The 230,686-nt window shown below is 34.1% G+C and carries 206 protein-coding genes, 1 tRNA gene, 1 other RNA gene and 2 pseudogenes (2 of these 210 only partly in view); 92 read left to right on the top strand and 118 right to left on the bottom strand.

Annotated elements, in window-relative coordinates:
• From JQC67_RS11455 to JQC67_RS11420, 8 genes are all read left to right on the top strand, one after another.
• Nucleotides 1-446, top strand: the end of a protein-coding gene (locus JQC67_RS11455) for a glycosyltransferase (protein ID WP_262896953.1). Its footprint begins 577 nt before the window's first position; only the last 446 of its 1,023 coding nucleotides appear in the window; its start codon lies off the left edge, out of view; it ends in the stop codon at nt 444-446.
• The gene (locus tag JQC67_RS11450) at nt 443-1,411 is read left to right on the top strand and encodes an ATP-grasp domain-containing protein (RefSeq protein WP_203252943.1); all 969 of its coding nucleotides are present in this window, start codon (nt 443-445) and stop codon (nt 1,409-1,411) included. The genes JQC67_RS11455 and JQC67_RS11450 overlap by 4 nt, the downstream gene beginning before the upstream one ends.
• Nucleotides 1,395-2,051, top strand: coding sequence for an HAD family hydrolase (locus JQC67_RS11445; RefSeq protein WP_203252942.1), 657 nt, complete (start codon nt 1,395-1,397; stop codon nt 2,049-2,051). The genes JQC67_RS11450 and JQC67_RS11445 overlap by 17 nt, the downstream gene beginning before the upstream one ends.
• Nucleotides 2,052-2,461: 410 nt before the next feature.
• Nucleotides 2,462-3,511, top strand: coding sequence for a peptidoglycan bridge formation glycyltransferase FemA/FemB family protein (locus JQC67_RS11440; RefSeq protein WP_203252941.1), 1,050 nt, complete (start codon nt 2,462-2,464; stop codon nt 3,509-3,511).
• A 9-nt stretch (nt 3,512-3,520) separates the two neighbouring features.
• A complete protein-coding gene (locus tag JQC67_RS11435; protein WP_203252940.1) occupies nt 3,521-4,771 on the top strand; it encodes a GNAT family N-acetyltransferase in 1,251 nt (416 codons plus the stop codon).
• Nucleotides 4,772-4,797: 26 nt separating this feature from the next.
• Nucleotides 4,798-6,252 (top strand): MBOAT family O-acyltransferase, encoded by a 1,455-nt coding sequence (locus JQC67_RS11430; RefSeq protein WP_203252939.1) that lies wholly within the window; start codon nt 4,798-4,800, stop codon nt 6,250-6,252.
• Nucleotides 6,253-6,257: 5 nt separating this feature from the next.
• The gene (locus tag JQC67_RS11425; RefSeq protein WP_203252938.1) at nt 6,258-7,208 is read left to right on the top strand and encodes a hypothetical protein; all 951 of its coding nucleotides are present in this window, start codon (nt 6,258-6,260) and stop codon (nt 7,206-7,208) included.
• 179 nt (nt 7,209-7,387) lie between these two features.
• On the top strand, nt 7,388-8,404 hold the full coding sequence (locus JQC67_RS11420) for a GNAT family N-acetyltransferase (RefSeq protein WP_203252937.1): 1,017 nt from the start codon (nt 7,388-7,390) through the stop codon (nt 8,402-8,404).
• A 4-nt stretch (nt 8,405-8,408) separates the two neighbouring features.
• On the opposite strand, the gene JQC67_RS11415 is transcribed toward JQC67_RS11420, so the two are convergent.
• The 9 genes and pseudogenes from JQC67_RS11415 to JQC67_RS19060 form a co-directional block, all read right to left on the bottom strand.
• Complete coding sequence (locus tag JQC67_RS11415; protein ID WP_203252936.1) at nt 8,409-9,596, bottom strand: OmpA family protein; 1,188 nt, start codon at nt 9,594-9,596, stop codon at nt 8,409-8,411.
• A 233-nt stretch (nt 9,597-9,829) separates the two neighbouring features.
• A complete protein-coding gene (locus JQC67_RS11410) occupies nt 9,830-10,228 on the bottom strand; it encodes a hypothetical protein (protein ID WP_203252935.1) in 399 nt (132 codons plus the stop codon).
• 70 nt (nt 10,229-10,298) lie between these two features.
• Nucleotides 10,299-11,444: an N-acetyl-alpha-D-glucosaminyl L-malate synthase BshA gene (gene bshA / locus JQC67_RS11405; RefSeq protein WP_203252934.1), complete on the bottom strand. Its 1,146-nt coding sequence runs from the start codon at nt 11,442-11,444 to the stop codon at nt 10,299-10,301.
• Between the two features lie 77 nt (nt 11,445-11,521).
• Nucleotides 11,522-14,434, bottom strand: a complete 2,913-nt coding sequence (locus JQC67_RS11400; protein WP_203252933.1) for a glycoside hydrolase family 3 N-terminal domain-containing protein — start codon at nt 14,432-14,434, stop codon at nt 11,522-11,524.
• A gap of 93 nt (nt 14,435-14,527) precedes the next feature.
• A complete protein-coding gene (locus tag JQC67_RS11395; RefSeq protein WP_203252932.1) occupies nt 14,528-15,010 on the bottom strand; it encodes an ABC transporter ATPase in 483 nt (160 codons plus the stop codon).
• 125 nt (nt 15,011-15,135) lie between these two features.
• Nucleotides 15,136-15,927 (bottom strand): (Fe-S)-binding protein, encoded by a 792-nt coding sequence (locus JQC67_RS11390; protein ID WP_203252931.1) that lies wholly within the window; start codon nt 15,925-15,927, stop codon nt 15,136-15,138.
• 15 nt (nt 15,928-15,942) lie between these two features.
• A complete protein-coding gene (locus JQC67_RS11385; RefSeq protein ID WP_203252930.1) occupies nt 15,943-17,271 on the bottom strand; it encodes a (Fe-S)-binding protein in 1,329 nt (442 codons plus the stop codon).
• A 1-nt stretch (nt 17,272) separates the two neighbouring features.
• Nucleotides 17,273-18,241 (bottom strand): MlaD family protein, encoded by a 969-nt coding sequence (locus JQC67_RS11380; protein ID WP_203252929.1) that lies wholly within the window; start codon nt 18,239-18,241, stop codon nt 17,273-17,275.
• Nucleotides 18,242-19,060: 819 nt separating this feature from the next.
• A pseudogene (locus JQC67_RS19060) lies at nt 19,061-19,826 on the bottom strand (N-acetylmuramoyl-L-alanine amidase family protein); the annotation flags it as partial.
• A gap of 153 nt (nt 19,827-19,979) precedes the next feature.
• Here JQC67_RS19060 and JQC67_RS11370 point away from each other — a divergent pair.
• The gene (locus tag JQC67_RS11370; RefSeq protein ID WP_203252927.1) at nt 19,980-22,673 is read left to right on the top strand and encodes a putative LPS assembly protein LptD; all 2,694 of its coding nucleotides are present in this window, start codon (nt 19,980-19,982) and stop codon (nt 22,671-22,673) included.
• 30 nt (nt 22,674-22,703) lie between these two features.
• Entirely contained in the window at nt 22,704-23,084 is a 381-nt protein-coding gene (locus tag JQC67_RS11365; RefSeq protein WP_203252926.1) for a RidA family protein, read from the top strand.
• Nucleotides 23,085-23,150: 66 nt separating this feature from the next.
• Here JQC67_RS11365 and JQC67_RS11360 read toward each other — a convergent pair whose 3' ends face one another.
• From JQC67_RS11360 to JQC67_RS11345, 4 genes are all read right to left on the bottom strand, one after another.
• Nucleotides 23,151-24,002: an N-acetylglucosamine kinase gene (locus tag JQC67_RS11360; protein ID WP_203252925.1), complete on the bottom strand. Its 852-nt coding sequence runs from the start codon at nt 24,000-24,002 to the stop codon at nt 23,151-23,153.
• Between the two features lie 100 nt (nt 24,003-24,102).
• Complete coding sequence (gene gap / locus JQC67_RS11355) at nt 24,103-25,104, bottom strand: type I glyceraldehyde-3-phosphate dehydrogenase (RefSeq protein ID WP_203252924.1); 1,002 nt, start codon at nt 25,102-25,104, stop codon at nt 24,103-24,105.
• Nucleotides 25,105-25,128: 24 nt separating this feature from the next.
• A complete protein-coding gene (pfkA, locus tag JQC67_RS11350; RefSeq protein WP_203252923.1) occupies nt 25,129-26,115 on the bottom strand; it encodes a 6-phosphofructokinase in 987 nt (328 codons plus the stop codon).
• A 127-nt stretch (nt 26,116-26,242) separates the two neighbouring features.
• Entirely contained in the window at nt 26,243-30,685 is a 4,443-nt protein-coding gene (locus JQC67_RS11345) for a translocation/assembly module TamB domain-containing protein (protein ID WP_317198371.1), read from the bottom strand.
• Between the two features lie 87 nt (nt 30,686-30,772).
• Between JQC67_RS11345 and tsaD the strand changes: the two genes are divergently transcribed.
• The 6 genes from tsaD to JQC67_RS11315 all read left to right on the top strand — a co-directional run bounded on the left by tsaD (nt 30,773) and on the right by JQC67_RS11315 (nt 37,180).
• Nucleotides 30,773-31,804 (top strand): tRNA (adenosine(37)-N6)-threonylcarbamoyltransferase complex transferase subunit TsaD, encoded by a 1,032-nt coding sequence (tsaD, locus tag JQC67_RS11340; RefSeq protein ID WP_203252921.1) that lies wholly within the window; start codon nt 30,773-30,775, stop codon nt 31,802-31,804.
• Between the two features lie 26 nt (nt 31,805-31,830).
• A complete protein-coding gene (locus JQC67_RS11335; protein ID WP_203252920.1) occupies nt 31,831-32,538 on the top strand; it encodes a 16S rRNA (uracil(1498)-N(3))-methyltransferase in 708 nt (235 codons plus the stop codon).
• Nucleotides 32,539-32,607: 69 nt separating this feature from the next.
• A complete protein-coding gene (locus JQC67_RS11330) occupies nt 32,608-33,258 on the top strand; it encodes a DUF4159 domain-containing protein (protein ID WP_203252919.1) in 651 nt (216 codons plus the stop codon).
• 3 nt (nt 33,259-33,261) lie between these two features.
• Nucleotides 33,262-34,350 carry an AI-2E family transporter gene (locus tag JQC67_RS11325; RefSeq protein WP_203252918.1) on the top strand — a complete coding sequence of 363 codons (1,089 nt, stop codon included), beginning with the start codon at nt 33,262-33,264 and terminating at the stop codon, nt 34,348-34,350.
• Nucleotides 34,351-34,423: 73 nt separating this feature from the next.
• The gene (locus tag JQC67_RS11320) at nt 34,424-35,539 is read left to right on the top strand and encodes a THUMP-like domain-containing protein (protein ID WP_317198370.1); all 1,116 of its coding nucleotides are present in this window, start codon (nt 34,424-34,426) and stop codon (nt 35,537-35,539) included.
• 108 nt (nt 35,540-35,647) lie between these two features.
• Nucleotides 35,648-37,180 (top strand): FG-GAP repeat domain-containing protein, encoded by a 1,533-nt coding sequence (locus JQC67_RS11315; RefSeq protein ID WP_203252916.1) that lies wholly within the window; start codon nt 35,648-35,650, stop codon nt 37,178-37,180.
• A gap of 21 nt (nt 37,181-37,201) precedes the next feature.
• Here the strand turns inward: JQC67_RS11315 and JQC67_RS11310 are convergent, their stop codons facing one another.
• The 3 genes from JQC67_RS11310 to JQC67_RS11300 all read right to left on the bottom strand — a co-directional run bounded on the left by JQC67_RS11310 (nt 37,202) and on the right by JQC67_RS11300 (nt 48,045).
• Nucleotides 37,202-38,689, bottom strand: coding sequence for a sulfatase family protein (locus JQC67_RS11310; RefSeq protein WP_203252915.1), 1,488 nt, complete (start codon nt 38,687-38,689; stop codon nt 37,202-37,204).
• Nucleotides 38,690-38,706: 17 nt separating this feature from the next.
• Nucleotides 38,707-39,423 carry a carboxylesterase family protein gene (locus JQC67_RS11305; protein WP_203252914.1) on the bottom strand — a complete coding sequence of 239 codons (717 nt, stop codon included), beginning with the start codon at nt 39,421-39,423 and terminating at the stop codon, nt 38,707-38,709.
• A 99-nt stretch (nt 39,424-39,522) separates the two neighbouring features.
• Complete coding sequence (locus tag JQC67_RS11300) at nt 39,523-48,045, bottom strand: T9SS type B sorting domain-containing protein (RefSeq protein ID WP_203252913.1); 8,523 nt, start codon at nt 48,043-48,045, stop codon at nt 39,523-39,525.
• A gap of 133 nt (nt 48,046-48,178) precedes the next feature.
• On the opposite strand from JQC67_RS11300, the gene JQC67_RS11295 reads away from it, so the two are divergent.
• Both JQC67_RS11295 and JQC67_RS11290 read left to right on the top strand, forming a co-directional pair.
• The gene (locus tag JQC67_RS11295) at nt 48,179-49,303 is read left to right on the top strand and encodes a PQQ-dependent sugar dehydrogenase (RefSeq protein ID WP_203252912.1); all 1,125 of its coding nucleotides are present in this window, start codon (nt 48,179-48,181) and stop codon (nt 49,301-49,303) included.
• Nucleotides 49,304-49,345: 42 nt separating this feature from the next.
• Nucleotides 49,346-49,747, top strand: a complete 402-nt coding sequence (locus JQC67_RS11290) for a c-type cytochrome (RefSeq protein ID WP_238934595.1) — start codon at nt 49,346-49,348, stop codon at nt 49,745-49,747.
• A gap of 3 nt (nt 49,748-49,750) precedes the next feature.
• On the opposite strand, the gene murQ is transcribed toward JQC67_RS11290, so the two are convergent.
• Nucleotides 49,751-50,560 carry an N-acetylmuramic acid 6-phosphate etherase gene (murQ, locus tag JQC67_RS11285; RefSeq protein ID WP_203252911.1) on the bottom strand — a complete coding sequence of 270 codons (810 nt, stop codon included), beginning with the start codon at nt 50,558-50,560 and terminating at the stop codon, nt 49,751-49,753.
• Nucleotides 50,561-50,566: 6 nt separating this feature from the next.
• Complete coding sequence (locus JQC67_RS11280; protein WP_203252910.1) at nt 50,567-51,316, bottom strand: DeoR/GlpR family DNA-binding transcription regulator; 750 nt, start codon at nt 51,314-51,316, stop codon at nt 50,567-50,569.
• Between the two features lie 207 nt (nt 51,317-51,523).
• Between JQC67_RS11280 and nagB the strand changes: the two genes are divergently transcribed.
• From nagB to JQC67_RS11245, 7 genes are all read left to right on the top strand, one after another.
• Entirely contained in the window at nt 51,524-53,449 is a 1,926-nt protein-coding gene (nagB, locus tag JQC67_RS11275; RefSeq protein ID WP_203252909.1) for a glucosamine-6-phosphate deaminase, read from the top strand.
• Between the two features lie 61 nt (nt 53,450-53,510).
• On the top strand, nt 53,511-55,019 hold the full coding sequence (locus tag JQC67_RS11270; protein ID WP_203252908.1) for a glycoside hydrolase family 10 protein: 1,509 nt from the start codon (nt 53,511-53,513) through the stop codon (nt 55,017-55,019).
• A gap of 56 nt (nt 55,020-55,075) precedes the next feature.
• Nucleotides 55,076-56,350 carry an MFS transporter gene (locus JQC67_RS11265; protein ID WP_203252907.1) on the top strand — a complete coding sequence of 425 codons (1,275 nt, stop codon included), beginning with the start codon at nt 55,076-55,078 and terminating at the stop codon, nt 56,348-56,350.
• A complete protein-coding gene (locus JQC67_RS11260) occupies nt 56,343-57,929 on the top strand; it encodes a glycoside hydrolase family 3 protein (RefSeq protein WP_203252906.1) in 1,587 nt (528 codons plus the stop codon). The genes JQC67_RS11265 and JQC67_RS11260 overlap by 8 nt, the downstream gene beginning before the upstream one ends.
• Complete coding sequence (locus JQC67_RS11255; protein ID WP_203252905.1) at nt 57,926-59,002, top strand: anhydro-N-acetylmuramic acid kinase; 1,077 nt, start codon at nt 57,926-57,928, stop codon at nt 59,000-59,002. Before JQC67_RS11260 ends, JQC67_RS11255 begins: the two co-directional genes overlap by 4 nt.
• 90 nt (nt 59,003-59,092) lie before the next feature.
• Complete coding sequence (locus JQC67_RS11250) at nt 59,093-59,353, top strand: DUF4212 domain-containing protein (protein ID WP_203252904.1); 261 nt, start codon at nt 59,093-59,095, stop codon at nt 59,351-59,353.
• A gap of 83 nt (nt 59,354-59,436) precedes the next feature.
• Nucleotides 59,437-61,149 carry a sodium:solute symporter family protein gene (locus JQC67_RS11245; RefSeq protein ID WP_203252903.1) on the top strand — a complete coding sequence of 571 codons (1,713 nt, stop codon included), beginning with the start codon at nt 59,437-59,439 and terminating at the stop codon, nt 61,147-61,149.
• On the opposite strand, the gene JQC67_RS11240 is transcribed toward JQC67_RS11245, so the two are convergent.
• Nucleotides 61,146-62,078 (bottom strand): AraC family transcriptional regulator, encoded by a 933-nt coding sequence (locus tag JQC67_RS11240; protein WP_203252902.1) that lies wholly within the window; start codon nt 62,076-62,078, stop codon nt 61,146-61,148. The two genes, JQC67_RS11245 and JQC67_RS11240, sit on opposite strands and share 4 nt — an antisense overlap.
• 213 nt (nt 62,079-62,291) lie before the next feature.
• Here JQC67_RS11240 and JQC67_RS11235 point away from each other — a divergent pair, with 213 nt between their 5' ends.
• From JQC67_RS11235 to acs, 3 genes are all read left to right on the top strand, one after another.
• Entirely contained in the window at nt 62,292-63,791 is a 1,500-nt protein-coding gene (locus tag JQC67_RS11235; RefSeq protein WP_203252901.1) for an aldehyde dehydrogenase family protein, read from the top strand.
• Between the two features lie 68 nt (nt 63,792-63,859).
• On the top strand, nt 63,860-64,225 hold the full coding sequence (locus tag JQC67_RS11230) for a DUF779 domain-containing protein (RefSeq protein WP_203252900.1): 366 nt from the start codon (nt 63,860-63,862) through the stop codon (nt 64,223-64,225).
• Between the two features lie 29 nt (nt 64,226-64,254).
• The gene (acs, locus tag JQC67_RS11225) at nt 64,255-66,162 is read left to right on the top strand and encodes an acetate--CoA ligase (RefSeq protein ID WP_203252899.1); all 1,908 of its coding nucleotides are present in this window, start codon (nt 64,255-64,257) and stop codon (nt 66,160-66,162) included.
• A 116-nt stretch (nt 66,163-66,278) separates the two neighbouring features.
• Here acs and JQC67_RS11220 read toward each other — a convergent pair whose 3' ends face one another.
• The gene (locus JQC67_RS11220; protein ID WP_203252898.1) at nt 66,279-67,496 is read right to left on the bottom strand and encodes a multidrug effflux MFS transporter; all 1,218 of its coding nucleotides are present in this window, start codon (nt 67,494-67,496) and stop codon (nt 66,279-66,281) included.
• 165 nt (nt 67,497-67,661) lie between these two features.
• Between JQC67_RS11220 and udk the strand changes: the two genes are divergently transcribed.
• The 9 genes from udk to JQC67_RS11175 all read left to right on the top strand — a co-directional run bounded on the left by udk (nt 67,662) and on the right by JQC67_RS11175 (nt 74,674).
• Complete coding sequence (gene udk, locus JQC67_RS11215; protein WP_203252897.1) at nt 67,662-68,273, top strand: uridine kinase; 612 nt, start codon at nt 67,662-67,664, stop codon at nt 68,271-68,273.
• Nucleotides 68,274-68,600: an FtsB family cell division protein gene (locus JQC67_RS11210; RefSeq protein WP_203252896.1), complete on the top strand. Its 327-nt coding sequence runs from the start codon at nt 68,274-68,276 to the stop codon at nt 68,598-68,600.
• 234 nt (nt 68,601-68,834) lie between these two features.
• A complete protein-coding gene (locus tag JQC67_RS11205; protein ID WP_203252895.1) occupies nt 68,835-69,608 on the top strand; it encodes a ParA family protein in 774 nt (257 codons plus the stop codon).
• The gene (locus JQC67_RS11200) at nt 69,608-70,510 is read left to right on the top strand and encodes a ParB/RepB/Spo0J family partition protein (RefSeq protein ID WP_203252894.1); all 903 of its coding nucleotides are present in this window, start codon (nt 69,608-69,610) and stop codon (nt 70,508-70,510) included. The genes JQC67_RS11205 and JQC67_RS11200 overlap by 1 nt, the downstream gene beginning before the upstream one ends.
• Nucleotides 70,500-71,150: a DUF5683 domain-containing protein gene (locus tag JQC67_RS11195; RefSeq protein ID WP_394369465.1), complete on the top strand. Its 651-nt coding sequence runs from the start codon at nt 70,500-70,502 to the stop codon at nt 71,148-71,150. Before JQC67_RS11200 ends, JQC67_RS11195 begins: the two co-directional genes overlap by 11 nt.
• Nucleotides 71,151-71,153: 3 nt before the next feature.
• Nucleotides 71,154-71,855 carry a 4-hydroxy-tetrahydrodipicolinate reductase gene (gene dapB / locus JQC67_RS11190; protein WP_203252892.1) on the top strand — a complete coding sequence of 234 codons (702 nt, stop codon included), beginning with the start codon at nt 71,154-71,156 and terminating at the stop codon, nt 71,853-71,855.
• Nucleotides 71,856-71,954: 99 nt separating this feature from the next.
• Complete coding sequence (gene lepB, locus JQC67_RS11185) at nt 71,955-73,655, top strand: signal peptidase I (protein ID WP_203252891.1); 1,701 nt, start codon at nt 71,955-71,957, stop codon at nt 73,653-73,655.
• An 82-nt stretch (nt 73,656-73,737) separates the two neighbouring features.
• Nucleotides 73,738-74,370, top strand: coding sequence for a WbqC family protein (locus JQC67_RS11180; RefSeq protein ID WP_203252890.1), 633 nt, complete (start codon nt 73,738-73,740; stop codon nt 74,368-74,370).
• On the top strand, nt 74,363-74,674 hold the full coding sequence (locus JQC67_RS11175) for a DUF6122 family protein (protein ID WP_203252889.1): 312 nt from the start codon (nt 74,363-74,365) through the stop codon (nt 74,672-74,674). Before JQC67_RS11180 ends, JQC67_RS11175 begins: the two co-directional genes overlap by 8 nt.
• On the opposite strand, the gene JQC67_RS11170 is transcribed toward JQC67_RS11175, so the two are convergent.
• The 7 genes from JQC67_RS11170 to JQC67_RS11140 form a co-directional block, all read right to left on the bottom strand.
• On the bottom strand, nt 74,666-75,691 hold the full coding sequence (locus JQC67_RS11170) for an endonuclease/exonuclease/phosphatase family protein (protein WP_203252888.1): 1,026 nt from the start codon (nt 75,689-75,691) through the stop codon (nt 74,666-74,668). The two genes, JQC67_RS11175 and JQC67_RS11170, sit on opposite strands and share 9 nt — an antisense overlap.
• 4 nt (nt 75,692-75,695) lie before the next feature.
• A complete protein-coding gene (locus tag JQC67_RS11165; protein ID WP_203252887.1) occupies nt 75,696-76,577 on the bottom strand; it encodes a rhomboid family intramembrane serine protease in 882 nt (293 codons plus the stop codon).
• A 94-nt stretch (nt 76,578-76,671) separates the two neighbouring features.
• Nucleotides 76,672-77,421, bottom strand: a complete 750-nt coding sequence (locus tag JQC67_RS11160) for a rhomboid family intramembrane serine protease (RefSeq protein WP_203252886.1) — start codon at nt 77,419-77,421, stop codon at nt 76,672-76,674.
• A gap of 3 nt (nt 77,422-77,424) precedes the next feature.
• Nucleotides 77,425-79,266, bottom strand: a complete 1,842-nt coding sequence (gene mutL, locus JQC67_RS11155; RefSeq protein ID WP_203252885.1) for a DNA mismatch repair endonuclease MutL — start codon at nt 79,264-79,266, stop codon at nt 77,425-77,427.
• Nucleotides 79,266-79,565 carry a riboflavin synthase subunit beta gene (locus tag JQC67_RS11150; protein WP_203252884.1) on the bottom strand — a complete coding sequence of 100 codons (300 nt, stop codon included), beginning with the start codon at nt 79,563-79,565 and terminating at the stop codon, nt 79,266-79,268. The genes mutL and JQC67_RS11150 overlap by 1 nt, the downstream gene beginning before the upstream one ends.
• Nucleotides 79,566-79,710: 145 nt before the next feature.
• Nucleotides 79,711-80,193 (bottom strand): 6,7-dimethyl-8-ribityllumazine synthase, encoded by a 483-nt coding sequence (ribH, locus tag JQC67_RS11145; RefSeq protein ID WP_203252883.1) that lies wholly within the window; start codon nt 80,191-80,193, stop codon nt 79,711-79,713.
• A 6-nt stretch (nt 80,194-80,199) separates the two neighbouring features.
• Nucleotides 80,200-80,967: a tetratricopeptide repeat protein gene (locus tag JQC67_RS11140; RefSeq protein WP_203252882.1), complete on the bottom strand. Its 768-nt coding sequence runs from the start codon at nt 80,965-80,967 to the stop codon at nt 80,200-80,202.
• A 113-nt stretch (nt 80,968-81,080) separates the two neighbouring features.
• On the opposite strand from JQC67_RS11140, the gene recF reads away from it, so the two are divergent.
• From recF to JQC67_RS11120, 4 genes are all read left to right on the top strand, one after another.
• Nucleotides 81,081-82,160 (top strand): DNA replication/repair protein RecF, encoded by a 1,080-nt coding sequence (gene recF, locus JQC67_RS11135; protein WP_203252881.1) that lies wholly within the window; start codon nt 81,081-81,083, stop codon nt 82,158-82,160.
• A gap of 1 nt (nt 82,161) precedes the next feature.
• Nucleotides 82,162-82,593, top strand: a complete 432-nt coding sequence (locus tag JQC67_RS11130) for a hypothetical protein (protein WP_203252880.1) — start codon at nt 82,162-82,164, stop codon at nt 82,591-82,593.
• Nucleotides 82,593-82,889 (top strand): DUF721 domain-containing protein, encoded by a 297-nt coding sequence (locus tag JQC67_RS11125; protein ID WP_203252879.1) that lies wholly within the window; start codon nt 82,593-82,595, stop codon nt 82,887-82,889. Before JQC67_RS11130 ends, JQC67_RS11125 begins: the two co-directional genes overlap by 1 nt.
• Nucleotides 82,890-82,965: 76 nt before the next feature.
• Nucleotides 82,966-83,529 (top strand): HNH endonuclease, encoded by a 564-nt coding sequence (locus JQC67_RS11120; protein WP_203252878.1) that lies wholly within the window; start codon nt 82,966-82,968, stop codon nt 83,527-83,529.
• 196 nt (nt 83,530-83,725) lie between these two features.
• Here JQC67_RS11120 and JQC67_RS11115 read toward each other — a convergent pair whose 3' ends face one another.
• Nucleotides 83,726-84,145 (bottom strand): nucleoside-diphosphate kinase, encoded by a 420-nt coding sequence (locus JQC67_RS11115; protein ID WP_203252877.1) that lies wholly within the window; start codon nt 84,143-84,145, stop codon nt 83,726-83,728.
• A gap of 178 nt (nt 84,146-84,323) precedes the next feature.
• Between JQC67_RS11115 and JQC67_RS11110 the strand changes: the two genes are divergently transcribed.
• The 4 genes from JQC67_RS11110 (at nt 84,324) to JQC67_RS11095 (ending at nt 88,228) form a co-directional block, all read left to right on the top strand.
• The gene (locus tag JQC67_RS11110; RefSeq protein WP_203252876.1) at nt 84,324-85,337 is read left to right on the top strand and encodes a DHH family phosphoesterase; all 1,014 of its coding nucleotides are present in this window, start codon (nt 84,324-84,326) and stop codon (nt 85,335-85,337) included.
• On the top strand, nt 85,334-85,885 hold the full coding sequence (gldI, locus tag JQC67_RS11105) for a gliding motility-associated peptidyl-prolyl isomerase GldI (protein ID WP_203252875.1): 552 nt from the start codon (nt 85,334-85,336) through the stop codon (nt 85,883-85,885). Before JQC67_RS11110 ends, gldI begins: the two co-directional genes overlap by 4 nt.
• Nucleotides 85,886-85,958: 73 nt before the next feature.
• Complete coding sequence (locus JQC67_RS11100) at nt 85,959-87,110, top strand: peptidylprolyl isomerase (RefSeq protein WP_203252874.1); 1,152 nt, start codon at nt 85,959-85,961, stop codon at nt 87,108-87,110.
• Nucleotides 87,111-87,160: 50 nt separating this feature from the next.
• The gene (locus JQC67_RS11095) at nt 87,161-88,228 is read left to right on the top strand and encodes a DUF3810 domain-containing protein (protein WP_203252873.1); all 1,068 of its coding nucleotides are present in this window, start codon (nt 87,161-87,163) and stop codon (nt 88,226-88,228) included.
• A gap of 17 nt (nt 88,229-88,245) precedes the next feature.
• Here the strand turns inward: JQC67_RS11095 and JQC67_RS11090 are convergent, their stop codons facing one another.
• The gene (locus tag JQC67_RS11090) at nt 88,246-89,256 is read right to left on the bottom strand and encodes an XdhC family protein (RefSeq protein ID WP_203252872.1); all 1,011 of its coding nucleotides are present in this window, start codon (nt 89,254-89,256) and stop codon (nt 88,246-88,248) included.
• 98 nt (nt 89,257-89,354) lie between these two features.
• Between JQC67_RS11090 and moaA the strand changes: the two genes are divergently transcribed.
• The gene (gene moaA, locus JQC67_RS11085) at nt 89,355-90,338 is read left to right on the top strand and encodes a GTP 3',8-cyclase MoaA (protein WP_203252871.1); all 984 of its coding nucleotides are present in this window, start codon (nt 89,355-89,357) and stop codon (nt 90,336-90,338) included.
• Between the two features lies 1 nt (nt 90,339).
• Nucleotides 90,340-91,560, top strand: coding sequence for a molybdopterin molybdotransferase MoeA (locus JQC67_RS11080; RefSeq protein WP_203252870.1), 1,221 nt, complete (start codon nt 90,340-90,342; stop codon nt 91,558-91,560).
• Between the two features lie 3 nt (nt 91,561-91,563).
• Here the strand turns inward: JQC67_RS11080 and JQC67_RS11075 are convergent, their stop codons facing one another.
• From JQC67_RS11075 to JQC67_RS11045, 7 genes are read right to left on the bottom strand one after another with little or no spacing between them, the layout of a single operon-like run.
• Nucleotides 91,564-92,343 (bottom strand): sulfite exporter TauE/SafE family protein, encoded by a 780-nt coding sequence (locus JQC67_RS11075; protein WP_203252869.1) that lies wholly within the window; start codon nt 92,341-92,343, stop codon nt 91,564-91,566.
• Nucleotides 92,327-93,400, bottom strand: a complete 1,074-nt coding sequence (locus JQC67_RS11070; protein WP_203252868.1) for a HesA/MoeB/ThiF family protein — start codon at nt 93,398-93,400, stop codon at nt 92,327-92,329. The genes JQC67_RS11075 and JQC67_RS11070 overlap by 17 nt, the downstream gene beginning before the upstream one ends.
• Nucleotides 93,397-93,993, bottom strand: coding sequence for an NTP transferase domain-containing protein (locus JQC67_RS11065; RefSeq protein ID WP_203252867.1), 597 nt, complete (start codon nt 93,991-93,993; stop codon nt 93,397-93,399). The genes JQC67_RS11070 and JQC67_RS11065 overlap by 4 nt, the downstream gene beginning before the upstream one ends.
• Nucleotides 93,977-94,450, bottom strand: coding sequence for a cyclic pyranopterin monophosphate synthase MoaC (gene moaC / locus JQC67_RS11060; RefSeq protein WP_203252866.1), 474 nt, complete (start codon nt 94,448-94,450; stop codon nt 93,977-93,979). The genes JQC67_RS11065 and moaC overlap by 17 nt, the downstream gene beginning before the upstream one ends.
• Before the next feature lie 3 nt (nt 94,451-94,453).
• On the bottom strand, nt 94,454-94,876 hold the full coding sequence (locus tag JQC67_RS11055; protein WP_238934593.1) for a molybdenum cofactor biosynthesis protein MoaE: 423 nt from the start codon (nt 94,874-94,876) through the stop codon (nt 94,454-94,456).
• Nucleotides 94,873-95,115, bottom strand: coding sequence for a MoaD/ThiS family protein (locus JQC67_RS11050; RefSeq protein WP_203252865.1), 243 nt, complete (start codon nt 95,113-95,115; stop codon nt 94,873-94,875). Before JQC67_RS11050 ends, JQC67_RS11055 begins: the two co-directional genes overlap by 4 nt.
• Before the next feature lie 42 nt (nt 95,116-95,157).
• A complete protein-coding gene (locus tag JQC67_RS11045; protein WP_203252864.1) occupies nt 95,158-95,961 on the bottom strand; it encodes a DUF6503 family protein in 804 nt (267 codons plus the stop codon).
• 63 nt (nt 95,962-96,024) lie between these two features.
• On the opposite strand from JQC67_RS11045, the gene JQC67_RS11040 reads away from it, so the two are divergent.
• The 5 genes from JQC67_RS11040 (at nt 96,025) to JQC67_RS11020 (ending at nt 102,247) form a co-directional block, all read left to right on the top strand.
• Complete coding sequence (locus tag JQC67_RS11040; RefSeq protein WP_203252863.1) at nt 96,025-96,834, top strand: TrmH family RNA methyltransferase; 810 nt, start codon at nt 96,025-96,027, stop codon at nt 96,832-96,834.
• A 28-nt stretch (nt 96,835-96,862) separates the two neighbouring features.
• The gene (locus JQC67_RS11035) at nt 96,863-98,089 is read left to right on the top strand and encodes a M48 family metallopeptidase (RefSeq protein WP_238934591.1); all 1,227 of its coding nucleotides are present in this window, start codon (nt 96,863-96,865) and stop codon (nt 98,087-98,089) included.
• A 99-nt stretch (nt 98,090-98,188) separates the two neighbouring features.
• On the top strand, nt 98,189-100,393 hold the full coding sequence (locus tag JQC67_RS11030) for a RelA/SpoT family protein (RefSeq protein WP_203252862.1): 2,205 nt from the start codon (nt 98,189-98,191) through the stop codon (nt 100,391-100,393).
• 113 nt (nt 100,394-100,506) lie between these two features.
• The gene (locus JQC67_RS11025; RefSeq protein ID WP_203252861.1) at nt 100,507-100,962 is read left to right on the top strand and encodes a Fur family transcriptional regulator; all 456 of its coding nucleotides are present in this window, start codon (nt 100,507-100,509) and stop codon (nt 100,960-100,962) included.
• A gap of 13 nt (nt 100,963-100,975) precedes the next feature.
• Nucleotides 100,976-102,247, top strand: a complete 1,272-nt coding sequence (locus tag JQC67_RS11020) for an adenylosuccinate synthase (protein ID WP_203252860.1) — start codon at nt 100,976-100,978, stop codon at nt 102,245-102,247.
• Between the two features lie 55 nt (nt 102,248-102,302).
• Here the strand turns inward: JQC67_RS11020 and JQC67_RS11015 are convergent, their stop codons facing one another.
• The 5 genes from JQC67_RS11015 to JQC67_RS10995 all read right to left on the bottom strand — a co-directional run bounded on the left by JQC67_RS11015 (nt 102,303) and on the right by JQC67_RS10995 (nt 107,958).
• Entirely contained in the window at nt 102,303-105,362 is a 3,060-nt protein-coding gene (locus JQC67_RS11015) for a PVC-type heme-binding CxxCH protein (RefSeq protein ID WP_203252859.1), read from the bottom strand.
• Between the two features lie 184 nt (nt 105,363-105,546).
• Nucleotides 105,547-107,115: a ribonuclease Y gene (gene rny / locus JQC67_RS11010; protein ID WP_203252858.1), complete on the bottom strand. Its 1,569-nt coding sequence runs from the start codon at nt 107,113-107,115 to the stop codon at nt 105,547-105,549.
• A 73-nt stretch (nt 107,116-107,188) separates the two neighbouring features.
• Nucleotides 107,189-107,299, bottom strand: a non-coding RNA gene (ssrS, locus tag JQC67_RS11005) — 6S RNA.
• A gap of 54 nt (nt 107,300-107,353) precedes the next feature.
• The gene (locus tag JQC67_RS11000) at nt 107,354-107,650 is read right to left on the bottom strand and encodes a cell division protein ZapA (protein WP_203252857.1); all 297 of its coding nucleotides are present in this window, start codon (nt 107,648-107,650) and stop codon (nt 107,354-107,356) included.
• 17 nt (nt 107,651-107,667) lie between these two features.
• Nucleotides 107,668-107,958, bottom strand: coding sequence for a hypothetical protein (locus JQC67_RS10995; protein WP_203252856.1), 291 nt, complete (start codon nt 107,956-107,958; stop codon nt 107,668-107,670).
• A gap of 204 nt (nt 107,959-108,162) precedes the next feature.
• On the opposite strand from JQC67_RS10995, the gene JQC67_RS10990 reads away from it, so the two are divergent.
• From JQC67_RS10990 to JQC67_RS10980, 3 genes are read left to right on the top strand one after another with little or no spacing between them, the layout of a single operon-like run.
• Nucleotides 108,163-109,854: a M23 family metallopeptidase gene (locus tag JQC67_RS10990; protein WP_203252855.1), complete on the top strand. Its 1,692-nt coding sequence runs from the start codon at nt 108,163-108,165 to the stop codon at nt 109,852-109,854.
• A gap of 5 nt (nt 109,855-109,859) precedes the next feature.
• Nucleotides 109,860-112,328 carry a carboxypeptidase-like regulatory domain-containing protein gene (locus tag JQC67_RS10985; protein WP_203252854.1) on the top strand — a complete coding sequence of 823 codons (2,469 nt, stop codon included), beginning with the start codon at nt 109,860-109,862 and terminating at the stop codon, nt 112,326-112,328.
• Nucleotides 112,329-112,351: 23 nt separating this feature from the next.
• Complete coding sequence (locus JQC67_RS10980; RefSeq protein ID WP_203252853.1) at nt 112,352-113,020, top strand: hypothetical protein; 669 nt, start codon at nt 112,352-112,354, stop codon at nt 113,018-113,020.
• 19 nt (nt 113,021-113,039) lie between these two features.
• On the opposite strand, the gene JQC67_RS10975 is transcribed toward JQC67_RS10980, so the two are convergent.
• Entirely contained in the window at nt 113,040-114,188 is a 1,149-nt protein-coding gene (locus tag JQC67_RS10975) for a cysteine desulfurase family protein (RefSeq protein ID WP_203252852.1), read from the bottom strand.
• Between the two features lie 102 nt (nt 114,189-114,290).
• Between JQC67_RS10975 and JQC67_RS10970 the strand changes: the two genes are divergently transcribed.
• Nucleotides 114,291-114,800 carry a hypothetical protein gene (locus JQC67_RS10970; protein ID WP_203252851.1) on the top strand — a complete coding sequence of 170 codons (510 nt, stop codon included), beginning with the start codon at nt 114,291-114,293 and terminating at the stop codon, nt 114,798-114,800.
• A gap of 4 nt (nt 114,801-114,804) precedes the next feature.
• Here the strand turns inward: JQC67_RS10970 and JQC67_RS10965 are convergent, their stop codons facing one another.
• Nucleotides 114,805-115,353: a Smr/MutS family protein gene (locus JQC67_RS10965; protein WP_203252850.1), complete on the bottom strand. Its 549-nt coding sequence runs from the start codon at nt 115,351-115,353 to the stop codon at nt 114,805-114,807.
• 57 nt (nt 115,354-115,410) lie between these two features.
• Between JQC67_RS10965 and JQC67_RS10960 the strand changes: the two genes are divergently transcribed.
• The 3 genes from JQC67_RS10960 to JQC67_RS10950 are packed head-to-tail and all read left to right on the top strand — an operon-like array spanning nt 115,411 to nt 116,374.
• Nucleotides 115,411-115,716, top strand: coding sequence for a DUF2752 domain-containing protein (locus JQC67_RS10960; protein ID WP_203252849.1), 306 nt, complete (start codon nt 115,411-115,413; stop codon nt 115,714-115,716).
• 14 nt (nt 115,717-115,730) lie between these two features.
• On the top strand, nt 115,731-116,057 hold the full coding sequence (locus JQC67_RS10955; RefSeq protein WP_203252848.1) for a CCC motif membrane protein: 327 nt from the start codon (nt 115,731-115,733) through the stop codon (nt 116,055-116,057).
• 5 nt (nt 116,058-116,062) lie between these two features.
• On the top strand, nt 116,063-116,374 hold the full coding sequence (locus JQC67_RS10950; protein ID WP_203252847.1) for a CCC motif membrane protein: 312 nt from the start codon (nt 116,063-116,065) through the stop codon (nt 116,372-116,374).
• Nucleotides 116,375-116,415: 41 nt separating this feature from the next.
• Here JQC67_RS10950 and rocD read toward each other — a convergent pair whose 3' ends face one another.
• On the bottom strand, nt 116,416-117,660 hold the full coding sequence (gene rocD, locus JQC67_RS10945) for an ornithine--oxo-acid transaminase (protein ID WP_203253250.1): 1,245 nt from the start codon (nt 117,658-117,660) through the stop codon (nt 116,416-116,418).
• Between the two features lie 575 nt (nt 117,661-118,235).
• On the opposite strand from rocD, the gene rlmD reads away from it, so the two are divergent.
• Genes rlmD through JQC67_RS10930 form a run of 3 tightly spaced genes read left to right on the top strand, consistent with a single transcriptional unit; the run spans nt 118,236 to nt 120,912 of the window.
• A complete protein-coding gene (gene rlmD, locus JQC67_RS10940) occupies nt 118,236-119,645 on the top strand; it encodes a 23S rRNA (uracil(1939)-C(5))-methyltransferase RlmD (protein WP_203252846.1) in 1,410 nt (469 codons plus the stop codon).
• 3 nt (nt 119,646-119,648) lie between these two features.
• A complete protein-coding gene (locus JQC67_RS10935) occupies nt 119,649-120,146 on the top strand; it encodes a DUF6452 family protein (RefSeq protein WP_203252845.1) in 498 nt (165 codons plus the stop codon).
• A complete protein-coding gene (locus tag JQC67_RS10930) occupies nt 120,127-120,912 on the top strand; it encodes a DUF6048 family protein (protein ID WP_203252844.1) in 786 nt (261 codons plus the stop codon). Before JQC67_RS10935 ends, JQC67_RS10930 begins: the two co-directional genes overlap by 20 nt.
• Before the next feature lie 5 nt (nt 120,913-120,917).
• Here the strand turns inward: JQC67_RS10930 and JQC67_RS10925 are convergent, their stop codons facing one another.
• Nucleotides 120,918-122,084 carry a THUMP domain-containing class I SAM-dependent RNA methyltransferase gene (locus JQC67_RS10925; RefSeq protein ID WP_203252843.1) on the bottom strand — a complete coding sequence of 389 codons (1,167 nt, stop codon included), beginning with the start codon at nt 122,082-122,084 and terminating at the stop codon, nt 120,918-120,920.
• A 78-nt stretch (nt 122,085-122,162) separates the two neighbouring features.
• Here JQC67_RS10925 and JQC67_RS10920 point away from each other — a divergent pair, with 78 nt between their 5' ends.
• Together JQC67_RS10920 and JQC67_RS10915 are read left to right on the top strand one after the other, a co-directional pair.
• Nucleotides 122,163-122,834: a ZIP family metal transporter gene (locus JQC67_RS10920; RefSeq protein WP_203252842.1), complete on the top strand. Its 672-nt coding sequence runs from the start codon at nt 122,163-122,165 to the stop codon at nt 122,832-122,834.
• A complete protein-coding gene (locus JQC67_RS10915; RefSeq protein ID WP_203252841.1) occupies nt 122,834-123,268 on the top strand; it encodes a DUF4268 domain-containing protein in 435 nt (144 codons plus the stop codon). Before JQC67_RS10920 ends, JQC67_RS10915 begins: the two co-directional genes overlap by 1 nt.
• Nucleotides 123,269-123,341: 73 nt before the next feature.
• On the opposite strand, the gene JQC67_RS10910 is transcribed toward JQC67_RS10915, so the two are convergent.
• The 3 genes from JQC67_RS10910 to JQC67_RS10900 form a co-directional block, all read right to left on the bottom strand.
• Nucleotides 123,342-124,724 carry a putative oxidoreductase C-terminal domain-containing protein gene (locus JQC67_RS10910; protein WP_203252840.1) on the bottom strand — a complete coding sequence of 461 codons (1,383 nt, stop codon included), beginning with the start codon at nt 124,722-124,724 and terminating at the stop codon, nt 123,342-123,344.
• Between the two features lie 99 nt (nt 124,725-124,823).
• Complete coding sequence (locus tag JQC67_RS10905) at nt 124,824-126,200, bottom strand: Gfo/Idh/MocA family protein (RefSeq protein WP_203252839.1); 1,377 nt, start codon at nt 126,198-126,200, stop codon at nt 124,824-124,826.
• 15 nt (nt 126,201-126,215) lie between these two features.
• On the bottom strand, nt 126,216-127,460 hold the full coding sequence (locus tag JQC67_RS10900; RefSeq protein WP_203252838.1) for a DUF6807 domain-containing protein: 1,245 nt from the start codon (nt 127,458-127,460) through the stop codon (nt 126,216-126,218).
• Nucleotides 127,461-127,576: 116 nt separating this feature from the next.
• Here JQC67_RS10900 and JQC67_RS10895 point away from each other — a divergent pair, with 116 nt between their 5' ends.
• Nucleotides 127,577-128,500: a ThuA domain-containing protein gene (locus tag JQC67_RS10895; protein ID WP_203252837.1), complete on the top strand. Its 924-nt coding sequence runs from the start codon at nt 127,577-127,579 to the stop codon at nt 128,498-128,500.
• Between the two features lie 10 nt (nt 128,501-128,510).
• On the opposite strand, the gene JQC67_RS10890 is transcribed toward JQC67_RS10895, so the two are convergent.
• Genes JQC67_RS10890 through JQC67_RS10880 form a run of 3 tightly spaced genes read right to left on the bottom strand, consistent with a single transcriptional unit; the run spans nt 128,511 to nt 134,310 of the window.
• A complete protein-coding gene (locus tag JQC67_RS10890) occupies nt 128,511-129,575 on the bottom strand; it encodes an NHL repeat-containing protein (protein WP_203252836.1) in 1,065 nt (354 codons plus the stop codon).
• A 12-nt stretch (nt 129,576-129,587) separates the two neighbouring features.
• A complete protein-coding gene (locus JQC67_RS10885) occupies nt 129,588-131,066 on the bottom strand; it encodes a DUF1501 domain-containing protein (RefSeq protein WP_203252835.1) in 1,479 nt (492 codons plus the stop codon).
• 10 nt (nt 131,067-131,076) lie between these two features.
• Nucleotides 131,077-134,310 carry a DUF1553 domain-containing protein gene (locus JQC67_RS10880; protein WP_203252834.1) on the bottom strand — a complete coding sequence of 1,078 codons (3,234 nt, stop codon included), beginning with the start codon at nt 134,308-134,310 and terminating at the stop codon, nt 131,077-131,079.
• Between the two features lie 119 nt (nt 134,311-134,429).
• Between JQC67_RS10880 and JQC67_RS10875 the strand changes: the two genes are divergently transcribed.
• Nucleotides 134,430-135,635, top strand: a complete 1,206-nt coding sequence (locus JQC67_RS10875; RefSeq protein ID WP_203252833.1) for a hypothetical protein — start codon at nt 134,430-134,432, stop codon at nt 135,633-135,635.
• Between the two features lie 44 nt (nt 135,636-135,679).
• On the opposite strand, the gene trhA is transcribed toward JQC67_RS10875, so the two are convergent.
• From trhA to JQC67_RS10860, 3 genes are read right to left on the bottom strand one after another with little or no spacing between them, the layout of a single operon-like run.
• A complete protein-coding gene (gene trhA, locus JQC67_RS10870) occupies nt 135,680-136,312 on the bottom strand; it encodes a PAQR family membrane homeostasis protein TrhA (RefSeq protein WP_203252832.1) in 633 nt (210 codons plus the stop codon).
• A 25-nt stretch (nt 136,313-136,337) separates the two neighbouring features.
• Nucleotides 136,338-138,293, bottom strand: coding sequence for a sulfocyanin-like copper-binding protein (locus JQC67_RS10865; RefSeq protein WP_238934590.1), 1,956 nt, complete (start codon nt 138,291-138,293; stop codon nt 136,338-136,340).
• Nucleotides 138,294-138,303: 10 nt separating this feature from the next.
• On the bottom strand, nt 138,304-140,187 hold the full coding sequence (locus JQC67_RS10860) for a family 16 glycoside hydrolase (protein ID WP_203252831.1): 1,884 nt from the start codon (nt 140,185-140,187) through the stop codon (nt 138,304-138,306).
• 277 nt (nt 140,188-140,464) lie between these two features.
• On the opposite strand from JQC67_RS10860, the gene thrS reads away from it, so the two are divergent.
• The 4 genes from thrS (at nt 140,465) to rplT (ending at nt 143,714) form a co-directional block, all read left to right on the top strand.
• Nucleotides 140,465-142,402, top strand: a complete 1,938-nt coding sequence (gene thrS / locus JQC67_RS10855) for a threonine--tRNA ligase (protein ID WP_203252830.1) — start codon at nt 140,465-140,467, stop codon at nt 142,400-142,402.
• Nucleotides 142,403-142,489: 87 nt separating this feature from the next.
• Nucleotides 142,490-142,984: a translation initiation factor IF-3 gene (gene infC, locus JQC67_RS10850; protein ID WP_203253248.1), complete on the top strand. Its 495-nt coding sequence runs from the start codon at nt 142,490-142,492 to the stop codon at nt 142,982-142,984.
• 96 nt (nt 142,985-143,080) lie between these two features.
• Entirely contained in the window at nt 143,081-143,278 is a 198-nt protein-coding gene (rpmI, locus tag JQC67_RS10845; protein WP_203252829.1) for a 50S ribosomal protein L35, read from the top strand.
• Nucleotides 143,279-143,369: 91 nt separating this feature from the next.
• Complete coding sequence (gene rplT / locus JQC67_RS10840; protein ID WP_203252828.1) at nt 143,370-143,714, top strand: 50S ribosomal protein L20; 345 nt, start codon at nt 143,370-143,372, stop codon at nt 143,712-143,714.
• 70 nt (nt 143,715-143,784) lie between these two features.
• Here rplT and JQC67_RS10835 read toward each other — a convergent pair whose 3' ends face one another.
• The 4 genes from JQC67_RS10835 to JQC67_RS10820 are packed head-to-tail and all read right to left on the bottom strand — an operon-like array spanning nt 143,785 to nt 148,188.
• Nucleotides 143,785-144,057, bottom strand: a complete 273-nt coding sequence (locus tag JQC67_RS10835) for an EF-hand domain-containing protein (protein ID WP_203252827.1) — start codon at nt 144,055-144,057, stop codon at nt 143,785-143,787.
• A gap of 42 nt (nt 144,058-144,099) precedes the next feature.
• Nucleotides 144,100-144,522 (bottom strand): secondary thiamine-phosphate synthase enzyme YjbQ, encoded by a 423-nt coding sequence (locus JQC67_RS10830; protein ID WP_203252826.1) that lies wholly within the window; start codon nt 144,520-144,522, stop codon nt 144,100-144,102.
• 49 nt (nt 144,523-144,571) lie between these two features.
• Nucleotides 144,572-147,265 (bottom strand): carboxypeptidase-like regulatory domain-containing protein, encoded by a 2,694-nt coding sequence (locus JQC67_RS10825; protein ID WP_203252825.1) that lies wholly within the window; start codon nt 147,263-147,265, stop codon nt 144,572-144,574.
• 38 nt (nt 147,266-147,303) lie between these two features.
• The gene (locus JQC67_RS10820) at nt 147,304-148,188 is read right to left on the bottom strand and encodes a GLPGLI family protein (protein ID WP_203252824.1); all 885 of its coding nucleotides are present in this window, start codon (nt 148,186-148,188) and stop codon (nt 147,304-147,306) included.
• A 221-nt stretch (nt 148,189-148,409) separates the two neighbouring features.
• Between JQC67_RS10820 and JQC67_RS10815 the strand changes: the two genes are divergently transcribed.
• On the top strand, nt 148,410-149,207 hold the full coding sequence (locus JQC67_RS10815) for an HAD family hydrolase (protein WP_203252823.1): 798 nt from the start codon (nt 148,410-148,412) through the stop codon (nt 149,205-149,207).
• A 19-nt stretch (nt 149,208-149,226) separates the two neighbouring features.
• On the opposite strand, the gene JQC67_RS10810 is transcribed toward JQC67_RS10815, so the two are convergent.
• Nucleotides 149,227-150,219 (bottom strand): helix-turn-helix domain-containing protein, encoded by a 993-nt coding sequence (locus JQC67_RS10810; protein WP_203252822.1) that lies wholly within the window; start codon nt 150,217-150,219, stop codon nt 149,227-149,229.
• A gap of 121 nt (nt 150,220-150,340) precedes the next feature.
• Here JQC67_RS10810 and JQC67_RS10805 point away from each other — a divergent pair, with 121 nt between their 5' ends.
• From JQC67_RS10805 to JQC67_RS10785, 5 genes are all read left to right on the top strand, one after another.
• Nucleotides 150,341-152,758 (top strand): TonB-dependent receptor, encoded by a 2,418-nt coding sequence (locus JQC67_RS10805; RefSeq protein ID WP_203252821.1) that lies wholly within the window; start codon nt 150,341-150,343, stop codon nt 152,756-152,758.
• 20 nt (nt 152,759-152,778) lie between these two features.
• Complete coding sequence (locus tag JQC67_RS10800) at nt 152,779-154,161, top strand: hypothetical protein (RefSeq protein WP_203252820.1); 1,383 nt, start codon at nt 152,779-152,781, stop codon at nt 154,159-154,161.
• Between the two features lie 79 nt (nt 154,162-154,240).
• Nucleotides 154,241-155,746 (top strand): ankyrin repeat domain-containing protein, encoded by a 1,506-nt coding sequence (locus JQC67_RS10795; RefSeq protein WP_203252819.1) that lies wholly within the window; start codon nt 154,241-154,243, stop codon nt 155,744-155,746.
• Between the two features lie 11 nt (nt 155,747-155,757).
• Nucleotides 155,758-156,258: a DUF2271 domain-containing protein gene (locus JQC67_RS10790; protein ID WP_203252818.1), complete on the top strand. Its 501-nt coding sequence runs from the start codon at nt 155,758-155,760 to the stop codon at nt 156,256-156,258.
• A gap of 7 nt (nt 156,259-156,265) precedes the next feature.
• Nucleotides 156,266-158,470, top strand: a complete 2,205-nt coding sequence (locus tag JQC67_RS10785; protein ID WP_203252817.1) for a PepSY domain-containing protein — start codon at nt 156,266-156,268, stop codon at nt 158,468-158,470.
• 23 nt (nt 158,471-158,493) lie between these two features.
• On the opposite strand, the gene JQC67_RS10780 is transcribed toward JQC67_RS10785, so the two are convergent.
• The 6 genes from JQC67_RS10780 to tgt form a co-directional block, all read right to left on the bottom strand.
• Nucleotides 158,494-159,753, bottom strand: coding sequence for an asparagine synthetase B (locus tag JQC67_RS10780; protein WP_203252816.1), 1,260 nt, complete (start codon nt 159,751-159,753; stop codon nt 158,494-158,496).
• A 167-nt stretch (nt 159,754-159,920) separates the two neighbouring features.
• Entirely contained in the window at nt 159,921-161,465 is a 1,545-nt protein-coding gene (gene dnaB, locus JQC67_RS10775) for a replicative DNA helicase (protein ID WP_203252815.1), read from the bottom strand.
• A gap of 156 nt (nt 161,466-161,621) precedes the next feature.
• Entirely contained in the window at nt 161,622-162,575 is a 954-nt protein-coding gene (locus tag JQC67_RS10770; protein ID WP_203252814.1) for an acetyl-CoA carboxylase carboxyltransferase subunit alpha, read from the bottom strand.
• Between the two features lie 54 nt (nt 162,576-162,629).
• A complete protein-coding gene (locus JQC67_RS10765; protein ID WP_203252813.1) occupies nt 162,630-163,526 on the bottom strand; it encodes a DMT family transporter in 897 nt (298 codons plus the stop codon).
• Nucleotides 163,527-163,529: 3 nt separating this feature from the next.
• A complete protein-coding gene (locus tag JQC67_RS10760) occupies nt 163,530-164,609 on the bottom strand; it encodes an LptF/LptG family permease (protein ID WP_203252812.1) in 1,080 nt (359 codons plus the stop codon).
• 1 nt (nt 164,610) lies between these two features.
• Complete coding sequence (gene tgt / locus JQC67_RS10755; RefSeq protein ID WP_203252811.1) at nt 164,611-165,741, bottom strand: tRNA guanosine(34) transglycosylase Tgt; 1,131 nt, start codon at nt 165,739-165,741, stop codon at nt 164,611-164,613.
• Nucleotides 165,742-165,919: 178 nt separating this feature from the next.
• On the opposite strand from tgt, the gene JQC67_RS10750 reads away from it, so the two are divergent.
• The 3 genes from JQC67_RS10750 to JQC67_RS10740 all read left to right on the top strand — a co-directional run bounded on the left by JQC67_RS10750 (nt 165,920) and on the right by JQC67_RS10740 (nt 168,544).
• Entirely contained in the window at nt 165,920-166,765 is an 846-nt protein-coding gene (locus tag JQC67_RS10750) for a transketolase (RefSeq protein ID WP_203252810.1), read from the top strand.
• A gap of 87 nt (nt 166,766-166,852) precedes the next feature.
• A complete protein-coding gene (locus tag JQC67_RS10745; protein WP_203252809.1) occupies nt 166,853-167,806 on the top strand; it encodes a transketolase family protein in 954 nt (317 codons plus the stop codon).
• A gap of 141 nt (nt 167,807-167,947) precedes the next feature.
• Nucleotides 167,948-168,544: an outer membrane beta-barrel protein gene (locus tag JQC67_RS10740; protein ID WP_238934581.1), complete on the top strand. Its 597-nt coding sequence runs from the start codon at nt 167,948-167,950 to the stop codon at nt 168,542-168,544.
• A gap of 70 nt (nt 168,545-168,614) precedes the next feature.
• Here JQC67_RS10740 and JQC67_RS10735 read toward each other — a convergent pair whose 3' ends face one another.
• Complete coding sequence (locus JQC67_RS10735; protein WP_203252808.1) at nt 168,615-169,544, bottom strand: FKBP-type peptidyl-prolyl cis-trans isomerase; 930 nt, start codon at nt 169,542-169,544, stop codon at nt 168,615-168,617.
• Between the two features lie 78 nt (nt 169,545-169,622).
• Between JQC67_RS10735 and JQC67_RS10730 the strand changes: the two genes are divergently transcribed.
• Both JQC67_RS10730 and JQC67_RS10725 read left to right on the top strand, forming a co-directional pair.
• Entirely contained in the window at nt 169,623-170,009 is a 387-nt protein-coding gene (locus JQC67_RS10730) for an RNA-binding S4 domain-containing protein (RefSeq protein WP_203252807.1), read from the top strand.
• Nucleotides 170,010-170,045: 36 nt separating this feature from the next.
• Nucleotides 170,046-170,543, top strand: a complete 498-nt coding sequence (locus JQC67_RS10725; RefSeq protein WP_203252806.1) for a phosphoribosyltransferase family protein — start codon at nt 170,046-170,048, stop codon at nt 170,541-170,543.
• Here the strand turns inward: JQC67_RS10725 and JQC67_RS10720 are convergent.
• Entirely contained in the window at nt 170,535-171,050 is a 516-nt protein-coding gene (locus JQC67_RS10720) for a shikimate kinase (protein ID WP_203252805.1), read from the bottom strand. The two genes, JQC67_RS10725 and JQC67_RS10720, sit on opposite strands and share 9 nt — an antisense overlap.
• 225 nt (nt 171,051-171,275) lie before the next feature.
• On the opposite strand from JQC67_RS10720, the gene JQC67_RS10715 reads away from it, so the two are divergent.
• A tRNA-Lys gene (locus JQC67_RS10715) sits at nt 171,276-171,351 on the top strand.
• 174 nt (nt 171,352-171,525) lie between these two features.
• On the opposite strand, the gene JQC67_RS10710 is transcribed toward JQC67_RS10715, so the two are convergent.
• The 5 genes from JQC67_RS10710 to JQC67_RS10690 all read right to left on the bottom strand — a co-directional run bounded on the left by JQC67_RS10710 (nt 171,526) and on the right by JQC67_RS10690 (nt 177,834).
• A complete protein-coding gene (locus JQC67_RS10710; RefSeq protein WP_203252804.1) occupies nt 171,526-171,720 on the bottom strand; it encodes a YgaP family membrane protein in 195 nt (64 codons plus the stop codon).
• A gap of 18 nt (nt 171,721-171,738) precedes the next feature.
• Nucleotides 171,739-172,044, bottom strand: a complete 306-nt coding sequence (locus tag JQC67_RS10705; protein WP_203252803.1) for a hypothetical protein — start codon at nt 172,042-172,044, stop codon at nt 171,739-171,741.
• Nucleotides 172,045-172,056: 12 nt separating this feature from the next.
• Nucleotides 172,057-175,290 (bottom strand): efflux RND transporter permease subunit, encoded by a 3,234-nt coding sequence (locus JQC67_RS10700; protein WP_203252802.1) that lies wholly within the window; start codon nt 175,288-175,290, stop codon nt 172,057-172,059.
• Between the two features lie 124 nt (nt 175,291-175,414).
• Nucleotides 175,415-176,497 (bottom strand): efflux RND transporter periplasmic adaptor subunit, encoded by a 1,083-nt coding sequence (locus tag JQC67_RS10695; protein ID WP_203252801.1) that lies wholly within the window; start codon nt 176,495-176,497, stop codon nt 175,415-175,417.
• A 32-nt stretch (nt 176,498-176,529) separates the two neighbouring features.
• Nucleotides 176,530-177,834 carry a TolC family protein gene (locus JQC67_RS10690; RefSeq protein WP_203252800.1) on the bottom strand — a complete coding sequence of 435 codons (1,305 nt, stop codon included), beginning with the start codon at nt 177,832-177,834 and terminating at the stop codon, nt 176,530-176,532.
• Nucleotides 177,835-178,027: 193 nt separating this feature from the next.
• Between JQC67_RS10690 and JQC67_RS10685 the strand changes: the two genes are divergently transcribed.
• The gene (locus JQC67_RS10685) at nt 178,028-178,273 is read left to right on the top strand and encodes a hypothetical protein (RefSeq protein WP_203252799.1); all 246 of its coding nucleotides are present in this window, start codon (nt 178,028-178,030) and stop codon (nt 178,271-178,273) included.
• Between the two features lie 144 nt (nt 178,274-178,417).
• Here the strand turns inward: JQC67_RS10685 and JQC67_RS10680 are convergent, their stop codons facing one another.
• The 11 genes from JQC67_RS10680 to JQC67_RS10635 all read right to left on the bottom strand — a co-directional run bounded on the left by JQC67_RS10680 (nt 178,418) and on the right by JQC67_RS10635 (nt 188,716).
• Nucleotides 178,418-179,011 carry a class I SAM-dependent methyltransferase gene (locus tag JQC67_RS10680; RefSeq protein WP_203252798.1) on the bottom strand — a complete coding sequence of 198 codons (594 nt, stop codon included), beginning with the start codon at nt 179,009-179,011 and terminating at the stop codon, nt 178,418-178,420.
• A 60-nt stretch (nt 179,012-179,071) separates the two neighbouring features.
• On the bottom strand, nt 179,072-179,206 hold the full coding sequence (locus JQC67_RS19150) for a hypothetical protein (protein WP_262896952.1): 135 nt from the start codon (nt 179,204-179,206) through the stop codon (nt 179,072-179,074).
• A gap of 20 nt (nt 179,207-179,226) precedes the next feature.
• On the bottom strand, nt 179,227-180,537 hold the full coding sequence (locus tag JQC67_RS10675) for an NAD(P)/FAD-dependent oxidoreductase (protein ID WP_203252797.1): 1,311 nt from the start codon (nt 180,535-180,537) through the stop codon (nt 179,227-179,229).
• Nucleotides 180,538-180,723: 186 nt separating this feature from the next.
• Complete coding sequence (locus JQC67_RS10670; RefSeq protein ID WP_203252796.1) at nt 180,724-181,719, bottom strand: Tll0287-like domain-containing protein; 996 nt, start codon at nt 181,717-181,719, stop codon at nt 180,724-180,726.
• Nucleotides 181,719-181,988, bottom strand: a complete 270-nt coding sequence (locus JQC67_RS10665; protein WP_203252795.1) for a heavy-metal-associated domain-containing protein — start codon at nt 181,986-181,988, stop codon at nt 181,719-181,721. Before JQC67_RS10665 ends, JQC67_RS10670 begins: the two co-directional genes overlap by 1 nt.
• A gap of 42 nt (nt 181,989-182,030) precedes the next feature.
• On the bottom strand, nt 182,031-182,375 hold the full coding sequence (locus JQC67_RS10660) for a rhodanese-like domain-containing protein (RefSeq protein ID WP_203252794.1): 345 nt from the start codon (nt 182,373-182,375) through the stop codon (nt 182,031-182,033).
• An 85-nt stretch (nt 182,376-182,460) separates the two neighbouring features.
• Nucleotides 182,461-183,120: a peroxiredoxin gene (locus JQC67_RS10655; RefSeq protein WP_203252793.1), complete on the bottom strand. Its 660-nt coding sequence runs from the start codon at nt 183,118-183,120 to the stop codon at nt 182,461-182,463.
• A 134-nt stretch (nt 183,121-183,254) separates the two neighbouring features.
• The gene (locus JQC67_RS10650) at nt 183,255-184,664 is read right to left on the bottom strand and encodes an MBL fold metallo-hydrolase (RefSeq protein ID WP_203252792.1); all 1,410 of its coding nucleotides are present in this window, start codon (nt 184,662-184,664) and stop codon (nt 183,255-183,257) included.
• Between the two features lie 131 nt (nt 184,665-184,795).
• Nucleotides 184,796-186,211 carry an MBL fold metallo-hydrolase gene (locus tag JQC67_RS10645; RefSeq protein ID WP_203252791.1) on the bottom strand — a complete coding sequence of 472 codons (1,416 nt, stop codon included), beginning with the start codon at nt 186,209-186,211 and terminating at the stop codon, nt 184,796-184,798.
• A 66-nt stretch (nt 186,212-186,277) separates the two neighbouring features.
• Entirely contained in the window at nt 186,278-188,014 is a 1,737-nt protein-coding gene (locus JQC67_RS10640) for a SulP family inorganic anion transporter (RefSeq protein ID WP_203252790.1), read from the bottom strand.
• Nucleotides 188,015-188,083: 69 nt separating this feature from the next.
• On the bottom strand, nt 188,084-188,716 hold the full coding sequence (locus tag JQC67_RS10635; RefSeq protein WP_203252789.1) for a Crp/Fnr family transcriptional regulator: 633 nt from the start codon (nt 188,714-188,716) through the stop codon (nt 188,084-188,086).
• A gap of 872 nt (nt 188,717-189,588) precedes the next feature.
• Between JQC67_RS10635 and cls the strand changes: the two genes are divergently transcribed.
• Nucleotides 189,589-190,995: a cardiolipin synthase gene (gene cls, locus JQC67_RS10630; protein WP_203252788.1), complete on the top strand. Its 1,407-nt coding sequence runs from the start codon at nt 189,589-189,591 to the stop codon at nt 190,993-190,995.
• Here the strand turns inward: cls and JQC67_RS10625 are convergent.
• The 10 genes from JQC67_RS10625 to JQC67_RS10580 form a co-directional block, all read right to left on the bottom strand.
• A complete protein-coding gene (locus tag JQC67_RS10625) occupies nt 190,990-191,997 on the bottom strand; it encodes a 2-hydroxyacid dehydrogenase (RefSeq protein WP_203252787.1) in 1,008 nt (335 codons plus the stop codon). The genes cls and JQC67_RS10625 overlap by 6 nt on opposite strands.
• A gap of 73 nt (nt 191,998-192,070) precedes the next feature.
• The gene (locus JQC67_RS10620; RefSeq protein WP_203252786.1) at nt 192,071-192,712 is read right to left on the bottom strand and encodes a hypothetical protein; all 642 of its coding nucleotides are present in this window, start codon (nt 192,710-192,712) and stop codon (nt 192,071-192,073) included.
• Between the two features lie 168 nt (nt 192,713-192,880).
• Entirely contained in the window at nt 192,881-193,315 is a 435-nt protein-coding gene (locus tag JQC67_RS10615; RefSeq protein ID WP_203252785.1) for a hypothetical protein, read from the bottom strand.
• A 117-nt stretch (nt 193,316-193,432) separates the two neighbouring features.
• The gene (locus JQC67_RS10610) at nt 193,433-194,806 is read right to left on the bottom strand and encodes an MBL fold metallo-hydrolase RNA specificity domain-containing protein (RefSeq protein WP_203252784.1); all 1,374 of its coding nucleotides are present in this window, start codon (nt 194,804-194,806) and stop codon (nt 193,433-193,435) included.
• A 3-nt stretch (nt 194,807-194,809) separates the two neighbouring features.
• On the bottom strand, nt 194,810-195,649 hold the full coding sequence (locus JQC67_RS10605) for an ATP cone domain-containing protein (protein ID WP_203252783.1): 840 nt from the start codon (nt 195,647-195,649) through the stop codon (nt 194,810-194,812).
• Nucleotides 195,650-195,654: 5 nt separating this feature from the next.
• A complete protein-coding gene (locus tag JQC67_RS10600; RefSeq protein ID WP_203252782.1) occupies nt 195,655-196,554 on the bottom strand; it encodes a mechanosensitive ion channel family protein in 900 nt (299 codons plus the stop codon).
• Nucleotides 196,555-196,560: 6 nt separating this feature from the next.
• Nucleotides 196,561-196,965: a hypothetical protein gene (locus tag JQC67_RS10595; protein ID WP_203252781.1), complete on the bottom strand. Its 405-nt coding sequence runs from the start codon at nt 196,963-196,965 to the stop codon at nt 196,561-196,563.
• A 52-nt stretch (nt 196,966-197,017) separates the two neighbouring features.
• A complete protein-coding gene (locus tag JQC67_RS10590) occupies nt 197,018-197,866 on the bottom strand; it encodes a universal stress protein (protein ID WP_203252780.1) in 849 nt (282 codons plus the stop codon).
• 64 nt (nt 197,867-197,930) lie between these two features.
• Complete coding sequence (locus JQC67_RS10585) at nt 197,931-198,791, bottom strand: universal stress protein (RefSeq protein WP_203252779.1); 861 nt, start codon at nt 198,789-198,791, stop codon at nt 197,931-197,933.
• Nucleotides 198,792-198,796: 5 nt separating this feature from the next.
• Complete coding sequence (locus JQC67_RS10580) at nt 198,797-199,639, bottom strand: universal stress protein (protein WP_203252778.1); 843 nt, start codon at nt 199,637-199,639, stop codon at nt 198,797-198,799.
• 121 nt (nt 199,640-199,760) lie between these two features.
• On the opposite strand from JQC67_RS10580, the gene trxA reads away from it, so the two are divergent.
• Complete coding sequence (trxA, locus tag JQC67_RS10575; RefSeq protein ID WP_203252777.1) at nt 199,761-200,060, top strand: thioredoxin; 300 nt, start codon at nt 199,761-199,763, stop codon at nt 200,058-200,060.
• A gap of 5 nt (nt 200,061-200,065) precedes the next feature.
• Here the strand turns inward: trxA and JQC67_RS10570 are convergent, their stop codons facing one another.
• The gene (locus JQC67_RS10570; protein ID WP_203252776.1) at nt 200,066-201,037 is read right to left on the bottom strand and encodes an ROK family protein; all 972 of its coding nucleotides are present in this window, start codon (nt 201,035-201,037) and stop codon (nt 200,066-200,068) included.
• Between the two features lie 112 nt (nt 201,038-201,149).
• Here JQC67_RS10570 and JQC67_RS10565 point away from each other — a divergent pair, with 112 nt between their 5' ends.
• The gene (locus JQC67_RS10565; RefSeq protein ID WP_203252775.1) at nt 201,150-201,389 is read left to right on the top strand and encodes a hypothetical protein; all 240 of its coding nucleotides are present in this window, start codon (nt 201,150-201,152) and stop codon (nt 201,387-201,389) included.
• Between the two features lie 47 nt (nt 201,390-201,436).
• Here JQC67_RS10565 and JQC67_RS10560 read toward each other — a convergent pair whose 3' ends face one another.
• The 6 genes from JQC67_RS10560 to JQC67_RS10535 form a co-directional block, all read right to left on the bottom strand.
• The gene (locus JQC67_RS10560; RefSeq protein ID WP_203252774.1) at nt 201,437-202,288 is read right to left on the bottom strand and encodes a universal stress protein; all 852 of its coding nucleotides are present in this window, start codon (nt 202,286-202,288) and stop codon (nt 201,437-201,439) included.
• A 12-nt stretch (nt 202,289-202,300) separates the two neighbouring features.
• Nucleotides 202,301-203,143 (bottom strand): universal stress protein, encoded by an 843-nt coding sequence (locus JQC67_RS10555; RefSeq protein WP_203252773.1) that lies wholly within the window; start codon nt 203,141-203,143, stop codon nt 202,301-202,303.
• Nucleotides 203,144-203,159: 16 nt separating this feature from the next.
• Nucleotides 203,160-204,005: a universal stress protein gene (locus JQC67_RS10550; RefSeq protein WP_203252772.1), complete on the bottom strand. Its 846-nt coding sequence runs from the start codon at nt 204,003-204,005 to the stop codon at nt 203,160-203,162.
• A gap of 84 nt (nt 204,006-204,089) precedes the next feature.
• Entirely contained in the window at nt 204,090-204,941 is an 852-nt protein-coding gene (locus tag JQC67_RS10545; RefSeq protein WP_203252771.1) for a universal stress protein, read from the bottom strand.
• A gap of 75 nt (nt 204,942-205,016) precedes the next feature.
• A complete protein-coding gene (locus JQC67_RS10540; protein WP_203252770.1) occupies nt 205,017-206,069 on the bottom strand; it encodes a response regulator in 1,053 nt (350 codons plus the stop codon).
• A complete protein-coding gene (locus tag JQC67_RS10535; RefSeq protein WP_203252769.1) occupies nt 206,066-207,586 on the bottom strand; it encodes a sensor histidine kinase in 1,521 nt (506 codons plus the stop codon). The genes JQC67_RS10540 and JQC67_RS10535 overlap by 4 nt, the downstream gene beginning before the upstream one ends.
• Before the next feature lie 86 nt (nt 207,587-207,672).
• Here JQC67_RS10535 and JQC67_RS10530 point away from each other — a divergent pair, with 86 nt between their 5' ends.
• Nucleotides 207,673-208,095 (top strand): hypothetical protein, encoded by a 423-nt coding sequence (locus JQC67_RS10530; protein ID WP_203252768.1) that lies wholly within the window; start codon nt 207,673-207,675, stop codon nt 208,093-208,095.
• A gap of 19 nt (nt 208,096-208,114) precedes the next feature.
• On the opposite strand, the gene JQC67_RS10525 is transcribed toward JQC67_RS10530, so the two are convergent.
• On the bottom strand, nt 208,115-208,414 hold the full coding sequence (locus JQC67_RS10525) for an HPF/RaiA family ribosome-associated protein (protein WP_203252767.1): 300 nt from the start codon (nt 208,412-208,414) through the stop codon (nt 208,115-208,117).
• A gap of 44 nt (nt 208,415-208,458) precedes the next feature.
• Entirely contained in the window at nt 208,459-208,860 is a 402-nt protein-coding gene (locus JQC67_RS10520) for a DUF302 domain-containing protein (protein ID WP_203252766.1), read from the bottom strand.
• A gap of 353 nt (nt 208,861-209,213) precedes the next feature.
• On the opposite strand from JQC67_RS10520, the gene JQC67_RS10515 reads away from it, so the two are divergent.
• From JQC67_RS10515 to JQC67_RS10505, 3 genes are read left to right on the top strand one after another with little or no spacing between them, the layout of a single operon-like run.
• A complete protein-coding gene (locus JQC67_RS10515) occupies nt 209,214-210,314 on the top strand; it encodes an efflux RND transporter periplasmic adaptor subunit (protein WP_203252765.1) in 1,101 nt (366 codons plus the stop codon).
• On the top strand, nt 210,311-211,573 hold the full coding sequence (locus tag JQC67_RS10510) for an ABC transporter permease (RefSeq protein WP_203252764.1): 1,263 nt from the start codon (nt 210,311-210,313) through the stop codon (nt 211,571-211,573). The genes JQC67_RS10515 and JQC67_RS10510 overlap by 4 nt, the downstream gene beginning before the upstream one ends.
• An 8-nt stretch (nt 211,574-211,581) precedes the next feature.
• Nucleotides 211,582-212,256 carry an ABC transporter ATP-binding protein gene (locus JQC67_RS10505; protein ID WP_203252763.1) on the top strand — a complete coding sequence of 225 codons (675 nt, stop codon included), beginning with the start codon at nt 211,582-211,584 and terminating at the stop codon, nt 212,254-212,256.
• Nucleotides 212,257-212,443: 187 nt separating this feature from the next.
• Here JQC67_RS10505 and JQC67_RS10500 read toward each other — a convergent pair whose 3' ends face one another.
• Nucleotides 212,444-213,286 (bottom strand): universal stress protein, encoded by an 843-nt coding sequence (locus tag JQC67_RS10500; protein WP_203252762.1) that lies wholly within the window; start codon nt 213,284-213,286, stop codon nt 212,444-212,446.
• Between the two features lie 146 nt (nt 213,287-213,432).
• Here JQC67_RS10500 and JQC67_RS10495 point away from each other — a divergent pair, with 146 nt between their 5' ends.
• On the top strand, nt 213,433-213,639 hold the full coding sequence (locus tag JQC67_RS10495) for a YgaP family membrane protein (RefSeq protein ID WP_203252761.1): 207 nt from the start codon (nt 213,433-213,435) through the stop codon (nt 213,637-213,639).
• 9 nt (nt 213,640-213,648) lie between these two features.
• On the opposite strand, the gene JQC67_RS10490 is transcribed toward JQC67_RS10495, so the two are convergent.
• From JQC67_RS10490 to JQC67_RS10440, 11 genes and pseudogenes are all read right to left on the bottom strand, one after another.
• Nucleotides 213,649-213,942 carry a chaperone modulator CbpM gene (locus JQC67_RS10490; RefSeq protein WP_203252760.1) on the bottom strand — a complete coding sequence of 98 codons (294 nt, stop codon included), beginning with the start codon at nt 213,940-213,942 and terminating at the stop codon, nt 213,649-213,651.
• Nucleotides 213,943-213,948: 6 nt separating this feature from the next.
• Nucleotides 213,949-214,842, bottom strand: a complete 894-nt coding sequence (locus tag JQC67_RS10485) for a DnaJ C-terminal domain-containing protein (protein WP_203252759.1) — start codon at nt 214,840-214,842, stop codon at nt 213,949-213,951.
• A 248-nt stretch (nt 214,843-215,090) separates the two neighbouring features.
• On the bottom strand, nt 215,091-215,864 hold the full coding sequence (locus tag JQC67_RS10480) for a patatin-like phospholipase family protein (RefSeq protein ID WP_203252758.1): 774 nt from the start codon (nt 215,862-215,864) through the stop codon (nt 215,091-215,093).
• Nucleotides 215,865-215,871: 7 nt separating this feature from the next.
• Nucleotides 215,872-216,603: a sulfite exporter TauE/SafE family protein gene (locus tag JQC67_RS10475; protein WP_203252757.1), complete on the bottom strand. Its 732-nt coding sequence runs from the start codon at nt 216,601-216,603 to the stop codon at nt 215,872-215,874.
• Nucleotides 216,604-216,761: 158 nt separating this feature from the next.
• Nucleotides 216,762-217,256: pseudogene (locus JQC67_RS10470) on the bottom strand (VIT1/CCC1 transporter family protein).
• Nucleotides 217,249-218,397 (bottom strand): efflux RND transporter periplasmic adaptor subunit, encoded by a 1,149-nt coding sequence (locus tag JQC67_RS10465; RefSeq protein ID WP_203252756.1) that lies wholly within the window; start codon nt 218,395-218,397, stop codon nt 217,249-217,251. The pseudogene JQC67_RS10470 and the gene JQC67_RS10465 overlap by 8 nt, the downstream one beginning before the upstream one ends.
• 10 nt (nt 218,398-218,407) lie before the next feature.
• The gene (locus JQC67_RS10460) at nt 218,408-222,742 is read right to left on the bottom strand and encodes a CusA/CzcA family heavy metal efflux RND transporter (protein WP_203252755.1); all 4,335 of its coding nucleotides are present in this window, start codon (nt 222,740-222,742) and stop codon (nt 218,408-218,410) included.
• A gap of 75 nt (nt 222,743-222,817) precedes the next feature.
• Nucleotides 222,818-223,192: a hypothetical protein gene (locus JQC67_RS10455; RefSeq protein ID WP_238934580.1), complete on the bottom strand. Its 375-nt coding sequence runs from the start codon at nt 223,190-223,192 to the stop codon at nt 222,818-222,820.
• Nucleotides 223,193-223,567: 375 nt separating this feature from the next.
• Entirely contained in the window at nt 223,568-224,293 is a 726-nt protein-coding gene (locus JQC67_RS10450; RefSeq protein ID WP_203252753.1) for a VIT1/CCC1 transporter family protein, read from the bottom strand.
• A gap of 8 nt (nt 224,294-224,301) precedes the next feature.
• On the bottom strand, nt 224,302-224,757 hold the full coding sequence (locus tag JQC67_RS10445; RefSeq protein WP_203252752.1) for a DinB family protein: 456 nt from the start codon (nt 224,755-224,757) through the stop codon (nt 224,302-224,304).
• Nucleotides 224,758-224,807: 50 nt separating this feature from the next.
• Nucleotides 224,808-225,578, bottom strand: a complete 771-nt coding sequence (locus JQC67_RS10440) for an RNA polymerase sigma factor (protein WP_203252751.1) — start codon at nt 225,576-225,578, stop codon at nt 224,808-224,810.
• A gap of 175 nt (nt 225,579-225,753) precedes the next feature.
• Between JQC67_RS10440 and JQC67_RS10435 the strand changes: the two genes are divergently transcribed.
• Entirely contained in the window at nt 225,754-226,647 is an 894-nt protein-coding gene (locus tag JQC67_RS10435; protein WP_203252750.1) for a L,D-transpeptidase, read from the top strand.
• Nucleotides 226,648-226,851: 204 nt separating this feature from the next.
• Here the strand turns inward: JQC67_RS10435 and hemN are convergent, their stop codons facing one another.
• The 4 genes from hemN to JQC67_RS10415 form a co-directional block, all read right to left on the bottom strand.
• Nucleotides 226,852-228,213 (bottom strand): oxygen-independent coproporphyrinogen III oxidase, encoded by a 1,362-nt coding sequence (hemN, locus tag JQC67_RS10430; protein WP_203252749.1) that lies wholly within the window; start codon nt 228,211-228,213, stop codon nt 226,852-226,854.
• A gap of 207 nt (nt 228,214-228,420) precedes the next feature.
• Complete coding sequence (locus tag JQC67_RS10425; RefSeq protein WP_203252748.1) at nt 228,421-229,287, bottom strand: SDR family oxidoreductase; 867 nt, start codon at nt 229,285-229,287, stop codon at nt 228,421-228,423.
• Nucleotides 229,277-230,443 carry a serine hydrolase domain-containing protein gene (locus JQC67_RS10420; protein WP_203252747.1) on the bottom strand — a complete coding sequence of 389 codons (1,167 nt, stop codon included), beginning with the start codon at nt 230,441-230,443 and terminating at the stop codon, nt 229,277-229,279. The genes JQC67_RS10425 and JQC67_RS10420 overlap by 11 nt, the downstream gene beginning before the upstream one ends.
• 51 nt (nt 230,444-230,494) lie before the next feature.
• Nucleotides 230,495-230,686, bottom strand: the final stretch of a protein-coding gene (locus JQC67_RS10415) for a serine hydrolase domain-containing protein (protein ID WP_203252746.1). The gene runs 1,068 nt beyond the window's last position; 192 of the gene's 1,260 nt are visible here — the last part of the coding sequence; its start codon lies off the right edge, out of view; it ends in the stop codon at nt 230,495-230,497.

Genomic DNA, 230,686 nt, shown 5'->3' with positions numbered 1-230,686 from the left:
GTAAGGCAAAAAAAATGACTCATTTTGATTTAGATGTGCACCGATATCGTATTTTGCCTAATTCCGCAATGCGTAATAAAAGCAGAGAGCACTATAACAAAGTGATTTTTGACAATGCCAATGCCGCACATGTTTACAATGATTTAATTAAAACGATACCCGAAGAACATAGTAGTGCAGAACAATGTATTGGCAGGCTTAGAACTAGACAACAATCATTTGTATTTTTTCTAATGGTACGGCTAATGAAATCAGATATTTCAATTGATAAAATACCTGAAATGCTTAATGAATTTAAGAAAATAGACGCATATCCATTAAATCATTTTATTAGTAAAGACTATCATGGTCTCGAATATTCATTTATGGTTTGGATTTTCAATCATAAAAGCATGATTAAACCGTTTATTAAAATGTTTAGACCACTTTATAGAACTTTTAGATGAATATTTTAATAACCTCTGCCGGAAGGCGCGTATCATTACTTAGAGCTTTTCAGAAAGAGCTAAAAAAAATCAATCCTAAAAGTCAAGTATTTGCTTCAGATATGAATCCGGAATTATCGGGTGCATGCCAGATTGCAGATTCTTATTTTGAAGTGCCTCGCTTAAATGATTCTGACTATATAACTGTATTAATTGAACAATGTAAGGCCAACAACATAGGCCTTATAATACCTACAATTGATACCGAATTAGCTATATTGGCCGACAACGTAGCGTTACTTGCTGAGAATAATATTCAGGCGGTAATTTCATCTACTGATTTTATCAGTAAATGCCGTGACAAAAGAGTTATTCATGACTTTTTTGAGTCTAAAGGGATCGCTATTGCTAAAGAATATTCTAAAGATAATTATACGTTACCAATGTTTATAAAGCCGTCAGATGGCAGTAGAAGCGTTGATACCTATTTAATTCGTTCAAAAGAAGAGTTAACAGATTATCATTTTCAGAATGAAAAACTTATGTTCTTACAATACATCGATCATGATGAATTTGAAGAATATACCTGCGATTTATATTACGATAAAAATGGTAATTTAAAATGTATTGTACCGCGCAAAAGAATTGTTGTTAGAGACGGTGAAGTAAACACTGGCGTAACAGAGAAAAATGAGCTAGTAGCGTACATCAAAAATCATTTAAATCATATTGAAGGGGCTAAGGGTTGTTTAACAGCTCAATTTTTCAAACATAAGTCTGAATCTGAAATTTATGGTATTGAAATTAACCCAAGGTTTGGTGGTGGGTATCCCCTCTCCTATTTGGCGGGCGCAAATTATCCGAAGTGGATTTTAGAAGAATATATACTAAACCAAGAAATCAAGGATGATTTTGATTGCTGGGAAGATAATCTACTAATGATTCGCTATGATGATGAAATTCTAGTTCATGGATATCAAAATTGATTCGAAAACCGTTATCGTCTTTGATTTAGACGATACTTTGTATAACGAAATTGATTACCTCCGATCAGCGTATATAGAAATTGCTAAAAAAGTTGATGCTCAAAACTGGAGAGAACTCTTTGTTCAAATGTTCTCATTATACAGAAATAAAGAAAATGTCTTTGATTTTCTCACTAGCAGCTATCCAATTTCTAAGGAAGATTTGATTTTAAGTTATAGAGAGCATTATCCTAATATTAACCTATTTCCTGGTGTTCTTGCTTTTATTGAAGCCATTAAAGCTAAGGATGGTAAAATTGCTATTATTACTGATGGTAGAGAGCTTACACAAACCTCAAAAATTAAAGCTCTAGGATTAACATCTTTGATTGATGCCATAGTTATTTCAGAAGTAATTGGCAGTGAAAAGCCTGCTGATCGAAATTTCACTACCATTGAGAAAAAATTTCCAGGCTGCCAGTATTATTATATTGCCGACAACCTTAAAAAGGATTTTATAAGTCCTAAAAAACTAGGTTGGCAAACCATTGGACTTATTGATAAAGGTTTAAACATTCACAACAATGCTTCTAGTTTTATGAACGACATTCATAAACCAGCAAACTTCATATTTGATTTTAATGAGGCTACAGTGGTATAGTATTACTTCGTTCTTGCCAATTTTTAACAGCGGTAATTTTACTTAAAATATAAAGTAACTCATATTTCGTATTTTCTATTTATTGATGTTATTTCACCCCTATAAATTATTGATTATTAACTAATAAAGGTTAATAAGTTTTTCAAAAAACCTTCGGCTAACAAATCTGCCTTATCCTTTTCCTTTAACTTTGGTTTAAGAATTTATATAAAGTATGGTGCCATTGCTGTCTTATATCATAATTTAATTACCTGCCCTAAAAATATCGTTTACAAAAAATATGTTACAATGATTTTCGTTATATACATAATTATATTGGCTTATAATTCGGAATTTGAAGAATGAATATAATTAGTTCATTTTTCATAATTAAGTTATTATAAATACAGCATGCTTTTATTCATCAAAATATGATTGAACTAATTAAAAGTAAAGACGATTGGACAGAAATTGTTGATTTAATTGACCACTCTGATTTTTACCACACCTATTATTATCATCAGCTATCAAAAAAAGAAGACGAAGAGCCTGTACTTATTAAATATACTGATGCCTATAATCTAATTGCTTTACCCTTACTTATTCGAACTATCGAGGGCACACCTTATTTTGATGCAACCTCAGTTTACGGTTATGCTGGCCCACTTTTACATTCAGAACAAAAGACATTTGACAATTCAGAATTCAAACGAGAACTGATGCAGTTTTTTGAAGAGCAAAAAATCATATCTGTTTTCTCAAGACTTCACCCCTATATAGATTACCAAGAATGTCTATTAAGCGGAATAGGCACAACTCCACATCATAACGATGTTGTAAATATAGACCTTACACATCCCCTAGATATACAACGACAACAATATAGTAGCCGTCTAAAAACTTATATTAACAAGGCACGTAGAGAATGTACAATTCGTAATGGTACCACAGAAGAAGATATTAAAATCTTTATGGATTTGTATTACGAGAATATGAACCGGGTACACGCTAATTTAAGTTACTTTTTTGATGAACGCTATTTCTATCAATTAATGTTAGGATGTCATTTTGAAAGTGAAATGTTGTTAGTCACACATAATGAAACACAGACAGTGGTTGGCGGAGCAATATTTATTAAAACCGACGAAATTGTTGAGTATCATTTAGCAGGTACAAAAGATGAATATTTACATCTGAATCCGCTTAAGTTACTTATTGACGAAATGCGTATTAGAGCTACTAATGAGAACTATAAATATTTTAATTTAGGTGGAGGAAAGTCTAGTAAACACGACTCACTTTTCAACTTTAAAGCAAGTTTTTCAGATAATTTAAGACCTTTTAAACTGTGGAAGGTTATTGTAAATCAAGAGATTTATAATGAGTTAATTGAGTTGGAAAAGAAAAAAATTGACCACGAAATAGTAGAAGATTATTCTGAATATTTTCCAATATATAGATACTTTTCACAAATCGAATAACGAAACCTTATGTCAATTGTAGACAATCCATTTCTTTCAGATACGTTTTCATCTGTGTTTCTAAGGCATTTTAATGAATCAGAAGCCGGAATTAAATTTGATTTCATTGAACATCTAAGATTTACAAAAAATAACACATCAATTGTTTTAAAAAATGTTGGTGCTACTTTCACAAAAGGAATTAATTATTCGTTAAGCAATAAAAAAGCTGATGATTATAAAGGGAAAGTATTTCTTATTTATGATGTACCCACCTATTTTAATTCTGTTAGTAATACTAGTGACGAAAATTTAGGCTTTTATGCTTCAAAACAATACCCTGGGTTTTTGATAAACCTAGAGACGTTTAAAGATTTGTCGCAATATATGGCCACTACTTTTAGTAAGAGCAGTCGCTATAAATTAAACAAATACAAGAAAAGATTTGAGCAGTGTTTTGATATAGAATATCGCATGTATTATGGTGATATTTCTAAAAGTGAATATGATGCTATTTTTAAATCATTTGAAAGTTTACTTAGAAAAAGATTTGATGATAAAGAAGTAGAAAATAATAATCTGCGACCAGAAGAATGGAACTTTTATTATGAAGTGGTTTACCCCATGATTCTAGAAAATAAGGCTTCTCTCTTTGTTATTTATGATTCCGGAAAACCTATCGGTGTAACACTTAATTACTTTTCTGATTCTGTGCTTTTCGATGCGATAACTGTTTTTGATATTGATTATTCTAAATTTCATTTGGGTTCTATAACAATTATGAAACTCATAGAATGGAGTATTGAAAACAATTTGAAAGTCTTTGATTTCTCAAAAGGTTATTTTGATTATAAAACCCGATGGTCTAATAAAATTTATGATTTCGAATATCATATTTATTACGATAAAAAATCGTACAAAGCTCGTATTACGGCCTTTTACCTAAAGAAATTCTATGATTTTAAGCAGTATTTACGTGATAAAAAACTAAATGAAAAAATACATAAAGTAACCTATCGATTAAAAAGAAATCGTTCAGCAAAAACTACTATACCTAGATATGCTTTTCTTGAAGTTGACCCAAAAATTCAATTTGAAGAACAAAATTTAGTTGACAATAAATCACTAGATCAATCGCTATTAAAACAGATAGTTTTTGAATTTCTATATCTCAACAATGAGTGCATGACCAACATAAAGGTCTATGAGATAAAAAATGGAGAAATTAATTACCTATTACAGGGATTATCAAAAAGTACAGGAGTAGCTATTACCTCATAATTGTTTAACATTAAATAAGAAATAAATTGCTGTTCAATTCACTAGAGTTTTTGGTATTTCTTCCACTTGTTTTCTTCCTGTATTGGGTAGTATTCAAAAAGAATCTACAGCACCAAAATATTCTAATAATTCTTGCCAGTTACCTTTTTTATGGCTGGTGGGACTGGCGTTTTCTTATTTTAATACTATTAAGTACACTTGTTGACTTCTATGTTGGCCAACAAATATTTAAAAATATTGATAATAAAAAGAAAGCGCAATATTGGCTTTGGGTCAGTATGGCCTTTAATTTAAGTCTGCTGGGTTTCTTTAAATATTTCAACTTCTTTATTGATTCGTTTATTGAAATGTTTTCAATGGTAGGTTATGAAATGAAGAGTACGTGGATGCTCAGAATAATTCTACCTGTAGGTATATCTTTTTATACATTTCAGACCATGTCATATTCTTTTGACATCTATTATAAAAAACTAAAGCCAACAAAAGATTTAGTCGCCTTTACAGCGTTTGTTGCGTTTTTTCCACAGCTAGTTGCAGGCCCAATAGAAAGAGCCTCAAATTTACTATCGCAAATCACAAACAAAAGAGACTTTAACTATGACCAAATAGTTAGTGGATTAAAATTGATTCTCTGGGGTTTCTTTAAAAAACTAGTAATAGCTGATTCACTTGCCCCTATTGTTGATGATATTTTTGCAAATTATGCTGATTATCCTGCATCAACCTTAATTTTAGGAGTCTTTCTTTTTAGTTTTCAGGTTTATGGTGACTTTAGTGGTTATTCCGACATTGCTATTGGTACGGCTAAACTTTTTGGAATTGAGTTAATGTCGAACTTCAAATTTCCAAATTTTTCAAGAAATGTAGCAGAATATTGGCAACGCTGGCACATTTCATTATCTACTTGGTTTAGACATTATTTGTACATTCCTTTAGGTGGAAATAGAGTTGGCAAACTACTCTCAATACGCAATATTTCAATAATCTTTATTGTCAGTGGATTTTGGCATGGTGCTAATTGGACGTTTATAGTATGGGGAGCATTGCATGCACTTTTTTATATTCCTGTTTATTTAATGGGAAGAAATAGAATGTATGCAGATAACGTTATTGCTGAAAATTCATGGTTTCCTTCTATAAAAGAAATAGGCCAAGTAGTACTTACATTTTTAATGGTAAGTTTTTCTCGAATTTTCTTTAGATCACCTACCATAACTGATTCCTTCGCTTATATTAAACAAATAGGTGAAGATTTTAGCTATGCACCTTACGCTCACCCAATGGGGTATCGTATGGTTGATTTTTATATTCTAATTGCGATATTCACACTTTATGAATACCTAATTCGTAAAGATGAAAGAAGTCCTTTTAAATTTAAATCAAGATTTGTTCGATTTGCTGTATATGCCCTACTAATATTAGGTATGTTACTTTTTTATGATGATGGAGTGAATCGTTCTTTTATATATTTTCAATTTTAATTGGGATGAAAAATTTAATACTTAAATCGGTACTTTACATAGGATTAATTCTTCTTGCTTTAGAAGGATTGGTACGGGTGCTTCATTTATATACAGAAGATCCACCGAGATTTATTGATGAAAAATTAGTTGAAAAACGAGTACCAGGCCATCAAGGATATGCAGTAACCGGAAATAGAAATCAAAATTTTTCAGAGTTCAGAATTAATTCTTTTGGTTTCAATTCTGCAAATGAATTCAATCCATCAAAAGAAGACTTTGAAATAGCGCTCATTGGCGATTCATTTATAGAAGGTTTTCATCAAGATTATGATGATTCTACAGGTGAAAAAATTGAAAACTTATTGCAAGGTGTTTCAGTATACGAATATGGGTATGCGGGGTATGATTTAGCAAATCAGATGCATCTTATTAATGCCTATGCGCAACAATTTGCTTTAATTGATAAAATCGTAATTTATTTAAACTTTGAAAGCGATTTAGGCCGTGCTGAATACCAACCAAATTATGGTCGAATCAACATGTTAAATTCCATGGTTTTTAAGATTCGTGATAACATTAAGCTTTTGGCTTATGGTTCTAAAATTGGTATTCTTGAACCGCTCAAACGCTTGGTACAAGGTGGTGAGGTTAATAAAAATGAAAATGAACAACCCGTACCTCGTGAAAACTCTGATAATAATGAAGACCACATACGGCTTACAAATTTTAAAAGCCTTATTAATTTGTATGGTTTTGATAAAACTAAAACTTCAATACTTTTTGACTCGAGAAAAACAAGCAACGAGTTTATTGAATTTTGTAATTCGGAAGGCATTGATTTAATTGATTTTTCGAATGCTTTTCAGCGTTCTAAAAAACCAACTACATTGATTTATGATCATCATTGGAATAATAATGGCAGAACTTTAATCGCTAGCCAAATTGCTGAACATTTTAAAAATAGTATCAACTAGAATCAAACTTTATTTTCATTCTTAAAAGCAATACCATCAAACTATTAAATTTCTTTTTTGAATTATACACTGAACGAAAATTACCGGCGCATTATCGCGCCGTCAGTAATAATTTTTCAGATGAGCTGCTATTTTCCAATGAAGCGGAATCTGACACTCTTTTTATAAATGATGTGTTGGTGGTAGAAGATGTACCCGGGTATTTTAAAATAGAAGAAGCAGAATTACCTAAAAATGTTAGTCAATGGCGCATTAAACAATACCCAGGATTTCTAATTAATTTTGAGGGAGTAAACAGTTTAAACGAATATTTAGCGGTACGATTCGGCAGAAGTAGTCGTTATAAATTACGCCGTGAACAAAAGAAATTAGAGCAATGTTTTGACATTACATACAAAATGTATTTCGGTGAAATATCAAGAAGTGAGTATGATTTTATTTTTGATGAATTTTACAAACTATTAGCAATTCGTTCACTAGAAAAAGGCATCAAAAACAATGTAAATATTTCGCAAAGAGATCATTATCAAGAAATTGTATACCCAATGATTTTGAATAAAAAAGCTTCGTTTTATATCATTTACAATGGTAAAATGCCAATAGATATTTGTTTAAACTTCCATTTAAATAATGTAATTTTTCAATACATACGAACCTATGATATTGCATATTCTAAATTTAATACTGGCTACACAGATTTAATGAAGCAAATTGAATGGTGTATTGCTAACGAAGTAAAACTTATCAGCTTTTCAAAAGGAGATTTTTATTGGAAAAGGCGTTGGTGTAATACCGTTTACGATTATGATTTTCACATTTTTTTTAAATCGACATCAATTGTAGCAGCAATTAAAGCCTCCATTTTTTGGTGCAAAAGAGGAGCAAGACAATTTCTTAGAGAGAAAAAAGTGATTGAATGGTATCACGCTAAAAGAGATAAATATAGTAAGTCTGAATCCCATAATTCTCAATTTGAAATAACAAAAATCACTAGTATTGCTGATTTAGAAAAACTTGAAAAGATTGACTATAATTTAGACAGTCTGAGCGCTCTAAAAAGAACCATTTTTGAGTTTCTATATGACACCGAAGAAAATGAAGCTGACATAGTAACCTACCAAGAGATAGAAAACAATAACAACTTTATAGTTGCTGGTAAAAAAAATACAATCTTAATAAAGAAATTAATAGCTTAGTTTATTAAAAACTAATTACTTTAAAATCTGATCTTCTATTTACAAAATGCTCCTTTTCTGTACAACTTACATTATCATCACAATGATTTAATAGTTGCGTCTCGCCCATACCTACACTGGTTAAACGTGGCAATTCTATTCCCAATGTAACAAGGTAGTCTACAATTCTGTCTGCACGGCGTTCTGAGAGCCAGAGATTGTATTTATCAGTACCACGAGCATCTGTATGCGCAGTTATTTGCAGTGTCAATTCTGAATTTTTCTTGAGAATTTCAGTTAAACCTATGGCAATAGTTTTAGCTTCCTTTGTTAAGAAAGAAGAATTTAACGCAAATTGAACTTTACCTAAGGCATTTATCTCGTCTATTATTTGTTGTTTTCTAGCATGTTCTGCATCTATTTTTGCTTTCTCTAGTGCAGCCAAACGAGCCTTTTCTTTTTCTTGCGCCAATCGTTCTGCCAGTAAAGCTTCTTCTTTAAGTCTATTTACTGTAGCAATTGAATCATTAACTCGTTGCTTCTCTTTTTCTATTTCGTTGATTAAAGCTAGCTTTTCCTCGCCCTTTTTCGATAAACCCTTCTCAATATCAAATTGATATACAGCACCTACCGCATGTTGAATATGATTTGTGGCACCATTGTTACCCATAGCCCATTTACCAGACGAACTAAAATCTAAACCCCATCTATCTGACAACCATGTTCTAAAGCCCACTGACGCATTATATGTGCCTCGTGGTTGTTCATTGGCACTAGTATAACCTAAACCAACACCTACGTAAGGATCAAACCAACCTGTTTGACCTATTAATTTATTCAAATCATAAGAGATGCGTGAATCAATAGCGAAGTAATTTTTCACCTTGGTATTTACTACGCCATCAATTACATTACCAACTTGGTATTTATTAAATGTACCAATAGCCTCAAAAACTAGTCCCATTTTAGTGTTACGGCCTATATTAATTCTAGAAGGATAAGGAACATAATTCCATTGTGTACCTACAGAAAGTAGTTCGTCAAAGACATCTCCTGAGTCATCAACGAAGTTAAATCCTAAACCAAGAATTGATGAGCTGACAACAATGCTGTCTTTTGAAGTAAGTTGCAAATCTTGCTCTTCTTCTTGCCCGAAAGACAATGAAATAGTGAAAAGCGCAAATAGAAGCGTAATGCTGATATAATTTCTCATAAGTAGGTAATTAGGGACTAATAACTAATACTACCGCAAACTTAAATGGAATAGATACAGCGCTCAAAAAATCACTACAAGTAGGAAAAATAATCGGTGTACATCAGCTAATGGTATATTTCCAGAGAAATAAGCTTCAACAAAACAGGAATCAAAAACTAAAAAAGACGATGAAATGCCCTTAATTATGATAAAGCAAATTAATTAATATGATAGAAACATTTTGGTTTTATCTACTCTATTGTAACCTTCTTTTTGGTGAAAGGAATTTTATAGACAAAAAATGGATTTACAAGAAGATTATCCTCGGAACTTGAATGTTCTTGCTTCGTTTTAGGCATTTTCTTTAATCCTACAACCATTTCAGTATCCGTTTCATCTTGAATAATCAGCTTATTCACGTTACTGTAGTTCATATCAGAAGAACAATGAATTACAATTATTTCTTTTGTGAAATCTATATCCGGAACAGGTAAACCTGGCTTTCTGGCTCTATTAACTTTTGCGTAGAATAGTTTTAAAGATTTCGCATCCCTTATTATTATCGTTTCTGTAGAATCAGCACCACTATAATTGTTCTGATCTATTAAGATCAATTTTTCGGTGTTTTCTGAATCTTGTTCCGTTGCCATTTTTTTCTGCCCATTACAAGAAGTTAGCAAAGAAGCTAAAACAATAAAGTAAAGGATTCGCACCATAATTCTAGTAATCTGCTTTATTTAATTGCTTCTCAAAAGCCTTTTGATAGATATCTTCATAAAGAGGCAATACATTTAAAATATCAAAGGTAAGCGCTCTTTGGTACGCATTTTCTTTAAACTCTTCTAAAACACGCTCATCACTCAATATTTTAAGCGCATTTGCTGCCATTTCGTCTACATCGCCAACTTCACTTAAATACCCCGTGACGCCTTGTTCATTCACTTCTGGTATTCCGCCCGTATTACTTGAAATTACAGCAACCTTATTCATCATAGCTTCTAAAGCTGCTAAACCAAAACTCTCGGTTTCTGAAGGCAATAAAAATAAATCTGAGAAACATAATATGCGATCTATTTCATTACTATTACCCAAAAACACTACCCTATCAGCTATACCCAATGAATTACATAATTTTTCTGCATTCTCTTTTTCAGGCCCTTCACCTACCATTATTAACTTAGCAGAAATACTTTTTTGTATTTTATAAAAGATTTTAATCACATCTGGAATGCGTTTTACTTTTCTAAAATTACTAATATGTGTAATTATTTTTTCGTCATCATTAGCCATCAACGATCGCTGGCAATCTGTAAATGAAGAATGATATTTCTTCTTATCAATAAAGTTAGGTACTACCTCTATAGTTTTCTTTACATCAAATATTTCAAGTGTCTGTTTTTTAAGACTTTCAGATACAGAAGTTACTACATCACTATTATTTATACTAAAGGTTACTGCTGGTTTATAAAAAGGATGACTACCTACCAAAGTAATATCAGTACCATGAAGTGTTGTTATCATAGGAATATATATATTCTCTTCTTCTAACATTTTTTTGGCCATGTAACCAGCATAGGCATGCGGAATGGCATAATGTACATGTAAAACATCAATATTATATTGCTTTATTGTATCTACCAACTTACTTGAAAGTGCAAGTTCATAGGGTTGATATTTAAACAATGGATATTCTGGTACGTTTACTTCGTGAAAGTGTACTCTGTTGCCTAATAACTCTAGACGAACTGGCTGTCTGTACGTTATGAAATGTACTTCATGCCCCCTATTGGCAAGGGCAATACCCAATTCTGTGGCGACAACACCGCTACCTCCAAAAGTTGGGTAACAAACAATAGCTATTTTCATCTTTCAAATTTAGTCAAATACACGGGTTTAGTCGAAAATGCGTAATTTTCTTAACAGAAGTTTAATTTTTATATCTTCTAATTGAGAATAGAATTATAAATAGCTTCTTGAATTCTTGTGCGTAATCCTGATTTTATGAGTAATGTATTTGACGCCGTAGGATAGGTTCTGTTTGATAAGAATACATAAACTAATTCCTCTTCTGGGTCAGCCCACGTATAAGTGCCTGTAAACCCACTATGCCCGAAACTTTTTCTTGAAACACAACCACAAGTCGGGCCACTACCTTTAATTTGTGGTTTATCGAATCCCACGCCTCTTCTTACATTCTTCTCACAGAAATAGCAGGTATTAAATTTTTTTACGGTACGGCTGTCAATAAATTGAGTACCACCGTAAAAACCTTCTTGCAAGTACATTTGCATAATTTTGGCAACATCATTAGCATTGCTAAATAAGCCAGCATGCCCTCCTACTCCCCCTTGCATGGCAGCACCCATATCATGTACATAGCCTTGCATGGTTTGATATCTATAATACGCGTCTTCTTCGGATGGAACAATTTTATTCTTTGGAAATTTTTCCAATGGATTATAACTTGTGTTATTTGCACCTAAAGGAGCATAAAGAAAATCATTGGCTAATTTATCAAGTCTAGTCTTTTTAGTATCTTCTATGTACTTTTTCATCACATAATAGCCCACATCACTATAGCGATATCGATTCGATTTTAAGTCTTGTCGCCCAATTCTATTGTAGATTGAGTCTTTAAATACGTCTGCTAGGTATAATTGATCCGTGACTTTTATTGAAAAACCAGCTGTTGGTGCTTTTCTATAAAATTCTTTTGAAGGTTTTCTGTTTTTATCTAAAGTATCAACATAAAAAGCAATCCATGCAGGAAGCCTACCATAATGTGACAAAGCCTTTAGAACAGTTACATTTTTCAATTCGGTTTCAGCATAAACAGGAATTAAATCTGAAAAAGTATCATTGAGATCAATTTCGCCATCTTCTTCCATTTTCATTAACATGGGCAAAGTTGCTAAGATTTTTGTGAGTGATGCTAAATCGTAAATATTATCAGTTGTGATACTGTCAGTGCTCTTATAAGTTGGTTTACCAAAACCTTTATTGTAAATAACTTTACCCTTTCTAGCAATTAATACCTGAGCACCCGGATACATCAATGAATCAAGACCATCATTAACCAAGCGATCTACTTCGGCAAGTTTACTGGCACTCATGCCCACTCGCTCAGGTGAACTGTAACCTAACCTTAATAGGGATTTTAATTTTATACTGGTATTTACTGGAAATTCAGATTGTGCTGAAACAGGCAATTTTCCTTTTGCAGGAATTGCACCAAAAATTAATTGAGCAGCTTTTTGTTGTGCTAATTTGCTATTTTGATAGGCAACGATGGCTCCGTCTATATAATCAAATGAAGGCACATCAAGTAATGAATACGGGTTTGCAAAAACAGTTAATATTAAATTCGAACCCCTTTCTTTTGCCAATTCTCCCAACCAAAACAATTCATTTTTTGAGAATTTATTTGATTTCCAAGGGCTTTCATTGCTCTTATGTAAACCAATGATAACTAAGTTGTAATCACTCAACTTCTTCTTAAGTGTAGCTAAATCTTTACCATTGACCTGAGTCACCTTGGCATATTTATTTAATTCAGTAATAAAGGGCTCATTGGGCGCATCACCAAACTTAACATAAGCAATCTTTTTATTCTCAAGCCGCTTGATTCCTAATAAATAAAACTTATTCTTTATTACCGTAATCGCATTTTCAATAGCCTTCTCATACAATAAATCATCCTCAATCGAATTTAGATCATTATATAAATTGTCAAGATTTATTGGAGCATATTTGTTTAAACCTACCTTATATTTTGCTTTTAAAATCTTCTTTACCGAATGTGCTAAACGTTCTTCGGTAATCTTACCTTTTTCATAAAATTTGATCAATTTTATTTTGGCTTCGTCTAAAGCCGTTGGCATAAGTAGAATATCATTACCTGCCATAAATGCTTCAAGTTCAACATCCCCATTCTTTCCTCTGTCTGCAGCACCCTTCATATTCAGGGCGTCAGTAAAAACTAAACCTTTAAAACCCATCTGACCTTTTAATAAGTCAGAGATAACATACTCTGATAAAGAGGAAGGAACTTCACTTCTTTCTTCTAGGGCAGGAACCTCAAGATGTGCAACCATTACACTACTTAATCCGGCATTTATTACTTTTTTATAAGGATATAACTCTAGACTATCTAAACGTTCTCTGCTAAAATTAAGGACTGGTAATGCATGATGTGAATCGGTTGCTGTATCACCATGACCTGGAAAATGTTTACCGCTTGATAATATACCAGCACTCTCCATACCTTTTGTAAATGCAACTCCCATTTTGGCAACATTCTCACGATCTTCACCAAATGAACGGTTACCGATAATTGGATTCTTAGGGTTGGTATTTATATCTACTACCGGAGCAAAATTAATATGTACACCTAAACGTTTCGCATGTTCACCAATGCGTTTTCCAACTTCTTCAACAATAGTACTATCTTCAATAGCACCCAAAGTCATATTCCAGGGATAAGCATACGTAGAATCTAATCGCATAGCTAAACCCCATTCGGCATCCATACCAATCATTAATGGAATTTTTGAAGCCGCTTGATATTCATTGGCTAATTTTGCTTGACGCACAGGGCCACCTGTAGAAAAAATCAATCCGCCAATCTTCTGATCCTTAATCAGTTGCTTAACCTTATTTGTTTGGGCTTTGTTTTGATCCGAAGCCACCATAACCATAAAAAGCTGACCTACCTTTTCTTCTAAAGTCAAACGTTCATACGTTGCATCAACCCATTTCTGCTGGGCAATACTATCTTTTACCACCAAAGGATCGCTCTGCGCTTTAGCGCAAAGTACAGAAAGACAAAGTATGGTGAGAATTAAGTAGGAACGCATAAAATTAGCTTATGGCAATAACTGAAAAGTGGCTTAATTATTGCATTTCATCGGATTTTTGACAATTGACGAAAATCACAATTTGAATAAAAATTACATGAAACGAGCATGCCAACTCTCAGAGGCTGGTACCTCCCAAAACTCTTCATATTCACCCTTAGTTGCAACCAAATTGTTAAATACGATAGTTTTCAATGAAACTGCCTTTTGCTTTACCATTTTTTTGAAATCTATCAATGGCTTATAGGCTATGAATTCTCCTTGCTTATAAGAAACATTCATTTTATCTAACAAATCTATATTGTATTTTTTTTCTAATGATTGAATATAATGTACCGATGCGTCTATTGAACAACCCGTAGCTGTATTTTGATTTTGATCTAAGGCGATTACTATAAAGCGTTTGTATTTTATTTCAAACGCAGCTTTTAAATCGGCCCCATGTGCCGCCCAATCTTTAAGAAAATCATTTAGACCCGCTGAAATTTCAACGAGTTCTTCATCAGACAAACTTCTATTTGACTGATATATCCATATTCTTGAAGTATCGGGTAATGAGTTAAATTCTACTAACATACATTATTCAATTTTTTAGCCGTACACACAGTTTATGAATAATTTCATAAAACATACCTACTGACTATTATTTGGGGTTTATTCTCATTTACTGTGCCATTTCAGATGAATGGCAGTGTACTTAGCTATAAATCTTCTGCTGAAGCTATTAACTCAGCAATATCCATAACTCCGATTGATGCTTCCTTTTCTTTGCTCTTTACACCATCAGTCATCATTGTATTACAAAACGGACATGCAGCAGCAATTATCTCAGGCTTGGTCTCTATTGCTTGTTCTGTGCGTTCTACATTTACATCCTTGTCACCTTTTTCGGGCTCCTTAAACATTTGTGCCCCACCTGCCCCACAACACAGTCCTCTTTTTTTGCAGCTCTTCATTTCAACAAGCTCTGCATCTAATTTTCTAATTAGTTCTCTTGGTGCTTCATAAACATTATTGGCTCTTCCTAAATAGCAAGGATCATGATACGTAATTCTTTTTCCTTTGTACTTACCTCCTTCTAATGTTATTCTACCTTCTGAAACTAAATCTCTTAAAAACTGCGTATGATGTACAACTTCATAGGTGCCACCTAAACCAGGATATTCGTTTTTAATTGTATTAAAACAATGCGGACAAGCAGTTACTACCTTTTTAATGCCGTAACCATTTAAAACTTCAATATTTGTAACAGCTTGCATTTGAAATAAAAACTCATTGCCTGAACGTTTAGCTGGATCTCCCGTGCAACTTTCCTCCGTTCCTAACACAGCAAAAGAAACATCTGCTTTATTCAATATTTTGACAAAAGCCTTTGTTATTTTTTTTGCTCTATCATCAAAACTTCCTGCACAACCAACCCAGAAGAGCACTTCGGGTTGTTTTCCGGCGGCAAAGAGTTCTGCCATAGTAGGTACTTTCAGTCCATTTTCCATATCTAATACACTACTTTATTTTTCTTCAGTCCAGTTTAATCTATCCATCTGATTGAATGGCCATGGGGCACCATTGTTTTCAATATTACCCATCATATTATTCAATTCTGTTGGTGCTGCAGACTTTTCCATCACCAAATATTGACGCATATCCATAATTATAGAAAGTGGATCGATACTCACCGGGCAAGCTTCAACACATGCATTACATGATGTACACGCCCAAATTTCTTCGTTCGTAATATAGTCGCCAAGCAATTGCTTACCGTCATCTTTAAACTCACCTTTATTTGCATCAATGTTCTTACCCACCTCTTCTAGACGATCACGAGTATCCATCATGATTTTTCGAGGTGATAACTTTTTACCTGTTTGATTGGCCGGACACTCACTTGTACATCTACCACATTCTGTACAGGTATATGAATTCAATAGTTGCACCCAACTCAAATCAGATACATCAGAAGCTCCAAACTTTTCTGGTGCAGCATCTACATCATCAGCTGGTGCAGCAAATGGATCAGCACTTGGATCCATCATTAATTTGACTTCATTAGTAACAGATTCTAAGTTTGCAAACTGCCCTTTAGGGGTTGTTTTTCCGTAATACGTATTTGGAAAAGCCAGAAGGATGTGCAAATGTTTTGAATAATATAAATAATTAAGAAAGCACAAGATGCCTATTATATGAAGCCACCAAGTTGTACGCTCAATTAGAATTAAAGTAGTGGCACTCATACCATCAAAAAACGGTGAAATAAATTGACTTATTGGAAATGACCCTGCTTGTGTGTAATGCTCAACATTCATTTGTTGCAACTGAAAATCAGATGCATTCATTGTCAAAAAAAGTAGCATTAATACAAATTCTATATAAAGAATCATATTACCATCTTTCTTTGGCCAGCCTTGCATTTCAGGTTTTATGAAGCGTTGAATTCTAATTATATTTCTTCGAATCCAGAAAACCACAACCGCAATAATTACTAAGAATGCTAAAATTTCAAAAGACCCTATTAAGAAATTGTATAATGCGCCTAGCGGTGCAAAGATTCTATGTGTTCCAAGAAGTCCGTCAATTACAATTTCTAATACTTCTATGTTTATAATAATGAATCCTACATAGACAATTATATGAAGTAACCCGGGTATGGGTCTTACAACCATTTTAGTTTGGCCTAATGCAATTCGCATCATATTTCGCCAACGTACAGGTTTGTTATCTGAAACATCAACATCTTTACCTAACTTAATATTTCTACGAAGTGTTTTTACATTTTTGGCAAAGAAACCAACACCAGCAATTAATACAACGGCAAATAAAACTTGTTGAATTATTTCCATTTTATTGAGGGTCTAAATTATTAGCTGGATCCTCTTCTGGCACTTCGTATTCAATTTGTTTTTTTCCGAAGACAGAAACATTTACATAACGTTTCGGATTTAAACGAAAATCTTGCAACAACAAATCTAGTTCGCGAGAAGCACTTTCTAAATTATTATAGAGTTCCTCATTTTCCATGAGCTTACCTAGGGTGCCTTCGCCATTCTGAATTTTACCCATTACCTTATCTAAATTGGCCATGGTAGATTCTAAACTAGCCAATGTGCGTCCTAAGCCTGCGTTATTAAGTGAATCTGATAGTTTTGCGAAGTTGTATGTAAGTTTTTCAAAATTAGTTAAAGAACTATCTAACTTATTTTCATTCTTGTTAAGAATTCGATTTAGTATTACTGCACTTTCATTTAAACTATGCATTGTACTATTCAACCCTTCTAAAGTACCTTGTAAATCTTTTTTAGCTTTATCGTCTAATATGTTATTCACATTTGCTAATAATGAATCGGCGTTTGTAAATGCTCCTTCCACCTTTAACTGAAGTGGTGTTAATTTCTGTTGTACCAATTCAGTAAGACCAGGACTCGTTCTTGTAACCAATGTATCTTTTGAAGTAGCAATTGCACTTCCATCAAAAATTGGATTTACACGAATACCTTTACCTCCTATAATACCAGTATCATACAATTCGGCAATACTATTTCTAGTAAACTCAAATTCATTATCTACCGAAAAGGTTACAAGCAGTTTACCGGTCTTATCTTTAAACTTAATTGCGTTAACCGTACCGACATTAAATCCGTTGATCGTTACAGGCGTGCCTGGCTGCAAACCACCTACATTTTCGTAAACAGCATAAAAGGTTTTGTTGTTATCAAAAAGGGATGTTGATTTTAGGTAAGAAAAACCTAAAATGAATAACAGGATACCTCCTACTACTATAATACCCGTTTTAATTTCTCTGGATAGTTTCAAAAGTATGGTTTTATCGTTACTAACAAAATTAGAAATAAAATTCTGAAGACGATAATTATTCGGCAGCGGATTTCAAAGCCTCTTCAATATCAATTCGAACACCATCTTTATATGCTACTAAATACGATGTTGTAAATCCTTTTGCATCTGCAACTTTTTTAAGCAATCGCGCTTTAACAACATCAGTAGTACTACCGTGCATGTAACGATACAAATTTTTAATAGGTTCTTTTGAAATCTCACCTAATCCCTTAAAGATAGCATCACCAGGAGATAGATTTTTACCGCTCGCCATTAATTGCACTCTAAACTCAATGTTTGACTCTGGTTTCTTAACTATTTCAGTTTTAGGAGCTTCATTTATCTTCTCTTCTAACTTACTTTCTATTTTAGTTGGTGCTGGTTCAGTTTTTTTCTCAACGACCCTTACAACTTCTTCTTTAACTATTTTAGGTCTACCTGCAGTATTTACTTCAGTAACTACTACCTCGGTTTTGACTTCTGGCAGCTCTTCTACTACCGCAGGTGCTTCAACTGCCACTTCATTTTCGGCCTTAGAACTAGAAACTGTTTCTAAACTTTTTTTCTGTGCGTCATCAAGCATTTTTTTCACTTCATCATTGGTCTTCTCTGGCGCTTGAACAACCTCCTCTTTTAGTGTTTCACTTTTTTCAGCCACTTCTGAAGTTTTAGTAGCAACTGTTGCTGTTGCTTTTTCTTTAACTGGCGCTTCTGAAACTGCAGCCTCGGCCATATCAGGATCCGGAGCACTTGGCATGCTACTCACTGAATTTGAAGATCCACTTGCAACTGCATTTCTTTTATAATTCAAAATTGCATCTGCAATTGCAGTTCCCATTTCATTCTGCCCTTGACTAGAGTTCAAATATGCACCTTCATCATCATTGGTCAAAAAACCAGTTTCAACAAGTACACTAGGCATAAAAGTTTGATGTAGTACTATAAAACCTGCTTGTTTTACTTTTCTATTTTTTCTTTTCAATTTATTTGAAAAATTATCTTGTATCGATTTTGCCAAAGCAACACTTTGATCTAAGAATTCTTCTTGCATTATGGTTAATCCAATTACAGATTCTGGTGAATTAATATCATAATCTGCATATCGTGTTGCATAGTTATCCTCTAAATAAATTACCGAGTTCTCTTTCTTAGCTATTGCAAAGTTTTGCTCATTAGCATGTAATCCTAAAACAAAGGTGCCAGCACCATGTGCATCAGATGTGTGTGAATCACAATGTACCGAAACAAATAAATCAGCTTTAGCTTTATTCGCAATTTCTCCTCTAACAAATAAATCAATAAAGGTGTCGTCTTTACGCGTATAAATAACTTTAATATCTGGATTTTGTTCTAAAATTCGCCCTGCTCTTAAAACAATATTCAAGGCAATATTTTTTTCTAAATATCCATTACCAAGGTTGCCGGGGTCATGCCCACCATGGCCTGCATCTAAAACTACAACAAAGGGATCTTGCGCTAAAAGACCAGAATAACTATGGCTTATTGGAATAAAAAATAGTATAAATAGCAAAAATGATAAGGGTGAAAACCGATTTCTGTACATGTCTGGGTTAGATTTTACAAGTTACAATATGGTTAAATTTATTGTAATACGCTATTAGGGGAACCAAAAATATATGTAAGTTTGAACACGAATTACGATTGAAACAAAGTTACTCGTGCCAGCTAAACGGTTACAAAAATAGCATATATCGCATTGCAACCAAATAAACATTGTCTACTTTTTATATTCCTCTTCGTTGCTGGCCTATTTTCAGGAGTTGCGCAAGAAGATAATATTGTGGTTTTACCTATTAAAGCTACTAATGATTCTATCATGGCTCCATTGCTTTTAAAAAGCATTGAAAATGATTCCGTGCAAAGCGATACCATTTTGGCCAAACCTAAAAACGGCAAAGAACCTTTACTTCTTGAAAAGATAAACTATAAAGCCAAAGATTATGTTCGCTTAAGCCAAAAAGAGCAGAAAATATACTTATACAATGAGGCTGAAATTTACTATCAAGATACGGAACTCAAAGCTGGTGTAATTGTTTTAGATTATATAAAGAATGAAGTTTATGCAGGGCGAATGAAAGATTCGTTGGGTAATTACACGCAACTTCCCTATTTCAAACAAGGGGATAATGAGGTAAGACCTGATTCTATTCGTTTTAATTTTGATACGCAAAAAGCACTCATATTTAATTCTAGAACAGAACAACAAGCTGGTGTTGGGCAATTGGGTAGTGATAATATGAATGTGTATGCAGAGATTACAAAAAAGGAAAATGACTCTGTTTACTTTTTAAGCGAAGGCAAGTTAACTACCTCACAAGACACTATAAATCCTGATTATTACATACGTGTTAGAAAAGCAAAATTTGTTCCTAAAAAGAAAGTCATTGCTGGCTTAAGCAACTTATATATTGCTGATGTTCCTACACCTATTGCACTACCGTTTGCGTATTTTCCGCTTTTTAATGGAAGAACTGCTGGACTTCAAATTCCAACCTTTGGTAATGATCCAACACGCGGTTATTTTTTACAAAATGGAGGTTATTACATACCTATTGGTGATGTAGCCGATTTACTTGTTACTGCGGATTTCTATACAAATGGTAGTTACGGACTGAAAGGACAATCTATTTACGCAAAACGATATCGATATCGTGGAAATGTAAATTTTAGATATGAAAATTTAGTGACCAGTCAAAAAGGTTTTAGTGATTACAGTAGTAGTAGTATTTATAATATTCAAATTTCTCACTCACAAGATGCAAAAGCTAGCCCTAATTCTAGGTTCTCAGCTTCTGTAAATCTTGGTAGCAGCTCCTATTACAAGAGTTCTTTATTACAACAGAACTTACCACTTACGCAATCAAATAGTTTAAACTCATCTATATCCTATTCTAAAACTTTTCCAGAATATCCGTCGGTGAATATGAGTTTAACTGCATCACACAGTCAGAATACAAATACTGATGTAGTGAATATTACACTACCGACTTTTCAAGGTAGTATGGAACGTATTTTTCCATTCGCTAAAAGAGAAGGAATTAAGAAAGGTGCAATACAAAACATCAATTTTCAGTATGATGCTAATTATAGAAATAGTATAACCACTACTGGAGAAGAGTTTTCGTTTGATGACGCCATTATGGGTGCCCGACACCGAATACCTATTAGCACCAACTTTAAAGTAGCTAAATTTTTTAGTGTTAGTATGGGTGGTTCTTATGAAGATATTTGGGCTTGGGAGACCTACAACAAAAGATATGATGAAGAAGCTACCGCAGTAGTTACTGATACTGTTGCTGGTTTTGATCGCTTCAACAAGTATAACCTAAGTGCAAGTATTGGTACAACTGTTTATGGTACTTTTAATTTTGGTGAAGACAAAAAAATTCAAGCCATTAGACACGTTGCAAGGCCTTCATTAAGCTATGGATACACCCCTTCTTTTGAGCAGTTCTATGATGAATATTTAGATGCAAACGGAGAAGTACAACAGTTTACAAAATTTACTGGAACTCTGAATGGCGCACCTAGTTTAAATAAATCAAATAGCCTAAGTTTTTCTCTTGCTAATACTTTAGAGGCTAAGGTCACTGATAAAGATTCAACAGCCACTGAGGCTAAAAAAGTACCTCTCTTGAGTAATTTTAATATTTCAACAGGATATAATTTTGAATCAGATTCGTTAAAATTGAGTCCACTTAGTGTGAATGGTGGTACTAGTATACTTGACAGGAAAATGTCTATTAACTTTTCAGCTGGCTTAGACCCTTATGCCATTGATAATAATGGACGCCGAATTAATGTATGGAATAAAGATAACGGCGGAAGTCTTCTACGCTTAACACGTGCAAATATTAATGTTGGTTATTCAATTGACAGTAAAACCTTTGGCCGTAAAAAGGATGATGAAGAAGAGGAAGACGAGCTTGGCGAATATGATTACGTCGCACAAAGTGGTGGCCGCGATGATGATTTATTCGGTAAGGCTGATGACTTTTATGAAGATAGAGGCCGTGAAGTGAAGGAAAAAACAGAAGATGTAGAAAACCCAATCTACGGCACAAAAATACCCTGGGATCTTCGCCTAGCGTATTCAGCAAGCTACTCTAATTCTGCCCGTCAGAACGAATTTAGTAGCCACTCATTAATGTTTTCTGGAGATATTGAATTATCACCACGTTGGAAAGTTGGTGGCTCATCTGGTTATGATTTTAAAAATATGGGCTTCACGCTTACACAATTGCGTTTTGAACGAGATTTGAAAAGTTTTACTTTGCGATTCAACTGGACACCTTTCGGAAATTATGAACGTTGGTTTTTCTTTATTGGGATAAAAAGCTCACTGCTTAGTGACTTAAAATGGGAGAATAGAAGCCGAAATTCACGCTAAAATCAATATAACATAATTATAATAGTAGCTATGAAAAAAATAATTTCTACAACAGATGCTCCTGCGCCAATCGGACCTTATAATCAAGCGGTTCTAAGCGGGAATACTTTATACATTTCAGGGCAAATACCTTTAGATGCTACAACCGGACAACTTGTAGAAGGCGATATTTCTGCAGAAACCGAAAAGGTAATGCAGAACTTAAAAGCTGTTTTAGCAGCAGCTGAAATGACTTTTGAAAATGTTGTTAAATCTTCAATTTTTCTAAGTGATATGAATCAATTTAGCGAAGTAAACACAGTTTATGCTAAATATTTCAACGAAGAAACTGCTCCTGCTCGTGAAACAGTTGAAGTTGCCAATTTACCAAAATTTGTAAATGTTGAAATATCAATGATTGCTGTTCAATAAAATATTGACAGTCTCATTGAATATTATATTCGATTCATCTAAGAATGTACTTAGAATCAAGAAGGTTTATAATGTCTCTCTATGAAATTCCATTAAACCTTCAATAGGTCTTTGACGTATAACACCAACAATTAAATCATTTCGTTTAAGAACTGTAGTGAGCTCTTCACGTAAATAATGCGCTATACTACCCACAAAATTGATTGGCACTTTTGTAGCCAATTCAAATTGCATAATGTAGTTGTTTACAAACTGCTGAAAACCTTTATCAATTACTCCCTTACAATAAGGGTGGTCTTTATTTTCTATTAAGAACCGCGCAAAAGTTGCCAAATAGGTATTTGGGTTGGGTTGCTTGTATAAGTTTTCCTTTATTACATCTGCATCCAGATCATATTCTTTATTGAACTTAATGCCTAAATCTTGCGGCATTTTATGAAAGTAATAATCACGAATTAACTTTCGTCCAAAGTAATTACCACTACCATCATCCATAGGAATATATCCTAATGAGGTTACTTTTTGAAATAATTGATGACCGTCATAATAACTACAATTTGAACCTGTACCTAAAATACAGACAATACCTTGATGACCAATTTTTGTAGTTGAGAAAATAGCTGCATAGGTATCTTCTTTTACGTCTGCTTTGGCATTCGGAAAGAAATCAGAAAATATTTCACGAAGAAATTTTTTCATTCTATCTGTACCACAGCCAGCTCCATAAAAATGAAGTCTAGTGACATTTGTTCTATTCTTAGAAAGCTCAAAATTGTTAGCGAGCCTATCTTCAATTACCTCTCTCGTAAGAACCTCAGGACTTAGCCCAAGTGTTTGTGTTAAAAAAAGCTGTTCGCCTTTTTCATCAAGAGCTATCCAATCAGATTTTGTGGCACCACTATCAACTATGAGAATCATATATTTCTTTTAAGATTACAGGAAAGTTTAATCAAACGAACATTCTATAAACAAAGGGCTTTGGCATAACCAAAACCCTTTGATAGATTATTGAAGTCTATTAAAGACTATTTACGTGCTGAATTAAATCAACCATTTTGTTTGAGAAACCAGCCTCATTATCGTACCAAGAAATCAACTTGAAGAACTTTGAGTTTAATTCAATACCAGCACCTGCATCAAAAATACTTGTGCGAGTATCACTAACGAAATCTTGAGAAACTACAGCTTCTTCAGTATAACCTAAAACACCTTTAAGTTCACCTTCTGATGCTGCTTTAAATGCTTTTTTCACTTCTTCATAAGAAGTTTCTTTTTCAAGTCTAACAGTTAAATCAACTACAGAAACATCAGCAGTTGGCACTCTAAATGCCATACCTGTAAGTTTTCCTTTTAAAGCTGGAATAACTTTAGTTACTGCAACAGCAGCACCAGTAGAAGCAGGTATAATGTTTAACATTGCAGATCTACCACCTCTCCAGTCTTTTCTAGAAGGACCATCAACAGTCATTTGAGTAGCAGTTGTTGCGTGAACTGTTGTCATTAATGCTTCTTCAATACCAAAATTATCATTTAAAACTTTGGCTAAAGGAGCTAAACAGTTTGTAGTACAAGATGCATTTGATACGATTGTATCTGATGCTTTTACATCTTTATGATTTACACCCATTACAAACATAGGAGCATCTTTAGAAGGAGCTGAGATTACAACTTTTTTAGCACCACCATCAATATGATATTGAGCAGTTTCTAAAGTTGTGAAAATACCAGTACATTCTGCAACAGTATCAGCACCAACAGCATCCCAAGCAATATTTTTAGGATCTCTTTCAGCTGTAATACGAACTTGTTTTCCGTTTACAACTAAATGTCCGCCTTCAACTTCAACAGTACCATCAAATTTACCGTGTACTGAATCATATTTCAAAAGATAAGCAAGGTGCTCAACATCAAGCAAATCATTAATTGCAACTACTTCAACGTCACCTCTTTTTACCGTAGCTCTAAATACTAATCTACCTATTCTTCCAAAACCGTTTATTCCTACTTTTAAACTTGACATTATTCTTGTTTTTAAATTATTATTCTAAGTTGTCATTATATCAGAAACCCTAATCAGTTCCTTATCCAATTTTGTATGGCCTTTTATAGCCTTTTCAATTGGTGTTAAAATCAATTCATTATCACGAACACCAACCATAAGGCTAGTTTTACCTTCAAGTAAAGCTTCAACAGCCTTCACTCCCATTCTACTTGCAAGTACTCTATCATAACAAGACGGTGAACCACCTCTTTGCATATGGCCTAATACAGATACACGTACATCATAGATAGGTAAATGTTCTTCAACATATTCTTTTAGTTCAAATACGTTTTTACCTGATTTGTCACCTTCAGCAACAATTACGATACTAGAAGATTTTCCAGATTTTTTACTACGCTTTAAAGATTCTAATAAACGCTCAAGCCCTCTATCTTCTTCTGGTATTAATATTTCTTCTGCACCTGCACCAACACCAGCGTTTAGAGCAATATGACCAACATCACGACCCATTACTTCTACAAAGAATAATCGGTTGTGTGAGCTAGCGGTATCTCTAATTTTATCAATTGCATCAACAACTGTATTTAATGCAGTGTCAAAACCTAGTGTGAATGTTGTCCCAAAAATATCATTATCTATGGTGCCTGGGATTCCCATAATTGGGAAATTATACTCTTTATTAAAAATTAAAGCACCAGTGAAACTTCCATCACCACCAATAACCACTAAGCCATCAATTCCTTCAGCTTTTAACTTTTCATGGGCAGTAGCTCTACCTTCTGGTGTTCTGAATTCATCACATCGAGCAGATTTTAAAATAGTACCACCTTTATTAATGATATTATTTACGCTTCTGGCATCCATAGGTTTAAAATCTCCTTCAATAAGACCTTGGTATCCTCTATAGATTCCTACGCATTCAATCTTCATATAAGCACATGTGCGCACTACTGAACGTATGGCTGCATTCATTCCGGGTGAATCACCACCAGAAGTGAAAACTCCTATTTTCTTTATTGTCGACTTCATCAAAAATTTTAAGCCAACAAAAGTAGCAAAGAAATCTTAAAGTGCTACTCTATATAGTAGATTTTTATAGGATAAGCATACCCATAACAGAATAATAACAATTTGCTTAAATGGAAATCTAATTTATCTACTCATTATTAGGCGCTAATGCAGTACTGGTCTTTGGATAAAAGCGAATTAAACTATCTTGCCCCATAACACTACTTGGAGACTCTTTTACCTGTGGAACCTCTTTATTTTCTGATTCAACTTTATTAAATATCTTTCTAAAAAGCTCTTTAAAACTATCAAAATCAACTTGATACGAAATTCCGGCACCTTGTGTATAACCTAGTCTTTCGCCTAAAAATTGCTGTATCTCACTTTCTTTGTTAAAGAATTTCGCGCTGAGGGTACCTTCTTCATTTAATAATACTTGCAATTCAAAATCACCAGCTACTACCGTCTCTGTGGCTCCACCTACTGGTACACCCACTTTACCATTCAATAATATACGATCACTGATTTTTGTTGAAACCGTAACACCAAGACGATTTTCAGTTTGAATATCAGAATTACGATCCAAAATACCTTGCTCATATGAAAGGCCTAAATTAAACTTATCGTTATCACCCCCTAAAACTTGATTTAATAATCCTGATGCCGATTGTATTAAATTACCGGTTACAGCTTGAGAACTTAATCCGCTTTGATCATTTACAAAAGATCCTTGAGCTAGCAGAAAAATAGCATTTTTCTCTTCAATGGTAGGATCTTGCAAGCGATACTCTAGTTCAGATTTTACTATAGAATTTGTACTAGGGAATTCAATATCAAATTCAATATCCATATTCTCTAGCTCACCACGCATTAAAATAACCACATCAGTTGGTATTCTTCTAGTGTACTGACTATCTAATAACGGAGCAGGGTTTGCATTTAGCGAATAAACAGCTTTCATATTTACCTCTGCACCCAATGGTGGACCATTCCAATAAATACTTCCACCTGGCTCAACCGTAAACTTCTTATTGATAACACCGCCCAATTTATAATTAAATTCACCCGTCACAACCGCGTATTCGCCGAACATTTGAAAATCTCCTTTGGTATTAATTCGCATTAACATAGGCCCTTCACCAGTACCTTTCAAAGAACTTCCTGTTTGTGTATCTGTAACTATCTCAACTTCTGCTTCATCTGTAATATCGAGGTCAAAATCCATTTGAATGCCTTGATAAGTATCTAATACACGCTGTTCATCTTGCTCTTCTACAGCTGTTTTATCAACAAAATTGATGAATGAATAATCGCCAACGGTGGCTACATCACTCAACGGAATTTTCAATGAAGTACCTCGAGCGGTTTTTCCATCAACAGTAATATTTAAAGCTTTAGTTGAGCCAAATATTCTACCTTTTCCGTTTAAATATGCAGTACCGTAATATAGCACCTCTTCTTCATACGAAGTATTTAACAATAGAAATCGGTCGTTTTTGGTATCTACATTTAAATCAAGTGCCCATGCCTTAAAAAAATCATGACTTATTGTTCCGTCAATGGTTGCTTTTGAGCCTGTGGCTACATCGGTTAACGCGATATTATCGAAATCGAAAGTATGTTTATCAAGGTTTACCCGTGAATTATTTGCAAAACTGTAGTTTGTATTTAAAAAAGGAATTCCAATACCAGCATTGTCTAAAGTTAAGATTCCACTAAACTCCGGATTATTTACAACACCTTGTATTCTTGCGTTACCATTCAAATCACCCCGAATATCACCTATAATTCCTTGACCTAACGGGGCAAATGGTTCAATATCAAAATTGGTAAAATTAACTAGGAGATTTGCTTCAGGCAAATCACCTTGATTTTTGATGTTACCAACTACGCCCATTTTTTCAATACCCTTATCTGTAATTTGTGAATTCACAACAAAATCTGTTAAATCACGATTACCGACAATACCAATAGTTAAATCGCCTAAACGAATATCATTAATACCAAATTCGTTTATTGCTAAGTTTGAAGTTGGCAAATAAATATCATCTTTCTGAAGCACATGTAGCTTACCATTTACTTCACCTTGAAGCCTAAGACTGTCTACCCCAGGTGTAATTTTATTTAGCGATACTATTTTAAATTGTAATTCTAAATCTTTGTATGTTGAATCAGCCAACTGCCCTTTGAGGCGTATTTCTTCATCTTCACTATTGTGCATTACAATTTCTTGAATACTAATACTATCTAATGTTCGATTAAGAACTACTTTGTTTTGCGTATTACCATCTTTATTCAATACCCATGTATTTCCTTTAAAGCTAACATCTGAAGTTTTAAGACCTATTACTGACTTATTTTCATTATTAAAGGTGTGATAAAAATTTAGCTTATAACTGTCATTATATTCACTGCCTCCGGTAAATTCAGTTCTAAAAAAGAGGGTGTCTTTTAACGTGGTGTTTATTAAATTAAAATCTTTTACATCATAATATGCGGTAGATAAATCACCTACAGATATAAAGGTGTTAAATAAGGGGTTTTTGTTATCTATAGTGACATTAATTTGATCTGCTTGATTGCCATATGCAGCAATACTTGGTGATCTAAAATTCAACTTAAAATCACCATCATCGGCAATAATATTACCCTTAATAAATGTATTTGGATCGAATTTGACTTCTGGAAAAAATACATCTACAATCTTATTATAAATTTTAAAATTAAAATTCAAAGTTTGCCCATCAGATATTTTAAAAGGACGATAATTTGTATAAATACTACCTATTGAATTTTGCACCAATTTACCAAGTTCACTTACCATGAACTTACCTTTCATATAACCTGTAATTATATCTGGAGAATTTATATCAATGACTCGTATTGAATCTTTTTCAAAGGATGATGACACCTTAAAATCTTCAAAATAATAGGTGTCATTCTTGTTCTCAAAAATGGTTTTCGTGAATTTTATATCGCCCACAAAATCATCAAGCGAGTTTCCGGAAATATCCATATTTACATTACCTCTAAAAATAGAAATACTGTCATTTATGAAATTTAACTTCTTAAGATCCATATAATCAACAGAAGCGATAAAATTGAAATTATTAAGATTGTTTCCTAAGTCTGCTAATCCTTTAAAACTGAATTGTACATTCTTATCATTACTTACTAAAGAACCGTCAAAAAGTTGTTCTTTTAAAAGTCCTGAAACCTTTAAATCATTATATTCATACCCATTAAAAACAAGCGAATACACTTGACCAATAATTTCAGTATTCAAGTTCTTTTGCACAAAACCTTTACCCTCAACATTAAAATCTAACGTTGCTTTACCTAGACTTTTGTTTTCAACAAAATCACCCAAATCAAAATCAATCAATGAGATAAAACCTTTGTATGCAGCATTATCAATATGATTAATATTAGTCATATCTAAATCTGCGTAACTACTGCCAATTGCAGTATTCAAATTTACTTTGGCACTGATCGAAGTTTCTGTTACATAGGCATCACCACGAATAGTAAACTGACCTAGTTTACGAAATGAAGTTGGCCAAGATTGCCCTAGAATATTCGGCAATAAAGAACGGAGCTCATAATAACTTGTAGTCACATTTTTCAACTTACCATCCATTGAAAAAGGCTGCGATTTTGTAAATAAATTTTTGAAATTAAAATCACCACGAATACCGGTATTGTTTGATGCAACAAAAAGATCATTCGTGTTTAAATCATTTAATACACCACTAATATTTGAAGAAAAAATTGCTTTATTTCCTTTCCCAAATCTATTGTAAAGCATATTGATTTCATCAAAAGCAACTTCTGATTCTTCAAACTGTGCATTAACTTCAACTTTGTTAAAAAAATCGGCAAAATCTTTTCGTTCATAATCGAACCTTAAACTACCTAAAAGTTCAGATTGTGGTGTTTTAATAGTTAAAGAATCAAAGCGCATTTGCTGCTTGGTATACTTAAATTCTGTGATTAGATTACTTACATCAATACCCCTATCGCTACTAAAATTCATAGCTTTAATATCAACATCTACTTCAGGCCCTAAAATTTGAAAATTATCACCAGTAATGTTCAGCTTTTGAAAATCAAGAACATTTATATTATCTTGGTTTTCGTCTATCAAACGAAAATGACTATTGGCAATATTTACATTAGAGGAAGAAAAAAAGAAAGGTGGTGTTCCTGGTATTCTTGGCTCACCATCATCTAATTTATCAATAAATACTTCAAGGTTTGTGCTTATACTATCTTGATATTTTATTAATTTAAAATCTAGCTTATCAATATCAATTTCACCGAATTCTAACTTACCATCCATCATATTTTTGACACTCAAAACAGATGTAGTAAGTTCATTAACATAAAAAAGTGTGTCTTTTCTAAAGTCTTCAATATAAACACCTTCAAGAGCTGTATCCCAAGAAATCAAAGAAACTCTTAATTTAGCAATATTAATATTTGTACCAAACTCTTTGTTTATTGAGGTTGTCGCGTATTTAGCGAAACGAGTTTGAACAATGGGCAACGAGAGAATTATAGTGCTTAAAACGCATATGAGAACTAACACCAATAGTGTTCTGACCAGTATTTTTCTCAGTTTTTTGATAGCGCTTTTATGTTTTACTTTTGTACTCCAATATTTATTCCAAACTAAGTGGAAAACGAAACTATTTATATTTTAGCTATTGAATCTTCTTGTGATGACACAGCGGCTGCTGTTTTAATCAATCAGAAGGTTATTAGCAATGTTGTTGCTACACAAAAAATACATGAGCAATATGGTGGTGTTGTTCCCGAACTTGCATCAAGGGCACATCAACAAAATATAGTTCCAGTTGTACATCAAGCCTTAGCTAAAGCAAATATCGACAAAAAACAATTATCTGCCATAGCTTTTACACGCGGACCGGGTCTTATGGGTTCACTTTTGGTGGGCACCTCTTTTGCAAAATCTTTAGCACTCGGCTTAAGCATTCCACTTATTGAGGTGAACCATATGCAAGCCCATATTTTAGCGCACTTTATTGAAGACGATGATATTTCAAAAATGCCTGAATTTCCTTTTTTAGCTATGACTATTAGTGGGGGTCACACACAAATTGTTTTGGTTAAAGATTATTTTGATATGGAAATTTTAGGTGAAAGTTTAGATGATGCAGTAGGAGAAGCATTTGATAAAAGTGCTAAAATTTTAGGGCTACGCTACCCTGGCGGACCACTTATAGACAAATATGCCAATGAAGGAAATCCACTTAAATTCAAATTTCCAAAGCCAAAAGTAGACGGACTTAATTTTAGCTTTAGTGGGTTAAAAACAAGTATTTTATATTTTACGCAAAAGGCCGTGAAAGAAAATCCAGATTTTGTAAATGAAAATCTAAATGACATTTGTGCATCCATTCAATATACTATAATTTCCATTTTGATGGATAAACTTAATAAGGCCGTAAAACAAACCGGAATTAAAAAAATTGCCATAGGCGGTGGAGTTTCTGCTAATTCAGGAATTAGAAAAGCTTTGAAAGATGCCGAAAAAACTAAAGGATGGTCAACGTTTATTCCTAAATTTGAGTATTGCACAGATAATGCGGCAATGATTGGTATAGTTGGACATTTAAAATACAAGCAAGGTCATTTTTCTGATCAAAACATTACAGCCCAACCGAGATACCGCCTAAGTGAATAACACCTAAAATTGTAAAAAACACCAAAATGCAACTTTTTTATAATCCTGAAATTGATAACTCTATTTCTCAATTTTCTTTTTCATCTGAAGAGAGTAAGCATATTATTAAAGTACTGAGAAAAAAAGTTGATGATGAACTCTATATCACTAATGGCAAGGGCTATATTTATCAAGCAAGAATTATTGATGCTAGTATAAAAAGATGCAAGGCCGAAATAATTTCAAGAGAGAAAAAGCATAAAACCATGCATTATTTGCATTTGGTTGTTGCACCAACCAAGATGAATGATCGTTTTGAATGGTTTCTTGAAAAAGCTACAGAGATAGGCGTTAATGAAATCACCCCTATTATTTGCGAACATTCTGAACGAAAAATTATAAAAATTGAGCGCATGCAAAAAGTTTTGCAATCGGCTATGAAACAATCATTACAGGCATATTTACCCAAATTAAATCAGGCCATTAAATACACAGATTACCTCGAATTAGAAAAAAATGGACTTTTGTTTATTGCACATTGTGAAGAAGGTGAAAAAATGGAATTAAAAAGAAGAGTAGCGGCAGATAATGATGTTACCGTTCTTATTGGACCTGAAGGTGATTTTAGTGCTAACGAGATTGATCTTGCGCTAAAAAAAGGTTTTTTACCCGTATCGTTAGGCAAAAATAGATTGCGCACAGAAACTGCTGCTTTAGTCGCTTGTGCAACTGTCGCAGTCATTAACAATGCTTAATTATACTCAGTCAACAATCAATATGATTATGACTAAATTTGGAATTATATTGATTTAATTTCATCAATTATGAAAGCGTATAAATTAGTACTCATCATTTGCTTAGTTTTTTGTGCACTACCCATTCATGCGCAAGAATTAGCAATACTAAAGTACAATGGTGGTGGTGATTGGTATTCGAACCCAACTGCATTACCAAATTTAATTCGCTATTGTAATTTAACTATTAATACCAACTTAAAAGAAAAGGTTGAGGCCGTTGAAGTGGGTAGTTCATCTTTATTTCAATATCCTTTTCTACATATGACCGGCCATGGCAATGTGGTGTTTTCTACCGAGGAAGCTGAAAATTTAAGAACTTATCTCTTAGCTGGTGGGTTTTTACATATTGATGATAATTATGGTATGCGGCCTTATCTTGAAAAAGAAATTTCAAAAGTGTTTCCAAATACGCAACTTGAAGAATTGGGTGTAGATCATCCTATTTTCAAACAAAACTTTAAATTTTCTGAAGGTCTACCTAAAATTCATGAGCATGATGGCAAACGACCACAAGCTTTTGGCATTACCTATGAAAATAGACTAGTATTACTTTTTACTTTTGAAAGTGATTTAGGCGATGGCTGGGAAGATTCATCTGTACACAATGACCCCGCAGAAGTACGTGAAAAAGCACTACAAATGGGTGCAAATATTATTTCTTATGCTTTTAAGAATTAGCAAATGACAGCAAAAATTATTTCAAAAGGTATTCTAAGAGCCATCGGTATTCTTTTTGCTATTGCACTAGGCCTGTACTTTCTATATAAAATAGAATCTGTTTTGGCTTATTTAGCAATAGCCGCCGTTATAGCCTTAATTGGTAGGCCGGTAATTCTATTTTTAAGACGAAAATTGAAATTCCCCAACACCTTAGCTGTAGTACTCACAATGCTCTTAATTCTTGGTGTTTTCGTTGGTATATTGGCGCTTTTTGTTCCGCTATTGGCTGAGCAAGGTAAAAACCTATCACTGCTTAATATTGAAGATTTACAACAAAATGTAGAAGGCCTTTATAGAGAAATCACCCAGTACTTAGGGCTTAGCCCAAATGATATAGAAAAAAGCATCAAAGAATCTAAGATTTTCGCTAATCTTGATTTTGGATTTATCCCCAATTTTCTGAACTCATTAATGGGAACTTTAGGAGACTTGAGCATAGGTCTTTTTTCAGTGCTTTTTATTTCATTCTTCTTTTTAAAAGACAGCAAATTATTTCAATCTGGTATTCTCGCTTTTGTACCTGATCGTAACGAACAACGCACCATTAAATCAATTGATAAAATAAACAATCTATTATCACGGTATTTTGTTGGTCTTTTACTTCAGATTCTAATTCTTTTTGTCATTTACACTATAGTTCTATTAATTGTTGGTATTGAAAACGCCATCGTAATTGCATTTTTATGTGCGCTATTTAATGTAATTCCATACGTAGGTCCAATAATTGGTGGAGGCCTAATGATCGTACTGACAATGACCAGTAATTTAGGTTCAGATTTTAGTACGGTTATACTTCCTAAAACAGGATATATTTTAATAGGTTTAACCATTGGTCAATTGGTAGATAATTTCTTCTCACAACCTTTAATATTTTCGAATAGTGTAAAATCACATCCATTAGAAATATTTCTTGTAATTATAATTGCAGGATTACTTTTTGGAGTAGTTGGAATGATTGTCGCAGTACCCGGATACACTGCTATTAAAGTAATTTTAAAGGAATTTTTAGCAGATAATAAGACTGTCAAATCTTTAACTAAAGACTTATAGCTAAAATTTGAACAAACTACTCTTAAATACTGATATACAGGTTTTTATAAAAAATAATACAAATATCGACTTAATGTCGATTTTATTAAAGAAACAAGAATTTGTTGGGGTTTCACAAAAAGAACTAGCGCAACAAATAGAATCAAAAAAAAAGTGCAAAAAAAAGTTACCCACTTGGTTTAACTCTGTAGGTATTTATTATCCTAAAAAGCTCAATGTTGAGCAAACATCTTCTGAGTTGACTGCTCTGTATAAATCGCAAATTGTAACTGGAAATTCACTGGTAGATGTGACTGGTGGTTTTGGAGTAGATAGTTACTTTTTTTCAAAAAAAATTAGTGAAGTTTTCCATTGTGAAATTGACGTGGAATTGGCTGAAATTGCGAGCCATAACTTTAATATTCTAAATGCAACAAATGTACTTTCGATAATTCAAGATGGAATTTCATTTGTCAAAGAATCAAAACGTCAATTTGATTGTATTTATATTGACCCTTCACGTAGAAATGATTTAAAAGGTAAGGTATTTAAGTTTGAAGATTGTTCACCAAATATTATCGAACATCTTGAAATTCTTTTTGAAAAAACTGATACTATTTTAGTGAAAACTTCACCACTACATGATTTATCTCTAGGTATTAATGAGCTTTCAAATGTTGCCGAAATTCATGTTATCGCTGTAAATAATGAGGTTAAAGAATTATTGTGGTTACTAAAGAAAGACTATAATGGTTCTATTACAATAAAGACAATCAATTTAAAAAAAGAGAATAACCAAACTTTTGATTTTAATTTTGAAGCTGAGGCAAAAGCTATTACTAACCTCTCAGAGCCCTTGCAATATTTGTATGAACCGAATGCTGCTATTTTAAAGTCTGGTGCCTTCAAATTAATAGGTGAGCAATTGTCTCTAAAAAAATTGCATGAACACAGTCATTTATATACATCTGAAACGTTGATTGATTTTCCGGGTAGACGATTTTTAATTGAAACTATTTTACCTTATAACAAAATTGCTTTTAAAAAATTGAATATTCAGAAAGCAAATGTGACCACACGCAACTTTCCTGATAGTGTGATGCTTATTCGAAAAAAATTAAAAATACAAGATGGTGGAAATCAATATTTATTTTTTAGTAAGATTTTAGATGAAAAATTAATTATTCTAAAATGTAAAAAAATTAATTAAAGTCTAATTACGATTGCAATAAATAAATGGGCAGCTTTAGAAATTATAATATGCTCTAACAAACAAGTAGATAAGACCAGACTTTAAAGCCAACATACAACACAACCAATGAACCGAAAAACAAATAGTCTTTTAATTAAAATACTGTTCTTGTTTTATGCAATAGTAATTGTTTCGTGCACCTCACCTTCTGATGAAAAAGCAGAAATTTTGTTCAAAACGCAATGTGCTCGTTGTCATGAGTTACCAGACATTAATGCTTTACCTAAAAAAATATGGAAAACAGGTGTGCTACCTGAAATGGCCGCATTAATGGGATTAATTGATAATTCTAACGACCCTTATAAATCACATTCAGTCAGTGAACAAATTGCAATGAGACAAACAGGTATTTATCCAAATCAGCCCCAATTATCATTACAAGATTGGACTCTTTTAAAAGACTATATAATACGAATGGCTCCAGATTCTTTAGAGGCAGAAGGCACTATTCAAAACCCAAGTGAACTAATTCAATTTACCTCTAAACAAATTAATATTGATAGCACTCTTGGCTCTTATATTACCTTTTTAAAATACAATCAATCTAATAATACTATTCTTTTGGCTGACACAAGCGGTAAATTATTAGAATACAATGCCATGGAAAATAGCATTAAAACTATTCTACAAAAATCAACACCTATTACAGACTATTTTAAAGCAGATGAAATAGAATTGGTTACGTTAGTTGGCATACTACATCCATCTGAAATTAAAAAAGGTAATATTGATATACATTCGAAAAATAAGATTGAACAACTGCCATTTACACTTCACAGACCTGTTAACACTTTAGTAAAGGACTTAAACAATAATGGGCAGAAAGAAATAGTGGTTTCAGAATTTGGCCATCTTACAGGGTCATTATCATTATTGTACACTGTTACCGGCCTAAATCGCCAAAAAAAAACACTATTAAACCAACCAGGAACGATTCGTACTATTGCTAAAGACATGAACAATGACGGTAAGTTAGATTTAGTCACTCTAGCCTCACAAGGGCGGGAAAGTATAACTATTTTATATCAACAAGATAGTTTAGAATTTAACGCAGACCCTGTTATTAAATTCAGTCCGGTATACGGAACAAGTTGGTTTGAATTATTAGATTATGACGGTGATGGCGATGATGATATTATTACTGCACATGGTGATAATGCTGATAAAAGTTTTGTGCCAAAACCATATCATGGACTTCGAATTTATATTAATGATGGCGAAAATAAGTTTGAAGAAAAGTATTTCTGTCCAATAAATGGTGCTACAAGATTAGTAGCACATGATTTTGATCAAGATGGTGATATAGATTTTGGGGTACTATCAACATTTCCTGACTATCAAAAGAAGCCCGAATTTTCATTTTTATATTTAGAAAACATCAACTCGAAAGACTTTCATTTTAAACCATTTACAACTAAAAATACAACTCAAGGCAAATGGTTATTAATGGACACTGGTGATTTTAACAGTGATGGTGATTTAGATATTGTATTAAGTTCATTCACTTATGCCTTTAATAAAACTCCAGATAGTTTAATGAATTATTGGCTTAAATCTGATGTTGATATAATGATTTTAGACAACACAACTATTCCCTAAACCAACAAGATTATTTCTTTTTTAATATTCATTTTTATGCTTAAAATCACCCGAACGATATTTAACAGTGCGTTTCAACGGAATCTGCATTCCTTTGGTTTGTTCTAACCAATCATAAATTGCAATTGACATTGACTTAGCAACATCCTGTTTATTAGGATCTGCAATTAGGTTGTACATTTCTTCAGGGTCATTTTCTAAATCATATAGCTCATTGCGATCCCAAATACCTTGAAACTTCATGTATTTATACTTATCAGTTCGCATTCCGAAAACCGTTGGGGTCATCGGAAAATCATACTCCCAATAATATTCATAAAAAACTTCTTTTCTGGTAGGTGCACTTTTATCGCCTGTCAAGATTGGAATAAATGATACACCAGGCATATTCTCTGGTTGCTTCACCCCTGCCTCACCCAAAACAGTAGGCCCTATATCAATATTTTGCACCATTTGTTTCGGTGTTTGTCCACCATCGAATAATTCTGGACAACGAACCAACAATGGTACTTTCACCGATTCTTCATAGAAATGTCTTTTATCAATTAAACCATGTTCTCCCCAGCTAAAACCATTATCTCCCATATATATGACCAAAGTAGATTCATCTAACCCTTCTTTTTTAAGATAATCCATAACGGTACCAACACTTTCATCAACACCTAAAAGAGTTTCGCAATAATCTACAACCATATCATAAATACCGTTATTTTCATGGTACATATAATCAACTCCATGCCAACTAATTCTTTGATCCGCAACCCATTGTGGCCATTTTAAATCTTTATAAGCTCCAGTTTTTGTTTGGTCATATGTTGATGGTAAAGCAATTCTTTTTCCTTTGTACTTTCCTTTATGTCTTTTAGCTGGTTTAAATCCGGCATGTACCGCTTTATGCGATAAATAAAGAAAAAACGGTTTTTTCTTATCTCGTTTATCAAGCCAATCTATTGCATGCTCAGTTAATAAATCAGTAATGTAGGTTGAATCTTTATATGCTGTTCTTTTTCCATTTATGTTAAGTGTTGGATTGTAATAAACACCTTGACCAGGGAAGCTTTCCCAATGTGTAAACCCTGGTTGTGGCTCATCACCATGATTTCCCATATGCCATTTACCAAAAAAACTTGTTTGATAGCCAGCTTTTTCTAAATACTGTGGAAAATACGTGAGGTTGCCTGGATCTGGTGCCTGATTGTCTACAATTGTATGGGCATGCGAAAACTGACCTGTCAATATAGAAGCTCTACTTGGCGAGCACAAAGAAGTGGTAACAAAAGTGTTGGGTAAATAGGCACCTTCTTCGGCTAACTTATCCATATTCGGTGTTTCTAACCAAGGCACTTTACCAGTGAAACCCATATAGTCATACCGATGATCATCCGTCAATATGAAAATTACATTTCTAGGTTTTTTTTTGCTTTTCAATACTGGGTCAGTAGTATTGGCATATCCACTTAAAACAAATGTAAATACTAATATTACGACACTAATTCCTCTTAAATTCATATGATATTTTCTTATGATTATTTTCTTTTTTGATCAATAAACCACTTATAAAGTGCTTCAGTTGTATATGCTTTTTCCCATGAATTATGACCTACACCTTCGTATGCTGTGAATTTTACATCATGACCTATTGCCTTCAATTTCTCAACCATTTCTTTAGATTCAGAAAAAGGAATTGATTGGTCTTCTGTACCATGAAAAACCCATATTGGCATTTCTTTATCTAACCAACTAGCATAAGGTAATGGCGCCATACCACACACCACCGCTAATGCTGCAAATTTCTCAGGATATTGTACCGCCAGTTCCCACGCAGCACCTCCACCTCTACTTAGACCGGTAAGGTAAATTCTTTTTTTATCAACGCGATTGTTCGCCACGACCTCATCTAACAATTCTATTAAAGCTTGAGTGTTCCACCATTTTTTTTTGTGCGGATTTTGTGGTGCTAGAATAAGAAAGGGAAATTCATTTCCTTCTGCAATAAGTTTCGGCGGACCATTAGATTTTACTTCTTCAAGTTCACCACCAGATTCGCCACCACCATGAAGAAATAAGAGTATTGGGAAATCTTTATTTTCATCACTTTCATACGATTCAGGATAGTATAAATAATAATGAAAATCTTCCTTTACAATTGATTCATAGCTAGCATCAATCAACATAGACTTAGATTGTGCTTTACAACTTTGCATTAGCACACATGCTATGAATAATAGTACTATCGATTTCATCTTTTTCCTTTGAAAGGAAAAGATACATAAAATATTAGAAGATTTATGAGTACAAAAAAAGGGCGCTCGTTGAGCGCCCGTTAATTATATTACTTGTATTTATCTGTAGAGTGTAAAGTGACCTATATAATGCATTTTACTCTTATCGTTGGCATTTACTTCATACCAATAATCACCAGAGGGTACAGGTTTGCTTTCATAAGTTCCATCCCAAGAAGTAACTTGATCTAAGCGAGCTACAACTCTACCATATCTATCATAAATTATGACTTCGATATTTGGAAAAAAGTTTCTATTGTTAGGGAACCAAACGTCGTTATTTCCATCACCATCTGGTGTAAAGAAATTTGGTATTTCTAACATTCCAGTAAACTCAAAAGGTATAGTTACTACTGCAACACATCCAGTTTGATCTGTTACCTGAATGGTAACTACTTCACTTTCATTTGTGGTGTAGACATTATCATCACCTTGAGATTCACCTTGAAAAGAATATACATAACCGCCATAACCACCTTCGGCAATTGCAGTAACTTCATTCGGGCCTGTTTTCTCAGCTGTCAATGTCAATGGGTCATAAGACTCCATAGTAAAGTCTACCGAGTTTGTACATCCATTTTGATGATAGATATATACAGTGTGATCACCAGCATCAAGGTCTCCCCAAGTAAATGTAGCTGTTGCATTTGCACTTGTAGCATCAGATGGATTTACAGGATCTAAAGCGAACAATAAATCTGGATATAAACTTGCATCTTGCATACTGATTGATACGGTACTGTTCGGGAAAATTCCTTCACAACCATATTGAATAACCGGTTCAGCCGTTAAATCAACTCCAATTGTAATCGGAATTATAACATCTGTAAAGCAGAAGTTAGCATCTTGCACAATTATAATATAACTTTCTCCTCCTACTAAATTGTCAAAATAAAGATTGTCATTTCTTTCAAAAATTTCAGTTCCATCAGAATTAGGACCAACTATTTTCGTTTGATAATACTGAACCGAAGTAGATGTATCAACAAAAGGTGTACCTCCAGTAATAGTCAATTGTACAGTACCATCTGCAAAACCAATACAAGTTTCTGGCGATGTTGTTATATCTGATATAATTAACTCCGCTGGTTCAACTACAGTTATAAAATCTTTTTCAAAACATCCATTTTCATCCTGAATTAAAATTTCATAACTACCAGCAGCTAAATCTTCAAAAGTATACATCCCTGGTGTTGTTACATCACTAAAGAATTCATTAAAATTAGGACCCAATGCGAACTGAAGTAAACCAACTCCACCACTATTAACTTCAATTGTAATGCTTCCGTCTGACTCTCCAAAACAAGAAATAGGTCCAGGTGTTGCATCAAACACTATTGGTTCTGGTCTCGTAATCTCAAACGGACCTGCAATAGCACTACAAGTTGCTCCACTTGTAACAGTAATATAATAATCACTTCCTGCATCTAAGCCTTCAAATGTTCCATGGTCTTGTGGACCTCTTATTAAGGTAGCCGAAGCAGCCGGACTAAATGCATCAACTGGATCACCACTATATAAGTAAAATTGATTACCACCTACGCCACCGTTAGCAAACGATTCTATTCGACCATCTAATTCACCTGAACAAGAAATATCATCTACTGGTGAGTTTGGTAAAAATTCAATTGCAGCAGCATCTGTCATTGTAATACCACCTGTTCTAACAGCTAAACATGTATTAGATGCATTCTTTTTACGTACATCAAATTGATAGCTAATACCCGCATTTCTTAAAAAGAGCATCGATTGACCTGTCATATCAGAGTATGGCCCTGCAACTACACCGTTTTCTAGAGGTTGAATTTCATACGTAAACGCTGGGTTATAATTTTCAATGCTCAATTGTATTTCACCTTGACCACCACAACCTGGTACTGCTGTTTGAATCAATTTAGGTTGAACCGGCGGCGGTGGATTTACAAAATAAGGAACTGTTACGCCTACACAATTAAAACTTGAGGATACTTCTATAGCATACCAACCTCCGCTAATATAACCACCACTTGTACCTATAAAAGTTGGTGAATTCTGCAATCCACTTGTTGAGGCAATATCAGTATTGTCATCACTATTTAGGTATAATAGTCTATAATTATAGCCAGCACCAGGAAAACCACCTGTTGCACCAGCTGTTGCCGAAGTTTCATCTCCTGTTGTTGGGTCAAAAGCTTCTAATATTGCATTGTTACCGTTAGGACAAACAAGTGCCTGAGGCTCTCGAATACCGGCTTGAATTCCTGGAATAGGATCTAGTGTGATATCAAAAGTATCTCGACATCCTTCTACATCTCTAATTTCTACTCTATAATCACCACTAGCTAAGGTTTCAAATTCATTGTCAGTTCCAAATGAAACTATTTCAACATAACCAGTCCCATCATCGCGGAGTAACCTGTATTCATAAGCTACAGTATCCCATCCATTGACGCCTGTTGCTTCAATATGCCCAGTGTCTTCATTACAACCAACATTACCCACTTCAACAGCACTTAAATCAAGTGCTCCATTTGGTGAACGAATAGTTGTTACATTACTTTCTGCACTACAAAATGGCATAGCTACCGATATCACTTCAACAAAGACATTACCACCAGCTAAACCTGTTATGGTTTCTGGATTGTTAGCTGTATCAAAAGAACCTGTTGCTAAAACGGTAGTCTTGCCTGGGTCACTTCCACTATAAACATTATACGTATAAACACCTGTATAATCAGTTACTTCAATTGAAATTTCACCATCACTGGTTCCAAAACATGAAATTGGTTTGGTTTCAGTAATAACAACTGTTGGCAAAATAGGTTCACTTACCGTATGTATAGGTAATGGATATGTACAACCACCAACTAAATCTTCAACCTCAAATAAATAATCACCAGATACTGGCAAGTCAATCTCTACAAAATCATTACCGGGTGCATTAGTTACTGGTGCAATTGCAACCGCTGAAATTGTGGATACTGTAAAACTTGTAGTTTGTGAAGCTGGAACAGTTATACGCACTCTTTCATCGTCTCTACAATTTAATGCACTGACAACTGTAAGGGTTGGAGTTACGTCGCTTGGTGCCGCAATTGAAACATTTGTAGATGATTGACAACCGTTTGCATCTATTGCATAAACCGTTATTGTTTGTCCAGCAGGATCTCCATTATCTACAATCTCAAAAGTATTCGCAGATTGGTAATTCGAAAAGCCCGTAATGCTATATTGGTAATCTGGACCAAGACCTGACGTTCCAGGGTTATCTATAGCTACGGTTATTATTGTAGAACTGTATCGGTTTGCACCTGGTTCACAAGCAAAATCTGGGGCACTAGCTGAAATTGAAAATAATGCTGGTTCTTCAATTTCAATATCTTGTCTTACAGCAATACAATTTCTATCGGTTCGCACTTCAATATCATAAAAACCAGGAACCAAATCTATAAAAGACCCTGAAGCATTAGAAGGCTTGGCAAGTGTTGTTGTACCAGCCTCAAAAATTGAATAAACAATTGGGCCATCAACATCAGTACCTGTTTGTAAAATAATATCTATACTACCATCATTTTCCCCTTCACAAGAAATATCATTTTCATGTATCGTATCTATAATTGGTGGTGTTGCAGCGTCTAAATTGATAGTAGCTGTTACTACACAATTTGTCTCAGTATCCGTAACCTCAACTATATATGAACCTGGTGCTACATTTGTAATTTCACCTTGATTGCGATCACCTAAAATTGGTGCTCCAATATCAACGCCTCCACTATCTTGTAATTGATAACTGAACTGATTACTACCACCAATAGGAAGTATCTCAATAATACCATCAGCAGCATTACACGATGGTTCAGTACTAAATGAAGCAGAAATTGACAAGAAATCATAAACAACTGCTGTTCCTTGACTTGTACAACCATTGGCATCAACTACATCTATAAAATAAGTGCCTGGACTTGCAACTGTATACGTGTATTCCCAATGTGTTCCATTATCAACAACGTCAGGTGCCAAACGCTCATCACCGCCTAAAGTAAATCTTGGGGTGTCAACTGTATTTGGAATTGTAACTCGAATATCAAAAGCAGTTGCTGTAACTACACACTGGTTATCTACAAATGAAATTGGTGCAGGTAAAACAGGATCAGATTGTACAACCGTAGCAATAGCAAAAGAGGTACAACCACTGCTATCACGCACATAAACATCATACGTATTTGCAACTGCAATAAACGAAGTATTGGTGGTCCAATCTCCAGCTGACGGGGTACTACCAGAATCCATAAATGCAAATTCATAAGGACCGCCATCACCATTATTACCTTGAACCACAATCTGACCTGGAGAATTACATGTTGCTGGCTCTTCAGCAATTATATCAATTCCTGGTAAATTTTGTTCAACAATGATACTTGTAGCTGTACTACAATCATCTGCTAGATTTGTAACAATAATTTGATAATCACCAGCAATTGCCAAATGGGTATTAGAATAAGGTACAGTCAAAGGAGTTACTGTTTCAATAATTGATTGTGTACCATTAGTATTATCTAAGATTTCAACTTGTAAATTATCTCCAAGGGTGAAATTGTCAATGGTATAGGTTATTTCTCCATTCCTATTTACATCACAAAAATCGGGTGTTGATGTAGCTGTGACTTCTAATAGCGTTGGACCACTAGTCGGTGGAATTTCTTCAAAATAAATACACCAATTTGCGGGATCCGGATCTCCACGGGTATCTGTTACTTCTACAGTGTAAGTAACTCCATACTGTAATCCACTAAAAGTATGTCTTCTAAGTCCTGCGTTAGGAGGAACTGGTGCTGATGGGTCATTTTCTAAACGAATAAGAAAAGATCCGGTACCACCAAATATTTCTACAGTATCAGTAAAGCCTGTATCTGAACAAACAGGTATTACCCCATCAGGTACAACCGAAAGGTTAGGTTCTGTAATTGTAACAGTATCTTCATCACGGCAACCATTTGCATCAATGGTAACAACCGTATAAGTTCCTGGAATCAAATTAGGGCTTAAAATTTGTGTTGGAAAAGTTGATACATTTTCTAATCGTGCCTGTTCTACCCCTAAAACATCTTCTACAATAAAGGTATAGTTTGGACTACCGGGTGACATAGCAATGATATTCACCCCACCACTAACTGGGCCTGCACTACATGTTGCTGGTTCTTCGGTAACTGTTGCATTTGGCGCACTAGTTGTATCTGTTCCTACAATAGCATCTGCCGGAACAGTTGTACAACCTCTTGAATCTCTTACTAAATAAGGATATGTACCAGCCGCTAGATTTGAGAAAACAGACTGTGTTCCAAAAGTACCACCATTAAAACTAATTTCATAAGGTGGAATTCCACTAGTTGCATCTGGCGTTATAGTTACAACACCATTATTCGCACTACCACAACTCACTGGTATAATATCAACAGCTGCGGGATCAATATTTACAGGTGGATTTAATGTAATTGGATTTGACTCCGCTACACAATTTTCATTATCTGAAACCCGGAAAATATAGTCACCAGGTGTGTTTGTATCATAGGCAAATGTATTTGATGTTAATGGTATTGGCGCTCCAAATGTTGTACCATTATCGCTACTTACCTCATAAGATTTAGGCGTGGCGTTAGTCAAATATCCTCCAGTAACCTCAACGGTTATTTGTCCGTCTGCTCCACCACAGGGTATCTCCCCTGTAATACTAGTATTCACTCTTAATTGAGGATTTACTGTAATATTAATATTATCACTACAGTTATTACCATCAACTACTTCAATCGTATGGTTTCCAGGGCTAAGATTTGTAAAGGTTGCAGAACCTTGTAATGCTCCTCCATTAATTCTGTATTGATGCGTACCAAGGGCAGCTGTGCCAGCAGTAGAGTTTACAACAATGGTTGCACCGGTGCCTGCAACAAAACATAAATCTGAACCAGCAGCATCAAAAGCTAAAGTTGGTGCGTCTAATGAAGTTAAATCAAAATCAAACGTAGCTGAGCAGCCCTCAACATCTTCTACAGTTAAGGTATATGTACCTGTTTGCCCCAAATTACTGAAAACTGTACCAGCTTTAGGGCCAGCTGTGGTAGTACCATCTGGGTATGCTAACTCATATCTATTACTACCCCAACCTCCTGTTGCTTGAGCTACTACACGCCCTAAATTACCATTAGCACATGTCATAGCAGTTACATTACCCGTTAATGCAATTGCATTTGTTGGTTCTTCTATTTCAAATGATGCTGTATCAGTACAACCTGTATCATCATCTGTAATTGTTATTGTATAGATGCCCGCTCCTGAAGGGGGTAATACAACTTCAGAGTCATTTTGAGGTCCACTTTCTGCACCTCCATTTATATTATAGGTATAATTATTAGCAAAACCATCTATTAAAAAGGTGCCTGTACCATCAGTAGCTCCTGTACAAACCTTTAAATCTCCGCCTGATTTAACTCTAGCACGTATACTACTTATTATATTAGGAGAATATCCTTCTGTATACGTACAATTATTGGCATCGGTAATTTGAAAAATATACGATTGCGAAGCATCTAGGTCATCGAAAGTGTCGTTTCCAAAATTATCATGTGCTTCAGAAGCGGGACTAATTATACTGTAATTAGTAATTAATGCACTACTAGTTGGTACAATTTGCACATCTACTGTATTGCTAGTACAATTACTATCTGAGGATACAAAATCAATATCCGTTGGAGGATCAACATCAAGTATTGTAATAGGTGTCAATTCTAAACGGCATCCACCACCGTCTTCAATCATTGGTGTATAGGTTCCTGGCCCAAGATTCGTATATGATGTTGTTCCTGTAAAATTGGTTCCATCAATACTAAAAACGTAACCACTACCCGATCCACCTGTAAATGGACCAACAAAATCAATTTGACCACCATTCACACCTCCACTACCATCACACGTACGATCTGAAACTTTAGAAGATGAACCAGAAATTACACCAACATTCGTAACCGTTACAGATGGCAATGGTATTGTACATTCAAAACCACCTTGTTGGTAACGAACTTCAATATCATTATAAGTTCCAGCAGGAACAGAAATTTGAGGGTTGGTGTCCCATGGGTCACCAGAATTAACACGATATGTCAGGTTGTAACCTTTTGGGTCAATAATATTAAAATTAATTTTTGCTCCTCCATTTGAACAAGTGCCATCAATACCATTTGCAGTTACATCTGGTGGATCTAAACTTTCAACACTTGCAGATGCCGGAATTGTACACCCATTACTATCTGTTATAATAAAATCATAAGTACCAGCTGATGATACGGTATAAGTTGTTGAACCTGTATATGATGGCTGAGATGGCCCTCCATTTACGGTGAACGTATACGGGGCAGAGCCTCCTGTTGTATTTACAGTGATGTCAACATCTGAAATTGTTGAGCAGCCAAAACTGCTGTTTACTTCGGTGGATGCATCTAATGCATCTAAACCATTTCCGATAACAATTGGATTATTAGAAGTATCTCGATTCTCTCTAGGAGGATCAATACCGTTTCCTGGATCACCAGTACATTGTTGTGTTTCTACTTGTACCGTATATGAACCAAAACTTACTGCTGAAAATGTGTATGGGTTATCTGCTATAAATGATGTAAATTCTTGTGCAACTAAATTTTCATCTAATAATGTGTATTTAAAAGGACCTGGTACTCCACCGGTAACGGTAACGGTAACAGAACCTGTATCACCAGAACATTGGGCATCTACAAAAGTAACATCAATACCCATATCTAATTGATTAATGGTTATTGGTGCATAAGGATATTCACATGCTCCTGCTGTATTTCTTAATCTAGCTTTAACGTTGTAGGTGCCAGGACTAAGATTACCGAAAATAGGTCCTTGCCATGGGCCAAACCCACTACCACTATTCATACTAAATTCATAAGCACTTGAAAGTCCCGTAATTTGAATCTCACCATCTACCCCACAGATAAAATCTTTTTTAACGAATGATTGGGTTATTGTACTCTTCTTTACCTCAAAGTAATGTGCTACCCCTCCTATTAAAACACGAAATTCAGCACCAGTACCTGCTGGTATAGACGCTGCATTTAGTGTATAATCACTTCCGGTGTGAACCGTTGTGTAACAACTCGCTGATTGATTAGGGCAAGCATCCGTTAAGTCTGGCGAACAAGATCCACCCAAAATTTGCCATTGCGCACTAGGGTTGGGGCTTCCTGTTAAGGTGATAATTCGGTTGTCAGAATCACCACATAGATTAAAAAGCGCTACTTCTAAACCATCAGTACCACAAACATTGGTATCATCAGGTGCTGCAAAAACAGTAATAAACATTGGGGCATTGGCTACAATTGCACTCGCGTTTTTTAACGTATTTTTCTTGAATGTAGTTTTAGTCTCGGCTGCTACTGTTTTGTTAGCTTCAGTAGTTTTGCTTTTAAAAGCGATAGAAACCTCAGAAAGTAATTCTAAAACACTAGTGTTAGCTATTGCCGATGTACCTACTATTGAAGAGAAAATCAACAGTAGCGCATACAAAAGATGCTTTGTTTTTTTAGGGAGCATAGGTTAAGGCTAATTTTTTAGAATATGTCGATTTGGGATCTTGATATTCTTAGGGTAATGGTTTGAACTTATATTTTTTATCTTTAGGCACTATTAGCACCTTATATTTATAATATTATTTAAACGTCAAATTATGAAGAATAGTATTGCAGCCCTTTATTTAATCGTTGTAGCGTTCAATTTTTCTTGCGGACAGGATACTGCTAATCAAGTAGCTACAATTTCTGACACTCCGTTTACTCCTGAATTATTGGTAGAAGACGTTGCTATTCCTTGGGGCATTGCCTTTTTACCAGATGGAAGTATGTTAATTACTGAAAAATCGGGTGAATTGATTCTTTTCAAAGATGGGCAGAAGAATACACTTTCAAATGTACCTGAAGTTTATTCTAGAGGTCAAGGCGGACTTTTAGATGTAGCAGTACACCCTGACTATGAAAATAATGGTTGGATTTATCTTTCTTATGCGTCAGAAGAAGGCGAAGAAAAAGGTGGACATACTGCTTTTACTCGCGCTAAAATATCAGACAACTCATTAACTAACAGTCAATTACTATACAAAGGTTCACCTAATACTACAAAGGGACAGCATTTTGGCTCACGCATCGAATTTGATGATAAAGGTTATGTGTATTTGAGCATTGGAGAAAGAGGTGCAAGAGATGATAATCCTCAAGATATTACTCGAGATGGGGGCAAAATATATCGTTTTTATGACGATGGAAGAATTCCTGAAGACAATCCGTTTGTAGGTACAGAAGGTGCAAAAACTGCAATTTATAGTTACGGACATAGAAATCCGCAGGGTTTAATAAAAAATCCAAAAACTGGAGATATTTGGGATAATGAGCATGGACCAAAAGGTGGTGATGAAATAAACATTATTAAACCCGGTGCTAATTATGGCTGGCCAGTAATTACTTATGGTGTCAATTATAGTGGCACTCCAATTACAGACAAAACTGCAATGGACGGTATGGAGCAGCCTATTCACTATTGGTTGCCTTCAATTGCACCCAGCGGAATGGCCTTTATTACAACGGATAATTATGGTGCAGATTGGAATGGTTCATTATTAGTTGGTTCATTAAAATTCCAATACCTCGAGCTTCTAAAACTTAACGGTACTAAAGTAACCGACAGAATTGAACTAATTAAAGGCTTAGGTCGTGTACGTGATGTAGTTCAAGGCCCTGACGGGTTAATTTATGTTGGTGTTGAAGGTAAGGGAGTATATAAATTGGTTCCTAAAAAATAAAGCTTTCACTTAAAATTTTTCAATTTTAATATTTATGTTTTGATGAAAATATTTCTGACTTCTTATATACTTGCAGTAATCGGCTTGAGTCTTTATTTTTTTCAAGACCCTGCTCTAGAAGCCAGTATGCAACGCGGTAATGAAATATATGCAGATTTCTGTGTGACCTGCCATTTAGAAGCTGGTGAGGGTGTGGTAAGTACGTTTCCTCCTTTAGCAAAATCAGACTATTTACTGCAAAATAGAGCGGCCAGTATTCGCGGGGTAAAATTCGGACAACAGGCTGAGATTGTTGTAAATGGAGTTACTTACAACAGTGCAATGCCCAGCCCCGGATTAGAGGATGATGAAATTGCTGATGTCATGAATTACATTTTAAATTCTTGGGGAAATACTTCCGATAAAATAGTAACAGTAGAAGAGGTTGAGGCTATTCAGAAATAATAGCTAAGCACCGGCATCTAAAGCTGCTTTTACAGACCCATGCTCTTTAAGAAGTTTTTCTGCTGCGGCATATTCAATACCCAACCCTTCAGACACATAGCGTACGCCTCTATCCACTAGTTTAACATTACTTAATTGCATGTTAACCATTTTGTTCCCTTTTACCCGACCGATTTTTATCATCAGGGCAGTTGAAATCATATTCAGTGCTAATTTTTGAGAAGTACCACTTTTCATACGCGTACTTCCGGTTACAAATTCAGGTCCAACATTCATAGCAATAGCAATATCAGCAGCTTCAGCTAAAGGTGAACCCGGATTATTAGTTACACCAGCAGTAAGTATTCCATTTTTCTTAGCTTCAGCTAATCCTCCTAAAACATAGGGTGTTGTGCCAGAAGCAGCTATACCAACTACCACATCTAAATCTGTAATATTATGCACCATTAAATCTTTCCATGCCTGATTTATATCATCCTCAGCATTTTCAACTGATTTACGAATTGCAATATCACCACCCGCAATAATGCCCACTACCCTTTCATGCGGCATACCATATGTTGGTGGTATTTCAGAAGCATCTAAAACACCTAATCGCCCACTAGTACCAGCACCTATATAAAACAATCGACCGCCTTTTTCAAAGCGTTCTGCCAATGCATCTACTAAAATGGTAATTTGCGGAATTACCTCAGCAACTGCATCAGCAACTTTTTTGTCTTCTTCATTCATCTTATTTAGAATTGAAACAGTGTCTAACTGTTCTAAATTATCATGATTTGAAGGGGTTTCTGTGATTTTAATATAATTCATAGTTATTTATAATATTCGAATATCGTGGTTTCTAAAAGAATTGAGAAGTTCATTTTCAGGCTCTAATTCAGTAATCATTGTATTTATCGCGTTAATATCACAGGACTTATAGCGATGCTGAGAATTCAATTTTTCAGAAATGGATAGCAACACTGTTTTTTTAGAACATTTTATAATTGCTTTTTTCACTTGCACAATATCCCAGTCGAATTCTGTGAGTCCATAAAAAGAATCAACATAACCCGTGCCGATAAAACTATAATCTACTTTTATTTCTGAAAGATTATGAATTGCATTTGCACCAATAGATATTTGTGACTCTTTTGAAACTTGCCCTCCTATTAATATGACAGTTACGTTTGGTTTTGCTAACAACTCCATAGCAACAGGTATACTATGGGTAAAACATGTTAAATCTAAATTTGAAGGTATTAACCTTGCTAATTCGTTACATGTAGTGCCTCCATCAACAAATATTACCGAACCATCTTTAAGTAAGGTTATTGCTTTTTCGGCAATCCTAGTCTTCTGTTCTAATCGATAAATATTTTGATTTTTAACACTATTTGTGGTAAAACCCAAGGATATGGCTCCACCATGAACTTTCTTAAGTTTATTCTCAGCATCCAATTCTTTTACATCGCGCCGAATAGTATCAATAGATACATCTAATGATTCTGCAATATCAGTCAATAATATGCGATTATGCAGTTCTACTACACTTAAAATAGTTTGTTGTCTTTCTTCTTTTAACATGTAATGATTACTAAAATCCTAATTTAAAGTGGCAAAGATAATGAATTATACTATTATGCTGTTTTATTCTGTTTTATAATTGCATTTTCTTTAAAAAGAGCATAAAACAGCAAAATAAAAAGCATAAAGCTGCAAAAATTCAATTTATTGCCTACATTTGCATGATTCAAAAAATTAAGTCCACAACACATGCTAGCAACTTTGATAATGAAACAAAAAAAAACTGGAATAGACATTAGCCATAAACCGGTAGGCCACTTTGAAGAAACTCGCTTTGAAAAAATACACAATGTAATTTTTGAAGATTCTAACAAAGCTTCAATTAAAGTAGCCCACGAAATTGCGGCGCTTATTCGTAAAAAACAAAAATCTAAAAAGAATTGTGTACTAGGTTTAGCTACTGGCTCCTCTCCCATTCGAGTTTATGAAGAACTTGTGAGAATGCATAAAGAGGAAGGCTTGAGCTTTTCTAATGTGATTACCTTTAATCTTGATGAATATTTACCAATGGAGAAAGATAACCGCCAGAGTTATTGGTACTTCATGCATGAACACCTATTCAATCATATTGACATACCTAGTGAAAACATTCATATCCCTGACGGAACAGTAGCTAAAGAATTTGTTATCGACTATTGTCTGGCTTATGAAGAAGCTATAAAAAAATTCGGCGGACTTGACTTTCAACTGCTCGGTATTGGTAGAACGGGACACGTAGGTTTCAACGAACCTGGGTCTCACCACAATTCTGGTACCCGAGTTATCACACTTGACCATATTACAAAAGTTGATGCTGCGCCTGCCTTTTTAGGAATAGACAATGTGCCTAGAAAAGCAATTACCATGGGTATTTCAACGGTGATGAGTGCTAAACGAATTGTTTTGCTTGGTTGGGGTGAAAACAAGGCGAACATTATTAAAAAAACTGTTGAAGGTGAAATTTCATCATACGTACCCGCTACCTATTTACAGGAGCATAAAAATTGCACTTTTGTTCTTGATGCCGGTGCTGGTGGTCAATTGACAAGAAATAAAACACCATGGTTAGTAGATGAATCATTAGAGTGGACAGAAAGTTTAACTGCAAAAGCAATTGTTTGGCTTTGTAATCAAACCGAAAAATCAATTTTAAGCTTAACAGATAAAGATTACAATGACAATGGAATGTCGGGCTTATTATCTGTTCAAGACTCTTATGATTTGAATATAAAAATGTTCAATAGATTACAACATACAATTACAGGTTGGCCAGGTGGAAAACCTAATGCTGATGACACTAGCAGACCCGAAAGAGCCCTACCAGTTAAAAAGAGAGTTATTATTTTTAGCCCGCACCCTGACGATGATGTAATTTCAATGGGCGGTACTTTTGATCGTTTAGTTGAGCAGGGTCATGATGTACATGTTGCTTATCAAACTTCAGGTAATATAGCCGTTTCAGATACTGATGCCATTCGTTATGCCGAAATCGCCAAACGCATTAGTCCTTCAGATGAGGCACAACACATAATTGATTCTATAAAGGCTAAAAACGAAAGTAGCTTTGATACCTTAGATGTTAGAAAATTAAAAGGAAATATTAGGCGTGGCGAATCATATGCTGCAACTAGATATGTTGGTCTTGATGATGCAAACGTTCGCTTTCTTGACCTTCCTTTTTACGAAACTGGTACTATTAAAAAGGACAACTTATCTGAGGCAGATGTTAAAATAATGATGGATTACATTAGAGAAGTTAAACCACATCAAATTTTTGCTGCTGGTGATTTAGCTGATCCACATGGTACACATAAAGTATGTCTTGATGCTGTTTTTGAAGCAATGAAGCGTTTACAATCAGACGAATTTATGAAAGATTGCTGGTTGTGGTTATATAGAGGTGCTTGGCATGAGTGGGACATCAATGAAATTGAGATGGCTGTACCTATGAGTCCAGGGCAAGTGCTTAAAAAGCGTTATGCAATATTTTGCCATCAATCTCAAAAAGATGGTGTTATGTTTCAAGGTGATGATGCAAGAGAATTCTGGATGAGAGCTGAAGAGCGAAATAAGGATACCGCTGCAAGATATAAAGCACTTGGTCTTTCTGATTATGCTGCAATGGAAGCTTTTGTTAGACATAAATTCGATTAATTATTAATTTACTGTTCTTAAAGGCCTATTTTTAAATGCAAATAGGCCTTTTTTGTTATTTATGATTAGAAAGTTACTTTTTATTCTTCTTGTAGTTACTATACATTCTTGTTCGGTTTTTAAACCAATTCCGCAACCAGAAAGAGAGTTTAGAGGTTTTTGGGTGGCAACAGTTGTAAATATCGACTGGCCTAAAAACGGAAATGATGCTATTGAAAAGCAAAAACTTGATTATCTTAAAATTCTAGATTTTTATGATGATTTAAATTTCAATGCTGCAATAGTTCAAATTAGAACTGCTGGTGATGCTTTTTATGATTCTGATTATGCACCTTGGTCTCGATTTTTGACTGGAAAAGAGGGTCAATCACCCAATTCTGATGAAAGTATTTTAAAATGGATGATTGATGAGGCGCATGTTAGAGGAATGGAATTTCATGCTTGGCTTAATCCTTACCGTGCGACATTTGACCTAAAAACAGAAATATTAAGTCCTATTCATGATTATAACCTCCACCCTGAATGGATGTTGAAGTATGGTAAAAAATACTATTACAATCCTGGTATACCTGAAGTTCGTGATCGAATGGCATCTGTAATTGATGAAATTGTTACCAATTTTGATATTGATGCAATTCACTTTGATGACTATTTTTACCCTTATACAATAAAAGATGAAGTCTTTAATGATTCATTGACTTATAACTTTCACAAACTACCAAATCAGTCAATTGATGATTGGAGACGTTCAAATATGGACTCTCTAATTAAAACCAGCTATACAACCATAAAAAACAGAAAACCATGGGTGCAATTTGGTGTTAGCCCTTTTGGTGTTTGGAAAAACAAAGCAACCGATCCAAATGGATCAGATACTAAAGCAGGCCAAACTACTTATGAAAATCTTTATGCTGATCCTTTGTTATGGATGAAAGAAGGGTGGCTTGATTATTTAATTCCACAAGTATATTGGAGTATGGATTTGTCTGTTGCATCACATCGAAAAATTGTTGATTGGTGGTCATTAAATAGTCAAAATACCAATCTATATATTGGCAATGGTCCTTATAAAATCAGAAATAATAGTGATAAAGCTTGGGACGACCCAAAAGAACTACCCAAACAATTAAATCTTGCTAGAAATACAGAAAATGTAAAAGGTAATGTCTTTTTTAGCGCTAAAAGCCTAATGAAAAACAATGATGATATAGTCACTAATCTTCAAAAAAAATATTACAAAAGAAAAGCTTTAACACCCGTAGTCATTAACTCTGGCACCAATTCTTTGAAAAACATTGAACTTAAAGGTATTGAAGAAAACAATGTGTTTACTGATCTGATCTTTAAAAACTTGGAGGGGTATCGTTACGCGCTGGTTTATCCTTCTGGTAAGAAAAAGAGAACTGAATATTCCATTAAAAAACTATTAACAAAAGTAATTGTAAACGAGAACAGTTCTATTTCTATTCCTTCAGAAATATCGCATCACAAAAAATATGTAGCACTGACTTTTATTGATTACTTCGGTAGAAAATCTGAGCCAGTAATTGTACATTTAAAACATAAATAGAAAATAAAAGTGCTAAAAACAGAATATCGAGTTACAGATATTTCTTTAATTGAATTATGATTCAAAAAGACAAAAAGGCTTGGGCATGGGTGCCTATTTTATATTTTACACAAGGTTTACCGTATGTAATGGTTGTCACCGTTTCGGTCATTATGTACAAACAACTCGGAGTCAGCAATGAAGATATTGGTCTTTATACCAGCTTATTATACTTACCCTGGGTGCTTAAACCACTATGGAGCCCTTTTGTTGATTTGAAGAGTACCAAACGGAACTGGTTTTTAAGTATGCAACTTTTAATTGCAATAGCTCTATTAGGTGTCGGTCTTACTATACCAACCAACATGTTTTTCACCACTACCCTAGCCTGCTTCTGGATGGCTGCTTTTACGTCAGCCACAAATGACATTGCTTCCGATGGTTATTATATGATTGGATTAACCGAAAAGAAACAATCATTTTTTGTGGGCATGCGCAGTACCTTCTATCGATTGGCAATGGTTACTGGTGAAGGCTTAATTGTGTTCTTAGCAGGATTTCTAGAACAAAAATATGGAGACAACTCAAAAGCATGGAGTATTACAATGACCGCCTCGGCCTTTTTAATGTTAGCACTTACTATTTCAAACTTTTTTGTTGCACCAAAGTATGAATCCTCCGCAGCTATTCGCACTGAAAAACCAAAAGGTTTCCTTGAAGTCTTTTCCTCATTTTTTAATAAACCAGGCATTGGTATTGCACTTGCATTTATACTTACCTATCGTTTAGGTGAATCACAGCTTGTTAAAATGGCATCTCCTTTTCTGTTAGATTCTAGTGAAAAAGGAGGTCTAGGGTACTCCACTCAACAATTGGGTATTCTTTTTGGAACCGTAGGTGTTATTATGTTGTCTATAGGTGGAATTCTTGGAGGAATATTAATTTCAAGAGATGGTTTAAAACGATGGATGCTTCCAATGATTTTATCTTTGAACGTACCTAACATTTTATATGCTTTACTTGCAATAACAAAAACCACTAATATTTATGCTGTTACGGCGACTATCGTTTTTGAAAAGTTTGGATATGGTTTTGGGTTTGCAGCTTTTTTAATGTATCTCATCTATATTGCCGATGGAAAATCAAAAACTTCACATTACGCGATTGCTACAGGTTTTATGGCGTTAGGTATGATGCTACCTGGTATGATAAGTGGTTACATGCAACAATGGTTAGGGTATGATGGCTTTTTTGTTTGGGTAGTAATTGCTGCTTTACCTGCTGTTTTTCTATTGAAATTTATTAAGTACCCTTCTGATTTTGGAAAGAAATCAAATCAATCGAATGCGTAAAATAAACACATATTCTAAAGCTACTGTCTCGCTTTCTGTCGTAGAAAAAATTGGACAATTATTTATGCCCGCTGCTTTTATTAATGACTCAGAAGAAGAAATTCAACAACTTGAGGAGCTTATAAAAAAATATGGTGTTGGCGGACTATGTTTTTTTCATTCACGTGCTAGTGCAGCGACAAATTTTGAAGGCAAAAAGAAAGTGCTTTATAATGAGAATAGTCTTAGTACACTTAAAAAATTAATTAATAGATATCAATCTGTTTCAAAACATCCATTACTAATAGCAATTGATGCTGAATGGGGTTTGGCAATGCGTATTGAAAACACCACACAATACCCCTATGCCATTACATTAGGTGCCATGGTAAATAATGATGATTTGATTTTTGAGGTCGGAAGAAATATTGCTCTTGATTGTATAGCTGCGGGTATTCATTGGAATTTAGCACCATGCGTAGATATTAATAATAATCCTAAAAACCCAGTAATTGGATATCGTTCTTTTGGTGAGGATAAACAAAATGTTACAGCAAAAGCTACCGCATATGTTAAGGGAACTGAAAGTGAAGGTGTTTTAACTAGTATTAAACATTTTCCCGGCCATGGTGATACGGCTACCGATTCGCATTTAGGGCTTCCCATAATAAACAAATCGAAACAAGAATTAATCGAAAATGAACTTTATTCTTTTCAAAAATTAATTAATGAAGGTGTTGATTCAGTAATGGTAGGCCATTTATCAGTTCCAACATTAGCTAATGACAATACAATTTCATCGAGTATTTCAAAAGACATTATTAAGGGCCTTCTTCGAAATGAAATGGGGTTTGATGGTGTTGTAATTTCAGATGCGCTAAATATGCACGCTGTTTCAAATAAATATCCCTTGAAAGGTGAATTAGAATGGCTTGCATTTGATGCTGGTAATGACGTACTCTGTTTTGCTGAAAATACGTTAGAAGGAATAAAACTTATTGAAGAAAAAGCAACTCAAAATCAAATTGAAGATAGCTTCAAGCGTATATGGCATCTTAAAGAAAAAGCATTTCAAATTGAATCAATCAACACAGAGCAAACTATTATAAATAGTGATGCTCTAAATAAAAAAATTGCTGAAAAAAGTCTATCAATTTTAAATGGAAGTTCAGCTATCATCAAAGATTTTTCAGCTGAAATATTTACAGGGATAAGCAACATGCAACTCCCTGACTGTCAATTTTTTAAACAAATTAATACAAATAAACAGTTTAGATCATTACAACTATCTGACAGTGAGACTTTTGACGTTAAAAATATACTATTAGCACTCTTTCCGCCACAAGTAAAACCAACTGATAATTTCGGCTTCTCAAATGAAGAGTTAGAATCAATAAATACATTATTAGAATCAAAAAATGTTATTCTATATCTATTTGGCAATCCGTATGTATTGAATATTTTGAACTTTAAAAAGGCACAATCAGTTGTGCTGGCTTATCAAAATTTTCATGTATTTCAAGAGGTTGCGGCCGAACACTTTTTAGGAAACTTTGAAGCAAAAGGTAGAATTCCTTTTAATATAGCACCAAGCAAATGAAAACATACAATATTTTAGGCCTTATGTCAGGTACATCTTTAGACGGATTAGACCTAGCATATTGCACTATTTGGCAAACACAGTCATCTTGGAAATTCGATATTAAAAAAACCAAAAGCGTATCGTACACGCAAGAAATGGAAGATGCATTAAAGAACTCCATCTATTTGTCGGCTGCTGACCTTCTAATATTTCATAATCATTATGGCACATGGCTAGGTGAGCAAGCGAAAAAATTTATTGAAGAAAACAATTTAACAATTGATGCTATTGCTAGTCATGGTCATACTACACATCACCAACCCGAAAACGGACTCACTTTTCAAATTGGTTCAGGCCAACATCTAGCAAATGCAAGTGGTCAAACTGTAATTTGTGATTTTCGTACAAATGATGTTGCCTTAGGTGGCCAAGGTGCGCCATTGGTGCCCATTGGCGACAAACTCTTTTTTGGACAATATGATTTTTGCTTAAACCTAGGTGGCATAAGTAATGTATCTTTTGAAAAGAATGAAAAGCGAATTGCATATGACATTGGTTTGGCAAATATGATTCTAAATTATATTACACGTAAGCACGATTTAGCTTATGATGATGGCGGGTTGCTTGCTAAAAGCGGCGTACTAAATAACAAAATGCTTGACAGTTTAAATGCACTTGAATACTACAAACTACCCATACCAAAATCAATTGGTTATGAATGGTTTGTTGAAAAAGTAGTACCAATAGTTGATAGAACCGAAGATTCTATGTCAAACTTGCTGCACACCAGTATACATCATATTTGTGATCAAGTGGCAATTCAAATAAAAAAACACTGTAGTTCTCAAAACAATACGTTACTTATTACCGGTGGGGGCGCTCTCAACACCTTTCTTATTGACACTTTACAGAAAAAACTGGGTGATTCAGTTAAGATAATTAAAACCAGCAGCGAACTAATTGAATTTAAAGAGGCCCTTGTTTTTGCCTTAATGGGGGTTTTACGCATTGAAAATGAAATCAATGTGCTTAATTCAGTGACAGGAGCTGCAACAAACTCTTCTAGCGGTGTAATTTATTTACCTGCGTAAAGTCGATAACGCATAGTAAAAAGTGGATAATGCATAGCAAGAAGCAAATGTATTTTGCTATATTAGACAGTTCAAACAACCAAACGATTCATGTCAGAGAAACAAAAAAAGGCAACTGCCTATTGGAAAGAAAATGTAAGGTATCTGTTTATACTTCTAGCTATTTGGTTTATAGTTTCTTACGGCGCAGGCATTCTTTTTAAAGACGCATTAGATACTATTAGACTTGGTGGGTTCAAACTAGGCTTCTGGTTTGCACAACAAGGTTCTATCTATATATTTGTTGCTCTGATCTTTGTATATGTTCGCTTAATGAACAAGCTAGACAAAAAGTATGGCTACGATGAATAAGTATTAGGTCATCCCAATAAAACAATCAAAATTTAATACCAACAGATTCCCTATGCATCGGGAATACCTATAAAACCAAACTTATGAGTGTTCAAACTTGGACGTATATTTTAGTAGGAATAACTTTTTCTCTTTATATCGGTATTGCAATTTGGTCGCGAGCAGGCTCCACAAAAGAATTTTATGTTGCAGGCGGTGGTGTTTCTCCACTTGCAAACGGAATGGCCACGGCTGCGGATTGGATGTCTGCTGCTTCTTTTATTTCAATGGCTGGTATCATTTCATTCGCAGGTTACGATGGCTCCGTTTATTTAATGGGTTGGACGGGTGGATATGTACTCTTAGCCTTACTCCTAGCCCCGTATTTACGAAAATTTGGAAAGTTTACTGTTCCCGATTTTATTGGCGATCGATATTATTCAAAAACAGCACGAATGGTTGCCGTCTTTTGCGCTTTAATAGTATCGTTCACCTATGTAGCTGGTCAAATGCAAGGTGTTGGCCTTGTATTCTCCCGTTTTCTTGAAGTTGATATGGATACTGGCGTAGTAATCGGAATGGTAATCGTTCTTTTTTATGCGGTTTTAGGTGGGATGAAAGGTATTACCTATACACAAGTGGCGCAATATTGTGTTTTAATATTTGCCTTTATGGTACCTGCTATTTTTATCTCTTTTCAGATGACAGGAAATCCTATTCCGCAATTGGGTATGGGAGCTACTTTGAATGATGGTTCTGGTGTTTTTCTAATGGATAAACTAGACGGACTATCAACAGAACTAGGTTTTGACGAATATACAAGTGGGTCAAAATCAATGATTGATGTTTTTGCAATCACCTTAGCCTTAATGGTAGGTACCGCGGGCTTACCCCATGTAATCGTACGCTTCTTTACCGTAAAACGTGTAAAAGATGCTCGTAAATCAGCAGGTTGGGCATTATTACTTATCGCTATTTTATATACTGCTGCACCTGCTGTTTCAGTTTTTGCACGCACAAACTTAATCGACACAGTAAATAACAAACCTTATGCTGATATGCCAGAATGGTTTTCAAAATGGGAGATAACCGGCTTAATCAAATTTGATGATAAAAACGGAGATGGTAAAATTCAATATGTTGCCGACAAAAATATTAATGAGCTAGATGTAAATAGAGATATTATGGTCTTGGCGAATCCTGAAATTGCAGATTTACCTGCTTGGGTCATTGCATTAGTAGCCGCAGGTTCACTTGCTGCTGCACTTTCGACCGCAGCTGGTTTGTTACTGGTAATCTCAGCATCTGTTTCACATGATTTAATTAAAAAAGTTATTAATCCTAATATTTCAGAAAAAGGTGAACTATGGGCTGCGAGAGGTGCAGCAACTGTTGCTGTTGTTATCGCTGGTTATTTTGGTATAAATCCGCCAGGCTTTGTAGCTGCAGTTGTGGCACTTGCGTTTGGTTTAGCCGCTGCATCGTTTTTTCCGGCAATCGTACTTGGAATTTTTTATAAGAAGATGAATAAAGAAGGTGCCATTGCAGGTATGGTAATCGGTATTTCTTTAATGTTGTTTTACATGCTCAAATTTAAATTCGGCATTTTTGATGGCGGTAAAGAAGCGGTAGAAGGTCTGAAAGCCAGTTGGTGGTTCGGAATCTCACCTGAAGGTTTTGGAAGTGTTGCTATGCTCGTAAACTTTATAGTTTCTATTGTTATTATGAAGTTCACGCCAGAGCCGCCTGAAAATGTACAGAGAATAGTTGAAGATATCAGAATACCAAGTGGTGCTGGTGAAGCAACGGGCCACTAAATTCTTTGCGTTGAATCAGTGATGGAGTTTTTAAACTGTTGCGGTGTCATTAACTCCATCTTTTTAAATTGCCTATTGAAGTAACTTGTATTGTTGAAACCTGATTTATAGGCTATTTCAGCAATTGTAAAGTCTTTAGATTCTTTAATTAACTTTTTGGCGAATTTGATTTTCTCTGAGTTGATATAATCAATAGGTGAAATGCCTAAAGTATTTTTAAATTTTTTATGAAAATGTGATGCGCTCAAACAAGCCTTTTCAGCTAAATGTTCAACACTTATAGCTTTATCGGTGAGGTTATCTTTTATGTACTTAATAACCATTCCTATTCTAGTATCATCAATCATATTCTCACAATCATTCAGAATTATTGATTTAGCCTTTGTCTGAAGCAACCGAATAATCAGTTCCTGAATCATTAAATCAAGTAATACATCTTTTGATTTATTGTTATTGGTAAATGTATTTACCATACGTTCTACCAAAATATTTACATCTGTATTATTAATTAAATGAGAAGCGGCGTTATCTAATGACCAATCATTATTCTCATTTTCTATGGCAACTGCATAATTAAAATGTTGCACTACTTCATCAATTTTATGGGCATCCAGTCCCAAGGCCAAACATTGGGTTGGCGAATTTAAGTTTGCTAATGGAAAATCAATTACCATATCTTTTTTCGCAGGCATCACAACAGATTCGCCAGGGTAAAAATCAAAAGGTTTTATGTCTTCAATATGCATAACTTTTTTTCCTGTAAGCATGCTTGCAATTACGGGATAATCGAAATTCAAAACTACTTTCTCAGCTATTTCAAAAGTTTCATAGATATTCAACTCAGCATACTTTGCATTGTACGTGGTCTTGTTTTCAACCAAAGTAGTAAGCTTTCTCGTGCTCGAATGATGTCTCAACAATTGTTTCATATTCAATAATACCAAATTATCATTTCAAAATATCGGAATAATAGATATGTTCTAATTTATAATAAATACGTGCAACAATATCCTTATTTAATAAAATATATTTATAAAAATTTAATATTTAACAATAGTTACGGGTATATTTTGCTGATTCAACAAATCACAAACTAACTTAAGAAATGAATACCCAGATAACTTTAATCTAAAAAAATAAGTATGAGTTATTCAAAACCAAAGTTCAAAGAGAAATATTCCAATTTCATAAATGGAAAATTTGAGGCGCCCATAGGCGGACAATATTTTGATAATACCTCACCAGTTGATAATAGTTTAATAGCTAAATATCCTCGTTCACAAAAAGAAGATGTTGAAATGGCTTTAGATGCTGCGAATGCTGCAAAAGATTCATGGGGAAATACTTCCGCCGGCGAACGGGCAGCGCTACTAAATAAAGTAGCTGATATTATTGAAGAAAATCTTGAAGAATTTGCTTTGGTCGAAACCTGTGATAACGGAAAGCCAATACGCGAAACTTTGAATGCTGACATTCCACTTGCAGTAGATCATTGGCGCTATTTTGCTGCATGCATACGTGCTGAAGAAGGCAGTGCAACTGAACTAGATGCCAATACACTGTCAATGAATATTAAAGAGCCACTAGGTGTAGTTGGTCAAATAATTCCTTGGAATTTTCCTCTACTAATGCTCTCATGGAAATTACCTCCTGCCCTAGCAACTGGCAACTGTGTGGTATTAAAACCGGCAGAGCAAACACCTTCAACGGCTACTTTATTAATGGAGAAAATTGCTGACGTATTTCCTCCTGGTGTACTTAATGTAATACATGGTTTTGGCCCCGAAGCTGGAAAACCATTGGCCGCTAGCTCAAAAATTGATAAAGTTGCATTTACTGGTGAGACTACAACCGGACAACTTATTATGCAATACGCATCAAAAAATTTGAATCCGGTTACTATGGAATTGGGTGGAAAATCACCTAACGTTTTCTTTAATTCAGTTATGGATGAAGATGATGCATTTTTAGATAAAGCCATTGAAGGTGCTGTTCTATTTGCTTTTAATCAAGGAGAGGTCTGTACTTGTCCTTCTCGTTTATTGGTGCAAGAAGACATTTATGATGCATTTATGGAGCGTGTTGTTGCCCGAACCAATGCCATTATTCAAGACAACCCTTATGACACTAGTACAATGGTTGGTGCACAAGCATCAAATGATCAGTATGAAAAAATTCAATCGTATTTAAAAATTGGTGTTGAAGAAGGAGCTAAAGTTTTAGCGGGTGGGTCAGCGAATAAACTTGATGGCGACTTGGCAAGCGGTTTTTACATTCAACCGACTATTTTAGAAGGCCATAATAAAATGAGAATATTTCAAGAAGAAATTTTTGGGCCTGTAGTTTGTGTTACAAAATTTAAAGACGAAGCAGAAGCTATAGAAATTGCAAACGATACGCTTTATGGACTGGGAGCCGGAGTTTGGACGCGCGATGCTCATCAATTGTATCAAATACCTCGTGCCATAAAAGCTGGTAGAGTTTGGGTGAACTGTTATCACGCGTATCCAGCTCACGCGCCATTTGGTGGCTACAAAAAATCTGGATTTGGTAGAGAGAATCATTTAATGATGATGAATTATTACAGACAAACCAAGAACATGCTTATCTCATACGATAAGAACAAACTAGGTTTCTTTTAGAAAATAGTTATCTTAAAAATACTTTAGGCTGAGTTTTATTAAAATTCAGCCTTTTTAAACTATTATTTATGCAACGAGTAGCAATTACTGAGAAAGCAGCTGAAGTTGTACGCCAATTGAAAAAAAGGCATGGTAAGCTTATTTTTCATCAAAGCGGAGGCTGTTGTGATGGCTCATCACCCATGATTTTTGAAGAAGATGATATGTATCTTGATGAAAGTGACGTACTTCTTGGTCAAATTGAAGACGTCAATTTTTACATGAACATAGATCAATTTGAATATTGGAAACATACCCATCTAACAATTGATATTACGGAAGGTAGAGGATCTAGCTTTTCTCTTGAGATTCCTCTTGGGCTTCGTTTTATTGTTCTTTCAAGATTATTAACAGAAGATGAAAATACCTTTTTTAATTCCTCACATTTATCTTAAATTGCTTACTCATTTTTTAAACTAACTTAATGAGTAACTACCACATAAAACATTTAGAAGAATACTATCAAGTATATCGTAAATCTGTAAGAAACCCAGAAGCATTTTGGGAAGAAATTGCTGAGGAGCATTTTGTTTGGAGGAAAAAATGGGATAATGTTTTAAGCTGGGATTTTAGCAAACCAGAAATTAAATGGTTCGAAGGTGCAAAACTAAATATTACAGAAAACTGTATTGACAGGCATCTTCCGACACGCGGTGAAAAAACAGCTATTCTTTTTGAACCCAATGACCCAAAAGAAGAAGCTCAACATATCTCATATAGAGAATTACATGAACGTGTTTGTCGCATGGCAAATGTGTTATTAAATCACGGAATTAAAAAAGGTGATCGTGTTTGTATCTATTTACCAATGATTCCTGATTTGGCAGTTTCGCTATTAGCTTGTGCTAGAATCGGGGCTATTCACTCTGTAGTTTTTGCTGGTTTCTCAGCCAATGCTCTTTCCACTAGAATAAATGATTCAGATTGCAAAATGGTTATCTGTTCTGACGGTTCTTACCGTGGAAGTAAAACAATAGATTTAAAAGGAATCGTTGACAAAGCATTAGAAGATTGCCCTGGAGTTGAAAATGTTTTGGTTGCAAAGCGAATCAATTCTGATATTCAAATGAAAAAGGGCCGTGATCAATGGTTGCAACCACTTTTAGATGAAGCTTATGCGGATTGTGTAGCTGAAATAATGGATGCTGAAGATCCACTTTTCATTCTTTATACTTCTGGTTCAACTGGCAAGCCAAAGGGTATGGTGCATACTACTGGCGGATATATGGTCTACACCGCATATACTTTTAAGAATGCTTTTCAATACAAAGAAAATGACGTGTATTGGTGTACAGCTGATATCGGTTGGATAACCGGACATTCATATATCGTTTATGGACCTTTAGCTAATGGCGCAACAACTGTAATGTTTGAGGGCGTACCTTCTTATCCTGATTATGGTCGTTTTTGGGAAGTTGTAGAAAAACATAAGGTGAATCAGTTTTATACAGCACCAACAGCTATTCGTGCACTTGCAAAACAAAATTTAGACTTTGTAGAAAAACACGATTTGTCTTCTTTAAAAGTTTTAGGTTCCGTTGGTGAGCCTATTAATGAAGAAGCTTGGCATTGGTATAACAATAATATCGGCAAAAAGAAAAGCCCCATTATAGATACATGGTGGCAAACAGAAACTGGCGGTATGATGATTACCCCTATTCCTTATGTGACCCCTACTACTCCAACTTACGCAACCCTACCATTCATAGGTATTCAGCCTGCATTGATGGATGAAGAAGGCAATGAAATTAAAGGTAATCAAGTAGATGGTCGATTGTGTATTAAATTCCCGTGGCCATCAATAGCTAGAACTATTTGGGGCAACCACGACCGTTATAGAGACACGTATTTCTCAGCCTATAAAAACATGTATTTTACCGGAGATGGCGCGCTGAGAGATGCCGTCGGTTACTACAGAATAACAGGTAGAGTTGATGATGTCATCATTGTATCGGGTCATAATTTAGGTACTGCACCTATTGAAGATTCGATAAACGAGCATCCAGCTGTAGCAGAAAGTGCAATTGTAGGTTTCCCACATGATGTAAAAGGTAACGCGTTGTATGGCTACGTTATTCTTAAAGAAACAGGAGAAAGTAGAGATCGTGATAACCTTCGAAATGAAATTAACCAACAGATCACTGAACACATTGGGCCAATTGCAAAATTGGATAAAATTCAGTTTGTAACCGGACTTCCTAAAACTAGAAGTGGTAAAATTATGCGTCGTATTCTTCGTAAAATCGCAAGTAATGACACCTCTAATTTAGGAGATACCAGTACACTTTTAAATCCTGAAATTGTTAAGGAAATCATGGATAACGTTCTGTAGTTTAAAGAACTATTTACTCTACAAACCTCTTTTCATTTATTTGAAAGGAGGTTTTTTTAGTATTTAATCAAGAAATACGTTTTAAAATATTTGATGTTTAATGCATATACAAATCATTAGCTTCGAATTCTTCTCGCCAACAACGGTTTATCACCAAAAACTACAAATATCAATATTGAAATCAATCCACATAATGCCAAACCGAGAAATAATGGCCAAACTGTATCATCAACAAATGTGCTAATATATTGTGCAATCGGTACCGATATAACTGTGGAAATAAAACCATTAATGGCTGCCCCAATACCAGCAATATGTCCTATTGGCTCCATGGCAATGGATCGAAAATTTCCCCAAAGAAATCCTAAACAGAAAAATTGAAATGACAAAAATGCTATCAAAACTGCCACACTAGGGTTTGGTTTTCCCCAAAATAAACCAACGTAAAGTAATGCTATCAAACAGAAAGCAAAAAGCGCCATAAATGATAATTTTCGCATACCAAATCGCAATACCAACGTACCATTCAAAAAAGTTGACAGGCCAATAGAAACAGACAATCCTGCAAAAATATAAGGGAACTCTTCTGCCAAACCATATTGATCTTCAAAGACATGTTGCGAGCCACTTAAATAGACTAAAAATGCACCTGTAACAAAACCCGAAATAAATGTAAAAGCTACTGTCTCTCGGTGCTTTAAAAATTCTTTTAATCCACTTACAAAAACACTTGCTTTAAACGGAATTTTATATTCTGGCTTTAGCGTCTCGACTTGTCTTTTCCAAAACCAAATAGCAACAACAAGCGCAAAAAATAATTGTACATAAAAAATTGCTTGCCATCCGTAACTGTCCATTATCCATTTTCCTATTGCTGGAGCAACAACTGGTATCAAAATAAAAAAAGCAGTGACAAAAGACATTACACGCGCCATATAATCACCTTTGTACGTATCCCTTATAATTGAAATTGCCATAGTTCTAGGTGCTGAAAGAGCTATTCCCTGAAGCACTCTACCAGCTATCATTACCTCTAAATTAGGAGCGAAAATGCAAATTATACTAGCACCAACAAATAAGATAAAACCAGTGTAAACGATTGGTTTTCTACCATAACTGTCTGATAACGGACCAAAAAACAATTGACCAATACCTAGACCTAAAAAAATCATGGTAATCAATAATTGATTTTTAATAGGATCTACGCTATTGATGTCTATACCAATAGTTGAAATTGCAGGTAATATAGCATCGAGTGCAAGTGCTACAATTGACATTAAAGCAGCCATTAAAGCTACAAACTCAAAGTTTGGTTTTACATCCTGATTTTGCATCCTGCAAAAGTAGTTATATGCTTGAAGACCCTAAATTATATACGGCTATAATTTCTAACTTTTACCTTTATTTAATACTTCCATATAAAAACAATACGTACAACTTATCACATAGTGGTTTAGTTTCTTAGGGCAAATATGTACTTTTGACAAAAATTACAGAGAATGCTAATCATAGGAATTGCAGGAGGTACAGGCTGTGGTAAAACCACTGTTGTAAACCAAATCATCAATGAACTACCTATTGGTGAGGTTAGTGTCATATCTCAAGACTCATATTACAATGACTTATCACATCTCACTTTAGAAGAACGTAGGAAAACAAATTTTGACCATCCACAGTCAATTGATTTTGAATTACTTGAAGAGCATCTTACACTATTAAGAGCTGGTACATCTATTAATCAACCTGTATATTCTTTTTTAGAATGTAATCGTACAGCAAAAACAATTCTTACACCACCATGTAAGGTGCTAATTGTTGAAGGTATTTTAATTTTAACCAATGCGAGAATTCGCAAAATGTTAGACATTAAAATCTTTGTGCATGCTGATTCTGATGAACGTCTTATTCGAAGATTAAAACGAGATGTTAATGAGCGCGGGTGGAATTTAGATGAAACCTTAGAAAAGTACCAAACGAATATCAAACCAATGCATTTGCAATTCATTGAACCTAGCAAAGAATATGCAGATATTATTATTCCGAATAATAAATATAATACAGTAGCAGTTGATATAGTTAGAGGTGTTATCAATCAAAAATTAGAGCAATAAATGGGCTATAAAGATCTTAAAAAGAAAAAGTGGTTTAGCTTATTGACCAATATGTATGTATTGGTGCTTAGTGCATTTGTTATATGGATGGTATTTTTCGATACCAATTCATTATTAATTCATTTAGAACTCAGAAAACAAATAAAGGGTCTGGAAAAAACGCAACAGTTTTTAAAAGAAGAAATTGCGAATGACAAAAAAATAATTGAAAAACTCTCTGACCCAGAGGAAATGGAAAAATTTGCTCGAGAACAGTACTACTTAAAGAAAAAAGAAGAAGAAATATTTCTGATAGAGTATGAAGATAGCCTCAATACTAAAGATTAAGGTTTAACAACTTGGTGTATTCAGATAAGAAAAATATACGAGTGTGGTAGGTATTTTCATGAAGTTAGTTTTTGATACACTGTTTACTTGAACTTCGACTCTTACCAAATACTAATTCCTTTATTTCTTTAACCAACTTTAACGCAGCCACTATAGTTATTCACTTTGTGTTAACAAAATTCATTTTTTACCCTAATTATTAATCGTATTTTTATCCCCTAAATGATGTTGGTCATGGGTAAAATAATTGCAATAGCAAATCAGAAGGGCGGGGTTGGCAAAACTACTACTACAGTTAACTTGGCCGCTTCACTTGGTGTGCTTGAAAAGAAAGTATTACTCATTGATGCAGATCCTCAAGCCAATGCTACATCTGGTCTTGGTATTGATGTAGACAGTGTTGAATCTGGCACGTATCAATTACTTGAGCATTCTATGACTGCTCGAGAAACAATCATCGCTACAGAATCACCCAATGTTGATTTGATTCCGTCGCATATAGATTTAGTCGCAATTGAAATTGAATTGGTTGATAAAGATGAGCGTGAATACATGATGAAGAAGGCAATCACCGAATTAAAAAGTTCGTATGATTATATTCTTATTGATTGTGCACCTTCTTTGGGTCTTTTAACCTTAAATGCATTAACTGCTGCAGATTCAGTGATTATACCTATTCAATGTGAATATTTTGCTCTGGAAGGATTAGGTAAATTATTAAACACTATAAAAAGTGTGCAGAAAATTCATAATCCAGAATTGGATATTGAAGGAATGTTATTGACCATGTATGACTCAAGGCTTCGCTTATCAAATCAAGTTGTAGAAGAAGTACGCAAACACTTTGCTGATATGGTTTTTGATACTATTATTCAACGAAACGTTCGATTAAGTGAAGCACCTAGTTATGGTGAGAGCATTATAAAATACGACGCTAGCAGTAAAGGCGCTACAAATTATCTCAACTTAGCAAATGAAGTTGTTAAGAAAAATATGGAATTGGCATAATGGCAAAAGCTACCAAAAAACAAGCGCTAGGCAGAGGACTTTCAGCACTATTGAAAGACCCTGAAAATGATATACAATCTGTATCGGATAAAAATGCAGATAAAGTTGTTGGTAATATTGTAGAAATTGACATTGATGCTATTGAGGTTAACCCATTTCAACCACGATCTAATTTTAATGATGAAGCGTTACATGAATTAGCAACATCAATTAGAGAACTGGGCGTTATTCAACCCATTACGGTTCGAAAATTAGAATTCAATAAATATCAGTTAGTCTCTGGTGAAAGAAGACATCGCGCTTCAAAACTAGTAGGTCTTGCAACCATACCATCGTATATTAGAATTGCAAATGACCAAGAATCACTAGAAATGGCCTTGGTTGAAAATATTCAAAGACAAGATTTAGACCCCATTGAAATTGCTTTATCGTATCAGCGATTAATTGATGAAATTCAATTAACACAAGAAAAATTAAGCGATCGCATCGGAAAAAAACGCTCAACAATCGCAAATTACATGCGCTTGTTAAAACTAGACCCTATAATTCAAACGGGAATTAGAGATGGTTTTGTTAGTATGGGTCACGGTAGAGCATTGGTGAATATTGAAGATAGAAAAAGCCAAATTGCACTCTATGAAAAAATAGTTGGCCTCGGACTTTCAGTTCGCGATACTGAGAAAGCGGTTAAATTGCTAAAAGAAGGTGGTAACACTAGTGTAAATGCAGCTACAAAAAGTGTAGCACCAGCATTTTCGAGAAGTGGAAAAACCGAATTAGAAAAATTCTTAGACGCAGCTATTTCCATAAAAACATCAGCAAAAGGAAAAGGTAAAATTACCATACCTTTTACTTCTGAAGAAGATTTCAACAGAATCAAAAAAGCAATTACTGGTGCGTAAACTCCTCCTATCTTTTTTGGTAATTCTTTTTTTTATGGGATTGGGGAATGCGCAAGAGCAGAAACCTAAGAATAAAGAAATAGATTCACTTCAAACGGATTTACGTGAAGAAGGCATTGTGCTTCAAGATTCGATTATTGTAAAAAAGAAACCTATAAATCCTTTAGCGCCAAGTAAAGCAGCATTCTATTCTGCTGTGTTTCCTGGATTAGGTCAAATTTATAACAAACGCTATTGGAAAGTTCCAATAGTTTATGGCGCTATTGGTGGTGGAATCTATATGTATTCTTGGAATGACGGCTGGTATGATCGATTCAGAACAGCGTTTAAAAGAAGGCAAGCAGGTTTTACTGATGATGAATTTTATGACCGCGACAATAATAATGCTGTTGGCGCAGAGCCCGATTTCAGCGATGAAGTTTTAGAAAACCAGCAAGAACGTTTTCAAAATGATCGTGATTTATGGCTCGTTGCAACAATTGCTTTATATGCCTTAAATATTGTTGATGCTAATGTTGATGCGCACTTAAAACAATTCAATGTTGACGAAGATCTTAGTTTAGATTTTGAACCTTTTATGGATATTGACCCTGTGACCATGAGTCCGAATTACGGCATGGCATTAGTAATTAAATTTTAATTTATGAGGATAGCACTCTTCGGATACGGCAAAATGGGAAAGATGATTGAACAAGTCGCCTTATCTAGAAATCATGAAATAGTTGCCAAAATTGATGTAGATTCAGACAGTCCTGATTTTAGTAAAATTGATGTAGCAATTGATTTTAGCATGCCTACAGCTGCATTTCAAAATATTAGTCAATGCCTTGAAAATGACGTCCCTATTATCTCAGGAACTACAGGATGGTTAGAAAATTATGAAAATACCGTTGCACTTTGCAATGAAAAAAAAGGTGCTTTCATTTACGCTTCTAACTTTAGTTTGGGTGTAAATGTATTTTTTGAATTAAATGAATATTTGGCTAAAATGATGAATAATCTAAAAGATTATAATATTTCATTAGAAGAAATTCATCACACACAAAAATTAGATGCACCTAGTGGAACAGCCATCACACTCGCTGAAGGGGTAATTGCAAATTCTGATTTTAAGGCATGGGAATTAGACGGAACAGATAAATCTAAAATACCTATTACATCAAAAAGAATTGGTACAACTCCTGGTACCCACACTGTAGATTATAAGAGTGAAATTGATTCTATTGAAATAAAACACACAGCACATAATCGACAAGGTTTTGCTCTAGGTGCGGTTATAGCTGCCGAGTGGATTCATGGAAAAACAGGAGTGTTCTCTATGAAAGATGTGTTAAACCTTGGTTAACAAATGCAATATAATACCAATTAAAATGCTTAATTGCATAACAACTAGTAGTTTACCAAAGCCTACAATCAAATATAGTAGTACCAATACCTTTTACTTATGAACGGAACACAGTGGATTATTTTTATACTAATTGTTCAAGTTATCCACTTTTTGGGCACTTGGAAACTTTATGTAAAAGCTGGTAGAAAAGCATGGGAAGCAGCAATACCTGTATACAATGCAATTGTATTAATGAAAATCATAAACCGACCAAAATGGTGGGTTGTGCTTCTATTCATACCTATTATTAACCTATTAATGTTTCCGGTAATATGGGTTGAGACAATACGAAGTTTTGGTAGAAATAAACTGTGGGAAACTTGGGCAGTTATTCTTTCTCTAGGTTTTTACATCTACTACGTAAATTATGCTTTAGATGTAAAATATGTTGAAAATCGTGATTTAAACCCTAGAACAGCAATGGGCGAATGGGTAAGTTCTATTGTCTTTGCAATAGTTGCTGCAACAATAGTTCATACATATTTTATTCAACCCTATGTAATTCCTACAGGATCATTAGAGCGAACTTTACGTATTGGCGATTTACTGTTTGTAAGTAAGTTTCATTATGGTGCTCGTTTACCAATGACCACTGTAGCTGCTCCAATGGTGCATGATACCATACCTGTACTGGGTGTAAAATCATACTTAAATAAACCGCAATTACCGTATATGAGATTGCCAGGTTTTAAAAAGATTAAGCGCAATGAAATTGTTGTTTTCAGTTGGCCTGCAGATACCGTAAGAAGATTTCATAGAAGTGAAAAAGGTGTTGACAAGCCTATTGACAAGAAATCAAATTATGTAAAACGCTGCGTAGGTTTACCCGGTGATACACTTGAGGTAAGAGACAGTTTTGTTTTCATCAATGGTAAACAAAATATATTACCATATCGTGCTAAACCTATGTATGATCATGAAATTTATGCTAAAAAAGGAGTCTCATCTAAATTTCTAGCAGAAATTGGTGTCACAGATTTTACTAGAAAATACATTGTTGGTAATTTAACTGCCCAACAAGCTGATGTATTGAATAAATATGTCATGGGTGTTAAACCTAGAGAAGATGGTAAGCAAGAAATTTATACCAAAGAAAGTGGTATACCTGTATCGGTAATACGTAAAAATGGAATTGCAATTACCGAAGAAAGTAGTTTATCACGACAAGCAAAGTTGACTGACGAAATGGTAGCAGCTTTAAAAGCGAATGCCCAAATTGATTCAGTAGTTCGTGTAATTTTACCTAAAGGCACAGCAGGTTATAATGTTTTCCCTCAAAGTGCAGACTACCCTTGGAACACCAATCAATTGGGTCCAATATATATTCCTAAGAAAGGAAAAACAGTAGAATTAAATCTCAAGGTTCTTCCGTTATATAAGAAAATCATACGTGATTATGAAGGCAATACTGTTGGTGTAAAAGGTAATCAAGTGACCATTAATGGTGAAGTGGCTGAAAGTTATACTTTCAAGCAAGATTACTACTGGATGATGGGTGATAATCGTGATGGTTCAGAAGATAGTCGTGCTTGGGGTTACGTACCAGAAAATCATATAGTAGGCACACCTATATTCATCTGGATGAGCTTTGACAATTTCAAAGAAGGTATGATTAACTGGCGCCCTCGATGGGACCGTATATTCACAACTGTGCATGGCAGCGGAGAACCAGTTTCATATTTCAAATATTTCTTAATTGCCTTAGTGCTTTATTTTGTGGGTGATTATTTTTGGAAGAAGAAAAAATCAAAAGAGTAAACCCCGTAGAAATTTTAAATTTGGTTTACTAAAAAGCACAATATCTCTTTTTGGCTTAGTTAATAAATATTTAATTTAATCAGTGAAAACTCTTTTACACCCTACATATTTTCCAAATATTTTAAGCTTTGCAACATTAATTCAAAATGATGTTGTTTGGGAAGTTGAAGATAATTTTCAAAAACAAACGTATAGAAATCGATGTGAAATTTGCAACGATCAAGGGCATCATTTACTCAGTATTCCTATAAAACATGTTGGCGGAAAACAAGGTAGACAGAAGTACAAAGATGTGCAAATTGAAAATAGTTATGAATGGCAAAGACAACATTGGCGTACGTTACAGACAGCCTATCGTACTTCACCCTATTTTGAATTCTATGAAGATGAAATAGCTCCTCTCTATAACAATACCTTTGATTTATTACTTGATTATAATATTAAAACTACAACCACAATTTTAGAGTGCCTACAACTTGAATCTTCAATTAACATGACCACTCAATATGAGAAAGCCCCTGATGGGTTTTTGGATGCTCGGTTTTTGGTTAATGCTAGAAAAAAAAGAGAGTTTTCACAGCGTAAATATGAACAAGTTTTTAGTGATAGAAATGACTTTCTAGAAAATAGAAGTATTCTTGATCTTTTATTTAACGAAGGGCCAAACTCAGTTCAGTATTTAAAATCTCAAGATTTAAGCTTTTTCGATGCTTAGATTTCTATTACATTACGGAATACATTTTATTGTTCCGATTGCAATTGGACTTCTATTTTTTCCGAAGGAAAAAAGAACTCAGGTTATTTTGATTTTACTTGCAGGAATACTAATAGATGTTGACCATCTTCTTGCAGATCCTATTTTTTCACCAAACCGATGCAGTATTGGTTTTCACCCGCTTCACACCTATTGGGCCATAGCAATCTATTTTATATTGCTGTTTATCAAGAAGACTAGAATTATTGGCTTAGCACTATTAATTCATATGTTGGCCGACTTAACCGATTGCTGGTTAATTTAAACGGAATGATGCCATAATTGGAAAGTGATCGGAGTACACTTCATTAAAATTCTTATGAGTTACAACCTCAAATCTAGGGTCAGCTAAGATGAAATCAATTCGAACAGGTATTCGATGAAAATTAAAGGTTCTACCGTAACCTTGACCAACTTCATCAAAAGTATCTTTTTTATTCCCTTTAATTAAGTTGTACGTCCTAGAATACTGGTTATTATTGAAGTCTCCACAAATAATAGTTTTATAAGAAACAGATTTACTATGTTCCGCAATAATAGATGCCTGCTTCTCTTGCTTTTCAAACTTTGAAGTTAGTTTCTTGTATAATTTCTGAGAAGAACTCTTTCTTATGATACCACTGCCAGGGGTTATACCTAGTGATTGCATGTGTAAGCTATACACCCGTATCGTATCATTCTGTACCAAAACATCTACATAACATGCATTATTTACGGTATTTGGAAAATACAATGTTTCAGCCTTAATAATTGGGTATTTAGAAAATATACTTAATGATGTTTTAATTTCACCAGTCGGCCTTTCTGAAGCATATTTATGTGGATAATCAAAACTCCGCATTGTATAGGCGTTAGCTGATTCTTGAAGACAAACTATATCAGCACCACTATTTTCAACTAAAGACTCTATATCCTCGAATACGGTGTTACTCTCAATATCTTCAAACTTATTTAATCCGCGTACATTATAACTCAAAATTGTTAAGTCGGTTTTCAATTCTTCTTTTGAATTATCTCCAAATCGTATAAAAGTGCCCAATGTAAAATACCCTAGAAGTAAGACAAAGAAAGAAAGTGTAAATTGTCTCTTAAATTGTAAAAGCCAATACATTAAAAAGATAAGGTTTACGATAACTAATACGGGTGATGCTAAACCTAGAAATGGTAAGAAAGAAATAGTACTAACAGAAACAAACGGACATAAACATGCCATTAGTAATAGCAGGGCTACTAATACATTTATGGTAAAGATGACCTTATTTATAAAGGACAATTTCTTCATTGTGTCAATCTTCTTTACCTGCCTTAAACAAGAAATCTTTTTCTGCCTTCGAAAGACTCTCGTATCCGGACTTACTTATTTTATCTAAAATAGAATCAATTTTACGCTGATGACTTTCCTTTTCGTAATTGACCGTTTTTTTCGCCGGAGAAGCTTTTTGTTTTTTATATACCGTTTTCATTGGTGCCTTTTTTTCTTTTCCTTTGAACATATTAGTTATACCATCAACAAGTCTAGAAAATCCTTCTCCAATATCTTTGCCATTAGCCAATTGTCTTGCATACATATAGCCTAAAAGTGCACCACCTAAATGTGCAATATGACCCCCTGCATTAGTGCCGTACGGAATCTGTATTAAATCTGACAACACAACAAAAGCACCTAAATACCACAACTTTATATTAAAAAAAATCACACGTACTTCTTGATTGGGCATGTAGGTACAGATAAATATTAGCACAGCTGTAACACCGGCTGAAGCACCAATTATTCCAGAAGTGGCAATACCCAATAGACCGGGCATTACATTATAACTGAACATAAATAAAAGTCCCCCTGCAATTACTCCTAAGAAATATACATTGACAAACTTTCGATGATTAAAAAGATTCAAGAATATGCGTCCAGAAAAATACAATAGCAGCATATTAAACAAGAGATGCATTAAACTACCATGAAAAAAGGAATACGTTATAAGCGACCACGGTTGACTCAAAAAATCAAAAAACTCCTTAGGCAATTCAAACCAGCGGTCAATACCATTCTTTGGCAGGCCTAACAAAAATGGTATCAATGCGTTGACTATATAAATCAAAACGTTGATTGCAATTAGCTTTTCAGCAATGCTTAATGTGGTGTATTTATATCCTAGTCCGCCTGTATTCATTTATTTCTTCTCTGCTATTTCCCTCAATTTATTAATCGATAATAATACATCAATCAAAACTGCTTTGTATCAATTTATACGTTAACTATAAAAATTAACGGTCCCATCGTCTATCATTAAAACTATTTTTTTTCCAAAACCACATCATTATAGCACCAATAATTGCGCCGCCAACATGGGCCATATAAGCCGTATTACTAGGACTAAAAAAGGACTGTCCACTAACGGCAGAAATAACATCTAACAAAATAATACCTGGTATAAAATATTTAGCTTTTATTGGAATGGGTAAAAATATCATCATTAATTCAGCATTTGGGTTCATCATGCCAAAAGCTGCTAAAATACCCATAATACATCCAGAAGCTCCTACCATTGAGGCATTATAAATAGGATATAACTCTTGCAATAATGCCAATTGATTACCCACTAATTCTACATTGGTCTGATTTGTTGTCAGCATATCAATCACTTGTAATCCTGTTAAACCAGAATCAACCAATTCAGTAAAAGCAGGAAGGTAATTGAAATAATAATAACCCAATTGAAATAGTACTGCTCCTAAACCTGCAGAGAAATACAAAAATATAAACTTGTTCTTGCCTAAACTACGTTCTACAGGCGTACCAAACATCCACAGACCAAACATGTTGAACAAGATATGTGAAAAGCCACCGTGCATAAACATGTGCGTAGCAATCTGCCAAAAACCAAAATTTGCATTCTGAGGAAACCACAGTGCAAACCATTGATACATTTGATCACCATAAATTTGAGTGGCCACAAAAAAGAGCACATTTATAATTAGCAAATGTTTTACAGTATCTGTAATTTGAAAATTCATCTATTAAAATTTATTAGAAATATCGTTCTCTGTAATTGTAATATAAATTCTTTTATTAAATGGACTTACCGTTGTTTCTTTACATGCAAATAAATCATTAACCAACGCCAACTGCGAATCTTGATCTAATTGATCACCAGTTTTAATTGCCAAAGCCTTGCTTAATGATTTTGACAACCGATCAGTTTGCGAAAAACTCTCACCTACAGTTTGTTCTCTAAAGTCGGTTAAAAGCTGATCTAACACTTGTGCTACGTCGGTTTCCGTCATGGAAACAGGCACACCTTTTATCTGCACAGATTCGTCATTTAATTCACCAAAGGCAAAACCCAACGCGTGTAAATCTTCTTTTATTAAAGCTAATTCGCCAATCTCGTTTTTCGTAAAACTTAATTCTAAGGGGAATAATAATTGTTGGCTCACGGCATCTGCCGAGGTACCGTGCTTTAAGAAACGCTCATACAATACACGCTGATGCGCTCTACCTTGATCAATAATTAACATACCTGACCGAACAGTAGTTACCACATACTTTCTATGTAATTGAAAGGTGGTACTTACTGATAATAATTCATCTTCGTCGTTTTCAAAAACAGATCCTGTTATTGTTTCTGACTCAAAACTCAAACTACTAAAATCAACATCTTGCCCCACTTTTGATTCAAGACCTACATAAAGACTTTCCCAACCTTTTGTTGATTTTTTTCGAGGCATTTGCGCGGTATTACTTTTACTTTCTGCAAATGGATTATAAGCTGAATCTACTTCAACCTTCGGAATTTCAGCTCCTTTATTAGTATATGAATACGGTACTTCAAGATTTTGATCTTGTTCAAAATCAAGTGCAGGAACCACACTAAACTGACCCAAACTATGTTTTACAGTTGACCTGATAATTGCATAAAGTGTATGTTCATCATCAAACTTAACTTCGGTTTTTGTAGGATGAATATTGATATCAATACTACCTGGATCTACATCTAAATATAAAAAATAACCAGGGTGTGTACCTGATTTTATGAGTCCCTCAAAAGCCGCTACTATAGCATGATTCAAATACGGACTTTTAATAAAACGATTATTGACAAAGAAAAACTGCTCACCCCTACTCTTCTTAGCAAATTCAGGTTTATTAATAAAACCAGAAATTTTGACAACCTGTGTTTCTTCTTCAACAGGCACTAATTTTTGATTTGCACGTGTGCCAAAAACACCAACAATACGCTGTCTTAAATTAGAGCTAGGTAAATTAAACAACTCACTGCCGTTATAATAATATTGAAAAGCTATCTGCGGATGTGCTAAAGCTACCCTATGAAACTCATCGGTGATATGTCGTAATTCTACCTGATTCGACTTCAAAAAATTTCGCCGAGCCGGAATATTGAAAAATAAATGTTTTACTGAAATTGAAGTACCCTTAGGTGTAGCGCAAGTTTCTTGAAAAATAATCTTACTTCCTTCAATTTTTAAATGTGTACCTATTTCATCTTGTTCAGGCTTCGTTTGCATTTCAACATGTGCTATGGCCGCAATTGATGCCAATGCTTCACCACGAAAGCCTTTTGTACCTAATTTAAAAAGATCTTCTGCACTTTGAATTTTTGATGTAGCATGTCGTTCAAAACTTAAACGAGCATCAGTAACACTCATGCCAATACCGTCATCTACAACCTGAATTAAGGTTTTACCACCTTCTTTTACGATAAGTTTTATAGTACTTGCCCCCGCATCAATAGCATTTTCCAACAGCTCTTTTACAACAGAAGCAGGTCTTTGAACAACCTCACCTGCAGCAATTTGATTCGCAACATGGTCAGGCAAAAGTTTTATGATATCTGCCATTATTGCGGAAAAAATATAGAAATATCAAAATCTATAACATATAGAAAAGCAAAAAGCAAAATTGCTATAATTACAATCATTCGCAACCTCAGGTTTTTATCACCTTCTTTGCGCATATCTTCTATTGCATTGCCAAATTTACCCTTGAGACCTCTAGTTACATGAGCTGTAGTTCTATACTTATCAAATCGGTGTTCTAACTTATACGGACTACCTTCCCCCTTATCGTCATAGTAACGCGGAGAATAATCGAACGTCTTGTTCTTACCTAACTTCGTAAATTTTCTAAGAAAACTCATAGATTCCAAAGTTAATTAAAATCAAAAAATATGCCGTATTTCAACAGCCAAATTTTGTTAATAGTAAGTTTTACAAAGTATATTGGGTAAGAAAGCACTGAATCTGCAGTCTTAGCAAGTTAAAACTTAAGATTCTAAGTTGCTATTAAGCTCCTAAAGTTGCCATTTTAATAGCAGCAATTGCCGCTTCTGCACCTTTATTACCATGCTTACCACCACTGCGATCAATGGCTTGTTGCATGTTATTATCTGTAAGAACACAGAAAATTACCGGAGTATCATATTTTACATTTAAATCTTTAATGCCCTGAGCAACGCCACTACATACAAAATCAAAATGTTTGGTTTCACCCTGAATTACGCTACCAATTGCAATTACGGCATCAACTTCATTGGAGGTGAGCATTTTTTTACAGCCATAGGTCAATTCATAGCTTCCAGGTACATTCCACCTAATGATGTTTTCAGTCTGAGCCCCACAATCTAAAAGCGCAGCTTCAGCACCAGAAAAAAGGCCTTCCGTTATTTCATCGTTCCATTCAGAAACAACAATTCCGAATCGAAGAGACTTCGCATTCGGAATTTTATTTTTATCGTAAAATGATAGATTTTTATTCGCTGTAGCCATTAGTGCTTATTTACCACTTTTAGCCATACCTATAAAAGCATCAATTGTACTAGCTTCGTCAGATTTTGAAAAATCATTTTTTACTCTTTCAAAATACTGAAGTGCTTTGTCTTTTTGTCCTAATTCTAAAGCTGCAACACCTGCTTTGTATAAAAATTTAGGTGTTGTATAATCGTTAAGGCTATGATTCATTGCACTTTCATAATAACCAAGTGCATCACCAGGTTGATTTAATTGCATAAACGCATCACCTAAACCACCCTTAGCTAAAGCACCGAGAATTGCATCTTCTGATGAAAATTTTTCAAGATGACCTATTGCTTCTTGGTATTTCTGCATATTCAAATATGCCATACCTGCAGAATAATTTGCAAGATTAGCAGATTTTGTACCCGCATACTCATCAATTATATCTAAAAACCCGTATTTACCTTCACCACCGTTAAGCGCAAGATTAAAAAGTGAATCTTTAGCTGTTGTATTACTCAATGCCTCATCAAAATATTGTTGAGGATAATACATTTCATTTGCTGCATTCGCTTCTTTTGGGCCTTGTACAAACTGGTTGTACGCCAAATAACCAAGAACACCTACCGCAATTACACCAATTATACCTAAAATATAGTTTTGGTTTTTAGCTACCCAGGCTTCCGTTCTAGAAGCACTTTCGTCTAATGTGCTAAATACTTCAGCAGTAGTACTTTCTTGTGTATCAAGCTGTTGTTCTTCAACTTTATTTTTAGGTTTGTCCCCTCTTTTCTTGTATGTTGCCATTAGAATTTTTGATTATCGCGCAAAAATAAAGTTTTTATCGAAAACCAGAGATGAATTTATCCGTTATTTTTCGATAATTTGCACACCCTTATCTTCAAAAAACACTTTAAAAAATGCGTCTCGACAAACTTTCGCTACTTAATTACAAGAATTTTGACTCATCTGATTTTGAGTTTGATGCGAAAATCAACTGTTTTGTAGGGGCAAATGGCATCGGCAAAACCAATATTTTAGATTCTGTTTATCACCTTGCTTTCGGCAAAAGTTATTTCAACCCAATTAGTAGCCAGAATATCAAACATGGCGAACAGTTTTTTGTGATTGACGGAGAATTCACACTAAAAGACCGCAGTGAGAAAATTGTATGCAGCTTAAAAAAAGGAGCCAAAAAAGTTATCAAACGCAATGGTAAATTATATGATCGTCTTTCGGATCATATTGGTTTATTGCCATTGGTAATAATTTCACCTGCTGATCGCGATCTTATTATAGAAGGTAGTGATACCCGTAGAAAGTTTATTGACGGCGTTATATCACAATCAGACAAATCATATTTAGAAGCATTATTAAAATACAATAAGGTTTTAACACAGCGTAATGCGCTTTTAAAATACTTTGCTGTAAATAGAACTTTTGACGCCAAAGCATTAGCAGTCTACAATGAGCAATTGAATGAATATGGTCAAATAATTTTTGAAAAACGCGAGGCTTTTATGGCCATTTTTATTCCGATTTTTAAAAAGCAATATGAAGAAATTTCTGGTGGCAATGAAGAAGTTTCATTAAGCTATCAAAGTAAAGTGTCTGAAGAAAACATGTTAACCCTACTTGAAAAAAATATTGAACGAGATCGAGCGTTGCAATACACATCTGTAGGGGTACATAAAGATGATTTGAGTTTCGAAATTGAAGAACATCCTATTAAAAAATTTGGTAGCCAAGGACAGCAAAAATCGTTTTTAATAGCATTAAAATTTGCGCAATTCTATTTTATTAAAGAGCAGGCAAAGACTACACCTATTTTATTGTTGGATGATATTTTTGATAAGTTAGATGAAAATAGAGTCGCCCATATCATTGCTTTAGTAGACAATGAAAATTTTGGACAAATTTTTCTTAGTGATACGCATGCAGATCGCACAGAGAACATCGTTAAAAATATACATCAATCTTATAAAATTTTTAAATTGTAGAATGAGAAAATTGACCGTTTTACTACTAATTCTTGTCTTTGGATGCAAAGGCAAATTAACTGAAAACGAACTTCCTTTGCTGAATGGTTATTGGGAAATATCAGAAGTAATTTTCCCCGATGGAAACACTAAAGAATACGGCGTTAATACTAGCGTCGATTTTATTAAATTAGAAGACCAAAAAGGATATCGAAAAAAGGTGCAACCTAAATTTGATGGTACTTTTGATACGTCAAATGATGCTGACATGTTCGTAATAATAGAAAGCGAAAATGGCTATTCTATTAATTATACAAATGATAGTAGTTCAAATTTGGTAGAACAACGCTCAGAACAAATAGTTAGCCTATCTGAAAGTGAATTTACAGTGCGAAATTTAGACGGACTCACCTATCGCTATAAGCGGTTTGAACCAATTAATATTCAAAAATAATGGCCAAACGAAGAAATGAACATATTAACATGGGCCAGGCCTTAAATGAATTTATCAAAGAAAATCGCCTTGAAAAAGGAATAGACAAGGTTGATGCGCGTGAAGCTTGGGTGAAATTAATGGGTAACGGGGTTAACAATTATACCACCGCCGTAGAATTACGTGATAGCACTTTATATGTTTCACTTTCATCATCAGTGCTACGTGAAGAACTCAGCATGGGCAAATCAAAGATAATTTCAATGCTCAACGAAGAACTTGGTAAGGATTTAGTGCGAAGATTGGTTTTAAGGTAACTTAATAGTAACTAGTTTTTATTATTGGTTAGCTACAATTTGAACTAATTAAAAACGACTTAAATATCTCAGAAATATGGCTGTATACAATACCACTTCTGATTCAGCAAACACTGCAGTTAGGGCCTTATTGACCAAAATTGGAGAGTATTATCTTAAAAAATCCTTTAATACTGGCTCTGGAAAAGGAAAAAAAGATTGGGAGAAAATTAGGGACATATATTTTTATGGAAAATGCTCTTATTGTGAAAGAGGAGATTTAAAGTTACAAGTCGAACATTTAATAATGTTCAATAGAACTGAATACGGATTACATCACCCAGGAAATATAGCACCAGTGTGCAATGACTGTAATAAAAGAAGAAAAAGTGAAAACAAAAACTATCTTGATTGGGAAGGACAATTAAAGCAGATTTGCAAAGAAAGGAATGAATTAGATTTATTTCACACTAGAAAAAAAAGAATACTTTATCATATGAATGAAAGTGAATATAAATATCCTAATCTCACAGATGCAGAAAAACACGCTATTCGTGTAATTGCTAACTCCCTATATGAAAACATCAAAACAGAAAGTGAAAAATCATTAAACTTATATAAAGAATTAGATGAAGCATTTGTTAACAATAATAAATTGTAGCTTTCATTATCTTACCACAAATATCGCCGATTATTAATGTTCAAAACTACTCAGAATTGGTTAGTCCCTTTTTAGACATAAAATTAGCTTTCACTTAGCCATTAGTAATGCTTATACAGACCATTAATAACGAACAAAAAAAATCTGTCAAACCCTTAGGTCTAACAGATTTTAAAATATGTATTCTTACGGTAAACTAGTAAATATCTCTGCCTGCAAAGTGAAATGTACCTTCAATAGCCGCATTTTCATCACTATCAGAACCGTGAACAGCATTTTCAGCAATATCGGTAGCAAATAACTTGCGAATTGTACCTTCTGCAGCCTCTGCTGGGTTTGTAGCTCCAATTAATGCACGAAAATCTTCAACTGCATTGTCTTTCTCTAAAATTGCAGAAACAATTGGGCCTCTGGTCATAAATTCAACCAATTCACCATAAAATGGGCGCTCTTTATGCACGGCATAAAATTCTTGCGCATCTCTTTTGCTTAGTTGTGTATATTTTAATGCCACAATTTTGAATCCGGCTGAAGCTATTTTGTCTAAAATAGCACCTATATGTCCATTTTCAACGGCATCAGGCTTAATCATGGTAAACGTTCTATTGGTAGTCATACTATAAAATTTTTTGCAAAAATACGGTTCTTCATAAGAACCCACAACCTTTTCAATTTCTGCTATTACCACCAATATCTATTTTAATATATTTCAACCCCTTGAGCCTTATAAGAGCTTAGCACTATTTTTAGACACTTCTATTTCTGAATATGTTAATAGTTGTATCTTTGCGCCCATGAATTTGCAGGATATACAGGCGGTAAAAGAACTAATTTCAACACCCCAAAAAATTGTCATAGTACCTCACAAAAACCCAGATGGTGATGCCATTGGATCTACTGTGGCTTTATGGCATTTTTTAAAGCGTAAACAGCAAGATGTTGTTGTGGTTTCACCAAATGACTTCCCTGATTTTTTAAAATGGATACCAGGTAACGAGCACATTCTTAATTTTGAAAAAGAAAATTCTCAAGCGAGAGAAAAAATATCAGCTGCTTCATTAATCTTTACTTTAGATTTTAATCACTTCAGCAGAACTGGTCAAATGCAAGATTTTTTAGATTCTGCTACGGCAGATTTTATTATGATTGACCATCATCAATCACCTTCAGATTATGCCAAAATCACCTATTCTGATGTGAGAATGAGCTCTACATGTGAAATGATTTATAATTTCATTGCGTATTTAGATGAAACCGATAAAATCACTCCAGAAATAGCTACTTGTTTGTATACCGGAATTATGACCGATACTGGTTCTTTTAAATTTCGTTCTACAACAAGTAAAACACACAGAGTTGTTGCTGAACTCATGGATAAAGGTGCCCAGAACACTGAGATACATCACCATATATATGATACCAATAGCCCCAGTAGAATGAAGCTACTAGGCATTGCACTGAATAACATGGTGTTGTTAGAAGATTATCACACGGCTTATATCACACTTACACAAGATGAACTTAATTCTTGTAATTATAAAAAAGGTGATACAGAAGGATTTGTAAATTACGGCTTAACCTTAAAAGGAATTAAATTTGCTGTGATTTTTATCGAGAATAGTGAAGAAGGAATTATCAAAATTTCATTCCGATCAGTTGGCGAATTTTCGGTAAATCAATTTGCTAGAAATCATTTTGAAGGTGGTGGTCATGACAATGCTGCTGGTGGAAAAAGTGATTTATCAATTAACGAAACGGTTGAAAAATTCACGAAATTATTAGAAAACTATAAAAATGATTTAGCATGAGAAATGTATTTCTAATTCTTCTCATAATGGTTTTAGTGGTTAGTTGTGGTGGTCCAGAACCTAGAAAACCTGTAAAAGTTACCTCTGCTAGTTTTTATAAAAAATCTGCTGAACGAAGCAGATTGTTATTAGAACGTGAAGAAAAATTGATACAAGAAATTATAGCAAATGATACTGCCAACACGTATCAAATAAGTTCTAGCGGCTCATGGTTTACCTATATAAAGAAAAACGAACAAGACATCAACACAGCTCAAACAAATGACTTGGTGACTATGACGTACAATCTTATTTCTTTTGATAATGACACTATTTATTCTATGCAGGATATTGGTATCATAACGTATAAAGTAGATAAGCAAGAATTGTTTCAAGGTCTGCGTGATGCTGTTAAACTTTTGAAAGAAAATGAGACAGCAACATTTTTATTTCCTTCGTCGTTTGCTTATGGCTACCCTGGTGATCATGAAAAAATTGGAGCTAACGTACCGCTAAAATCAACTCTTGCTGTTATTAAAATTGAGAAACCACAAGATAGTATCAGATAAAATCTCACGTTCCCTTTTAGTCAATAAGAAATCATTTAACCTAATAAACGTAATTTAAATTTAAGATTAGAATATGAAGAAAACAAGTCTATTAATCGCACTAGTTGCGGTGTTATTTAGTAGTTGTAAAAGCCAATATTCCGATTTAGGCGATGGCCTCTTTGCTAATATTCAAACTGATAAAGGTGACATGATTGTTAAACTTGAAAAAGATTTGACTCCTGTTACTGTTGCCAATTTCGTTACACTGGCTGAAGGTACTAGTCCGTTTGTGAGCGAGAACTTTAAAGGAAAAAAATATTACGACGGCGTAACTTTCCACAGAGTTATGAAAGATTTTATGATTCAAGGTGGTGACCCAACAGCTACAGGTACTGGTAACCCAGGATACAAATTTGCTGATGAGTTAACTGATTCTTTACATCATGATAAAGCTGGAATTCTTTCAATGGCAAATTCAGGTTTTCAAACTAACGGAAGTCAATTTTTTATCACACATAAAGCTACTCCACATTTAGACGGCTATGCAAATGGTTTTCTTAAGCAATGTAAAAACCCAAGAGTGAGCTGCCATACTGTTTTTGGTGAGGTTGTTGAAGGTATGGATGTTTTAGATTCAATAGCCAATGTAAAAGTAGCACCAGGCGATAAACCAATTGACCCAGTTGCAATGAAAACAGTAACCATTATTAGAAATGGTAAAGAAGCTAAAAATTTCGATGCAGTTGAAGTTATGACACAATATTTTGCTGATGAAGAAGCTAAAATAGCAGCCCTCAACAAAATGAAAGCAGAATTCGCAACAGAAATGGCTGAGCAAAAAACTAAAGCTGAAGAATTACCTTCTGGACTTAAAATTCTAAAGCTTAAAGAGGGTACTGAAGAAAAACCTAAAATTGGGCAAAAAGTACTGATTTACTATGCAGGATATTTACCTGATGGTTCTTTATTTGATAGTAATTACGCCGATGTTGCACAAAAATATGGCATCTTTGATGAGAACAATCCTTATTCGCCAATGCCGTTGGTTTGTAGTCCGGATGCTGGGGTAATTGCCGGATTTAAAGAAGCAATGCTTAGCATGAAAATTGGTGATAAAGTTCGAGTATTCATTCCGCCACATTTAGGCTATGGTGCGCAAGGTTTAGGACAGGTTATTCCTCCAAGTTCTGATTTGATATTTGATTTAGAAATTTCGGGTTTAGCACAAGCTCCAAATAACTAAAGAAAAAGAGGCTTGTAAAACAAGCCTCTTTTTTTTACTCCATTATTGCTATGAGATTATCATTAAAAAATTTAATTGCAATCGCTATTGTACCTCAAATTCTTTTGGTGAAATGGTTAGCGAGCAAACCTGATTTAATTGAGAACTATTATAGCAATGGCATCTACCCATTAATCAGCCAAATATTTAGGACCCTTTTAGGTTGGATACCTTTCTCGGTAGGTGATATTCTTTATGCTATTTTAATCATTTTAGCACTTAAATATCTAATTAGAAATAGACAGAAAATACGGTACAATCTTTTATCTTTTGCTCGTGATATAGTAATGGTTTTATCTATAGCCTATTTCACTTTTCATCTTTTATGGGGACTAAACTATCACAGGCAACCCATCAACAAACACTTAAATATTGAAATTACTTATACGCAATCTGAGCTTGTTGAATTTACAAGTGCATTAATTGAAAAATCAAATACCCTACAATTTCAAATCACCTCTGATACAGCACTAGCGGTTAATTTTCCTTATTCAAAAAGTGAAGTATTAAAAATGACCGAAATCGGATACAAGAATTTAGGTTTAAAATATCCTGAATGGCACTACCCTGCTCCTAGTATTAAAAAATCATTATTTAGTACTGCACTTACTTACATGGGATATGGTGGTTATTTAAATCCGTTTACCAATGAAGCACAAGTAAATGGTCTAATTCCGAAATTTAGATTTCCTTTTATTGGCAGTCATGAAGTTGGACATCAATTGGGATATTCTGCAGAAAACGAAACAAATTTTATTGGGTACTTAGCCGCAATAAGCAATGAAGACTTATATTTTCAATACTCGGCTTATACCTATATGATTGGGTATTGTTTAAATGACTTACAAGTCAATGACAAGGAAACCTTCAACCGTTTATATGCAACATTAAATCCCGGAATATTAAAAAACTACCAAGAAGTAACTGATTTTTGGTTGGCACATGCAAACCCCTTAGAACCTGTTTTTAAATCGGTATTTAATTCCTTCCTTAAAGCAAATAATCAAAAAGATGGTATTGAAAGTTATAGCAAAGTGGTAGCCTTGCTAATTAATTATCATCAGAAATATCCGCTCTAATTTTTTTAGGTAAAAGTTTAACTGTGTATCCCGCCTAATTTATCCTTCAGTAAAATGGGCTTCTGATTGCGTACTACCGAAAGGATTTCTGCTAATATGGATACTGCAATTTCCTGCGCTGTTTCCGCCCCTATATTAATTCCTGACGGACCATAAACTCGATTTAATAATTCCTCATTTACCTCGGGAGTTCTTTCAATAAGTTCGTTTAACAATTTTTCTCGTCGTTTGGAAGGCCCCAAAATACCTAGATATATTGGTAACGAATCTTTTAATGCTAATAAGTACTTTAAATCACGAACGTAACTATGTGTCATTAATATAACGGCTGTGTTTTCATCAACAATTTCGGCAGAAAACATTTCTGGCTCTACCGATAACATTTGTTTAATTCCCGGAAAATCTGCCTTTGTTTTTTCTTCCGATGCCGCGGCTACAACAGTGACTTCCCATCCAGTATTTGATGCAAATAACCCCAACTGTACAGCATCATGTTCGGCACCAACAATCACCAATTGAAAACAAGGTTTTTTTATTTCCTTGAAAACTAAAAAACCCTCTTTCTTTTTAAATGATTCTCTAAGGGAATATTCTGCACCTAATAAATTAAATAACGTGCCCATATTTTCATTCTCCCCTACATCCTTTAGATAATAAGATGTAATATTAAAATCTATACGTTTATCTAGAATACTCCCAAATGCTTTTAAAAATTCTTCATTAGGATTAAAGGGTTCAATTAAAATATATAATATGCCTTCACAACCCAATCGATAACGCCCATCATAAGTCATCATCTTAGCGATACCACTTGTAAAAACACTTTGCGCTTGATTTAATATTTCCTTTTCCACGCATCCACCACTTACTGCGCCAGTCAATAAACCATCTTCTTGCAATAACATGCGTACACCTGGTTTTCGATACGAAGACCCATCTAAATCTACTACCGTAGCCATAGCGGTTTTCAAACGCTTCCTTTTTGCTACTAAAAATGCTGCTACAATATTTTTTAATTCATGTGTCATACTAAGAGCAAGTTATTAAAATAATAGGTTTGTGAGCAAATTATGTGATTTGATTATCACGAAAGTTCGTACTTTGCACTATCTCAAATTTATAATACGTGACTGATTCTTTCAATAGGCAAATAGATTACGTGCGAATCGCCGTTACAGACCGGTGCAATCTTCGTTGCTTTTATTGCATGCCAGCTGAAGGTATCGTTTACGAGCCTAAAAAAGATTTGCTGAGTTACGAAGAAATTACTCGATTATTAAGAGTTCTGGGACAACTTGGCTTTAGCAAAGTACGTTTCACAGGTGGTGAACCATTTTTACGTAAAGATTTTATTAAACTTCTAGAACATACTGCCGAAATTGATGCTTTCAATTCCATTCACATTACTACTAATGGTACGCTTTTACAAAAGCATATTGTTAGGCTTAAAGAATTAGGTATCACTAAAATTAACTTAAGTATTGATTCATTAAATGCTGAACGTTTTCATAAAATCACCCGTAGAAACGATTTTGAAAAAGTGATGCAGACTTTTCATTTATTAATTGATAACGGATTTCAAGTAAAACTGAATGCTGTTATTATGAAAGGAATAAATACTGAAGATATCATTGCATTAGCTGAACTTACAAAGAATTATAATGTTGATGTTCGTTTCATTGAAGAAATGCCTTTTAATGGTGGGTATAAAGAAAATCTTGAAATGTATTCCGCCAAAGATATTTATGCCGATTTAAGAGCACATTATTCAGATTTAAAAGAAATACCCAGTAAACATGGCGACACGGCTAATTTACTTTCTGTAGCGGGCTATAAAGGTAATATTGGCGTTATTGCTGCATTTTCTCGAACCTTTTGTAATACTTGTAATAGGTTGCGAATTTCTGCAAAAGGTAAAATAAAAAGTTGTTTGTATGACGATGGCGTTTTTAACATTCGTGATTTTATGCGTGCAGGAGTTTCTGATGCCGATTTAGCTGATAAGTTTTCTGAAATTATTCGATTAAAGCCTAAAGATGGTTTTGAAGCGGAAAAAATGAGAAAAGCTCCAGAAACAGCAATGCAAAGTATGAGTAGTATTGGAGGATAATATGGAAAATTCATTTATCACGTATCAACAAGCACTTGCAATACTAGATGCTAATGTTAGCAATTTTAATGTTGAAACTAAAAATATAGAAGCTTGCATTGGACATTATCTTGCTGAAGATTTAATTGCTGATCGCGCCTTCCCTCCATTTGACCGAGTTACAATGGACGGAATTGCTATACTGCACGAGCAATTTAAAAATGGGCAACGTGAATTTAAAATTGAAGCTGTGGCCCCAGCAGGAAGTCCTCAAAAAACATTACAAGAAAAACAAAATTGTATTGAGGTAATGACGGGTGCTATTTTACCCTTTGGTGTAGATACCGTGATTCGCTATGAAGACCTTATACTTGATGAAGAAAAACAAATTGCTACCATTGATGTTGATGCATTAAAATTTAAGCAAAATATACATTTCAAAGGCATTGACATTGCTCAAGGAACTTCAATTGTACCTAAGGGCATACAATTATCTAGTGCTGAAATAAATATAGCTGCATCTATTGGCAAGGCGAGTTTAAAAGTGGTTAAACTACCTAAAATGGTACTTTTTTCAACCGGAGATGAATTAATTCCCATACACGAAACGCCTGAATTACACCAAATTCGGAGGTCGAATGTTTATGGCATTCAAGCTACTTTAAAAGAATGGGGCATTAATGCTGAACTTCAACATTTACCTGATGACAAAGCGACCATGCTCAAAATTATTTCTGCATATCTAAAGCAGTTTGATGTACTCATTTTTACAGGAGGTGTCTCTAAAGGGAAATTCGACTATTTGCCTGAAGTTTTAGAAACCCTTAAAGTCAAGAAGCATTTTCACAAAATTCAACAACGACCAGGAAAACCATTTTGGTTTGGCACCAATGCTGCTGGAAAGAAAATTTTTGCATTACCGGGTAATCCTGTATCCTCTTTTGTTTGTACTTATGTTTACATTCAATATTGGCTTGCTAAATCTTTGAGAATTCCACAGAAACCACTGTTCGTACAATTAAAAAAAGACATTAAATTCTCACCTAATTTGGTCTACTTTTTAGAAGCAACACTTGAAAGCACAACAAAAGGTACTTTGGTAGCTGACCCTCAAAATGGGAATGGCTCTGGAGATTTTGTCAATTTGGTTAAAACTGACGGTTTATTAATTCTACCACAAGATAAAAGTGAATTTAAAAAAGGGGAAGTCTATCCTTTTTTAAGGTACAGACGTGTTTTTTAAGTACTAATAGTTTATTTGCAAACCATTTATTAGTAGTACGCGAATACCTACAATCAAGACCAATACTGCTGTAATTAATTTAATGCTCTTACCTGTAAATTTATTTAAACTCATGCGAACTCCAAGTTGCCCACCAATTAATACGGCTACAATAAGGGCAATGGCTTCTATCCATGGAATTTCAAAAGTACCTCTAGTTACTAGTCCTACAATTCCTGAAATGGAATTCACCAAAATAAAAAAACTGGCTAAAGCTGCAATTTTAATTGATTTATCCCATTTCATATAATTCAAAATAGGCGCCAAAAATATTCCTCCTCCAATACCCACCAAACCTGAAAGTAGTCCGATACCAGCACCTAAAATATAAGTGACGTAGGTCGGATAATTGGGGTTCACTTCTTCCGACTTTATTGAATTTGAAGATTGTAAAATTAATGCCAAAGCTGAGACTATTAGCGCACCCCCTAGAATAATAAAAAAGATATGTTCTTGTAATCGAAAACGAGCGCCAATAAACGCAAAAGGAATACTCGTTAGCACAAATGGAAGAAACTTCTTAAAATTAAGATGCCCATTTTTATAGAACAAATAACAACTACCTGAAACAACTACTAGATTACAAATGAGTGCCGTACTACGAATAGCAAAAAAACTTACAAATACTAAAGTTAGAATAGCTAAATAACTAGATCCACCTCCAAAACCGACTGAAGAATATAGTGTTGCGACAATAAAAAAGCCGATGCATAATAGAATTAAGTTCTCAATAGAGATTAACATAGGTATTCAATTTACGCATTCCACCTTCTACATTCACAAATGTTTTATTCGGATACCATTCTTGCAAAAGCAACAAGGCTTTTCTACTTCTAACTCCTGATTCACATACTAAATATACAGGTTTGTTCAAATCGATTTCAGTATGCCGTTGTTCCAATTCTGATAATGGAATATGTTTGGCTAAACTTAAGTTTTTATGCGAAAACTCTTCTGAGGTTCTAACATCAATTAATTCGATATTTGTGTCAGATAATAATGGAACTAATCCAACCGCTTCAATAGAATTAATAGTGGCATCGCAACTAAATTCATACGATTCTGCTAAGGTTTTAATCTTAGTATTTTGATCTACAAGCTTAAACTTGATCTTTTGATACGATTGTTCAAGTGCACTGAAAATCAACAATTTTCCGGATAAAACTTCGCCTATGTCAGTTAGGACTTTTATAGCCTCTAAAGCTTGTAAATTTCCGATTATTCCGGGTAGTATTCCTAAAACGCCATGCTCATTACAATTTGGCACTTCATCCGCCTTTGGCATATTCGGAAAGAGACAGCGATACGTTGGCCCTCCTTTATGATTAAAAACGCTCACTTGCCCTTCAAAACCATGTAATGCCCCGTAAACAAAAGGTTTATTTAAAATAACACAAGCATCATTTACTAAATAACGTGTCGGAAAATTATCTGATGCATCTACCACCAAATCATAATCTGAAATAAATTTTAAGGCATTTTCTTTAAATAAAAATGTATTGTACCCTATTAAATTAGTGTTGGAATTTTGAGCCTTCAACCTTTCTAGAATGGCATCATTTTTTTGTCGACCAATGTCAGCTTCATTATAAATTACCTGTCTGTGTAAATTACTTTCTGAAACCGTATCATGTTCAACAATTCCCAAATTGCCAACACCCATAGCATTCAGGTATGTTAATACAGGAATACCCAACCCACCAGCTCCAATTACTAAAACTTTTGCGTCTGACAATTTCTGCTGCGCAATTGGGCCAAAATCTTTTAAAATCTCTTGTCTATGATAACGCTCGGCGCTCATATCTCAGAAAGTTTTACCAATGCTTCTTTATACTCTGCTTCTGAATTTGCATTTAGAATTACATTCTTGTTTTTTGGAAAAACCAATTTTGTATCGTTATTAATTAAGAATTTTCGTGGACAACTTCCATTTCCGGCCGTTAAATAGTTAATCGCTTTTTTTAAAGCATGCGGTTCCCAAATTGCACATAATGGTTCTGCTAAAGGATTCTCTTCATTTGCGAAAGCTGTTGCAAATTTATCAGCATCACGAGCTTCAATTAATTCAATTAATGCTGGCAAATCAATCAACGGTAAATCACAGGCCAAAACTAACCAAGCTGCATCTTGATCAAAACTATGCGCTGATAAAATTCCATTGAAAGGCCCTCTAAATTTATCTTCATCGGCAATAGTTGCAAAACCAAAAGGTGTATTTTTCTCTTGATCCGCCCGAAGACTAATAAATGTTTGTGCACAAACTTCACTTAAGAGCTGATACAAATGCTCACGTTGCGGAATTTTATGATATTCAATCAAACCCTTGTCAGTGCCCATTCGGGTACTTTTTCCACCTGATAAAACCAACCCATTAAGCTTAGCGATTGAAGTCATTTTTACCTCCTGATTTTTGTTCTAATTGAATTTCTGAAATTTTAATATCATGCGATAGTACTTTGCACATATCGTAAATGGTCAATGCAGCAATTGAGACTCCGGTTAGTGCTTCCATTTCTACTCCTGTTCGCTCAGTACACCGCACTTTGCAAACGATATGTAACGAATTCTCGCCAGGCTTAATATCTATCTGAACTTTTGACAGATTAAGTTGATGACAAAGCGGAATTAATTCTGCAGTTTTTTTTACTGCCTGAATTCCGGCAATTACAGCTGTTTGAATAATACTTCCTTTATGCCCTAAAAAATCTTGCTTTGTTAATGTTTTAAAAACATCCGTTGGAAATTGTACTTTACCTGAGGCAACAGCACTTCGCGTACTTTTTTGCTTTTCTGAAACATCAACCATTGAAGCATTACCGGTTTCATCTATATGTGTTAGTTTGTTTGACATATTTTAAGGATGAGCCGAAACCCAAACAGTTTTATTTTTAAATATTTCTTTTTTCCAAATAGGTACGGTTTCCTTTAGCGTATCAATCATATAGCGACAAGCAGCAAAACATGCATCTCGGTGACCCGATGAAGCTCCAATTACTACTACAGGTTCTTCTACACCTTTAACCCCAACGGCATGTCGAATAACTACCTTGTTTAATTGCCATTTCGCAATAGCTTGATCAGCAATTTTTCGCATTTCTTTCAAGGCCATTGTTTTGTAGGTTTCAAACTCTAAAGAAACTACTTCTTCATTATTGGTAAATTCTCTAACCGTACCAACAAAAACGCAGATTCCCCCACTCAATGGATCTGAGAGTTCTCTATAAACGCCGTCAACCTCTAAAACGTCAACTATTTCTATGATTGGTTCTTGCATCATCCTCCGCTTACAGGTGGAATTATTGCTATTTCATCGCCACTCTTAAGAAGCACTTCATCGCCTGCATATTCACTATTTACAGCAATAGCCAAAGAAGTTAATTTCTGAAAATCAGGATATTCAGCAGACAAAAATAACTTTAGTTCTGCTACAGATTGTGGTACGCTAGATTGGTCGGATAAATCAATATTTGATTCACCAACAATGTCTTTAGCAATGCCAAATAATAACAATTCCATACTAATTCAAATTGACGCTCAATTTACTTAAAAATTAGCGATTTACTTCGTCCTTGGCACCACTTTAGCATTTTCAGGTATCGCATAAAAATCGTCAGATTTAACTTTCTCACTAATTTGAACATTTTCAAATTTTACAGTTTTGGATAATTCATTAATCTTTCGCCCATCGCTAGTGTACCAACTTATAGAATTAGGTAGCTTCATTTTACTAATTTCATTCCAATCATTATAATGAATCCATTTAACATCATTTGACTTTTCTCCACTTCTATAGGTAACCGTATAGCCTAGCCATGCCATTTTAAATGTATCAGAATCATAATGTAAATAATACTCATCTTTAGAAGATATGCCAACATTATCGCTAAAACTTACGTGAACTCCCGGATAGCTTTTTCCTTCAAATACTAAATCTTCAGTTTCTGAAAAATGAATTCCTTTATCTGCCATCACAAAAGGCATACTAAAGAAATAAAACATCAAATTATGATAGAAAATTGGGTCTCCTTTGTAATTTCCTTTGGGATCTAGCAACCATATATCTTTTCCATTGGAACCAGTTGCCCAATCTGAAGTTTCTATTTTTTCTTTTCTTGTATATAAATCTATAGTATGCGTTTCTGCAGCATTCGGTTTTGGTATGGTAAAGCTCAAGGTACGCTGATTCTTCCATTGTTTTAGTCCGTGAGTTTCAAAAACTTTAGTAATATTTGCTGTTGCGCTATTAACATCTTTTGTAGCATCTACTTTGACCGGCTTGTCAATAGCTGGTTTCTGTTTCTCAGAATTCTCTTTACAACCAAAGACAAGTAATAATAATACTATTGATAAAATACGTTTCATAATTTTGCAGTTAATTTGAAATGCATTTGTCGAACGCCTTTCCTTTTCTTTACATTTGTTTTGATGGATGAATATAAACAAATCAGTAGTCTGCAGAACGCCTTAGTAAAAAAGATTCTTTTACTAAAGGACAAATCACGTGAACGCAAAAAATCAGGATTATTTGTAATTGAAGGATTGCGAGAATTGCAATTGGCCTTAAAAGGAAATTATAAGATTAGAACGCTACTTTTTCACGAAGAACTAATTGCAAGTGAAATCATTTCTAAGCTAGCTCTAGAAAGTCAAAACACAGAATTAATTTCTTTATCAAAAGCTGTTTATCAAAAATTAGCATACCGAGAAACTACTGAAGGTATCATTGCAGTGGTTGAATCTAAAAATCACGGTTTAAGTACATTAAACTTCAATAAAAAAAACCCGTTAATATTGGTAGCTGAAGCCCCTGAAAAGCCTGGGAATATTGGCGCTATGTTACGTACGGCAGATGCGGCAAATATTGACGCCGTTATTATTGCAGACCTTAAAGGTGATTTGTACAACCCAAATGTTATTCGTTCTAGTGTTGGTTGTGTTTTCACTAACACAATAGTTACTGCAACTTCAGAAGAAGTGATTGCATTTCTTAAGAACAAGAATATTTCTATTTATACAGCTTCATTACAGGCGTCAAAAAACTACTTAGATATTGACTTTTCTGGAGCTTCGGCTATAGTTATGGGAACTGAATCAACTGGATTAACGCCAATCTGGACAAATAACACCGACCAAAACATCATTATACCCATGAGTGGTCAAATAGACTCTATGAACGTTTCGGTATCGGCTGCAATACTTATCTTTGAGGCGAAAAGACAGCGAAAATTAAATTAAGCGTTGCTCACCTAATTAAATTTAAAATTTGAACTACCTCTTTTATATCATTGTCACTATTCTAGTTCTTCAATTCATACTTGAAACAGTAATGAATTATTTAAATGCGAAGCGTTATGGCGACCCTGTACCCAGCGAGTTAGCTGATGTTTTTGATGAAGAAGAATACAGAAAATCTCAAGATTACAAACAAACCAATTATAAGTTCGGACTATTAACTTCTACTTTTTCGATACTGCTAACATTAGTTTTTTTAATTTTCGGAGGTTTTGAATGGGTAGACCAATTAGCCCGAAGTTTCTCTGAAAACCCAATCATAATCGCTTTAATTTTCTTTGGAATTGTTATGATAGGCAGTTCTGTTTTAACTACTCCTTTTTCGTATTACCAAACCTTTGTGATTGAAGAGAAATTTGGTTTTAATAAAGCTACCCCCAAACTTTTTATTATTGATAAACTAAAAGGCTGGCTTATGTTGGCTGTAATAGGTGGTGGTGTTCTCGCACTTATAATCTGGTTCTTTCAGTGGGCAGGCAGTAACTTTTGGCTTTATGCATGGGCTGTTGTAGGCGTTTTCTCAATTTTTATGAACCTATTTTATAGTCGATTGATTGTACCACTTTTCAATAAACAGACACCACTTGAAGAAGGTGAATTAAAAAATAAGATTAATGCATACGCCGAAAAAGTTGGTTTTGAATTAAAAAATATTTTTGTGATTGATGGATCTAAAAGATCCACCAAGGCCAATGCATATTTCTCAGGATTTGGAAGTGAAAAAAGAGTCACCTTATATGACACTTTAATAAATGATTTGAATGAAGATGAAATAGTGGCTGTTTTGGCACATGAAGTAGGTCATTATAAAAGAAAACATATTGTTTTCAATATGATAACATCGCTTCTTTTAACAGGTCTAACTCTTTTTCTATTATCCCTTTTTGTTAACAACCCTAGTGTTTCATTAGCAATTGGCGTTTCTCAAACTAGTTTTCATGCAGCATTAGTAGGTTTCGGAATTTTATATAGTCCTATTTCTGAACTAACAGGTTTGGTAATGAATTACCTGTCTCGCAAATTCGAATTTCAAGCAGATGATTATGCAAAAAATACCTTTGCAAGCAAGCCATTAATTACTTCCTTAAAGAAATTATCTAAAAACAGCTTGAGTAATCTAACACCACATCCGGCTTTTGTTTTTATGCATTACTCACATCCTCCTTTAATAGAAAGAATACGTAACCTTAGGGCTTAACACCGCTTTTTCGTTTCATTTATACGTTTGTCGGCTATTATTACAGTAGGCATAATTTTTGTTGTCTAATAACAAATATCGACGTATTTTTAATATAGTATGACGCAACTGGAAATAGAAAAAGAGAATAAACAAATTGCCAAGCAATACAAAGAATTGTTGGGTATCAGTTATCAGACTTTGACTGATGATGATAAGAAACTGATACGTTCGGCATTTGAGGTTGCCGTTGATGGTCATAAAAATCAACGTAGAAAATCTGGTGAAGCCTATATTTTTCATCCCATAGCAGTTGCCAAAATTGTGGCTTCAGAAATTGGCCTTGATGCTACTTCTATTGCTTCAGCATTGCTACATGATGTTGTTGAAGACACTGAATATACGTTAGACGATATTGAACGCATGTTTGGTGAAACCATTGCTAGAATAGTTGATGGTTTAACTAAGATTGCCCACCTTAAAAAGGACATGAGCACCTCACAACAGGCTGAAAATTTCAGAAAAATGTTGCTGACCCTGCATGATGATGTGCGCGTAATTATCATAAAAATTGCGGATCGTTATCACAACATGCTCACTATGGATGCAATGCCTGAGCACAAACAAGTGCAAATGGCATCAGAGACCTTATATATTTATGCCCCTTTAGCGCACCGTATTGGCTTATATAATATCAAAACTGAACTTGAAGATCTTAGTTTAAAATATACTGAACCCGATGTCTATAAAGATATTGCTAGTAAAATAGAGGAGTCTAAAGAAGAGCAACAAGCCTATATTGATTCTTTTTCTAGCATTATTGATACCACATTAAAAAAGGAAAAACTAAACTATTATATAAAAGGCAGAATGAAATCAATTTTTTCCATTCGGAAAAAAATGAAAACGCAAAATGTTACATTCAATGAGATTTATGACAAATTTGCCATTCGCATCATATACAAATCAGACATACGCAATGAGAAGTTCATTGCTTGGAAGATATATTCAATAGTTACCGACCATTTTACTCCAAACCCAGTGCGCTTAAGAGATTGGATTTCATCTCCTAAATCTACAGGTTATGAAGCTTTACATATTACGGTTATGGGTCCCAAAGGCCGATGGGTTGAAGTTCAAATTAGAAGCGAACGAATGCACGAGATTGCTGAAAAAGGGTACGCAGCACATTTCAAATACAAACATGGTGACCAACAAGAACAGGGAATTGAAATATGGTTGAATAAATTACAAGAGGCTTTAGAAAGCTCAAACACCAATGCTGTTGATTTTGTTGAAGAGTTTAAACTCAATCTCTATTCAAAAGAGATATTTGTTTTTACACCTACTGGGGAGCTTAAATCACTACCAAAAGGTGCAACTCCACTAGATTTTGCATTCAATGTACACACAGAAGTTGGACTCAAAACACGTGGTGCAAAAGTTAACGGAAAACTTGTTCCGTTAAACACAACCCTAAATAGTGGTGATCAGGTTGAAATAATGACTTCTGACCAAGCGCAACCAAATCAAAACTGGCTAGACTATGCCACAACTGCTAGAGCTAGAGCTAAAATAAAATCATCATTACGTGACGAGAAAAAATCGATTTCGCTTGACGGAAAAGAAACGTTACGTAGAAAATTAAAATCTCAGAAGATAAAATTAGGTGAAGATGTTGTCAATAAAATGGTTGCTCATTTTAAATTAAGCACCAGCCTTGACCTCTTCTACCGAGTTGGTATTGGTGTGATTGACAACCAAATGATAAAAGATTTTGCTTCATCATATAATAATGCCTTCATCAGCTTCTTTAAAAATAAGATGCGGAGAAGTCCGGTGCCAGAAAACATCGAGAAAGAGGAATTCACCTCTAAGTATGATATGCTGGTTTTTGGCAAGGAAGAAGAAAAACTAGAATACAACCTATCTCCTTGTTGTAACCCCATTCCTGGTGATGATGTTTTTGGATTTGTTAGTATTAATGAAGGCATCAAAATTCACAAAAAGAATTGTCCGAATGCAATTTCATTACAAGCTCACTACGCTTATAGAATAATCAGTGCCAAATGGATTGACTCTTCACAAGAAGAGTTCAAAGCTATCATTCAATTAACAGGTATTGACAACCTAGGTCTTATTAACGAAATCACTGAGATAATTTCAGATAATCTTAATGTGAATATGCGCAATTTAAATTTTAGCACTGATGGCGGCACCTTTACAGGGAAAATTACCGTGGTTGTTAAAAACAAAGCAATGATAAAGATACTCACAGAAAAATTACGACAAATTGACGGTATAGATAAGGTAAGACGCTTATAACATTCAGTTAAAAATACAATTGTATAAAACAGGTTGAAAACTTTCGATCCTACACCCTAATCTATTTTGAAATATAGCCGTACATTTACATCTTTGACGGCATTTGCACCATCATGGCTAAAAACAAAAATCAAGAAATAGTAAAAAGCGTATTCACCTCTTTCTTAGGGGAAAACGGGCATAGAAAAACTCCCGAACGTTATGCTATACTTCAAGAAATTTACGAAAGTGAAGATCATTTTGATATTGAATCATTGTATATCAAAATGAAGAATAAAAATTATAGGGTAAGTCGTGCCACCTTATATAATACTATAGAACTATTATTGGAATGTAAATTGGTGCGCAAGCATCAATTCGGCAAAAATCAAGCTCAATATGAGAAATCATATTTTGACAGGCAGCACGATCATGTTATCTTAACGGATACGGGTGAAGTGATGGAATTTTGCGATCCAAGAATTCAATCTATCAAAAAAACAATAGAAGAAGTTTTTGATATTAAAATCAACAACCACTCGCTCTATTTTTATGGCACAAAGAACAAAGATGAAAGCACTAACCAATAATTGCATTTAATACATGGCGGTAGATTTACTGTTAGGCCTCCAATGGGGCGACGAAGGAAAAGGAAAGATTGTTGACGTACTCACCAAGAATTATGATATCATTGCCCGTTTTCAAGGTGGCCCAAATGCTGGGCACACTTTAGAATTTGACGGAATTAAGCATGTATTACATACAATTCCCTCTGGTATATTTCATGATAACGCTGTAAACGTTGTTGGAAACGGAGTAGTTATAGATCCAGTTATATTTAAAAAAGAACTTGACAATTTAAAAAAGTTCAATCTTGATATTAAATCGAAATTATTTATTTCAAGAAAAGCACATTTAATTTTACCAACGCATCGTTTACTAGATGCAGCCTCTGAAGCTTCAAAAGGTAAAGCTAAAATTGGCTCTACTTTAAAAGGAATTGGACCAACCTATATGGATAAAACGGGCCGAAACGGAATGCGTGTTGGTGATCTTGAACTTGACAATTGGCAAGATAAATATCGTGCTTTAGCTGATAAGCATGAAAGCATGATTGCCTATTACGATGTTGATCTTGAATACGATCTTAAAGAATTAGAAATAGAGTTTTGTAAGGGTGTCGAAGATTTAAAAAAACTCACCTTTATTGATAGTGAAGAATATTTATTTCAAGCACAACGTGAAGGCAAGAAAATATTAGCAGAAGGTGCTCAGGGATCTTTACTTGATATTGATTTTGGAACGTACCCGTTTGTTACATCTTCAAATACAACTGCTGCTGGTGCTTGTACTGGTTTAGGTGTTGCACCAAATAAAATTGGTAAAGTGTTCGGAATATTCAAGGCTTACACTACTCGAGTTGGTAGTGGCCCCTTCCCTACTGAGCTATTTGATGAAGATGGTAAAACAATGGCACGTGTTGGTAATGAATTTGGAGCTACCACTGGCCGCCCAAGACGTTGCGGTTGGTTAGATTTAGTAGCCTTAAAATATGCTGTTCAAGTAAACGGTGTTACTGATTTAATGATGATGAAAGGCGATGTTTTAAGCGGATTTAAGACCCTTAAAATATGTACCGCATATAATTATCAAGGTAAAGAAATTTCACATTTTCCTTATAACATTGAACCTGAAAATGTTACTCCTATTTATACTGAAGTAGCAGGCTGGGAAGATGATTTAACAAAAATGAGTTCTGATAACCAATTGCCAGCTACATTGAATTCGTATATTGACTTTCTAGAAAAGGAATTAGAAGTGCCAATTACTATTGTTTCTGTAGGACCTGATAGAACTCAAACAATACACCGATAAGAAATATTCTTACAACTTTTTGAATTGCCCTTTATTTTAAAATAAAGGGCAATTTTTATTTAGAAGCCACAATTTCGTTTTCTTTTACTTTTAATGTGGTTAGATATTCAACTAAATCAACAAGTTCTTCTTGAGACATTACTTTGTGCAAACCTTCAGTCATTAAAGAATTCTCCATAGCCTCAAGTTTTGTTATTTTATTTAAAGCTAAAGTCTTTTGAGTATTGCCCATCATTTTAAGTGTTAGTTCTTCTTCTGTTTTACTTAAAATATAGCCTGTATAGGTTTTACCATCATTCATTTTTACAGTGTAGCCTTCAAATCCAAAACTTATACCAGCACTTGGCTGCGTTATATTAGAATATAAAAATCCTTTTGAAAGTTTGTTTCCAATATCGGTAAGTGCCGGTCCAAATTCAATTCCTTTATCACCAGCCACATGGCAAGCAGCACAATAAGTAGTAAAAACTTCTTTACCCTTTACAGCATTTCCACTTTGTTCGACTAGAACGTCAATATCAAGTGATTCATTAGCATCTTGCTCGATAAATTTAGCAACATTCTTTCTTATTTTTTCGTCACGACTATTCATTAACTTTAAAACAGCAGTGGTTTTGTATGCCTCATGTAATTGATTATTCTCAAGCATATCATAAAGTCCGTGTCTACCATCCCAGGTATTTCCTAAAGCTTCAACGGAACGCTTTTTTAATGCTACACTTAAATTTTCACTCTTTAAACTATTAAACAAAATGTCAACAGCTATTGAGTCGTTGATGTTTCCTAACAACGTCAACAATTCCATTTTTTCAGATTCCGAAGCATCTGATTTCAGCATTGCTTCTACCAACCCTTTTCCATTCGATTTAAATAATAATGCAGCCGCCTCATTCTTTAAATCTTCATCTATATCATTTTTAGAAACTACTCTAAACAATGATTCTCGCTGATCGAAAAGTTCTAAATTCTTAAGTGCCAATAGCCAACCCGGAGTGCCTTCTACACTCGGTAAAATACTTTTTACTATTCGTATATTCTTCGCAGAACTATTGACAAAATCAGGATCAAGTTGCCCTACCGCGAGTGCCTTTATTGTTTTTTCATGTGGATGTTTTAAACTCAGAAGATTTAAAATTAACTTGTTTTTATTCGGATGATTTTTAAAACTTAGGGCTCTAAAATAAGAAGGCAATAGATTCTCATCTACCTCCATTGCTTTTATCATATTTAGTAGCATAGATACAGAAGATTCTGCGGGCACACGCCAAACTACTTCTTTTCCTGCGGGATTCATCCAATCATCACCAACTGATTTTTTCCAAGTATTAAAATATAAATCAGGGAATTTATCTGCACCAATACCGAGCGCCTCTAAATACCATCTATTCATATCTATATGCTGATTAGCAAGTTCTGCCCACAATGTTGCTGCTTTTTCTGTACCAATATAGCGCAATGCAATTGCCGCTTCACGTCTCACCTGAATTGATGGATCATTTACAATAGTTTCTACATACTTCTCTAAATTTTCAACATCTAAATATCGTGCCATCCGTAATCCTTGCATTCTAAATTTTGGATCCGAGTCATTCAAAGCTTCATAAATATACTCAGATGTCTTTTCAGGAATTCTAACGGCAAGCCACAATGCTCTTGCTTTTGCGGTTCCACCTTTAGCCATTATTTCTTTTAAAGTGGACTCCGCATTAGCACCTAAAGAATGTATTTTTTGCCATGATTGATATAAAACATCCATGTTATCAGAAACTAGACCTTTGGCTGCTCCTTCAATTGTGCTAAAATCATAGGTAGTTGGTTGATATTCTTCTGTTGTGGCTAATCGATAAACTCTGCCTTGAACTATATCTTTCGCTCTATGACCACCTACTCCTCCATCATACCAATCAGAAATGAAAATGGACCCATCAGTTGCCACGGTAACATCAGAAGGTCTGAACCAATCGTCTTCACTTTTAACAAGATTCTCAATTGTTGCTGCATAACCAGCTTCATCATCTTTTATAATGTAGGATCGTACAACATTATGACCAGGTTCACAATGAATCAATTGATTTTGAAAGCGCTCAGGAAGCATTTTATCTTCATACATCAAAATACCAGTTGGGGAACCCGAACCCGTTTGCAATAGATTTGGAACTGTACCAGGATCATTCAAGTGCCAATGCCGATACGGTATTTCTTTTTCCCATCCAGTTCGTCTTTCGCGCCAACTACCACCAGTAATTTGATCTTTATAACCATAATTACCATACTCCATCAAATAATTAATACGCACACCCCTATTTCCATCGTCATCATTATCTGATTGCCAAATGCCCCCATATGAATCAACGGTCAATTCATATGGATTCCTAAAATTATTTCCTAGAATTTCAATATTGCTTCCGTCCATTTCCATTCGAAAAGCCATGCCCTCTCTATAAGGTTTTCCATCTGCAGAAATAACATCACCATGAATATCTTTTATCGCATTGCCATCTTTATCTAATAATTGTTTTCCATTATTTCCATAATTAAAATACAACCGTCCATCGGGTGCAAAAACAAAAGCATGCATTCCATGGTCATGATCAACACCTTCAATTCCCGTAAAAAGCACTTCTTTATAATCAGGAATATCATCACCGTCTTTATCCGTAAAAACAAAAACTTTTGGGCTTACAGAAACAAATACTTTATTACCTAAAACTGCAATACCTAATGCAGAGTTTACATCTTCACCTTGATAAAATACTTTTGAGGTATCAGCTTTACCATCACCATCAGTATCTTCTAAAATTAATATGCGATCACCTTTGTCATTGTATTCGTTATCAGCATTGGCAAACAAACGATAATTTCTACCCTCACAAACCCAAATTCTACCTTTGGCATCGATTGCCATATTTGTTGGGTTAGCCAACATTGGTTCGCTTGCAAACAAACTCAATTTAAGTCCTTCTGATATGTTCATTGACGCTAAGGCGTTTTCTGGCTTGCGCTTATCAGCTTCTGATAAAGTATTATAATCAATGGTAACATTCTTCTTTTCATTACAGGAATTAATGGCAATACATAATACAATTAAGCCTGCTACTTTTACTAATTGGTTCATAAAAAGGTGTTTCACTAAAATTAAGGAAAAAGATAAAACCAACTCTGCTATTTCTCAATTAAGTATATGAGAAAATAGACTAAACAATTTTACTATAATTTATAGTTTTTTGAAAGGAATACAGCATTACATTAAACAAAAAGAGGGGCCTTGTGGCCCCTCTTTTTGTTTAATGCAAATTAATTTATCTAGCTACATTCACTGCACGTGTTTCTCGAATTACAGTAACTTTCACTTGACCTGGATAAGTCATATCCGTCTGTATTTTTTGTGAAATTTCAAAAGATAGTTGTGATGCTTTTTCATCACTTACTTTTTCACTTTCAACAATTACCCGAAGCTCTCTACCGGCCTGAATTGCATATGCTTTTTGAACACCTGCGAAACCGAAAGCAACTTCTTCTAAATCTTTTAATCGTTGAATATAAGAATCTAAAACTTGTCTTCTTGCACCTGGTCTAGCACCACTAATAGCATCACATACTTGTACTATTGGTGAAATTAAATTTGTCATTTCAATTTCATCATGGTGAGCCCCTATTGCATTACAAACATCTGGCTTTTCTCCAAATTTCTCAGCCCATTGCATTCCAAGAATTGCATGTGGTGTCTCAATCTCAGTTTCTGTATTTGGTACTTTTCCTATATCATGCAACAGACCTGCCCGTTTTGCTAATTTTGGATTCAATCCTAATTCAGCAGCCATAATACCACACAATTTAGATACCTCTCTCGAGTGTTGTAATAAGTTTTGACCATAAGAAGAACGATACTTCATTCGACCAACTGCACGCACCAATTCAGGATGTAAACCGTGAATACCTAAATCAATTACAGCACGTTTACCAACTTCAACAATTTCTTGTTCAATTTGCTTCTCAGTCTTTTTAACTATTTCTTCAATTCTAGCGGGGTGTATTCTTCCGTCTGTAACTAATTTATGTAACGACAATCGAGCAACTTCTCTTCGTACCGAATCAAAACAAGAAAGAATAATTGCTTCTGGAGTATCATCTACTATAATCTCTACCCCGGTAGCTGACTCAAGTGCTCTAATATTTCTTCCTTCTCTACCAATAATTCTACCTTTAACATCATCAGATTCAATGTTAAAAACTGATACACAATTCTCAACAGCTTCTTCTGTACCTACTCGTTGAATTGTATTTATTACAATTTTTCTAGCCTCTTGCTGTGCTGTAAGTTTTGCTTCTTCAACTGTAGTTTGAATAAATGCCATTGCTTCAGTTTTCGCCGTTTCTTTTAACGACTCCATCAACTGACCTTTTGCATCATCAGCTGAAAGTCCTGATATAACTTCTAACTGTTGTACTTTACTTGAATGTAGTTTTTCAAGCTCAGACTGCTTCTTCTCTAAAAACTCATTTTTATGTTCAACCTCTTTAAGTTTATGACCTAATTGATCATTTAACTTCTTGTTTTTAGCAAGTTCATTACTGATTTGAGATTCTTTATCTCGCGTACGTTTCTCAGCTTCATTTATCTTCTTGTCTTTATTGACAATGACCTTTTCATGCTCAGCTTTGAGTTCAAGAAATTTCTCTTTTGCTTGAAAAATCTTGTCCTTTTTAATGTTTTCGGCTTCTATTTTAGCATCTTTTATGATACTAGCAGCGTCATTTTTGGAATTGGCAATCGTTTTAGACGCTTTGCCTTTTTCCATAAATTTGGCTATTAAAAAACCTATAACTAGTCCTACAACGACCGCAACCGCTATTGTGGTATTATCCATATTCTATAATTAAAATGACCTCGGTTTTACGAGTTTGATAAAAAAAAAGCCCACATTGGAGAGAGTTTTGAACAAACTCCAAGAAAACAGGTTTAGGGCTACCAAGCTGATCAAGGATCCTTATACAAGTAAGGCTTGCTTTTACAACTTAAACTCACCCTTTTTAAAAAAATAAATGTTGAGTTTGTCAAAAGATATTACCAATGTGGGCAGTAACTAATCTATTTTAAAGAACGTTTTATTTCAAACCAAGCTTTGAACTTATCAAATCATCAAGAGCAGACAAACGATCTAACGCCTCTTCTGATCCTGTTAATGTATCAATACCACGCTGCTCTATTTTAGATGCAAACTGAAGTGCGCACATAGCTAACACATCTTGTTTATCTCGAACCGCATAGCTTTGTTCAAATTTTTTTGCCAACTGTTCAATATTTTTAGCGGCTTTACGCAACCCTTCTTCTTGACTTGGGTCAATAGTGAGTGGGTATACCCTATCTGCAATAGAAAGCTTTATCTTGAGCTTTTCCGCCATTATCTATTCAACTATAATTATTCAGCCAGTTGGGCAATACAATGATCCAATTCTCGAATCAAAGTATTTATTTTAAGCTTAGCTTCTGTTTTATTTGTATTACTGCCAAGCATCGAATTTGCTAGAACTAGTGACTTGTACTTCTCTTCCCATTCAGAAACAGAATTTTTTACATTTTGGTGATTGTTCTTAATAGAGTTCAACTCATGCTCCAATTTGCTATTAGCTTGATTTAAAAGCTCTAGCTTATGCAACAATTTGCTTATTTTGTTCTCTAGTGAGTCAACAATTTTGACCAATTCGCTCATCTAACTAAACTCAATGCGTTATACACAAAGTTAACATACATCTTACAATTTAGCAATGCTTTTTGTAAATATTCTTAAAGTAATACTTTAACAATACAACAGGTTGATATTTATTCCGTTAAAATGATGGGCTGATATTTATTGAGAATCACTTTTTTTGTTATCAAAGTGTTTAATTACCTTCGCCTTACCTTGATTTTAATTATGAAAAAAACCGCATTTGGTTTACTATTTCTATTGTGTGCAGTTGTAATGGCACAAGATAAATATCCGACGGATACTTTTAGATCCCCTATGGATATTCCGCTAATATTAGCAGGTTCTTTTGGTGAACTTAGGTCTAATCATTTTCATTCTGGCATTGATATTAAAACCCAACAAAGACAAGGATTACCTATTTATGCTATTGGTGAAGGCACAGTTACTCGCATTAAAATAGCCCATTGGGGTTATGGAAAAGTTATTTACATAGCTCACCCAAATGGCTACACTTCAGTCTATGGTCATTTACAGAAATTCTCTCCTGAAATAGAAGCCTACATTAAAAAAGTACAATATCAAAAAAAGTCATATGAGGTTGAAGTATTTCCTGATTTTGGTGAAGTGAAAGTTGAAAAAGGTCAGATAATTGCTTACGGTGGTAATTCCGGTAGTTCATCAGGACCCCATTTACATTTTGAAATTAGAAGTAGTGTTAGTGAAAAACCAACAAATCCGCTGCTTTATGGTTTTGACGTACTAGATGCCACAAACCCAAGTTTGGTCAAAATTTTTGGATATGCGCTTTCAGAAAATGCTCAAATAAATCAAAGCAATAATAGAGCTGCAATAAATTTTAAAAGACAAAAAGATGGTACTTTCTTAGCAGATAAGGTATCTGCTATTGGTACAATTGGCCTCGGAATCGTTGCCTTTGACCGCCAAGATTTAGCAGCCAATAAAAACGGATTGTACTCCGTAATGCAAACAGTTAATGGCAGAGTCTATTCTGAATTTGATTTTGAAACCTTTTCATTTACAGAATCTAGATATATAAACACCTTTATTGATTATGATTATTATGGAAGGTATCGACAAAAAATTCAAAAATTATTCAAAACATTAAGTAACAAGCTAAGTATTTACAATCAATTGTACAGCGATGGAAAGATTGAAATTAAAGAAGGACTTGATTACAACGTTGAATTATTAATTAAAGACTTTCATGGTAATAAGGTAAAAGTGATAATTCCGATTCAAGGAAAAAAAGAGACACTTAAAAGTAATGATCAAGAAGAAAAAACCGATAATTACATCATTGCAAAAAAACCAAATAACTATGATTTAGGTGCTGCCAAAGTATATTTTCCTTCAAATACTTTTTATGATAATTTTTATATCGACCTCAAAAAAGGTAATGATACAGTTACCATTCATAATAGTCGAGTAGCTGCCCATAGAAATTTTACAATCACTTTTGATGTCTCAAAATATTCTACGCAAGAACGAAAACAATTATTTGTTGCGCGCTTGGGTAAAAAGAACAAACCGAGCTATGCTTCTACTTTTAAAAGAGGTAAAACTTTTACTACACGCACTAGAAATTTAGGCACCTATACTTTAGCCAAAGATTCTGTTGCTCCAAAAGTAAAGGCTTCAAATTTCAAAGAAAAACAGTGGTTGAATAATTATAGTTATTTAAGGCTTCATATTTCGGATGACCTTAGCGGTATTAATACGTATTCAGCAACCTTAAATGGGGAATGGATTTTGATGGAATACGAACCTAAAAAGAATTCTTTGACTTATAATTTTGATGATAAAATTCTAGACAAAAAGGAATGTAAATTAGAAGTTGAAGTAACTGATAATGTTGGAAATAAAACTATCTTCACTAGCACGTTCCACAGAAAATAAATGGTTTGAAGTATCTGAAAACCTTTTTACTGATACTAATTATTCTACCCTCAATAAATCTTTTAGGGCAGTCAGCAATTATTACTGGTGTTGTACTTGATGAGGCAAACCAACCTGTTTCTAAAGTAAATATTCAATCTCAAAATAGTGGCACATTTACTGATGAAAACGGTTTTTATTTGCTTCACATTATCGCTGAAAATGAGACATCAATTACCTTTTCTTTCTTAGGATTAAAAAATGTTGTTGTTGAGAATCTTATTCTAAATACCAATGAAATTTTTGAATTTAATCCGATAATGAAGATTGATGCCATTCAGGTTGATGGTGTTACAGTTACTCCAACTGGTGAAAAAAGCGTGGAAGGCGTTACGACCATTCCACCAAGTTTGGTGCGAAAAATTCCTGGTGCAAACGCAGGAGTTGAGAATATCTTAAAATTACTACCGGGAGTATCCTCTAATAATGAACTCAGTACACAATATTCAGTTAGAGGTGGTAATTATGATGAGAATTTAGTGTACATCAATGAGATTGAGGTGTATCGCCCGTTTTTAATTCGGGCTGCTCAACAAGAGGGGTTGAGTTTTGTGAATAGCGACCTCACACAGAGTTTGAAATTTTCTTCTGGAGGTTTTCAGGCTAAATATGGCGACAAACTTTCTTCAGTACTTGATATAACTTATAAAAATCCAACTGATTTTGAAGTACAACTAGATTTAAGTTTTTTAGGAGCAAGTGCCTCAGTTGAAACACTTTCTAAGAACAAAAAGTTTGGTAGTATTACCGGCATGCGGTATAGAAATAATAGTCTCTTAGTTAATAGTCAACAAACTAATTCTAATTTCAATCCAGTTTTTATTGACTTACAAAGTTATTCTACCTATCGTTTTTCAAATAAATTTGATCTGAGTTTCCTTGGCAACGTTTCTGTAAATGATTATCAAAATGAACCGCTAAAAAGAGAAACAAATTTTGGCACTTTAAATCAACCAAGAACACTTAATGTTTATTATGAAGGCAATGAAAATAATAAATACAGTACAGCCTTTGGGGCTTTAAAAGGCAATTACCAATTAAACGACAACCTACAACTTAAGTTAATATCATCAATTTATCACACTACAGAAGAAGAGTATTCAGATATTATTGCCGCTTATGAATTGGGTGGTATCACCACAGATTCAGAAACTGATTTTTTAGGGGATTCTAATGCATCACGGGGCGTTGGATCGCAATTGAGTAGAACTAGAAATGATTTAGATGCCCTCATTTTCAATTTACAACATAAAGGAATTTATAGTAAAAATGAGGCCAAATTAGAATGGGGTGTAAAATTTACGCATGAAGATATTCGAGATCAATTACGGGAATCAGAATTTATAGATTCTATTGGTTTTAGCATTAGACCTCCATTCAAAGAGTTTGAAAACAATGAGCCTTACGAACCTTATACTGGTGACCTAATTGCCTACACCAGCCTTAACGCTACTAATTTTATCAAGACAAATAGGTTTACATCTTTTGCCCAGATTAGCAACAGAACCCAATGGGGAGAAACTGATGTATATTACAATTTAGGAATTCGTGGACATTTATGGACGGTCAGTGGCACAAACGTACCAAAAGTAACACAAAGTGTTTTTAGCCCAAGAGCACAATTTGCTATAAAACCCAATTGGGAAAAAGATATTCTTTTTCGTTTGTCTGGCGGAGTTTACCATCAACCTCCGTTTTACAGAGAATTGCGTGATCGAAATGGTATTATTAATTCAAGTGTAAAAGCACAAAAATCTATTCATGCCGTTTTAGGTACAGAATACAGTTTTTTATTATGGGAAAGACCATTTAGTCTAACCAGCGAATTATATTATAAAGATCTTACAAATGTTAACGCATACACTTTAGAAGATGTTCGTATTCGCTACAGTGCCAATAATGATGCTGTAGCATACGTATATGGTGCTGAAATACGAATGAATGGTGCATTTGTGCCCGGTACAGAATCTTGGATTAGCATTGGTTATTTGCAAACAGAAGAAAATATAAATTCGCAAGGTTTTATTGCCAGACCTACAGACCAACGTCTTAAAGTTGGACTTTTGTTTCAAGATTATATTCCGACTATTCCCAATTTAAAGATGTACCTTAATTTGGTCTATAATACAGGAGTGCCAGGTGGATCACCCAGTTATGCCGATCCTTATATTTTTCAGAACAGATTAAACGATTACAAACGGGCAGATTTAGGAATTTCATATATTTTTGTAGACGCAGATAAAAATTACCCAAGAAAACATTGGCTAAACAAATTCAAAAATCTTAGTGTAGGTTTTGAATTGTTTAATATGTTTAACAATCAAAATTCAATTACCAATACTTGGGTGCGTGATGTTGATAGCAAAAATGAATATGCGATTCCCAATTATATGACAAGTAGAGTACTGAACCTAAGATTGAAAATGCGTTTTTAATAATGGACAAAAAAATAAGTTTTATGAGGAGTATAATTTTGCCATTATTTTTAATGGCTTCTTTTGTCTTAAGCGCTCAAAAGAATATTTATGAGAACGCAAAGTTTGACGAGTTGTCTTTCGAGCATCAAACCTTGGCTATTTTACCGTTTCTCACAAAACTTAATCTCGACGAAAAACTTTCAAAATTAGAGCTTGCAGAATTAGAAGAAAGAGAGGGCTATGCTGTACAAAATGCACTAGAAACTTATTTCTCTCAACGACGAAAAAAGAAAAAATTTTTAGTTGACTTTCAAAATGCTAAAGACACCAAAGCTATTCTAGCACAGAATGATATAACATACGAGAACATTGATATTTATACAACAAAACAGCTTGCTGAGATATTAGGTGTAGACGGATTGATTAGCGGCAATATAGACTTGACAATTCTTTTGTCTGAAGGAATACCTACGGATTTTAGCATACTTGATTATTTTTCTGGAGCTTCAGATTACGGTAGAATCGGAATTAAAATAAGTGATGGAATCACTGGTAAACTCCTCTGGAAATACGAAAAGAAAATTAACAAAAAGACTGGCAAAAACACTTTAGATCTTATAGATCAAATGATGAAACAAGCCGCTAGAAAATTCCCATATGATCGGGAAAGAAAAAAGGACAGAAAGAAAAGAGAAGACGCTAGCAATTAACGTACAATCCTTTAAAAGTTTATTTCATTACAAATTCTTTCAATACGCCAATTGTATAATCGATTTCAGTTTTTGTATTATAAATAGAAAATGAAAATCGTAAAGATGGTTTTTGCAAATCTTCTTCAGCTAGTATTTCATTTAAAACGTGAGAACCCAAATTACTACCTGATTGGCAAGCACTACCTTTTGAACAAGCAATTCCTTTTACATCAAGATTAAACAATAACATTAATGCTTTTTCAGGTGTCACTGGTAAATTAACATTGACCAAAGTATAGGTGCTTTTTTCACTATCCTCAGAAAGTCCATTAAATTTTACGCCAGGTATTTCTTCTTTTATCCTTTTAATAAAATACTTTTTTAAAGCTAAAACTTGCGCGCTTTCTGAATCCAATTTGTCATATGATTGTACAAATGCCTCTTCTAAACCAATAATATTATGATACGACTCTGTTCCTGCTCTAAAACCTCTCTCTTGAGAGCCACCAGAAATCATCGGTTTCAATCCACTATTTCTACGTAAATATGCAAAGCCTACCCCTTTTGGACCATGAAATTTATGTGCTGCTGCAGCCATGAAATCAATTGGTGTTTTTTGAACATCCCATGCATAATGACCTATAGACTGTACTGTATCAGAATGAATTAACGCATTGTTTTCTTTACACAAAGCACAAACAGCATCAATATCTATTTTGTTACCTATTTCATTATTAACATGCATTAAGCTGACTAATTTCTTAGAATCATCTTGCTGCAACAATGTTGTTAAATGTTTTAAATCAGGATTTCCGTTAGCATCTAAATCAACATAATTAACAGTTATTTTACCTTCTTTCTCTAAATCTTCTACTGTATGAAGTACAGCATGGTGTTCAATTTTTGTGGTAATAATTGTTTTAACATCTAAATCACGGACAGCACAACGCAGTATCATATTATCAGCTTCAGTACCGCCTGACGTGAAGATTATTTCAGATGGATGCGCATTCAGATACTTTGCGATTGTTTTTCTAGCCGTCTCAATCGCAGTTTTTGCGGTTCTACCAAAACTATGTGTTGATGACGGGTTGCCATAACATTCAGCTAATGCTTTCTGCATCTTGTCAATTACGGCTGGCCTAACACAGGTAGTTGCGGCGTTGTCTAAATAAACTGTATCCATTTGATTTCTCTACAAATTCAATCTTGCAAAAATAATCCAATTAACGTTAATTTCTAGCCAATACGAGTTAAAACAAAGCGAGAAGTTCATTAAATTTGAAGCATGAAAAAAAGCCTTTTTCTTGTTCTGATTATACTTTTCTATTCTTGTGACGACGGAGATTTAACGATTGATACAATTGACTTTGATAGCGTTGATATGCAGAATTGTGATACTGCTGATATAGACACTACTGTATTTTTTAAAATAAATGATGATGAAGCGCTAATTCTAGAGCTACAAAGTGGACTTTTGCTTAATGAGGCCTCTACAACAGACATCGTGAGTACAATAGGTTCTGGATCTAATCTTACCTACCGTGTTTTTTCAGAAGATGTATCAAGCACTTATTTCTGTTCAGATATTCCACCAACATTACCAACAGTATTGAGTGAAATACAAGCCTCTAATGGGGTGCTTAACATAAAAACTGAAGCTGTAGAGAATGACACCTTATCATTTATGCATACTTTCACATTGTCTGATATTACTTTTGAATCTGATAATAATTCGAGAATCACAAACCTTACAATTAATGATTTTGGCACTATAACTACTGTAAAATCAGAGTAGTCTTTTAAACATTTTGAAAAAGGTACACTTCAGTAGCCCCTGTACCATACTTTTTATATTCCGCATCATAATATTTCAAATTCTCATAACGTCGAAACAGCGTATTTAATTCTTCTTTGAGCACGCCCTCACCTACCCCATGAATAAAAACCACCTTTTGAATACGATTGCGAATTGCAAATTCTAATTGACGTTTGGCGGTATCTAATTGTATGTTTAGCATTTCATAGTTGGTCATACTTTTTGAAGATTTCACCAATTGATTGATATGTAAATCAACCTCCATTTTTGGGGCGTTTCTTTCCTTTTTATTTATAGTTTGAAATTTTCTTTTCTTTGCTTGTTCTTTTTCTGCCTTCGCCTTAGATATATCACTACTGCTTATCCTCATGGTATCACCTGTAGCAACTTTTACTAACTCTTTTGCAGAAAAACTGAGTTCAAAACCCTCATCTGATTCAATTGTGATTTCATTCTCATCTATACTAATAACAACGCCGCATATGGTATCATCTAGCACCTCAACCTTATCTCCTAATTGAAAAACACTCATGATTTTAGTTTAGTTTACAAAAATAATGCTAATTTTCAGCTTGTAATTTATGTTTAGATGAAAATACCCATTGTGCAGTTTTTAATGTCATTAGAAGACTATATGCTGCCATGCATAAACAAAAAAATATTTGGTTTTGAATGCCCAGGATGTGGACTACAACGTTCTGCGATGCATCTTGTAAAAGGGGAATTTGCAGCAGCATTTGAAATGTATCCTCCTATTTACGCTATGATTATATTGTTCGGCTTCATTGCCGTAAATAAATTTTTCACTGTAAAATATGAGAATCAAATCATTATAGGACTTATCATATCTACCGTCTCATTAATACTAATTAACTATACCTTAAAATTTATATAACCAATTTTTAAATTATGGAACAACAAAAATTACCAAACGTAACTATTGCCTTAGTACTTGCCATCTTATCATTTGTAGGTTGCTGTTGTACTTCAGGTTTTGGAGGATTAATCTTTGGAGGAATTGCTCTTTATCTCGCTAATAAAGACGAAAAATTATATCAGCAAAATCCTAGTGATTATTCAAACTATGGACAATTAAAAACAGCTAAAACAGTAGCATGGATTGGTATAATTCTAAGTATAATCATTGTTGCTGCATATTTCTATATGAAATCTACAGGTATGTATGATGATATGATGGAGCAATACATGGAACAATTACAAGATATGCAGAACTAATTATCATGAATTTAGAAAAACTACCAGGTGCATCAAACGCACTAACAATGGGTATTTTATCTATTGTACTTACAATGTTTTGTTGTGGTCCTTTTGGTGCAATTTTCAGTATAATTGGCTTGTCAAGCGCCAATAGTGCTAAGAAATTACACGAGCAAGACCCTAACAGATATACCGGCTATGAAAATGCAAAAACCGGTAAATTACTATCCTATATTGGCTTAGGAATCGCTTTTATACTTCTAATATTAACAATTATATACTTCGGAGTAATATTCGCTTTGGTTTCAGCCAATGATTGGGAAGCATTTAAATAAAAATAACCTGACCTTAGTTCATAAGGTCAGGTTGTTATATTTTACTTTTCAAATGTTGCTAGCGTTTTAGTAATTATAGCGACACAATCAAGCAACTGCTCTTTGTTCATTACCAATGGTGGTGCAAATCTGATGATATTGCCATGAGTTGGTTTTGCTAAAAGACCGTTTTCTTTCAAAGCCAAACAAATATCCCAGGCAGTAGAACTGTCTTCAGTATCATTAATTAAAATTGCGTTAAGCAAACCTTTACCACGTACTTTATTTACGATAGATGAATTTGCAATAAAAGCATTCATTTCAACTCTAAACAATTCTCCTAGTTCAAGAGCATTTTGAGCCAAATTCTCATCTTGAACCACATTCAATGCAGCCATTGCCACAGCAGCTGCTATTGGGTTTCCTCCAAAAGTACTTCCATGGTTGCCAGGTTGAATTACTTCCATTATTGTATCATTTGCAAGAACAGCTGAAACAGGATACACTCCACCAGAAAGTGCTTTACCTAAAATCAAAATATCTGGTTTTACATTTTCATGGTCGACTGCAAGCATTTTACCAGTTCTTGCTATACCTGTTTGTACTTCATCTGCAATAAAAAGTACATTATATTTTTCACACAAAGCCTTCGCCTTAGCTAAATAATCTTCTGACGGCACATACACCCCCGCTTCACCTTGAATAGGCTCTACTAAAAAACCTGCAATATTTGAGTCGGCATCTAAAACCTTCTCAAGAGCTTGTAAATTATTGTATTCAATTTTTATAAAACCATCTGTAAACGGTCCGAAATTTTCTCGTGCAACAGGATCATTTGAAAATGAAATAATAGTAGTGGTACGGCCATGAAAATTATTTTCACAAACAATTATTTGTGCCTCATTTTCATCAACCCCTTTTTTCTCATATGCCCATTTTCTGCAAATTTTTAATGCTGTCTCTACAGCTTCTGCACCAGTATTCATGGGTAAAAGCTTATCGAAACCGAAAACTTCACACGCAAATTTTTCATATTTGCCCAACACATCATTGTGAAACGCCCTTGATGTTAAGGTCAATTTTTGCGCTTGATTGACTAAAGCCCCTACTATTTTTGGATGACAATGCCCTTGATTTATTGCGGAATATGCTGAAAGAAAGTCGTAATATTTTTTCCCTTCAACATCCCAAACAAATACGCCCTCCCCCCTGTTCAATACAACGGGTAATGGGTGGTAATTGTGAGCGCCATACTTATCTTCTAATGCTATTGCATCTCTAGATGTTATTTTTTCTAAAACCGACATGATGTAAATTACTTTATGAGACATTTTTAAAATATGCCTCTTTTAAAACTTCAGTAATTCCTTCTATACCTTTTTCCTTTCGAAGCGTCGAAAATTCAGCGTGGGAGAGAAATCATCCTTGTAGAGGGCCTAAATTACTAAATCTCTATCAATTTATATTATTCGTTTAGCTCTCATTTTATTAAGCAAATTAATTTTTTATAAAATTTTAGTTCTAAAAAGTGACTTATCTATAAATGTTGTGTCTTAAATTATAGACACTATTATGTATTATTAATTCAATGTTATTCATTTAACAACCCCACAATAGTGTTCTTATAATTAATTACAAATTAACACGCAAATAGCTCAAATTCAATTATTTGAATTATTGTTAAAATATATTTACAGAAAGAATATCATAATTTTAGTTTGGTTCGGTTGTTTGAATGAAAAGGGTTCTTCGTAAGATGAGCCTTTTTCTATTTTTCAACGCTACTTATTTTTAGTGTCAAAGAATTTAGTTTTAACTTTTTTTAATAGTAAAGCCTCAAAAATTAGCCTATAAAGTGCATCGCTATTCTTATTTTTGACCCATGCGAAAAAAGAACAGACGCCAGGTTTTTGAAAATGTAGAAGTTGTTGATGCCGGTGCCAAAGGCAAAACCATTGGAAAAGCCCCAGATGGAAGGGTTATTTTCTTAACCAATACTGTACCAGGTGATGTGGTTGATGTGCAGACTACTAAAAAAAGAAAGTCCTATTTTGAAGGGGTTGCTACCAATTTTCATACACTTTCTGACAAAAGAGTTGAACCGGAATGCCAACATTTTGGAGTTTGTGGTGGTTGCAAATGGCAAGATATGGGTTACGAACATCAACTTTTTTACAAACAAAAAGAAGTAGAAAACAACCTGAGACGTATTGGTCATTTAGAATTACCTGAGGTTACCCCTATTCTCGGTTCAAAAGAGCAGTATTTCTATAGAAATAAAATGGAGTTCTCTTTTTCAGATAGCAGATGGCTAACCTTAGAAGAGCTTCAATCTGACACTATATTTGAAAATAAAAATGCCTTAGGATTTCATATTCCAGGAATGTGGGATAAAATTCTACATATTGAAAAATGTCACCTTCAAGCAGACCCATCAAATGCTATTCGTAACGAAATAAAAGAATTTTCTGAAAAGAACGGACTCACATTTTTTAATCCCAGAAATCAACACGGACTATTGCGTACACTGATGATTCGCACTTCATCAACGGGTGAAATAATGATTTTAATTCAGTTTTTTGAGGATGATAAAACAAAACGAGAGTTGCTTTTAAATCATGTAGCTGAAACTTTTAAGAATATAACTTCACTACAGTACGTGGTTAACCAAAAACAGAACGATACTATTTACGATCAAGATATTATTTGTTTTAAAGGTAGAGACCACATTTTTGAACAAATGGAAGGCCTACAGTTTAAAATAAATGCAAAGTCTTTCTACCAAACAAATTCCGATCAAGCATATGAATTATATAAAGTTACAAGAGATTTCGCAGAATTATCGAAAGATGACCTTGTGTATGACTTATATACTGGTACTGGCACTATAGCACAATTTATTGCAAGAGATGTGAAAAAAGTAGTAGGTATTGAGGCGGTACCTGAAGCCATTATTGATGCTAAAGAAAATGCAAAGCGCAATAATATTGAGAATACTGATTTCTTTGTTGGAGACATGAAAAATGTTTTCAATGAAGAATTTATTACCACAAATGGTCACCCTGATGTTATTATTACAGATCCGCCACGAGACGGAATGCATAAAGATGTAGTGCAACAGATTCTAAACATCTCACCAAAAAAAATAGTTTATGTGAGTTGCAATAGCGCTACTCAGGCTAGGGATCTTGAATTAATGGACGCGGATTATGTGGTAAAAAAAGTGCAACCGGTTGACATGTTTCCGCAAACACATCATGTTGAAAATGTTGTACTTTTGGAAAAGCGATAGCCCATGAAAAGAATTGCTTTATTCATAATTATTTTCTCAGGAATTATTTTTTTCTCTGGATGTGAAAAAGACGATATCTGTATTGACGCTGCCACTCCACAATTGGTTGTTCGCTTTTATGATTTTTTTGATACAACTTCACTTAAGGAAGTAAGTGAATTAAAAGTTCAAGGTTTTATTGGAGATTCTGTTTATGCCGTAATTACTAATGTTTCTACCACTGAAATAAAATTACCACTACGATCTGACACCATTGCAACTTCATTTATCATTACCAGAAACCTAGACCCTGAAGATGAAACTACAGCTGACATTGACACTTTAGTTCTTAATTATGAACTTAATGAAATATTCAAATCACGAGCTTGTGGGTACGTCATGAGTTTTGAAAATATTACCGGCACTATTTCTACAGAAAATAACTGGATGAAAGGAATAGAAATTATAACGGATACTTTAATTGTAACAGATACCATAGCCAATGTCAAGATATTTCATTAGTCTTTGCTTCGTATTTGTTTTTGCATTTGGTACTGCCCAATCAGAATCAGATTCGTTGGCAACTACTCCAAAAGATACGATTCCGCAAATTCATAAGCAGAAATATGGTATTCGTTTTGGTGTAGATTTGAGTCGGCCAGTTACCCAATTATTAGCAGAAGGTTACAGCGGTATTGAATTTGTTGGTGATTATAGATTGAATTACAAATTGTATATAGCTGGTGAATTTGGGAATGAGAAAAAAACAAAACAAGAAAGCCTATATAATTTTACAACATCAGGTAGCTACATTAAATTAGGCGTAGATTATAATACCTATGCCAATTGGTACGGTGAACAAAATTCAATCTATGTTGGTGGTCGTTATGCTTTTGGCACCTATAGTCAGACCCTAAATAATTATCAAATCTACGATGCTGAACGTTATTGGAATGATTCAGATTTTCCGCAAGGCAGTTTAGTTGCACAAGAATTCGATGGCCGTACGGCTTCATGGTTAGAAGGCGTGGTTGGTATTAAAGGTGAATTATTCGCAAATATTTATCTGGGATTTAGTGCTCGAATAGGATACTTAATAACCAATGGCAATCGAGATACTAATTTTCATGATTTATTCATCCCAGGATTCAATAAAGTTACCGATGGTAGCAAATTTGGTGTCGGTTATAATTATACATTAACCTATTTTCTTCCTCTTTATAAAAAAGCGAAGAAACCTAAAAAGATTAAAGAAGAACCTAAAATTGAACCAGAAATTGAAGAATAGATTAGTTATTCTATTTCATTCTTATCTTGTCTTTTTCTACTGCCTTCATACATCTCATACTTAACAAATCTAGATTCTAGATGGCTATTAAACACTTTTATTTTCTTAGAAGTTCGCAATCCAACGTATTTCAAAGCCTCCATATTAGAAGTAATTAGCCATGCATTTGTACCAGGATATCCTTGCTTTAATGTATCGCCAATTGAAGCATAAAATTCTTCCATATCAAGATTTAATCGCTCACCATAGGGCGGGTTAAAAACCATATGCAATGGGCCTTCAGTTTGCTTTTCTGTTTGAAAGAAATTCTTTCGATCAACAGTTATATAGTCATCTAAATTGGCATTTTCAATGTTGTCACCAGCTTTTCTAACTGCAGATGGCGCTTTATCATATCCTATTATTTTATGCCTAAACTCTTGTGTTTTATTTAAGCAAACCTCAACAATTTTATCAAATAACTCTTGGTCAAAATCATGCCATTTCTCAAAAGCAAACCCTTTTCTATTAATGTTTGCTGGTATATTGCATGCAATCATTGCTGCTTCAGTTAAAAGCGTACCACTACCACACATTGGATCCATGAAGTCAGATTGCCCGTGCCATCCGCTCATTAATAGTAATCCGGCTGCCAGTACCTCATTTATCGGTGCAATATTGGTTGCGGTACGATATCCACGTTGATGCAATGATCTTCCCGAACTATCTATAGAAACATTACAATGCTCTTTTTGAATATGAATATTTATTCGTAAATCAGGATTTTTCACATCTACATCTGGGCGTTTACCATCGGTATCTCTAAATTTATCGACAATTGCATCTTTTACTTTTTGTGAAACGTAAAGTGAATGCGTGAAATTATCAGAATTTACAGTGGTATCAATCGCTAATGTCATATCAACAGCTAAATACTCTGCCCAGTCCATTGCATAAATATTACGGTAGAGTTCATTTTCATTTCTCACCGTAAATGAATGTATGGGCTTAATAATTTTAATGGCTGTTCTTGCGCAAAGATTGGCCTTATACATAAAGCCAACATCACCCTCAAAAGAAACACTCCGAACTCCAGGCACAACATTCCCTCCTCCTAAATTTCGAATTTCTTTGGCTAATATTTCTTCAAAACCAAATAGGGTCTTTGCGACCATTTTAAAATTATTGTTCATAGCTACGATAAATTGTGGCGTAAAAATACAGTATTTTTGTGCCTTGACATTCAATTTACAAGAAAGCCAACTTACCAAATGATTTATTTATTACCTATACTGGCAGTATTGCTGAGTTTTATATTTGTCTTTGTAACTAAACCGAAGAACAGAAGTAACTTTAAACTCTTACTTGCATTTAGTGGAGCCTTTTTATTGGCGCTTACAATTTTTGAATTATTACCTGAAGTTTATGAGCATTCAGATCCCAAAACAGTGGGACTCTTAATTATGTCAGGAATTTTATTGCAAATTTTCCTTGAATTCTTCTCTAAGGGTGCTGAGCATGGGCATGTACATATTGATAGTGAAAAAAGTGATTTTCCATTATTAGTCTTTGCTAGCTTGTGTATTCATTCACTATTAGAGGGGTTTCCTATTGATCATGATGGCTCAATAATCTACGGAATTTTAATTCACAAAGTGCCGATAGCCATAATATTGAGTATCTTTTTATTGAACTCTAAAATAACACTGGTAAAGGCGGTTTTATTTATTGTACTTTTTGCATTTATGACACCAATAGGCACCTATATCTCTGCTAATTTTAAAGCTGTTGCTGAATATTATATTCCGATAACTTCATTGGTCATTGGTGTTTTTCTTCATATTTCTACCGTCATACTTTTTGAAAGCTCTGAAGAACACACCTTCAACCTAAGAAAATTAGCCGTAATCGTACTCGGTATTGCTATTGCCTATTTTGTATAATGTTTAGTAAAGAAGAATCAAAAAAACTCCGCCAAGAATTTTGGATTGCCTTTGGTAAGTCCTATCCCAGAAAATGGATTTTATACAACACAAGAATCAAAGGGTTGCAGTTCAAATTTGATTTCGATGTAAAAAAGGCTCGAGTTGCCATGGACGTCGACACCGATAATTTAGAACGAAGAATTTTACTTTGGGAAAAACTTATTTCATTAAAATCTATTCTGACGGATGAATACTGGCCAGAAGCTATTTTTGACGATTCGTATCTGCTTGAAAACGGCAAAGAAATCTCTAGAATTTATTTAGAAAAGGATAATGTTTCTATTCATAATAAAAACTCATGGCAAGAAACTATGCAATTTCTAGATGCCAATATGAAGCAACTAGAAGCATTTTTCTTAGAATATAAGGATATTATAGATAATCTTGAATAATCTTACTTAGATAAGAAAAGAATAGATATTGTCCCTATTAGTTTACTCAATTACACAAGAAAATACTAAAAGGCTAATTTTCATTAGCCTTCTTATATGCTTCTATTGTTGTGTAATATTTAGTTATCATATTTGGCACTTCCCACTCTGGCAGTTTTCCAGCTTCTAAATACTTTAGATAGTTTGCTGTAACTTGTCCGAAATGCGCTTCATGACCAATTTTAAATTCTTCTGGAATATCAATTCGCCATGTACCATCAGTCATAGGCTTATAAGTTGTGCCTTTAAAGTTTGCTTGAACTTCACCCTCAATAGCACTTTTTATAATTGATTCAAACTCTAATTTATCTTTCGGACGAACGTATAATACAGGCTTATAATCTTCACCATGCCCTTGCTTAATAATCAAATCACTTTTGGTACCGCGCATAATACTAAAATGCGTATCACCCGTACCTTCAGGCGCCTGATAATTCCAAATAACTGAAACTTTCGCTACTTTACCCTTTATTTTATAAGTTATTTCACCATTACTAAAAACATTAAGTTTTTCACTAACCAAATCTTTATCTAAATAATCTGGAAAATCACTAAGACCTGTAACCCCTTCAAATTCTTCTGCAGTTAGTACAGTTGGCCAACGTCTTGCATTTATCATTTCAATATCTGTACTATCTATTATTTGATTAGGAAAAGCTTCCCATTGCACCAAATCCACCAAATGAGTAGTCACATCTACAATACCTTCACCTTCTTCATTGATATCAAAAAACCAAGCCGGTCGAACTAAAGGTTGGCCTGAAACATACTTAAAAAAGTGGTGTACACTTTCTTTAACAATAGCAGGATCTTCAGCAGTACCGTCTTCCAATTCACCAAAAACATCAGGCATAGTTGAGAACAATTTCTGCATCATAGTAGTTGACTCAAAACGTTCTGTCATTATATCATAAATGAGCACTTTATTCTCCTTTGCCAATCGGAATGCTTCTTTCAACTTCTCAAAACCTTCAGAATTAATTACCAACGGTTTGTCAGCATACACATTAAGACCTGCTTTTACCGCTGCTAAAATGTAATCTATTTTCTTTGAGTTTTTACCCGCCACAATCATAACGTTGCCAGGTTTCTTAGCAATCATTTGATTCAAATAATCATCGCCAATATTTTCTTGAACGTTCCATTGGGTTGGCTCATCTTCTCTAGAATCATACGAATTAATTTTCTTTAGAAAATCTCTTACTTCTGGTCCTTCTGGGGCAAAAACATATATTGTTGAATCTACTTGAGGATACATTTTTTTATGCACTAAAGCTGCATGAAAATGACCTGGATCCAAGGTCATTAGTTTTACTTTTTCAACTTTCTCATCTTCCATAGTTGTGTCGGCAGTCTTTTTTTCTCCACATGAGATGCACAGTAAAAAAGTAAATAGAAAAACAATTTGATATTTCATTCTTAATTATAATTTAGGTACTTGTTCAAACAACTTCAATAAAAAAGTTGTTTGAACAAAATTGATTTTAAAAGCACCTAAAAGTACACAAATATTTGTTTACGCTTTTACATTATCAGTACCATATGGCTTACGTTGTTCACGACGTAATAAAGCATTAGCCTCATCATCATTCACAAACATTTCAGTATCAGGGTTCCAATCTAGTTTTCTGTCAAATTGCATTGCAATATCACTTATTAAACAAACTGTACACGCTTTATGACCTTTTTCAATTGGCGAAATGGGTTGTTTTCTAGTTTTAATACAATCTAACCAGTTGCCATGTTGATCATCAATTTTCTCTAAATGAATCTCATTTTCTCCAATTACACTTTCTAAGATTTTTGGATCAGAAGCATTTAAGGCTTTTGAACTTTTTTCTTTATCAACAGGATCACTTGCAGATGCAGTATATGAACCACGTGAAACAAATATCCATCCATCTTCACCAATATATTTAATACCGTTAGTATAGCCGCCACTAGTATAAACTGTTATTCCATTTGCATATTCATGCTTTACAAAGAAATCACCATGAACATTCCATAAACCTGATTTTGGAAATTCAGCTAAAGCTTCTACAGATATCGGACCTGTTAATTCTGTATCCATGCCCCATGCAGCAGAATCATAATGGTGTTGACCCCAACCCGTAATCATTCCTGCTCCATAATTTCTTGATCGCAACCAACCTGGTCTACTATAATCGTTTTGTGGGTGTACTCCTATTTCTGTATAATCTACTTCTGGCGTTGAACCCAACCACATATCAAAATTTAAATTACTTGGTATTGGCATAGCAGGAGCTTCTGGACCTGCAGGATCTCCAGGTAATCCAATTTTCACTGTATGTATTTTTCCTATTCTACCATTTCTCACCAATTCAGCAGCAACACGAAATTGTGGCATCGCTCTTTGTTGCGTTCCTACTTGTAGAATAACATTTTTCTTTTGTACAGCATCTCTTAACTGCTGCCCTTCACGTACAGTTAAAGATGTTGGCTTTTGCAAATAGATATCTTTTCCTGCCAAGGCAGCTTCCATAGCTGGCTGTGAATGCCAGTGATCTGGTGTGCTAATGACCACAGCATCAATATCTTTATTCAATAACATTTCACGATAATCACCATAAACTTTGGTGTTCGTGTATTTTTCTTTTCCTGTTTTTTCTTTATAAAAGGAATCAACCAAAACTTTTGCGTCTGCCGCACGTTTTGAATCTAAATCACAAACAGCAATATACCGCGCTTGATCATATCTAATAGTGTCATGAATATCATGGCCACGGGCAATTCTACCGCAGCCAATCTGACCAATATTTATTTTATTACTGGGTGCATCTTTACCCAAAACATGGGCAGGTACAATTGTAGGAAAACCTACCATTGCTGTAGTTGCCATTGTCGTACGATTAATAAACTTTCTTCGATTCATATTTCGATATTTATTTTATTTAATAAGTTTTGTTGTTGGTGAAATTGCGAATGCTTGCCAGTATGCTTCAGCCTCATTAGCATCTAGTTTGCCATCAAAGACAACCATTCTATAATTTAAATCATAAGTTTTATCGGGTTCAATTTTCCACTCTTCATGGCGAATTGGGCAAAATTCAAAGAACATATCTCCGCGCCCACCATTGCCATCAATAGGCCAAATACGCATTGGTTCAGGATGCATTCTATTTTTCGGATGACTCATAAAAAGTATTCCGTTTGTACCTTTACCATCTGACGATTCGCCGGAAACAATACACCATCTTGCATTTGTACCATCTGCCGTTAATCTATCGTTTCCTTCAGAAGTTAATACTGAACAATTATCAGCCTTCCATCGTTCATTAAAACGCAAACCTAATCCCCCACCGTAACGGTACTGCTCAAACAATATGCCATTTTCTAACGGTGAGTTAAATGTGGTTACATAATCAAACATATATCTGTCGTCTCGCCCTAAATCCCAAAGGCGTACCTGCAAATCTTCGTTTAATGCAACTTGTGGTTCATCTTGTGTTTTAAAGTCAAGATGCTCTTGTGCAGCTACGAATGAACTAAAAATAGCGCCTGATTCGGTACTTTTAAAATCTTTAAATAGAACGGTACCCATACCGTCTCCTAAATTCCAGAAATCTACTCTAGTAGTATCAATTCTAGTATGCGTCCAAGGCCCCCATAGCCCATAATGATGATAATGATCGTCCGGTTGAATTCGCGTTAATGTGTCGCCTTTTGGAGTTAGAATCGGATGAATATAACCTGATTTCTTAAATATTGAATCAACTCCCGCTGGAGGATATGTCATTTCATATCGATAAGAAATTAAAGCCTTTTCATTTGATTTTAACTGAAGGCTTCCATTTTCTTTGGAAACACTAAAATTATTTGATACCACTTGCTCCTTATCTTTTGCTTTAAAAGAATATGTATTTCCTTTCTTCGGATGATGCAAAAACCAAATTTTATCACCTTCCACTTGAAAGTCAACAACAGTTTCATTTTGAAATAATACAAACTGTTCAATATTCTTACCTTCTAATATTGCGGTTTCGACAAAAACGGGAACCTCAATACTTTCGTTTTCAGAATTTTCAATTGAGAACTCAATAGTTTGCTCTTGCGAACATCCCCATAACAAAAAAAGAAAACAAAATAATACTGCGCTAGATTTTATAAATCGTGAAAATGTAGTTTTGGTCATTTGTAGAATAGATTAAATCATTACAATTTTTCCGTAATTTACAATTACTTTTGACAAATTAGAAATCAGTTGAACAAAATCGTTAACGTTAACGTAAAATCACAAACAAACACACTATGCAGAAAATTATACCCTCATTCTTAATGCTCCTTTTTATCAGCACCTTAACTGCTCAAAGCCTTGAGCCCATTAAAATAAGCGATGAATGGTTAGCCAAAATAGAAAAACTTGCTCCTTCGGAGCCAACAATCAAAAATGTAACCAAAAAGAAAATTTTAGTTTTCTCAAAAGCTACCGGTTTTGACCATTGGACGATTCCGCATAATGTAGAATTACTTAAAATTATAGCAAAAAAATCAAATATTTTTGATGTACATATTGGTTATGACATTGAGCAATTTGATAAAAAAAATCTTGAAAAGTACGATGCTGTTATTTTAAACAACTCCAACCCTAGTGGTCCTGATAGGGATTTATTTGCTGATTTACTTAAACAAAACACGACAATTAGTTATGCTGAAGTAAAAACACAAGCCGCTGTCTATGAAAAGAATTTTATGGACTATATCGCCAAAGGTGGTGGACTTATGATTATGCATGGCGCTATTACCATTCAAAATAATTCAATGCCATTTAGTAAATTAACTGGTGGTAGTTTTGATTATCATCCTAAACAACAAGAGATTCACCTAAAAGAAGTAGATCCAAATCACCCAATGGTTAAGGCTTTTAAGGGCAAAGGTTTTACGCATATCGATGAGCCATATTTTTTCAAAAATGCTTATTTCGATTATAATTTTAGACCGCTACTATATATGGAGGTCGATAAAATTGAAGGACAGAAAAAAGAAGTTGCTGAGAAAATCATTTATACTGCTTGGATAAAAAGATACGGTAAAGGAAGAGTTTTTTACTCATCACCATCTCACAATGCCCAAAGTCTTGATAGCTCTGAATTACTCCAATTTTTCTTAGACGGTATGCAATACGTAGTGGGAGATTTAAAATGTGATGATTCACCAATAGGTAAATCAAAATAAATCAACAAATTTAAACCCGGTGTAACTTATAAGGGTAAACCTTATTTGCATTCCATTGGCAGACATATAAATTTTTATCATTATCTACACATACGTCGTGACAATGTTTAAAAATTGGCTGCTCTTGATGCATTATCTGTAATGTACCATCTTTATAGATTGGCGCAGTACCACCGGGGTTTGAAACAACCTTATTATTTTTATCTAATATGGTAACAAAACCTTGATTTAACTGCATATTGTAATTGCCTTCAATCATTCCGAAACAGACACCAGAATAAATATTTTCATCATTAATTACAGGTCTGCTCACATATAACCCCGGCATATAAATATCCTCAATGTATTCACCTTCCAAAGAAAAACGCTTAAATGAATTTTTTATACGCGCTGAACAAATTAATGTAGGGTTTGCTGAATCTCTTGTATCCAATGCTACGCCGTGTGCCTGTTTGAATTTTTCGGGCGATAAAAAACTATCGCCACCAAACTTTCTTATAAAATTTCCATCAGCATCATATTGCAATATGAATTGTGCACCATAACCATCGGCAATATAAATATCTCCATTTGGTCCAATTGCTGTTTCTGTGGGCCTAAAATGATCACTTTTCTCATAAGCACCTATTTTAGAAGGATGCTTCAACTCCATTATAACCTTGCCATCTAGAGTACTTTTGATTACCCTACCTTGACTTGGATCTGTAATGTATAAATACTCTTCACCACCTTCATCATTAATTGTAAGACCATGAGCACCAGGTAAATTTAAAGTCCAATTAGCTAATAACTTTCCTGATGTATCATAAATAATTACATTGTTCTTTTGATGATCTGTCAACATTAAAAGACGGCCTTTCTTATCCATCACCATCTCATGACAATTATTAATAGGATGTTTTTGAGGATCTAAATCTCCCCATGCTTTCTCAACTCGATATTTAAAATCTCCATGACCTAAAATTGTTTTTTCAAGTTTTCTTTTAGAATGGATTATACTAAAAGGAAGAACGGAAACTGCCATAGTTAGACTACTAGCTTGGGCTGACTTTTGCAAAAAACTTCTTCTTTTCATAATGCGTTTTAATTATGCTAAAATATCTTTAACAACATGCCCATGAACGTCAGTAAGTCTAAATCGTCGGCCTTGATGCTTAAATGTTAATCTTTCATGGTCAACACCTAACAAGTGCATTAATGTCGCTTGAAAATCATGAACATGCACCCCATTACGAGTAACATTATAACTAAAATCATCTGTCTCCCCATAAACTGTTCCTGGCTTAACTCCTGCTCCGGCCATCCACATTGTAAAACAACCTGGATGATGGTCTCTACCATAATTATCTGCAGTCAATCGACCTTGAGAAAAACTTGTGCGTCCAAATTCACCGCCCCAAATAACTAAGGTGTCTTCAAGCAAGCCTCGTTGTTTAAGATCTGTAATAAGTCCTGCCGTTGCTTTATCAGTACCAAGGGCTTGTTGTTTTATTCCGCTGGGTAAACTACCATGCTGATCCCATCCCATATGATACAATTGAATAAATTTTACATCTTTTTCTGCCAAACGTCTTGCTTGCAAACAATTTGCAGCATAGGTACCAGGAATTTTAGCATCCTCACCATATAACTCATATATATGATCTGGTTCATTTGAAGTATCTACAGCATCTGGAACCGAATTTTGCATGCGATATGCCATTTCATATTGGTTAATCTTTGATTGTATTTCAGGATCTTGCCAAACATCATACTGTGCGTTATTTAATTCGGAAATATAATCTAATGCTCTACGGCGATCATGATCATGCACACCGTGTGGATTATTCAAATACAAAACAGGATCTTTACCTGAACGAAACTGCACGCCCTGATGGTGAGAAGGTAAAAAGCCATTACCCCAGGCAGCAGAACTTAATGGTTGTGCACCACCACCTTTTGACAACATCACAACAAAATTAGGAAGGTCTTTGTTTGCTGAACCCAATCCATAACTAAGCCATGACCCTATAGATGGTCGGCCGCTCAATTGTGAACCTGTTTGCATAAACATTACAGCTGGCTCATGATTAATAGCGTCAGTATACATCGATTTAATTATGCATAAATCATCTACCACCTTAGCCGTATGCGGAAATATCTCACTAACCCAAGCCCCTGATTCACCATGTTGTTTATAATCAAAAATTGATTGAACCAAAGGGAAAGTAGATTGTGATGTAACCATTCCTGAATTACGTTGGGTACCTTTAATTGAATCAGGAATCTCTTGCCCATGCCATTTTTTCAATATCGGTTTATAGTCAAACGTTTCAATTTGTGAAGGACCGCCACTTTGAAAGAGGTATATTACCCGTTTTGCTTTTGCAGGAAAATGTGTACCACCTAATGACCCGCCTACTCCATTTATTAATGGATATTTTTCATTTCTTAAAAATTCATTCGCTAAAGATTCTGCGGGATTCAAAAGACTAGCCAAGGCAATTGAACCAAAACCCAATGATGCTTTTTTCAAGAATCCTCTACGGGTGTCCTCAAATTTTTTATGTTCTTGATAGTCATTCATAAATTAAATATTATCTAATAGTATAGCCCTCTGAAGTATTCATAATACCATTTATCACAGTTGCTAATGCCGCAACTTTTATTGGATCCGAACTGTTTTGTATTTTAGTTTCACCCATACCTAAATAGGCAATTGCATCTTTTTTATTTGCTGAAAAACGTTTTAGTTCATCTTCATAAAAGCTATTTAAAACCTTTAACTCCTTGTTTTTCGGTAGTCTACCTGTACTTAATTTAAAAGCATTTTTAAGTTGCATTTCCACTTCATTACTTGTGTTGTTAATTAGATTTTCAGCTAATACATATGCTGCTTCTATATATTGTGGGTCATTCAGCAAAACAAGCGCTTGTAAAGGGGTGCTTGTTTGCCTTCGCTTCACCGTACAAATACTTCGATCACCGGCGTCAAAAATCTGCATTGAAGGTGGTGCAGAACTCCGTTTCCAAATTGTGTATAAACTTCTACTGTACAAACCTTCACCGGGTTCTTGCAAATAACGGTAGCGCCATGATTTATTGCTGATTTCATCCCATAGACCATCAGGTTGATATGGATAAGTACTCGCGCCTCCGATTTTTGTGGAAAGCAAACCACTTATTGCCAAAGCATTATCGCGCACCATTTCTGCAGTCATGCGAAGACTTGGTCCTCTTGCTAATAATACATTTTCAGTATCTAATTCTAATAATTCAGGTCTGATTTCTGAACTTTGCTGATAAGTGGCAGACATGACAATTAATTTGTTTATAGCCTTAATATCCCAACCTGATTCTATAAAGCGTATCGCTAGCCAGTCTAATAATTTTGGATGTGACGGTAGACTACCTTGGTTTCCAAAATCATCTGAAGTTTCTACCAAGCCGCGACCAAAATGCATTTGCCACAATCTATTTACAAAAACCCGCGCAGTTAATGGGTTGTCTTTATCAAATAACCATTTAGATAGTCCCAATCTATTTTGAGGTAGACTGTCACTAAATGGCAAAATAGCTTCAGGTACACCGGGTTTCACCTCATCAGTTGGCGAATCATACATACCTCTATCTAGCACGTATGTAGGTCTCGGTTCAGGCAAATCACCTAAAACCATAATTTCTTTAATTGGTTCTAACTTTTGAATTTTTTCACTGCGTAGTTTTTTCAATTTCTGTCTTAGCTGCTCTGAATTTTCATCAATACTTGTGTAATAAAAATCAACTAACGTTTGCTTGTTCTTTTCATCATTTACTATTTGCATTGCCTCTTTAGGAGCAAAATTGTACAAAATTTCTAGTTCAGATAATTTCCTATCATAAATGTTAAGATTGTCGATTCCACCGTTCTTAAATGTCTTAAACATTCCACGAAGACCCATAGTAAAACCATTAAATGCATAGTTGTGGGCATTTTTCTTAAACAAGATTGATTTATAAAGATTATCAATCTCTATAACTACAGGTACTTCTTTACCATTTAAGAATATTTTTACACCGTCAGCTTTTCCCAGCCCATCATAGGTAATAGCAACATTGCTCCACTCTTTTTCAGGTATTGAATTTTTGGTTTTTATCTGTATGGCGTTGGAAGGCCAAGACCTTGCAATTATAAATTTGAGATGATTATTTTCTAGATGTAATGAATATCCTTTTAAACCTTGCCGTGTTTCTTCGCAATGCGTAAAAACAGCCGCTTCTTCATAATTAATATCTGGAAAAATTGAAGTAGAAATAGTAAAGGGATCGGTTTGATCAAACCATCCTGTTTTTTCTGCAAGTCGAACAACAGTAAAGTCATTAAAAAAAACTGCATTGCCATCAACACCAACTTTTATGTCCGGTTCTTTGACCTGTGCTGCAACTTTATTACCGCCCTTATCTGGTGTTTGCAACCATCCTATTTCGCTTGGTAGAAAGGTGTCGAAATTTAAACTAGCCTTTAATCCTTTTTGAAAACTACTTTTAAGCGAATTTTCAATTTTTGATACATCAGCTAACCAAGACCTTACTAGTTCACTTTCTTTTTCAACTGATATAAGCTGTTTTTCATGTACATTAATTTCATGGTCTATAAAATCTAAAACTTTATTTTGTTCGTCTGTTGTTAACAAAAGTGATGGACCTGGTACTTGACCAGGACCATAAACTGCAGTACCAATTTCGTTGGTACTATTAAAAAAGGCAAATAATTTATAGTGGTCTTTTTGACTAATGGGATCGTATTTATGATCATGACATCTAGCACATTCCATACTTAGTCCCATAAAAGCTTTTCCTACAGCTAAGGTTCGATCGGCAACATACTCTACTCTATATTCCTCATAGGTAATTCCTGCTTCTGAATTTTTCTTATGCAACCGATTAAAAGCTGTTGCAAGAATACTCTCTTGTGTGGGATTCTCAATCAAATCACCTGCTAACTGCCAGGTAGTAAATTGGTCATAAGGCATATTCTTATTAAATGCATTGATAACCCAATCACGATACGGACTAAAATCTCTATGCTTGTCATCTAAATAACCATCACTATCGGCATATCTGGCCACATCTAACCAATCAGCAGCCATGCGCTCACCATAGGCATTTGACCCTAATAATTTATCGACCAGATTCTCATAAGCATTTGATGATTTGTCTGCTACAAAATCTTCTATTTGCTCTAATGTTGGCGGTAGGCCATTTAAACTAAAACTAAGTCGGCGAATTAAATTTTCTTTAGATGCCGTTTTAGAAGGCTCTAATTTGTTCTGTTTAAGCTTGGCCACTACAAATTGATCAATTTCATTCTTCACCCATTCATTTGATTCAACCTTAGCTACTTGTACTTTTTCAGGCTTAATAAATGACCAATGTGGTTTATATTCCGCACCTTGTTCTATCCATTTGATAAGAATTGCTTTTTCAATCTTTGTAAGTTCAACTTTAAACGCCAAGGGTGGCATTTGTAAATCTGAATCGTTAGAAAGGATTCTGGAAACTACTTCACTTTTCTCAGGTTTCCCTGGCACAATAGGATGCTTTCCTGAATCTTTTAATGCATTGTAAGCATTCTCTGCTATGTCTAATCGTAAACCAGCTTTTTGATTTGCCATGTCTGGTCCGTGGCAAGCAAAACATTTATCTGAAAGAATGGGTTTTACATGATAATTGAAATCTATTTTTTCCGGAAGGTTTTCATAAGTAGTTTCATAATCCTCAGGTAAATTCCAACCACAACTTACCGCCGACATAAGTATTATAAACAAGCCTAAAAAACGTGTGCAATTCATTTGTAACTATTATATAGTTACTAAATATACAATGATTCTTTAACAGTTAATACGTTAAAAAACAGTTTCATTAACTGTTAATAAATTATATGTATATTTAAAAACAGTTTCAATTTTCCATGCATTTAAGTGAAGAAAACACTCTTATAGAAGAGATTATTAAAAGTAAATCTTTTGGTAATTCAACAACCTACGCCAATCTTTTGAGGTATTTGGTTAAATGTACCATAGCCAATGACATTCCAAAAGAAACAACTATTGCGTCTGAAATTTTTGGTAAAAAGAACTTCGACCCCTCACAAAGCACACTTATTAGAGTGTATGTATATAACCTCAGAAAAAAACTAAATACATATTATCTAAATGAAGGAATACACAACAAAAAGCGAATAATTATTCCGAAAGGTAGTTATGGCATTGAAATTGTTGAAAGCAAACTAAGCACAACATCATCCAAGAATTCATTCAACAAAAACTGGGTTATTTTAATTTTAGGTATATTATTATTTTCGTTAACTCTTTATAGCTTATTGCGTACGCCAAACTATAAAAAAGCTTTCGTTACAAAAAATGAGCTTTGGGCTGATTTGATTAAAAGCAATCTTCCTAAGACATTAATTCTCGGTGACTTATTTATCTTTAGTGAGTTTAACAAGATTACAGAACAATCACGTACCATAAGAGAAGTTGAAGTCAATTCTAGCCAAGAGTTTTCTGACTATAAGATAAATAATGTTGATTCAAATGTAGAAATTGAACCATTAAGTTACACACATCTTATTTTAGGAAGTGCGCTTTGGATAAAGGATCTTTCTCAAATTTTCTATTCAATTAATCGCGACTTTACTATTCGTACGATGTCTCGATTCAACCCAAAGCAATTACAAGAATATGATATTATTGTTGTTGGAATGCATAAAACACTTGGTGTTTTTCGTGCTTTTCACAAAAATTCGAAATTTGAATATGATACAATTGAAGACGCTTTTCTTTTTAAAGAGGATGCTACTGATGAACTGATAACCTATAAACCAACGGGCATTGCTGACTCATATCACACAGATTATGGAATAATTACCAAATACCCTGGCCCCAACAACAATTCTATTTATCAATTCTCTGGTATTTGGGATACGGGTGCAACACAAAGTCTTAAAAATTTTACGGATGAAAAATTAGTGTCAGCAATAGAAAATGAATTGCGTTTGAAGTTTCATACTATTCCTAAATATTATGAAGTACTTATAGAAGTCAAAGGTATTGACCGAATGGAACTTAGTAGTAAAATTCTATATTTAAATAGACTTGACGAACCACAGAATTGAATCCATTATTATAAAAATAATAAGAAGGTCTACTCAAATTAATCTCATACCACAGTCAAATAAATCATTAACCAGTGGCTTATGGCTCCACCAAGCACAAACAAATGCCAGATAAAATGATTATAAGGTATTCGCCTCATGGCATAAAATACAATACCTACCGTGTAAAAAACACCACCAAGTACTAATAATTGAAAACCCAAGTCTGGAATTGAATTAATTAAATTATCATAATCGAGTACAATTAACCAACCCATTACTGCATACAATAGCAAGGAAAAAAATTCAAGTTTGCCTGTATAAAACAATTTGAAAAAAGTTCCGAAAATCGCAATTATCCATACGGTATAAAAAATTGTCCAGCCATTACCATGCACTAATGTAATTAATGCTACTGGCGTGTATGTGCCAGCAATTAAAAAGTAAATGTTGATATGATCTAAGATGCGTAGTTTGTTACGAACAGCAACAATTTTTGAATTGTGGTATAGCGTTGATACTGCAAACATAGAAATCAATGTACCACAATAAACTAAAATACTTATGGTTGCAAATTCAGATTTATATGAATTTTTCTGCACCAACAATAACAGACCTATAATTGCTAAAATGAAGCCTATTGCATGAGAAATAGTATTAAGAATTTCCTCTTTCTGGTATTCTTTTTTGGTTTGCATTTAAACGAAATATGGCAATTAGCGTTTATTTCACGGTCACCTTAATACGCATTGAAGTAGCGTGACCCGGAAAAGTACAAACAATCCAATATTGGCCAGGCGTTCTTGGCACTTCAAAAAATATTTTTTCAGATGTACCTGGCTCTAAAATGCCACTATGAGCAATAACTAAATCAGAATCAGGAACATAATTCATATCTGCACCATCAAGGCCTAATTGCAAGGCCAGTCTAGCTACTTCATCAATAGCTTCGTCTTTTTGGGTGACAACCAAATTATGCATCATGTCATCATTATTATTGAAAGTAATTTCTACTTTTTCTCTAGCATTCAGCTCTAATTCTTCAATATCATATTTAAGACCTGGTTTTGTACTAATCGCTATTTTTTTATCGGCACCGCTGGTCCAAGTTAATGGCATTATATTAACTCTTTTTTCTTGTATAACTCCGTTTGAAGATTGCACCATTACTTCTGTTGGTGGCGATTTCAATTCTCCGCCTGGCACTTCATTTAAGGTGTAGAAACCAGTATTATGAAGTAAATTTTCTCCTGATGTTGCTTTTAAAGCAGGAATTTTAAGTTGATGAATAAAACCAAGTCGCATTCCGTCTACTTTTAGCTTCACTGTTAATCCATCGTCTGAAACTTCAGCATTTTTCACCACCGCGTGTTGTTGATTTACAATCGGGCTACCGTATTTGTAATGGTATTTATAGGTGAAACTTGTTAACTCATACGTTTCGGGCTTCGCTGCAATTGTTTTGTCAATTGGCTTTGTAAATTCAAGTTCAAAACCATCAGCTTTTGCTTTCATAGTTTTAATTTCAAATGGCATTTTACCATTCCAAATCAAACGTTGCAAACCATATTCACCTCTTCCTGTTGAACTCCAACCCCTACTGGTCATACCTACAAACATGCTTTGATCACTACCCCAAATCATCCGAAGAATTCCGGAAGAAAAACCTTCCACAAAATTAAATGAAGCTCCTTGATAAACACCATTTACCTTTTCCATGTAAACACGCATAATCTTGCTATGCCCCTGATCCCCTACTAACATTTGACCTTCAAAAGGTCCGAATTTACCGCCAGTGGTATCATACAAAATATCTGAAGTTGAAATACCTTGAATGGTATGAGGAAACCATACAGCTGGAGCTTTCATTTCTGGTACTTTTTTTGCGTACTCATAAAGACTGAGACCTGATTCTTTTTCAATGTCATCCATCTTTAGCTTTAGAGGGGAATTTTCTTCTCCAGACCAAACCAAACCTTCGGGGTTACCAGCAAAATCTCCTTTTTCTAAATGAGTCATTCTACCAGACCCAACCCAATCACCTTGATTTTCAGTGTAGAAAATATCACCGTCAGCATTAATTTCAAAACCTGATGGCGAACGCAATCCTGTAGCAAAAGGTGTCATTTCTCCTTCTGGAGTGATTTGTAGCATCCAACCTCGCCATTTTGCTAAACTTGCTCCGTGACCAATCCATGACAGATTCAATGTAACCAACATATCACCATTGTCTAAGAACTTAGGTCCATATGAATAATCATGATAATTACCCGAAAGTGGCCAAGAATAAATTGTTTTATAAATGTCTGCTCTATCATCACCGTCTGTATCAGTTAAGCGAGTCAATTCACCACGTTGAGACAGATAGAAACTTCCATCCTTATAATTTAAACCTAGGGCTTCATGAAGACCTTGAGCATATCGCACATACTTCGGATTTTGACTGTAAGGTTTATCAATTAACCAGACCTCACCTCTTCTAGTTGAGACACCCAATTTATCTTCATCTGTCAATACTAAACCACCTACTTCTAGTTTAATATCATCAGGGATTGGTACATCAACAATCTTATAAAATTTAGACTCTTTTTTAGCCATTGCCGATTGTTCTTGAGCACTACTCAAATGCAATGCACCAAAAAAGACAAAAAATAGAACTACTTTACTTATAGTTTGCATGCCCATATATTTACCAAATGATACTATATTCAATTTTCTGTTCGCCAGTCGGAATTTTCACCAACAGTTCATCTTGTCCATCACCTGCACGAACAATAGGCATCAGTTTATTTGCACTTGAAAAATCTATAAAGAAACTTTCATCATTCACTATAAAAGTGCCGTCAGCTAGTTTTTCAATTGATTCACCAGACGCAACCTTATGCCAAACCTCTGCATCTCCCTTAACCGAAATAATTCTTTGTAATGAATTTTGAGACTTTGAAGGAGTCATTTTATCATAAATAACACTTGCCCCTAGCTGCGAAGAAAACACTGGTATTCTGTTTGTATCAAACTCATAACCTAGCTGCTTTCGATTTGAAGCTTCTGTTATTTCTGTAGGCCAAGGTGAACTTTCATTTTCAAGTATAGCAAACTCTGGTGTACCCTTAAATGAAACTGTGAAACCAACTGGTAGTGCCAGTTGTTCTGAACCTCTACTATGCCACATCGGACTCGTATCAATAAAATCACCACGCCACACTTTTAGTAATGAACCATAAGCCAAATCATAAGCATAGTTAATACCCTCAGGTGTGCCAACAGAAATACAATGCGTTCGTTTTACACCATTGTGCATTAAAAAACTACGCTGAGTTACGGGCTCATCTTCTACATCAACCATAATATTTACGGCTGGCTTATTACTAGAGAGATCTAGAGATTTTGGAGCATTTAGTGCATGCTTTTGAACTGATGGTCCTTCCACTTCTAAACTAAAACCTAGCACCCATTGATTATGCCGATTATAAATAAGTGTAAATGGCACAGTTCCCTTTTTCAATTTAACGGTAGCTACACCTAATGAATCTAAATAATAATTACCATTAAAATTTACCAGTGTATCATGATCGATTACTAATTGCCCACCTGCTTCATTTACTTTAAAATCAAAAAGATATTCTCCTTCTTCGGGTATTTGTAAATCACCTGTATATCTAAGAATCCTTTCAGCTCGTTTACCATCTACCATTCTTGATGATATAGAATCTGTCGGTTTTTCTCGTATTGGCGTTAAACTATCAAAATTTGGCATCAATTGCCCCATACTTTCGTACTCTGCCATTTTTAGATTTGCAAATGAAACCTTCTGATCTTTGTAAAACTTATAGCGAATGTTTTTTAATGCTACCGGACCGTGATCACCCTGTATCATAAGAGGTCCTTTTTCTTGTTCATCTTCAAAAGCTGCCGCTCGTGTAGGGCCAGTTACCTCAACATTTTCGTGAATAAGTACTCCATTTAGCCATACTTCTTCAAACTCAGCATTCTTAATTTTCTTACCCGAATCATCAAACTTAGGCGCGTGAAAAATTATTTTAAAATGCTGCCAAAGACCTGGCGATTTGGCCACATTGCTTTTGGGTGCAACTCCTACAAACCCTTCAACATCTCCTTTATCATCCCCTTCGTAAATTCCACCCATATCGCCATATGTTGGTTCTTTTTCACCCCAACTATCAAACAATTGTATTTCGTATCTACCTTGAAAATAGATACCCGAATTTGAATTTTTGGGCATCATTACATCTAACTCTAATTCAATGTCACCATGCTCAAATTTTGAAAACAAATTTCCCATCTTTCCTTCAGCTGGGTTATTTACCAGAATGCCAATACCCTCAGTTGATGAAAGCGTTTGCTCTTGATTTCTATCAACATAGGCACTTTGGGCAATCGTCCAATTGCCGGTAACATCTTTGAACTCAGACAAATTATCTAAACTGATTTTCTGAAAAGGTAAATATGTAGCTGGTATTATTTTTTCTTGCTTGGATGGTGTCTCTGTGGTTTTATCCTTGCATGAAAACAACAATAAAACTACCAAGGTTAGACTAATAGTAATCCTCATATATAAATATTAAATCAACAGTAATGGAGTAATGTACATATAACGCAGTGAATATACATGAAAACTCAATAACCTAAAAAGTATTTATTGTTATGATTTTTAATAAGCCTTATCAACAGATAATATGAGTTGCTGAAATTTTGCATCCCTTTGTAATGAAACAACGGTGTGTATCTATGTATTATTCAAGTTTATTCAAAGAAAAAACTAGCGTATTAAAACTAAAATAGTAGGTCTTAGTTCATTATCTTTGCCATCTTATTTTGAGAAAATTAGCATGATTAAAATTACATTACCAGACGGAAGTATTAAAGAGTACGAAAGTGGTGCAACTCCTTTCGATATCGCTAGAAGTATCAGTGAAGGATTAGCTAGAAACGTGATTTCGGCTAAGTTTAACGATACTATTGTTGAATCAACTACGCCATTAGAAAAAGATGGTTCACTTGTACTTTATACTTGGAATGACAAAGAAGGCAAAAAAGCGTTTTGGCATTCATCTGCACATATTTTAGCTCAAGCATTAGAAGAGCTTTACCCAAATGTAAAATTATGGGTTGGTCCGGCTATTGAAAATGGCTTTTATTATGATGTTGATCTTGGTAACGAAACGCTTTCTGAAAAAGATTTTAAGACTGTAGAAGACAAAATGCTTCAAATTGCTCGTGAAAAGCACGACTTCAAGTTACGTGAAGTGAGCAAACAAGAAGCAATATCGTATTATACTGGTAAAAACGAGTACAAGGTTGATTTAATTAGCAATCTCGAAGATGGAACCATAACATTTTGCGACCATAGTACTTTTACTGATTTATGCCGTGGTGGTCATATTCCCAATACCGGAATTGTAAAAGCTGTAAAAATATTAAGTGTTGCTGGTGCTTATTACAAGGGCGATGAAAACGAAAAACAATTAACTCGTGTTTATGGTATTTCGTTTCCGAAGCAAAAAGAACTTACTGAATACCTTCACCTATTAGAGGAAGCTAAAAAACGAGATCATAGAAAATTAGGTAAAGAACTTGAACTTTTTACCTTTTCTCAGAAAGTAGGTCAAGGACTTCCATTATGGCTACCTAAAGGTGCAGCGCTACGTGAGCGACTTGAAAACTTTTTGAAAAAAGCGCAGAAAAAGGCAGGTTATGAAATGGTGGTTACCCCCCATATTGGGCAAAAAGAATTGTATGTGACTTCTGGTCATTATGAGAAATATGGTGCAGATAGCTTTCAACCTATCAAAACTCCAAAAATGGATGAGGAGTTTTTGTTAAAACCCATGAACTGCCCGCACCACTGCGAGGTATATAATTTTAAGCCTCATTCTTATAAAGATCTACCCAAACGATTTGCTGAATTTGGTACCGTTTACAGATATGAGCAAAGTGGCGAATTACACGGTTTGACAAGAGTACGTGGTTTTACACAGGATGATGCTCACATTTTTTGTACTGCTGATCAATTAGACCAAGAGTTTAAAAATGTTATTGACCTATCACTTTATGTATTGGGTTCATTAGGGTTTGAAAACTTTACGGCACAGGTATCAGTTAGAGACTTAAATACCCCTGAAAAATACATTGGATCAGTTGAAAACTGGGAAAAAGCAGAGAATGCCATCATTAATGCTGCTAAAGAAAAAGGATTAGATTTTATTATTGAATCAGGTGAAGCTGCATTCTATGGCCCAAAATTAGATTTTATGGTCAATGATGCACTAGGCCGCCAATGGCAATTGGGTACAATTCAAGTAGATTATAACCTACCTGAACGCTTTGATTTAACATATAAAGGCAGTGATAATGAGTCACATAGACCTGTTATGATACACCGTGCACCCTTTGGAAGTATGGAACGTTTTATTGCATTATTGTTAGAGCATACAGGTGGTAATTTTCCTTTATGGTTAATTCCAGAACAAGCAATTGTTCTTCCTGTAAGTGAGAAACATGAAATATATGCCGAAAAAGTTTTAAAATCCTTAGAAAAAAGCGAAATTCGCGCACTCATTGATAGTAGAAACGAGACTGTTGGCAAAAAAATTCGGGAAGCCGAAATGCAAAAGGTTCCGTTTATGCTAATCGTAGGGGAGAATGAAGAGGCTGAAAACACAATTTCTGTGCGAAAACACGGAGGTGAAGATTTAGGCTCGATAACACTTAGCGATTTTGAGGACTTGGTAACTAGCGAAATAAATAGTACCTTAAAGTCGTTTTAAATTAAGTTTAACTAAAATGTATAAGTCATAGCAATACGTAGGAGATTTAGGCCCCAACCTAGGCGGGAAAACAAAAACCCGCATAATATTAATGAGAAAATATTAGCACCAGAAGTTCGCTTGGTTGGTGATAATATAGAAGTAGGTGTTTACCCTATTCGCAAAGCCCTTGACCTTTCAATTGAAATGGAATTGGACTTAGTGGAAATTTCGCCAAAAGCGAATCCACCTGTTTGTAAAATTATAGATTACAAAAAATTTCTATACGAACAGAAAAAACGCGAAAAGGTCATGAAGGCCAAAGCTAGTAAAGTAGTGGTTAAAGAAATTCGGTTTGGTCCGAATACTGATGACCACGATTACGAGTTTAAAAAGAAACATGCTGAGAAGTTCTTAAAAGATGGTGCTAAATTAAAAGCATATGTGTTTTTCAAAGGACGATCAATAGTTTATAAAGACCAAGGTGAAATATTGTTGTTACGCTTAGCTTCAGAATTAGAAGAGCTGGGTAAAGTAGAACAAATGCCGAAGTTAGAAGGTAAAAGAATGACAATGTTCATTGCACCTAAAACTAAAAAATAAGACGAACAAAATTCGTCAAACAATATACTAAGCGCTGCTTACTTTTGTGAGCAGCGTTTAGCATGAAAAGTGAGATTAATAATTAAATAGGAGAAAATGCCTAAACAGAAAACAAAATCTAGTGCCAAAAAGCGTTTTAAGCTTACTGGTTCTGGTAAAATCAAAAGAAAGCACGCTTTTAAGAGTCACATTTTGACAAAAAAATCTAAAAAACGTAAGCTTGCGTTAACACATTCGGGTCTTGTACACGATGCAGATGTTAACAGTATTAAAGAACAATTACGTTTAAAGTAATTATTCAAAATCGGTAATTAAATATAAACCCTGGAGTTGGGCAAATTGAAAGAGTCGTTAATCGACCGCCTGCTACAAAAAATTAAAAATTATGCCAAGATCAGTAAATACAGTAGCTTCTAGAGCCAGAAGAAAAAAGGTGATGAAGCAAGCTAAAGGTTATTTCGGAAGACGTAAAAACGTTTGGACGGTAGCTAAAAATGCGGTAGAAAAAGCAATGCTTTATGCTTACCGTGACAGAAGAAATAAAAAACGTACTTTCCGTGCTTTATGGATTACTCGTATTAATGCGGGTGCTAGATTACACGGACTGTCGTATTCACAATTTATGGGAAAAGTAAAAGCTAACGGAATTGAATTGAACAGAAAAGTTCTTGCCGATTTAGCAATGAATCACCCAGAAGCCTTTAAGGCAGTTGTGGACAAAGTAAAATAAATACAAATTATCTCACTTTAAAAAAACCATCCGCCAATAACGGATGGTTTTTTGTTTTTAATAATAGGTGTTACGCTGTTTTTATTTTATCAACTGCGGCTTTAAACTCTTGCCAATCAATTAATTCATCTCCACTTTTGTCGTAACCCTCAATTAACTTTGAGCCTACCAATCCTCTAATAAAACCGCTTATCTCAGCTTCCTTCAATAACTTAACGATTTCACTCTTTTTCAATTTTCCATCACTATCATCATCAAAAAAACTAAATGCTGCTTCAGGCGTATCAAAATGGTTGGTAATTAATATTTGAACTTTATTTAATATGGATTCTTCTGTTGTCATGAGTTATAATTTAAAATTTCCTTTAAGTTATTAATTCCGAATTCAAACTCCAAAAGCCGATATAATAATATTACGACCAGATGCATAATCGCGATGTTCACACAAATAAATACCCTGCCAAATACCCAAATTTAATTTACCATTGGTAATCGGTATTTGAACAGAAGCACCCATTAAAGATGACTTTATATGCGCTGGCATATCATCAGAACCTTCGTAATTATGTAAATAATATGGTGCGTTTTCAGGAACCATAACATTCATATGGCTTTCAAAATCTTTGCGAACCGTAGAATCTGCATTTTCATTAATCGTTAAACTTGCGGAAGTATGTTTTATAAAGACTTGGAACATTCCTGAATTAATATGCTGTAATTCGGGTAGCTCTTTTAAAACAAGCTGAGTTATTAAATGAAAACCACGATTATATGCTGGTAGTTTAAATTCACTTTGATAAAATTTCATATTGAAAAATTACAAAATATATTCTGCTATAGAAAAAGAATATATAAATCTATAGGTTGTATTTAACTTTCAACATAACATACCTTGGTTGCACAACATAACTAGATGTGCTAAAAAATAAATCGTTAAAACTATCTTGGTTAAGTTCACTATTATTTAAAAGATTTGTAACCTCAATGGCATACTCCCATTTGCTATCTTTTTTTTGATACGTTAAACTAGAATTCAAAAATGCATATTCATTATTAACTGTATCAGCCTTATCATGATAGTGATAATAATTAAAGTCTGCCAAAAATATAAAACTCTTTAAGAAAGCAGCATCAAACTCTGCATAAGGTGTATTGGTATAAAATGTAGATGCCACTCCCCCATTATCATAATTGTTTATGGCATACTTATAACCTAACTCTAAATTTGGTGCATTTTTAAAACTACTGGCTAAAGACGCTCTATAATTTTGAGTAAAAGATTCTGAAACTCTAGGATCTCCATTTACTATATTATTCAATTTAGAATATGATAAGGCTGCTCTAGTACTTACTTTAACTCTTCCAAACGTTCGTTGAAAATTACCACTACCACTTAACACTTCATCCTCAAGGTTCGAATTAATAGTACTTCCCACTTGATTAATTCCAGTAATCGAACTATTATTTTTGAAGGCATCAACACGTTTATTGTAGGTGATATTCGCAAAAATATTTTGCAAACTAAACATATTAAAACTATTAAAATTTAAAGATAAATTATGAAAAAGAGCACTTTCTAAATCCCTATTTCCTTGATATAAAGAGTTGTAATTATTAAAAATATATGCGCTAGCAAATTTATCTATATCAGAAAATTGCCGTGTTACATTGTAATTAAATCGCAAACTCTCAGATTGTTTAAATTGATAATTCACAAATAAATCGGGTACAACATTTACTAAATTATCGGAAATAGAAGTTCCTAATTGGGTATTGGTAGCTTTATAACTATGAGCCAAAATACCTGGATTTATAGTAAACTTACCCGCAATTAATTTATAATGCAATCCGGCATAAATATCTGAAAATGTATAATCTACGTCGTTGGTTAAATCGGTTTCTGAAAATGCTAATTCTGAATTATCATCCAGAATTTGAAAAATGGATGAATTAAATTGCTGACTACTATTAATTGTACCCAATGTAAAATTGAGATTACTCTTAGGACCGGTTATGTAATAATAATCGCCTTTTAATACCAGTTTATTAGTCTTTATTTTTCGGTCTTGATTAATATTAAAATCTGCTACAGATGTATCTAGAGGTAGCGCACTTGTAAATGGCTGAATGTCTCGTATAGCGTTATAAAATGGATCTTCATTTTGATGTAAATATTCAGCTTCTAAGGCTAGTATATTTTTATCATCTACAGTATAGTACAAATTTGCATTCTGCTTTACACTAGATGGAGTTTGTTTTTTATTCTGAAATATTTGATCGGTAACATCTGCTTCTGATAAGGTATTAACCTCCTCATCTTCATCAGAAAACTTGGCCAAAACATCATACTCCGTGTGTAGCTTGTCATTAGGATTATACCCTGCACTAAGCTTTAACAATCCTAAACTTGATGTTTGCTCGGTGTCTGTTGTCGTAACTTCATTTTGATTTGTACTGATAAAAGTTCTGCTGGTCAAAGTTTCTAATGCAGTATTATTATATGAATAAATTGCAAAACCACTTAAATCTAAAGAAGTGCTTGGTGCATAACTGAAACTTACTGCTCCGAACTTAGATCTAATTTCTTTTGCCTTGTTGTTTTGTAATTGTGACAAACCTAAACCGCCATCGCCAACAGAAAAATTAGTGCCGGTATTTCCTGTTCTACTTCTAAAACCACCTGTAAAATTTCGATAATCGCGAGAAGTGAATGGCAACTCTCCAATATTATTAAAATCGGTAAGAATATTAATACTATATTTTGGGCTATAATAAAAGAGTTTAGGGTGTGCTAAATATCGGTCATCTAATCCCAAACCTCCAGTGATTTCTCCAAACCAAAACCGTTCTTTTCCTTCTTTTAATTTAATGTTTAATGCTACGTTATCTTGATTATTAGTTACTCCCTTAAGTTGCGATACATCATTAAAATTACGCAACACCTCAACTTTATCTAGAGCATTGGCAGGAATGTTTTTTGCAGCAAGTTTGGAATCGCCATCGAAAAAATCCTTTCCATTTACCATAACCTTAGAAACCGTTTTACCTTCTACTTCTATCTCTCCATCATCATTAATTTCTACACCTGGTAAATTCTTTAGAACATCTTCTAGTTTTTTTTCTGTACCGGTAGAAAAGGCATCTGTGTCGTAAACAATCGTATCTCCCTTGATAGTAACCGGCATTTCGTAAACAACTTCAACCTCATCTAAATTTTCAGTTTGCTCAAATAGAACAACATCTCTTTCTAAATCAGCCTCTTTCACTTCTAATACCAGTTCCTTCGGATGAAATCCCAAATAACTAAACTTTAAATTATAGGTGGTATTCTCTTTTACATTAATCTTGAATTGCCCATTTTGATTTGTTATGCCAAACCCATCTAGACCTTTAGTCACCGAATTTACTGCAACAACATTAGCCATTTCCAATGCAGAACCAAGGCTATCTTTAACCGTACCGGTAATCGTAATATTTTGGGCAGTTGCAATAAAAGATATTGCCAAAAACAGCGGTAATACTATCACCCTTAAATGATGCATTCTTTTCATATAAATTGAAATTATAATTTCTAGAAAATGTTGAATTGTTAGTTTCTGCGCCCACCTGGTCCGCCACCACTTCTGCGGCCGCCTTGAAACCTTTCCGACATTTCGTCCATTTTCTTTAACAGCAATGCATCGTAATCTGCTTGATTAATTTCTTTGCCTTTTTTAGAAGCTGCAATAGTTATTTTTTCATCAGCATTAAGCACAATTTTAGTACATAACATTGTTGTTTTAGCTGTATTAACCTCAAGAATTAATCCTGGTAGACCCCAATAATTACCTGGACCATTACTTATAGGAATTTCAGGTGTAAACCAAGCCGTAATAATTTCTTCACTTTTTTCATCCGAAGTTATTTCATTACTTTCATCTTTGTTTTCCTCCTTATTGCGTTCACGATCCCTTTCTCTTCTTCGCTTATCCATTAAAGTCTGGAAACTTGTAGAATCTTTTGGAATGACGGCGGTTGCCTGATAACAAGTATAGTTCCCTATTTTTTTAGTTTCAGACCCCATAACCCAATTATAAGTTTGCAATTCATCTTTTATTAAAAATACTTTACCAAACATCTCAGCTTCTTTGGTATAACTTTTATCTTGTATATTCTTGTATAACTTACCATCATCAGCTGATCCAAATCTAAATCGTCCACCACGACCGCCACCATCGGCACTAGGGGCTTCAAGCACCTCTTCTTTTATATAAGTAGCTGAAGATTTATCAAATGTTAGTTCAAAAGTTTTTTCTGAAGCTTTTTTAATTCGCTCCATCATTCTTTTACGTTGCGCTTCAGGCATATCTGACCGCCCTCTGAATTCACCCACCGTCGTTTTAGTTTGATAGATTGCTTTTCCCTGAAAATCTTGTGCATTTGCAGTTGCAACTAGTAGTATTACGGTTATAATTGAAATTATAAGTTTTCTCATTTTTAATGGAAGTTTAACGGTGTTTAGCTATAAGACCTTCAGTAACTCATTTGGTTTAATACAACCTGCTTACTTTTTTGTTAAACTTATTCTAATGTTATGCTTCAGCCATAAGAATACCGCCAATAAAAAATGCTATAAATAATCTTTAAAACTATATTGGTAACTGCAATACAATTCAAGCATTATAAAATACCTTTGCAACTTTAAAAATATATTGCATGGATTTATCTAAAGTAAAGTTAGTTGTCACTGATATGGATGGCACCTTATTAAATTCTAACCATGAAGTTAGCGACCGATTCTTTGAACTCTATAAAGGCTTAAAAGAAAAAGGAATTCTATTTGTTGCCGCAAGCGGAAGACAATACAATAGCATTGTAGATAAATTAGAGCCTATTAAGAATGAGATAATCATTGTTGCTGAGAATGGTGGTTTTGCAATGCAGAATGACATTGAAATTGTTTCAACTCCAATGTCAAATAACTCCAAAAGAGAAATTCTTAATCTTTTAGATGATGTATCTAATGTGCACCCCGTACTTTGCAGTAAAAACAATGCTTTTTTAAGCAACGCATCACCTGAATTTGTAAACAAGTTAAAAGAGTACTATACAGAGTATACCTTGCTGGATGAACTAAAAAACCATGAAGGTGAAATAATTAAAATAGCCATATACCATTTTGAAAGTTCCGAAAAGCACATTTACCCATATGTGAAACATTTAGAAGGTGATTTAAAAGTGAAAGTTTCAGGCGAGAATTGGGTAGATATTTCTAGCCCCAATGCCAATAAAGGGTATACAATTGATATGATTCAAAAAAAATATAATATTTCTCAGGCTGAAACTATGGTTTTTGGCGATTTCAATAATGACCTAGAAATGTTAGCCCTTGCAGACTTTAGTTTTGCCATGGAAAATGCGCACCCAAATGTAAAAAAAGCGGCAAATTATTCGACAAGTAACAATGATGATTTTGGTGTAGAACGCATTCTAGAGAAATTACTAAATGCATAAAACAGATAACAGTATTTTATTAATTACTGGACTTTAATTCACTTGGCAAATATCCCATATTTCTTTTAAATGCAGTTGTAAAATGTTGCGGATTAGCATAGCCTACCTCGTACGCCGCATGAGCTATGGTAGCTCCTTCTTGTATAATTAAACTTTTGGCGACTTCCATTCGTAATGCAGTAATATACTTAAATACAGGAACGCCATACACTTTCTTGAAATCTCTTTTCAGCTTGGTTGCATTGAATCCGGCTATTTCAGCTAAATCTAAAATCTTTAATGGTTTTTTTAAATTTTGTCTTATATACGCCTCTACCTTTACTAGTGCCAAATAATCTGAGTTCAGTAATTTAACATTGACATTAGAAATTTTAGAGGTATGCCTTCCCATTAAAAAGTCCAAAAGTAAGACCGTTAATTTACTCTCTAAATATCTTTTTCGAATAGCACCTTTATAAGGGCACTGAATAATCTCGTTTATTTTACTTCTTATTTGCGGTGGTATAAACTTACTTTTATCCCACAAGACAAAGGAATTCGAGTTTGTAATAGCATCTTGTAATTTACCGAATGAACTTTCGTATTCAGCACCCAATAGCTTTTGTAGTAAATTTGGCTTAACATATATCTCAAAAGCCTTAGCAGTACCCGTAAAAAAGATATCACGCCCTTCTGTTGTTGGATAATAAAACATGTTGCAGTGATTCTCAGGAATTTGGACCAAATATTTTATATGACTCAATGGTTGGTATGAATATTTACCATCAAGCGAAAAATGCAGTTTAATTAGGTGCTCATCACTAGTAACACCTATTTCTGATTCAAATTCAAAAAGCTTCTTTTTATTAGAAAAATCAATCCCACTAATTAACGCAATACCATCTTTATTCGTTACTTCAACAGCATTGAATTGAACAGAATTCTCAATATAAGCATCCTTAAAAAGTTTCTCAACTTGTATGTTTTTATGTAATAATTTACCGTAATCACTCATTTCTGCTTCCAACCTCATTACTTCCTTTTACGTATATAAAAATTCCTTTCACGGTACTTCAGCATACAATCCTGTTTTAGATTTGCAAAGATATTTATTTAGACTAAATCTTAATAAGAATAGTGAGTTTTTTTAACCGATGAAAAACCTAATTACCGTATTTGCACTTTTAACGCTCTTGTCTGCCAAAGGTCAAGACTCTTTTGGCTCAATGTCAGGTACAGTATATGATGCCTCAGGAAGCCCTTTACCCTATGCCAGTATATTAATCGAAGACTTACAAATTGGTGTTCTTACTGATGATAATGGGTTATATACTATACCTAAGATAACTATTGGCAAGCACCGAATTGTAGTATCCTTTATTGGGTATACCTCTCGTTCTAAGACCATTGAAATCAATAAAAATGAACGGAATCTTAAAATTGACTTTACCTTAAATGAAAATATAGAAAATCTTGATGAAGTAACCGTCCAAGGAAAGTCAAAGGAAACCAAACTTGAAACAAAAGGCTTTGCTGTAAGTGCTATTAAAACAGAAGAGGCTAGTCTTAGAAATATTCAAACAAACGAATTATTGAATACTACCGTGGGCGTGAAAATTCGTCAAAACGGAGGTTTAGGATCTGATGTTACCTATAGTCTAAATGGATTATCAGGTAATTCAGTTCGCATTTTTATTGATGGTATACCTATCTCAACATACGGAAATTCTTTTAATCTGAATAGCATCCCTCCTTCTATGATCAAACAAATTGAAGTCTACAAAGGTGTTGTACCAGGCCATTTGGCAGACGATGCTTTAGGCGGAGCCATAAATATTCTACTCCACAACGATGCTAAAACTAATTTCAACGCATCAGTTTCTTACGGGTCGTTCAACACATTACAAACAAGTGTTAATGGACTATATCGTTTTGAAAAATCTGGACTTACCGTTAAAGCTTCACTTTTTCATAACTATTCTGATAATGATTATAAAGTTTCAGGCAGAAGTGTGGTAGTTACAGGTTTAGGTGGTGTACAAACACCAATAACTGCAAAAAGATTTAATGATGCATACAGGTCTACTGGCGGAATGGCACATATTGGCTTTACCGATGTTAAATGGGCAGACCAATTTTTTATTGGTGTTACTGGTTCTGACGACTACAAAGAAGTTCAGCACGGGGCTTTTATGACCATAACACCGTACAAAGATAGATTCCTTGAGTCTGACGCTTTATTAGGAAGTTTAAATTACCAGAAGAAGGACCTTTTCACCAAAGGACTAAATGTCAATATTAACGGATTGTATGGTAAACGAAACCGAGTTGTTAATGATACTGTTTCTTGGGCATATAGCTGGAACGGAGAAAGAGCTATTGATTTTAGAGGCAATGAATACCAATACACTTGGGGTTCGCAACAAGAAGGCGGCCCTACACTGGCTAAAATCAAAAGAAATGTAGCATCAATACGTTCAGGGGTTTCATATGCTATCAATGACCATCACAAGGTGTCGGCCAATCATGTGTATAGTGGTATTGATAGAGAAGATAGCGATGCCTTGAGATCTGTGTTGGAAAACACTTTTGTTGGAACAAGAGACCTGTATAAAAACATTTATTCTTTATCCTATGAATTAACAGCTTTCGAAGAAAAATTAAAAGTCAGTTTATTTGGCAAACACTATCAACAAAAAACTATAAGTATTGACCCAGCTATCGAAACCGATATCAACGGAAACGATGTAATAGTAGATGAAGTAGTTAGTAGTAATAAAAACTATGATGGGTATGGTTTTGCTGCTTCGTATGCTATTATTCCGAATATCACACTTTTAGCTTCTGCAGAAAAAGCAATTCGACTACCCAATGAAACAGAAGTATTTGGTAATGATGGTGATAATGTAGTGGCCAATTCAAGTATTGATCCTGAAAGCAGCAATAACTATAATCTAGGATTTAGATTCGGAAACTTTAATATCAAAAAACATGATTTTACCATTTCAACAAACGTTTTCACCCGAAATATAAAAGATAGAATTGGCTTACCCATTGAAACATCATTAAATGTTGATGACGAATTAATAGTATATGTGAACCAAGGCAGTGGTACATCTAAAGGTATAGATGCTCAATTAAATTATACGTATAACAATAATTTTGGACTCAATTTTAATATATCGCGTTTCGATTTAAAAATTGTAAATCAAGGTCTTGAAATAGATGTACCCAACACTCCGTTTTTTACAATGAATGGTAGTTTGCGTTATTCGTTTAAAGATTTGTTGCAAAATGAATCACGCTTAAATCTATTTTATAACGTCTATTTCACTGATGAATTTTCATTTTTGACTACACAAGGAACAAACACTGTAGGCAATGAGTTTTTTGCAGTGCCCCAACAATTAGCACAAGATTTCGGACTTAGTTACAACTTCCCAAACAACAAGTTTGTGGTGAGTTTTGATATCAAAAATATTTTTGACGAACCCGTATACGATAATCTTTCTGTACAAAAACCAGGAAGAGCTTTTTACCTAAAATTAAATTACACACTAAATAAATTCTAATCTTTTAAATAATACCGAAAATGAAACGAACTTTTATAAACCTTAAAACCTTTGCTGCTGTTATATTAACCGCTGGTCTTATGACTGCTTGTAGTAGTGACGATCCGGTTATTAATCCAGAGACTGGTGAAACAGAGACAGAGTTGCCTGAAACAGAAGAAGAAGCTAGATGGATAACAGTTGCAGGAGCTAAAATGGGTGATAACCCTGGAGACGGTAATGGTGGAACATTAATATATTCTGTAACCAGTGATGATGCTAAAGATCCAACGGTATCTATTGATCCTTTTCAAAATGGATTTATTGCACCTTCTAACAGAACTGCTAGATTACAGTCTTCTGAAGATGGTAGCACTATATTTAATATAAGCTACGCTGGAGATACTGGCGGTAACTATACAAAATACACCGTTGAAGGAGGTCAAACATTTACACCTACTGGTTCTGAGGTTAGCATTGCCCCTTATGTAGGTACTGCTCCACGATGGATAAAATTATTTGATGGAGACCAAACAGGTGCCGCAGTTTATGTTTCAACCGAACACGAAATTGACGACAATGGTACAGAAGATGCAACTGATGATACTTATGTTCGTACAGATGCAACAATTGGTGTTGTGACATTAGATTTGGTAAATTCTTCCATCAAAGAATTTCAAGAGCATAGTGTGCCCTTATCAGCTGAAGAAGAAGCTAACGGTTATTATATCTCAAGAATTGATATGCCTACCTTAAATGCTGCTGGAGATAAATTATATATTGGTGCTCGCTTAAGTAAAGTTGATCCTGCAACTGCAGAAAGCGATAGTGATTTTGAAATTTTAGGTTCAAAAACTATAGTGTTAGATTACCCTTCTTTATTAAATCCAACTGTTATTACTTCAACCGTTGGACATGGTAATACAAATGGATACCGTAGTATTAACTCATTTGAATACAATGGAAGCGTTTATCAAGCAAACCAAGGTGATCCCGAAGGTTCTCATATTTTAAAGATTGATGCAAACAATGCATATGATGACACATACGATTTTAATCTTGACGATGCTTTAGGTATTGAAGGTGCTTATATTCTAGCATGGAGACCAGCAGCTAACGGTAAAGCTGTATTGGCGTATCGTCATGACGGATCTGCAGAGGGAGTTTCTGGCTTACAAGGATTTTTTGCGCTGGTTGATTTGAATACTAAAACGGCAACAAAAATTGATGACATTCCATATCATCAAGATTTCGACCTATTTCAATATCAAGGTTATGTAGTAGATGGTACCGAGATATATCTTACACAAGCTGCCGTTGGACAAAACGGAAACATTTATGTTGTAGAGACTGAAACTGGTACAGTAACAAAAGGTGCTGAGTTAGTCAACGTAACAGGAAGTCACTTTATAGGTACCTTTTAGGTTACCTAAAGTCAAAAAGTATAACTATTAATAACAGGGAGAAGCAATTTATCTCGACTTCCTTTTTACACATTAAATCATGAAAACAAATTATAAATCTACAACAGCATTGCTCCTCTTTATGATGGGTGGCATCTTTTCCGGGTTTTCTCAAAAATCAGACAATCCATTTTTAGATCGCGACTATTGGGCTTCCCAACCTTCCATTGGAGAGATTGATGCCAATATTGTACAAGGGCATTCGGTTACTGAAGCTAATGGTGGTGGTTTTGACGCAACTACCTTTGCTATTTTCGCGAACAACCCAGTAACGACAATTAATCATTTAATTGAAAAAGGTAATGATGTAAATAAAAAAACCCATGATTCTCGCACCTATATTTTCTGGTCAGCCTCACGAGGCAACCTAGAATTAATGGAATATTTTATAGGCAAAGGGGCAAATTTAAATCTTAAAGATTCACACGGGTATTCACCAAGTTCTTTTGCTGCCGCAAGTGGACAACTAGATCTAAAAGTATACGAGTTATTTATTAAAAACGGTTCTGATTTAAAAAATGAAAAAGACCATCATGGCGCAAATATTCTTTTAGTAGCAGCTGCTCGTGCTAAAGACTTAAAATTAGTTGACTTCCTAATTTCAATAGGATTAGACATAAATACAACCGATGATGACGGTAATGGTATTTTTAATTATGCTGCTAAAGGAGGTAATATTTCCGTCCTAAAAACACTAAATGAACGCGGTGTTTCTATTAAAAAAAGTGATAAAACTGGAGAAAACGCTATCCTTTTTGCAAGTAGCGGCGGTGGCCGTGGTAGTAGTATTGGTATTGAAGTTTTCGAATATCTTGAAGGAATAGGTGTTGCACCCAACGTTGTAGCAAAAAATGGCGTAACTCCCATTCATAACTTATCTCGATCTTCTTCAGATATTAAAATTTTTGATTATTTCATTGCAAAAGGTGTTGACCCAAATGCAAAAGACCAAGAGGGTAATACTGCATTCTTAAATTCGATTTCAAGAAATAAATTGGAAACAATTTCTTATTTCACTGAAAAAACCAAGGATATAAATCAGACAAACAATGATGGGCAATCTGCTTTAGCACTTGCTATTCAAAACAACAGCGCAGAAGTGGTTAACTACCTAATTTCAAAAGGAGCTAAAACCGATGTGCTAGATAAAGATGGTAACAATTTGGCTTATTATCTTTTTGAAACTAGAGGTAATCCAAAAGATTTTGACAGTAAAGTACAAGCTTTAACTAAAGCCGGATTTAACTTTAAATCGCCACAAGCTGACAAAAGCACCATCTGGCATTTAGCCGTAGGTAAAAACAATATTGATTTATTAAAAAAGGTGAGCGGTTTTGGTGCAGATATTAATGCAAAAGATAGTCAGGGCAATACACCTTTACTTAATGCAGCAATGAAAACTAATAACACTGAAATCTTGAAATATTTAATTGCCAACGGAGCAGATATAAAATCAACAACCGAGTTTGGTGAAACAGTGCTTGACTTAGCTAAAGAGAATGAACTTTTAGCTAAAAGCAATTCAAGTTTAGATTTTCTTAATTAATAATGATTACAATGAAAAAATCAGTAAATACTTTTTGTTTAGTAAGTGTTTTTACATTGCAGATTCTGATAGGATATTCCTTTGTAAATTATCAACCCACAGTAAGTTATAAGTGTATGATTCAAATGACGAATTATACAGGTGAAAAAGCTTATGTTGTAGTTTCATTAATAGACCCAGATAACAACTATGTAAAAACATTATACGTTCAAGGTGATGATGAAGAATGGTTTCCAGATTTGAAAGACTGGTGGATATTCAGTAATGGGTCAAATGAAGATATTGATGGAATTGCAGGCGCAACAATTGGTAATGGAGAACGAAATATAATTTCGTTAGGCCTTGATGCATCTCAAATTGATAGCGGTTATAAACTTCGGTTTGAATCAGCTGTTGAAAATCAAGAGTATTACCCAATAGATGCTGAAGTACCCTTAAATTCAGAAACCATTAAAAACAAAGTTGAAGGCAAAGGATACATTCGATTTATTCGAATGGTGCCAAGCAAATAAATAAAGTATGACGCTCTCTATTTGGCGCTATAGTCATTTGATTTTAGCTTTTGCATCTTCAATATTTTTACTTTTAGCTTCTGTTACGGGTGTAATTTTATCTATTGAACCTATTAGTAATAAGCTACAGCCCTACCGTATTTCAAATGCGGAAGGGCTTTCATTAGCTGAAACTATTTCTGCAATTGATGCTCAATATGAAGAGGTTCTTAGCATCTCACAAGACAAGAATGGTTTTGTTAGTGCAACTGTAATTATTGACAATCAAAATGAATCTTTTTATGTAAACCCTGAGACGGGTGAAAAACTAGGTGATATCATTGAAAAAGCACCTATTTATCAATTTTCTACTAACCTACACCGATCACTATTTCTTAAAACCCCAGGTCGCCTTTTTATTGGCTTGACCTCCTTTCTACTCTTTTTAATTGCTATTTCTGGTATTGTACTTATCGCAAAAAGACAAGGTGGAATTACTAAATTCTTCTCAAAAATTGTTCGTGAAAACTATGCGCAATACAACCACGTCGTTTATTCAAGGTTCGTATTAATTCCCATCGTTATTATTGCTATTTCTGGCGTTTATCTTTCGCTTTTACGTTTTCAGATTATTGAAGAAAATCAAATTACGCATGAAATTGATTTCGATAACCTACAAGAAGATCCAACTATAGATTATACTCAATTTGAGCTTTTTAAAAATACACCACTTTCGGAATTAAGAGAATTCGAGTTTCCTTTTTCTGAATTTGTTGAAGATTATTATCTCGTTCGTTTAAAAAATAAAGAGCTTCTAATAAATCAATATACCGGAGACGTTATTAGCGAAAAACAGTATCCTTTTGTTACCATAATTTCTGAATGGGCTACTGTATTACATACGGGTGAAGGCAGCATTTTATGGTCAATAGTTTTAGGCATTGGTAGTATGGCAATTCCTTTTTTAATGATTACTGGTTTTATCATATTTTTCAAAAGACCAAAAACAAAAATTAAAAATCCGTATTCAAAAGATAAAGCCAATTTTGTGATTTTAGTAGGTTCAGAAAGTGGCACAACCTTACAATATGCGGAAGTTTTACACAATTATCTTTTATCCATAAATGAGAAAAGCTATCTCGCCGTATTAGATCAATATACTACCTACAAGAATATGAAACATCTTGTAGTTATGACTGCCACCTACGGTCAAGGTGAAGCACCAAGTAATGCGAAAAAATTTAAAAACTTAATTCATAAGCATCAACAGAAAGCGCATTTTTTATATTCTGTAGTAGGGTTTGGTTCTACATCTTATCCTAATTTTTGTCAATTCGCTTACGAAACAAATGAACTTCTTGAAACGCTACCGCAAGCAAAGGCATCTTTTAATGAAATTTTTACAGTTAATGATCAATCATTTGAATCATTTAATCGATGGGCTTCTTTGTGGGGAGAAAAAACGAACTTGGAATTACGCCTAAAAAAACCAACACTATATAACACTAAAAAGCATACGAGCTCATTTGTAGTTTTAGATAAAACTGAAAAGGCTTCTATGGTTGATAGTACTTTTCTACTTACACTGAAAAATACAAACGGAGCTATTGCAGATTCGGGCGACTTACTTTCAATAGTACCAAGCACAGAAGAACGTGAACGGTTATATTCCATAGGAAAAATGGAGCGTAATGTTTATACGATTAGTGTAAAAAGACATGATAAAGGAGTTTGCTCAACCTACTTACAAGGCTTAGAAATAGGAACAAACCTTACAGCATCAATTATTGAAAATAAAGATTTTCATTTTCCGGCAAAATCTAAACAAACGATTTTAATTGCTACAGGAACAGGAATCGGTCCGTTTTTAGGCATGATAAAAAATAATGTTGCTAAAAAAGGAATTCACTTGTATTGGGGTGGCCGTACCGAAGAATCTTTTAAACTGTATAAACCTATTATTTCTTCGGCTCTTGAAAATGGCAGCTTAACATCGTTTAAACCTGCTTATTCTAGAACACAAATAGAAAAAACCTACGTTCAAAATCTAATTAAAAAAGATGCTGTATATATTGCAGAATCATTACGTAAAAAAGGATGTGTTATGATTTGCGGATCTATTACAATGCAAAAAGAAGTGCTAAAAGAACTACAAGAAATATGCGCTAAATATTTAAATAAAGACTTGAGTTTTTATCAAAATAGAAATCAGATAAAAATGGACTGTTATTAAAACTTATTTATAGAAGTTGAATTTTAAGTCTTTTGTTTTTTCTTGCGCGCAGCTGGAAACAAAACGTTATTCAGAATTAATCGATACCCTGGTGACGTTGGATGAAGCTCTAATTCTGTTTTAGGATCCCCTACTCTATGTTGATAATCTTCAGGATCATGACCCCCGTAAAAAGTAAAAAATCCTTTGCCTTTGATGCCATGAATGTAGCGCGCTTCCCCATTCAGTTTATTTTCACCCAATACCAAAACAGTAGGCTTTACTTCAGCTCTTGTAAAAGAAGTAGTTTGCCCCATAAATGCTTTTACCAAAGAAGTGTGATTTTGACACAACATGGTAGGTACTGGATCCCACTTCGCTGAAAAATCCATTAACGAGAAGTAATCTGTCTCTTTAGATATGTTTTTTCTTTTAGTAGTCATATCAATACTTGAGAATTCATACTTAATAGGATTTCTTTCTAAAATAAAATCTGTAAATGCAAAGGTTTTAGAATAATCTAATTTGCTTTGATAATTTGCCTCTGAAGGGTCGCCATCAAACATAGGTTCACAAATATCAATACCATCAGCGGCTAAAGCAATATCAAAGCTATCTGTAGCGGAGCACATGGCAAACATAAATCCACCACCAATAACATAATTCCGAATTTTTAACGCAACCGCTCCTTTCTCTTCAGATACCTTTGAAAAACCTAACTCATTTGCTAGTGCTTCTGCATTTTGTTTACCCTCTATATACCAAGGCGCAGCTCTATACGCACCGTAAAATTTACCATACTGCCCTGTAAAGTCTTCATGATGCAAATGCAACCAATCAAAAAGTACAAGATTATCATCTAATACTTCTGTGTCATAAACGGTTTCATAAGGTATTTCTGCATACGTCAAAACCATGGTTACCGCATCATCCCAAGGTTGATTTCCGTCAGGGGAATACACTGCAATTTTTGGTGCTTTTTCTAATATAACAGCTTCTTGATTTTGTGACGGACTCGCAATTCCATCTAATATATTTTGCGCTTCCGCATCTGATACAACTTCAAAAGAAACCCCACGTATTTGACATTCTTTTCTAATTGCATCACCATCAGGCAATAAAAAAGACCCACCCCTATAATTTAATAACCATTGAACCTTTTGTTGCTTTGTCAACACCCAATAGGTTATACCATAGGCTTTTAGGTGATTTTTTTGGCTGTCAGCATCCATAGGAATTAAGATACTAGACGCAAAAACGTTTGCCGTAATAAATAAAGTAAGAATGAAAAGAGATTTCTTCATAGATTGAAAAACAAAAACCCAGACTTCTTTAAGTCCAAATTGTTTCAATCATAAAGTTACAACTATTGTTTTAAAAGCTTAAGGTCTATCAAAGGATGCATCATCTATGATTTTTGAGAATTACCTAAGTCTAAGTCGCTATTTAATAATCTTAAAATGAATTTGTTCTAAAAAGGAACCTCACCTACATCATCAGAATCACCATTCATGGCACTTCCAAATACATCATCGGCAGAAGGAAGTTGTCTAGCGTTGAATGGATTCTCATCTCCATCATTCATTTTGGATTGAAATTCAACAGGTGAATCAAAATCATCTAAATTGTCGAATTTACCTAAATTACCGATAAACTTTAATCGAATATTTTCTAAACCACCATTACGGTGTTTCGCCACAATAAATTCTGCTTGACCCTGTGTTGGCGTTCGTTCTTCATCATCCCATTCATCTATTTTATAATATTCAGGTCTATAAATAAATGAAACAATATCAGCATCTTGTTCAATTGCACCAGACTCTCTAAGGTCAGAAAGTAAAGGTCTTTTACTACCCCCACGTGTTTCTACCGCACGAGACAACTGTGATAAAGCAATTACTGGAACATTTAATTCTTTTGCAAGTGCTTTTAAGTTTCTAGAAATTGTAGAAATTTCTTGTTCACGGTTACCTCCTTTTTGACTTCCACCTGCAGTCATTAATTGCAAGTAATCAATAATTATCAATTTTATGCCATGTTGTGAAGCTAAACGTCTAGCTTTTGCTCTAAGGTCAAAAATTGATAATGATGGCGTATCATCAATAAATAAAGGAGCTTTCTCTAAGGATTTAACTTTGACATTTAGTTGCTCCCATTCGTGTTTCTCTAATTTACCCGTTCTAAGTTTTTCTGAGGACAGACCTGTTTCTGACGAAATCAAACGCGTTATCAATTGTACCGATGACATCTCACATGAGAAAAATGCAACCGGAATATTATTATTTACAGCCATGTTACGGGCCATAGAAAGTGTCAAGGCCGTTTTACCCATACCAGGACGAGCAGCAACAATAATTAAATCACTTGGTTGCCACCCTGATGTTAATTTATCAACTTTATCAAAACCAGTGGGTATACCACTTAAACCTTCTTTATTGGCAATTTCTTCAATTCGCTTTTTGGCCTGAATTACCAAATGCTGAGCAGTTTCGGCAGGTTGCTTTAGATTACCTTGGGTAACATCATATAGTTTCGATTCTGCACTATCTAATAAATCAAAAACGTCAGTACTTTCATCATAAGCTTCTTGAATTATTTCGTTAGAAATCTTAATCAACTGTCGTTGAATAAACTTCTGTAAAATAATACGAGCGTGAAATTCGATATGCGCTGAAGATGCTACCTTTTGGGTAAGTTTAATCAGGTAAAAATCGCCCCCAGAAACGTCTAAAAGCCCATCTTTCTTTAATTGCGTAGAAACCGTTAATAAGTCAACAGGCTGCGACTCTTGAAACAATTTAAAAATTGCTTCAAAAATATTGCAGTGCGCTTCTTTGTAGAATGCATCTTTATGTAGGATATCTATTACCTCATCAACACCCTTTTTATCAATCATCATTGCACCCAATACAACCTCCTCTAAATCAACTGATTGTGGTGGTATTTTTCCTCTTTCTAAATTGATAATAGTTGACTTATCAATCTTACGACCAATAAGTGGGTTTGTGTTCTCCATAGCTACGAAAATATAGAATTAACCTTAAGTTAACTTTTAGTGTTGTTAACCGTTGATCAACATTCTCTTGTTAATAAGTTACGATTTTGTGTTGATAACCAAAAAAATCCGAAGAAAAAATTCTTCGGATTTTTTTGAGCTTGTGAAATTCAATGTTTAACCATTAAATACACCCATCTCACTATATTTTTTCATTCGTAAATCGACCAACTCTTTTGGTGATAACTTTTTCAATTCCGCAAAAGTAGAAACTATTTTATTTTTCACAGTATCAAAAGTTTTTTCACGATTACTGTGCGCACCACCCACAGGTTCCTTTATGATTTCATCAATAACTTTAAGTCTTTTACTATCATTTGCGGTAAGTTTTAGTGCTTCTGCGGCTTGTTCTTTAAACTCCCAACTTCTCCATAAAATTGACGAACAATTCTCTGGTGAGATTACCGAATACCAAGCATTCTCTAGCATCATAATTTTATCACCTACACCAATACCCAAAGCCCCTCCTGAGGCACCTTCACCTATTACAATGCACATGATTGGCACTTTTAAACGCGTCATCTCTAGAATGTTTCTAGCAATAGCTTCACCTTGTCCACGTTCTTCTGCTTCAATACCTGGGTATGCACCCGGTGTATCAATGAAAGAAACAACAGGTACACCAAATTTCTCTGCAGAACGCATTAAACGTAAAGCTTTTCGGTATCCTTCAGGGTTAGCCATTCCAAAATTTCGATACTGTCTTGTTTTGGTATTATATCCTTTTTGTTGCCCAATAAACATAAAGCTCTGATGACCTATTTTACCTAGGCCACCAATCATAGCTTTATCATCTTTTACGGTACGATCACCGTGCATTTCTAAAAATGTATCACCACAAATAGCGTTGATATAATCTAAGGTGTAAGGCCTATTAGGGTGTCTTGACAATTGTACCCTTTGCCATGCTGTAAGGTTCTTATAAATATCCTTACGCGTTTCAAGAAGCTTTTTTTCTATTTGCTTGCAGGTTTCAGTAACGTCTACGTCACTTTCCTCTCCAATTATCGCGCATTTTTCTAACTGCTCTTCGAGTTCCTTAATCGGAAGCTCAAAATCCAAATATTCCATATAGATAAGATTGGTTGTTCTGAGGACAAAGATAGAATTTTAGTTGAATTCAACTTACTGCTCCTCAAGCTTTATATTATTTCTATTTTTTAGTACTCCATTTAATACAATAATTCCTAAAATAATTACTGCCCCAATATAAAAAGTAGGGCGCATTTGCTCACTATCTCCAAAAATAATCAATGCCAAAATAATACCATAAACTGGCTCTAGGTTTAGGCTTAACAAGATAGAATACGGACTAATGAACTTCATGATTTTCACTAATGCTATAAACGCATATGCCGTACATACAGATGCTAAAACAAATAAATAAAATATATCACTAAAAGAAATTTCAAAAAATTCGATTGTAAAACTTTTTCTGTAAAAAAGATAGCCACTTAAAAAAAGTGTTCCGATACCCATCTCATAAAAACCTATGACCGATGGTTTTTCTTCTTGAATTAATTTTCCATTTATCATTGTAAATACAACATGAAACAATGAAGACAATAGTCCCATCAAGATTCCGTCTAAGTACTCCGTTTCAAACTTGAAAATAATATAAAGCCCAAAAACAATGACCAATCCAAAGACAACTTCATACCAAATAATTTTTCGTTTGTACCATAAAGGTTCAACCAGAGATCCAATAAAAGCACCGGTAGATAATGTGATTAGTGCAATTGAAATATTTGACAATTTTATGGATGCAAAAAAGGCAACCCAATGCAAACTAAGCGTAGTACCTGCTAAAAGTAAGTTTGGAAGTTTCTTTATATTTACTATGAAATTAATTTGCTTGAAACCCATGTAACACGCAATGAATAAGGTTGCTAGTAACATTCTATACCAAACTAAGGGTAAGGCCTCTATTGAAATTAGTTTCCCTAAAATAGCTGTGAAACCAAAAATAAAAACTAGAAGATGAAGCTGTAAAAAGTGTTTTGGTTTTGTACTGCCCTGCATGGTTTAACGCTTTGCACGTTGTAGTAAATAGAAGGCTAGAATACCAAAAAACACATTTGGTACAACTACGGCAATAATTGGCGCTAACCCTGATTGCTCAGCCAATGTGCCAAATACTCGGTCAAAGAAAATAAATATAAATGCCACTAGAATTCCAAACGCCAAATTAATACCCATACCACCTCTGCGTTTAACTGAAGAAACCGCAACAGCTATAATTGTTAGTATAAAAGCGGAAATTGGTAATGCCCAGCGTTTGTACTTTACTAATACGTATCTATTAATATTGGAGGCACCTTTTTCTTTTTGATCTTTAATAAACTTATTTAGTTCTACTAAATTTTTTGTTTCCGCGACATAAGAAACCGGAGTTAAATCATTTATCTTAAACGGAAAAATAGTATCTAATCTTCGTTTTGTCTCTACAATTTCCACTCCATCAACAATACTTCTTTGTTTGAACGACGTTAAACGATATACACTATCTTTTTCGACCCATCTGATATTTGCCGCAGCCATTTTAAACTGTAAATTGTTATCATTATCAAAACGTTCAAAAGTAAAATTATACCCTATCTGACGTGCAGGATCAAAACTACTCACATAAATAAAGTCATTCTTATTTAGTTGGGTAAATATATTATTGGTGACACGGTCTGCCCCTCCTCTTTTCAGATATTTGTATTTAAATTCATTAAAACCTTCACTAGCCTTCGGAACCAAATACATACTCATGATAAACATTAGCGCTGCAACTATTGAAGCGCCCATTAAATAGGGTCTTAAAAACCGACCGTAAGAAACACCAGAACTCAAAATAGCAACAATCTCAGTATTTGAAGCCAACTTTGATGTAAAGAATATGATTGAAAGAAATAAGAATATGGGAAGTAATTGACTACCTATATATACGGTAAAGTTGCCGAAATACTCAATAATTTCATTTAAAGGAGCATCATTATCTTGCATCTTGCCAATTTGTTCAGCCAAATGCGCCATAATACTTATTGGGATGAATAGTAGAATCATCACCGCAAAAGTGAGTAAATAACGCTTTAATATGTACTTATCAAGAATTGTCAATTTAGAGTCGTTTGTCCATTTGTTTGACCATTTTATTTTTCCAGTCGGCAAAATCTCCCCCTAAAATATGTTTTCTAGCCTCACGAACCAACCACATATAAAAACCTAAATTGTGAATGGTAGCAATTTGTCCACCTAAATATTCATTGGCAGCGAACAAATGTCTTAAATACGCCTTTGAATAATCAGTATCAACAAAGGTGATGCCCATTTCATCAATTGGTGAAAAATCATCTTCCCACTTTTTATTCTTTATATTAATGGTACCATGCGCTGTAAATAACATTCCGTTACGTGCATTTCGTGTAGGCATTACACAATCAAACATATCAATACCCAAAGCTATATTCTCTAAAATATTGATTGGTGTACCTACGCCCATTAAATACCGGGGCTTATCTTCTGGTAAAATCTCACAAACTACTTCAGTCATAGCATACATTTCATCTGCAGGCTCACCAACTGAAAGGCCACCGATTGCATTACCTACTGCACCTGCATTTGCGATATACTCCGCTGATTGTCTTCGTAAGTCTTTAAAGGTAGATCCTTGAACTATCGGAAAAAATGTTTGCTCGTAATCATATTCAAAGGGTGTTTTTGCCAAATGCGCTATGCAACGATCCAGCCACCTATGCGTCATATGCATTGAACGCTTAGCATAATTATACTCGCAAGGATACGGTGTACACTCATCAAAAGCCATAATAATATCAGCACCTATTACACGCTGAATTTCCATTACATTTTCAGGCGTAAACATGTGTAATGATCCATCAATATGAGATTTGAATTTTACACCTTCTTCTTTTATCTTTCTGTTCGCCGATAACGAATACACTTGATAACCACCACTATCGGTTAAGATATTTCTATCCCAACCCATAAATTTATGCAAGCCACCTGCCTGTTTTATGATGTCAATCTTGGGTCTAAGAAAAAGATGATAAGTGTTTCCTAATATAATATCAGGATTTATATCGTCCCGTAATTCGCGTTGATGCACTCCTTTTACTGTCGCAACAGTGCCAACTGGCATAAAAATAGGAGTTTCAATTTTTCCGTGATCTGTAACAAGAGTCGCTGCTCTAGCTTTACTCTTGGGGTCTGTATGTTCTAATGTAAATTTCAATAGTTCAGATTCAATCGACAAAGATAATCAACTGAGGTGCACAAACTTCTTAAGAAACAAATAAAGTTAAGGTTGATTCTAACGCTTCATTATTTATAGATAAGGCCTGATAAATTATATTATCCGTGTAGTAAAACCCCAAAAGAATACCTATTTTTGGGGTCGAAAAAATATTAAAATGGCAGCAGTGCAAGAATTACAAGATTTAGTAGTACAAGTAAGAAGAGATATTCTTCGAATGGTGCATAAAGTTAATTCAGGTCACCCCGGAGGCTCTTTGGGTTGTACTGAGTTTATTGTAGCCCTCTACAATGAAATTATGGAGCTAAAAGATGGTTTTGATATGGATGGAAAAGATGAAGATCTGTTCTTTTTATCAAATGGTCATATATCTCCTGTTTTTTATAGTGTCTTGGCTAGAAGAGGATATTTTCCAGTAGATGAGCTTGGTACATTTAGATTAATTAATTCTAGATTGCAAGGTCACCCTACTACACATGAAGGTTTACCTGGTGTTCGTATCGCTTCTGGTTCATTAGGGCAAGGTATGTCTGTAGCACTTGGTGCAGCTCAAGCCAAAAAGTTGAATAACGATTCTAATTTGGTTTATACACTTCATGGTGACGGCGAGTTGCAAGAAGGTCAAAACTGGGAAGCAATTATGTATGCTGCCGGAAAAAAAGTAGACAACCTTATTGCTACTATTGATTTAAACGGTCAACAAATTGATGGTTCTACAGATGATGTATTGCCAATGGGCGATTTGAGAACAAAATTTGAAGCCTTCGGTTGGGATGTTTTAGATATTAAAGAAGGAAACAATTTAGAAGCAATTTTAAAAGGAATGCAAGAAGCAAAAAGCAGAACTGGTAAAGGAAAACCAGTTTGTGTGTTATTGCATACTGTAATGGGTAATGGTGTAGATTTTATGATGTACACACATGCATGGCATGGTAAAGCACCTAATGATGAACAATTAGAAAATGCTTTATCTCAAAACCCTGCAACTTTGGGTGATTACTAATCCATAGATTGCAAAAAGCTTAAAATAAAAACAATCGAATAGACTAAGATTCTCGACTTACGAGAATGACATCAAAATATTGATTCAATGACAAAATACGTAGACCAAGGTAAGAACGATACACGAAGCGGATATGGGGCAGCAATGACCGAACTCGGCAGAACTAACCCAAATGTAGTAGCGCTTTGTGCTGATTTGGTAGGGTCGTTAAAAATTCAACAATTTATTGATGAAAACCCTGAGCGTTTTTTTCAAATAGGTATTGCTGAAGCAAATATGATGGGTATTGCTGCTGGTTTAACCATTGGTGGTAAAATTCCATTTACGGGTACATTTGCCAACTTTTCTACTGGGCGCGTTTATGATCAAATTCGTCAGTCTATTGCCTATTCGGGTAAAAATGTGAAAATTTGTGCATCGCATGCAGGTGTAACTTTAGGTGAAGATGGTGCAACACACCAAATTCTTGAAGATATCGGTATGATGAAAATGTTACCGGGCATGACTGTAATTAATCCTTGCGATTATAATCAGACGAAAGCCGCTACATTGGCAATTGCCGATTTTGAAGGCCCAGTTTATTTAAGATTCGGAAGACCAAAAGTTGCAAACTTCACCCCAGTTGATCAGAAATTTGAAATAGGCAAAGCCTTAATGTTAAGTGAAGGTACTGATGTTACTATTATTGCTACAGGTCACTTGGTATGGGAATCTTTGATTGCAGCTGAAAATTTAGAAAAACAAGGAATTTCTGCAGAGGTCATTAACATTCATACAATCAAACCTCTTGACGAAGAAGCCGTGTTAAACTCTGTTAAAAAAACAGGATGTGTGGTAACTGCAGAAGAACATAATTATTTAGGAGGTTTAGGCGAAAGTATTGCTAGAGTGCTTGCTACTCAGCATCCTACGCCACAAGAATTTATTGCTACACAAGATACTTTTGGTGAAAGTGGTACACCAGAACAACTTATGGAGAAATATGGTCTCAACAATAAAGCAATTGAGAAGGCCGTTTTGAAAGTAATGAAGAGAAAATGACAATGGTATCGTTTTTGATACTGTTGCTGTATTAAAAAACGAGATCATTATGATATAAGCCATTACCAAAAGTTATAGTAAATAGAACTTTTGGTAATGGCTTTTTATTTTGGCCGTTTTAGAACATTAAAAATGGAACAAATGAAAGTACTAAGAACAACATTATTAGTTGCAGTCTTCGCTTGTATAAGCACAACTGCATTTGCGCAAAGCGGATCTGGATTTGGAATTACCGGTGGACTTAATTACGGTGCAAACGGTAATTATTTTGAATCTGTAGGAGCAGCCGCAAAAAACCCTGACCGAAATATTGGATACCACGTAGGTTTCTTCGGTAAAATTGGTAACCGATTCTTTTTTAGACCCGAAGTGGTGTATACCAAAACGCAATCAGATTATGCGGGTGATAAACTTGACATAAGTAGATTAGATGCGCCCATGTTAGTAGGCGTAAAAGTTATTGGCCCACTAAATGTTTTTGCGGGGCCTGCCTTTCAATACATTTTAGATTCTGAATTTGAAGGTATCGGCATCAATGAGATAGAGAATGACTTTAGTGTAGGGCTTCATATTGGAGCTGGTGTAAATCTTGGTAAAATAGGATTTGATCTTCGCTATGAAAGAGGTTTTAGTGAAAATGAAGCAAAGTTCATTAACACTAACATTACAACATTGCCAAATAGCCGTGTTGACACAAGACCTGATCAATTAATTTTGAGTGCTTCTATCAAATTTTAAACGAACTGTATTCAAACAAAAATAGCCCTCATTGATGAGGGCTATTTTTGTTTTAAGGCTTTTTAATGGCTTAACTATCGCTATCTAGATAATCTGGAGTGCCATCATTGTCTGTGTCAGGATATGGCTTAATAATAACACCATTCTCATCTGAAATTTCATCTAAAGTTGATATACCATCACCATCATCATCTGAATCCGTATAATTCGCCAAAAAAGTAGAGAATTCAGTATCTACATCGGTATTATCATTATTCAAATTACCATCACCGTCTACGTCTTCCTCAATATTTGGTATTCCATCTTCATCAGTATCAGTATTTTTTAAATACGATAACAAGTCAACTTTAAATATTAACGGACTATATGATGGAATTAAACTTGAACTAGATGAATTATAATATCCTAAAGCAGAAGGCATAATTATCATTCCAACTCCATAATCTTCATAACTAACCGTACCATTACCATTTTCAATAGGGCCTGTACCAGATTTCAATTTGGTTACTCCATTTCCAAAACCTCTTACAACCCCAGAAAGATTAAACACTGCTGGTGTAGTAGAGATATCAAAGATAGTCCCATCCAATAATGACCCCTCATAGTGTACAAAAGAATTATCACCTATGGTTGGGTTTTCGCCTACTCCTTCTCTTGCTATTAAATAATATAATGTGTGATCAATTAAACCTTCTTCTTCGGTAATTTCAACTTTAATTGTTTGTGTTTCTACTTGATCAAGTAAAGGTGTTTTCCCTGCATTATCACCTTCTATATCGCCTATTACTATTTTATAATCAAAATCATCGGCTGGGTTGGCAAAATCTTCATAATTATAAAAGTGAGTACTTAGATATTCTTTTATGGCAGCCTCATCGGAGGCAATGGTCTCAGTTAAGGTTTGTGGAGGCACAACTACAGCAGTTTCGTCATCATCATTATTACAAGATCCTATAAAAATGACTAATACTAAAAGATAAAAGATTCTTTTCAATTGCATGCTTTTCTTTTTTACAGGGCGCAAGATACAATTTTCCACTATTTTCGTTGAAGCCTTAACAAAGATTTGTAACAACTTATGCGCATTGATAAATTCTTATGGTGTACCCGTTATTTCAAGACACGCAATCAGGCTACTGAAGCTTGTAAAAAAGGTCGTGTAAAAATGAACGAACAGGTGGTAAAACCAGCTAGAGATGTTTTTCCTATGGATAAAATTATTGTCCGTAAAAACCAAATTGATTATCAATTTCAGGTTACTGATATACCAGCAAGCCGAGTTGGGGCCAAACTGGTTGATATCTATAGAAAAGACATCACCCCTAAAGAAGCTTTTGAACATGCTGAACTATTAAAGCATGCTAAAGAGCATTATAGAAAAAGAGGAACAGGACGGCCTACTAAAAAAGATCGGCGTGACATTGATGACTATACAACAACTGAAGATGAAAAAAGTGAAGAATAAAAGCGCTTTGAGTATATTTGAATAGATTTTTTGAAAATGGACAATCAGATACTTTCACATCAGCAAATTGAGCACAAGGTAAAGCGTATAGCTTATCAAATTTATGAAGCTAATGTTGAAGAAAAAGCTATTATTATTGCAGGAATAGATGGTGGCGGATTGAAACTTGCTCAGAAACTAGGTGCTATTCTTAAAAAAATCACAGAAGCAGATATTACAATTTGCAAGGTTTCTATGGATAAGAAAAACCCATTAAAGAGTGGCGTTGAAACTTCAATTCCGCAAGAAGACTATAAAAACAAATCGGTAGTCATTGTTGATGATGTTCTTAATTCAGGAACAACACTTATATATGGGGTTCATCATTTTTTACGAACACCATTACGTCAATTAAAAACTGCAGTACTTGTTAATAGAAATCACAAAAAATATCCTGTAAAAGCTGATTTTAAAGGCATTTCACTCTCTACGTCGTTAAATGTGCACGTGCATGTAAAGTTTGAAACAAAGAATGACAGTGTTTATTTAGACTAAGTTCTCAGCAATTTCAGACACGATATCATCTATAGTTTTATTATCACATTCAATTGTGCTATTTGCCTTTTGGTAGAACACACTGCGCTCAAAAAGATGTTTTCCAATAAATTCAGGTAAATCGGCATCAGGAATATTCTTAATCAAAGGTCGATCACTTTTTTCTTTCTGTAATCTTTGGGCTAAACCAATGACAGAAACTTTTAAATAAATCACATTTGGTGTAAGCGTCAAGATATCAGACATATTATTTGTATAACATGGAGTACCACCACCTAATGATAATATAATTTTATCACTTTCGGCAAGGGCCATAGTAATATATTCTGATTCTTTTTTACGAAAGTAGATTTCCCCCTTTTCCTTAAAAAGCTCAGGAATAGACATTTTTTCTTTTTGCTCAATAAAATCATCAAGATCTAGAAATCTATAGTCTAGCTTTTCTGCCAAAACCCTACCAATAGTACTTTTACCACTACCCATATACCCCAGAAGGACTATTTTCATACGTTCAATTTTCCGTAAAAATGATGCATTTTAGATTGATATCAAAAAAAGTTAGACTAATTCATTAAACTTTTTTTAACTATTAAATACGCTAAACACAAGTAGTTACGGCCATTTTCAAATATGAACGAATTAAATTTTCTAAATAAAGTTTCATTAATTAATTAATGATCTTATATTTGCACCCGCTAAACGAGGAAACTCAAATAGCAATATTGAAATTTTGACCTGGTAGCTCAGTTGGTAGAGCATCTCCCTTTTAAGGAGAGGGTCCTGGGTTCGAGCCCCAGCCAGGTCACCAATCGGAATACTATCCGAGACCAAAACCTTGCTAATCTTATGATTGGCAAGGTTTTTTTAGTTTTAGGAAGTCATATGATTTGATGTTGTTTGATTTAAAATGTCTACAAAACGTCTGCATTTTTTTAAATCTACAACTACAGTGTACTACACTTCAAAACATTATATCAAACAACTACCCCTCTTCTTTCTTCACCCCTACTTTTAAAAGAATAGTTTCTAACAAGCACCATTTCGTAAACGCAGATTGTATAAGATTTACCCCTATGAATACGGTAAACCATAACCAGTTTATATGCACATATACTGCCAATACAAAGCTAAGCAAAACCATTGTACCTACTATTACCCTAAAATATGTGTTCAACATTTTTTAATAGTTTTTAAATTATATTGATTTTTCTATTGGAACGACCACTGCTTTTATCGGGTTGTTCGTTTCCAGATTTTGATTGAATTCTTTAATGAGTTTAAAAAGTGTATCAATATTTTCATCTTCTGTAAAAGAGAAGAACAAACTAGATTCTAACCCACCCTTTTCAATAGGAAACCAACTAGTGGTATGAACCAATGAAGAATGATTTTTATAGCCATCAATATCAGAACCACTAAAGCTCTCTATACGCGCCTTTTTAAAGAGCCGCAGAATTTCTTTCTCAAATTCTTCTACCACTGTTACTATTAGTAATTTCATTTTTATCGTTTTTTAGTCCTTACTTGTTTCTGCAATTTCTTGCGTTTCAGTATCGGGATAATTCTTCTTTTCTATCATGTAGTACACCAAAGGCACAACCAATAGGGTAAGCACGGTAGAAACAATAGTTCCTCCCATTAATGAGATAGCCAAACCTTGAAATATTGGGTCAAATAAAATAACAAACGCACCAATAACTACCGTTCCAGCAGTTAATAGAATAGGCGTGGTACGTACAGCACCAGCTTCAATAGCTGCCTGTTTAATAGGTACGCCTTCGGCTAATCGCAGGTTGATGAAATCAATTAGTAAAACGGAGTTTCGTACCATAATACCTGCGAGTGCAATCATTCCAATAAATGAAGTAGCGGTAAAAAATGCGCCCATAATCCAGTGTCCTAGAATAATTCCTATCAATGATAATGGTATAGCTACCATCATTACAATAGGTGCTTTAAAGTTTTGGAACCATCCTACAATTAAGATATAAATAAGGATAATGGCCCCTAAAAATGCAATTCCCAAATCACGGAATACCTCAAGAGTAATTTGCCATTCCCCATCCCATTTAACGGTATAGTCATCTTCAAACTCAGGTTGACCTAAGTACATTTCGGAAATTTCATACCCTTTTGGTAAAGCAATTTCTTTAAGCTTTTTTTCCATACCTAATATCGCATATGCGGGGCTCTCTAATTCTCCTGCCATATCTGCCATTACATAAACTACACGTTTTTGATTTTTACGGTAGATACTCTTTGCACTGGTAGTTTCCTTAATGTCGACTAAATCTGCAATAGGCACCATTGTACCGTGTTTAGAAGTAATTTTTAATTGTGAAATATCTGAAATTGTTGATTTCTCCTTTTCATCCAAAGCCAATAGTAAACCTACTTGGTTGCTAGCATTTTCATCGTATAAATTGGTTATAGCCCTATTCGATAATGCCATGTTCAGGGTATAGGCAATTTGCTGCGGTGCCACGCCATAAAGCATTGCTTTCTCTTTGTTGATTTCGAATTTATATTCAGTTTGGTCAGCTTCTACTAGCCAATCGATATCAACAACATCATCAGTGTTTTTCAAGATATCTTGAACGCTATTCGCAATTCTCATTTGCTCTTCATAGTCAGGACCATAAACTTCTGCTACAATTGTAGATAATACAGGAGGTCCTGGTGGAACTTCAACTATTTTTACATTCGCATTATATTTTGCCGCTATTTTTTGAATAGCTGGGCGCAATAATCTTGCAATGTCATGACTCTGGGCAGATCGCTCCCCTTTGTCAATAAGATTAACTTGAATATCTGCCATATTACTACCTCCACGTAAATCGTAATTGCGTACCAAACCGTTAAAGGTAATAGGGGCAGAGGTACCTACATAGTTCTGGTAATTAACAACCTCTGGTCTAGTAGATAAATATTGAGCAATTTCTTGAGCAACCACACCTGTGCGTTCAAGGGTGGTGCCTTCGGGCATATCAATAACCACTTGAAACTCGTTTTTGTTATCAAAAGGCAACATTTTTACAGCCACAGATTTGGTGAAAAACAATACCATTGATCCCATTAGCATTAAAAAAGTCAGTCCTAAAAACAACCAACGTTTGCTTTTGTTTTCAATAAGAGGGCGTTCATATTTGTTATAAATTCTGTAAATAAAGGTTTCCTCTAATGGCTTTTCTATCTTTTCAGCTTCACCTTTTTTATCTTTTTCTCTCAAGAAAATATACCCCAAATAAGGTGTTATAGTCAAAGCGACGAATAATGATAAAATCATTGCAATAGATGCGCCAATTGGCATAGGTGCCATATATGGTCCCATTAATCCAGATACGAATGCCATTGGTAAAACTGAGGCAATAACAGTAAACGTTGCTAATATAGTAGGGTTACCAACTTCGTTAATAGCATACAGTGCAGCTTGCTTAAACGGTAGCCGTTTCATTTTAAAATGCCGGTGCATATTCTCGGCTATAATAATGGAGTCATCTACCACAATACCTGTTACAAAAACCAAGGCAAATAATGTAATTCTGTTCAAAGTGTAGTCAAGCATATAATAACTCAACAATGTCAAAGCAAATGTAATGGGTACGGATAAAAATACGACCAAACCACCACGCCAGCCCATAGCTAACATAACTACTAATGTTACCGCAATTATAGACCCTATTAAGTGTAATAAAAGTTCTGACACTTTATGAGATGCAGTTTCTCCATAGTTTCTAGTGATTTCTACGTGAACATCATTAGGAATTAATGTGGCTCGTAAATGGTCAACTTTATCAATAACGATATCTGCAATTTTCATCGCATCGGCACCCTTTCTTTTTGCTACCGAAATGGTAACCGCTGGGTATTCAGATTTGTAATCAGTCACCTTATCACTGGCCTGCCCGAAACCTAAAGACACATAACTTTGTGGAACTTCTGGTCCGTCGATAATGCTCGCAATTTGTTTTAAATAAATAGGCTGGTTTTGTTGTACACCAACCACAAGATTTTCAACATCGGTTACCGAAGCCAAAAAATTACCGGTATTTACCAAAAACTCAGTATCATTCTTATCAAAACTACCAGAGCTTAATTGCGCATTGTTAGCCTTAATCATTTCAGAAACAGATAAGAAATCCAAGCCACTGGCGGCTAGTTTATCCTTATCTAGAACCACACGTAATTGGCGGTCTTGATTACCAATTTTATGGGTAATAGCCACATCGTTTACCTTTTTAATTTCGCTTTCTAGCTCTTGTGCCATTTGGCTTAACTGGTACCCGTCATAATTTTCGCTCCATAAGGTAAGCCCCAGCATAGGCACGTCATCAATAGCACGGGTTTTTACCAATGGGAATGTTACGCCCTGCGGCATAATATCCATATGCTTATTAATTTCATTGTACAGTTTTACAAAAGATCGCTCTATGTCTTCGCCAACGTAAAACTGAACAATGACCATACCTTGCTCTTTCATTGAAGTTGAATACACATATTCTACACCTTTAATATTGGAGATTAATTTCTCTAAAGGCTTAATAACACGCGATTCTACTTCAGCAGGACTCGCACCAGGGTAGCCTACAAAAATGTCTGCCATTGGCACGTCAATCTGTGGTTCTTCTTCCCTCGGAATCAAAAACGAACTGTACACCCCAATGACCATAAATACAATCATTAGTAGTACCGTTAACTTACTGCCTATAAATAATTTGGCAATTTTACCAGCTAAACCTTCCTTCATTATTTCTATATTTTATTAGTGTGTTACCACCTGCTGGGGGGCAGGTGGTCGGGCTTTCCGCTCATACTCCTCGGCACAAAAAGTGCCTGTGGGGTAACCGCTTCAATCCCTAACCCAGACTCGTTTATTGATTGGAGATTTTTGCTCCGTTAAATAATTTTCCTTCTGCAGAAACTATATATTGTTCATCTGCAGATAATCCTGATAATACTTCTACTTGATCACCAAAAGTTCTTCCCAATCGCAACCAACGTAATAAGGCTGTGTTGCTTTGGCTCACGGTATAAATTCCGGATAATTGACCATTCTTCACAATGGCTTCTACAGGTATCATTACGGCAGAACTTGTTGTTTTTCTTGCTACAGGAAATTGTACGGTTGCGTACATACCAGATAAAATCTGAGCATCGGTTTTGTCTAGTATTACCTTTACCAAATATTGACCTCCTGTATTTTTAGAAGAAGTACTCACTTCTGTTACCTTACCTTTTACATTCTCATTTAAAGCTTTTACCTGTACGGTAACCTCAGTGTCATTTTTAACAGCAAGAATTTCAGATTCCGGAACCATTGCCAAAACTTGATATTTACCTGGAGATTCTACTTCTAGCAAAGGCATACCTGGGTTTGCCATATCACCTGCACTAATGAATTTATTGGTGACTACACCATTAAAAGGAGCACGAATATTCGCATAACCCATTTGTGCATTTACACCGTTTCTCATTTGTTTAGCAGACTCTAAGCGTGCCTTAGCCATGTTATAATTGGCTGTGATATCATCAAGCTCTTTCTGTGAAGCACTGTTTTCTTTAAATAAAGTTGAGAATCTATTAAAGTCCTTTTCGGCATTGGTAAAAGCAGCTTCAGCCTCAGTGATTCCTGCATTTACCTGTGCTAATTGAGCCGAGACATCTGCATTGTTAACACTCATTAGTAATTGACCGTCACGTACCTTATCGCCAACATTAACATATATTTTATCTACATAACCCATCATACGGGTACTGATATTTGCACTTTTAGCGGCTTCAATTTTTCCACTTACGGTTAAAAATGGACTACTACTATCTTCAGAAACAGTTTTTATTTGAACGGCTATAGCTGGCGAATTATCAACTACAGCTTTTTTATCTTCGCTTCCACAACTAGAGATTAGGATCGTTGCTCCTAAAATTGCCGAGATTATATATTTTTTATTTTTCATCTTTATGCTTGGTATTAAGTAATGGATTTATGCTATTCTTTCGTTAGAAATTGTACATACGCCAAGGCGTAATTATGTTGAAAAATTGTTGCGTAATATTCTAATTGCTTTTGAGAGTATTGCGTTTCGGACATTAGTAAATCTGTAGTTTTTTCTAAACCTTGCTTGAACCTATTGGTGCGTATACGTAATGATTCTTCAGATTGTTCTAGTGCCAGTTTTGTAAGCTTTAATTTGTTTTTAGCATCTTCATAACCTCTTTTAGCTTTGTTAAGTTCTAATTGGCTTTCAGATTTATACTGTTCTAATTGTAGTTTAGATTTGTCATATTCAGCCTTACTCTTTTGAGATTTCCCAAAACGCTTACTTCCTTCAAAAAGGTTCCATTTTAGTTCTGCGCCAAATAAATATCCTTGGGCTTGACCTTGAAAAATTTCATCGTCATGTAACTCATAAGTGCCAAAGGCATTTAATCTTGGTAAGAAAGCCATTTGGTCTGCCTTGTGCATTTGTCTATATGCTTCGGTAGCCGAATTCATGGCTAAAATATCTTTTCTGTTTTCAGATAAGTTTACAACCGTTGCAGTCGCATCATTAGTGATAGCTAATGAATCTGAAGGTTTTAAAATTTCATTTTCATCAGCATTCATTAAAACAGATAGGTAGTTGCTGGCATTTAGAATATTACTTTTTGCGTATTGCAGTTGATTCTCTATTTCTGTAACTCGCACTTCTACAGAAAGAACATCAGATTTTTGTAGGTAGCCTTGTTTGTAGCTATTGTCAGCTATACGCTTATTTTCTAAAGCTGTTTCTTGGGCTTTTTCTAAAACCTTCACCGTTTTATAGGCGAGTTGTAATTGCATATAGGCTTTTTCAACTTCAAGAGATAGATAATCTTCTGTTCTTTCAGATTGCAGTTCAGTGGCTGTCAATTTAGCTTTTGCAGCTTTTCGCAGATAGATGCCATCGAAGTTTATTAATGGTTGTTGCACTTCTACACGAGTTGCATAATCTTCTATTTGACGTGGGTCATTTAACAAATCTGGGTTAAAATCTGCGGCAGTCAAAATTTCCTGATTCAGTTTGGATCCAAAAGCCATTAAGGGGTTCGTGGTAGCTATACCAGTATGAGAAACGCTTATATTGGGTAACAAAATGGCATTGGTCTGTTTGTAATCACCCTTGGCGGACAATACATCCTGCTGTGCCATTTTTAACGTGTTATTCTGTTCCTTAACTTTAGCTAGAACTTCATCTTTTGTAATTGACTTAGTTTGCTGTGCAAATCCAGAATAAAAGACCAATAACAATACCAATCCTAATTTATACTTCATCGTATTCATTTATTTAGTACAAAATTAGGGTGGTAAAAGAGGCTGTACAGTAACTAATGTTACCTATGAAAATTTCTTTATAATTAAAATTCATGAAAAAAAGAAAAGCACCCTTTTATAAAGAGTGCCTTTTGCCATCAGCTGAAAATTAAAAGTAAATTCAGCTCATTTTTTAGAAGTTTTTACAAATATATTGAATAGCAACCCACCCATTAAACCACCATATAATGTACTGTTTAAAGGATTTGAGGTTGTTGAAAAAGAGAAATTTTGGATAAATGCAGAATATAGTCTGACTGCCGAGCTAGATAATATTGCGTATTCTTTTGGTGATCAGGTTACAGCAGGTTATGAAATAATTGATTTACGTTTAGGTGTAATACCAATGAAGAACCTAACCTTAAGTGTTGCTGCATTAAATGTTTTTGATACAACATAGAGTAATCACCTTAATTTCGCATTTAATAATCAGGCAGAATTTGGAACGGAACCCATCAATGATCCAGGAAGAAATCTATCGGTTTTTGTTCAATATGAATTTTAATATATGAGCTATAAAAAAGGGACCAAATTTGGTCCTTTTTTATATTTTAGTGCCGGTAAAACGAATAACCGAAGCATCACCAATATGGTAAATTCCTTCGTTCAATTCTATTTCCTTTTCTTCTAAAATTTCAAAATTAATTCCATTAAACTCATTTTCAATTTCATCAATTGCATAGAGCATGTCAATATTTTTAGGTCCACCAGAAGATTTTCCTAGTTGATTTTTAGAGAATGCCTCAAAAATGATATGTCCGTTTGGTTTTAATGATTTTAAAAGATGTTGGTTTGCTTTCTTTCTAATAGCTGACGGAAAATGCGCATAACAGAAGGCGATTACATCAAACTTCTTAGCAGTATTAAACTTAAGAGCGTCAATTATTTGATAATCCAAGTTCAAATGATAAGTAGCAGCTAGTTTTTTAGCTTTAATCATTGCAGATTCGCTAAAGTCGAAAGCCAATACTTCCCAGCCTTTAGATAGTGCATAGACGGCATTTCTACCTTCGCCTTCGGCAGGCAATAAAATAGAACCTAAGTTTAATTTCTCTAGTTGTTGTTTAAAAAATTCATTAGGTGCTTGTCCATAGGCATATCTTTCGTTGTCATAACGCTCATTCCAAAAATCTATCATGAGATTATAAATTTACATTAACAAAAATACCGTTAAGTTCGTTTGACAATGATTATTCAACTATTCTTTTTTCTTTCCATTAGACATCATTGAAAGCACTGCGACTACCAACAAAACACAAACAACAGCAAAAAGAACAATCAACCAAATACCCAAATCCCAAGCAACTAGTGGTAAAATTAATTTAGAAATCATTTTTATATTATTTAAGATTACTATACATTATCACCCTTCATCATTTTATTCCAGTACAAATAAGGAAGGCCATATTTCTTTAACATCCATAGTCTCCAATGTTCTTTTGAAGAATCGGAAATAAACATCCGTTTCAATTTTGGATCAGGTGTGAAATTATTTTTATAGTCGAACTCCGCCAATACCATTTTTCCATAATCTGTAACCAAGGGACAAGAAGAATATCCGTTATATTCTTTAGTGCCTAGCTTATTATGTTTAATTAACAAATCAAGGTTATCCACAACAATAGGTACTTGCTTACGAATGGCAGCTCCAGTTTTTGCAGTAGGCAATGCTGCTACATCACCTAAACTGAAAATGTTTCTATACTTGTTATGTTGCATGGTTTGATGATTTACATCTACCCAACCAGCATCATTAACTAAACTGGATTCTTTAACAAACTTCGGCGCTACAGATGGAGGTGCTGTATGTAGCATATCATAATGAATGCCATATCGGTTGCCATCTCTTGTTATTTTAACATCTTTATAATTGTATTGAAACGATTCATCTAGCTTTAAATCATTGGCATGGTCACTAGAAATAACAACACAACCTCCGGCGGTAATTTCTTTACCCATTTCATACCACGCAATTTGTTTATCACCATCAACGGCTACCAATTTATGATGAAAACGAAGATTAATATTTTTTCTATCAACCACTTCCATTAAGGTTTTAGCAATTTTCTTTACGCCAAAAATTACCGTACCTCCCGTTGCAAAAACAATATCCGTTTTATTATCTATTCCCTTTTTACGGAAATGATTTTCAGCCAAATACATTATTTTTTGTGGAGCGCCACCACATTTAATTGGAGTAGTAGGTTGTGTAAACAAAGCTGTTCCGCCTTTAAAATTTTTTATTACATTCCATGTGTGGTTAGGATTGGTATAATTACTACAAACCACTCCTTTATCCATAGCTTCCCCTAAACCAGGCATTAAACTAAAATCATATACCAATCCAGGTGCTACTACTAAATAGTCATAAGAAATATCATCATTATTAGCTGTACTAACCAGATTATTCTCTGGGTTAAACCCTGTCGCCTTATCTTTTATCCAAGTCACACCTTTAGGCATAACTGAAGACATAGGTCTTGCTGTTTTATTAAAATCATATGTTCCAGCTCCTACTAACGTCCAAGCTGGTTGATAGTAATGCGTATCAGCTGGTTCAATAATTGCAACGTCTTGTGTATTTTTCTGTTTTAACAATTGGGCAGCAACCATAATACCTGCTGTTCCTCCTCCAATAATTAGTATTTGATGATGTGAACTCATTTTAACAATATTTTTATCAATTTCATAAATATAACTACCTTAAACACATATTTATGTAACCTTTGTTACACAAATTGATAAAATTGAGGTATACAGAAAATTTGACCTCCTAAACTTTTAGAATATCTAATAAAGTAAAATAGAGAAGTGGAACTTTATAACTCAATACGTTTAAACTGCTTTAAATTATTTGCTATTATCTTCATCAAAATTTATCGCCCATATACCACGTACTTCATTTACATTATAACCCAACGCTTTATCTGATGGGTATAAGTTTTTTAGCGTTTCAAGAGTTTCGAATTCAACTTGTTCATTTGGATTTCCATGGCATTGCAAACACATAGAATTTGTAGTGATTGGGTAATAGAAATTAATTTCATCATCTACAGATTGCACAATAGGTTTAATTTCAATGCCTGAGGCAACTGCCTTTTTAAAATAATTAATATACCCAAGCTCTTCATTATTTGCCATATTTTGCGGATTCCGTGGTTTATCAGACACTCTTTTTATTATTGCGTTTTTCATTACCGACATACTATCAGTCAACTTCATCGCTTTAGTATTGCAAAACTCAATAGCCGTTACAGTTCCATTTTCATTAATAGCCTTCATAAGGTTTTTACCCAAAATAGCTTTAGTCGCTTGTGCATAGCCAAGTCCTATATCAGTATTATCAATTTCAGAATTTTCTATTTCTTTATAATCAAGTTCCTCTGCCCCATTACCATGCTCTTTAGCATAATGAGCATCAAACCATTTAGGCTTTTCAATTTCATAATCATACATATACTCCGCAATCAACTTTACGGTTTCCTCTGAATAAGGCAAATACGGCATCTTACCAAACTTCTCTTGCGCCATAGGCATTTTCGAAGGTGCTTCCGGATCATCTATCCACAACATAATAGCATCAGTAAATTCTTCTTTTGTAGTGCTAGAATTTTTATAAAACTTTTTAATCGCAATCATGGGTGGTGCTATCATACTAGACTCAGATGCTTTCGGATTATGACACATATAACATTCTGTCTCAATAATCTTTTTTCCTAGATGTTGTTGACTGGCAAGTCCTGTCTCAACCGTAGTTGAATCTTCAATTGGTTTGGATTCCGATTGTTTAGCATCTTTACAACCTGCGAAAATCAGCAACACTGCCACTAATATAAGATTCTTCATTACTTTGAAATTTTACCGGTTGCACAACTTACATATGATTTAGCTTTTGATACAACAGTATTTTTAGCATCTATGGACGGATAACCAATAGCCTGTAATTTCTCTTTAGCCAATATAGCATCATTAACATCGATACAATGAAAAGATACGGAGGAAAAATCAAAATTAACCTCTACATCAGAAATCGAATTTAATTCTACCAATTTAGATGTAATAGTTTTTGCACATCCCCCACACTTTAAATTTTGAACTATTATGGTCGTTCTCATATTCTGAAATTTTCTAGTTAAAAAAAGTTATTTACGGAATATTTATCCCCATTGCATATATCCACCTTTAAGATCATATACCTTAGAAAAACCCAAATCAACTAACCTTTTAGCTGCCTTTCTACTTCTTGCACCAGACCTACAATATAAATACATTGGTTTTTCTTTATTGTATTTATTAAAAGAATTTTGAAAGTTTGAAGCGTTGAAAAAATCAATATTTTTTGCGTTTTTAATATGTCCTCCATTATATTCATTCGCCGTACGAACATCTACCAATTGCACGTTCTTAAACATTATTGCGTCTGCAAATTTATCTCGATCCAATACTTCAATTTTATCAGAATATTCATTTTTAATCCCAAATAGACTATTTAATAATGACATTTTATTTATTTTAATAATTATGTAATAATTAAAAAAAGGAAACGATCTGAGTATAAATGATCGTTTCCTTAAACCAACCAATATTTTAATTAAGGCTCTTTTTGGCTAAATACCAATCAACCTTTTCAAGACTATCGTCTGCTATTCTTGCATTTAAATCATCTAAAGTTTTTGGTGGTGATACAATCACCTTATCTCCCTTTTTCCAATCTAAGGGCATTGCCACTTTATACTTATCTGATGTCTGCAATGCTTCTAATGCCCGCAAGATTTCATTCATATTTCTACCTACGTTTAATGGGTAATACATGACTAGTCGAATCTTTTTTACAGGATCAATAAAAAATACAGCGCGTACTGCAGATGTTTCACTTTCGTTAGGTTGCAACATTCCATATAACTTAGACACTTTCATGTCAATATCAGCGATAATAGGAAAGTCGAAGTATACTCCGGTATTTTCACGAACGTTTTGTACCCAGCCCAAATGTGCATGAACACTGTCAATACTCAAACCTAACAACTCTGTATCCAAGGCATCAAATTCTGGCTTGCGAATAGCAAAACCACTCATTTCTGTTGTACACACCGGTGTGAAATCGGCTGGATGCGAAAACATCACTATCCATTTGTCCTTAGCAAATTCTGATAATTTTATTTTACCCTTTGTAGTAACTGCCTCAAAATCGGGAGCTATATCTCCAATTCTAGGTATATTATTTTGTTCTAATTCTATTGTTTCCATGGTACTTAATTTTCATTAAAAGTACCTTAGAAAGAACACTTGCAAAGTAACTTTAGTTACACATAACGTTAAAAAATTTATAAAAAAAAGCGCTCATATATTGACCGCTTTTTAACTTAAAATGTATATTTATTTTATAGTGTTGATGGACAAACATATTCCGAAACTGATGCATCCGACTCTTTAAGTTCTTTAAACCCACCAACTACATCAACCAAATTATGGATACCTCGGCTCTTTAAAATTGAACCTGCAATCATACTACGATAACCTCCTGCACAATGAACATAAAATATTTTATTATCTGGAAACTCAGCTAAATGATTGTTAAGGTAATCTAGTGGTGTATTAACTGCAGCAAGAAGATGCTCAGACAAATATTCACTATTCTTACGTACATCAAAAACCGGAACTTGGTCAATTTTTAAAAGATTACTAAGAGCCTTAGCACTTACCTGACTTACAGTATCGTATTCCATTGCACTATTTTTCCATGCTTCGAAACCGCCTTCGAGAAAACCTAATGTATTATCAAAACCTACTCTTGAGAGTCTTGTTACAGCCTCTTCTTCTCCACCTTTTGGAGTCACCAGTAAAATTGGCTGTTCAACATCTGCAATTAAAGCTCCTACCCAAGGTGCAAAATCCCCATTTAATCCAATAAAAATTGAACGTGGTATATGACCTTTTGCAAAATCGTCTTGATGTCGAACATCAAGAACAATAGCACCAGTTTCGTTAGCTGCAACTTCAAATGCCTTTGGTGAAAGCGATTTGGTACCGCGCTTTAAAACTTCTTTAAAATCCTCATAACCTTCTTTATTCAATTTCACGTTTAACGGAAAATATTGTGGCGGAGGAAGCAAGCCTTCTGTAACTTCTTCTACAAACTCTTCTTTTGTCATATTCTCTCGCAATGCGTAATTCATTTTTTTCTGATTGCCTAAGGTATCCACTGTCTCTTTCATCATATTCTTTCCGCAAGCAGAACCAGCGCCATGAGCAGGGTAAACCAAAATATCGTCAGCTAACGGCATAATTTTTTCTCGTAAACTATCATACAACAATTCCGCTAAATCCTTTTCGGTTAGCTCACCCATTTTTTGTGCCAAGTCGGGTCTACCTACATCACCTAAGAATAATGTATCTCCACTAAATATTGCATAATCTTTACCAGTCTCGTCTTTAAGAAGATATGTAGTGCTTTCTAAGGTATGCCCTGGTGTATGTAGCACAGTTATACTAATTTCACCTAATTTAAACTCTTGATTATCCTTTGCAATGATTGCTTCAAATGTAGGGTTAGCACTGGGACCATAAATTATTGGAGCTCCAGTCTCTTTTGCCAAGGTTACGTGACCGCTAACAAAATCGGCATGAAAATGCGTTTCAAAAATATATTTAATCTTAGCATCATCTAACTTAGCCCTATTGATATAGGGTTTTTCTTCTCTCAAAGGGTCAATTATAGCAACTTCACCATTACTCTCAATATAATATGCACCCTGAGCTAGACACCCTGTATATATTTGTTCAACTTTCATTCGTTTACTTTTATTAGTTACAAGGGTAAATCTACAATCAAGAGTTAAGCTACACAGTAACTTTGGTTACATTGTTAAACAAAAAAACCCACCAATAAATTGGCAGGCTTTTTTTAATGGTTAGTGCTACTTTATAAAAGTGTAGTAGGACATACATAATCTGATTTAGGAATTTTAGTTTTTGATAAATCATCAAAACCGCCAATCACATCAACAAAATCATTCCAACCTCTTTGTTTTAATATTGATGCGGCAATCATACTTCTATAACCACCTGCACAATGCAATACAAAAGGCTTATCTTTTGGAAATTGTGCTAAATGCTGATTAATCTCATTTAAAGGAATGTTTAGTGCTCCTGTAATATGCTCAGCATCAAATTCACTTTTTTTACGAACGTCAATTAATAATGGTCTTTCTGCATTAAATGCTTTTTCAAAATTTTTAGCAGTAATTCTTCCAACAGTTTCAAAATCTTTTCCAGAATTTTTCCAAGATTTAAAACCTCCATCCAAATAACCTATAGTATTATCATAACCAACCCTTGATAATCGCGTAATAGCTTCTTCTTCTTTACCTGAATATGTGATTAATAATATTTCCTGTTTTACATCTGGAATCATTTCACCTACCCATTGCGCAAAACTACCTTCTAATCCTATATTAACACTATTTGGAATAAAGCCATTCGCAAAATCTTTTGCATCTCTCGTATCTAGTAAAAGTGCTCCAGTTTCATTCGCCACAGCCTCGAAAGCCTCTGGTGTAAAACCTTTTTTTGCTTTATCCATAACCTTATCTAGACTTTCATATCCTTTAATGTTCATTAAAACATTTTGAGGAAAGTACTGGGGAGGGGCTGTAAGGCCTGTCAAAACTTCTTTTATAAATTCCTCTTTAGTCATATCTGCCCGAAGCGCATAATTAACTTCTTTTTGGTGGCCCAGTGTATCTGTTGTTTCCGTACTCATTTTTTTACCACAAGCAGAACCCGCACCATGGTTAGGGTATATTATTAATTCATCGCTTAAGGGCATAATTTTATTACGTAGAGAATCAAATAAATGCCCTGCTAGCTTTTCTTCTGTCAATTCTGATACTACATGTTGTGCTAAATCTGGTCTACCAACATCGCCTATAAAAAGAGTATCTCCGGTTATGAGTCCATGCTCCTTACCTTTTTCATCAATTAGAAGATATGTTGTACTTTCCATAGTATGCCCAGGAGTATGTATAACTTTAACTTTATACGCTCCAATTTTAAAAATTTGACCATCTTCTGCAGTTGTAGCTTTATATGCTGGTTTGGCACCAGGGCCAAAAACAATCTCGGCAGCCGCTTTATCTTTTAAATCTAAATGACCGCTAACAAAATCAGCATGAAAATGAGTCTCAAAAACATACTTGATTTTTGCGTTATCTTTTTTTGCTCTATCGAGGTAAGGTTGCACTTCTCTTAATGGATCAAAAACTGCAGCTTCTCCATTATTTTCTATATAATATGCCGCGTGTGCCAAACATCCTGTATAAATCTGTTCTATTTTCATGCCAGTCTATTTTAAATTTTATAGTTCAAAATTATGATTCTAAAATGATGTAAAAAGTGACTTTAGTCACATAACACCACTTTTTTTTGATTCCAAAGAAATCTTTTCTTCAATTGCTGATTTTCGGCTCAAAGATTTACAATGTTCAAAAGCTTCACTTGTTTTTACGAATAAATTTTCTTTTCCTATATCGATTATCAATCCACTTGAGTAAAGAATATCACGGGTAGGACCTATAGCACCTGCAATTACAAAAATGACACCTCTACTCTTTAATTCATTTATAATTTGTTTTAACACATGAACAGCACTACTATCTATATAATTTATAGCCTCTGCATTTAATATTAAGTACTTTACCGCGCCACCCTTTCTTTCTAGTTCTTTAAATAATTCTTGTTTAAAATATTCTCTATTACCAAAATATAATTGTGCATCGAAACGTACTATTAGAAATTCATCAAAAATTTCGGTCTCTTCAGAAAAACGTTTTACATTTTTAAAGTAGTTTGTATTTTTAATCCGCCCGAGCACTGCTATGTGAGGTCTAGAAGTTCTATAAACTAGTAGCAACAAAGAAATTAAAACTCCTAGTAATATTCCTTCTTTTATTCCTATTGTAAGAGTGATTAAAAAGGTGGCTATCAAAAGGTAAAATTCATCTTTTCTATTTTTAAACAGTTGAATAGGGTATTTAAAATCAATTAGTCCGAACACGGCTACCATAATTATTGCTGCCAAAACCGAATTGGGCAAATAATAAAATAGCGGAGTAAGAAATAGTAAAGTAAGGCCAACTACTAAAGCACTTACAATAGATGCTATTCCGGTTCTTGCTCCTGCTTGGTCATTAATGGCGGTTCTAGAGAAACCTCCAGTTGTAGGATAAGATTGAAAAAATGCACCTATTATATTTGAAGCACCTAAAGCAATTAATTCTTGACTGGTATCAATTTCATAGTCTGAATGTTTTTCCTCAACTGCTTTAGCAACAGATATTGCTTCCATAAATGCAATGAGCGCAAGTGTTATTGCTATTGAAAAAAGATCCATAATTCTCGAATAATCTATGGTAGGAACTTTTAACGATGGTAAACCACTAGGTACTTTACCCACAATTTTTACACCTAAATCATTAAGACCAAAAAAATAAATTAGAACTATTCCAATTACAACGACTAATAAAGCAGATGGTATATTTTTATTCACCTTCTTTAAAATGCTAATTAAAATTATTGAAAGAATACCAATACCAAGAGTAATGAAATTTGTTTCTGAAACCGAAACAAAAGCATTTTTCAATAAAATATGGACTTGATTACTCCGGTCAATATTCGTTCCTAATAAATGTTTTAGCTGGCTAAGTCCAATAATGATAGCAGCGGCCGAAGTGAATCCGCTAATTACAGGTTTGGATAAAAAATTAACAAAGAAACCCATTCGCAGTAATCCAAGTGTAAGTTGTATCACCCCCATAAATAAAGCCAAGAATATGGCCATACTTATATATTCATCTAAACCTGAAAGTGCAAGTGCGCCTAAACCTGAAGCTACCAGAAGAGAATCCATTGCTACTGGTCCAACAGCAAGCTGACGGGAAGTACCTAATAAAGCATAAATAACTTGAGGGATTAGTGAAGCATATAAACCAAAAACTGGAGGCAAACCTGCTATCATAGCATAAGCCATGCCTTGTGGAACAAGCATTACCCCCACAGTTAACCCTGCACTAATATCACCTGATAAATATGATTTTTTATACGTAGGAAGCCATTGTAGAAATGGAAAATAGTGCTTAAACATCTAATCAAATTTGAACTCAAATTTAATTAGTCAATAAAACCCTTGCAGTAACTTAAGTTACACAAACCATTATAAAGTTAAGATTTCTATATAATTTCGATGTAATTCTATTTTACCAATCTGTTCTAGTTTCTTTAATAGTCTAGATATAACTACTCTAGAACTGTGTAAATCATAAGCTATTTCTTGATGTGTATTTTTAATAATATTACCATCATTAATTCTTGCCTTCTCTTTAAGGTAGCTAATTAGCCGCATGTCCATTTTATCAAAAGCTATACTATCTAATGTATTTAAGAGCTCATTGAGGCGATTATGATAACTTTCGAAAATAAAATTTCGCCAAGATTTATACTTTGCCGTCCATTCATCCATTTTTTGAACTGGAACCATTATCAATTTTGTATCGGTTTCTGCAATTGCTCTTATTTCACTTTTTGAATCTCCCATACAACAGGTTAAAGTCATAGAACAAGTATCACCCTTTTCTAAGTAATACAACAATAACTCATCGCCATCTTTATCTTCACGTAATACTTTTATCGCTCCAGATATTAGTAAAGGCATGCCTCTAACATATTCTCCTATATCCATTAATTTATACCCTTCAGACACCTCTTTAAATGTACCAACTTGTACTATTTCATTAATTAATGCCTCTTCAAATATGTGTCCGTAGCCTTCTTTTAATTCTTGAATCATGTAAACATTATTTATTTTACTTGCTATTGTTTTATCAATATTGAAAAAATATTAGCCCAAATTGATTTTAACACTGCTCCATGGTAAGGCATAAACTAAAGTATACTAATTACTATAACAGTTAAAAGTCCGAGTAGTCCTAAACTTAAATAGAATACTAAAGTTAATATAAAAATTGTAACCACTTCTGCAATTCAAACAGCATATGAAACATACCTAAAACCATAATAAAAACTAAATTCAATACTATATTTCAAATCGAATTTATCTAAATGCCCTTTAACGCTTTTAAATTTTAACTTATATAGAAAAGCTTCCATAAATTTTCCCACTTAACACCTTGCGCATTTTGAAAAAAATATGTGAATATTTTTAGCCCTATCGCCATATTGTCTTTTGTTTTCCAACAAAAATAAAAGATGTTTTATCTGACAACAGTAACAATAGTTACATTTACTTTATAAATTTTCTAAAGCATAGCGAGGCAAAGTTTATGTTATGTTTAACTTAGGCTTTTAAAAAAATATTTAAAATAGACACAAGTATTATCCAGCATTATGCTTGATTAATTATACTTTCTTGGGGTATTGCTGAACTTTTAAAAATTGTTGTAAATCATCTGCAGTTTATCAGCCTTCGTGAATACCTAACTAATCATGAAATAATTGTTAATGAGATAGTAAAATAAGCTACCCACCTACTCTTTTAGTATCATTCAAAAACCAAAAAGAATAAACTTTAATGGATTTCGTAAACCTGACCAATATCATAGTACCCAGACTTAGGTTATGTTAATTTCCATTTGGTAAATCTTAAAATCGGGCAACTCATTCAATCATGAAATGCACGTTTAATTTGTAAAAACTATTTCTGTGTGGGTATCTCTTATTTTTCTACTTTATATTCTACTAGCCCTTTTCATAGTATTTACGATTCTATTATACGGGGCTAAACCCTCAAAAACATTAGCATGGCTTTTGGCTATATTTACTATTCCTGTTGGTGGTATTCTGCTGTATTTGCTATTGGGTAGAAATCGACGTAAAAACAAACTATTAAAACTTAAAAATGACTTTTCTGTTAAACCACCTATACAATCACATGAAATTCTAAAAAAAGTAAATGATGAACATAAAAAATTAGAACAAATAATTTATAAGAATTGTGGATTTCCTTCTACAAGTCAAAATCGACTCGAATCACTAAAAAATGGTAAAAAAACTTTTGAGGCCATCTTTAACGCATTAAATGAAGCTGAACACTGTATACATTTACAATATTATATTTTTGAGGAAGGTATACTTTCAGAACGGTTATTTCGGTTATTTGATGCTAAGATTAAACAAGGTGTTCAAATACGAATGATTTATGATAGTGTGGGTAGTTTTTCTCTTAGTAAACCCTATTTGAAAAGATTGTTAACCATAGGTGTTGAAGCGTACCCATTTCTTCCATTTAAATTTGGCCATTTACTTAGGACGGTAAACTATAGAAATCATCGAAAAATAATTATCGTTGATGGCCAGGTAGCTTTTACTGGTGGAATTAATGTCTCTGATAAATATTTAAAAGGTGATCCTACCTTAGGCAAGTGGCATGACATGCACTTGAAAATTCAGGGAGAAGCAGCAGCTCATTTAGATTATGTATTTGCTACAGATTGGTATTTGGTAAGTCAAAAATTGATTGAACCCTACCCTACGTATAAAATATTCAATACTGTTGATTTTAATTCTTTAGTGCAGATTGTATACGGTGGACCGGATGATGATTTTTCAGTTTTAGAACAGGTTTATTTTACGATGATAAATGGAGCTAAGAAATACCTATATATTACGAACCCATATATCATTCCTGGTCAAGCCCTACTTCAAGCTTTACAGACTGCCGCTTTAGGCGGAGTTGATGTGAGACTAATGATTTCGGAAAAAGTAGATAGTAAACTGGTAGGATGGTGTGTGAGATCTTATTTTGGAGCACTTTTAAAATCAGGAGTAAAAATATACCTTTTTCCTGATGGGTTTCTACATAGCAAAATAATTATTAGTGATGATACCATTTCAACAATTGGTACCGCAAATCTAGATGATCGTAGTTTAGAACTTAATTATGAAGTAAACGCCATAATTTACGATGTACCCTTTAGCATAATGTTAAAGAATGATTTTTTAAAAGATAGTAATACAAGTCGCTTATTATCCTATCAAGAACATTTAGAAAGACCCTGGAGCGAAAAACTCAAAGAAGGATTCGGAAAAGTATTTAGTCCGTTGCTATAAAATAAGTGTTTCATATCCTATTTCATTTTGGCAAGTTTTGTTTTCTTCAAATTCATTGAGATTTTGAATTGTGATATTGGCAATGCTTTCTAAAGCTTCAACAGTTACAAAACCTTGATGAGGAGTTAGCAATACATTAGAAAAAGACAATAATCTATTTAGCTGTCCATCTTTGATTCCATTTTTTGAATGATCTCTAAAAAATATACCTTTCTCTTTTTCATATACATCAGCACCATACCCAGCAATTAGTTGCTGTTCAAGTGCTTGAATTAATGACTTATGTTCAATAATTGCGCCTCGAGATGTATTGATGAGTATCACATTTTTCTTCATCAAACTGAATTGCTTTTCGCTGATCAACTGATGGTTTTCATACGATAACGGAATGTGCAAAGTGATAATATCTGCTTGTCTACATACTTCCTCAAAAGAAGTATATTTTACATTACAAAGTTCAACCAAATCAATATTTGGCTTTAAATCATGAGCGATTATCTTGCAACCAAAACCATGCATTATTTTGGCCATAACAGAACCAATACTACCAGTGCCAATGATTCCAACAGTTTTTCCGTGTAGGTTAAATCCCATTAAATCATCCAACAAAAAGTTAGATTGATGCACCTGTTTATCTGCTAAAATTAATTTTCTATTTAACGCTAATAAAAGTCCCGTTGCATGTTCTGCTATGGCGTGAGAAGAATAATTTGGTGCATTTGCAATTTTAAATCCAAGTTGGTAGGCCGGTTTAATTTGTATGTTATTAAAGCCTGTTGAACGTATTACTATATACTTAACACCTAAATCCCATAACTTTTCTAAAACTATGCCATTGGCATCATCACCCGAAAATATTGACACTGCATTAAAGTTTGCTGCTTTGATTGCGGTCTCTGAATCTAAGGCGTCTTTTAAATATGTAATCTTATGGCGATTATTATTTGCCTGATTTAGAAATGGAATTTCAAATTCTTTAGCACTGTAAACAAGTAATTTCATATCTAAATATTTAAAAGTTCTTAGTAATATTTCTTGTTAGGGCTGACGCAATAACTTTGATTTAATGTTCTTTTTATTTTTTCTCGTGAAAGATTAATTCTTGATTTTCCATCGATGATACTAACAACTGCACATATTCGTCTATAGATTTGTTGAAGTTTTTACGATTGGTAATATCTATTCCAGCACGCCAAATAGTTTGTCGTTCTTTATCAACACAAATACAATAAAGAGCTGTTTCTACATGAAATAAACTAAATGTGTTATAGTAGTCATATTCATAAAATATACCTTGATGAATAATATAATCATCTTGAAAGGTATTTAAAAAACCTAGGGTATTGGGTTGTTTTGAACGTAGCCTTTTCTTGTCTTCAGTGCTAACTATTTTAGTATACAGTATGGCGTCAAAATCTTTGTCCAAAAGTTGCTGTTCTACTTCTGCCAACTCCTTTTCTGATTGTTTTGAAGAAATAAATTTTACATCAAAAAGATCGACACTTCTAACTGCTTCAATATCTCGTTTTTCAAATTCATGCTTTAATTTGTTTTCAAAATTTACTCGGACACTTTCATTCTCTGTCATCCCTACAATGAGCACCTTATATGCATGGAACAACACTACATTTGGGTCTTTCCAATTACTAACCAAGCGTGTAGAAGTACAGCCGTATATCACGGAGATTAACAAAACAAATACAAGCACTTTCTTCATAACATCATTTTAAACTTTCACTATTACTAACTAATTAATAAGTAAAAAGAGGCTAATTTGTATTTGCTTTCACAGCTCTTTCTGACATTACTATATCTACTTATTTCAATGTATTAATTCTAAAAGACTCATAATATTACTTTTAAAAAACAAATGCGTCTTACCAGTTTATTTCATTTCAGCATTTGGTTTGCGCTTTTTCATAATTCCACCAGCATAATTAAAAATTTCTGCTTTGAGGTCTCTGAAATTGTTAATGTAATCAAGCACACTAGCTTTAAGTTTATCGTGCTTTTGATAATATGTAAGGTCACAAGAAGCATCAGTACACTCTATCATACCACCTAGTGCATTTTCATGCTTTACGATTAATTTTTGAAGTTGTTTCTTAGTCTCTTTTGACTTGTGTATTCGTTTCAAGTAATCTTGTAAACGTTCAAAAAGATTCTGAGTGTTGGGCTGAAAAGCGTATGAATTTAAAAGATGGTCAATGAATGTTATTTCATCATTTATAAAATCAAGATTTGATTTCCAACCTTGTATCTCAAGGTGTAATTCTTCTACTTTATTTCGCTGTGTCGTTATATTATAGATCTCATTCATTTTTCATAAAATTAGAGGGTTAAAGCACTTATTTAACATTGATTTATAAGTGCCCAATAACAGAGCTCAAGTTAATCTTACAATTGTTCAAATACTATGATATTTATCAGATTTGAACTATGAAATAAGAATTTCAATTGTGTCTATTAAGGATGGAATTTTTACTTGCCACCCAAAAGCATCTTTTAATTTAACACGCAGACCACTTAAGGAATTGGATTCACCGTGAATCAAAAAAACTTGCTCTGGTATGTTTTGTATTCCACTCATCCAATTTAAAAGCTCGGCCTGGTCTGCATGGGCTGAAAGACTTTCTAGATGATGCACTTTTCCTTTTACAGGAATATATTTTCCAAAAATCTTAAGTTCGTGTGCACCCTCTAATAATGAACGTCCTCTAGTTCCTTCAGCTTGGTATCCAACTAATAATACATTAGTGGACGTTTTAACTAATAGTTGTTTTAAATAAGTTAAAACTCTTCCTCCAGTTACCATACCACTGCCTGCAATAACAATTTTAGGGCGTGGATCGTCAATTGTCTTCCAAGTTTCGCCGTATGAACTTATTATATTGATATGGTTGCACATGGCATCGTATTCTTTTTCAGATAAACTGTGCCAATTGGGAAAATTTTTAAATACTGTTAAAACATTATTTCCCATGGGACTGTCAACAAAAATTGGAATATTCGGAATCTTATTTTTTTCATATAGCTTCCATAAAACATACATTAACGTTTGTAAACGCTCTACTGCAAAGGAGGGTATTATTAAATTTCCTCTTTCGTTTATAGTCTTAGAAATTAATTTAATTAAAATCTCTTCAACATTCTCTTCGGGATGAAGTTTATTTCCATAAGTACTTTCTACAAAAAGATAATCTGCCCATTTTGGTTTTTTTGGAAGTGCAAGTAAATAATCTTTTTGTCGACCAATATCGCCAGAAAAAACAAAAAGCTTACCGAACATTTCAATTTCAATAAAACACGATCCAATAATGTGACCATTAAATACAAACCGAAATTTAATATTTTTAGAAAGGGTTATCCAATGTTCTTCTTGTTTTGATTCGAAAAAGCCGAGCGTACTTTCTACATCTTTAAGCGTATAAAAAGGTTTCGCTGGGTTATGCTTGGAATACCCCTCTTTATTTGCTTCTTCAGCTTCCTCCTCATGTATTTTGGCACTATCTTTTAGAATAATTTCTGTTATTGCCAAGGTGGGTGCTGTACCAAATATTTTTCCTCTAAATCCTTCATTTACTAATCTAGGTAAATACCCAGTATGATCAAGATGACCGTGTGTTAATAATACAATGTCAATTTTAGAAACGTCAATTGGTAACTGCTGCCAATTCTTTGCCCTAAGTTCTTTTAAACCTTGAAACATACCACAATCTACCATAATATTCAGCTCTTGAGTTTCCAAGTAGAACTTAGATCCAGTAACGGTACCTGCTGCACCCAAAAAATGTATTTTAACTTTATTCATCCTTTAAGCATTACACAATTGAGTTATCTCTTGAAATATTTTATTCTTACGTTCATCTGAAATATGTAAATGATCGAGAAAAAATTTATCTTCTACTAGTTGCCTACATAATACAATATCTCTACTCAATAAAAATTGCTTTTCCTTATTGCTCATTTGGGTGGAAACTGTAATTGGGTAAAGCCCTAGCCGATCAATACGATCTTTTAGTCCATTATTTTCAGGATAGTCCCAACTTAGCAAATATAAACCAGCACATTTACCATAAGCTATTGCATCAGTTGTAAATCTAGTATTAGTAACAACCCAACCATCTTCTAATAAATTTTCATTAGGTCTTTTCTCCCAATGTGCTTTAACATCCCTATAGCGAGAGTGTATATATAGTGGCACTTTCACATTGCAATTGCGCCCTTCTTCACCATGAAACTTACATTCTATTATGTTTATTATATTATTTTTTTTCGCAAAAACATCTATTTCATGCGATACACAAACACCTGACATAATTTTACCTACTTCTGTAGTATATCCTGAAAAATCTAGAATAGCAGCAATGAAACTTTCAAAAGGAAAACCTGTGGGTCCCAATTCATAAATTGCCTTTTTCAATTTGTATTTTGAAGCAAAAACAGCTTTCTTTTTCTTTAAAAGTGCATATGCTCTATTGTATATTTCCTTTGTAGAAATTCCTTTGTATAATTCATCACGAACTGTATCTACAATCTGTTTAATCAAAATATCATCCGCTCCACTATGCTTAAGTGAACTTTCTAATTTTTGAATCGAGAACTTTGTTTTTTCTCCTGATGATTTTATAATTTCTATTGTATTATCTTTCAAAGTAATTATTTTTTAAGACTGATTTCCACTTCAGGAATTTTCAATAGTTGTAATGTGGTTGAAGCAAAACTCACCTCAGTATTGGTTTTCTTAATTGCTTGTTGAATACGGTCGTAAAGTTCGTTCTTGGTAGCTCGTCTTTTTTTAAAATCTGTAATATACCTTAGGTTTAATTCAATCCAATTATCTGTCAATTGAATTGCAATTGTAGGCTCAATAGTTGCATTTTCTATATAGTAGCGTTCTACCATTTCTTCCCATTTAACTTTCGAGTTCTTAGTATATTCTGATAATTGTTCTTCTGCGATATTTTGCACTATTTTCTTCGCTAATACTACATTAGAATCATATGTAATCAATAAGTTTAATTCATCCCAAACAAATGGAAAATCCATAGAATAATTTTTTATAGGTCCCTTGAAAACAAAAGCATTGCTAATTTTTACAATTCTGCCTGAGTAATTATCGCTATTTACCCATTCACCCATTTCCATAATGGTTGTATAAACGCTATCGATATCTATTACATCACCTTTTATTCCATTTATTTCTATACGGTCACCAGGTTTGTAAACCCTAACAAAAAAGATGTAAAAAGATCCAGCGACACTCAAAATTAGCTCTTGTAAAGTAAAAGTTAGGCCAGCAGTAAAAAGGCCTATAATTATGGTATAATCTTTTACATCATCAATTGTGAAGGATATAATGATTAATAAAATTATTAAAATGTACCCAATAATTTCAAAACCTTTTTGTGCCTTATAGCGAATTGCAGCATCTTCAATGCGACGTTTAAGTAACTTTCGAACAAAGCCTATTGTAATCAAGATTACCAAAATCCAAACTACAATTGTAGTAATCTTTATAACTAAAGGTCTATTAAATAAATCTATGAGTTCTCCCATGTAATTCTAATTATAGTAAAAATCACGAACCAAAGCTTTAACCTGATTGTCGGTCATGCTATCAGCTTTAATGACTTTTTTTACTCTTGCTGCCAATTCCGGAAAAGATAATTCTAACTCTTCTCTAAGTTTGTTATTTGTTCCTGCTGGCCCAAATATGACCAGCTTGTCAGCATTAGTAACCGCTATTGCAATTGCGTGAAAGTATTTTTTTAGTTGTTGTTTTTCGCGTTCCAAATATTTGCAATCCTGAACTACATCTTGTGGACCACCTTTTTGTGCGGTTCCTGACCCCCCTTTGGGATTAAAAAATTCAAGATCAGAATTTATTGTTTTAAAAGTCTCATTGTCTTTGCTAACTGTTATTATGTGGGCTTTTTCCTTGTCGAGCCATATTCCAGCATTTTTCATATTAATTATTTTAAAAGTCAATGGTTGTAGTTAAATAATATCAATTTTTCGTTTACGAATTATCTTTTAATACCATAATAGGAATCTCACTATTGTAGCCAATTTCTTTTAATAATGGATTGGAAAGCCAACTATTAAAAAATCTATGTTTTCTGTTCAAGAAAGTAATCATATCACTATCACGACTTTCTACAAAAGACTTAACACCTTGACCCACACCAACCTTAGTAAGTTCGTGAAAGCTATGCGTAACATCTTCTAACATCTCAGTTAATAAAGCTTTGTTCTTCACTTGGTCTGTACTTAAAATAGCTTCCTTTTCAATATGTAAAACATGAATACTAGAACTATGCATTTTGGCAATTTCTAACATTGGCCCAAGTTCTATTCTTCTAAATGGGGTTTTATAATCCGTTGGAAAAACTATTTCTTCTGGAGGAGAAAAACTAAAGCTTGCGGGAACAGCAATTGTAGGACACTGCGTAATTTTTTCCATTACACCCACTGTATTCGTACCCAAGATAGCCTTTGAGTCGTCTGTAATACCCTTAGTACCCATTACTATTACATCAATATCTTTAGCTCGTAAAACATCTTCAACTGCCACTAAAAGTGAATTAAAAGTGCAAATGGCATGAAATATATGCTTGTTATTCTCAGGTTGAAAACGCAATACCTCCATTAATTTATTCATACTGGTATTAGAATTTAATTTTGCAGCTTCATAAAAACGTTCACCTGGTTCGGGAACTAATCTTTTATCTAAATAATGGTCATTCGTTTTAAAGACATTTAAAAAATAAAATTCACAACGAACATTTTTATATAATTCTAGAGCATACCTTATCGCATTCAATGCATTTTTAGAGAAATCGGTTGGTAATAATATTCTTTTATCCATAACTTAACTATTTAGGTTATGTATTAAAAGTAGGGTAGTAAACTATCTTATGAAATGATAAATATCATTCTTGAGAAGCTAATATAAGTAACGGTATATCACTATATATACTAAGGTCCAGTACAATAGGTTCACGAAATAGTTTATCCAAGAAATAATGCGGATAGTAGCACATAGCTAATATATCAATCGAATTATTTTTTGCAAATTCTGCAATTGTTTTTGCCTTAGATTTTTTTGATGAAATTGTTTTAAAAGTCACCTTCAGATTTGTAAAATAATCACTGAGCAATTCCTTATTTTTTTCTTGTGCGGCATCTATAGCTTCGTTTAATCCATCAGCCATATGAATTATGTGCAAATGACTATGATTGATAGCAATTAAAGATTTTACAATTGATAATGAATATTTCTCCAATGAGTGTTTGTAGCTTGAAATAAATCCAAAATTTGAAATTGGTCGAAAATCCATCTGTTTGGGGATGCATAATACTGGACAATCAATTTTGCTCTTTACAATTTGAATAGTGTTACCTCCAAAAAATATATCCATGGCTCCGGTTCTTCCTTTTGTTCCCATGACCAATAGTTTAATTGTATGTTGACCAATATAACTTTTGACGGCTTTTTCTAAAGTTCCATGTATAGAAATTGTTTTAAACTTATGCAAAACATTCTGTTCAGTATCCGAAACTATTTTGTGGTATGTTTCTAGAAGACATTCTTTAGCCCTGTTATTTAAGAATTTGTTTAGCTCTTTTGTATTATTTACACCATTATATTTTTGCTTGAAATGTGATTGATGATTAAAGGCGTATAAAATATGAAAAATGCATTTTTGGTTTTTATAGAGCTGCGTTACGTAAAAGAGAGCATTATATGAATCATACGAAAAATCAGTGGTTACGAGAATGTTGTGTGTCATGTATTTTAATTAAAATGTGGAATAACCATAAAAGGTATAGTAATATGAAATCCTATTTTTTTAATGACGGGTTCAATAAACATTCGTTCAACAAAAGTGTGCTTATTTTGAATCATAACTAAAAAGTTCATCTTATGTTTTAACTGAAAATTATTAATTGCCTGAATGACTTCTTGATTCGATTGATCATGAAAAAGATGTGCAACACTACTAAGTATATCATCTAATTTTTCTTTGTTCTTCTGTTGTTTTTCAGAAAGTTCATATCCATACGAAACATGTAACACCTCAACACTAGCAATGTGTTTTTTAGCAATTTCTAAAAGCACTTCCAATGGTTTGGACTTGAATTCTACTTCATAATCCGTCGGAAATAAAATTTCTTTAGGCACCTCATATTTAAAATTAGGCGGTATGGCGATAACAGGACATTTTGCTTTCTTAATTACATGAACAGTATGGGTTCCAAACAATATCTCTTCCGCACCAGTTGCTCCTTTGGTTCCCATTACTATTAAATCAATATTTAGGTCTTCTACCATTTCGTTAACTTGACTAACTAATGTGTTCAGGCATGTATGAGATTGAAAATGGTGATTAGTATTTTGGTATTCTTTTGCTATTCGCTTTTGTAGTTTGTCTAAGTTAGTTACTGCATTTTCGCGCATGACATCACCTAAACCAATTTGCCCTGGGCTAATAGTTAAATATTGAGCTTGATAAATTGGTGGCATATAGGTATGTAATAAAGAAAACTCACATTCTACATCTTTTAATAACTGTAAAGTGTATTGAATAGCATCAAACGAGTTATCTGAAAAATCTGTTGGAAGAAGTACACGTAACATAGCATTTATTTTTTAAGGTTCATTACTCAAAACTAACTTGAAGATTAGAATTAAACCATGATATTCATCAGTTTTGAAATATCAATATTTTGTAATTTTCAGTATATTAAAAATGAATACTATGAAAGGAAATTTTGATAAAGTGATAGCTTCTGAAATACCCGTTTTAGTAGATTTTTTTGCAGAATGGTGTGGTCCATGTAAAACACTGGGGCCTATTTTAAAAGATGTAAAATCAGAATTAGGAGATGCCGTTAGAATTGTGAAAATAGATGTTGATAAAAACGAACTATTGGCAAGCAAATATCAAGTAAAGGGCGTACCTACAATGTTGTTATTTAAAAACGGAAAGCAACTTTGGCGAAAATCTGGAGCTTTACCCAAACAAGAAATTATGGGCGTAATAAAAGAAAATTCTTAGCTATATTATTTTAATTTTAATCCCACCAGTGCTAAAGCTGCTGGCCCTAATACTGCTTCTGTACTTGTTGATTTTGACAGGACTATTTCTACTTTGTTTTTATAGGTGTTGAAAAGTGCAGCTTCCATATATTTTTTTAATGGTTTTAAAAATAAATCTCCCGCTTGACTCAGTCCGCCTGTTAATATAAAAGCTTCAGGTTCTAAATGTGCAACAGTGTCGGCCATCTTACCACCTAAAATTTGAGCAGTATATTCAAAAGCCTTTAATGCAATAATATCTCCTTCATTTGCTGCTTCTGAAATATTCTTGCCAGTAAGATCTTCATAACTAACACTACGTAATAACGATTCTGCATTACTATCTGCAAACAATTCATAAACGGTACGCTTAATACCTGTTACTGATGCATAGGTTTCTAGACAACCCTTAAGGCCACAATTGCATTGTCTACCTTCTGAAAACACGTTTACATGACCTAATTCGCCTGCCATACCGTGTTGTCCATAAATTAACCGACCTTCATTAATTATTCCGCTACCTAGACCTGTGCCTAAAGTAAGTACAACAAAATTTTTCATGTTTTTACCAGCACCAAAATAAAGTTCTCCTAATGCCGCTGCATTAGCATCATTGGTCATATAAACCGGAAAATTAAGTAATTGCTGTACCATTTTTTTGACAGGCACGCGTTGCCCCCAACTAAAATTAGGTGGATTTATCATTTCTCCGGTTTTATAGTTAGCATTGGGTGCACCAATACCTACACCTTGAATAGTGTAAGTTTTTGTTGTCGTAGTCCGGAGTTGTTCTATTTCTTCAGACAACTTTTTCTTGAATTCGTTAAAAGGCTGCCTTGCTCCAGTCTTAAATAAACGTCCCGAGATAATTTCACCCTCAATACTAACTAATCCTAATTTTGTGAAGGTGCCACCAACATCAATAGCCAGTATAAGTTTCATAGAATTTTTATCCATTGAAATATATTTAATCTAACCTCAAAATTCTGCAAGTTTTTTATTTTCTAAACTGATAAATATCATTCCATATAAAATTAGAAGTGATTATTTTAAATGAAAAATAAACATCATGAAAACATCTGCAACATTAAAAAACTTTACATCAACAGAAGGTAAAAACATTGTAACTCGTAATCTGAATCGCATAATGGATATTGTAATATTGGATATGGACATTGAAAATAGCACAATCACCTTTTTACATGCAAGCAAAGCAGCCCTAGATCGAGTAAAAAAAGAATTAAAATGTATTGGTTTTCCCGTAAGTCACTTACAACTACAAAATAATAAAACTACGGTAATTGACTAATAGAACATTTTATTACTATTTTTTTTAAAAAAAATATAGTATCAAATCTATTCTGGTAAATGCATTACTAATAATGGCACCTTTGTTTTAAATGCAATATTTTTAACGACTGATTCACGGGTTAATTTTTCTATAAAACTGTGCCAGTAATCGATAATTGCAACCATACCAATATTATTGTTTTTATCTACAAAAGCTGCGATTTCGGTAGACACTTTTTCTTTCTTCTCCTTTTCTAAAATATTATAATTTACACCTTTAAGCCTCTTTTCAATCACATTTTTAGCAGTCTCTTGATGTGCCTCTTTTTTTGTTTCATCGAAAAGATGTAATACTTGAATATTCGATTTTAAAAGTTTAGCAAGAAAAAGCATTGGCTTTAGCTCGTATTTATCATATACATGTTCAAAACCAGTTGCAAAAAGAATGGTGTCTGGAATGGCAAATTTATATTCTGATGGAACAGCTACAATTGGACAAAAATCTATTTTACTGATTATGTTAACTGTATTACTACCTAAGAAAACACTTTTTAGTCCACTAGCTCCCTGGGTACCCATAATAATATATTGAACCCTATTTTCAATCACTGATTTTCCTATGGCATTAACTAATGAATCTGCAACAGAAATTGTTTTAAATATACTATTGGCGTTTTTATTCTCTGCCGTAATTTGTTTTAACACTGCAGCTAAATCTCTTTCTGAAGTCTCTTTGGCTATTTGAAATAAGCGAGTATTTCGTTCTCTATTTCGAATACTTTCAAGATTAGATGCTCCTGTCTGAAAAGCATTTAATATATAAAATGTACATGTTTCATTTTTGAATAAACCTGTGGCATAGCGAAGCGCATTATACGCATTCGCTGAAAAATCTGTAGGTACTAGAATATGTATCATATGTATGCTGTTTTATTCGGGTAATACTAATAATGGAACTTCTGTTTTAAAACCCACTTTTTTTACTACTGGCTCTTCTGTCAATTTTTCCATAAAGGTGTGACTATAATGAACTAAACAAATCATATCTGCTAATTGCGCCTTAACAAATTCTGTTATCGCATCTGCTACAGTAGTTTGAATTTCAATGTTATGGAATGAATGTTTAATATCCTCTAGCCGTTCTTGTAATAATTCTTTATGCATTATTTGCTTCTCTGAAAGTTTAAACTCTTTGGCTACATGAAAAACAAGTATTTGAGATTTCCATTCTTCAGCCATTTTTATTAATTGATTTAGTTGATTTTTTGAGAAGAAGTGTGCATACTCTGTTGGGAAAACAATTTTTTTAAGCGATTGAAAATTAAAGTCTCTAGGAATTGCTAAAATTGGGCAGTTTCGAACATTCTTAATCACCCTTACGGTATTACTTCCTAAAAATATTTGCTTTGCACTAGTTGCTCCCTTGGCTCCTAAAACAATTAAATCTATGTCGTGTTTTGGAACTAGTTCACTAATTACACTAGCCAGATTTCCTTGAATTGCTTTTAATGAAAATGTATGTTTATCCTGATTAGAAGCACTATTAACGTCGCCTAGAGTTACTTCTAATTTGTTCAATGCATCTAAATGTAATGCATCATAAACCATTCCAGCTCTAGTACTATTTTGAGGACTGATAATGTTTCTGTTATCAGGCTCATAAGCATGTATTATTATAAACTTACAAGCAGCACTTTTATGTAATTTTATTGCTGTAAAAATTGCATTTAAGGCATTATTAGAAAAGTCAGTTGGTAAAAGTATATTTTTCATTACCTCATTCTTTAGTTTATCTGGATAGATTTTGCATAACCAAAAACGGAATTTTGGTTGTTAACCCAATTTCATCTACTGTAGAGCGGTAAAGTAAATCCTCTAAAAAGGAATGTCTAGAATTTACCATTACTAAAAAATCTATTTGATGAAGTTTTATAAATTCCTGAATAGCTGCAGTTTTATTTTTTACAGCAGTTTGTTCAAAGAAAAGATAGGAATTGGGTAAGCTCTCACTTAAAAACCGTTTATTATCAATTTGACGTGCGCTTAATGCTTCAAAGTCAGAAATATAAAGGCAATGTATTTCTGATTTATACTCATTACTGAGACAGTTCAATAATTTAAGTTCTCTTCTTTTATAGGGCAACATAAAATTAGTAGGAAATAATATTTTTTTTGGCTGACGAAATTCAGCATCTTGTGGTACCGCTAAAACAGGACATTGAACATATTTGAATAATTGTACTGTGTGACTTCCGAAAATTATGTTTTTATCATTAGACTTTCCTTTTGTTCCCATGATAACTAAATCAATATTGATTTTATTGACATAATCATTTACTCCATCGACTAACGAATCAAAAACGGCTATATTCTCAAAGCTATGCCTTGGGTTTGGAGGAATAGCCGTTACTAGTTTAATAAGTTCGGCAAGTTTGTGGTCCGATGCTGCTTTAATGCTCTTTTTTTTATCTTCAATATCGTTTTGCTTATTTGCCTTAAAAGGCCCATAAACTTCATCAGCATATGCATGAAGCACATAGATTTTAGTTCGCTCACATTTAAACAGTGCTAATGCATATTGAATAGCATGCAATGCGTTTTCTGAAAAGTCCGTCGGTATCAAAATCGTTCTCATAAGCTATATTTTATTCAAAAATAAATGTGATTACCTCTGTAAACTATGATATCGCTCAGTTATCTAACACATATTAGATTGTAATTACTCATGAATTACAAAGAAGGGAACCGATGTATGAAAACTGACTTTTTCGGTTAAAGAATCGAAAAGTATTTGTTGTATAAAATTTAAATTTTTAGCTACCATGATAATCATATCAATGTCTCTACTTTCCACAAAACATTGTATCGCAGCATTCACACTTTTATTTGTAATAGTATGAAAACTATTATTTTTATCGAAAGTTTCATTTAAGTAGTCAAAAAGGTATTCTCTGTTTTTTTGTTGTGTTATAGTTAATTCCCTATCTGCTTTTGAAACGTTCATTACCCGAATATTACCTTCGCACAACCCAAGCATTTCAGTAATTGCATCTAAAATATTATGAGAGTAAAATATGTTATAATCCGTTGGAAAAGCAACTTCTTGTGGAACAGAAAATACGACCCCCTTCGGTATAATTAATGTATTACATTTTACTTTAGTAATAACATCACCCGAATTACTACCAATGATACGTTTACGCATACCCGTAACGCCTGTTGTTCCCATAACGATGAGATTTATTTTCTTTTGGGCAATGTGTTCTTTAATTGTTTCTAAGAAGAAACCATGTTCATGTAAACCAATGTAATTGTGATTTTTATTAGAGATGTTATTTTCTATTTTCCGCAGTAAATTAGTTAATTGTTTCTTTGAAGATTCTACCAATTCTTGAGTTTGACCATTTTCACCTTCTTCATAAAAAGCAGTATTCATAGGAGAATCAATAAAATCACTAACATGTACGATGTAGAAATTGCATTTTGTGTTCTTAAAAAGTTGCTTTGCATACAGTAACGCATTCCATGCGTTCTCCGAAAAGTCGGTGGGCATTAATATATTCTTCATCATTTATTACGCTATCTGAACAAATCTATGGTTGTAAACAGCAGGAAAAAATGATAAATATCAGTTAAGAAGACAGGTTCAAATTACTTGTTGTAGCGCATCAAGTTTTACTATTCGAATATTTCTACCTTCAATTTCAATTAAACCTTCTTTTTTAAATCCAGATAAAGTGCGAATCAAACTTTCTGTAGCAATGCCTGCAACGCTAGCTAAATCACTTCTTGATATACGTAAAGGCTCTTCAGATTTTTTATTCATAATTTCTGAAAATTGCAATAGTGTTTGCGCTGTTTTTTTGCGAACAGAACTATAAGCCATCTGTAATAATTGTTCTTTAATATCCGTAATATTTTCAGTTAAGAGTTCCATTAACTGTAACGAAACATTTTGATTTTTTTGCAAAATCTCTTTCAATTTTAATTTTGAAACTCCGGCAACTTCAGCATTCTCTACTGCTGTAGCTGTTTCTTGGTATGGTAAGTTTTCTTCAAAAGAGGTGAACCCCAAGAAATCATCAGCACGGTATAAGGCAGTTATTAATTCTTTTCCATCCTCATCCATTTTATAACATTTAACAACACCCTTTAATAAAAGATAAACCGTAGTAGCGCGCGCACCTTCGTTAAATATATGTTCTCCTTTTTCAAACCTATCTATACTACCATGATCATCGAAAAAATTCTTTAACTCATTTAGAGTGACCATCTGATCTTCAGGTGCTTCTACATCTTGATTTGGTGGTGCAATCATTCTCGACAGCAATTCTGCTTTGGCCAATCTACTTTCTAAAGCACTTAATAGTTCTACTTCTTCAAATGGTTTGGTTAGATAATCATCAGCACCTAAATCCATTCCTTTTCGAATCTCTGAACGTTCTGTTTTTGCCGAAAGAAATATAAAAGGTATGTGCTTAGTAGATCCATTTGCGGAAAGTTCTTGCAAAACTCCATAGCCATCCATTTCTGGCATCATAATATCACAAACGATAATATCTGGTATATGCTTTTTTGCTAAATCTGCGCCTATTTTTCCATTTGGCGCCATACGTACTTCATATCCTGAGAGCTCCAATATTTCCGCAGTATTTTCGCGTAATGAAAGATCGTCTTCTATTAAAAGTACTTTTTTCATGATTCAGATTTTAAAGGTTGTAAAGGAACTTTAATTTTAAATTCTGTTCCTGTATTTTCTATACTCTTGAATGTGATATCGCCTCCTAAATTCTCTAAATGACGTTTCGCAATATTTAATCCAATTCCTGTACCTTGATTCAATAGCGCATTACCTGCCCTGAAATAGCGTTCAAATATGAATTTTTGCTCTGCAAGAGGAATACCGATTCCTTTATCAATAATATGTAAGAAGATAAATTGTTTCTCTTTAGAAACACGAATGTCAATAACCTTATGTTCCGGAGAATATTTAATTGCATTATGAACTAAGTTAGATAAAGCTAGTTCTAATATTTTTTCATCAAATTCTAAAATGATTTCATCAATATCTTGAGGATATAATATACGCTGACCATCTTTCAATAACATGTTTGAATCATATACAACCTCATTTACCACTTTACTTAACGGAAAAGTGCTGTAGATGTACTTTACTTTACCTGATTCAAGTCTTTCTACGGATAGAAAATCATTTAAGATGTTGTCTAAATACTTCACCTTACTTTTGATTGTATGTAGATGTTTGTCTCTATTTTGTTGTTGTTCCGTTTTGGTGTATTTGGTCAAAAGCGTGGTAGAGGTCAAAATACTACTTAAAGGAGTCTTAAACTCATGTGATACTAAAGAAAGAAATTTTGTTTTTAGTTCGCCTAATTCTTTTTCTGCAGCCAGTGCTTCCTCTAGCTGCACAGTACGTTCTGCTACAGTTCTTTCTAAATTCTCGGTATATGCTTTACGCTCGGTAATGTCGAGAATAAAGGCAACATACACTTTTCGATCTCCTATATTCGAGAGCTCTAAATGTACCTCAACAGGGTATGTAGATCCATCTTTTCGCTGATGTATAGTCTCAAATTCCAACTTTGGTTCTTGACCGTCAAAATGGTTTACTAGCAGTGTTTTAAAAGAAGCTTCATCAAAATCAGGTTTAATATCTGCTGGGGTAAGATTTCTCAATTCTTCTAAAGAATAGCCCGTGTTCATTTGAGCGCCATAGTTTACATTGATAAACTTAAAAGTTGTGGCATCAAAAACATAAATTTCATTTAATGATTCATTGAATATTTGATACCAATGGCTTAGTGCTTCTTCTGACTTCTTTCGTTCCGTTATATCTGTCACTAGTGCCATGACGTATTTGGTATCAAAAAGCTCTAACGGATTTAAGCCCGCTTCAACAGGAAATTCTTCACCGTTCTTTTTACAACCGTAAAGAGTTCGGCCCCGGCCCATTTGCCTTTTTTCAGCCCCTTTTGTAAAACCATTAAAATGTCCTGAATGTGCTTTGCGATAGTTCCATGGTATCAAAATATCTAATGGCTTACCCACAAGCTCATTTTTCGCATAACCAAACATTGCATGTGCAGAACCATTTGCGGCTGCTATTATTTGCTTATCATTTACCACCAACATACCTTCAGAAACTGACTCTGAAAGTAACCGAAATATATCACTGCTTTTACCTAAAACATCCATAGCCCTAAAGATAACTTAATAACTGACTTTTATCATTTAAGAATTTAAAATCAGCATGTACTTTTAGTTACTCTAAAATATAAATTATGAATAAATCTTATTCAGATAGTACTGGAAAAAAATTATATCAAAAAGTAGGCAATCTCTTCTTTGCTATTGCAATGGCTGATGACACTGTTCATAGCAAGGAAATTGATAAACTAAAAAGCTTAGTACGTGAAAAATGGCTGCCCTTAGACGATATTGAGGATGCATATGGCTCTGACGCCGCATATCAAATTGAAATTGTGTTTGATTGGCTTTTAGCAAATGAAAAAACAAGTGGTGAATGTTTTAAAAACTTCACAGAATTCTATAACGAACATAAAGCCATTTTCTCTGAAAAGATTAAAAAGCTTATTCGTGAAACTGCAAACGCAATTGCCTATTCGTTCTCTGGCAAAAACAAGTCTGAACTTATTTTGTTAGGTACACTTCAATTGCTTTTTCAAAAAGATAAAACCGAATAAAAAGAAACTAGTTATCGTTTTAGTGATTTGCAAACGAATTTTTTCTTCTTTTTAATTGACGCTCCAATTCTTTTACTTTTGAGGCTACTGCTTTTTCAAAATTATCTTCCATAGAGGTTGCAAAAAATTTTGGCCCAGGTGCACTGAGTTCTATTTCACAAATGTCATTTTTACCAGAAGCATTGTTTTCTTTTTTCAAAAAGACTTCTGCTCTTATCACCCAATTAAATTTATGATGTAATTTTTCTAATTTATTAATGATAATCTTGCTCAACGATTCGCTAGTTGGCATGTGTACATATTGAATATTTGTTGTCATTTTACTACTATTTTTAGTCACCAGTTCTGTGAAAATTATACTACTTAATGGTGATGTTGAAGATTGTCAATCACTTTTTTAAGTTTAATACTTACGTCATTCGCTATACCCATTAAGTCTTTATTGATTACAGCTTGCATTGATGCCATGGGGTCTACAGCAGAAACTTCAATAAAACCATCTTCTTTTTCTTGTACAATTACGTTGCATGGTAACATGGTTCCTATTTTGTCTTCTGCAAGCAGTGCCTTGTGCGCAAAAGATGGATTACAAGCTCCTAAAATTTTGTAATTATGGAATTCAACATCTAATTTCTTTTTTAAAATTCCTTTAATATCAATTTCGGTCAGTACACCAAAACCTTCTTTTTTTAAAGCTTCAGTAGTTTTTAAAATAGCCTTTTCAAACGTTACATCACCTAGTGTCGCACTATTATAGTAAGTCATAATATTTATGTTTAAAATGTGTTAAAATTGAAATTATTTGAATCGATATAGATCAATCACTATTATATAAAATATTTAAAATCTTAACAAACAGTTATTCACGTATAATCTCGAAATCATTTATTTTTTCTTAAAAATAGATTTGCTATTCAAAAAGCTAAGGTACTAGTGCGTTAGCTTTTGTCATATGATATTTATCAGCATTGACATCTATATTAAGTGGTTCATAATTCTTTAATACTACGTTTATTATTGGTCAAACATGTTACACATTTTTTTCTAAATATGATTATTATCATAGCTAGATAGGACTTGCATAAGTAGTTTTATGTCAATATGTAATTATCACATTTATGAATGCTACTAACAGCTATTCTATTGTTCTAGGTATATTGTTTTTTAGTTTGGTTTTGTCTTGTGGGTCAAAACAAGATAAAATATTACCCCAAAAAAGCTCTTTGACGGAATCTGTGTATTCATCAGTTACGATACAACCAGATAGCCTGTATCAGGCATATGCGATTGTTGCCGGAATCTTGGATAAAAACTTGGTAGAAGAAGGTGCTATTGTAGCAAAAGGTGATGCCATTCTTCAGGTTGTAAATACTACTCCATCATTAAATACTGATAATGCCAAACTTTCTTTTCAACTCGCAAAAGAAAATTACAGTGGTAGTTCTGGCGTATTAAAAAGTATTAGGGATCAAATTGCGGCGGCACAACTTAAACTAAAAAATGATTCAATAAATTATTACCGTCAGAAGCGGCTTTGGAAACAAAAAATAGGATCAAAAGTTGAATTTGATAATCGCAAATTGGCTTTTGAACTTTCACAAAATAACGTAAGCCTATTAAGAAGTGAATATCAACGTACTCAAAATGAACTCAGAACAAAAGTACAGCAGGCAAACAATAATTTTAAAACAGCACAGGTAGCTACAACCGATTTCACAGTTTCTAGTAAAATAAATGGAAAAGTATATGCCTTATTTAAAAATACTGGTGAGCTCGTTAATACGATGGAGCCCTTAGCCTCAATCGGTAGTGCTAATACTTTTATCATAGAAATGTTAGTCGATGAAGTAGATATAGTAAAAGTAAAACTCCATCAAAAGGTAGTACTAACTTTAGATGCGTACCAAGACCAGATTTTTGAAGCTGAGGTTATTAAAATTTATCCTAGAAAAGATAGTCGTTCACAAACCTTTAAAGTAGAAGCTGTATTCGATAATCAGCCAGAAGTACTTTACCCTGGTCTTTCTGGTGAGGGTAATATAATTATTGCTCAACGAAAAAATACTGTTGTCATACCCAAAGCATATCTAATTGATGATACTAAAGTACTTACTGATGATGGACTTGTAGAAGTGAAAACAGGTTTGCAAAATTTAGACAAAATTGAAATTCTAGAAGGTATAAATGCAAATACATATATACTAAAACCAGAAGAATGACCAACTGGAAAGTAATACTGAATATTGCAAAAACACATCTTTTAACAAAGATGAAATCAACTGCTACAGCAACTTTGGGGGTAACATTCGGAATTGGCGCATATATAACCATGGTTAGTTTTATGACTGGTCTCAATACCATGTTAGATGATTTAGTATTAAACCAAACGCCACACATACATATCTACAACGAAATAGAACCCACTTTACAGCAACCAATAGATAAGTTTAAAGAATATGAAAATGCGCTAAACGTTATACACTCTGTAAGACCTAAACATAGTCAACTTAAGATACACAATGCTTTACCTATTTTAAAAAGTCTTAAGAAAGATGAAAATGTGAAAGGGGCAACACCTCAAATACGAGCTCAAATATTCTACATGTCTGGATCCATTGAGTTGGGTGGCAGTTTATTAGGAGTCGATATTATGGAGGAAGTTCGATTGTCAAATTTTCGAGATAATATTATTAAAGGTTCTGCTGAAGCTCTAAAAAATAATGATAATGGTATTTTATTGGGGTCAGGTTTAGCAAAAAAAATGTCATTATCCGTAGGTAATAGGGTGCAAATAAGTACCGTAGCAGGAAATATTTTTCCATTGAAAATAGTAGGTATCTATCAAAGTGGTGTAGCAGAAATTGACAATGTACAAAGTTTTTCTAATCTTAAAAGTGTTCAGCGCATTCTTGGAGAGACGAATAGCTACATTACTGATATTAATGTAAAACTTTTAGATATTGATAAAGCTGTGCCAATGGCAAACTTGCTTGAGAAGCAATATAATATAAAGGCTACTGATATTAATGAAGCAAATGCACAGTTTGAAACTGGTACAAGTATTAGAAATCTAATTACTTATGCCGTTTCCATAACGCTTTTGATAGTTGCAGGTTTTGGCATTTATAACATTTTAAATATGCTTATTTATGAGAAAATGAAAGACATCGCAATTTTAAAAGCAACAGGTTTTTCAGGCCGTGATGTACAGTTAATTTTTATGAGTCAAGCAATGTTAATTGGTATTGTTGGTGGGCTGTTAGGTTTGTTTGTTGGCTTAGGATTATCTGTCTTAATTGACAATGCACCATTCAATACAGAAGCCCTACCTACAATTACCACCTATCCGGTTAACTTTGAAATTGGGTATTATATCATAGGAATAACCTTTGCGCTACTTTCGACTTTCGTTGCTGGATATCTTCCATCAAAAAAAGCAAAAAATATTGACCCTGTACGGATTATTAGAGGTACTTAAATAACAATATGAATCAAGTTTTAGCTACTAAACATATCAATAAGCATTTTCATAAACCTAAGGATTTTCATGTGCTAAAAGATATTTCTATTGAAATGAACCAAGGTGAATTTGTTTCTATAATGGGAAAATCTGGTTCTGGAAAATCGACCTTACTCTATATTCTCTCAACCATGGACACTGACTATACCGGTGAATTGTATTTAAATCAAGAACTTATTTCTGGAAAAACACACCAAGAACTTTCTAGAATACGTAATAAAAATATCGGATTCGTTTTTCAATTTCACTACCTGCTTTCAGAATTCAGCGTTATTGAAAATGTGATGTTACCTGCTAAAAAGTTAGCTGAAAAATCAGACGCTGAAATTATGCATGATGCAAATGAAAAATTAAAAATGCTTAATATAGGTCATCTTGCACATCAACGAGCGGCACGTATTTCTGGGGGTGAAAAACAACGTGTTGCTATTGCGCGCGCATTGATAAATAGTCCCTCAATTTTAATGGGAGACGAACCCACAGGAAATTTAGATAGTCATAATTCAGAAAACGTATTTAGTATATTTAAGCGACTTAAAGAAGAAGAAGGGTTATCACTCCTAGTTGTTACACATGATCAAGATTTTGCCAATCGTACCGATAGAATAATCCAGATGGAAGATGGAAGGATTTTAGTATAATGCTTGTTTAGAAACTTCTTTAGCACATTTTTATTCTCAATATGCAGTAGAGCATTGTAATTCTTATTATAATTCAAATTACCATTTCTTAGGTTTAATAGTGTTGAAATCTGTGGCAACTTTAAATTTGTAAGACTATGTACCTAAGTTTCTTTTTTAACATAAATCGAATGCATTAAGCTAAAGTTTATAAATAAGCTTGATTGAAAGTGAGCATAGGAATGCTAATGTTTGATTCAAATTTTTTGGTTAAATCTTTATGGAAGAGTTTATTAAAAAATCCTATTTCTTCTCGCTCTAACAAGGCAATAATATCCGGATTATTTGTGGAAATATAGTTCCGTAATCCCTCATATATTTTATCATTTGAAATAACCTCAAAAGAAATTTTCTGATACGTCACTTTCTGTTGTAACAACTCTTTAAACCATTCCATTAACTGCTCTTCTGGGTATTCATCTTTTGCGGCAATATGTACAATATTAATTTTAGCATTGAAGGGTTGAGCAAGTTCTACTAACTTTTCGATTGCAATAATATCATCTTCCTCAAAATCGGACGCATATAATATTGATCCTATATTTTTAAATTTTATGTTACTAGGCACAATTAAGAGCGAACAGTTAACGCTTTCGAGCAACGCTTTTGCAATACTACCTGAAAATACTCCACGGGCGGTATGCTCATCTTTCATACCAACTAATAAGATATCTGGTGACACCTCTTCAATTTTAGATAAAATACCTTCACTTACCGATATGTTCTCTACAACCTCAAAGTTGATTTCTACTTTATTTGAACTTTGCGCCAATTGTTTTGTGGCATAATCCTTTAAAACTTTTAACTGTTCATCATGAATGTTTGAAGTCAGATGCTTATGCGATCGTATTGTGGATAAGTGTACGGGCGGAATGCTATAAATGTGTAAAAGTGTGAGACTTGCTTTTAATTGCTGACACATTTCAAATGCATATTGCAAAGTATCAGTATCGTGTTTTGAACAATCTGTGGCGTATAGAATAGATTTCATAAGTGCTGAATTTGTTTTTATGAAACTATAATAATTCTCTCGTAAGTAATATGACATTGGTCATATCCTAAAAATAGAAGATGGTATAACTTTGAATCTTAAGTAATTAAGGTTTTGTAATAAAGTATAATTTAAACTAAACTATTATGAAAAAAAATATGGGATTTCAAGATAAATTGATTCGGATAATAATCGCTGCCATAGTTGGCGTTCTATATTATCTAGGAATAATTTCTGGTACTTTAGGAATTGTGATGCTTGTTTTAGCTGGCATTTTTGTACTGACCAGCTTTGTTAGTTTTTGTCCGCTGTATACACTTTTCGGAATATCAACGTGTAAAGTGAAAAATTAGAACTCTGAATTAATCTTCAAACCGTTTTAGTTTTCTACTAAGAAAATTTATTTCTTCTTGAAGATGGTTCACTTTTGCTAACAGATGATGAATTGCTTGTAAACCTTCAGGGTTTATTGCCAAATCATGATGCAAACGAACCATCTTTTCAAGATTTAATAATTCATTTTCAGGAATCATTATTTCAGTTTCTGCAACTTCAATATTTACAACTTCGTATTCTTGTAATTGTTTTATAAATGGAACTTCTACATTATAATGGCTGCAAAATTCTTTAATATGTATATAAATGGTTTTTTCCATGGTATACTATTTTAAATCTAATTCTTCTAATTTTTTGAAAAGCTCACGTTGATCATCAGTTAGGTTTGTGGGAATTTTTATGGCATAGGTTATATACAAATCTCCGTATTCATTGTCCTTTTTGTACCTCGGAAAACCTTTACCTTTCAACTTAACTTGTGCACCGTTTTGGGTCTCTGGCTTTAAGGTAAGTTTTACTTTACCCTCTAAGGTATTAATTGTGATAGTACCACCCAGAATAGCTTTTGTAAGTGGAATCTCTAATGTTTTATACAGATTTGCACCTTCTCGTTTGAACTCGGTATTATTTAACAAAGAAAAAGTTATATATAAATCTCCTTTAGGCCCTCCATTTATTCCATCACCACCATAACCTTTTATTTTTATAGTCTGTTTATCTTCAATACCTGCAGGTATATTTATGCGAATATTTTTCCCATTAATGGTAAGTGTTCTTTTATGCGTTTTTATAACATCTGAAAGATTTAATTGTAGCTCCGCATTAAAATCTTGACCTCTAAATTTTACTTGTCGTTCTTGCCTACCATAACTGGCCCCGCCAAACATCGATTCAAAAAAGTCAGAAAAATCACCTTCTTGGTTACTTGAATTGGTATAAGATCTACCACTTTGATTAGCCCCTCTTTGCGTTTTAGCTTTCTCAAATTCTTCGGCATGCTGCCAGTCTTTACCATACTGGTCGTATTTTTTTCGTTTCTCAGGATTGCTTAAAACTTCATTTGCTTCGTTAATTTGCTTGAACTTTTTTTCGGCCTCCGCATCATTAGGATTTAAATCAGGATGATATTTTCGCGCCAGCTTTCTATAGGCTGATTTTATCTCCTTTTCAGTAGCTTTTTTTGTTAAGGCAAGTACTTTGTAATAGTCTATAAATTCCATAAAATCATTCTATCTTAAAACATGTAATCGTACTATTAAAATAATAAAACTCACTTTATTATTTACTATAATTTAGTTCATTTTCTTAGAAGAAGTTACCTGTTCGCTAGTAATTTTTTAATGCTGTTGAGCGTAAACAAAATGCAATACCCTTTCAACCATTTTAGTAACGTTAGAAACTCTGGTCTGCAATAAAAGTCAAATCAATTAAGGTCATATTACTCCCAATAATACATTCTACAATTGCATTATATTATTATAGATGGTTTTTTCTTTTTAAGGGATGCAAGAGTTTGCTTATATCCTATTTCAAATAGATCATTTGTATTTTTCACATTAAATGTATTATACTTAGTTAGTTCTTTTGGATAAATAACCATTTCACAATCTTTGAATTTTGCTTCATGTGCAGCATTCATACGTAGATGTAATGCTCTATTTACAACATCATATGAATGTTTGAATTCTGTGGTTTTCATAACATTAATAGGATTTAAATAAACACCATAAATATGTTCGCAATTTTGAACTGGGCCAACAGGAAAATTATCTAAAATTCCACCATCTGAATAAAAACCATCTTCAATTGTAACAGGAGAAAAAACTCCAGGAAACGATGCCGAAGCTAAAAGAGCATCTATTAACACACCTGAATCAAATACTTTTATCTTTCCTGACAATAAATTTGTAGCAGTAACAAATAATTTTTTATGAAGATGCTCAAAGTTGTTTTCTTTGAAATATGAGTTTAAAAAACTCTTAAAAGTATCGGTATTAACCAAGCCTGGTTTATTGACTGCATATCTATTAAATTCAAATATTTTTACTTTATCAAAGACAGCAACAATTTCTTCGGGAGTATAATTTGCGGCATATAATGCTCCTACTAAAGCTCCTGCACTTGTTCCTGAAATATAATTTGGGTAAATACCATATTCTTCAAAAGCTTTTATAGCGCCTGCGTGCGCAATCCCACGGAAACCACCACCAGAAAGTACCAAACCAATACTTGCTTTATCCATTTGCTTTTTATTTTAAATTAAATACAACAGTAAGTATTCCTATGCCCACTAACAAGTATAAAACAAAGTGTTTAAATTGCTCTTGAGTAATTCTATCTAAAATCAATTTACCAAAGTAGGTGCCAACAATACTTACTACAATTAAAATTGGAATAAGACAGAGATCGTGCCGGTGAACATAACCGTTATTAATATAAATAATACTTCTACTTAAATCAATGCCTAAATCGATAATTGCCGATGTAGCTATAAATTTTTCTTTATTTAGGTTAAAAGCTGTCATAGTAGCTCCTCTTATAGCACCGCCTGTACCCAATAAGCCCGCAAAAAGGCCAGACAAAGAACCACCAATAATTGCGTTTTTCTTAGTAGCCTCTACTTTTAAAGTTTTGTGAATTATAAATAATAAACCGAAAGCAATTAGAAAAATACCCAATATTAAAGTTAGCCATTTAGGGTTTGCATATTTGCTTAAATATGCACCTAAAGAGACAAACAAAACTGCCGGAATACCTAAATAGAGCATCAAGGTTTTATCAAATCCTTTTCTAAAAAATCCAATTTTTGTAATGTTACTCGAAAGATGAAACAAGGCGGTTATACCCAAAACAGATTGAAAATCCATAAAATAGCTAGCCATGGGTACAAAAAATACAGAAGACCCAAAACCACCCACAGTTCCAAGAACTTCTGCGACAATGGACAGTATTATGAATACGGGCAAGTACCGACTTAACATAAATTAGATTTAAAGTAAAGCTAAACTTGATAAGGTAGTCGGACAATGATAATTGTCATTCACTGTACTAGAATATTTTATTTAACTTAAAAAATACATCTAATACAATTAGCCAACAGCTAAGAATAATATATTTTACAACGCCGATAGTTGTTTTACTAAAGGTTAACGTTAAAAAAATATCCCACTAGCGCAGTTAACCCCATTGCCACGGTACCCCAAAAAGTTATTCGCAAAATGGCTTTAGTAATACTCGAACCACCCGTTTTGGCAGCCAATGCTCCTAATATTATGAGAAAGAAAAGTGCAAAACCATAAAGTGCATACTCCTTTTTTAAACCAATCACCTCAAAATTTGAGCAAGAATCTGTAATTCTAGATTAGGGGTGACTTTCAATTCTATTTTTCATGTTCAATATCTGTACACTCTACATCTGTTTGATAAAGGACTGAAACATATTCTCCAGCAGCCATTGATAATGCACCAGCAACCAACCCTGCTATAGTTGCTAATATAATAGGGTACTTTTACTACTAACCGCTGCGACAACTATTATGATACTCGCAGTAGAAAGAATACCATCATTTGCACCTAACACTCCTGCATCTAACCAGCCACTCCGGTTGATATAATGTATTTCTTGATTATTCATCAGCTACTAGATTAAATGCTCCGTTGGTCAAAATTTTATCTGTTGAGTCCAGATTCTCATATGAGGTAAGGTCGATGCCTCCTTCAAAAGTGCCTCCTATTTGCACGGGTACTTGCTCAAAGAAATATCCATTCTTATTTTCTTCAACCAATTTCAATACTAGATTAGCGTCTTCCTGTTTAACGACTGCAGTTTCCGGTACCGCTTTTGCCAAATCGGATGCAGTTACTATCTCTGCTTCAACAAACATCCCTGTTAGGAAGTTAGCTTCCGACTCATCCACTAAATGCCCGTGTACTTTTATTGTTCTATTTTCTTCTATCGCAGTTCCTATTAAATGCACTTCTGCCTTGTAAGTTTCCAATGAAGATTCAGGAATCTTGAAGTTGATTTTTTGCCCTTTTTTCAACATCATTATATCCTTTTCAAACACTGATAATTCTATATGAATATGGTCATTATCTATAATTTCTAAAATCGCCGTCGCTGGCGATACATAGGTTCCTCTGGTAACATTCACTTTAGTGATACTTCCGGAAATCGGTGCATAAATGGTCACTACAGAACTAACATTACCTTTTTCAACGTTAGATGGCGAGATATTCAGCATTGAAAGTTGTTTGCGTAAGCCATTATGTCTAGCCTTTGCAGTTTTGTAAGCGCTTTCAGCTTGAAGAAAACTCTTTTGCGAAGTAATTTTCTCCGCCATCATCACCTTCTGTCGTTCAAACTCAGACTCTAAATAGGCTAACTGTCCATTTACTTCCATATATTCTTGTTGGATAGTTATGAATTCAGGATTTTCAATAGTAACTAACGCTTGCCCTTTTCGAACTTTATCGCCTATCAATAATGGCGTGGTCTTAATATAACCACCCATCATAGCATTAATGACGGCTCGATTTTCTGGAGGAACATCTATCATTCCGTTGGTTTTTATCGTTACCGAAAAAGGCTTTTCTTCAATACTACCAAGGGTCATTTTACTGTTTTCAAACTGCACCTTCGAAACGAAGATTCTATTATCTAAAGTTGTTTCCTCTTGCATCTCAACTTGTGAATTTTCTGCTGCTTTATCCCCACAGCTAATACATACGAACACCAAACTCAAAATTGCTATATTATATATATTACGTTGCATACTGCTTGATTTATAGGGTTAAGAAATTGATGTCAATAACAATGTTATTATACTCTTTTAGTTTATTCAGATAGTCTAATTTGACTTCGTAAGCGCTTTCAAGACTCTGGATATATTGGTAAAAGTCAATCTCACCATTTCTGAAACTTCCATTTGCCGTTTTTAAAATTTCTTCGGATAATGCTGCGCCTTCTTCTTCATAATAGGAGAGCGATTTACTCGCTTGAACTCGTTTTACTTGGAGTGCATCAAACTTTGCATTAAGCTGGATTTTATACTCATTGGATTCTTCCGTAGCTATTTCTTCGGCAATGCTTGCCGCCTTTATTCGCGAAGATTGGCCACTAAACAAAAATGGAATTTTCAAACCTACTTGGTATCCAATTAAATTACTATTTAGACCAGAGTTTGTTCCTTGAAAGTAATTGAGGCTGATATCGGGTAATAGCTGATGTTTCTCAAAACGCCGTTGCGCATGTAATAGTGACGCTCTATTTTCATAATATCTGATTTCCGAACTTGAATTTATAGTAACTGTGTTAAGGGCTACTTTTAATTCAGACTCATTAGCGATGGTAATGTTTTCTTTCGATTGAACTATTTTTTTCAAACTGCCATAGGCTAAGGCTAGGTCTTGTTTTGATTCGAGATATTTTATATTGATTTGTTTCTGCTTAGAAGCTGCGGTTATTTTTTCCAAATAGTTGGTTTCACCTAATTCAAAGCGTCTTGCCGCAATTTTCGCAAAATTGGCATATAAACTATCCAAAGTTTGTAGAACACCTTGTTTCTCTCGTGCGATTTGGTAATTATAATAGGCACTTGTTACTTTTCGTTCTAAAGCTTTTTTCTGAATATCATAGGTGCTATTGCTCATGGCAAGGCTTGCTTTGTTCACCTTCTTTTCGGAAAAGTAAACCGTAGGAAAACGAAAATCTTGCTGAATACCAAAAACACGAAGTGCTTCATTATTTAACGCCAGATTATTTTCATCAAACTCATAATAAATTTGCGTTTTATCAAAGTTGAAAGCACTATTCACAAGAGCCTTAGATTGGTCCACCTGCAAAGAATTTGCATTAAGTCCAGCATTATTTTCTATCGCTAACGGAATCAATTTTTCAAGATTTATTGGGTTCTGCTGTGCATTTGCACCCATCGTCACCGTAAGTAATAGCATACCTAGACTAGTGATATTCTTTCCGCCAGATACCGATTTCTCTTTCTTTGGACTATTGAAATAAGCATAAAGTACAGGGAGTACTACCAAGGTTAATATAGTTGCTGTAATTAAACCACCTATGACTACTGTTGCTAAAGGACGCTGAACCTCTGCGCCTGAGTTGGTCGAGATAGCCATGGGTAAGAATCCTAATGCTGCCGCAACTGCCGTTAATAGTACCGCTCGTAACCTATCTTTTGTTCCTTGTTTGATAAGCGCATTAATATCATCAAATTGACCTTCTTTATTCAATTCTTTAAAATGCTCTATTAGTACAATTCCATTCAAAACCGCAATTCCGAATAAGGCAATAAATCCGACTCCAGCTGAAATACTAAAAGGTAAATCACGCAGCCATAATAACAAAACGCCACCAACCGCTGCAAGTGGTATAGCAGAATAAATCATCAGCGCTTCTTTTACAGATTTAAAAGCAAAATAAAGTAATACGAAAATTAATATCAAAGCAATAGGTACGGCGACCAACAAACGCTCCTTAGCACTTTCAAGGTTCTCGAACTGTCCGCCATAGGTAATGCTGTACCCGACCGGTAATTTTACATTCTCATTGATTAGCCGTTGTACGTCATCCACAACGGACTGCAAATCCCGATTACGAACATTTATACCAACAACAATTCTACGACGTGTATCGTCGCGTGATATCTTGGCCGCCCCTTTTTTATAGGTAATATCAGCCAGTTCACTTAATGGAATTTTACCTCCATTAGGTAAATCGATATAGAGGTATTTCAAGTTATCTATGTCCTGACGCTTTTGCTTGTCAAGTCTTACAACAAGGTCAAATCGTTTTTCACCTTCGAAAACACTACCTGTGCTTCTTCCTGCAAACCCCATGGAAACCATATCATTAACATCTTGAATATTAAGACCGTAACGTGCGATTTTCATTCTATCGAATTTTACGTTCATTTCTGGAAGACCTGCAATTTTCTCAACGGAAATATCAGCCGCTCCTGGCACGTTTTCTATTAAGGTGCCAATTTCATTACCTTTTTTTGAAAGGATATCAAGGTCATTACCAAATATTTTAATGGCAATATCTGCCCTTACACCAGTAATCAGCTCATTGAAACGCATCTCTATGGGTTGTGTGAATTCCACTTCCATGCCAGGAATGATACTAAGAGCTTTTTTAAACTTATCTGCCAATTCATCTTTAGAACTTGCGGAAGTCCATTCGCCTTTTGGCTTTAGAATGATAATCACATCGCTTTCCTCCATTGACATTGGGTCTGTTGGCACTTCCGCAGCACCGATACGAGTCACTACCTGTTTTACTTCTGGAAATTCTTTGAGTAGTATCTTTTCAATTTCGGTAGTGATTTTCACGGTGTTACTTAAAGATGTTCCTGTTTTAAGAACCGGTTGGATAACAAAATCTCCTTCATCTAGAGTCGGCACAAATTCGCCTCCCATTGTGGAATACAAATAGACCGATATTACTAACAAGAGACTCGCAATGATGAGTACTAATCGTTTACTTTCCAATGCCCAATGAATTATTGGGGCATACATTTTATTGAGCCATTTCATTAAGCGAACAGATATATTTTTGTCAGATGGCTTTGAAGGTTTTAAAAACAATGATGCAGCTACAGGAACGTAGGTAAAACAAAGTATCATTGCACCGATTAGTGCAAAACTGAAGGTCAAAGCCATTGGCTTGAACATTTTGCCTTCAACCCCCGACAATGATAGAATGGGAATAAATACAATTAAGATAATCAGTTGACCAAAAATGGCAGAATTCATCATTTTCGAAGCTCCTATAAATGTAATTTCGTCTTTGGCTGCCTGTTGTTCTGTTTTCGCTAATGAGCTAATTCTACTTGCCTTTCGATTTATCTGAAAAGCTATAAACTCAACGATGATTACCGCGCCATCGATAATGATTCCGAAATCAATTGCGCCAAGACTCATCAAGTTGGCATCAACACCAAATATATACATCAAGGATAGAGCAAACAGTAGACAAAGTGGAATTACGGAAGCTACTACCAGACCAGATCGGAAGTTTCCTAAAAGTAACACCACCACAAAAATCACAATTAAACATCCTAGAATCAGGTTTTCTGAAACTGTAAAAGTTGTCTTTGCAATAAGTTCGCTTCGGTCTAGAAAGGCATTGATATAAACTCCCTCTGGCAATGAATTTGAAATCATTGCCACCCTATCTTTAACGGCATCAATTACTTTTTTAGAGTTGGCATCTTTCAGCATCATCACTTGCCCAAGTACTTTTTCACCCTCTCCGTTTCCAGTTATTGCTCCAAACCGCGTGGCGCTCCCGAAACCAACATTGGCGACATCTTTTATATAAATGGGAAGATTACCTTCATTTTTAATTACAACGTTATTGATGTCCTCGAGGGATGAAATCAGACCCTCGCCACGAATAAAAAAAGCTTGGTTAACTTTCTCGATATAACCACCACCAGATATACTATTATTCATTTCTAAAGCGGTAAACACCTCGCGAGCGGTGATGTTCATCGCATTCAACTTTTCTGTATTGATGGCAACTTCATATTGTTTCAAAAAACCACCCCAAGTATTTACTTCCACGACTCCGGGAATACCAGAAAGCTGCCGTTTTACCACCCAATCTTGAATGGTTCGTAAATCTACTGCATCGTATTTGTCTTTAAACTCTGGTTTAACATCGAGAATATACTGGTAAATCTCACCTAAACCTGTTGTAATAGGACCCATTTCAGGAGTTCCAAAACCTTCAGGAATCTTCTCGGATGCAGACTTGATTTTTTCCGCTATTAACTGACGAGGTAAGTAGGTGCCCATATTATCATCAAAGACAATGGTCACCACAGATAATCCAAATTTAGAAACTGAGCGTATTTCTACCACTCCTGGTAAATTTGCCATTTCTAGCTCTACAGGATAGGTGATGAATTGCTCCATATCTTGCGTAGATAAATTACGCGATGTGGTGATTACCTGCACCTGATTATTAGTGACATCGGGTACTGCACCTATGGGTATTTGCGACAAGGAATACAACCCAAACCCTACGATGAAGGCTGTAAATAAGAGAACAATTAACTTATTCTTTATGCTGAAATTGATGATATATGATAGCATTTTTCATAAAATAATTAACGTGAATAGTCCCAACTTCACAAGCGTGAATGGAGGTTTAAAATGAATACGGTTATTTTATGAATTCCGTGGTGGCTGAAATAGCCCTTCAGAATGAATGGAAGAAGAAGGTTCTTGATAGAAGAACGTATGTGTTTTGAACTCTGAAAATTCTGATGTATTAAAATCTTCTTTGTTTGAATTTAGTACGAAGGCAGTTAACGAAGAAACATGAGAATGTTGTTGAAAAGGCAATTGCTCGTGCTTTTCTTTTTCTTCTTGATGCTCTTTGTCATGATCCGCTTTAAGCTCACCATAGTGTTTAGAAACAAAGACAATAACATTATCGCCATATTGCTCACTATGAAATTGAGCGTGCTCAATGAATTCATCTATTTGTACCATATCGCTTGCGGTTATTCCAATTGTTTGGAATAAGAATACGAAAGACATTACTATGGAAAATAGTTTAATCATTAAAGTAAAGATAGCTAAAAGAAATTATATTCTTAAAAACCCTTAGCGCAGTTATACCCAAAACAGGTTGAAAATCCATAAAATAGCTAGCCATGGGTACAAAAAATACAGAAGACCCAAAACCACCCACAGTTCCAAGAACTTCTGCGACAATGGTCAGTATTATGAATACGGGCAAGTACCGACTTAACATAAATTAGATTTAAAGTAAAGCTAAACTTGATAAGGTAGTCAGACAATGATAATTGTCATTCACTGTACTAGAATATTTTATTTAACTTAAAAAATACATCTAATACAATTAGCCAACAGCTAAGAATAATATATTTTACAATGCCGATAGTTATTTTACTAAAGGTTAACGTTAAAAAAATATCCTACTAACGCAGTTAACCCCATTGCCACGGTACCCCAAAAAGTTATTCGCAAAATGGCTTTAGTAATACTCGAACCACCCGTTTTTGCAGCCAATGCTCCCAATATTATGAGAAAGAAAAGTGCAAAACCATAAAGTGCATACTCCATATGTTTTAGTGGTAAAAATAAGGCTACTAGTAAAGGTAATATCCCTCCTACCGTAAATGCAGCACCCGATGCAAAAGCAGCTTGTATCGGTTTCGCTTCGCTCATTTCATTTATTCCCAACTCATCTCTAACATGCGCACCAAGTACATCATATTCTGACAATTCTCTTGCTACAGTGAGTGCTGTTTGTTTTTTTAATCCTCTTTTCTCATAAATTTGAGCAAGAATCTGCAACTCAAGTTCAGGTGTTTCTTTCAATTCTACTTTTTCACGTTCAATATCTGCGCGCTCTACATCTGTTTGAGAACTGACGGAAACATATTCTCCAGCAGCCATTGATAATGCACCAGCAACCAACCCTGCTATAGTTGCTAATATAATAGGCTCTCGAGCTTCACTCGCCGCGGCTACACCAATTGCAAGACTTGCCGTTGATAAAATGCCATCATTAGCACCCAAAACTGCCGCTCGCAACCAATTACTGCGGTGGATATAGTGGTTGTCTAAATAATTATCTATATTCTTACCGCTATTTGCTTCCTCTTTATCCATTTTTGCAGTTAACTACCATATTTTAAAATTAGCGCCATTTGTCCTGAATGATAGGTTGTATGTGACACTATTCTGCCAAAAGCCTCAGCCTTGGTTTTGGAGCCAAATTCTTTAGTGGTAATCAAAGTTTCCCAGTCGTCTTCTTTTTGTGCTTCAATTATCATCTTCAAGGTATGAAAAGAATGATGCACATAATCTTTTAAACCCTTAAGGTCCGTCCATTCTCCAGTATCTCTTTTAGCAATAACAGTTTTAGCAATGACTTTAACATTATTACCGCCAAATACATTTTTTGAAAAAAGAAGTTCAACATCACCAATATGTCTAATTAAAAAACCCACACTATTGGGTGAAGGTTGCAGTTTCTTATGTAAATCTTCTTGAGTTAGTTGCGTCAGCTGATTTGTAAATCTTGTCCGAGCCTCTTTCCATAACTCTAAAAACAACTGAGTTTTCGTTTTCATTTTTATATATAAATTTATTAGGTGAAACAGACTCTATTTAAAGCTACGACTTACCCTTTTAAATTAAATCTATTAAAGAAACTAGCTTCAAGACTTTTACGAGCATTTTCAAAAAGTGTTTGTACCTCTTCTAAACTTTGATTGCGAATAACAGTTATTTCTTCAAACGTAAACTCATATTTGGTTGCTAATTCGAACACAGTGCGCATTGGTAATGGTAAATTATGTAAGACCAAGCTGACGTGTCTTTTAATATTCTCTTCACCCAATTCTTGATCAAGCTTGTCTGTAATTTCCGTGCTATAGTTTTCTACAAAAACATGGTTCAAAACATAATCATTCTTAGGATAAGACATATCATCTAACTCTTCAATCATGACATAGTCACCATCTCCATCTGTGCTGAATTTCTCATCCATCGCATCCCATTCAGGTTTTGAATAGTCATCAATATTTTTAAGAAAATAATCATTGAATTCTTCATCATTGATTCTCTGTTCTAGAAGTTCATCAGCCATCTTAAATAACCAAGGGTGTAAATCTTGCGCGTTTTTAACGTTGTCGAAATGATCATATGCCGTTATAAAAAGCTCATCGATAAAATCATCAGCTTTATATTTACCCTTTGGAAGATTTCCTTTTGCTAGAGCGGTACTCAATCTACCATTAATATAGCGCTTAACTTGATAAAAGGTTTTTATCAATAAACTATTGAAAGCTGCTTGATTATTTTCTTTTTTGAACACTACCAAATCTGAAAATGTACTCGCTACGAAAATATTAAACTCCTTTTTTCCTTTGTAATTTTTCAGAATTTCCATGATGTAAAATTTTACTATTAATACTATTCTTCAAAAGTGCGTTTAAATCAATCAATAGTAAATGACATTGGTCATGACAATATAATTTTTGTGGGTATAAATTTGAAAGCTACAAATTAGATACTTGGATAAGTAAGATAGTATTGCTAAAAAAGTAAATACAAAAATAATAGTTATGCGAACAATCAATATAACAGTACTGTTAATAATATTTGCTTTCTTAAATATGAAAGGTCAGCAACTACCACAAAATGAGACAAGCCTGCCAGAAGTACATAAATTCTCAAATGAAGTAGAGATAACAGAAGATATTACGATTGCAACCTATTTTCAGTTTATGGATTCTTTAGTGTCTATTGGAGATTCGCTATTAAATTATCCTATTTCAGAACATATTTTGGTTCACCATAATTCTTGGATAATAGATACTCTTGCTAATACAGATTATTACCGAAAAGTAGAACAAGACTCTTTTGTATATGACCAAAGAAAGCAAATAGTTCTGGCTAAAGGAGCAATTCTTAGAATTCCTGATTCTACTACTACCTGCAATATTTTAAAAGATTTTGAGCAATTAAAAATTGAAGTCAATATACCAGAATATCGGTTACGAATTTTTAAAGATTCGCTAGTTTTATATTCATTTCCGATACGCGTAGGCCAAAATAAAGAACGCTTCTTAAAAATGGCAGGTCGAGTTTCTGATTTAAAAACTAAACATGGAAAAGGGAGAATTATCAAACATGTTAAAAATCCCGATTTTTTTAATCCCGTAGATGGAAAGCAATTTTATGTTACAAAAAGAGATGATGGCAAAACAACCCGAATGCCTCAAATTCCCTGGATTGAAACGGAAATTAATGGGATTAGAAATGGACAAATGATTCACCCCACTACAAATCCTAAAACCCTAGAAAAATCATATTCTAATGGATGTATAGGTACTTCTGAAGAAGATGCTTGGAGAATTTATTATCATGCCCCATTAGGCACAATCTTAGAGATAAAATACAACTTAGTCGGGGACAATGGTAAAATTCTTGAGGATATTTATGGATATAAACGTTAATTAAAATTATGTAAATGTTTTAATTAAGTAATACTTTGAGCACTCTTATATATTATCATACAAATCTTCTTTACTAATATTATGCGCAAATAAGAATTTGACATTAATTAAAACTTAGCACACACATTTTTTTTTAATCTAAATTTTAACCCTAATAATCTTTAAATAAATCAGATTTATTTTATCACTATATATAACACACCTCTAGATTGTCATTGAAAATAAGGCCGTATCTGGTTTTTTTCGCTGCAAATACAAATCAAAGGCCATACAGATATTCCGAACAAAAGGTCTTCCTTTAGTAGTTATTTTAATTTGGTTTTCCGCAATTACAACCAAACCATCCAATTCCATTTCCACTAAGCGTTCTTTTACATTTTCTAATTCGGGGAGATATAATTTATACGTACTCCATGAAGTTTCAAAGTGACACATTAAATTTAAAATATGTCGACGTATAATTTCATCCTCAACTGTTAGAAGATGTCCTCTGTAAATAGGAATAATGTTATTTTGAACAAGATGTTGGTATTCCTCTAAACTTTTCACATTTTGCGCAAATCCGTACCAGCTATCGCTAATACTTGAAGCTCCTAATCCCACCATTAAGTGGGTTTTAGAAGAAGTGTAACCCATAAAATTACGATGCAGTTCACCTGCTTGCATTGATTTGTGCAAGCTGTCTGAGCTAAGTGCAAAGTGATCCATACCTATTTCTTCGTAACCAACCTTTTTTAAAAGTGCCTTGCCTTTTTCATATTGTTCCCGTTTTTCATCCGGAGATGGTAAATCGGCATCTTTATATCCACGTTGTCCATTTCCTTTTATCCATGGCACATGGGCATAACTATAAAAAGCAAGCCTGTCTGGCATAAGTTTTTTTGTCTTCAAAATAGTTTCCTCTACATGTGCTAAAGTTTGAAAAGGCAGTCCAAAAATGATGTCGTGCCCTATAGATGTATAGCCAATATCTCTAGCCCATTCGGTAACTTTTTTTACATTTTCATAAGGTTGTACTCGATGTATGGCTTCTTGTACTTGTAAATTATAATCTTGAACCCCGTAACTTACTCGTCTGAAACCAACATCAAACAAGGTTTGTAAATGTTCGTATGTGGTATTATTCGGATGTCCTTCAAAACTGAATTCATGATTTTCGGCTATATCAGCACAACTCAAAATACCATTGATTAAAAATCGTAGATTTTCTGGGGAGAAAAAAGTAGGAGTCCCTCCCCCAAGGTGTAGCTCCTTAATAATTGGTTTATCAGAAAAAAGTTTACGATATAATTTCCATTCTTTTAAAAGGGCTGTAATATAGGGTAGCTCTACATCATGGCGTTTTGTTATTCGTTTATGACAACCACAAAAGGTGCACATGCTTTCACAAAAAGGCAAATGAATATAGAGACTAATACCCTCTTTTGTATTGCTTGCATCAAAACCGCGTTTAACCGAAGCTTCCCATTTTTTACCAGAAAACGCATTTACATCCCAATACGGAACTGTAGGGTAACTGGTATACCGCGGTCCTGGAACATTATACTTTTGTACTATACTACACATATGTTATTATTATTCAGTCTAACAAAACTAAATGTGTTGAATGTTCTAAAAAATGATTAAAGTCATACTATTGTCTCGAATTAAATTTGGTCGTTCTAGAAACTAGAGCTGCTATTAAATAAAACAAAATATTTTTGCACCACACCCCCATTTACCGCAAACTGGTATAACTTCGGAAATTTTTAATGTCTAATTTAAAATTTCGAATTATTTTATAGGATCTACTTCTTCGTGAAAAAATGAAGCCAATCGATGACTGCCATATCTTGGAGCAATTGCATCTTCTGCCATTAAGGTTAGAAAAAATTCAATTGGACCATAGGTTTTTACGGATGTAAATGTTCGTAAAATCCAAATAATAAATTTTCTAATCCAATGTGGTAAATGTATAATGTTAATAGGCTTTCCATGGGCTAAAAGGGCGAAATTTGCTACTTCATTATAGGTAAGAATATCAGGACCGCCAATATTTATTTCGGTGGTTGCGGTCTCAATCGCATCAACACACGCAATGGCTAAATCGTGTCCGTGAATCGGATTAAACTTTTGTTTACCATTTCCAAATAGATATACTTTACCCTTTTTTGCCATTTTTAAAAAATCTTTCATATCCGAAAAAAAACCATTTGGACGCATGATGGTGTATGCTATACCCGAATCGACTAATCGATCAACAAAAGATTCTTTTGCTTCACAGATTTTGAGATTTCTATGTTGGTTACCTTTCAATACCGATACATAAATAAATTTTTGAACACCAGCACTTATCGCTTCTCTTAGCAAATTCAAGTTTGACTGATAATCCACATCCCAATAGGTAAGTCCTTCTTTCTGACGTGTTATACCAACTGTAGAAATTACTATATCTACACCGTTACAAAGTCCTTTCAAAGTTTCAGGCTGAGTAACTTCCGCTTTTATTATGCTTGCTGTTGCAGTATATAAGTGCTTCGCTTTGTTAGTTTTTCGCACCACAATTTTTGTAGGCACTTTTCGAACTGCTAACTCTTTAGCAATATGACTACCTAAATACCCTGTTGCACCTGCCAACAAAACAGTTTTATCATTTTTCATTGTTGGTTCCTTTTTGTAAATTTTTCAAATTAGCAAGTACTTCCATCATAAATACAACATGCTTTTTATGGTAATCGGTTTGGTTAAAGGTACCTGTGAGATACACATCTAATTCTGGAGCATAATACATAAACGCCCCTGATGTTCCGGAATGGCCTATTAAAGTTATATTACCTAGTAGTGGGTTTAATTTATTTAATTGAAACTTGCGCAATCCAAAGCCATATTCTAATCCGAAAGATTCTTTAACCCATCGTTGCATTTGATTTAGGCTTTTTTGGTTCACCACTTTTCTTTCATTTAATGCCTTATAAAATTTTAAAAGATCTTTAGAAGTGGTTGCGAAACCTCCTCCAGCCCAATCGGCACTTAGACTTTTATAGGTGCTAATTTCGGTGTCAGCGACATAGACTTCGGACAATTTTCCAATAGATTTATTTAATGGTTTTGACCGTAAATGCATGTATGTATTGTGCATGTTCAACGGAATAAAAAAGCGGTCGGTGAATACTTCATGAAGTGGCTTGCCGGTTATTTCCTCAATTATTAATCCTAATAAAACATATTCTGTATCAGAATAATGGTACCCTTTGCCAGGCGGAAAATGAGCTGATAGTTTTGACTTTGCAAAATTTATGGTTTCTAGCGGCTGCCACATTTTTTCTGGATAATTAAACAATAATTCCATAAACTCGGGGCCTTCGTTTGGTACATCTTCAAAGTAATCTGGGAGTCCAGAAGTATGTTGTAGTAACTGTTTTATTAAAATTTCATTAGAATAATCTACACCTTTATATTCATGTAATCCATTTATAATATCAGAATTAAGATATTCAGATAAGCTATCATTTACATGCAACTCTCCTTCTTCTTGTAGTAACATAATTATAGTTGCTGTAAATGTTTTGGTGATGCTGGTGGAGAGAAATGGATTGTGCTCAGAAACTGGAGAACCATCTTTAAAACTTCCCTCAGCATAGTTCCAATTAATTCCTAATTTATCTGAATACACAGTTAAAAAAGCATTATGAACATTTTTTTGTTGCAGTTGGTCTTGAAAGATGGAGTCAATTTTTTTATGAGTTATTTCTATCTTTTGAGCATAGGTTAAACTACTTGCAAAAAGCCACATAAGAATACTGATTTTGAGATTCATAATTTTCAATTTTATTGATTAAAGAATGCCTGAAAAAGGATTCCAATTCAGTTAATTACTTGCTAAAAAGGCCTGAATACCATTTTCTATCTTTTCTTTGACTGTTTCCCATTTTCCTTCATTTTCAAAGAAAGTTCCATCTATATTGCTCGTAATTACAAAACCGTAACTACCGTCTTCTGCAATCTCCATTTGTGATGAAATACCTAAACTATTACCACCATGCATCCATTTACCATTTTT

It is taken from the genome of Aurantibacter crassamenti (genome assembly GCF_016811105.1).
GTDB classification, from domain to species: Bacteria; Bacteroidota; Bacteroidia; order Flavobacteriales; family Flavobacteriaceae; genus Aurantibacter_A; species Aurantibacter_A crassamenti.
This window is presented reverse-complemented; position numbering and strand designations above follow the sequence as displayed.

Bases quoted from the DNA above. Each gene is read 5' to 3' on its own strand.
- JQC67_RS10590 (WP_203252780.1), bottom strand. From the start codon at position 197,866: ATGGATAAAAGAATATTATTACCAACCGATTTCTCTAAAAATGCATTG.
- trxA (WP_203252777.1), top strand. From the start codon at position 199,761: ATGAAAGGAAATTTTGATAAAGTGATAGCTTCTGAAATACCCGTTTTA.
- JQC67_RS10480 (WP_203252758.1), bottom strand. From the start codon at position 215,864: ATGGATAAAGCAAGTATTGGTTTGGTACTTTCTGGTGGTGGTTTCCGT.
- JQC67_RS10440 (WP_203252751.1), bottom strand. From the start codon at position 225,578: ATGGAAATTCTGAAAAATTACAAAGGAAAAAAGGAGTTTAATATTTTC.
- JQC67_RS10600 (WP_203252782.1), bottom strand. From the start codon at position 196,554: ATGGGAGAACTCATAGATTTATTTAATAGACCTTTAGTTATAAAGATT.
- lepB (WP_203252891.1), top strand. From the start codon at position 71,955: ATGAACGGAACACAGTGGATTATTTTTATACTAATTGTTCAAGTTATC.
- JQC67_RS11360 (WP_203252925.1), bottom strand. From the start codon at position 24,002: ATGATTCTCATAGTTGATAGTGGTGCCACAAAATCTGATTGGATAGCT.
- JQC67_RS10580 (WP_203252778.1), bottom strand. From the start codon at position 199,639: ATGTTACGTGTACTTCTTCCAACAGATTTTTCAGATAACTCGTTTGAT.
- dnaB (WP_203252815.1), bottom strand. From the start codon at position 161,465: ATGGAGAACACAAACCCACTTATTGGTCGTAAGATTGATAAGTCAACT.
- JQC67_RS10560 (WP_203252774.1), bottom strand. From the start codon at position 202,288: ATGATACATATTCTAGTACCTACAGATTTTTCAGCGAATGCGTATAAT.
- JQC67_RS11075 (WP_203252869.1), bottom strand. From the start codon at position 92,343: ATGTTAATCTCTATTGAGAACTTAATTCTATTATGCATCGGCTTTTTT.
- JQC67_RS10545 (WP_203252771.1), bottom strand. From the start codon at position 204,941: ATGATGAAGAATATATTAATGCCCACCGACTTTTCGGAGAACGCATGG.
- JQC67_RS11160 (WP_203252886.1), bottom strand. From the start codon at position 77,421: ATGAATTTTCAAATTACAGATACTGTAAAACATTTGCTAATTATAAAT.
- JQC67_RS10800 (WP_203252820.1), top strand. From the start codon at position 152,779: ATGAAACGAACTTTTATAAACCTTAAAACCTTTGCTGCTGTTATATTA.
- murQ (WP_203252911.1), bottom strand. From the start codon at position 50,560: ATGAATTATATTAAAATCACAGAAACCCCTTCAAATCATGATAATTTA.
- JQC67_RS10700 (WP_203252802.1), bottom strand. From the start codon at position 175,290: ATGAAGGAAGGTTTAGCTGGTAAAATTGCCAAATTATTTATAGGCAGT.
- JQC67_RS10695 (WP_203252801.1), bottom strand. From the start codon at position 176,497: ATGAAAAATAAAAAATATATAATCTCGGCAATTTTAGGAGCAACGATC.
- JQC67_RS11400 (WP_203252933.1), bottom strand. From the start codon at position 14,434: ATGCGTTCCTACTTAATTCTCACCATACTTTGTCTTTCTGTACTTTGC.
- JQC67_RS10595 (WP_203252781.1), bottom strand. From the start codon at position 196,965: ATGAAAAATGCTGGAATATGGCTCGACAAGGAAAAAGCCCACATAATA.
- JQC67_RS10420 (WP_203252747.1), bottom strand. From the start codon at position 230,443: ATGAATCTCAAAATCAGTATTCTTATGTGGCTTTTTGCAAGTAGTTTA.
- JQC67_RS11450 (WP_203252943.1), top strand. From the start codon at position 443: ATGAATATTTTAATAACCTCTGCCGGAAGGCGCGTATCATTACTTAGA.
- JQC67_RS10625 (WP_203252787.1), bottom strand. From the start codon at position 191,997: ATGAAATTACTTGTTTACAGTGCTAAAGAATTTGAAATTCCATTTCTA.
- JQC67_RS10810 (WP_203252822.1), bottom strand. From the start codon at position 150,219: ATGAGGTTGGAAGCAGAAATGAGTGATTACGGTAAATTATTACATAAA.
- JQC67_RS11305 (WP_203252914.1), bottom strand. From the start codon at position 39,423: ATGAAATCGATAGTACTATTATTCATAGCATGTGTGCTAATGCAAAGT.
- JQC67_RS11040 (WP_203252863.1), top strand. From the start codon at position 96,025: ATGGATGAATATAAACAAATCAGTAGTCTGCAGAACGCCTTAGTAAAA.
- JQC67_RS10920 (WP_203252842.1), top strand. From the start codon at position 122,163: ATGATTTATTTATTACCTATACTGGCAGTATTGCTGAGTTTTATATTT.
- JQC67_RS10520 (WP_203252766.1), bottom strand. From the start codon at position 208,860: ATGACTTACTATAATAGTGCGACACTAGGTGATGTAACGTTTGAAAAG.
- JQC67_RS10815 (WP_203252823.1), top strand. From the start codon at position 148,410: ATGGATTTATCTAAAGTAAAGTTAGTTGTCACTGATATGGATGGCACC.
- JQC67_RS10880 (WP_203252834.1), bottom strand. From the start codon at position 134,310: ATGAATTGCACACGTTTTTTAGGCTTGTTTATAATACTTATGTCGGCG.
- JQC67_RS10570 (WP_203252776.1), bottom strand. From the start codon at position 201,037: ATGGATAAAAATTCTATGAAACTTATACTGGCTATTGATGTTGGTGGC.
- JQC67_RS10965 (WP_203252850.1), bottom strand. From the start codon at position 115,353: ATGAGTGTTTTTCAATTAGGAGATAAGGTTGAGGTGCTAGATGATACC.
- JQC67_RS10875 (WP_203252833.1), top strand. From the start codon at position 134,430: ATGCATTTAAGTGAAGAAAACACTCTTATAGAAGAGATTATTAAAAGT.
- JQC67_RS11230 (WP_203252900.1), top strand. From the start codon at position 63,860: ATGCAACGAGTAGCAATTACTGAGAAAGCAGCTGAAGTTGTACGCCAA.
- JQC67_RS10660 (WP_203252794.1), bottom strand. From the start codon at position 182,375: ATGTCATTATTAAATAGTCTATTTGGGATTAAAAATGAATATTCTGAT.
- JQC67_RS10735 (WP_203252808.1), bottom strand. From the start codon at position 169,544: ATGCAATTGAAAAGAATCTTTTATCTTTTAGTATTAGTCATTTTTATA.
- JQC67_RS10835 (WP_203252827.1), bottom strand. From the start codon at position 144,057: ATGACAACAGAAGAATCCATATTAAATAAAGTTCAAATATTAATTACC.
- JQC67_RS11410 (WP_203252935.1), bottom strand. From the start codon at position 10,228: ATGGCAACGGAACAAGATTCAGAAAACACCGAAAAATTGATCTTAATA.
- JQC67_RS11205 (WP_203252895.1), top strand. From the start codon at position 68,835: ATGGGTAAAATAATTGCAATAGCAAATCAGAAGGGCGGGGTTGGCAAA.
- JQC67_RS10540 (WP_203252770.1), bottom strand. From the start codon at position 206,069: ATGAAAAAAGTACTTTTAATAGAAGACGATCTTTCATTACGCGAAAAT.
- JQC67_RS10890 (WP_203252836.1), bottom strand. From the start codon at position 129,575: ATGAAAAGAAGAAGTTTTTTGCAAAAGTCAGCCCAAGCTAGTAGTCTA.
- JQC67_RS10500 (WP_203252762.1), bottom strand. From the start codon at position 213,286: ATGAAATCTATTCTATACGCCACAGATTGTTCAAAACACGATACTGAT.
- JQC67_RS10435 (WP_203252750.1), top strand. From the start codon at position 225,754: ATGCGAACAATCAATATAACAGTACTGTTAATAATATTTGCTTTCTTA.
- moaC (WP_203252866.1), bottom strand. From the start codon at position 94,450: ATGTCAAACAAACTAACACATATAGATGAAACCGGTAATGCTTCAATG.
- JQC67_RS10525 (WP_203252767.1), bottom strand. From the start codon at position 208,414: ATGACAACAAATATTCAATATGTACACATGCCAACTAGCGAATCGTTG.
- JQC67_RS10710 (WP_203252804.1), bottom strand. From the start codon at position 171,720: ATGTTGAACACATATTTTAGGGTAATAGTAGGTACAATGGTTTTGCTT.
- JQC67_RS11440 (WP_203252941.1), top strand. From the start codon at position 2,462: ATGATTGAACTAATTAAAAGTAAAGACGATTGGACAGAAATTGTTGAT.
- JQC67_RS11250 (WP_203252904.1), top strand. From the start codon at position 59,093: ATGTCAGAGAAACAAAAAAAGGCAACTGCCTATTGGAAAGAAAATGTA.
- JQC67_RS10730 (WP_203252807.1), top strand. From the start codon at position 169,623: ATGCGCATTGATAAATTCTTATGGTGTACCCGTTATTTCAAGACACGC.
- JQC67_RS10635 (WP_203252789.1), bottom strand. From the start codon at position 188,716: ATGATTCAAGAATTAAAAGAAGGCTACGGACACATATTTGAAGAGGCA.
- ribH (WP_203252883.1), bottom strand. From the start codon at position 80,193: ATGGCTACAGCGAATAAAAATCTATCATTTTACGATAAAAATAAAATT.
- JQC67_RS10955 (WP_203252848.1), top strand. From the start codon at position 115,731: ATGGAACAACAAAAATTACCAAACGTAACTATTGCCTTAGTACTTGCC.
- JQC67_RS11045 (WP_203252864.1), bottom strand. From the start codon at position 95,961: ATGAAACGTATTTTATCAATAGTATTATTATTACTTGTCTTTGGTTGT.
- JQC67_RS10450 (WP_203252753.1), bottom strand. From the start codon at position 224,293: ATGGATAAAGAGGAAGCAAATAGCGGTAAGAATATAGATAATTATTTA.
- rocD (WP_203253250.1), bottom strand. From the start codon at position 117,660: ATGTCGGTTTTAGAAAAAATAACATCTAGAGATGCAATAGCATTAGAA.
- JQC67_RS10455 (WP_238934580.1), bottom strand. From the start codon at position 223,192: ATGTCTTTCGTATTCTTATTCCAAACAATTGGAATAACCGCAAGCGAT.
- JQC67_RS10770 (WP_203252814.1), bottom strand. From the start codon at position 162,575: ATGGAATATTTGGATTTTGAGCTTCCGATTAAGGAACTCGAAGAGCAG.
- JQC67_RS11270 (WP_203252908.1), top strand. From the start codon at position 53,511: ATGATTAGAAAGTTACTTTTTATTCTTCTTGTAGTTACTATACATTCT.
- gldI (WP_203252875.1), top strand. From the start codon at position 85,334: ATGAGAAATGTATTTCTAATTCTTCTCATAATGGTTTTAGTGGTTAGT.
- JQC67_RS10780 (WP_203252816.1), bottom strand. From the start codon at position 159,753: ATGAAGAAATCTCTTTTCATTCTTACTTTATTTATTACGGCAAACGTT.
- JQC67_RS11390 (WP_203252931.1), bottom strand. From the start codon at position 15,927: ATGGAAAATGGACTGAAAGTACCTACTATGGCAGAACTCTTTGCCGCC.
- JQC67_RS11300 (WP_203252913.1), bottom strand. From the start codon at position 48,045: ATGCTCCCTAAAAAAACAAAGCATCTTTTGTATGCGCTACTGTTGATT.
- JQC67_RS10740 (WP_238934581.1), top strand. From the start codon at position 167,948: ATGAAAGTACTAAGAACAACATTATTAGTTGCAGTCTTCGCTTGTATA.
- JQC67_RS11015 (WP_203252859.1), bottom strand. From the start codon at position 105,362: ATGAACCAATTAGTAAAAGTAGCAGGCTTAATTGTATTATGTATTGCC.
- JQC67_RS10785 (WP_203252817.1), top strand. From the start codon at position 156,266: ATGACGCTCTCTATTTGGCGCTATAGTCATTTGATTTTAGCTTTTGCA.
- JQC67_RS10910 (WP_203252840.1), bottom strand. From the start codon at position 124,724: ATGAAATATCAAATTGTTTTTCTATTTACTTTTTTACTGTGCATCTCA.
- JQC67_RS10805 (WP_203252821.1), top strand. From the start codon at position 150,341: ATGAAAAACCTAATTACCGTATTTGCACTTTTAACGCTCTTGTCTGCC.
- JQC67_RS11385 (WP_203252930.1), bottom strand. From the start codon at position 17,271: ATGGAAATAATTCAACAAGTTTTATTTGCCGTTGTATTAATTGCTGGT.
- bshA (WP_203252934.1), bottom strand. From the start codon at position 11,444: ATGAAAATAGCTATTGTTTGTTACCCAACTTTTGGAGGTAGCGGTGTT.
- JQC67_RS10935 (WP_203252845.1), top strand. From the start codon at position 119,649: ATGAAAAGAATTGCTTTATTCATAATTATTTTCTCAGGAATTATTTTT.
- JQC67_RS11200 (WP_203252894.1), top strand. From the start codon at position 69,608: ATGGCAAAAGCTACCAAAAAACAAGCGCTAGGCAGAGGACTTTCAGCA.
- JQC67_RS11395 (WP_203252932.1), bottom strand. From the start codon at position 15,010: ATGTTAGTAGAATTTAACTCATTACCCGATACTTCAAGAATATGGATA.
- JQC67_RS11435 (WP_203252940.1), top strand. From the start codon at position 3,521: ATGTCAATTGTAGACAATCCATTTCTTTCAGATACGTTTTCATCTGTG.
- JQC67_RS10675 (WP_203252797.1), bottom strand. From the start codon at position 180,537: ATGAGTTCACATCATCAAATACTAATTATTGGAGGAGGAACAGCAGGT.
- JQC67_RS10615 (WP_203252785.1), bottom strand. From the start codon at position 193,315: ATGAATGAGATCTATAATATAACGACACAGCGAAATAAAGTAGAAGAA.
- rplT (WP_203252828.1), top strand. From the start codon at position 143,370: ATGCCAAGATCAGTAAATACAGTAGCTTCTAGAGCCAGAAGAAAAAAG.
- JQC67_RS11445 (WP_203252942.1), top strand. From the start codon at position 1,395: ATGGATATCAAAATTGATTCGAAAACCGTTATCGTCTTTGATTTAGAC.
- JQC67_RS11210 (WP_203252896.1), top strand. From the start codon at position 68,274: ATGGGCTATAAAGATCTTAAAAAGAAAAAGTGGTTTAGCTTATTGACC.
- dapB (WP_203252892.1), top strand. From the start codon at position 71,154: ATGAGGATAGCACTCTTCGGATACGGCAAAATGGGAAAGATGATTGAA.
- JQC67_RS10640 (WP_203252790.1), bottom strand. From the start codon at position 188,014: ATGTTTAAGCACTATTTTCCATTTCTACAATGGCTTCCTACGTATAAA.
- JQC67_RS11150 (WP_203252884.1), bottom strand. From the start codon at position 79,565: ATGAGTTTTCTTAGAAAATTTACGAAGTTAGGTAAGAACAAGACGTTC.
- JQC67_RS19150 (WP_262896952.1), bottom strand. From the start codon at position 179,206: ATGATTTCTAAATTAATTTTACCACTAGTTGCTTGGGATTTGGGTATT.
- JQC67_RS10900 (WP_203252838.1), bottom strand. From the start codon at position 127,460: ATGACCAAAACTACATTTTCACGATTTATAAAATCTAGCGCAGTATTA.
- JQC67_RS11310 (WP_203252915.1), bottom strand. From the start codon at position 38,689: ATGAATTTAAGAGGAATTAGTGTCGTAATATTAGTATTTACATTTGTT.
- JQC67_RS11000 (WP_203252857.1), bottom strand. From the start codon at position 107,650: ATGGCGGAAAAGCTCAAGATAAAGCTTTCTATTGCAGATAGGGTATAC.
- JQC67_RS11140 (WP_203252882.1), bottom strand. From the start codon at position 80,967: ATGGCAACATACAAGAAAAGAGGGGACAAACCTAAAAATAAAGTTGAA.
- JQC67_RS11335 (WP_203252920.1), top strand. From the start codon at position 31,831: ATGCAACTTTTTTATAATCCTGAAATTGATAACTCTATTTCTCAATTT.
- JQC67_RS11125 (WP_203252879.1), top strand. From the start codon at position 82,593: ATGGCCAAACGAAGAAATGAACATATTAACATGGGCCAGGCCTTAAAT.
- JQC67_RS11170 (WP_203252888.1), bottom strand. From the start codon at position 75,691: ATGAAGAAATTGTCCTTTATAAATAAGGTCATCTTTACCATAAATGTA.
- JQC67_RS11425 (WP_203252938.1), top strand. From the start codon at position 6,258: ATGAAAAATTTAATACTTAAATCGGTACTTTACATAGGATTAATTCTT.
- JQC67_RS10665 (WP_203252795.1), bottom strand. From the start codon at position 181,988: ATGAGAACGACCATAATAGTTCAAAATTTAAAGTGTGGGGGATGTGCA.
- JQC67_RS11280 (WP_203252910.1), bottom strand. From the start codon at position 51,316: ATGTTAAAAGAAGAAAGACAACAAACTATTTTAAGTGTAGTAGAACTG.
- JQC67_RS11220 (WP_203252898.1), bottom strand. From the start codon at position 67,496: ATGCAAAATCAGGATGTAAAACCAAACTTTGAGTTTGTAGCTTTAATG.
- JQC67_RS10650 (WP_203252792.1), bottom strand. From the start codon at position 184,664: ATGAAAGTTGAACAAATATATACAGGGTGTCTAGCTCAGGGTGCATAT.
- JQC67_RS11235 (WP_203252901.1), top strand. From the start codon at position 62,292: ATGAGTTATTCAAAACCAAAGTTCAAAGAGAAATATTCCAATTTCATA.
- JQC67_RS10565 (WP_203252775.1), top strand. From the start codon at position 201,150: ATGAAAACATCTGCAACATTAAAAAACTTTACATCAACAGAAGGTAAA.
- JQC67_RS10750 (WP_203252810.1), top strand. From the start codon at position 165,920: ATGGCAGCAGTGCAAGAATTACAAGATTTAGTAGTACAAGTAAGAAGA.
- udk (WP_203252897.1), top strand. From the start codon at position 67,662: ATGCTAATCATAGGAATTGCAGGAGGTACAGGCTGTGGTAAAACCACT.
- JQC67_RS11110 (WP_203252876.1), top strand. From the start codon at position 84,324: ATGAATTTGCAGGATATACAGGCGGTAAAAGAACTAATTTCAACACCC.
- JQC67_RS10860 (WP_203252831.1), bottom strand. From the start codon at position 140,187: ATGAGGATTACTATTAGTCTAACCTTGGTAGTTTTATTGTTGTTTTCA.
- JQC67_RS10475 (WP_203252757.1), bottom strand. From the start codon at position 216,603: ATGTTAAGTCGGTACTTGCCCGTATTCATAATACTGTCCATTGTCGCA.
- JQC67_RS10830 (WP_203252826.1), bottom strand. From the start codon at position 144,522: ATGAAATTTTATCAAAGTGAATTTAAACTACCAGCATATAATCGTGGT.
- JQC67_RS11325 (WP_203252918.1), top strand. From the start codon at position 33,262: ATGACAGCAAAAATTATTTCAAAAGGTATTCTAAGAGCCATCGGTATT.
- JQC67_RS10930 (WP_203252844.1), top strand. From the start codon at position 120,127: ATGTCAAGATATTTCATTAGTCTTTGCTTCGTATTTGTTTTTGCATTT.
- JQC67_RS10425 (WP_203252748.1), bottom strand. From the start codon at position 229,287: ATGAAAAATGATAAAACTGTTTTGTTGGCAGGTGCAACAGGGTATTTA.
- JQC67_RS11100 (WP_203252874.1), top strand. From the start codon at position 85,959: ATGAAGAAAACAAGTCTATTAATCGCACTAGTTGCGGTGTTATTTAGT.
- JQC67_RS10460 (WP_203252755.1), bottom strand. From the start codon at position 222,742: ATGCTATCATATATCATCAATTTCAGCATAAAGAATAAGTTAATTGTT.
- JQC67_RS10790 (WP_203252818.1), top strand. From the start codon at position 155,758: ATGAAAAAATCAGTAAATACTTTTTGTTTAGTAAGTGTTTTTACATTG.
- JQC67_RS10990 (WP_203252855.1), top strand. From the start codon at position 108,163: ATGAAAAAAACCGCATTTGGTTTACTATTTCTATTGTGTGCAGTTGTA.
- JQC67_RS10645 (WP_203252791.1), bottom strand. From the start codon at position 186,211: ATGAAAATAGAACAGATTTATACAGGATGTTTGGCACACGCGGCATAT.
- mutL (WP_203252885.1), bottom strand. From the start codon at position 79,266: ATGGCAGATATCATAAAACTTTTGCCTGACCATGTTGCGAATCAAATT.
- JQC67_RS11030 (WP_203252862.1), top strand. From the start codon at position 98,189: ATGACGCAACTGGAAATAGAAAAAGAGAATAAACAAATTGCCAAGCAA.
- JQC67_RS11070 (WP_203252868.1), bottom strand. From the start codon at position 93,400: ATGAGCGCCGAGCGTTATCATAGACAAGAGATTTTAAAAGATTTTGGC.
- JQC67_RS10865 (WP_238934590.1), bottom strand. From the start codon at position 138,293: ATGCAAACTATAAGTAAAGTAGTTCTATTTTTTGTCTTTTTTGGTGCA.
- JQC67_RS11065 (WP_203252867.1), bottom strand. From the start codon at position 93,993: ATGACTTCAATCGCTAAGCTTAATGGGTTGGTTTTATCAGGTGGAAAA.
- JQC67_RS10510 (WP_203252764.1), top strand. From the start codon at position 210,311: ATGACCAACTGGAAAGTAATACTGAATATTGCAAAAACACATCTTTTA.
- JQC67_RS11265 (WP_203252907.1), top strand. From the start codon at position 55,076: ATGATTCAAAAAGACAAAAAGGCTTGGGCATGGGTGCCTATTTTATAT.
- JQC67_RS10445 (WP_203252752.1), bottom strand. From the start codon at position 224,757: ATGAAAACGAAAACTCAGTTGTTTTTAGAGTTATGGAAAGAGGCTCGG.
- JQC67_RS10975 (WP_203252852.1), bottom strand. From the start codon at position 114,188: ATGGATACAGTTTATTTAGACAACGCCGCAACTACCTGTGTTAGGCCA.
- JQC67_RS11290 (WP_238934595.1), top strand. From the start codon at position 49,346: ATGAAAATATTTCTGACTTCTTATATACTTGCAGTAATCGGCTTGAGT.
- JQC67_RS10905 (WP_203252839.1), bottom strand. From the start codon at position 126,200: ATGAATCGAAGAAAGTTTATTAATCGTACGACAATGGCAACTACAGCA.
- JQC67_RS10885 (WP_203252835.1), bottom strand. From the start codon at position 131,066: ATGAATGACTATCAAGAACATAAAAAATTTGAGGACACCCGTAGAGGA.
- gap (WP_203252924.1), bottom strand. From the start codon at position 25,104: ATGTCAAGTTTAAAAGTAGGAATAAACGGTTTTGGAAGAATAGGTAGA.
- JQC67_RS10745 (WP_203252809.1), top strand. From the start codon at position 166,853: ATGACAAAATACGTAGACCAAGGTAAGAACGATACACGAAGCGGATAT.
- rny (WP_203252858.1), bottom strand. From the start codon at position 107,115: ATGGATAATACCACAATAGCGGTTGCGGTCGTTGTAGGACTAGTTATA.
- JQC67_RS10960 (WP_203252849.1), top strand. From the start codon at position 115,411: ATGAAAATACCCATTGTGCAGTTTTTAATGTCATTAGAAGACTATATG.
- rlmD (WP_203252846.1), top strand. From the start codon at position 118,236: ATGCGAAAAAAGAACAGACGCCAGGTTTTTGAAAATGTAGAAGTTGTT.
- JQC67_RS10725 (WP_203252806.1), top strand. From the start codon at position 170,046: ATGGACAATCAGATACTTTCACATCAGCAAATTGAGCACAAGGTAAAG.
- JQC67_RS11365 (WP_203252926.1), top strand. From the start codon at position 22,704: ATGAAAAAAATAATTTCTACAACAGATGCTCCTGCGCCAATCGGACCT.
- JQC67_RS10655 (WP_203252793.1), bottom strand. From the start codon at position 183,120: ATGGAAACAATAGAATTAGAACAAAATAATATACCTAGAATTGGAGAT.
- pfkA (WP_203252923.1), bottom strand. From the start codon at position 26,115: ATGAAGTCGACAATAAAGAAAATAGGAGTTTTCACTTCTGGTGGTGAT.
- JQC67_RS11115 (WP_203252877.1), bottom strand. From the start codon at position 84,145: ATGACTACCAATAGAACGTTTACCATGATTAAGCCTGATGCCGTTGAA.
- trhA (WP_203252832.1), bottom strand. From the start codon at position 136,312: ATGCAAACCAAAAAAGAATACCAGAAAGAGGAAATTCTTAATACTATT.
- JQC67_RS11095 (WP_203252873.1), top strand. From the start codon at position 87,161: ATGAGATTATCATTAAAAAATTTAATTGCAATCGCTATTGTACCTCAA.
- JQC67_RS10820 (WP_203252824.1), bottom strand. From the start codon at position 148,188: ATGAGAAAACTTATAATTTCAATTATAACCGTAATACTACTAGTTGCA.
- hemN (WP_203252749.1), bottom strand. From the start codon at position 228,213: ATGTGTAGTATAGTACAAAAGTATAATGTTCCAGGACCGCGGTATACC.
- JQC67_RS10490 (WP_203252760.1), bottom strand. From the start codon at position 213,942: ATGGAAAAAACCATTTATATACATATTAAAGAATTTTGCAGCCATTAT.
- JQC67_RS11245 (WP_203252903.1), top strand. From the start codon at position 59,437: ATGAGTGTTCAAACTTGGACGTATATTTTAGTAGGAATAACTTTTTCT.
- JQC67_RS10550 (WP_203252772.1), bottom strand. From the start codon at position 204,005: ATGAGAACGATTTTGATACCGACGGACTTTTCAGAAAACGCATTGCAT.
- JQC67_RS10995 (WP_203252856.1), bottom strand. From the start codon at position 107,958: ATGAGCGAATTGGTCAAAATTGTTGACTCACTAGAGAACAAAATAAGC.
- JQC67_RS10485 (WP_203252759.1), bottom strand. From the start codon at position 214,842: ATGGAATTTATAGACTATTACAAAGTACTTGCCTTAACAAAAAAAGCT.
- JQC67_RS11315 (WP_203252916.1), top strand. From the start codon at position 35,648: ATGAACCGAAAAACAAATAGTCTTTTAATTAAAATACTGTTCTTGTTT.
- JQC67_RS10970 (WP_203252851.1), top strand. From the start codon at position 114,291: ATGAAAAAAAGCCTTTTTCTTGTTCTGATTATACTTTTCTATTCTTGT.
- JQC67_RS10610 (WP_203252784.1), bottom strand. From the start codon at position 194,806: ATGAATAAAGTTAAAATACATTTTTTGGGTGCAGCAGGTACCGTTACT.
- JQC67_RS11055 (WP_238934593.1), bottom strand. From the start codon at position 94,876: ATGATGCAAGAACCAATCATAGAAATAGTTGACGTTTTAGAGGTTGAC.
- JQC67_RS10505 (WP_203252763.1), top strand. From the start codon at position 211,582: ATGAATCAAGTTTTAGCTACTAAACATATCAATAAGCATTTTCATAAA.
- JQC67_RS10925 (WP_203252843.1), bottom strand. From the start codon at position 122,084: ATGAACAATAATTTTAAAATGGTCGCAAAGACCCTATTTGGTTTTGAA.
- JQC67_RS11050 (WP_203252865.1), bottom strand. From the start codon at position 95,115: ATGGAATTGTTATTATTTGGCATTGCTAAAGACATTGTTGGTGAATCA.
- JQC67_RS11260 (WP_203252906.1), top strand. From the start codon at position 56,343: ATGCGTAAAATAAACACATATTCTAAAGCTACTGTCTCGCTTTCTGTC.
- JQC67_RS11025 (WP_203252861.1), top strand. From the start codon at position 100,507: ATGGCTAAAAACAAAAATCAAGAAATAGTAAAAAGCGTATTCACCTCT.
- JQC67_RS10585 (WP_203252779.1), bottom strand. From the start codon at position 198,791: ATGACACACAACATTCTCGTAACCACTGATTTTTCGTATGATTCATAT.
- JQC67_RS11175 (WP_203252889.1), top strand. From the start codon at position 74,363: ATGCTTAGATTTCTATTACATTACGGAATACATTTTATTGTTCCGATT.
- JQC67_RS11295 (WP_203252912.1), top strand. From the start codon at position 48,179: ATGAAGAATAGTATTGCAGCCCTTTATTTAATCGTTGTAGCGTTCAAT.
- JQC67_RS10795 (WP_203252819.1), top strand. From the start codon at position 154,241: ATGAAAACAAATTATAAATCTACAACAGCATTGCTCCTCTTTATGATG.
- JQC67_RS10720 (WP_203252805.1), bottom strand. From the start codon at position 171,050: ATGAAAATAGTCCTTCTGGGGTATATGGGTAGTGGTAAAAGTACTATT.
- acs (WP_203252899.1), top strand. From the start codon at position 64,255: ATGAGTAACTACCACATAAAACATTTAGAAGAATACTATCAAGTATAT.
- JQC67_RS11080 (WP_203252870.1), top strand. From the start codon at position 90,340: ATGGAAAATTCATTTATCACGTATCAACAAGCACTTGCAATACTAGAT.
- JQC67_RS11130 (WP_203252880.1), top strand. From the start codon at position 82,162: ATGAGAAAATTGACCGTTTTACTACTAATTCTTGTCTTTGGATGCAAA.
- JQC67_RS10555 (WP_203252773.1), bottom strand. From the start codon at position 203,143: ATGAAAAATATACTTTTACCAACTGACTTTTCTAATAATGCCTTAAAT.
- JQC67_RS11255 (WP_203252905.1), top strand. From the start codon at position 57,926: ATGAAAACATACAATATTTTAGGCCTTATGTCAGGTACATCTTTAGAC.
- JQC67_RS10465 (WP_203252756.1), bottom strand. From the start codon at position 218,397: ATGCAACGTAATATATATAATATAGCAATTTTGAGTTTGGTGTTCGTA.
- rpmI (WP_203252829.1), top strand. From the start codon at position 143,081: ATGCCTAAACAGAAAACAAAATCTAGTGCCAAAAAGCGTTTTAAGCTT.
- JQC67_RS10620 (WP_203252786.1), bottom strand. From the start codon at position 192,712: ATGAAGAAAGTGCTTGTATTTGTTTTGTTAATCTCCGTGATATACGGC.
- JQC67_RS10515 (WP_203252765.1), top strand. From the start codon at position 209,214: ATGAATGCTACTAACAGCTATTCTATTGTTCTAGGTATATTGTTTTTT.
- JQC67_RS11320 (WP_317198370.1), top strand. From the start codon at position 34,424: ATGTCGATTTTATTAAAGAAACAAGAATTTGTTGGGGTTTCACAAAAA.
- thrS (WP_203252830.1), top strand. From the start codon at position 140,465: ATGATTAAAATTACATTACCAGACGGAAGTATTAAAGAGTACGAAAGT.
- recF (WP_203252881.1), top strand. From the start codon at position 81,081: ATGCGTCTCGACAAACTTTCGCTACTTAATTACAAGAATTTTGACTCA.
- JQC67_RS11240 (WP_203252902.1), bottom strand. From the start codon at position 62,078: ATGAAACAATTGTTGAGACATCATTCGAGCACGAGAAAGCTTACTACT.
- JQC67_RS10705 (WP_203252803.1), bottom strand. From the start codon at position 172,044: ATGAAATTACTAATAGTAACAGTGGTAGAAGAATTTGAGAAAGAAATT.
- JQC67_RS11165 (WP_203252887.1), bottom strand. From the start codon at position 76,577: ATGAATACAGGCGGACTAGGATATAAATACACCACATTAAGCATTGCT.
- JQC67_RS10670 (WP_203252796.1), bottom strand. From the start codon at position 181,719: ATGAAGAATCTTATATTAGTGGCAGTGTTGCTGATTTTCGCAGGTTGT.
- nagB (WP_203252909.1), top strand. From the start codon at position 51,524: ATGAAACAAAAAAAAACTGGAATAGACATTAGCCATAAACCGGTAGGC.
- JQC67_RS10950 (WP_203252847.1), top strand. From the start codon at position 116,063: ATGAATTTAGAAAAACTACCAGGTGCATCAAACGCACTAACAATGGGT.
- JQC67_RS10530 (WP_203252768.1), top strand. From the start codon at position 207,673: ATGAATAAATCTTATTCAGATAGTACTGGAAAAAAATTATATCAAAAA.
- JQC67_RS10980 (WP_203252853.1), top strand. From the start codon at position 112,352: ATGAGGAGTATAATTTTGCCATTATTTTTAATGGCTTCTTTTGTCTTA.
- JQC67_RS11330 (WP_203252919.1), top strand. From the start codon at position 32,608: ATGAAAGCGTATAAATTAGTACTCATCATTTGCTTAGTTTTTTGTGCA.
- JQC67_RS10765 (WP_203252813.1), bottom strand. From the start codon at position 163,526: ATGCAGGGCAGTACAAAACCAAAACACTTTTTACAGCTTCATCTTCTA.
- JQC67_RS11090 (WP_203252872.1), bottom strand. From the start codon at position 89,256: ATGACACATGAATTAAAAAATATTGTAGCAGCATTTTTAGTAGCAAAA.
- JQC67_RS10895 (WP_203252837.1), top strand. From the start codon at position 127,577: ATGCAGAAAATTATACCCTCATTCTTAATGCTCCTTTTTATCAGCACC.
- JQC67_RS10680 (WP_203252798.1), bottom strand. From the start codon at position 179,011: ATGATAGATTTTTGGAATGAGCGTTATGACAACGAAAGATATGCCTAT.
- JQC67_RS11120 (WP_203252878.1), top strand. From the start codon at position 82,966: ATGGCTGTATACAATACCACTTCTGATTCAGCAAACACTGCAGTTAGG.
- JQC67_RS10915 (WP_203252841.1), top strand. From the start codon at position 122,834: ATGTTTAGTAAAGAAGAATCAAAAAAACTCCGCCAAGAATTTTGGATT.
- JQC67_RS10495 (WP_203252761.1), top strand. From the start codon at position 213,433: ATGAAAAAAAATATGGGATTTCAAGATAAATTGATTCGGATAATAATC.
- JQC67_RS10825 (WP_203252825.1), bottom strand. From the start codon at position 147,265: ATGAAAAGAATGCATCATTTAAGGGTGATAGTATTACCGCTGTTTTTG.
- JQC67_RS11020 (WP_203252860.1), top strand. From the start codon at position 100,976: ATGGCGGTAGATTTACTGTTAGGCCTCCAATGGGGCGACGAAGGAAAA.
- JQC67_RS10690 (WP_203252800.1), bottom strand. From the start codon at position 177,834: ATGAAGTATAAATTAGGATTGGTATTGTTATTGGTCTTTTATTCTGGA.
- JQC67_RS10535 (WP_203252769.1), bottom strand. From the start codon at position 207,586: ATGGATGTTTTAGGTAAAAGCAGTGATATATTTCGGTTACTTTCAGAG.
- JQC67_RS11415 (WP_203252936.1), bottom strand. From the start codon at position 9,596: ATGAGAAATTATATCAGCATTACGCTTCTATTTGCGCTTTTCACTATT.